The organism is Asticcacaulis sp. SL142 (assembly GCF_026625745.1).
Taxonomy (GTDB): domain Bacteria; phylum Pseudomonadota; class Alphaproteobacteria; order Caulobacterales; family Caulobacteraceae; genus Asticcacaulis.
The window spans coordinates 1,017,501-1,244,132 of the sequence record NZ_CP113061.1 but is presented as its reverse complement, the minus strand read 5'-3'; the positions used below and the strand labels follow the sequence as shown (position 1 = coordinate 1,244,132).

Annotated in this window: 210 protein-coding genes, 3 tRNA genes and 1 riboswitch (1 of these 214 cut by a window edge); of the genes, 104 read left to right on the top strand and 109 right to left on the bottom strand. The window is 56.9% G+C overall.

Annotated features, from left to right (window positions below; all coding sequences use genetic code 11):
- Positions 1 to 120: 120 nt before the first annotated feature.
- A complete protein-coding gene (locus OVA03_RS05720) occupies positions 121 to 2,136 on the top strand; it encodes a putative bifunctional diguanylate cyclase/phosphodiesterase (protein WP_267527191.1) in 2,016 nt (671 codons plus the stop codon).
- 477 nt (positions 2,137 to 2,613) lie between these two features.
- Here the strand turns inward: OVA03_RS05720 and OVA03_RS05715 are convergent, their stop codons facing one another.
- From OVA03_RS05715 to OVA03_RS05695, 5 genes are all read right to left on the bottom strand, one after another.
- The gene (locus tag OVA03_RS05715; protein ID WP_267527190.1) at positions 2,614 to 2,802 is read right to left on the bottom strand and encodes an excisionase family DNA-binding protein; all 189 of its coding nucleotides are present in this window, start codon (positions 2,800 to 2,802) and stop codon (positions 2,614 to 2,616) included.
- A gap of 187 nt (positions 2,803 to 2,989) precedes the next feature.
- Complete coding sequence (locus OVA03_RS05710) at positions 2,990 to 3,442, bottom strand: type II TA system antitoxin MqsA family protein (protein ID WP_267527189.1); 453 nt, start codon at positions 3,440 to 3,442, stop codon at positions 2,990 to 2,992.
- A complete protein-coding gene (locus OVA03_RS05705) occupies positions 3,439 to 3,741 on the bottom strand; it encodes a type II toxin-antitoxin system MqsR family toxin (RefSeq protein WP_267527188.1) in 303 nt (100 codons plus the stop codon). The genes OVA03_RS05710 and OVA03_RS05705 overlap by 4 nt, the downstream gene beginning before the upstream one ends.
- A 130-nt stretch (positions 3,742 to 3,871) precedes the next feature.
- Positions 3,872 to 5,170: a tyrosine-type recombinase/integrase gene (locus OVA03_RS05700; RefSeq protein ID WP_267527187.1), complete on the bottom strand. Its 1,299-nt coding sequence runs from the start codon at positions 5,168 to 5,170 to the stop codon at positions 3,872 to 3,874.
- A gap of 159 nt (positions 5,171 to 5,329) precedes the next feature.
- Positions 5,330 to 5,405 (bottom strand) — tRNA-Lys (locus OVA03_RS05695).
- Positions 5,406 to 5,537: 132 nt separating this feature from the next.
- Here OVA03_RS05695 and OVA03_RS05690 point away from each other — a divergent pair.
- From OVA03_RS05690 to OVA03_RS05675, 4 genes are all read left to right on the top strand, one after another.
- Positions 5,538 to 5,891 (top strand): Hpt domain-containing protein, encoded by a 354-nt coding sequence (locus OVA03_RS05690; protein ID WP_267527186.1) that lies wholly within the window; start codon positions 5,538 to 5,540, stop codon positions 5,889 to 5,891.
- A 110-nt stretch (positions 5,892 to 6,001) separates the two neighbouring features.
- Positions 6,002 to 6,325: a 2Fe-2S iron-sulfur cluster-binding protein gene (locus OVA03_RS05685; RefSeq protein ID WP_267527185.1), complete on the top strand. Its 324-nt coding sequence runs from the start codon at positions 6,002 to 6,004 to the stop codon at positions 6,323 to 6,325.
- Positions 6,326 to 6,478: 153 nt separating this feature from the next.
- The gene (locus tag OVA03_RS05680; protein WP_267527184.1) at positions 6,479 to 7,381 is read left to right on the top strand and encodes a hypothetical protein; all 903 of its coding nucleotides are present in this window, start codon (positions 6,479 to 6,481) and stop codon (positions 7,379 to 7,381) included.
- A gap of 5 nt (positions 7,382 to 7,386) precedes the next feature.
- Positions 7,387 to 7,845, top strand: coding sequence for an NUDIX domain-containing protein (locus OVA03_RS05675; protein ID WP_267527183.1), 459 nt, complete (start codon positions 7,387 to 7,389; stop codon positions 7,843 to 7,845).
- Here the strand turns inward: OVA03_RS05675 and OVA03_RS05670 are convergent.
- Together OVA03_RS05670 and OVA03_RS05665 are read right to left on the bottom strand one after the other, a co-directional pair.
- The gene (locus OVA03_RS05670) at positions 7,826 to 8,338 is read right to left on the bottom strand and encodes a GNAT family N-acetyltransferase (RefSeq protein ID WP_267527182.1); all 513 of its coding nucleotides are present in this window, start codon (positions 8,336 to 8,338) and stop codon (positions 7,826 to 7,828) included. The two genes, OVA03_RS05675 and OVA03_RS05670, sit on opposite strands and share 20 nt — an antisense overlap.
- A 23-nt stretch (positions 8,339 to 8,361) precedes the next feature.
- Positions 8,362 to 9,234, bottom strand: coding sequence for an SDR family oxidoreductase (locus OVA03_RS05665; protein WP_267527181.1), 873 nt, complete (start codon positions 9,232 to 9,234; stop codon positions 8,362 to 8,364).
- Between the two features lie 102 nt (positions 9,235 to 9,336).
- Here OVA03_RS05665 and OVA03_RS05660 point away from each other — a divergent pair, with 102 nt between their 5' ends.
- Positions 9,337 to 9,774 carry a winged helix-turn-helix transcriptional regulator gene (locus OVA03_RS05660; RefSeq protein ID WP_267527180.1) on the top strand — a complete coding sequence of 146 codons (438 nt, stop codon included), beginning with the start codon at positions 9,337 to 9,339 and terminating at the stop codon, positions 9,772 to 9,774.
- Here the strand turns inward: OVA03_RS05660 and OVA03_RS05655 are convergent.
- Genes OVA03_RS05655 through OVA03_RS05640 form a run of 4 tightly spaced genes read right to left on the bottom strand, consistent with a single transcriptional unit; the run spans position 9,771 to position 13,513 of the window.
- Entirely contained in the window at positions 9,771 to 11,048 is a 1,278-nt protein-coding gene (locus OVA03_RS05655) for an MFS transporter (RefSeq protein ID WP_267527179.1), read from the bottom strand. The two genes, OVA03_RS05660 and OVA03_RS05655, sit on opposite strands and share 4 nt — an antisense overlap.
- Before the next feature lie 26 nt (positions 11,049 to 11,074).
- Positions 11,075 to 11,713, bottom strand: coding sequence for a 2-dehydro-3-deoxy-6-phosphogalactonate aldolase (locus tag OVA03_RS05650; RefSeq protein ID WP_267527178.1), 639 nt, complete (start codon positions 11,711 to 11,713; stop codon positions 11,075 to 11,077).
- A gap of 10 nt (positions 11,714 to 11,723) precedes the next feature.
- A complete protein-coding gene (locus tag OVA03_RS05645) occupies positions 11,724 to 12,620 on the bottom strand; it encodes a 2-dehydro-3-deoxygalactonokinase (RefSeq protein WP_267527177.1) in 897 nt (298 codons plus the stop codon).
- 20 nt (positions 12,621 to 12,640) lie between these two features.
- Positions 12,641 to 13,513, bottom strand: coding sequence for an SMP-30/gluconolactonase/LRE family protein (locus OVA03_RS05640; protein WP_267527176.1), 873 nt, complete (start codon positions 13,511 to 13,513; stop codon positions 12,641 to 12,643).
- Between the two features lie 211 nt (positions 13,514 to 13,724).
- On the opposite strand from OVA03_RS05640, the gene OVA03_RS05635 reads away from it, so the two are divergent.
- From OVA03_RS05635 to OVA03_RS05625, 3 genes are all read left to right on the top strand, one after another.
- Positions 13,725 to 14,945, top strand: coding sequence for an acetyl-CoA C-acetyltransferase (locus OVA03_RS05635; protein WP_267527175.1), 1,221 nt, complete (start codon positions 13,725 to 13,727; stop codon positions 14,943 to 14,945).
- Positions 14,946 to 14,968: 23 nt separating this feature from the next.
- Positions 14,969 to 17,176 carry a 3-hydroxyacyl-CoA dehydrogenase NAD-binding domain-containing protein gene (locus OVA03_RS05630; protein ID WP_267527174.1) on the top strand — a complete coding sequence of 736 codons (2,208 nt, stop codon included), beginning with the start codon at positions 14,969 to 14,971 and terminating at the stop codon, positions 17,174 to 17,176.
- A 189-nt stretch (positions 17,177 to 17,365) separates the two neighbouring features.
- Positions 17,366 to 17,737 carry a hypothetical protein gene (locus OVA03_RS05625; protein WP_267527173.1) on the top strand — a complete coding sequence of 124 codons (372 nt, stop codon included), beginning with the start codon at positions 17,366 to 17,368 and terminating at the stop codon, positions 17,735 to 17,737.
- Between the two features lie 57 nt (positions 17,738 to 17,794).
- Here OVA03_RS05625 and OVA03_RS05620 read toward each other — a convergent pair whose 3' ends face one another.
- Positions 17,795 to 18,067 carry a BolA family protein gene (locus OVA03_RS05620; RefSeq protein WP_267527172.1) on the bottom strand — a complete coding sequence of 91 codons (273 nt, stop codon included), beginning with the start codon at positions 18,065 to 18,067 and terminating at the stop codon, positions 17,795 to 17,797.
- Positions 18,068 to 18,137: 70 nt separating this feature from the next.
- On the opposite strand from OVA03_RS05620, the gene OVA03_RS05615 reads away from it, so the two are divergent.
- From OVA03_RS05615 to OVA03_RS05605, 3 genes are all read left to right on the top strand, one after another.
- Positions 18,138 to 18,806 carry a J domain-containing protein gene (locus OVA03_RS05615; protein WP_267527171.1) on the top strand — a complete coding sequence of 223 codons (669 nt, stop codon included), beginning with the start codon at positions 18,138 to 18,140 and terminating at the stop codon, positions 18,804 to 18,806.
- Positions 18,807 to 18,981: 175 nt separating this feature from the next.
- Positions 18,982 to 19,431 carry a GFA family protein gene (locus OVA03_RS05610; protein WP_267527170.1) on the top strand — a complete coding sequence of 150 codons (450 nt, stop codon included), beginning with the start codon at positions 18,982 to 18,984 and terminating at the stop codon, positions 19,429 to 19,431.
- On the top strand, positions 19,424 to 20,125 hold the full coding sequence (locus tag OVA03_RS05605; RefSeq protein ID WP_267527169.1) for a VIT1/CCC1 transporter family protein: 702 nt from the start codon (positions 19,424 to 19,426) through the stop codon (positions 20,123 to 20,125). Before OVA03_RS05610 ends, OVA03_RS05605 begins: the two co-directional genes overlap by 8 nt.
- 10 nt (positions 20,126 to 20,135) lie before the next feature.
- Here OVA03_RS05605 and OVA03_RS05600 read toward each other — a convergent pair whose 3' ends face one another.
- From OVA03_RS05600 to OVA03_RS05590, 3 genes are all read right to left on the bottom strand, one after another.
- Entirely contained in the window at positions 20,136 to 21,944 is a 1,809-nt protein-coding gene (locus OVA03_RS05600; RefSeq protein ID WP_267527168.1) for a long-chain-acyl-CoA synthetase, read from the bottom strand.
- 125 nt (positions 21,945 to 22,069) lie between these two features.
- The gene (locus OVA03_RS05595; protein ID WP_267527167.1) at positions 22,070 to 22,534 is read right to left on the bottom strand and encodes a hypothetical protein; all 465 of its coding nucleotides are present in this window, start codon (positions 22,532 to 22,534) and stop codon (positions 22,070 to 22,072) included.
- 167 nt (positions 22,535 to 22,701) lie between these two features.
- The gene (locus OVA03_RS05590; protein ID WP_267527166.1) at positions 22,702 to 23,538 is read right to left on the bottom strand and encodes a neutral zinc metallopeptidase; all 837 of its coding nucleotides are present in this window, start codon (positions 23,536 to 23,538) and stop codon (positions 22,702 to 22,704) included.
- A 385-nt stretch (positions 23,539 to 23,923) separates the two neighbouring features.
- Here OVA03_RS05590 and OVA03_RS05585 point away from each other — a divergent pair, with 385 nt between their 5' ends.
- From OVA03_RS05585 to tuf, 5 genes are all read left to right on the top strand, one after another.
- Complete coding sequence (locus tag OVA03_RS05585; RefSeq protein WP_267527165.1) at positions 23,924 to 25,201, top strand: serine hydrolase; 1,278 nt, start codon at positions 23,924 to 23,926, stop codon at positions 25,199 to 25,201.
- 293 nt (positions 25,202 to 25,494) lie between these two features.
- Positions 25,495 to 25,866 (top strand): 30S ribosomal protein S12, encoded by a 372-nt coding sequence (gene rpsL / locus OVA03_RS05580; RefSeq protein ID WP_267527164.1) that lies wholly within the window; start codon positions 25,495 to 25,497, stop codon positions 25,864 to 25,866.
- Positions 25,867 to 25,878: 12 nt separating this feature from the next.
- Entirely contained in the window at positions 25,879 to 26,352 is a 474-nt protein-coding gene (gene rpsG / locus OVA03_RS05575) for a 30S ribosomal protein S7 (protein WP_189488768.1), read from the top strand.
- A gap of 179 nt (positions 26,353 to 26,531) precedes the next feature.
- Positions 26,532 to 28,610: an elongation factor G gene (fusA, locus tag OVA03_RS05570; RefSeq protein ID WP_267527163.1), complete on the top strand. Its 2,079-nt coding sequence runs from the start codon at positions 26,532 to 26,534 to the stop codon at positions 28,608 to 28,610.
- Positions 28,611 to 28,726: 116 nt separating this feature from the next.
- Positions 28,727 to 29,917: an elongation factor Tu gene (tuf, locus tag OVA03_RS05565; protein WP_267526755.1), complete on the top strand. Its 1,191-nt coding sequence runs from the start codon at positions 28,727 to 28,729 to the stop codon at positions 29,915 to 29,917.
- Positions 29,918 to 30,018: 101 nt separating this feature from the next.
- On the opposite strand, the gene OVA03_RS05560 is transcribed toward tuf, so the two are convergent.
- The 3 genes from OVA03_RS05560 to OVA03_RS05550 are packed head-to-tail and all read right to left on the bottom strand — an operon-like array spanning position 30,019 to position 31,154.
- The gene (locus OVA03_RS05560) at positions 30,019 to 30,666 is read right to left on the bottom strand and encodes a hypothetical protein (protein WP_267527162.1); all 648 of its coding nucleotides are present in this window, start codon (positions 30,664 to 30,666) and stop codon (positions 30,019 to 30,021) included.
- A 1-nt stretch (position 30,667) separates the two neighbouring features.
- The gene (locus OVA03_RS05555; RefSeq protein WP_267527161.1) at positions 30,668 to 30,943 is read right to left on the bottom strand and encodes a type II toxin-antitoxin system RelE family toxin; all 276 of its coding nucleotides are present in this window, start codon (positions 30,941 to 30,943) and stop codon (positions 30,668 to 30,670) included.
- Positions 30,927 to 31,154, bottom strand: a complete 228-nt coding sequence (locus tag OVA03_RS05550; protein ID WP_267527160.1) for a DUF6290 family protein — start codon at positions 31,152 to 31,154, stop codon at positions 30,927 to 30,929. Before OVA03_RS05550 ends, OVA03_RS05555 begins: the two co-directional genes overlap by 17 nt.
- A gap of 123 nt (positions 31,155 to 31,277) precedes the next feature.
- Here OVA03_RS05550 and OVA03_RS05545 point away from each other — a divergent pair, with 123 nt between their 5' ends.
- From OVA03_RS05545 to OVA03_RS05535, 3 genes are all read left to right on the top strand, one after another.
- Positions 31,278 to 31,505, top strand: coding sequence for a DUF2007 domain-containing protein (locus OVA03_RS05545; RefSeq protein ID WP_267527159.1), 228 nt, complete (start codon positions 31,278 to 31,280; stop codon positions 31,503 to 31,505).
- A 16-nt stretch (positions 31,506 to 31,521) separates the two neighbouring features.
- Entirely contained in the window at positions 31,522 to 32,148 is a 627-nt protein-coding gene (locus tag OVA03_RS05540) for a glutathione S-transferase family protein (RefSeq protein WP_267527158.1), read from the top strand.
- A 109-nt stretch (positions 32,149 to 32,257) separates the two neighbouring features.
- Entirely contained in the window at positions 32,258 to 33,406 is a 1,149-nt protein-coding gene (locus tag OVA03_RS05535; protein ID WP_267527157.1) for a GNAT family N-acetyltransferase, read from the top strand.
- 46 nt (positions 33,407 to 33,452) lie between these two features.
- Here the strand turns inward: OVA03_RS05535 and OVA03_RS05530 are convergent, their stop codons facing one another.
- Positions 33,453 to 34,874, bottom strand: coding sequence for a D-alanyl-D-alanine carboxypeptidase (locus OVA03_RS05530; protein ID WP_267527156.1), 1,422 nt, complete (start codon positions 34,872 to 34,874; stop codon positions 33,453 to 33,455).
- A gap of 735 nt (positions 34,875 to 35,609) precedes the next feature.
- On the opposite strand from OVA03_RS05530, the gene OVA03_RS05525 reads away from it, so the two are divergent.
- The 6 genes from OVA03_RS05525 (at position 35,610) to clpA (ending at position 41,959) form a co-directional block, all read left to right on the top strand.
- The gene (locus OVA03_RS05525; RefSeq protein WP_267527155.1) at positions 35,610 to 36,047 is read left to right on the top strand and encodes a phasin family protein; all 438 of its coding nucleotides are present in this window, start codon (positions 35,610 to 35,612) and stop codon (positions 36,045 to 36,047) included.
- Between the two features lie 218 nt (positions 36,048 to 36,265).
- Positions 36,266 to 36,532, top strand: coding sequence for a hypothetical protein (locus tag OVA03_RS05520; protein WP_267527154.1), 267 nt, complete (start codon positions 36,266 to 36,268; stop codon positions 36,530 to 36,532).
- Between the two features lie 17 nt (positions 36,533 to 36,549).
- Complete coding sequence (locus tag OVA03_RS05515) at positions 36,550 to 38,070, top strand: tape measure protein (RefSeq protein WP_267527153.1); 1,521 nt, start codon at positions 36,550 to 36,552, stop codon at positions 38,068 to 38,070.
- On the top strand, positions 38,039 to 38,587 hold the full coding sequence (locus tag OVA03_RS05510) for a hypothetical protein (RefSeq protein WP_267527152.1): 549 nt from the start codon (positions 38,039 to 38,041) through the stop codon (positions 38,585 to 38,587). The genes OVA03_RS05515 and OVA03_RS05510 overlap by 32 nt, the downstream gene beginning before the upstream one ends.
- 521 nt (positions 38,588 to 39,108) lie before the next feature.
- Positions 39,109 to 39,483 carry an ATP-dependent Clp protease adapter ClpS gene (gene clpS, locus OVA03_RS05505; protein ID WP_373295618.1) on the top strand — a complete coding sequence of 125 codons (375 nt, stop codon included), beginning with the start codon at positions 39,109 to 39,111 and terminating at the stop codon, positions 39,481 to 39,483.
- Between the two features lie 163 nt (positions 39,484 to 39,646).
- Positions 39,647 to 41,959: an ATP-dependent Clp protease ATP-binding subunit ClpA gene (gene clpA / locus OVA03_RS05500; RefSeq protein WP_267527151.1), complete on the top strand. Its 2,313-nt coding sequence runs from the start codon at positions 39,647 to 39,649 to the stop codon at positions 41,957 to 41,959.
- A 230-nt stretch (positions 41,960 to 42,189) separates the two neighbouring features.
- Here the strand turns inward: clpA and OVA03_RS05495 are convergent, their stop codons facing one another.
- The gene (locus OVA03_RS05495; protein ID WP_267527150.1) at positions 42,190 to 42,591 is read right to left on the bottom strand and encodes a hypothetical protein; all 402 of its coding nucleotides are present in this window, start codon (positions 42,589 to 42,591) and stop codon (positions 42,190 to 42,192) included.
- Positions 42,592 to 42,616: 25 nt separating this feature from the next.
- On the bottom strand, positions 42,617 to 43,177 hold the full coding sequence (locus tag OVA03_RS05490) for a DUF2971 domain-containing protein (protein WP_267527149.1): 561 nt from the start codon (positions 43,175 to 43,177) through the stop codon (positions 42,617 to 42,619).
- Positions 43,178 to 43,455: 278 nt separating this feature from the next.
- On the opposite strand from OVA03_RS05490, the gene OVA03_RS05485 reads away from it, so the two are divergent.
- A complete protein-coding gene (locus tag OVA03_RS05485) occupies positions 43,456 to 44,454 on the top strand; it encodes an LLM class flavin-dependent oxidoreductase (RefSeq protein ID WP_267527148.1) in 999 nt (332 codons plus the stop codon).
- 52 nt (positions 44,455 to 44,506) lie between these two features.
- On the opposite strand, the gene OVA03_RS05480 is transcribed toward OVA03_RS05485, so the two are convergent.
- From OVA03_RS05480 to OVA03_RS05470, 3 genes are all read right to left on the bottom strand, one after another.
- A complete protein-coding gene (locus OVA03_RS05480) occupies positions 44,507 to 44,695 on the bottom strand; it encodes a Thivi_2564 family membrane protein (protein WP_189488796.1) in 189 nt (62 codons plus the stop codon).
- Between the two features lie 101 nt (positions 44,696 to 44,796).
- Positions 44,797 to 46,536 carry a DUF4153 domain-containing protein gene (locus OVA03_RS05475; protein WP_267527147.1) on the bottom strand — a complete coding sequence of 580 codons (1,740 nt, stop codon included), beginning with the start codon at positions 46,534 to 46,536 and terminating at the stop codon, positions 44,797 to 44,799.
- A gap of 114 nt (positions 46,537 to 46,650) precedes the next feature.
- Complete coding sequence (locus OVA03_RS05470; protein ID WP_267527146.1) at positions 46,651 to 48,789, bottom strand: putative bifunctional diguanylate cyclase/phosphodiesterase; 2,139 nt, start codon at positions 48,787 to 48,789, stop codon at positions 46,651 to 46,653.
- 458 nt (positions 48,790 to 49,247) lie between these two features.
- Here OVA03_RS05470 and kduI point away from each other — a divergent pair, with 458 nt between their 5' ends.
- The 7 genes from kduI to OVA03_RS05435 all read left to right on the top strand — a co-directional run bounded on the left by kduI (position 49,248) and on the right by OVA03_RS05435 (position 61,515).
- The gene (kduI, locus tag OVA03_RS05465; RefSeq protein ID WP_267527145.1) at positions 49,248 to 50,096 is read left to right on the top strand and encodes a 5-dehydro-4-deoxy-D-glucuronate isomerase; all 849 of its coding nucleotides are present in this window, start codon (positions 49,248 to 49,250) and stop codon (positions 50,094 to 50,096) included.
- A gap of 80 nt (positions 50,097 to 50,176) precedes the next feature.
- Entirely contained in the window at positions 50,177 to 52,264 is a 2,088-nt protein-coding gene (locus OVA03_RS05460) for a glycoside hydrolase family 88 protein (protein WP_267527144.1), read from the top strand.
- Positions 52,265 to 52,293: 29 nt separating this feature from the next.
- Positions 52,294 to 53,538: a DUF2264 domain-containing protein gene (locus OVA03_RS05455; RefSeq protein WP_267527143.1), complete on the top strand. Its 1,245-nt coding sequence runs from the start codon at positions 52,294 to 52,296 to the stop codon at positions 53,536 to 53,538.
- Between the two features lie 137 nt (positions 53,539 to 53,675).
- Positions 53,676 to 54,503 (top strand): IclR family transcriptional regulator, encoded by an 828-nt coding sequence (locus OVA03_RS05450; protein ID WP_420710480.1) that lies wholly within the window; start codon positions 53,676 to 53,678, stop codon positions 54,501 to 54,503.
- A gap of 443 nt (positions 54,504 to 54,946) precedes the next feature.
- Entirely contained in the window at positions 54,947 to 57,781 is a 2,835-nt protein-coding gene (locus OVA03_RS05445) for a TonB-dependent receptor (protein ID WP_267527142.1), read from the top strand.
- A gap of 131 nt (positions 57,782 to 57,912) precedes the next feature.
- Entirely contained in the window at positions 57,913 to 58,350 is a 438-nt protein-coding gene (locus tag OVA03_RS05440) for a GlcG/HbpS family heme-binding protein (RefSeq protein WP_267527141.1), read from the top strand.
- Positions 58,351 to 58,425: 75 nt separating this feature from the next.
- Positions 58,426 to 61,515: a glycoside hydrolase family 2 TIM barrel-domain containing protein gene (locus tag OVA03_RS05435; RefSeq protein ID WP_267527140.1), complete on the top strand. Its 3,090-nt coding sequence runs from the start codon at positions 58,426 to 58,428 to the stop codon at positions 61,513 to 61,515.
- A 3-nt stretch (positions 61,516 to 61,518) separates the two neighbouring features.
- Here the strand turns inward: OVA03_RS05435 and OVA03_RS05430 are convergent, their stop codons facing one another.
- From OVA03_RS05430 to OVA03_RS05415, 4 genes are all read right to left on the bottom strand, one after another.
- The gene (locus tag OVA03_RS05430) at positions 61,519 to 61,722 is read right to left on the bottom strand and encodes a helix-turn-helix transcriptional regulator (protein ID WP_267527139.1); all 204 of its coding nucleotides are present in this window, start codon (positions 61,720 to 61,722) and stop codon (positions 61,519 to 61,521) included.
- Complete coding sequence (locus tag OVA03_RS05425; protein ID WP_267527138.1) at positions 61,719 to 62,132, bottom strand: hypothetical protein; 414 nt, start codon at positions 62,130 to 62,132, stop codon at positions 61,719 to 61,721. Before OVA03_RS05425 ends, OVA03_RS05430 begins: the two co-directional genes overlap by 4 nt.
- Before the next feature lie 115 nt (positions 62,133 to 62,247).
- Positions 62,248 to 62,613: an ArsR/SmtB family transcription factor gene (locus tag OVA03_RS05420; protein WP_267527137.1), complete on the bottom strand. Its 366-nt coding sequence runs from the start codon at positions 62,611 to 62,613 to the stop codon at positions 62,248 to 62,250.
- Positions 62,614 to 62,733: 120 nt separating this feature from the next.
- The gene (locus OVA03_RS05415) at positions 62,734 to 63,051 is read right to left on the bottom strand and encodes a rhodanese-like domain-containing protein (RefSeq protein WP_267527136.1); all 318 of its coding nucleotides are present in this window, start codon (positions 63,049 to 63,051) and stop codon (positions 62,734 to 62,736) included.
- Positions 63,052 to 63,226: 175 nt separating this feature from the next.
- Between OVA03_RS05415 and OVA03_RS05410 the strand changes: the two genes are divergently transcribed.
- Entirely contained in the window at positions 63,227 to 63,874 is a 648-nt protein-coding gene (locus OVA03_RS05410) for an OmpW/AlkL family protein (RefSeq protein WP_267527135.1), read from the top strand.
- Between the two features lie 111 nt (positions 63,875 to 63,985).
- Here the strand turns inward: OVA03_RS05410 and OVA03_RS05405 are convergent, their stop codons facing one another.
- Together OVA03_RS05405 and OVA03_RS05400 are read right to left on the bottom strand one after the other, a co-directional pair.
- Positions 63,986 to 65,668: a glycoside hydrolase family 43 protein gene (locus OVA03_RS05405; protein WP_420710499.1), complete on the bottom strand. Its 1,683-nt coding sequence runs from the start codon at positions 65,666 to 65,668 to the stop codon at positions 63,986 to 63,988.
- A gap of 51 nt (positions 65,669 to 65,719) precedes the next feature.
- Complete coding sequence (locus OVA03_RS05400) at positions 65,720 to 66,838, bottom strand: endo-1,4-beta-xylanase (protein WP_267527133.1); 1,119 nt, start codon at positions 66,836 to 66,838, stop codon at positions 65,720 to 65,722.
- 418 nt (positions 66,839 to 67,256) lie between these two features.
- Between OVA03_RS05400 and OVA03_RS05395 the strand changes: the two genes are divergently transcribed.
- From OVA03_RS05395 to OVA03_RS05370, 6 genes are all read left to right on the top strand, one after another.
- Positions 67,257 to 67,472, top strand: coding sequence for a hypothetical protein (locus OVA03_RS05395; RefSeq protein WP_267527132.1), 216 nt, complete (start codon positions 67,257 to 67,259; stop codon positions 67,470 to 67,472).
- Positions 67,473 to 67,512: 40 nt separating this feature from the next.
- Positions 67,513 to 69,906 carry a glycoside hydrolase family 3 N-terminal domain-containing protein gene (locus OVA03_RS05390; protein ID WP_267527131.1) on the top strand — a complete coding sequence of 798 codons (2,394 nt, stop codon included), beginning with the start codon at positions 67,513 to 67,515 and terminating at the stop codon, positions 69,904 to 69,906.
- 164 nt (positions 69,907 to 70,070) lie between these two features.
- Entirely contained in the window at positions 70,071 to 70,886 is an 816-nt protein-coding gene (locus OVA03_RS05385; RefSeq protein ID WP_267527130.1) for an SGNH/GDSL hydrolase family protein, read from the top strand.
- Positions 70,887 to 70,924: 38 nt separating this feature from the next.
- On the top strand, positions 70,925 to 73,519 hold the full coding sequence (locus tag OVA03_RS05380; protein ID WP_267527129.1) for a glycosyl hydrolase 115 family protein: 2,595 nt from the start codon (positions 70,925 to 70,927) through the stop codon (positions 73,517 to 73,519).
- A 65-nt stretch (positions 73,520 to 73,584) separates the two neighbouring features.
- Positions 73,585 to 74,874 carry a DUF3422 domain-containing protein gene (locus OVA03_RS05375; RefSeq protein WP_267527128.1) on the top strand — a complete coding sequence of 430 codons (1,290 nt, stop codon included), beginning with the start codon at positions 73,585 to 73,587 and terminating at the stop codon, positions 74,872 to 74,874.
- 55 nt (positions 74,875 to 74,929) lie between these two features.
- Positions 74,930 to 75,160 (top strand): hypothetical protein, encoded by a 231-nt coding sequence (locus OVA03_RS05370; RefSeq protein WP_267527127.1) that lies wholly within the window; start codon positions 74,930 to 74,932, stop codon positions 75,158 to 75,160.
- Between the two features lie 54 nt (positions 75,161 to 75,214).
- Here the strand turns inward: OVA03_RS05370 and OVA03_RS05365 are convergent, their stop codons facing one another.
- Positions 75,215 to 76,786: a phospholipid carrier-dependent glycosyltransferase gene (locus tag OVA03_RS05365; protein ID WP_267527126.1), complete on the bottom strand. Its 1,572-nt coding sequence runs from the start codon at positions 76,784 to 76,786 to the stop codon at positions 75,215 to 75,217.
- A 306-nt stretch (positions 76,787 to 77,092) separates the two neighbouring features.
- Here OVA03_RS05365 and cobS point away from each other — a divergent pair, with 306 nt between their 5' ends.
- The 3 genes from cobS (at position 77,093) to OVA03_RS05350 (ending at position 81,216) form a co-directional block, all read left to right on the top strand.
- Positions 77,093 to 78,085: a cobaltochelatase subunit CobS gene (gene cobS / locus OVA03_RS05360; protein ID WP_267527125.1), complete on the top strand. Its 993-nt coding sequence runs from the start codon at positions 77,093 to 77,095 to the stop codon at positions 78,083 to 78,085.
- 164 nt (positions 78,086 to 78,249) lie between these two features.
- Positions 78,250 to 80,130 carry a cobaltochelatase subunit CobT gene (gene cobT, locus OVA03_RS05355; RefSeq protein WP_267527124.1) on the top strand — a complete coding sequence of 627 codons (1,881 nt, stop codon included), beginning with the start codon at positions 78,250 to 78,252 and terminating at the stop codon, positions 80,128 to 80,130.
- A gap of 30 nt (positions 80,131 to 80,160) precedes the next feature.
- On the top strand, positions 80,161 to 81,216 hold the full coding sequence (locus tag OVA03_RS05350) for an esterase-like activity of phytase family protein (RefSeq protein ID WP_267527123.1): 1,056 nt from the start codon (positions 80,161 to 80,163) through the stop codon (positions 81,214 to 81,216).
- Positions 81,217 to 81,282: 66 nt separating this feature from the next.
- Here the strand turns inward: OVA03_RS05350 and rpmB are convergent, their stop codons facing one another.
- The 5 genes from rpmB to OVA03_RS05325 all read right to left on the bottom strand — a co-directional run bounded on the left by rpmB (position 81,283) and on the right by OVA03_RS05325 (position 86,357).
- A complete protein-coding gene (gene rpmB, locus OVA03_RS05345) occupies positions 81,283 to 81,579 on the bottom strand; it encodes a 50S ribosomal protein L28 (protein WP_267527122.1) in 297 nt (98 codons plus the stop codon).
- Between the two features lie 505 nt (positions 81,580 to 82,084).
- Positions 82,085 to 82,597 carry a CarD family transcriptional regulator gene (locus OVA03_RS05340; RefSeq protein WP_267527121.1) on the bottom strand — a complete coding sequence of 171 codons (513 nt, stop codon included), beginning with the start codon at positions 82,595 to 82,597 and terminating at the stop codon, positions 82,085 to 82,087.
- Positions 82,598 to 83,009: 412 nt separating this feature from the next.
- On the bottom strand, positions 83,010 to 83,351 hold the full coding sequence (fdxA, locus tag OVA03_RS05335; protein WP_189488870.1) for a ferredoxin FdxA: 342 nt from the start codon (positions 83,349 to 83,351) through the stop codon (positions 83,010 to 83,012).
- A 151-nt stretch (positions 83,352 to 83,502) separates the two neighbouring features.
- Positions 83,503 to 83,802, bottom strand: coding sequence for an RNA-binding S4 domain-containing protein (locus OVA03_RS05330; protein WP_267527120.1), 300 nt, complete (start codon positions 83,800 to 83,802; stop codon positions 83,503 to 83,505).
- A gap of 71 nt (positions 83,803 to 83,873) precedes the next feature.
- Positions 83,874 to 86,357, bottom strand: coding sequence for a helicase-related protein (locus OVA03_RS05325; protein ID WP_267527119.1), 2,484 nt, complete (start codon positions 86,355 to 86,357; stop codon positions 83,874 to 83,876).
- Positions 86,358 to 86,678: 321 nt separating this feature from the next.
- Between OVA03_RS05325 and OVA03_RS05320 the strand changes: the two genes are divergently transcribed.
- From OVA03_RS05320 to OVA03_RS05285, 8 genes are all read left to right on the top strand, one after another.
- Positions 86,679 to 86,755 (top strand) — tRNA-Arg (locus OVA03_RS05320).
- Between the two features lie 241 nt (positions 86,756 to 86,996).
- Entirely contained in the window at positions 86,997 to 88,250 is a 1,254-nt protein-coding gene (locus tag OVA03_RS05315) for a pectate lyase family protein (RefSeq protein WP_267527118.1), read from the top strand.
- Between the two features lie 32 nt (positions 88,251 to 88,282).
- Positions 88,283 to 89,926: a family 43 glycosylhydrolase gene (locus OVA03_RS05310; protein ID WP_267527117.1), complete on the top strand. Its 1,644-nt coding sequence runs from the start codon at positions 88,283 to 88,285 to the stop codon at positions 89,924 to 89,926.
- A 101-nt stretch (positions 89,927 to 90,027) separates the two neighbouring features.
- On the top strand, positions 90,028 to 90,906 hold the full coding sequence (locus tag OVA03_RS05305) for a pectinesterase family protein (RefSeq protein ID WP_267527116.1): 879 nt from the start codon (positions 90,028 to 90,030) through the stop codon (positions 90,904 to 90,906).
- A gap of 232 nt (positions 90,907 to 91,138) precedes the next feature.
- The gene (pelA, locus tag OVA03_RS05300) at positions 91,139 to 92,263 is read left to right on the top strand and encodes a pectate lyase (protein ID WP_267527115.1); all 1,125 of its coding nucleotides are present in this window, start codon (positions 91,139 to 91,141) and stop codon (positions 92,261 to 92,263) included.
- The gene (locus tag OVA03_RS05295) at positions 92,263 to 93,597 is read left to right on the top strand and encodes a pectate lyase family protein (RefSeq protein WP_267527114.1); all 1,335 of its coding nucleotides are present in this window, start codon (positions 92,263 to 92,265) and stop codon (positions 93,595 to 93,597) included. Before pelA ends, OVA03_RS05295 begins: the two co-directional genes overlap by 1 nt.
- Before the next feature lie 86 nt (positions 93,598 to 93,683).
- Positions 93,684 to 94,919, top strand: coding sequence for an SGNH/GDSL hydrolase family protein (locus OVA03_RS05290; RefSeq protein ID WP_267527113.1), 1,236 nt, complete (start codon positions 93,684 to 93,686; stop codon positions 94,917 to 94,919).
- Between the two features lie 139 nt (positions 94,920 to 95,058).
- Positions 95,059 to 95,907 (top strand): bile acid:sodium symporter family protein, encoded by an 849-nt coding sequence (locus OVA03_RS05285; protein WP_420710479.1) that lies wholly within the window; start codon positions 95,059 to 95,061, stop codon positions 95,905 to 95,907.
- Positions 95,908 to 95,947: 40 nt separating this feature from the next.
- Here OVA03_RS05285 and adhP read toward each other — a convergent pair whose 3' ends face one another.
- Together adhP and OVA03_RS05275 are read right to left on the bottom strand one after the other, a co-directional pair.
- The gene (gene adhP, locus OVA03_RS05280) at positions 95,948 to 96,982 is read right to left on the bottom strand and encodes an alcohol dehydrogenase AdhP (protein ID WP_267527112.1); all 1,035 of its coding nucleotides are present in this window, start codon (positions 96,980 to 96,982) and stop codon (positions 95,948 to 95,950) included.
- 84 nt (positions 96,983 to 97,066) lie between these two features.
- A complete protein-coding gene (locus tag OVA03_RS05275) occupies positions 97,067 to 98,584 on the bottom strand; it encodes an aldehyde dehydrogenase family protein (protein WP_267527111.1) in 1,518 nt (505 codons plus the stop codon).
- Positions 98,585 to 98,852: 268 nt separating this feature from the next.
- Between OVA03_RS05275 and OVA03_RS05270 the strand changes: the two genes are divergently transcribed.
- Positions 98,853 to 99,911 carry a sigma-54-dependent Fis family transcriptional regulator gene (locus OVA03_RS05270; RefSeq protein WP_267527110.1) on the top strand — a complete coding sequence of 353 codons (1,059 nt, stop codon included), beginning with the start codon at positions 98,853 to 98,855 and terminating at the stop codon, positions 99,909 to 99,911.
- On the opposite strand, the gene OVA03_RS05265 is transcribed toward OVA03_RS05270, so the two are convergent.
- From OVA03_RS05265 to ykgO, 5 genes are all read right to left on the bottom strand, one after another.
- A complete protein-coding gene (locus OVA03_RS05265; RefSeq protein WP_267527109.1) occupies positions 99,908 to 102,253 on the bottom strand; it encodes a GH36-type glycosyl hydrolase domain-containing protein in 2,346 nt (781 codons plus the stop codon). The two genes, OVA03_RS05270 and OVA03_RS05265, sit on opposite strands and share 4 nt — an antisense overlap.
- Positions 102,246 to 103,631 (bottom strand): MFS transporter, encoded by a 1,386-nt coding sequence (locus OVA03_RS05260; protein WP_267527108.1) that lies wholly within the window; start codon positions 103,629 to 103,631, stop codon positions 102,246 to 102,248. Before OVA03_RS05260 ends, OVA03_RS05265 begins: the two co-directional genes overlap by 8 nt.
- Positions 103,632 to 103,694: 63 nt before the next feature.
- The gene (locus tag OVA03_RS05255; protein WP_267527107.1) at positions 103,695 to 104,105 is read right to left on the bottom strand and encodes a hypothetical protein; all 411 of its coding nucleotides are present in this window, start codon (positions 104,103 to 104,105) and stop codon (positions 103,695 to 103,697) included.
- Positions 104,106 to 104,193: 88 nt separating this feature from the next.
- Positions 104,194 to 104,472, bottom strand: coding sequence for a DUF2312 domain-containing protein (locus OVA03_RS05250; protein ID WP_189488482.1), 279 nt, complete (start codon positions 104,470 to 104,472; stop codon positions 104,194 to 104,196).
- Positions 104,473 to 104,678: 206 nt separating this feature from the next.
- The gene (gene ykgO / locus OVA03_RS05245) at positions 104,679 to 104,804 is read right to left on the bottom strand and encodes a type B 50S ribosomal protein L36 (RefSeq protein ID WP_131254103.1); all 126 of its coding nucleotides are present in this window, start codon (positions 104,802 to 104,804) and stop codon (positions 104,679 to 104,681) included.
- A 287-nt stretch (positions 104,805 to 105,091) separates the two neighbouring features.
- On the opposite strand from ykgO, the gene OVA03_RS05240 reads away from it, so the two are divergent.
- Entirely contained in the window at positions 105,092 to 106,420 is a 1,329-nt protein-coding gene (locus OVA03_RS05240; RefSeq protein WP_267527106.1) for a lytic murein transglycosylase, read from the top strand.
- 2 nt (positions 106,421 to 106,422) lie between these two features.
- On the opposite strand, the gene OVA03_RS05235 is transcribed toward OVA03_RS05240, so the two are convergent.
- Positions 106,423 to 106,980 (bottom strand): hypothetical protein, encoded by a 558-nt coding sequence (locus OVA03_RS05235; protein ID WP_267527105.1) that lies wholly within the window; start codon positions 106,978 to 106,980, stop codon positions 106,423 to 106,425.
- A 49-nt stretch (positions 106,981 to 107,029) separates the two neighbouring features.
- On the bottom strand, positions 107,030 to 108,154 hold the full coding sequence (locus tag OVA03_RS05230; RefSeq protein ID WP_267527104.1) for a succinylglutamate desuccinylase/aspartoacylase family protein: 1,125 nt from the start codon (positions 108,152 to 108,154) through the stop codon (positions 107,030 to 107,032).
- Positions 108,155 to 108,332: 178 nt separating this feature from the next.
- Between OVA03_RS05230 and motA the strand changes: the two genes are divergently transcribed.
- The 6 genes from motA (at position 108,333) to OVA03_RS05200 (ending at position 112,993) form a co-directional block, all read left to right on the top strand.
- Positions 108,333 to 109,202: a flagellar motor stator protein MotA gene (gene motA / locus OVA03_RS05225; RefSeq protein ID WP_267527103.1), complete on the top strand. Its 870-nt coding sequence runs from the start codon at positions 108,333 to 108,335 to the stop codon at positions 109,200 to 109,202.
- Between the two features lie 342 nt (positions 109,203 to 109,544).
- Positions 109,545 to 109,748, top strand: coding sequence for a hypothetical protein (locus tag OVA03_RS05220; protein WP_267527102.1), 204 nt, complete (start codon positions 109,545 to 109,547; stop codon positions 109,746 to 109,748).
- A gap of 86 nt (positions 109,749 to 109,834) precedes the next feature.
- Positions 109,835 to 111,556 (top strand): tRNA (5-methylaminomethyl-2-thiouridine)(34)-methyltransferase MnmD, encoded by a 1,722-nt coding sequence (mnmD, locus tag OVA03_RS05215; RefSeq protein ID WP_267527101.1) that lies wholly within the window; start codon positions 109,835 to 109,837, stop codon positions 111,554 to 111,556.
- 55 nt (positions 111,557 to 111,611) lie between these two features.
- Entirely contained in the window at positions 111,612 to 112,097 is a 486-nt protein-coding gene (locus OVA03_RS05210) for a DUF6491 family protein (protein ID WP_267527100.1), read from the top strand.
- Between the two features lie 21 nt (positions 112,098 to 112,118).
- A complete protein-coding gene (locus OVA03_RS05205; RefSeq protein WP_267527099.1) occupies positions 112,119 to 112,538 on the top strand; it encodes a DUF6491 family protein in 420 nt (139 codons plus the stop codon).
- Positions 112,539 to 112,567: 29 nt separating this feature from the next.
- On the top strand, positions 112,568 to 112,993 hold the full coding sequence (locus tag OVA03_RS05200; RefSeq protein ID WP_267527098.1) for a hypothetical protein: 426 nt from the start codon (positions 112,568 to 112,570) through the stop codon (positions 112,991 to 112,993).
- 176 nt (positions 112,994 to 113,169) lie between these two features.
- Here the strand turns inward: OVA03_RS05200 and aceB are convergent, their stop codons facing one another.
- The 4 genes from aceB to OVA03_RS05180 form a co-directional block, all read right to left on the bottom strand.
- Positions 113,170 to 114,747 (bottom strand): malate synthase A, encoded by a 1,578-nt coding sequence (gene aceB, locus OVA03_RS05195; protein WP_420710498.1) that lies wholly within the window; start codon positions 114,745 to 114,747, stop codon positions 113,170 to 113,172.
- A 215-nt stretch (positions 114,748 to 114,962) separates the two neighbouring features.
- Positions 114,963 to 115,187, bottom strand: coding sequence for a hypothetical protein (locus OVA03_RS05190; protein WP_267527096.1), 225 nt, complete (start codon positions 115,185 to 115,187; stop codon positions 114,963 to 114,965).
- Positions 115,188 to 115,338: 151 nt separating this feature from the next.
- Entirely contained in the window at positions 115,339 to 116,622 is a 1,284-nt protein-coding gene (gene aceA, locus OVA03_RS05185; protein WP_267527095.1) for an isocitrate lyase, read from the bottom strand.
- A 61-nt stretch (positions 116,623 to 116,683) separates the two neighbouring features.
- Complete coding sequence (locus OVA03_RS05180) at positions 116,684 to 116,890, bottom strand: hypothetical protein (RefSeq protein ID WP_267527094.1); 207 nt, start codon at positions 116,888 to 116,890, stop codon at positions 116,684 to 116,686.
- Positions 116,891 to 117,214: 324 nt separating this feature from the next.
- Between OVA03_RS05180 and OVA03_RS05175 the strand changes: the two genes are divergently transcribed.
- Positions 117,215 to 118,633 (top strand): helix-turn-helix domain-containing protein, encoded by a 1,419-nt coding sequence (locus tag OVA03_RS05175; protein ID WP_267527093.1) that lies wholly within the window; start codon positions 117,215 to 117,217, stop codon positions 118,631 to 118,633.
- Here OVA03_RS05175 and OVA03_RS05170 read toward each other — a convergent pair.
- Complete coding sequence (locus OVA03_RS05170) at positions 118,630 to 119,376, bottom strand: TetR/AcrR family transcriptional regulator (protein WP_267527092.1); 747 nt, start codon at positions 119,374 to 119,376, stop codon at positions 118,630 to 118,632. The genes OVA03_RS05175 and OVA03_RS05170 overlap by 4 nt on opposite strands.
- An 82-nt stretch (positions 119,377 to 119,458) precedes the next feature.
- Here OVA03_RS05170 and OVA03_RS05165 point away from each other — a divergent pair, with 82 nt between their 5' ends.
- The 3 genes from OVA03_RS05165 to OVA03_RS05155 all read left to right on the top strand — a co-directional run bounded on the left by OVA03_RS05165 (position 119,459) and on the right by OVA03_RS05155 (position 125,515).
- Positions 119,459 to 120,637 carry an efflux RND transporter periplasmic adaptor subunit gene (locus tag OVA03_RS05165; protein WP_267527091.1) on the top strand — a complete coding sequence of 393 codons (1,179 nt, stop codon included), beginning with the start codon at positions 119,459 to 119,461 and terminating at the stop codon, positions 120,635 to 120,637.
- The gene (locus OVA03_RS05160) at positions 120,637 to 123,963 is read left to right on the top strand and encodes an efflux RND transporter permease subunit (RefSeq protein WP_267527090.1); all 3,327 of its coding nucleotides are present in this window, start codon (positions 120,637 to 120,639) and stop codon (positions 123,961 to 123,963) included. The genes OVA03_RS05165 and OVA03_RS05160 overlap by 1 nt, the downstream gene beginning before the upstream one ends.
- Positions 123,964 to 124,180: 217 nt before the next feature.
- Entirely contained in the window at positions 124,181 to 125,515 is a 1,335-nt protein-coding gene (locus OVA03_RS05155; protein WP_267527089.1) for a replication-associated recombination protein A, read from the top strand.
- A 1-nt stretch (position 125,516) separates the two neighbouring features.
- On the opposite strand, the gene OVA03_RS05150 is transcribed toward OVA03_RS05155, so the two are convergent.
- A complete protein-coding gene (locus tag OVA03_RS05150) occupies positions 125,517 to 125,747 on the bottom strand; it encodes a BrnA antitoxin family protein (protein ID WP_267527088.1) in 231 nt (76 codons plus the stop codon).
- A complete protein-coding gene (locus tag OVA03_RS05145; RefSeq protein WP_267527087.1) occupies positions 125,731 to 126,033 on the bottom strand; it encodes a BrnT family toxin in 303 nt (100 codons plus the stop codon). The genes OVA03_RS05150 and OVA03_RS05145 overlap by 17 nt, the downstream gene beginning before the upstream one ends.
- A 135-nt stretch (positions 126,034 to 126,168) precedes the next feature.
- Between OVA03_RS05145 and OVA03_RS05140 the strand changes: the two genes are divergently transcribed.
- The 4 genes from OVA03_RS05140 (at position 126,169) to OVA03_RS05125 (ending at position 131,420) form a co-directional block, all read left to right on the top strand.
- Complete coding sequence (locus OVA03_RS05140; protein WP_267527086.1) at positions 126,169 to 127,050, top strand: RluA family pseudouridine synthase; 882 nt, start codon at positions 126,169 to 126,171, stop codon at positions 127,048 to 127,050.
- A 176-nt stretch (positions 127,051 to 127,226) separates the two neighbouring features.
- Positions 127,227 to 128,927 (top strand): TadE/TadG family type IV pilus assembly protein, encoded by a 1,701-nt coding sequence (locus OVA03_RS05135; protein ID WP_267527085.1) that lies wholly within the window; start codon positions 127,227 to 127,229, stop codon positions 128,925 to 128,927.
- Between the two features lie 199 nt (positions 128,928 to 129,126).
- Entirely contained in the window at positions 129,127 to 130,908 is a 1,782-nt protein-coding gene (locus tag OVA03_RS05130) for a TadE/TadG family type IV pilus assembly protein (protein WP_267527084.1), read from the top strand.
- Positions 130,909 to 131,009: 101 nt separating this feature from the next.
- Positions 131,010 to 131,420: a DUF805 domain-containing protein gene (locus OVA03_RS05125; protein ID WP_267527083.1), complete on the top strand. Its 411-nt coding sequence runs from the start codon at positions 131,010 to 131,012 to the stop codon at positions 131,418 to 131,420.
- A gap of 200 nt (positions 131,421 to 131,620) precedes the next feature.
- Here the strand turns inward: OVA03_RS05125 and lipB are convergent, their stop codons facing one another.
- The gene (gene lipB / locus OVA03_RS05120; protein WP_267527082.1) at positions 131,621 to 132,322 is read right to left on the bottom strand and encodes a lipoyl(octanoyl) transferase LipB; all 702 of its coding nucleotides are present in this window, start codon (positions 132,320 to 132,322) and stop codon (positions 131,621 to 131,623) included.
- A gap of 74 nt (positions 132,323 to 132,396) precedes the next feature.
- Here lipB and OVA03_RS05115 point away from each other — a divergent pair, with 74 nt between their 5' ends.
- The 6 genes from OVA03_RS05115 to OVA03_RS05090 all read left to right on the top strand — a co-directional run bounded on the left by OVA03_RS05115 (position 132,397) and on the right by OVA03_RS05090 (position 139,172).
- Positions 132,397 to 132,660, top strand: coding sequence for a FliM/FliN family flagellar motor switch protein (locus tag OVA03_RS05115; RefSeq protein ID WP_267527081.1), 264 nt, complete (start codon positions 132,397 to 132,399; stop codon positions 132,658 to 132,660).
- An 87-nt stretch (positions 132,661 to 132,747) separates the two neighbouring features.
- Positions 132,748 to 132,832: transfer RNA gene (locus OVA03_RS05110), tRNA-Leu, on the top strand.
- Positions 132,833 to 132,995: 163 nt separating this feature from the next.
- Positions 132,996 to 134,099, top strand: coding sequence for an SEL1-like repeat protein (locus OVA03_RS05105; protein WP_267527080.1), 1,104 nt, complete (start codon positions 132,996 to 132,998; stop codon positions 134,097 to 134,099).
- Between the two features lie 205 nt (positions 134,100 to 134,304).
- Complete coding sequence (mgtE, locus tag OVA03_RS05100) at positions 134,305 to 135,750, top strand: magnesium transporter (protein WP_420710497.1); 1,446 nt, start codon at positions 134,305 to 134,307, stop codon at positions 135,748 to 135,750.
- A 146-nt stretch (positions 135,751 to 135,896) separates the two neighbouring features.
- A complete protein-coding gene (locus OVA03_RS16950; RefSeq protein WP_324291031.1) occupies positions 135,897 to 138,368 on the top strand; it encodes a lysozyme in 2,472 nt (823 codons plus the stop codon).
- A gap of 78 nt (positions 138,369 to 138,446) precedes the next feature.
- Positions 138,447 to 139,172, top strand: coding sequence for a class I SAM-dependent methyltransferase (locus OVA03_RS05090; protein ID WP_267527078.1), 726 nt, complete (start codon positions 138,447 to 138,449; stop codon positions 139,170 to 139,172).
- Here OVA03_RS05090 and OVA03_RS05085 read toward each other — a convergent pair whose 3' ends face one another.
- A complete protein-coding gene (locus tag OVA03_RS05085; RefSeq protein ID WP_267527077.1) occupies positions 139,173 to 141,068 on the bottom strand; it encodes a patatin-like phospholipase family protein in 1,896 nt (631 codons plus the stop codon).
- Between the two features lie 184 nt (positions 141,069 to 141,252).
- Between OVA03_RS05085 and OVA03_RS05080 the strand changes: the two genes are divergently transcribed.
- Positions 141,253 to 141,672: a DUF1489 family protein gene (locus OVA03_RS05080; protein WP_267527076.1), complete on the top strand. Its 420-nt coding sequence runs from the start codon at positions 141,253 to 141,255 to the stop codon at positions 141,670 to 141,672.
- Positions 141,673 to 141,735: 63 nt separating this feature from the next.
- Positions 141,736 to 142,908, top strand: coding sequence for an FkbM family methyltransferase (locus OVA03_RS05075; RefSeq protein ID WP_267527075.1), 1,173 nt, complete (start codon positions 141,736 to 141,738; stop codon positions 142,906 to 142,908).
- A 137-nt stretch (positions 142,909 to 143,045) separates the two neighbouring features.
- Here the strand turns inward: OVA03_RS05075 and panC are convergent, their stop codons facing one another.
- Positions 143,046 to 143,921: a pantoate--beta-alanine ligase gene (gene panC / locus OVA03_RS05070; RefSeq protein WP_267527074.1), complete on the bottom strand. Its 876-nt coding sequence runs from the start codon at positions 143,919 to 143,921 to the stop codon at positions 143,046 to 143,048.
- A 98-nt stretch (positions 143,922 to 144,019) separates the two neighbouring features.
- On the opposite strand from panC, the gene OVA03_RS05065 reads away from it, so the two are divergent.
- A complete protein-coding gene (locus tag OVA03_RS05065) occupies positions 144,020 to 144,766 on the top strand; it encodes an SPOR domain-containing protein (RefSeq protein ID WP_267527073.1) in 747 nt (248 codons plus the stop codon).
- 3 nt (positions 144,767 to 144,769) lie between these two features.
- Here OVA03_RS05065 and OVA03_RS05060 read toward each other — a convergent pair whose 3' ends face one another.
- The 5 genes from OVA03_RS05060 to OVA03_RS05040 are packed head-to-tail and all read right to left on the bottom strand — an operon-like array spanning position 144,770 to position 151,801.
- Positions 144,770 to 146,389, bottom strand: a complete 1,620-nt coding sequence (locus tag OVA03_RS05060) for a response regulator (protein WP_267527072.1) — start codon at positions 146,387 to 146,389, stop codon at positions 144,770 to 144,772.
- Positions 146,390 to 146,433: 44 nt separating this feature from the next.
- The gene (locus tag OVA03_RS05055) at positions 146,434 to 147,012 is read right to left on the bottom strand and encodes a chemotaxis protein CheB (protein ID WP_267527071.1); all 579 of its coding nucleotides are present in this window, start codon (positions 147,010 to 147,012) and stop codon (positions 146,434 to 146,436) included.
- Positions 147,012 to 147,848 (bottom strand): CheR family methyltransferase, encoded by an 837-nt coding sequence (locus OVA03_RS05050; protein ID WP_267527070.1) that lies wholly within the window; start codon positions 147,846 to 147,848, stop codon positions 147,012 to 147,014. Before OVA03_RS05050 ends, OVA03_RS05055 begins: the two co-directional genes overlap by 1 nt.
- An 18-nt stretch (positions 147,849 to 147,866) precedes the next feature.
- Positions 147,867 to 151,370 (bottom strand): response regulator, encoded by a 3,504-nt coding sequence (locus tag OVA03_RS05045; protein ID WP_267527069.1) that lies wholly within the window; start codon positions 151,368 to 151,370, stop codon positions 147,867 to 147,869.
- A 59-nt stretch (positions 151,371 to 151,429) separates the two neighbouring features.
- The gene (locus tag OVA03_RS05040) at positions 151,430 to 151,801 is read right to left on the bottom strand and encodes a response regulator (protein WP_267527068.1); all 372 of its coding nucleotides are present in this window, start codon (positions 151,799 to 151,801) and stop codon (positions 151,430 to 151,432) included.
- Positions 151,802 to 152,201: 400 nt separating this feature from the next.
- Here OVA03_RS05040 and OVA03_RS05035 point away from each other — a divergent pair, with 400 nt between their 5' ends.
- From OVA03_RS05035 to OVA03_RS05020, 4 genes are all read left to right on the top strand, one after another.
- Complete coding sequence (locus tag OVA03_RS05035; RefSeq protein WP_267527067.1) at positions 152,202 to 153,854, top strand: phosphatidylglycerol lysyltransferase domain-containing protein; 1,653 nt, start codon at positions 152,202 to 152,204, stop codon at positions 153,852 to 153,854.
- Between the two features lie 255 nt (positions 153,855 to 154,109).
- Positions 154,110 to 154,985, top strand: a complete 876-nt coding sequence (locus tag OVA03_RS05030) for a division plane positioning ATPase MipZ (RefSeq protein WP_267527066.1) — start codon at positions 154,110 to 154,112, stop codon at positions 154,983 to 154,985.
- Entirely contained in the window at positions 154,986 to 155,435 is a 450-nt protein-coding gene (locus OVA03_RS05025) for a J domain-containing protein (RefSeq protein WP_267527065.1), read from the top strand.
- A 6-nt stretch (positions 155,436 to 155,441) separates the two neighbouring features.
- Positions 155,442 to 156,221 (top strand): M12 family metallopeptidase, encoded by a 780-nt coding sequence (locus OVA03_RS05020; protein ID WP_267527064.1) that lies wholly within the window; start codon positions 155,442 to 155,444, stop codon positions 156,219 to 156,221.
- Between the two features lie 58 nt (positions 156,222 to 156,279).
- On the opposite strand, the gene OVA03_RS05015 is transcribed toward OVA03_RS05020, so the two are convergent.
- Positions 156,280 to 156,909 (bottom strand): hypothetical protein, encoded by a 630-nt coding sequence (locus tag OVA03_RS05015; RefSeq protein ID WP_267527063.1) that lies wholly within the window; start codon positions 156,907 to 156,909, stop codon positions 156,280 to 156,282.
- A 213-nt stretch (positions 156,910 to 157,122) separates the two neighbouring features.
- Between OVA03_RS05015 and OVA03_RS05010 the strand changes: the two genes are divergently transcribed.
- Complete coding sequence (locus OVA03_RS05010) at positions 157,123 to 157,512, top strand: endonuclease domain-containing protein (RefSeq protein ID WP_267527062.1); 390 nt, start codon at positions 157,123 to 157,125, stop codon at positions 157,510 to 157,512.
- 163 nt (positions 157,513 to 157,675) lie between these two features.
- On the opposite strand, the gene OVA03_RS05005 is transcribed toward OVA03_RS05010, so the two are convergent.
- The 5 genes from OVA03_RS05005 to OVA03_RS04985 all read right to left on the bottom strand — a co-directional run bounded on the left by OVA03_RS05005 (position 157,676) and on the right by OVA03_RS04985 (position 166,735).
- A complete protein-coding gene (locus tag OVA03_RS05005; RefSeq protein ID WP_267527061.1) occupies positions 157,676 to 158,242 on the bottom strand; it encodes a hypothetical protein in 567 nt (188 codons plus the stop codon).
- A gap of 547 nt (positions 158,243 to 158,789) precedes the next feature.
- Positions 158,790 to 160,640 carry a phosphomethylpyrimidine synthase ThiC gene (gene thiC / locus OVA03_RS05000; protein WP_267527060.1) on the bottom strand — a complete coding sequence of 617 codons (1,851 nt, stop codon included), beginning with the start codon at positions 160,638 to 160,640 and terminating at the stop codon, positions 158,790 to 158,792.
- A 66-nt stretch (positions 160,641 to 160,706) separates the two neighbouring features.
- Positions 160,707 to 160,827: riboswitch (TPP riboswitch) on the bottom strand.
- A 451-nt stretch (positions 160,828 to 161,278) separates the two neighbouring features.
- Positions 161,279 to 164,389 (bottom strand): bifunctional proline dehydrogenase/L-glutamate gamma-semialdehyde dehydrogenase PutA, encoded by a 3,111-nt coding sequence (gene putA / locus OVA03_RS04995; RefSeq protein WP_267527059.1) that lies wholly within the window; start codon positions 164,387 to 164,389, stop codon positions 161,279 to 161,281.
- Between the two features lie 199 nt (positions 164,390 to 164,588).
- The gene (locus OVA03_RS04990) at positions 164,589 to 165,794 is read right to left on the bottom strand and encodes an NAD(P)/FAD-dependent oxidoreductase (protein WP_267527058.1); all 1,206 of its coding nucleotides are present in this window, start codon (positions 165,792 to 165,794) and stop codon (positions 164,589 to 164,591) included.
- Positions 165,791 to 166,735 (bottom strand): endonuclease/exonuclease/phosphatase family protein, encoded by a 945-nt coding sequence (locus OVA03_RS04985; RefSeq protein WP_267527057.1) that lies wholly within the window; start codon positions 166,733 to 166,735, stop codon positions 165,791 to 165,793. The genes OVA03_RS04990 and OVA03_RS04985 overlap by 4 nt, the downstream gene beginning before the upstream one ends.
- Positions 166,736 to 166,911: 176 nt before the next feature.
- Between OVA03_RS04985 and OVA03_RS04980 the strand changes: the two genes are divergently transcribed.
- Complete coding sequence (locus tag OVA03_RS04980; protein ID WP_189488575.1) at positions 166,912 to 167,121, top strand: DUF2061 domain-containing protein; 210 nt, start codon at positions 166,912 to 166,914, stop codon at positions 167,119 to 167,121.
- 161 nt (positions 167,122 to 167,282) lie between these two features.
- Here OVA03_RS04980 and OVA03_RS04975 read toward each other — a convergent pair whose 3' ends face one another.
- Together OVA03_RS04975 and OVA03_RS04970 are read right to left on the bottom strand one after the other, a co-directional pair.
- Positions 167,283 to 167,495, bottom strand: a complete 213-nt coding sequence (locus tag OVA03_RS04975) for a CsbD family protein (RefSeq protein WP_267527056.1) — start codon at positions 167,493 to 167,495, stop codon at positions 167,283 to 167,285.
- 202 nt (positions 167,496 to 167,697) lie between these two features.
- Positions 167,698 to 168,417, bottom strand: a complete 720-nt coding sequence (locus tag OVA03_RS04970) for an SDR family NAD(P)-dependent oxidoreductase (protein ID WP_267527055.1) — start codon at positions 168,415 to 168,417, stop codon at positions 167,698 to 167,700.
- A gap of 156 nt (positions 168,418 to 168,573) precedes the next feature.
- On the opposite strand from OVA03_RS04970, the gene OVA03_RS04965 reads away from it, so the two are divergent.
- The 4 genes from OVA03_RS04965 (at position 168,574) to OVA03_RS04950 (ending at position 170,630) form a co-directional block, all read left to right on the top strand.
- A complete protein-coding gene (locus OVA03_RS04965; RefSeq protein WP_267527054.1) occupies positions 168,574 to 169,137 on the top strand; it encodes a TetR/AcrR family transcriptional regulator in 564 nt (187 codons plus the stop codon).
- Between the two features lie 54 nt (positions 169,138 to 169,191).
- Positions 169,192 to 169,506 carry an ArsR/SmtB family transcription factor gene (locus OVA03_RS04960; protein WP_267527053.1) on the top strand — a complete coding sequence of 105 codons (315 nt, stop codon included), beginning with the start codon at positions 169,192 to 169,194 and terminating at the stop codon, positions 169,504 to 169,506.
- Positions 169,499 to 170,194: a cation transporter gene (locus OVA03_RS04955; protein ID WP_267527052.1), complete on the top strand. Its 696-nt coding sequence runs from the start codon at positions 169,499 to 169,501 to the stop codon at positions 170,192 to 170,194. Before OVA03_RS04960 ends, OVA03_RS04955 begins: the two co-directional genes overlap by 8 nt.
- Positions 170,195 to 170,294: 100 nt before the next feature.
- Positions 170,295 to 170,630 (top strand): MliC family protein, encoded by a 336-nt coding sequence (locus tag OVA03_RS04950; RefSeq protein ID WP_267527051.1) that lies wholly within the window; start codon positions 170,295 to 170,297, stop codon positions 170,628 to 170,630.
- A 3-nt stretch (positions 170,631 to 170,633) separates the two neighbouring features.
- On the opposite strand, the gene OVA03_RS04945 is transcribed toward OVA03_RS04950, so the two are convergent.
- The 4 genes from OVA03_RS04945 to OVA03_RS04930 all read right to left on the bottom strand — a co-directional run bounded on the left by OVA03_RS04945 (position 170,634) and on the right by OVA03_RS04930 (position 173,764).
- Positions 170,634 to 171,317: a DUF1345 domain-containing protein gene (locus OVA03_RS04945; protein ID WP_267527050.1), complete on the bottom strand. Its 684-nt coding sequence runs from the start codon at positions 171,315 to 171,317 to the stop codon at positions 170,634 to 170,636.
- 20 nt (positions 171,318 to 171,337) lie between these two features.
- Positions 171,338 to 172,354 (bottom strand): adenosine deaminase, encoded by a 1,017-nt coding sequence (locus OVA03_RS04940; RefSeq protein ID WP_267527049.1) that lies wholly within the window; start codon positions 172,352 to 172,354, stop codon positions 171,338 to 171,340.
- 50 nt (positions 172,355 to 172,404) lie between these two features.
- Positions 172,405 to 173,124, bottom strand: a complete 720-nt coding sequence (locus tag OVA03_RS04935; RefSeq protein WP_267527048.1) for a hypothetical protein — start codon at positions 173,122 to 173,124, stop codon at positions 172,405 to 172,407.
- A 70-nt stretch (positions 173,125 to 173,194) separates the two neighbouring features.
- Positions 173,195 to 173,764, bottom strand: coding sequence for a hydrolase (locus OVA03_RS04930; RefSeq protein ID WP_267527047.1), 570 nt, complete (start codon positions 173,762 to 173,764; stop codon positions 173,195 to 173,197).
- 165 nt (positions 173,765 to 173,929) lie between these two features.
- On the opposite strand from OVA03_RS04930, the gene OVA03_RS04925 reads away from it, so the two are divergent.
- Positions 173,930 to 174,922: an alpha/beta hydrolase gene (locus tag OVA03_RS04925; protein ID WP_267527046.1), complete on the top strand. Its 993-nt coding sequence runs from the start codon at positions 173,930 to 173,932 to the stop codon at positions 174,920 to 174,922.
- A gap of 5 nt (positions 174,923 to 174,927) precedes the next feature.
- Here the strand turns inward: OVA03_RS04925 and OVA03_RS04920 are convergent, their stop codons facing one another.
- From OVA03_RS04920 to OVA03_RS04900, 5 genes are all read right to left on the bottom strand, one after another.
- Positions 174,928 to 175,440: a DUF6680 family protein gene (locus OVA03_RS04920; protein ID WP_267527045.1), complete on the bottom strand. Its 513-nt coding sequence runs from the start codon at positions 175,438 to 175,440 to the stop codon at positions 174,928 to 174,930.
- A 59-nt stretch (positions 175,441 to 175,499) separates the two neighbouring features.
- Positions 175,500 to 175,700: a DUF2905 domain-containing protein gene (locus OVA03_RS04915; RefSeq protein ID WP_267527044.1), complete on the bottom strand. Its 201-nt coding sequence runs from the start codon at positions 175,698 to 175,700 to the stop codon at positions 175,500 to 175,502.
- A gap of 139 nt (positions 175,701 to 175,839) precedes the next feature.
- Positions 175,840 to 176,403 carry a DNA-3-methyladenine glycosylase I gene (locus tag OVA03_RS04910; protein ID WP_267527043.1) on the bottom strand — a complete coding sequence of 188 codons (564 nt, stop codon included), beginning with the start codon at positions 176,401 to 176,403 and terminating at the stop codon, positions 175,840 to 175,842.
- 11 nt (positions 176,404 to 176,414) lie between these two features.
- A complete protein-coding gene (locus OVA03_RS04905) occupies positions 176,415 to 176,798 on the bottom strand; it encodes a DUF1398 family protein (protein WP_267527042.1) in 384 nt (127 codons plus the stop codon).
- Positions 176,799 to 177,266 (bottom strand): MarR family winged helix-turn-helix transcriptional regulator, encoded by a 468-nt coding sequence (locus OVA03_RS04900; RefSeq protein ID WP_267527041.1) that lies wholly within the window; start codon positions 177,264 to 177,266, stop codon positions 176,799 to 176,801.
- Positions 177,267 to 177,646: 380 nt separating this feature from the next.
- Here OVA03_RS04900 and OVA03_RS04895 point away from each other — a divergent pair, with 380 nt between their 5' ends.
- The 3 genes from OVA03_RS04895 to OVA03_RS04885 all read left to right on the top strand — a co-directional run bounded on the left by OVA03_RS04895 (position 177,647) and on the right by OVA03_RS04885 (position 179,530).
- Positions 177,647 to 178,039 (top strand): hypothetical protein, encoded by a 393-nt coding sequence (locus OVA03_RS04895; RefSeq protein WP_267527040.1) that lies wholly within the window; start codon positions 177,647 to 177,649, stop codon positions 178,037 to 178,039.
- Between the two features lie 163 nt (positions 178,040 to 178,202).
- Positions 178,203 to 179,102 (top strand): glycosyltransferase family 2 protein, encoded by a 900-nt coding sequence (locus OVA03_RS04890; RefSeq protein WP_267527039.1) that lies wholly within the window; start codon positions 178,203 to 178,205, stop codon positions 179,100 to 179,102.
- A gap of 95 nt (positions 179,103 to 179,197) precedes the next feature.
- The gene (locus tag OVA03_RS04885; RefSeq protein ID WP_267527038.1) at positions 179,198 to 179,530 is read left to right on the top strand and encodes a hypothetical protein; all 333 of its coding nucleotides are present in this window, start codon (positions 179,198 to 179,200) and stop codon (positions 179,528 to 179,530) included.
- A 67-nt stretch (positions 179,531 to 179,597) separates the two neighbouring features.
- On the opposite strand, the gene OVA03_RS04880 is transcribed toward OVA03_RS04885, so the two are convergent.
- Positions 179,598 to 179,858, bottom strand: coding sequence for a GlsB/YeaQ/YmgE family stress response membrane protein (locus tag OVA03_RS04880; RefSeq protein WP_267527037.1), 261 nt, complete (start codon positions 179,856 to 179,858; stop codon positions 179,598 to 179,600).
- 198 nt (positions 179,859 to 180,056) lie between these two features.
- On the opposite strand from OVA03_RS04880, the gene OVA03_RS04875 reads away from it, so the two are divergent.
- Positions 180,057 to 180,602 carry a DUF4142 domain-containing protein gene (locus OVA03_RS04875; RefSeq protein ID WP_267527036.1) on the top strand — a complete coding sequence of 182 codons (546 nt, stop codon included), beginning with the start codon at positions 180,057 to 180,059 and terminating at the stop codon, positions 180,600 to 180,602.
- Here OVA03_RS04875 and OVA03_RS04870 read toward each other — a convergent pair.
- The 5 genes from OVA03_RS04870 to OVA03_RS04850 all read right to left on the bottom strand — a co-directional run bounded on the left by OVA03_RS04870 (position 180,599) and on the right by OVA03_RS04850 (position 188,580).
- Entirely contained in the window at positions 180,599 to 182,092 is a 1,494-nt protein-coding gene (locus tag OVA03_RS04870; protein WP_267527035.1) for a tryptophan halogenase family protein, read from the bottom strand. The genes OVA03_RS04875 and OVA03_RS04870 overlap by 4 nt on opposite strands.
- Positions 182,093 to 182,104: 12 nt before the next feature.
- The gene (locus tag OVA03_RS04865) at positions 182,105 to 183,148 is read right to left on the bottom strand and encodes a cupin-like domain-containing protein (RefSeq protein ID WP_267527034.1); all 1,044 of its coding nucleotides are present in this window, start codon (positions 183,146 to 183,148) and stop codon (positions 182,105 to 182,107) included.
- A 7-nt stretch (positions 183,149 to 183,155) separates the two neighbouring features.
- Positions 183,156 to 183,884, bottom strand: coding sequence for a SapC family protein (locus tag OVA03_RS04860; protein WP_267527033.1), 729 nt, complete (start codon positions 183,882 to 183,884; stop codon positions 183,156 to 183,158).
- A 79-nt stretch (positions 183,885 to 183,963) separates the two neighbouring features.
- Positions 183,964 to 187,101, bottom strand: a complete 3,138-nt coding sequence (locus OVA03_RS04855; RefSeq protein ID WP_267527032.1) for a TonB-dependent receptor — start codon at positions 187,099 to 187,101, stop codon at positions 183,964 to 183,966.
- Between the two features lie 447 nt (positions 187,102 to 187,548).
- Positions 187,549 to 188,580, bottom strand: coding sequence for a DMT family transporter (locus OVA03_RS04850; RefSeq protein ID WP_267527031.1), 1,032 nt, complete (start codon positions 188,578 to 188,580; stop codon positions 187,549 to 187,551).
- A gap of 252 nt (positions 188,581 to 188,832) precedes the next feature.
- On the opposite strand from OVA03_RS04850, the gene OVA03_RS04845 reads away from it, so the two are divergent.
- Positions 188,833 to 189,333: a MarR family winged helix-turn-helix transcriptional regulator gene (locus OVA03_RS04845; protein ID WP_267527030.1), complete on the top strand. Its 501-nt coding sequence runs from the start codon at positions 188,833 to 188,835 to the stop codon at positions 189,331 to 189,333.
- Here the strand turns inward: OVA03_RS04845 and OVA03_RS04840 are convergent.
- Positions 189,289 to 189,543: a hypothetical protein gene (locus OVA03_RS04840; protein ID WP_267527029.1), complete on the bottom strand. Its 255-nt coding sequence runs from the start codon at positions 189,541 to 189,543 to the stop codon at positions 189,289 to 189,291. The two genes, OVA03_RS04845 and OVA03_RS04840, sit on opposite strands and share 45 nt — an antisense overlap.
- Between OVA03_RS04840 and OVA03_RS04835 the strand changes: the two genes are divergently transcribed.
- Positions 189,542 to 191,962 (top strand): beta-galactosidase, encoded by a 2,421-nt coding sequence (locus tag OVA03_RS04835; RefSeq protein ID WP_267527028.1) that lies wholly within the window; start codon positions 189,542 to 189,544, stop codon positions 191,960 to 191,962. The genes OVA03_RS04840 and OVA03_RS04835 overlap by 2 nt on opposite strands.
- On the opposite strand, the gene OVA03_RS04830 is transcribed toward OVA03_RS04835, so the two are convergent.
- A complete protein-coding gene (locus tag OVA03_RS04830) occupies positions 191,949 to 192,095 on the bottom strand; it encodes a hypothetical protein (protein ID WP_267527027.1) in 147 nt (48 codons plus the stop codon). The genes OVA03_RS04835 and OVA03_RS04830 overlap by 14 nt on opposite strands.
- Before the next feature lie 164 nt (positions 192,096 to 192,259).
- Between OVA03_RS04830 and OVA03_RS04825 the strand changes: the two genes are divergently transcribed.
- The 4 genes from OVA03_RS04825 to OVA03_RS04810 are packed head-to-tail and all read left to right on the top strand — an operon-like array spanning position 192,260 to position 194,993.
- Positions 192,260 to 193,477: an acyltransferase family protein gene (locus OVA03_RS04825; protein ID WP_267527026.1), complete on the top strand. Its 1,218-nt coding sequence runs from the start codon at positions 192,260 to 192,262 to the stop codon at positions 193,475 to 193,477.
- A complete protein-coding gene (locus OVA03_RS04820; RefSeq protein ID WP_267527025.1) occupies positions 193,464 to 194,084 on the top strand; it encodes a hypothetical protein in 621 nt (206 codons plus the stop codon). Before OVA03_RS04825 ends, OVA03_RS04820 begins: the two co-directional genes overlap by 14 nt.
- Entirely contained in the window at positions 194,077 to 194,697 is a 621-nt protein-coding gene (locus tag OVA03_RS04815) for a hypothetical protein (RefSeq protein WP_267527024.1), read from the top strand. Before OVA03_RS04820 ends, OVA03_RS04815 begins: the two co-directional genes overlap by 8 nt.
- The gene (locus tag OVA03_RS04810) at positions 194,694 to 194,993 is read left to right on the top strand and encodes a winged helix-turn-helix domain-containing protein (protein WP_267527023.1); all 300 of its coding nucleotides are present in this window, start codon (positions 194,694 to 194,696) and stop codon (positions 194,991 to 194,993) included. Before OVA03_RS04815 ends, OVA03_RS04810 begins: the two co-directional genes overlap by 4 nt.
- Here the strand turns inward: OVA03_RS04810 and OVA03_RS04805 are convergent.
- The 3 genes from OVA03_RS04805 to OVA03_RS04795 form a co-directional block, all read right to left on the bottom strand.
- On the bottom strand, positions 194,990 to 195,409 hold the full coding sequence (locus OVA03_RS04805; protein ID WP_267527022.1) for a host attachment protein: 420 nt from the start codon (positions 195,407 to 195,409) through the stop codon (positions 194,990 to 194,992). The two genes, OVA03_RS04810 and OVA03_RS04805, sit on opposite strands and share 4 nt — an antisense overlap.
- 199 nt (positions 195,410 to 195,608) lie before the next feature.
- Complete coding sequence (locus OVA03_RS04800) at positions 195,609 to 196,373, bottom strand: pseudouridine synthase (protein WP_267527021.1); 765 nt, start codon at positions 196,371 to 196,373, stop codon at positions 195,609 to 195,611.
- A gap of 42 nt (positions 196,374 to 196,415) precedes the next feature.
- Positions 196,416 to 197,762: a glycoside hydrolase family 27 protein gene (locus OVA03_RS04795; protein ID WP_267527020.1), complete on the bottom strand. Its 1,347-nt coding sequence runs from the start codon at positions 197,760 to 197,762 to the stop codon at positions 196,416 to 196,418.
- Positions 197,763 to 197,882: 120 nt separating this feature from the next.
- On the opposite strand from OVA03_RS04795, the gene purD reads away from it, so the two are divergent.
- Complete coding sequence (gene purD, locus OVA03_RS04790) at positions 197,883 to 199,151, top strand: phosphoribosylamine--glycine ligase (RefSeq protein ID WP_267527019.1); 1,269 nt, start codon at positions 197,883 to 197,885, stop codon at positions 199,149 to 199,151.
- Here purD and lpxK read toward each other — a convergent pair.
- The 4 genes from lpxK to OVA03_RS04770 form a co-directional block, all read right to left on the bottom strand.
- Positions 199,143 to 200,120 (bottom strand): tetraacyldisaccharide 4'-kinase, encoded by a 978-nt coding sequence (gene lpxK / locus OVA03_RS04785; protein WP_267527018.1) that lies wholly within the window; start codon positions 200,118 to 200,120, stop codon positions 199,143 to 199,145. The genes purD and lpxK overlap by 9 nt on opposite strands.
- A 151-nt stretch (positions 200,121 to 200,271) precedes the next feature.
- Positions 200,272 to 201,594: a 3-deoxy-D-manno-octulosonic acid transferase gene (locus OVA03_RS04780; protein ID WP_267527017.1), complete on the bottom strand. Its 1,323-nt coding sequence runs from the start codon at positions 201,592 to 201,594 to the stop codon at positions 200,272 to 200,274.
- Positions 201,595 to 202,311 carry a lysophospholipid acyltransferase family protein gene (locus OVA03_RS04775; RefSeq protein WP_267527016.1) on the bottom strand — a complete coding sequence of 239 codons (717 nt, stop codon included), beginning with the start codon at positions 202,309 to 202,311 and terminating at the stop codon, positions 201,595 to 201,597.
- A complete protein-coding gene (locus tag OVA03_RS04770) occupies positions 202,308 to 204,095 on the bottom strand; it encodes an ABC transporter ATP-binding protein (protein WP_267527015.1) in 1,788 nt (595 codons plus the stop codon). The genes OVA03_RS04775 and OVA03_RS04770 overlap by 4 nt, the downstream gene beginning before the upstream one ends.
- Positions 204,096 to 204,320: 225 nt before the next feature.
- On the opposite strand from OVA03_RS04770, the gene OVA03_RS04765 reads away from it, so the two are divergent.
- Positions 204,321 to 205,016, top strand: a complete 696-nt coding sequence (locus OVA03_RS04765) for a fused DSP-PTPase phosphatase/NAD kinase-like protein (RefSeq protein ID WP_267527014.1) — start codon at positions 204,321 to 204,323, stop codon at positions 205,014 to 205,016.
- Between the two features lie 81 nt (positions 205,017 to 205,097).
- Positions 205,098 to 206,021 carry a CPBP family intramembrane glutamic endopeptidase gene (locus tag OVA03_RS04760; RefSeq protein ID WP_267527013.1) on the top strand — a complete coding sequence of 308 codons (924 nt, stop codon included), beginning with the start codon at positions 205,098 to 205,100 and terminating at the stop codon, positions 206,019 to 206,021.
- A gap of 75 nt (positions 206,022 to 206,096) precedes the next feature.
- Here the strand turns inward: OVA03_RS04760 and OVA03_RS04755 are convergent, their stop codons facing one another.
- From OVA03_RS04755 to OVA03_RS04745, 3 genes are read right to left on the bottom strand one after another with little or no spacing between them, the layout of a single operon-like run.
- On the bottom strand, positions 206,097 to 206,315 hold the full coding sequence (locus tag OVA03_RS04755; protein WP_267527012.1) for a DUF4170 domain-containing protein: 219 nt from the start codon (positions 206,313 to 206,315) through the stop codon (positions 206,097 to 206,099).
- 12 nt (positions 206,316 to 206,327) lie between these two features.
- Positions 206,328 to 207,158 (bottom strand): inositol monophosphatase family protein, encoded by an 831-nt coding sequence (locus OVA03_RS04750; protein ID WP_267527011.1) that lies wholly within the window; start codon positions 207,156 to 207,158, stop codon positions 206,328 to 206,330.
- Complete coding sequence (locus tag OVA03_RS04745) at positions 207,155 to 208,576, bottom strand: TldD/PmbA family protein (protein WP_267527010.1); 1,422 nt, start codon at positions 208,574 to 208,576, stop codon at positions 207,155 to 207,157. Before OVA03_RS04745 ends, OVA03_RS04750 begins: the two co-directional genes overlap by 4 nt.
- 366 nt (positions 208,577 to 208,942) lie before the next feature.
- Between OVA03_RS04745 and OVA03_RS04740 the strand changes: the two genes are divergently transcribed.
- A complete protein-coding gene (locus OVA03_RS04740) occupies positions 208,943 to 210,871 on the top strand; it encodes a putative bifunctional diguanylate cyclase/phosphodiesterase (RefSeq protein ID WP_267527009.1) in 1,929 nt (642 codons plus the stop codon).
- Here the strand turns inward: OVA03_RS04740 and OVA03_RS04735 are convergent.
- A complete protein-coding gene (locus OVA03_RS04735) occupies positions 210,846 to 212,381 on the bottom strand; it encodes a UbiD family decarboxylase (protein WP_267527008.1) in 1,536 nt (511 codons plus the stop codon). The genes OVA03_RS04740 and OVA03_RS04735 overlap by 26 nt on opposite strands.
- Positions 212,382 to 212,451: 70 nt before the next feature.
- Here OVA03_RS04735 and OVA03_RS04730 point away from each other — a divergent pair, with 70 nt between their 5' ends.
- Entirely contained in the window at positions 212,452 to 213,324 is an 873-nt protein-coding gene (locus OVA03_RS04730; protein ID WP_267527007.1) for an SDR family oxidoreductase, read from the top strand.
- Here OVA03_RS04730 and OVA03_RS04725 read toward each other — a convergent pair.
- The 9 genes from OVA03_RS04725 to OVA03_RS04685 form a co-directional block, all read right to left on the bottom strand.
- Positions 213,299 to 213,871 carry an energy transducer TonB gene (locus tag OVA03_RS04725; RefSeq protein WP_267527006.1) on the bottom strand — a complete coding sequence of 191 codons (573 nt, stop codon included), beginning with the start codon at positions 213,869 to 213,871 and terminating at the stop codon, positions 213,299 to 213,301. The genes OVA03_RS04730 and OVA03_RS04725 overlap by 26 nt on opposite strands.
- A gap of 108 nt (positions 213,872 to 213,979) precedes the next feature.
- A complete protein-coding gene (locus OVA03_RS04720; RefSeq protein ID WP_267527005.1) occupies positions 213,980 to 214,450 on the bottom strand; it encodes a tetratricopeptide repeat protein in 471 nt (156 codons plus the stop codon).
- A gap of 10 nt (positions 214,451 to 214,460) precedes the next feature.
- Positions 214,461 to 214,808, bottom strand: coding sequence for a VOC family protein (locus tag OVA03_RS04715; RefSeq protein WP_267527004.1), 348 nt, complete (start codon positions 214,806 to 214,808; stop codon positions 214,461 to 214,463).
- A gap of 2 nt (positions 214,809 to 214,810) precedes the next feature.
- Positions 214,811 to 215,452 (bottom strand): class I SAM-dependent methyltransferase, encoded by a 642-nt coding sequence (locus OVA03_RS04710; RefSeq protein WP_267527003.1) that lies wholly within the window; start codon positions 215,450 to 215,452, stop codon positions 214,811 to 214,813.
- Positions 215,449 to 216,285, bottom strand: a complete 837-nt coding sequence (locus tag OVA03_RS04705; RefSeq protein WP_267527002.1) for a DUF3298 and DUF4163 domain-containing protein — start codon at positions 216,283 to 216,285, stop codon at positions 215,449 to 215,451. The genes OVA03_RS04710 and OVA03_RS04705 overlap by 4 nt, the downstream gene beginning before the upstream one ends.
- Positions 216,286 to 216,313: 28 nt before the next feature.
- Entirely contained in the window at positions 216,314 to 217,243 is a 930-nt protein-coding gene (gene ubiA, locus OVA03_RS04700) for a 4-hydroxybenzoate octaprenyltransferase (RefSeq protein ID WP_267527001.1), read from the bottom strand.
- 49 nt (positions 217,244 to 217,292) lie between these two features.
- Positions 217,293 to 217,868 carry a hypothetical protein gene (locus OVA03_RS04695; protein WP_267527000.1) on the bottom strand — a complete coding sequence of 192 codons (576 nt, stop codon included), beginning with the start codon at positions 217,866 to 217,868 and terminating at the stop codon, positions 217,293 to 217,295.
- Positions 217,869 to 217,993: 125 nt separating this feature from the next.
- Positions 217,994 to 218,764 (bottom strand): polyphosphate kinase 2, encoded by a 771-nt coding sequence (gene ppk2 / locus OVA03_RS04690; RefSeq protein WP_267526999.1) that lies wholly within the window; start codon positions 218,762 to 218,764, stop codon positions 217,994 to 217,996.
- 55 nt (positions 218,765 to 218,819) lie between these two features.
- On the bottom strand, positions 218,820 to 219,413 hold the full coding sequence (locus OVA03_RS04685) for a PAS domain-containing protein (protein ID WP_267526998.1): 594 nt from the start codon (positions 219,411 to 219,413) through the stop codon (positions 218,820 to 218,822).
- Positions 219,414 to 219,586: 173 nt separating this feature from the next.
- Between OVA03_RS04685 and OVA03_RS04680 the strand changes: the two genes are divergently transcribed.
- The gene (locus OVA03_RS04680) at positions 219,587 to 220,363 is read left to right on the top strand and encodes a hypothetical protein (RefSeq protein ID WP_267526997.1); all 777 of its coding nucleotides are present in this window, start codon (positions 219,587 to 219,589) and stop codon (positions 220,361 to 220,363) included.
- Between the two features lie 665 nt (positions 220,364 to 221,028).
- Here the strand turns inward: OVA03_RS04680 and OVA03_RS04675 are convergent.
- The 4 genes from OVA03_RS04675 to hfaA form a co-directional block, all read right to left on the bottom strand.
- The gene (locus OVA03_RS04675; protein WP_267526996.1) at positions 221,029 to 223,902 is read right to left on the bottom strand and encodes a M16 family metallopeptidase; all 2,874 of its coding nucleotides are present in this window, start codon (positions 223,900 to 223,902) and stop codon (positions 221,029 to 221,031) included.
- Between the two features lie 91 nt (positions 223,903 to 223,993).
- Positions 223,994 to 225,184 carry a holdfast anchor protein HfaD gene (gene hfaD / locus OVA03_RS04670; RefSeq protein ID WP_267527677.1) on the bottom strand — a complete coding sequence of 397 codons (1,191 nt, stop codon included), beginning with the start codon at positions 225,182 to 225,184 and terminating at the stop codon, positions 223,994 to 223,996.
- 61 nt (positions 225,185 to 225,245) lie between these two features.
- The gene (hfaB, locus tag OVA03_RS04665; protein ID WP_324291030.1) at positions 225,246 to 226,352 is read right to left on the bottom strand and encodes a holdfast anchoring protein HfaB; all 1,107 of its coding nucleotides are present in this window, start codon (positions 226,350 to 226,352) and stop codon (positions 225,246 to 225,248) included.
- A 1-nt stretch (position 226,353) separates the two neighbouring features.
- On the bottom strand, positions 226,354 to 226,632 hold the 3' portion of the coding sequence (gene hfaA, locus OVA03_RS04660; protein ID WP_324291029.1) for a holdfast anchoring protein HfaA. 168 nt of this gene lie beyond the right edge of the window; the window shows 279 of its 447 coding nt (coding positions 169-447); its start codon lies beyond the right edge, outside the window; its stop codon occupies positions 226,354 to 226,356.

The following is a 226,632-nucleotide window of genomic DNA, read 5'->3' as shown; positions in this document are numbered from 1 at the left end:
GATTTCAGTTGTGTGGGGCTTATCATTGCCGGTGATGTCGATCCTGTTTCATGGCCACAACGATAAATTAATTCAGATTTGTTACAATAAAAGCTCAGGCGGTATGGGTTTAATGTGATAATGGTACGTGAATACTATATAGGGGATGCGGTTTACTTTAAACTGGTAAAAAGCGCCTATGGTAATTTGTTGCCAATGCTGTTTGTGAATGTGGCGGCTGCGCTTGGGGCGACGTGGGTATTAATGAGCGCGGGCTTTGCGGCGGCCATATACTGGTTTGGCGGCATGATTTTCTTAAGCCTGCTTCGATTAGCAGGTTTGCAGAGATTTAACGCCCTGCTTCGACGGGCGTTGATAACCAAGAAAAGCGACCTTACCCAGTGGAAGAAATACTATGGCGTAGGGCTGTGTTCATCAGGGTTATTGTGGGTGATCCTGGCATGTGACGTTGTACTGGGTGTGAGCGGAACGGCCAGCGTGTCCGCAAAATATACACTTATCATCATCATATCCTCCCTGGCGGGTGGTGCCACAGGCGTAACGGCAGCCCTGAAGCGGGAAGGGCGTCTATATATTAGCATACTTTTGCTGCCAGCTTCGGTGGCTCTGGCGGTTGCAAATTCCGGCGATATTGTTATCGCGGGGCTTGGTATTGTGTTCTGGGTCGTTATGCTTGTGGGCCACAAGAATAACCATCATATCCTCCGCCAGAGCTATGAACTTCAGCACGAAAACTCGAACCTCATTCATAGCCTACGTACCTTAAACAGTTCGCTGGAAGCTAAGGTGGTCGAACGCACTGTGGCTTTGAAGGAAATTGCGCACAAGGATGCACTCACGAACCTGCTAAATCGCCGAGGCTTGATGGAGTGGGCACATCAAACCTTAGATGAAAACCCCGGTTTGCGCCTGGCTGTCTTGTTTCTTGATCTTGATCGGTTCAAACAGGTCAATGACGCTCTGGGTCATGATGTGGGTGACCATGTGCTCGCATGTGTGTCCAGGCGGATCCATGAGCAGTTGTTTTCAGATAGTGTGATGGCCCGTTGGGGCGGCGACGAGTTTGTGATTGCGGTGCCTCTGAAGTCGGGGGATACCGAGCATCTTCAGCACCTCCCGTCATTGATTATCGAGGCGGCAGGTATGCCTGTTATGCTGAATGGCGAAGAAATTAAATTAGGGGTTAGTATAGGTTACGCAATTTACCCGGATGATGACCCGTCTTTTACAAATATCATCCAGGCGGCTGATCTGGCGGTCGCGGAGGTCAAACGTACCGAACGCGGCGGCGTTCTGGCTTATAGTGAAACCTACGCCGAGGTGCAGCGCCGGCGCTATGATCTCAGTCGAGCCCTCGCCAAGGCGATTGGCACGAACGAGCTGAGTTTAGTGTATCAGCCAATTGTGAGTGCAAAAACCGGGCGTGTCGTAGCCCAGGAAGCACTGGCCCGCTGGAACCATCCCCTCCTGGGTCAGATCAGTCCCGACGAATTCATCAGACTTGCAGAAGATACGGATAGAATTAATGCCTTAGGGGAATGGACCCTTACTGAAGCCTGCCGTTATGCAAAAAGCTGGAGCTCTGACGCGTCGCATGTGAAAATTGCCGTCAATGTTTCCATTAAACAAATGGTGCGGGGGCATTTCGATTTAAAGGTTGTTCAAATTTTGAATGCCACGGGCCTCAGCCCAAGCCGGCTTCAACTTGAAGTCACTGAGTCAGTCTTTGATGATGAGCATATGGAAATGGTGCTGTCCTGCGTGAAAAATCTTCGGGACCTTGGTGTCGACGTTCATATCGACGATTTTGGAACCGGATATTCATCGCTGTCGCGGCTTCACCGCTTCCAGGTTGGGGCTGTAAAAATAGATCGGTGCTTCGTGAATGAGCTCTCCGGTAAGGGGCGCGTTGTCATTGAAAGTACCGTTATGATCGCGCGCCAATTCGGCTTTGAAATCATCGCTGAGGGCGTTGAAACGGTGGAACAAGCCAAGGCACTTTATGAAATCGGAGTGGATGAGTTTCAGGGGTACTACTTTGGTCGCCCGCAGGCCGAGGCATCGCACACGGCGTTTCGCCCTGTCTGGGCTGGTGGCGATCACCTGGAGACGCATCAAAGACACGGGCGCAATTAACTACCGAATTATGGGTTGAAGGGGTGACCAATTAGGAGCTGGGATGAAAAGCGAAGCACGAAAGGCTGCGGTCGTGGCCTATAAAGAGCGGAAGAGTAACGCGGGTATTTATGCCGTGCGCTGTACGGCTTCCGACGCAGTCTGGATCGGACAGTGGTCGGATGTGGAAGCTTCATTGGCACTTTCACGAGGCCATCACTCCAATAGGTACAATGAACTCGTCAGCGACACATGGGAGGCCGATCCGTCCCGTTTGAGTAGGTCCTTGCACCTCGATCACTGTGGATTCGGCACGGCACCAAGGTGGCTTGGCTCGGTGAGCAGCGGGACCACAGCGGCTAAATGGCTGTTTTAATTAAGTGTAAATCTCGGTGGTTGTGCGCTCCCGCAACCTCTGGCAGATCGAAGGATCGACGGTTAGTCCAGTGTTTGCCGACTCATAACGTCAGTTTGGACCAGTGTTCATTTCTGCAGGCACTAAGGTCGTGGCGGACTGGGCGAGAGAAATTCCATCAAATCGCTACGGAGCAAAAGCCGTGTCTTACCGACTTTGAGAGACTTCAACTCCCCGCGAGACATTCGCTCGTAGATAAAGGACCGGCTAAGTCCGGTTAGTTTCGAGGCCTCGTCGATACGATAAGTTATTTTCTCTGGAATTGGCGCCATCTGAAAAACTCCTTTGTGAAGCTTTATCATTGATCCATCGCCGTTTTTTTCGAATCGTTTTTACGGCGTCACAAATAGCTCTTTCGCCGCAAATGGGTTTGTCCATTTTGATCCGAGTTGAAATGCCCATGTCCCGTATCGCCACCGAACCCTCCATCGACCACCGAGTAGCGCTCGCCAGTATAGGTTAAGCCGTCCGACGACTATCCCGTCGTCTCGATGCGAGATGCGCGCTAGACGCCATCTGCTGAATTTCCGGAAGCAGATTTGGGTGATTATCCAAAAGGCGCAACAGCAACATCAAGCTTGGAGCTGGCTCCGTCTTGCCAAGTTCATAGCGCGAAAACGCGTTGACGCCACCACCGAAGACCTGGCCGGCGGCCTTGCGATCAAGTCCAAGTTTCTCACGAACGGCGGCGATGTAAGCACCGCGCCCGTCGCCTTCGTTCACATGCTGATTGAACTTCAACATCTCTGTAGATACGCGCTGCGCCTCGTCGGCGCCCAAGATGAACTCACCACATTCAGCGCACCCAAAGCCTTCGACGTTTTGGATGGTCGTTCGTTGCCCTTTGTAGACGTGGGGAAGGTCGCGAGTTGATTTTGTCACGCCCTCGGCATTGCAAACATCACACTTCATGATCTCTCCTTGAATGACAAAATGACGACGTTCTCGACGACCTTAAACTTGATGTAGAGGTCGAAGCCGTCGGCAACGGGTTTATATACATCCTGCCATTCCGAGTGATTGTTGAAGCTGGTTGTGCTTTTGTCAAAATCACGAGATGTCAGTTCAAGCATCACCTCAAACACGCCGTCAGCGTCGTAACCCAATTCAGTCGCTGTGGTCAGAGCCGTGAACGTGATCCGGACCTTGTGGGCCCTTATGAGGTCCTGAACGACAGATAGTGTGTAGGATGGTGTGCTTTTATCGGTCACGATATTAACCTACTTGGTTATCAACTTCAACGAATTTATGAGACGTTGGGATGCAAGGACGCCACAGGCTATTGTGGGGCAATTTACAAAGCCAGTCGTAGGCCTGGCATCCCATTGTACGTCTTGAGACCTAAACCCCTTCAAGCGAACGCGCATCGGTGTCGTCAGTCTCTCGCTCGTTTGTCGGGGCGTCACTTTCGTACTCAATGCGTATCCACCGTGGTACGGGCGGATATTTGTCTTTCCCGGCACGGAGATTGTCGATGTAGTCCGACCACCACTGGGCCATTGCTACGCGTTCTTTCCAGTGAACGCCGCGATGATAGATCACGCGAACCTTGTCCGCGCCCTTATGGGCAAGTGAACGTTCTATGGCGTCGGGGCTCCAGCAACCAGTCTCGTTGAGGAGCGTGCTGGCCGTGCTTCGAAACCCATGCGCCGTCATCTCATCACCTGATATGCCTAACCGTCTGAGCGCGGCGGTGACCGTATTTTCGCTCATGGGTCTGAGGCCGGATCGGATAGACGGAAACACGTACTTGCTGTGGCCTCCGTGGAGTTTAGCCTCGTCGAGAATTTCCAGAGCTTGCCGGGAAAGGGGTACGACGTGTTCAGTCCTCATCTTCATCTTCGCACCGGGTATACGCCAGACGTTGCGCTCGAAGTCGAGTTCGGACCACTCCATATGTCTCAGTTCACCCGGCCGAACAAAAAGGTGAGGGGTAAGCCGCAACGCTAAGGTTGTCAGGGCGTATTTGTCGGGCGTTTCGATCGTCCGTAAAAGTTGGCCAAATTCCAACGGGTCCGTAATTGCGGCCAGATGCTTTTTCTTATGGGTCACCAGCGCACCGGCGAGGTCAGCAGCAGGGTTTACCTTGGCGCGGCCGGTATAGATGGCATAGCGAAAGACGCGTGTGGCAAAGGAGCGAATGCGATGCGCAGTCTCGTGCAGGCCTCGACGCTCATATTTCTTGAGGGCGGCCAAGAGTTCGTAAGCTTCGATTTCCGCAACGGGCCTATGACCCAGATCGTCATCAAGCTGGATGATGCACCGGTCATTTCGGGCTTTGGTGGCCGGAGCGATGCCTTCCTTCAGCAGCTTCTCTGAGAACTCGCGTGCGATGATTCCAAAGGTATTTGTCGCGACCAGACGGGCGTTCAACGCTTCACGCTTTTTCTCAACGCCAGGATTTACGCCACTTTCAAGCAGTTCCTTAGCCTCATCGCGTCGTTTGCGGGCGTCCTTCAGTCCTGTCGCAGGGTACGTCCCTAGCGATAATTGGTATTCAATGCCGCGAAAGCGATATTTGAGGCGCCAGAGCTTCTGACCATAGGGTCTAACCAGAAGTACGAGGCCGCCTTCATCGTACATTTTGTACTGTTTATCCAAAGGTTTAGCGGCACGAATATGTGTGTCTTTAAGGGCCATTGGGGGGCACCATTTTGAGGGATTCTCGTGACCCCCACCGTGACCCCCAAATTTCGTGGATGTAGGTGGAAATAGGGGGACGCTCGTGGAAATCACGAGCATAATATACTTGATTTTGTTGGATTTTTCAACGTCACTGGACTTGGACGGAAGGCGAAATGGTGGGTGGGCACGGACTCGAACCGTGGACCCGCTGATTAAGAGTCAGCTGCTCTACCAACTGAGCTACACACCCACACTATTTTCAGGCCAGTGCTTGGTATTCACCGGCGGCAGAGCGGCGGAAAATACGCATTTTCCTCTGGGATTCAAGCACAAAATCAGTCTATGACCCTTTTTATTGCGCAATCATGGGGAAAAGACCGATATGGCCCGCCGCGATCTTTCTGGTGCCGTTGAGTTTTCACGGCTTGAGGACTTCACCCTCAATGATGCGGTGGTGATTGAAGAGGTGCTGAACCTGTTTCAGCAGCAGGCCCAGCTTTGGGCGCCGCTGCTGGAGGCGTCCCACGAAGGCTGGCGCGATGCGGCTCATACCATCAAGGGCGCGGCATCGGGGATAGGCGCCATGAAACTGTCCGAACTGGCCCATGCGGCCGAGCACGGCGACGTGGAAGGGGCGCCGACACGGCTTGAGCGGCTGAAAACCGGGCTGGATGAGGCGCTGATGGATGTGTCGGCCTATCTGCATGAGTTGCAGCTTAAGTCGCTGAAGGGGTAGGGGGATTGTTTTTGGTTGGATTCTGCCTCCGGAGTGTCTAAAGCGGGAGCGAAATTCCCCACAAAACCTAAAATCACGAAACCTAAAATATTGCGAACCCTGAAGATATCATGAGCGAAGACCTTCATATCCTGTGTACCGACCGCGACGGCGTGACCCATAACCTGCCGGCCATTGACGGCTGGCGGATCATGGAAATCATCCGCGACAACGGGTTGCCGATTAAGGCCGAGTGTGGCGGCGCGCTTGAGTGTGCGACCTGTCACGTCTATGTTGCACCGGCATGGTTGGATAAGCTGGCCGAAAAGCGCGACGAAGAGGATGAAAAACTCGACGAAGCCTTTATGGTCAAGCGCAACTCGCGCCTGTCGTGCCAGATTTTGATGAGCGATGAGCTTAACGGTCTTGAGGTTACGCTGGCCCCGGAGGGCTGAGCCGGGACTGACTTTATGTTTAGTTAAAGGGGAACCCCGATGTCGAAATGGTATAGATCGGTTGCGGTACTGGCGGTTGTTGTGGCGACCTGCGGAGCGTCTCAGGCGCTGGCCTGGGAAGCCCACGGACACCGCCTGATTGGGGAAGAGGCCATGCGCGCTCTGCCGTCGCATCTACCCGGATTTCTGAAATCCACTAAGGCTATCACCGATGTCGGTGAATATTCGCGTGAGCCCGATCGCTGGCGTCAGGCGGGTTTTGCACACAACTCAACTAATGCCGCGGCTCATTTCATCGATATTTATGACGATGGCATGACCTTCGCTGGCGTTTCTTTGGATGAATTACCGCGTAGCCTTTTTGACTATAATATTGCGCTGGAAAAAAAAGGTGAGAAGCCTTGGAAGGCGGGTTACCTGCCCTATGCCCAATTAGAGGGTTATCAATTGGTCACCAAGGATATGGCTTACTGGCGGGTGCTTTCCTATTTGGAAAGTCGTGAGAAAGATGCGGTCAAACGCGCCTGGTATAAGGCCGACCGCATACGTCGTGAAGAATTGTTACTGCGGGATATAGGCGTTTTATCGCACTATATCGGCGATGCCACCAATCCGATGCACCTTAGTATCCACTATAACGGCTGGGACAAGGATGCGCCTAATCCGCAAGGATTTACGACCGAACCCGTCCACAGCCCTTTGGAGGGGGATTTCATAGATAAGCACATCACCGCCGATTTGGTGCGCGCGCATATGCCAGCCGTTGAAGTCTGTGCGTCAAAAATTGAAGTGTGCCTTCGAGAGCGGATGAAGCGTAATTTCAAGCAATTAGTGCCGATGTATCAACTGGAAAAGGAAGGTGAGTTTGACAAGGGCACCCCTAAAGCGGTCGATTTCATGTCCTCGTTGATTGGTATCGGCGCGGCTGACCTACGCGACATAGTTATAAATGCCTGGCAAGATTCCAAAAGCTTACCGGTGGGATATCCGGGTGCCGCATATGATGAATTTATATCCGGCAAGGTTGCTGATCCGTACACATATTTAAAGGATTAAGGGCCGTGGCGGGGACCTTGACGTTCGGCGAACGCAACCCCGATCTTGAACTGGTCCGGCGCACCACCGCGCACGGCATTTTGCTCCGTGACGGGCGCTTAGCCTGCGTTGCCATTGGATTTGGTGATCTGATCTATGATGTGCCGGGCGGGGCCATCGATGGCGATGAGACCCATCATCAGGCGCTGGTGCGGGAATGCCTTGAGGAAACCGGGCTTGAGGTTACGCCGGGCCGGTTCATCACCGATGTGCGTCAGTATGTCGTCAACCGCAATAATCCGCGCCAGCAATATCTCAACCACGCCCATTTTTTTGAGGTATCGCTGATCGGTGAGCGGCTGGAGGCCAAGATCGAGGACGATCACGAACTGGTCTGGCTGGAGCCGCTGGAGATCATAAAGCGTATTCGCAATGACGGCTATGCCTGGGCGATCACCAAATGGCTCAGGATTTCTGCAGGATAAATTCATGGTCGATGGTGGTACCGACCGGAAAGCCGTATTCGCCCACCTTTTCAAAGCCGTAGGTGCGATATAGGTTTTGCGCGCGGTGGTTTTCGCTCCACACGCCGATCCATTGCGGGGCGTCGCCATAGCGTGACGACAGGTAGTCGAGACCGATCGTCAGAAGCTGTTTGCCCAGGCCACGGCCCTGCTGTGAGGTGTCGATATAGAGCCGTTTGATCTCGCCCTGATTGGCAGGATCGGCATCGGTGTGGGGCAAACCGACGGGGCCAGCGTGCAGGTAGCCGACAGCTTTGTCCGCGTCCCACGCCATGCGCCAGAACTGGGCTGGATCAGCGACCTGCGGGGCCAGAACCTCTGGTGCATAAGAGGTGCGCAGGAATGCCTGTAAATCCTCTGGCGGATAGAGATGGGCAAAGGTGTCGCAAAAGGTCTTTATGGCCAGCGCCGACAGGGCTGGAACATGCTCAGGGGCTATGGGAAGGATGTGCATATCCCTCCCATAGCCTGACTGGTTTAGGCCAGCAAGGCCCCCTTGGCGGCGATCAGGAAATCGCGGAATGTCGTCGGCGACTTGCCTGTTAAAGTGTGCAGGTCGGTGGTCACGGACGACAATTGACCGGCGCGGATGGCGGCTTCGGCTGAGGTCAGCATGTCGGCCACAAAATTGGGCAGGCCTGCCGCAATCAAGCCGCCTCTGAAATCAGCATCTGAGACATCAACGACGGTTAAGGGCTTGCCGGTGATTTCGGTGACCAGAGCGGTCACATCCGCATGGCTGAGGGCCTCTACGCCCGTGATCGTGAAAGTCGCCTTAGACGAGGGCGGAGTGGCGAGGGCTGAGGCGGCGGCAAGTGCTGCGTCTTCGCGGGTGACGTAGCCGATTTTACCGCCCTTGGTGGACGTAAACCACTGGCCGGTCTGGACGGCATGGGGCAGGGCCATCAGGGTGTTCTCGGCATACCAGGTGTTGCGCAGGATAGTGTAATCAAGGCCGCTGTCGATGATCGCCTGCTCGGTGCCGTAGTGGTCGGGCGCAAAGCTGATCAGATTGCCCGGTTCGGGATTAGGCAGCGACGTATAGACGATGTGCTTCACACCCGCGGCCTTGGCGGCAGCGATGGCAGCTTTGTGTTGCTTGAGGCGATGACCCGGCACGGCCAGGGCGTCGGTTGAAATGATCAGCAGGCGATCCACGTCTGCGAAAGCTGTGGCCAAGGTTTCGGGTCTGTCGAAATCGGCGGCACGGGTTTCAAACGCTGTGCCTAGTTTCGACGGATCGCGCGAGGCGGCGATGACTTTAGCATCGGTCTTACCGACGATATGTTTCAAAACCAGTTGGCCCAACTGGCCGCTGGCGCCGGTGATGAGCAGGGTATCTTGTGACATGGACGTGTATCCTATATAAGAGACTTGGTCTCTTTCCGAGACTATATGCAAAATAGGAACTTATTGCCACCTGTAAAGACGGCAGGTTTTCGGGAGATAGGCATGTTGAAGGAACTACCCTTAGCAGAGGGGCTTACAGGCGCGGATGTCGACACGATTGTCCATGCGGTATTGGACGGCGCAACTGTTGACATGAACCCGTCTGATTGCCCAGTGCGCGATGTGCTCGATCACGTCGGTGGCAAGTGGTCGAGCCTGATCCTGCTGAACCTCAAGGCCAAACCGCATCGCTTCGGGGAGCTTAAGCGCGCCATCCCCGATATTTCCCAACGCATGCTGACCCAGACCCTGCGCGATCAGCAGCGTGACGGCCTGATCAGCCGTCATGTCTTTCCGACCAATCCGCCGAGCGTCGAATACCGCCTGACCGATCTGGGCGACAGTCTGATTGTGACCTTAAGCCCGCTGATGGCCTGGGCGGTCGATAACCACGCCCGCATTCTTAAGGCGCGGGCGGATTTTGAGGCCGCGAAGGATTAGACCTCGTCCTTGCCTGACAGCAGGATGCAGACGAGGGTGATGATCGCCGCCACCAGCATGTAATAGCCGACATAGTTCAGACCGTAATTGGCCTGCAACCATGTCGCGGCATAGGGAGCCAGTGATGCCCCGACGATACCCGCAAAATTGAACGTCAATGACGCGCCGGTATATCTGACTCGCGTGGGGAAAGGCGCGGCCAGCGCCGTGCCGATCAGGGCATAGGTCATGCCCATCAGCGCCATCGCCAAGATCGAAAAGCCCGCGATTTCAACGCCTGTGCCGCCCATCAACGTCGGCAGGAAGAACGAAAACACGCCGATGGTGACCGTGGTGCCGATCAGCACTTCGCGTCGGCCATATTGTTCGGCCATTTTGGCGGAAATAGGAATGAAAATACCGAACGCGATCGAGCCCAGAATCTGGATGCCCAGCGCATCCAGAAACGGAATCTGACGGATCTTGACGTTATAGGACAGCAGATAGGCGCTGCCGATATAGAACAGCACAAAGGTGACCAGCGCCACAAAGGTGCCCAGAAACAGGCTGCGCTTATAGTGGGTAAAGATCTCGACCAGCGGTATTTTCACACGCTCGTGCTTATCGACGGCCTGCTGGAACTCAGGCGTCTCGGTGATCGACAGCCGCACCCACAGGCCAATGGCGATCAGGGCGATTGACGCAATGAAGGGTATCCGCCAGCCCCAGCTAAGCAGATCGTCCTGAGAGATGAAGTGCAGCAATATCCAGAACGCGCCCGATGATAGCAGAAGCCCCAGCGGCGCCCCCAGTTGCGGAAACATGCCGTACCATGACCGCTTGCCTTCGGGGGCGTTTTCGGTGGCCAGCAGGACTGCGCCGCCCCATTCGCCGCCGAGGCCAAAGCCCTGACCGAACCGGCACAGCGATAGCAACAGCGGCGCCCATACCCCGATCTGGGCATAGGACGGCAGCAGGCCAATAATGACGGTGGATATCCCCATCGTCAGAAGCGCCGCCACCAGCGTGACCTTACGGCCTATCCGGTCACCAAAGTGGCCAAAAACGATGGCTCCGATCGGGCGGGCGAAAAAGGCGATGGAGAAGGTCGCAAACGATTGTAGCAGGGCCGTGGTCGGGTCGCTGTCGGGGAAGAACAGGGCCGGAAACACCAGCACGGCGGCGGTGGCATAGACATAGAAATCGAAAAATTCGATGGTCGTGCCGATCAGGCTGGCGACCAGCACCTGCGCAGGTGAGTTCACCGGTTTGGCCGGTGTCAGTGTCGATGTCATAGTGCCCCTTGCCCCTTTATTCGCTATCAGCCCTTAAGGCCGTGCCAGGCGGTCACGAACGCCTTGGCCTTTTCATACACGATTTCGGCGGTGTCGCCTGGCTTATAGACGCTGGAGCCAATGCCAAAACCGCGCGCACCTACGCTTAAGTATTCGCCCATATTGGTAGGCTCGATCCCGCCGACCGGGAAGACCGGCGTAGTGCGGGGGATGACGGCGTTCATGGCCTTAAGCCCCTTGGGGCCAGCCAGTTCGGCGGGAAACAGTTTGATGGCATCAGCACCGGCCTCAATGGCGGCAAAGGCTTCGGTCGGGGTGAAGAAGGCCGGGAATGAGATCAGGCCCAGTGCCTTGGCCTTTTTGATGACCTCGATATTAGTGTTGGGCGATATACAGATCTGCCCGCCCACGGACGCTAATGTTTCGACATCAGAGACTTTCAGAACCGTACCGGCGCCAACGATGGCGCGCTCACCCAGACGGCTGGCCAGCATCTGGATCGAGGTGAACGGGTCGGGCGAATTGAGCGGGACTTCGACGATCTTGAAGCCGGCCTCAATCAGGGCATCGCCAACCGCTTCGGCCTCTTCGGGTTTAAGGCCGCGCAGGATAGCGACCAGCGGCAGGGTGTTCAGCGCATCGCGCCATTGTTCCATAAGGGACATCGGAGGTTTCCTATCGTAACGAATTGATGGCCCACAGGCCGCGGCTGGAGGCGGTATCGCCGTCATGTTGGGTCACGCGGTCGAAACCGGCAAATTTCAGGGCGGCCTTGTAAAGCTCGATCAAGGCCCCGTCACCGACGATGCCGACCGGCTTGTTGCCGTGCTTTTCCTTCTCGGCGGCGATTTCCGAGCCGATCAGTATGCCCGACATATAGGACGACAGACTCTCCGGTTTGATATTGTTGAACAGGGCTTCGGTGCGCACGCTGAAAATCAGCGACAGGAAAGCCTTATCGTTCAGGGCGCGCTCAACACCCTTAAGGAAGGCGGTGTCGTCATCCTTATCATCGTCCATCAGCAGGCCCAGAATCGAATTGGCCTTAAGCACCTGGAACATTTCACCGGTCATGTGGGTAGAGAAGGTTTTGACTTCGCCACCTTCGACCTGTGCCCACTTGGAATGGGTGCCGGGCAGGATGACCAGCCCTTCGGCCTCTTCACCCAAACCGAAAATCTGGGTTTCTTCACCGCGCATGACGTTAAGCAACCCAGTGTCCGGCGACTTGGCAAACAGACCCGGCACAATCGCGATATCGAGGCGCGGGTGGGGGGCGCGCACCAAATGTCCGGCAATGTCCTTAACCGTCGACGGGCAGGCGGCATAGGGCGCTTCGATCCAGCCTTGACGCGAGCCAACCATGCCCGACAGGATGAACGGCAGGTGATCTAACCCGGCGAAATCGTCCTTAAGCACGCTCATCAGGGCCTGTTCAAAGCTTAACACCCCAAGGTTTTTCAGGCCGATATTGGCGGCGTGCTTGGCGATGACCGCGCCCGTTTCATCATAAAGGAACATGCGGAAATTGGTCGTGCCCCAATCGGCGCCGATCAGCGTAGGTGTAGACATCACTTTGAGTCCTAAATAATTCAGCCGCCAAATTGCAGCGTCGGTAATCCGGTATGGCCGCGTAATAGCGGACTTGGCACCTCAAATAAAGTCCCGGCCTCTTTATCGTCAGGCTGATCGACCGCCGCCGAGGTCACAAACAGGCGGTCAAGGTCAGGCCCTGCAAACGTCATGGAGGTGATTTGCTTTGCAGGCATGGGGACGGCGAAATCAAGCGTGCCGTCAGGCCTAAAGCGGCTGATGCGTGCGCCACCCCAGTGAGCGATCCAGATGCCGCCTTGGGCGTCCGTGGTCATGCCGTCAGGTGAGCCATCAGCATCTTCGTTAAAGGCGACAAATAGCCGCTTGTTGGATTCGTTGCCGTCAGCGTCGAGATCAAAGACATAGACTTCGCCAACACCAGAATCGGTATGATAGATTTTTGTGTGATCAACGCTGAAGGTCGGGCCATTGGCGACCTGATAGGGGCCGTCGATATGTTTGAACGTCAGGTCCGCCTCAAGGCGATGAAGTCCACCGCTTTTTTCGGTCTGCGGCATGTGCAGGGACCCTGCCCAGATGCGGCCCCACTTATCGGCCTTGGCGTCATTGAGGCGGTTGTCGGGATGGTGGGGTTCCGGATCACCGATGTGTTTCAGTGTGAAGGGCTCCAGCGTCAGTTGGGTGAAGCCGGACTTCAAGCCCGCGATAAACCCGCCTTTTTCGCGCTCAATCACCCAGCCGATCGGCTCAGGGAATACCCAGTGTTTCAGGGATTTGTCGTCCAGCTTATAACGGTGCAGCTTATGGCCTAAGATATCGACCCAATAGACGGCATTATCGCGCGCCGACCACAGCGGTCCTTCGCCCAGAAACGACCCCGGCGGTGAAATGCGAATGATGTCATCTGTCATAGTCATGCCCTGTTTATTGATTTTGTCGGACTTTATTTAACGCATACGCTCCAAAAATCCAGTCTGGAAAGTGCGATGGGTGAAATATTTGTATGATAATTATGCGGTGAAATATCAGGCCGCTCGCGCGAAGTTTACCAACATCGTATCTTGACGTTCGCGTAAAGTTGGCGCACACCTTTCACCAATTAAAAGCTTCGGAGGACGCTACATGGCCAACAGTGCTAATGCCGCCTATATCTATGACACGCTGCGCACCCCGCGCGGTAAGGGTAAAAAAGACGGGTCACTTCACGAAATCACCGCCCTTAACTTATCGGCGCAGGTTCTGGCGGGGCTGGCGGGGCGTAATGGCCTCGATACGGCGCTGGTCGAAGATGTCGTCTGGGGCTGCGTGACGCCGGTGGGTGAGCAGGGCGGGGACATCGCCCGTGCCGCGGTTCTGGCGGCCGGATACGCACAAACCTGCGGCGGGGTGCAGATCAACCGCTTTTGCGCGTCGGGCCTTGAGGCGGTCAATATGGCGGCGGCCAAGGTGATGTCGGGTGAGGCCGATATGGCCATTGGCGGCGGCGTTGAGTCGATGAGCCGTATTCCTATGGGCTCCGACGGCGGGGCCTGGGCGATTGACGTGGCGGCGGCCTTTCCGACCTATTTTGTCCCGCAAGGCGTATCGGCCGATACGATTGCGACCAAGTGGGGTTTTTCGCGCGATGACGTAGATGCCTACGCCGTCGAATCGCACAAGCGCTCAGCCAAAAGCTGGGCCGAGGGCCGGTTCAAAAGGTCGGTGCATCCGGTCAAGGATCAGTTGGGTGTCACCCTTCTGGATCGCGACGAAACCATTCGCCCCAACACCGATATGCAAACGCTGGCCGGGCTTAATCCGTCCTTTGCTATGATGGGCGAAATGGGCGGTTTCGATGCAGTCATCAATCAGCGCTACCCTGAGCTTGAGCGCATCAATCACATCCATACGCCGGGCAATTCGTCGGCCATTGTTGATGGTTCAGCCGCCGTTCTGGTCGGCAATAAACGCGCCGGTGAGGCGGCGGGCTTGAAGCCGCGCGCCCGTATCAAGGGCATGGCCTCAATCGGCTCGGAGCCTTCGATCATGCTGACCGGGCCAAGCTACGTCACCGAAAAGCTGTTGAAGCGGCTGGGCATGAGTGTGGCCGATATCGACCTTTATGAACTGAACGAAGCGTTCGCGTCGGTGGTTTTGCGCTACATGCAGGTGCTCGATATTCCGCACGATAAGATCAATGTCTGCGGTGGGGCGATTGCGATGGGTCATCCGCTGGGGGCGACGGGTGCGATGATCCTCGGCACCGTGCTGGATGAGCTTGAGCGTACAGGTAAATCGACGGCTTTGGTCACCCTGTGCGTCGGCGGCGGCATGGCCACGGCCACGGTTATTGAGCGTATTTAACAAAGATCGAGGGAGAAAACAAAATGGACAATTTTAAAGTTGAACTCGATTCCGACGGCATTCTGGTCTGCGCGTTTGATACGGTCGGCAAGACCATGAACACCTTCACCAAGGCCGCGCTCGATGACCTGATGACGATTGCGAAGCGCGCCAAAACCGATGCGGCGGTTAAGGGCGTCGTGATCACCTCGGCCAAGTCCAACGGTTTTTGCGCGGGCGCCGACCTTGAGGAAATGCTGGGCGGCGCTTGGGAGGCCGAGGGCATCGACAAATCCGACCCCGAAGCCGAACTCAAGGGCGCGTTTGCCGCAGCGTTCGAGATGAACCGGGTCTACCGCGCACTAGAAACCTGCGGTAAGCCGGTGGCGGCGGCGATCAACGGACTGGCGCTGGGCGGTGGTACGGAACTGACGCTGGCCTGCCATTACCGGGTGCTGTCGGATGGCCCGAAGGTTCAAATGGGCCTGCCCGAAGTCAAGATCGGCCTGTTTCCCGGCGGTGGTGGTTCGCAGCGCCTGCCGCGTCTGATTGGTGCGCAGGCCGCACTGATGGCCATGTCGGAAGGCAAGAGCTTCAAACCGAAAGAAGCGCTGGCCGCCGGTATCGTCCACGAAGTCGTGGCCGATGATCAGGTGGTTGAAGCCGCAAAGACCTGGATCAAAACAAAAGGCGATCCGGTTGCTCTGTGGGACAAAAAAGAGTTTAAAATCCCCGGTGGTGGCCCGTACCATCCGGCGGGCGCGCAGGTGTTCATGATGGGCAATGCCCTGTTAAGGAAGCAGTCTTACGGCAATTATCCCGCGGTCATCAACCTGATGCATGCGGTTTATGAGGGGCTGCAATTGCCGATCGATTCGGCACTTAAGGTCGAGACGCGCTATTTCGCCAGGACCCTGATGACACCGCAGGCCAAGGCCATGATCAGGACCCTGTTTTTCTCGATGCAGGCGGTGGGCAAGGGGTCTGGCCGTCCGGCGGGTGTGCCAAAGACCGAGTTTACCCAAGTGGCCGTGCTGGGGGCCGGCATGATGGGGGCAGGGATCGCCTATGTAACAGCCATGTCTGGCATCAAGGTCATCCTTATCGATCGTGATCAGGCGGCGGCGGATAAGGGCAAATCCCACTGCGAGGGCCTGCTGAAAAAGGCCGTCTCACGCGGAAAGATGACTGAGGATAAGGCCAAAGGCGTGCTCGATCTTATCACCGCCACGCCGGACTACGGCCTTATCAAGGGTTCCGATCTGGTGGTCGAAGCGGTGTTTGAAAACACTGAACTCAAGGCCGGTGTGACCAAACTGGCTGAGGCGGAACTGGCCGAAACGGCGGTGTTCGGCTCCAACACCTCGACTATTCCGATTTCTCTGCTGGCCAAGGCGTCGGTGCGGCCGGAAAACTATATCGGCATCCATTTCTTTTCGCCGGTCGATAAGATGATGCTGGTCGAGATCATCATGGGCGAGCAGACCTCAGACACAACGCTGGCCAAGGCCATTGACTATGTACTGAAGATCAAGAAAACCCCGATCGTGGTCAATGATGAGCGCTTTTTCTTTGCTAATCGCTGCTTCATTCCGTTCACCGCCGAAGGCCTGCACATGTGGGCCGAAGGGATCGCACCGACCATTATCGACAATGTCGGTCGTGCGACGGGTATGCCGCGCGGGCCGCTGGAGATGATGGATGATGTCGCACTCGACCTGCTGGTCAAGATCACCTCTGAAACCGCAAAGGCCGAAGGGGCGAACTATATCCCCATCCCCGGTGAGGGGGAGGTCGCCAAAATGGTCGCCGATGGCCGTCTGGGGCGCAAGAACGGCAAGGGGTTCTACGACTATCCCGAAGCGGGCGGCAACAAGGCCCTGTGGTCAGGCACCAAGGACATGTTCCCGGTGACTATGTCTGAGGCCGATCCGAAACAGGCCGAGGAACTGAAAAAACGCCTGCTCTATATTCAGGCGGTGACGGCGGCGCGTTGTTTCGAGGAAGGCGTCATCACCGACCCGCGTGAGGCCGATGTCGGCTCGATCCTGGGGTGGGGCTTTGCGCCGTGGTCGGGCGGGATCATCTCACTGATCGACTCAATCGGTACCGCGTCGTTTGTGGCGGAACTCGACCGCATGACCGGGCTTTATGGCGACCGTTTTGCCCCGCCGCAGCTTTTACGCGACATGGCGGCCAAGGGCGAGACCTTCTATGGCCGGTTTGGTAAGGCGTACAAGACGGCGGCTTAAAAAAGTTCGGGTTAGCACCTTACGAACAGCCCGCGGCTAAAGCTTGCGGGCTGTTTTTGTTTTGCGTATGCGAATAAATCCTGTTCACATTGTGTTGCAGTGCAATATTTTGGATTGACGGACTCGTATCGTTTTGAATAATGACAGCGCTGTCATTGATGCCAGCGCTAACTTATGGATGTGTGTGTCATGAAAAATTTCGCCCTCGCGTTTGCCGTTGCCATCTCTTCGGTCCTTATCGGCGGCTCGGCCTTTGCTGAATGTAATCAGGCTCAGTTCCTGGAAACCGGTCGTCTGACGACCCTGGCCGTGTCTGAAAAGCTCGGCATGAGCGCCACCGATGTGTCGCGCAAGACCATTAAACTCAAGGAATGTGTGGCCGAAGACGGCGTGATCGCATCCGAGTTTACCTATATCTATTTTGACGGCAGCGACACCAAGACCGTCAACGGTTCAGTTAAGATCACCGACGACAAGGTTGCCACGGTCAATCTGGGTGGTCGCGATATCTTCGTTGCCTCCGATGACCGTCTGTTCTCCAAGGCGATCAAGCTGAACTAGGTTTGGCTTAATTTTGAAACGCGAAAGGCACCGGCTCCCCCCGGTGCCTTTTTGCTTTTATCCCTCGTCTGGCGTCTTCGCCTGAATCGACAGGGCGTGAATGGGGCCCGCCAGTTCCTCACGCAAAGCCTCATTGACCTTTCTCTGGCGCGCGACACGGTTCAAGCCTTCGAACGCGTCAGATACGATCAACACAGAAAAATGACTTTCGCCCCCTTCACGCGCGCCTGAGTGTCCACTATGTTTGTCGCTATCATCATGAATCTCCAGTCGTTGCGGGTTAAAGGCGGTTTCCAGCTTGGATTTCAGCCGCCCAGTGACTATTCCCATGATTTCGCTACACCTTTCTGCTAGGATGTTCGATCGGTTTTTTTAAAGCTTCAGGATCACAGTTCATACTATGAGCGACGGTTACAAATATACCCCCAAATTTGGTCTGGACATGCGCATCCGCCCGCCCAAAGAAGGCGAAGTGCAGGGCAAGCGCCCCGAAGACGACGTCCTGTCCCTAAAACCCGGCCAGATTCGCTGTGAATGGACGGAATGTCATCGGGCATCGACTGCCAAGGCGCCTAAGTCGCGCGAAATGATGAACGAATACTATAACTTCTGTCAGGCGCACGCGGGCGAGTACAACAAAAACTGGAACTTCTTTTCCGGTATGTCTGAGGGCGAAGCCAAGCAGCATCGTGAGGCCACCATTACTGGCGGCCGTCCAACCTGGCAGTTCCGCGCCTCCCGCGTCAGCCGCGAAGCCGCCAACTTCGCCACCAAGGGCGCGAAAATCGGCAACGGCATGTACGACCCCCACAGCGTCTTTGGCGCTGGCGCCAGCCCTGATCGTAACAAGGCCGCCCCTAGCCAGCGCCAGTACGGCAAGATCGAGCGTCAGGCCTTTGCGGATCTTGATCTAGATGTCGGCGCCACTGCCGAGCAGATCAGGGTGCGCTACACCGAAATGTTGAAGCGCTGCCACCCCGACAATAACGGTGGTGACCGCTCCGCCGAGGATAAGCTGCAACGCGTAATCAAGGCTTATAAAGTCCTCAAAAAGATGTCACTGGCCTAGTCGGGTCTTTTGCCCTGTAAGTTCGTCGGCTGCGGCTTGCAGGTACTATCTGTACCTGCGGCGCTTGCCTCCTGCTTACATGACAAAATCCCTAGCCTATGCGCGCGGAGGGCTGCATAAAAGAACCTCCCCTGATGCAGGGGAGGGTGGCGCGCAGCGCCGGGTGGGGTTAAAAATGCCAGCAGTCAAAACCGGCGGATGCCAATGTGGGGCGGTTAGGTTCAGGGTTGAGGGCGAACTTGGCCACGCCTCGATCTGTCATTGCCGGATGTGTCAGAAAGCCTATGGCAATTTCTTTGCGCCTCTGGTCAGCGTGCGCGAAGCGACCCTGATCTGGACCAAGGCTGAACCGGCGCGTTTTCAAAGCTCAAACCTTGTGCAGCGCGGGTTTTGTGCTAAGTGCGGCACGCCCCTGACCTACGAAGCGCCCGACGGGGTGGCGGTATCCATTGCCGCCTTTGATGAGCCTGCGACAATTGTGCCTGAAATTCAGTTCGGCGTTGAGGCCAAACTGGCCTATGTTGATGACCTGCACAGCCTGCCGACGCGCACAACACTCGAAGACATCGACGCCGCGCCGTTTTTAAATGACCTGATAAACTATCAGCACCCTGATCATGACTGACAAACATTCGCGGTTTGAACTGCATTTCATCTCCCGCATTGGCTGGCTGAGGGCCGCAGTGCTGGGTGCCAATGACGGCATCGTCTCGACCGCCAGCCTGATCGTCGGTGTGGCGGCAAGCCCTGCGGACAAGGCCACGATCCTGCTGACCGGGGTGGCCGCCCTTGTGGCGGGCGCTCTGTCGATGGCGGCAGGGGAATATGTCTCGGTCAGTTCTCAGGCTGATACTGAAAGCGCTGACCTGGCGCGCGAAACCCAGGAACTGCGCGATTTCCCGCAGGCCGAAGAGGATGAACTGACCCATATCTATGTTGAGCGCGGTCTTGAGCTTGATCTGGCCCGGAAGGTGGCGGTGCAACTGATGCAGAAGGATGCCCTCAAAGCCCATCTACGCGATGAACTGGGCATGAGCGACCATACCGAAGCCAAGCCCGTTCAGGCGGCGGTGACCTCAGCCGTGACGTTCGCGGTGGGTGCTTTTTTACCGTTGCTGGCCATGATTTTCAGTGCTCGCGATCTGATTGTGCCGGTGGTGTCGGTGTGCGCCCTGCTGTTTCTGGCGGTACTTGGAGCCTTAGGGGCGATCAGCGGTGGGGCCAATGTGACTAAGGCGGTATTGCGCGTCACCTTTTGGGGCGCGCTGGCTCTGGCGGTAACGGCGGGGATCGGGCGGCTGTTTGGGGCGGTCGTCTAACCCCCCCAACTTAGAGGCGGTAAGACCCCGATATCAGGCGGCCATAGCAGGCGGCGTCGAACGGTTCATACACTCCGCCGTCTTCCTTCATGACAAACAACGGGTCGCTGACCGCCGCCGGTTCAAAGCCCGCCTTGACCAGATCCATCTTCTTGTACTTGAAGGTGCCGGTCGTCTCAGCCTGTTGCAGCAGGCGTACAAACCGCGGCCGCGCATAGGTTGGCAAACCGGCCAGAACATGCTGGCAGAAGTCTTCGATTTTGAAACTGTCGCGCACGATCAGGGCGACCATGCCGGCCTTGCCGTCATAATGGGGCACTTCGACGCCGTAGACGATGGCTTCATCGACCCCGGCAGCACCCGCACAGACTTCACCCACCTCGGAGGTTGAGACGTTCTCGCCCTTAAAGCGGAAAGTGTCGCCGATACGGTCGACGAAATAGAGATAGCCGTCCTTATCCTGCTTCATCAGGTCGCCGGTACGGAACCACATGTCGCCTTTTTTAAAAACATCGCGCAGGATTTTCTTTTCCGACGCCGCCTTATCGGCATAGCCGGAATATGAATGGCGGGCGTCCTGACCGATGATGCCGATGGCCTCACCGATCTCATCGGGTTTACATTCGATGCACAGGCCCTTGGCGTTACGTTCGGGCAATTCCTGCTCGACGTCGAACTTAACCAGCCGGATATTGAAAGCGCTGCGCAGGTAGGGCGGGGCGCGACCAATGGCTCCGGCCTGACCATCGAAATTGAACAGCGACACATTGCCTTCGGTCGAGCCGTAAAATTCAATAATCACCGGAATACGAAAGCGGGCTTTGAAGGTCTTCCACACATCCGGGCGCATACCGTTGCCAAAGACCATTTTCAAGCTGTGGCGGGTTTCGTCTTCCGGGTTAGGCGACTGGTGGTTGACGAGGTAGCGGCACAGTTCGCCAATATAGACAAAATACTGGCAGTTATAGGTGCGGATATCGCTCCAGAACTGGGTGGCGGAAAACCGTGATTTCAGAACAATCGCCGCCCCGTTCATCAGGGCGGACCCAACCCCGCACAGCCCGCCGGTCGAATGGTACAGCGGCAGAGTGATATAGATGCGCTCGCCTTCCTTCATGCGGGAGATACCGGCAAAGGCCTGCATATAAAGCTGGGCGCGAGAGTTGGAAATCTTGGCCGCCTTGGGCAGCCCCGTCGTGCCGGAGGTATAGATATAAAGCGCGGTGTCGTGGGCGGTCATGTCCTGACGAATCTGGCGATCCGGTCGCACCGACGATACCCCGCGCAGGGCATGATCCAGACTGCGGACGGATTCGGTTTCATGGTCCTTATCCATGCCCAGCACCCACTCGGTTTGGTGGTGGCTAAGCTGGGAGGCTATGTCCTCAAAGGCATGGCGGGTGCTCTGGTCAACAATCGTATGGCTGGCGTTTGAGATATTGATGCAGTGGGCTAACCCGGCGCCGGTCAGGCCATTGTTGATCAGGGCCGTGACCACGCCGACCTTGTTCAGCCCCATCCACACGGCGATATATTCGGCACGGTTGGGCATGAGCAGGGCCACCGTATCGCCGATTCTCAAACCACGCGCCCGCGCCCAGTGGGCATAGCGGTTGGCCATCGCATCCAGATCGCGATAGGTCAGGCTTTTGCCATCAAAGATAATGGCGGACGCGCCGCCGTGGCTATCGACCACCCGTTCAAAATCATCGCAGACCAGATTGCGGGACTTCGGGTCAATCGGCTTGATGCGCCGCAAAAGGCGCGCCAGCCGTTTGAGGAAGATGAATTCGCGTTTGATCCCGTCAAATAGGTTCATATCCTGGATTCCGCTTGTACCTGTAGGGTTCGCCTTTTTTGGGCAAGGCTTATTATTAACCTACCATAGCGCGGATTTGGAAATGTCAAAGCAAAAAGTTTCCGCGAACGGCAACTTTTGTCAGGTCAAGGCTGGGGTGCGACCTGTACCGTTACGTCTGACGATTTGCTGGACGCGATTTGCAGCACATAGTCGCCCGGTTGAAGGTCAAAGAGCACAATCTTATGGATGCCGGTACAGTTGGGGACTTGGCCTTGCCCGGCTGATTTCAGAGCCGACTGATCCTTGATCAGATCAAGCCACACGCCACTTGAGGCGGCAATTCCATAGGTGCCGCTGGTGGTGATGTTGATCAGCAGAAGCCCGGCGAAACTGTCGGGGCTTTGGGGCTTTGCGGGACTTGAAGCAAAGGTGACCTGCGGGGCGGCGATCAGGGCCGCTTTATAGGCCTTGCTGGTCTCAATGAAAGGCGCGTTGGCAGCATTGGTGGCAGCATTGACTTCGGCGGGGGTGGCCCAGGTTTCAAAGCCTGCTGTAGTGACTGCTGCCCATTTGAACTCAGATGGAAACTCATCATGCTCTATGATCATGGGGCGAACACAAGCTGGTTCCCAGACAGGTTGTACCTGCGCTTGTGCCATTACAGACGGGGCCGCCAGGACGAGGGTGGCTATAATGAATGCACGCACGGTATTTGTCCTCTGAATGTCCCCCCATTAATCGCGTTGATTGGGGGCAAAGTATGGCGATGCCACATTTACCCAAACGTATCGCAGGCGTCCGGGTTGCCGGAGTTATAGCCGGTTTTGAACCACTGCATCCGCTCAGCTGAGGAGCCGTGGGTGAAGCTGTCGGGCACAACGCTGCCGGTCGAGCGCTTTTGCAGGGTGTCATCCCCGACCGCCGACGCCGCGCGCAGGGCTTCGTCAAGGTCGCCGCTTTCCAGCCAGTTCAACTGATCGTTCGATTGCCGCGCCCAGATGCCAGCGTAACAATCGGCCTGAAGCTCGAGCTTGACCGAAAGTTTGTTACCCTCAGCCTCGCTCAGGCGGCCCTGGGCGTTCTGAACTCTTTGGCTCAGGCCCAGCACGTTTTGGACATGGTGGCCGACTTCGTGGCCGATGACATAGGCCTTGGCGAAATCGCCGCCGGCACCCATCTGGGTGTCCAGCGTCTGAAAGAAATTGAGATCGAGGTAAACCCGCTCGTCCGCCGGGCAATAGAACGGCCCCATCGCCGCCTGACCATAGCCGCAGCCGGTCGAGGTGCCTTCGGTATAGAGCACGACCGTTGATGGGCGATACGACCGGCCGGTTTGCTGAAAAATCTGAGCCCAGACATCATTGGCCGACGTGTGAACGACATCGGCAAACGCGCCTTCCTCGTCAGTGGGCGTGCCCTCGACACCGGCCTGTTGCTGGGCGGGGCCTTGTGCCTGATTGACGATCTGGGCCAGTTGCTGCGGGTCAACCCCAAGGAAATAACCGATCAGGGCGATGACGATCACGCCTATGCCGCCGCCACCAGCTATCGCGCCGCCGCTTAAGCCTCTGCGGTCTTCGACACCGCCTCTGCGGCCCAGATCCCATTTCATGCGGTCATCCCCTATGGTTGCTCGCGTAAACTATAGGCTCAGATCGCCCTCAAGGCAAAGGGGGAAGGGGGCCAGAGTTTGCAAGGGGGCGGTAAAAATTTGGCAGGGGTCATTGGGATTTTAGGCGATGTTCAGAGAATCATTCATTGCCCGTTCAGAAATACTTCCCTAATCCTCGAATAACTATTTACCAGCACTTTGCAGGTTTAAGGGGCTCATCTTGAAATTTAAATACGCGCGTCGCGCCGCAGCGCTTTGCCTGTCCGTTAGTATTGTGTACGCGTTGGCGGCACCCGCCCGAGCTGAGGCGCCTAAAGTCAGCCCCTCTGCGCGTGCGCTTCCATCCATCGCCACTGATCCCGTAACTGTGGCCAGGATGGACGGCATGATACAATCCTATGTCGATGCCGATCAGTTTATGGGCGCTGTTCTGGTCGTCAAGGACGGGCAGATCGTGCTCGACAAAGGCTATGGCTTTGCCGATCGGGACGCGAAAACGCCGATTACGCCCGATACGCGTTTTTATATTGCCTCGGTCACCAAGCAGTTCACAGCGACGTCGATTCTGCTGTTGGAAGAGCGCGGCAAGCTCAGCACTGATGATCCGGTCGGAAAATATTTACCCGGACTGCCCGCGGCGTGGAACTCCGTCCCGCTTAAGAACCTGCTGACCCATACGTCCGGTATTCCGGATTGGGGTAACCAGCCGCAAGCGCGTGCGGCCTCACGTCAGCCGATAACGGCCGGTCAAATGCTGGCCTATGTCAGTGACAAGCCGCTCGATTTCCCCACCGACACCGCATACGCTTACAGCAATACTAACTATGTGTTGCTTGCGATGGTGGTTGAAAAGGTTAGTGGTAAACCCTTTGGTACATTCCTTCAGGCTAACATTTTCAAACCCCTGAAGATGGAGGCCACGCGCTACAACGTCCCGCTGACGGGCCTTAAGGGCTATGTGTCGCGACCCGGCGGTCTGGATGTGGAAATACCCCCGGTGCTGGATCACACCTCCAGTTTGGGTGACAGCGGCATTTCAACGACCACCCATGACCTGCTTAAATGGCAGCAGGGCCTAGACGGCGGTAAACTCCTGAAGCCCGCGTCGCTGACCCGGATGACGACGGCCTATAAGAACGATCGCGGCGTCAACGGCAACAATGGCTTTGGTGTGGTTATTCGTGCGCCCCGTGGTGAGTTCAGGCGCATTGAACATGGCGGCACTATTCCCGGCTTTAGTGCCAACCTTGCCTGGTATCCCGATCTCAGGCTATCGGTGATTATCCTTGAAAATGTCGAGCCCCGGCAACCCGCGCCGTCGCCGGGAGAGATGCGCAACAACCTTGTCGCGGTCATGAGTGGCAAGGATGCGCCGGCGCCTGTGGTCCACAAAGAGGTGCCGATTAACACGGCGGTTCTGCCCGATTATCCGGGAACCTATGAACTGTCGCCAAGCCGCACCATCGTCATTACGCTGGAAGGCACTCAACTGTTTGCTGAGTCTCCCGGCCAGTGGCGATTGCCCGTCTTCCCCGAAGCCGAGAACCGGTTCTTTGCCAAGGCGCTTGAGGTTCAGTTCGAGTTCGTCAGAGGTGCTGACGGCAAGGTCGCCTCCATGATCTTGCATCAATCCGGACGCCAAACGCCGGGGACGAGGCGGTAAACGCCGGTAGTAAGGCGCGGTAAACTCCATGGCCTTTAGCGATTCCGACCTTGACGCCCGTTAATCCCTAAGTTATAGCGGCCCATCATTTTTGAGGCTGAGGGATAAAACCCTCTTTCCCAATCCAAATCATGCAGGGCCTGAGTGCCCGCCGTAACCTCCATAGCGCAGGTTGCGGCTTTTGTGTTTGTCACGAATGCGGGACGGGGCGGGGCCTTTAAAGCGTAACCATCCAACCGAAGTCCTCCGGCCAAACGGCACAGACTTTACCAGAGCATAGAAGCGAAACCCTAATGCCCACAGTTAACCAGCTTATCCGTAAGCCTCGCCACCCCAAGCCAAAGCGCAACAAGGTTCCGGCCCTTAAGGGTTGTCCTCAGCGTCGCGGCGTGTGTACGCGCGTTTATACCACGACCCCGAAGAAGCCGAACTCGGCGCTGCGTAAGGTCGCCAAGGTCCGTCTGACCTCGCAAATCGAAGCCGTGTGCTATATCCCCGGTGAAGGCCACAACCTTCAGGAACACTCCGTGGTTCTGATCCGCGGCGGCCGTGTGAAGGATCTTCCCGGCGTCCGTTACCACATCCTGCGCGGCGTGCTCGATACGCAAGGCGTTAAGAACCGTAAGCAACGCCGTTCGCACTACGGTGCGAAGCGTCCTAAGTAAGGATTACACCACATGTCACGTCGTCACCGCGCAGAGAAGCGCGACGTTCTTCCCGATCCCGTATACGGCGATCTGGTTGTCACCAAGTTCATGAACTACGTCATGTATGAAGGCAAAAAGGCTGTGGCTGAAAACATCGTTTACGGTGCTTTCGACATCCTGGTTGCCAAGAAAAAAGACGCAACCGCCATCGAAACCTTCCATGCCGCCCTCGACAACGTAGCGCCTTCGATCGAAGTCCGCTCACGCCGCGTCGGTGGGGCGACCTATCAGGTTCCGGTCGAAGTCCGCTCGGAGCGCCGTCGCGCTCTGGCCATCCGCTGGCTGGTCAACGCTGCGCGCAAGCGTGGTGAAAACACCATGACGGAAAAGCTGGCCGGCGAACTGCTGGATGCTTCCAACAACCGTGGTACAGCGGTTAAGAAGCGCGAAGATACTCATAAGATGGCCGAAGCGAACCGCGCCTTCTCGCACTATCGCTGGTAGTCTGGCGCTGGCAACAGCGACTACAGCGGACAGAGTGTCATCACCCTGTCAAAAAAGAGCTTTAACGCGCGGGTGGTTTGGTTTAAACCGCCCGCGCGCCTTATGGTTCAGGTCGCCGGGTTTTTTTAGCCTGAAACGACCAATACCCCGAATTTGACCCTTAGTTTGAGGCTACCCCTATGCCCCGCAGTCACAACATTGAGGACTACCGTAACTTTGGTATTATGGCGCACATCGACGCCGGTAAGACCACGACCACGGAACGTATCCTCTATTACACCGGCAAATCCCACAAAATCGGCGAAGTCCACGATGGCGCGGCCACCATGGACTGGATGGAGCAGGAGCAGGAGCGTGGCATCACGATCACGTCCGCTGCGACGACCGCTTTCTGGGAAGGCAAGCGCCTGAACATCATCGACACCCCAGGCCACGTGGACTTCACCATTGAAGTTGAGCGTTCGCTGCGCGTGCTCGACGGCGCGGTTGCCGTGCTCGACGGTAACGCCGGTGTTGAACCCCAGACCGAAACCGTCTGGCGTCAGGCCGATAAGTACAACGTGCCGCGTATCGTCTTCGTCAACAAGATGGACAAGATCGGCGCTGACTTCGACAAATCGGTTCAGTCGATCCGCGACCGTCTGGGCGCCAAGGCTGTGCCGATCCAGTTCCCGATCGGTTCGGAAAACACGCTGTCCGGCCTCGTTGATGTCGTTAAGATGAAAGCGATCATCTGGGACAACGATGCGCTCGGTGCCAACTATGCCGAACACGAAATCCCGGCCGATCTGGTCGATAAGGCTAACGAAGCCCGTCAGTACCTGATCGACAACGCCGTTGAACTCGACGACGACGCCATGGAAGCCTATCTCGAAGGTAATGAGCCTTCGACGGAAGTCATCAAGAAGTGCATCCGTAAGGCTGTTCTGACCGGCGCCTTCTATCCGATCCTGTGCGGCTCGGCCTTTAAGAACAAGGGCGTTCAGACCCTGCTCGACGCCGTGGTTGATTATCTGCCGTCGCCGGTTGATATCCCGCCGACCAAGGGCATCGACTACAAAACCGAAGAAGAAGTTGTACGTCGCGCGTCTGACGAAGAGCCTCTGTCGGTTCTGGCGTTCAAGATCATGGATGACCCGTTCGTGGGTTCGCTTACCTTCTGCCGCCTCTATTCGGGCAAGATGGAAGCCGGCATGGGCCTGCTCAACTCGACCCGCGATAAGCGCGAGCGCGTTGGCCGCATGCTGCTCATGCACTCCAACAACCGTGAAGACATTAAGGAAGCCTATGCCGGCGATATCGTCGCTCTGGCTGGCCTCAAGGACACCCGCACCGGCGATACCCTGTGCGATCCGCTGAAGTCGCCGGTTATCCTTGAGCGCATGGAATTCCCGGCACCGGTTATCGAAATCGCCGTGGAACCCAAGTCCAAGGCCGATCAGGAAAAGCTGGGCGTGGCTCTGGCCAAACTGGCATCCGAAGATCCATCCTTCACCGTCTCGACCGACCACGAGTCGGGCCAGACGATCCTGAAGGGCATGGGCGAACTTCACCTCGACATCAAGATCGACATCCTGAAGCGTACCTATAAGGTTGAAGCCAATATCGGCGCGCCGCAGGTGGCTTACCGCGAATCGATCACCCGCAAGGCTGAAATCGACTACACCCACAAAAAGCAAACCGGTGGTACAGGCCAGTTCGCCCGTATCAAGGTTGTGGTTGAGCCGGGTGAACCCGGCACCGGCTTTGTGTTCGAATCCGGCGTCGTTGGTGGTGCGGTTCCAAAGGAATACATCCCAGGCGTCATCAAGGGCTTTGAATCGTCCAAGGAAAACGGCCTGCTGGCGGGCTTCCCGGTGATCGACTTTAAGGTCACCCTGATCGACGGTGCGTACCATGACGTCGACTCCTCGGTTCTGGCGTTTGAAATCGCGGCCCGTGCAGCGTTCAAGGAACTTCGTGAGAAGGGCGGGCCCAAGCTGCTCGAGCCGATCATGAAGGTCGAAGTCGTCACCCCCGAAGAATACCTCGGTTCGGTCATCGGCGATCTCAACGGTCGTCGCGGTATGATCCAGGGTCAGGACATGCGCGGTAACGCCATCGTCGTTGACGCCTTCGTGCCACTCGCCAACATGTTCGGCTACGTGAACACCCTGCGCGGCATGTCGCAAGGCCGCGCCCAGTTCTCGATGGTCTATGATCACTACGAGCCCGTGCCACAGCACGTCGCCGACGAAGTGATCAAGAAGTACGCTTAATATCAAACCGCTTGGCCCGTCGCATTTTGTATGCTACGGGCCAGCAACCCTAAACATAACTTACAAAGTTCAACCCCTAACCGAGTGAAGGCCCGCCTAATGCGCGGGGATTTGAAATGGCCAAGGAAAAATTCAACCGTACTAAGCCGCACTGCAACATTGGCACGATTGGTCACGTTGACCACGGCAAGACGACGCTGACGGCAGCGATCACGATGACGCTGGCCAAGTCCGGCGGCGCGGTCGCCAAGGCATATGCCGACATCGACGCTGCCCCTGAAGAAAAAGCACGCGGCATCACCATCAACACCGCCCACGTCGAATATGAGACGGCTAACCGTCACTATGCGCACGTCGACTGCCCAGGCCACGCCGACTATGTGAAGAACATGATCACCGGTGCCGCTCAGATGGACGGCGCTATTCTGGTGGTTTCGGCCGCTGACGGCCCGATGCCGCAAACGCGCGAGCACATCCTGCTGGCCCGTCAGGTCGGCGTGCCGGCTCTGGTCGTGTTCATGAACAAGGTTGACCTTGTTGACGACGAAGAACTGCTTGAGCTGGTTGAAATGGAAGTTCGTGAACTTCTGTCGTCCTACCAGTTCCCCGGCGACGATATCCCCATCACCAAGGGCTCGGCTAAGGCCGCCACTGACGGCGTGAACCCGGAAATCGGTGAAAACCAGATCCTGGCTCTGATGCAAACGGTTGACGACTACATCCCGCAGCCTGAGCGTCCGATCGACCTGCCGTTCCTGATGCCGGTTGAAGACGTGTTCTCGATCTCTGGCCGTGGTACGGTTGTGACCGGCCGCGTCGAGCGTGGTATCGTTAAGGTCGGTGAAGAAGTCGAAATCGTCGGCATCCGTCCGGTCCAAAAGACGACCTGCACGGGCGTTGAAATGTTCCGCAAGCTGCTTGACCAAGGTCAGGCCGGTGACAACGTCGGCGTTCTGCTGCGTGGTACCAAGCGTGAAGACGTTGAGCGCGGTCAGGTTCTGTGTAAGCCAGGCTCCATCACCCCGCACACCAAGTTCATCGCCGAAGCCTACATCCTGAACAAGGAAGAAGGCGGTCGTCACACGCCGTTCTTCACCAACTACCGTCCGCAGTTCTACTTCCGTACGACGGACGTGACCGGTATCGTAAAGCTGAAAGAAGGCGTGGAAATGATCATGCCGGGCGACAATGCTGAGCTGGACGTCGAGTTGATCACCCCGATCGCCATGGAAGAGAAGCTGCGCTTCGCTATCCGTGAAGGCGGCCGTACCGTCGGCGCCGGCGTCGTCTCCAAGATCATCGCCTAAGCAGGGACTTGTCCCTGCACCCCTAACTAGGCGCGGCGGACAAACTTGTAGCTAAATCAAACCCCTTCGGTGCAAACCGAAGGGGTTTTTTGTTTTTAAATTTAGAGCTTCTTTAATTCCTCGCGTAAGTCAGCAAGTGTTTTGCGTAAGCATTCATTATCATCATTGTTCATATGCCTAAAAGGCCACGGATCATTGAATATTTTTTCTAAAATATTCAAATTATTCGAAAATAACACCGCTAATCCTTCAGTTTCAATAGACCACCCTTTGGGGGAAAAGTGAGTGAATTCATTTCTAAAGGCATTTAAAACTGAAAAAGACTTCTTATCAGTTTGGCTCAAGGGTAAAATGCTTCCACATCCAGATTCGATTCTTTTCCGATCACTGTACAAACGCTTAAAGAGTTCTAAGGGCGTGGCTAAGTGTTCTTTAGGTGGAAGATCCTGTTGATTAACTATTTTTGTCTGGATTACGCCGAATTCGTCTACGCCTGTTTCGACCCTTTCAATTTCGCCACTTGCATCTTTTTCATACCATTTCAGCCATTCGTAGGCGCACTTCTCTGATAATGCTCCAAGCTGTGCCGTCCCTGAAAGATGGCAAACCATAGCCCCTTGAAGTGCATTATGCAGAGATAAGATTGCCCATTTCCATAACGCTAAGTCGCTACGAGTCCCTATCACGGCAATTAGGCACATTTTGAGTGAGGCAATTACATCTCTGCGTTCATCTGTGCGAAGCCACACGTCAAATATCCTTTCTATAAACCTCTTTCCGGTTCCCGACTTCGACGACGAGCACGCATAGTTCCCCGTCCTGAATATCGCAGATAACGCGATAGTCTCCGACACGATAGCGCCAGAATGAACCTAGTGGGCCGGTGAGCGCCTTTCCTGATTGGCGGGGATCGTCAGCCGTTGCAACTCTCGCATCCATATAATCAAGGATACGAATAGCGATTTGCCTATCCAGCTTTTTAAGCTGTTTTCTAGCGGTGTCGGTATAATTAATCGTCCAGGCCAAGGTCTCGCCTTACGTCCTTGGTTGAATGAACGGCTTCGTCACCTTTGCGAACGCGTTCTATGGTCGAAGATGCGAGATAGTAATCTTCAAGGTCTTCGAGCCCGCGCGCAACGAGTTCTCTCAGATAAAAAGCCTTGGTTCGTCCTGTATATGAGGCCAATTGGTTTAGGCGCTCTTCGGTTTCGCTATCAAGTCGAATGGACGTAGCCATAACTGCTCCTTTGAATACATGTAATCAATGTATCACAAATTCCTGACTTGATACAGTCCGGTTAGCATTAACTAACGGGTCAAGGGGGCTTGCCCCCTTGTGGAAAGATGACACACTCATTTTATGAAAGAACTGATCCGCACCAATAATATGGTCCTCATTTCCTATGTGGAAACCCTGCTGAAATCGGCAGGGCTGGCCTATTTCGTAGCGGATAGAAACATCAGTGCGACCGAAGGCTCGATCGGGTTGTTCCCCAAGCGCATACTGGTTGAGGCCGACGGGTTTGACGAAGCACGCACTTTGATGCAAGACGCAGGCTTAGGGGACGAACTGCGGCCTCTGAAATAGTTTTCGTGAGGTCGGCATGATCCTGATTGGCCAGTATGACAGCCCCTTTGTGCGCCGTGTCGGTATTGCCCTGACGCTATATGGGATCGGGTTCGAGCATAAACCATGGTCGACCTTTCGTGAGGGGGATAAGATTGCCCCGTATAATCCTTTGCGCCGGGTGCCGGTTCTGGTGCTGGATGATGGTGAAGTCCTGATCGACAGCCCGACCATGATCGACTATCTGGATGCGCAAGCCGTGGTGCCTTTGATGGCCAGACGCGGTGTCGACCGCCAAAAGGCGCTGTACATCATGGCTCTGGCGACCGGGCTGGCTGATAAGGCGGTCAGCCTGTTTTATGAGCAGGCGTTTCACCCGGCACCGTCCGATTTGTGGGTTGATCGTTGCCGTCAGCAAATTACCGAGGGACTGGCCGTGCTGGAATCCGAGTGTTTGAGACTGACCACACAGTTCTGGTTCGGGGAGCAGCCCGGCCATGCCGATATTGCGGTCGCCTGTGCGCTCAGGTTCATTGCCGAAGCCCATGGCGGTCTGCTGGATTTCAAAGCCTGTCCGGCCCTTGAGGCCCATCATCAGGCCTGCGAGGCCCTGCCGGTGTTTCAGGCCATAGCCCAGACCTTCAGCCCGCCGGGGCGGTCATAATGCGGTAACATGGCGCATGTGGTAATCGCTTGTTTACTATGGTGCTTAGGTAGGGTTTAATCATATTCGGGTAGGGTGGCGACGAACTTAAACGCGCGGAAACACACCCATGGTCAAACACTCCCGTGTTGACATCATTAAGCCCGATCAATTGAGCGCGGAGGATGTCAGGCTGTGGCAAGGCTTTATGACCGAGCGCGACGACTTGATCGGGCCCTATTTCGATGTGCGTTACGTCATGGCCATTGGTCAAAGTGTGCCCAAGGCGTTTGTGGCGCGGCTCTATGAAGGCGACCAGGTGGCCGGTTTCTTTCCGTTTCAGCGCCGCGGGCGGACTATTCAGCCGCTGGGGGCACCGCTAACCGATTATCACGGCATTATCGGTCGCCGCGATTTACAGATCGATTTCAAAGCGTTGTTAAAATCGCTGGGGGCTCAACATCTGGTGTTTCAGGGCTGGGTCGGGCCGATGAACCCGGCGGCCAGAACCACCAACCATATCCGCCGCATCGCCGATCTGTCGCACAGCTATGAGGCGTGGTTTGAGACTCAAAAAGCCGAACACCACAAGTTTTTCAAGAACATCGGCAGATGTACTCGTAATGTCGATAAAGACTTTGGCGGCTTTGAGTTTTCGTGGGAAATGGCGACATCGGCCATCATCGAATGGATCATCGACCAGAAACGCCTGCAATATAAGCGCTCAGGCCTGCATGATGTCTTTACCTGCGGCTGGACCCTGACCCTGCTTAAAACCTTGGCTGGCTATCAAGATCAGGGCTTTGGTCTGCGGGTAGGTGTTTTCCGCCATGAGGGCGCGTTGGTTGCGGCTGAGATCTGCCTGATCAAGGGCGATAATCTGCATTTCTGGTTCCCGGCCTATGCGGAAAGCTATGGCCGCTATAGCCCCGGCATTCTGCTCTCTATGCGCATCATGCAGCACGTTGAGGCGCTGGGGGTGAAGCGGGTCGATTTCGGCTGTGGCGGCGAGCAGTATAAGCACGTTCTGACGACGCCGGAGACGGCATGCCTTGAAGGGGTTGTGTCGTCAGTACCGAGCGTGGGCGAGCTTATTCTGGATAGTCTGGTCGAGGCCCTGCCGATGTTGAAAAGTCAGGCGAAAAGCGTGCGCCTGAGCCTGCGCCGCCGCTTTAATATTATTCAGGCCTGTGAGGTGTCGGCATCAGGCTGGCTGAAAGCTATGGGCGGCACCGCCAAACGGGCCTTAAGCCGCGCTGCTAACGATCAGGCGGCATAAAAAAAGCGCTTCAACCACAGTCTTGGGGCAAAGCGCTTTTTTATGATCAAGATTTGACCACCATGCAATCGAGCCGCTTGGCCTCAATCGCCTTACAGGCTTTCTGGGCCTGCGCCTTGGTCATCTCAACAAAGCGGGTGCGATACCAGCCGTTGGCGTTACGGCTGACGTCAGACACAGCCTCGGCCAGATTGGATTTGAAGCGCTTTTTCAAATCCTTAGTCCAGTCCTGAGCCAGTGACTTTTGCTTAAAGGCGCCGACCTGAATGGCCCAGATGGCGTCAGGGTCTTTTTTCTTGGCCTTGGTCGCGGTTTTCTTGGCCGCCGGTTTGGCCTTGGCCTCCGCCAGCGCTTTGGCCACAGCCGGAGCATTGGCGGTGGAGCTTAGGCGCTGCACGTCTTCGGACAAATTGGCCATTTCCGACCCTTGCAGGGCGTCGCGTAACTGGGCGTCGCTCATCAGTTGATCGTTGCGGGCCAGAACGGTGTAGGGCGATGCCGAGGCCGATCCAAAAGACTGCGTAAAGGCCGTTTGAGCCACAAGGATTTCTTCACCCTTATTGCGGCGGGCGATGACGTCAAAACCGGTGTTGAGCAGGGCGGTGACGTGCTCACGGCGCTGGGATTTGTTGTCGCCGCCCAACATGACGGCGATCAGGCGGCGGTTGCCCTTGACCTGAGAAGCGACCAGATTGTAGCCGGCGGCATTGGTCACGCCGGTCTTCATGCCATCGACACCGGACATGGCCAGCAGCGGATTGTGGTTATGATAGGTCTTACCGCGCCAGGTGTAGTTCTTGATGTGGAAATATTCATAATATTGCGGGTAGTCGCGCATCACCGCGCGCGCCAGAATGGCGAAGTCGCGGGCAGAAGACACCTGACGGTTATCGGGCAGACCCGACGCATTGACGAAATTGGTCTGGGTCATGCCCAGTTCCTTAGCGCGGAGGGTCATCAAGGCCCCAAACCGCGCTTCGGTGCCGCCGATCTTTTCACCAAGCGCCGCAGCCAGATCGTTGGCGGAATAGAGGGCGACCAGCTTCATGGCCGAATCGACGTCAATAGTCTCGCCAGCTTTCAGCCAGACCTTGACCGGCTGCATGGAGGCGGCGTGCGGCGACATGGTGATCAGGTCGGTGGGCTTTAACTCACCCATCGAGATGGCTTCAAATGCCATATAGAGTGTCATGATCTTGGTGAGGGAGGCGGGGTAGCGCTGACTATCGGCGCGGCTGGCGTAAAAGACTTCACCGGATTGGGCATCGACGACAATGGCGGCATAACGCGCGCTTTGTTCGGACAAGTCCTGAGCTCGTGCGGCGGTGGCAAAACCGATCACCATCATCAGGCAAATAAGGGTCGCGATCAGCGCGGACAGCGCGGTGCGCTGGGGACGTGCTACAGCAATCGCACGGGCTTTTGAGGCCGGTACGGCAGTTTTACGCGAAATGCGTTCAAGAGACATTCGCGTCTTGGCTGAGGGGAGGATACGCAACGGGCCAAGCTCCTTATTTACTAGATTTACGCCACAACCTTGTGCCTTTTTTATAAAAAAATCGGGCACTGATTAAAAAACTTAAGTCAGCATCGGGAAATCATACCTTGGGTAAGGCGTGTCACGATTCCCGATCCCATCCGCCACACGGTTAAGCTTAATTCAACAGGCTGGGGCGGATTAGTCAACTTACTACCTGTAACTATCAACTTACTACCTGTAACTATATGGTCACGATAACGCGCAATTGAGCCCAAAATGTAGCGGAGGTACGCGCCGCCGTTAAATAAGCTTACTATAAAACGCCGTTATGGCTTACAAACCCTTAACGCGCAGGATCAGGCTTATCCGGCGTGAGTCGCGCTAATATATAAGCTGTGACGTAGTTTAAGCCGCGTCGTGTCGTAAAACGCTTACAGATTAAATTTTTTACAAATCCTACCTTTGGCATTAAGCCGCGTCTTTTGGCTGGTTATAAAGGGGCCTCCCGCAATGGGGGAATCCTGAGTGAGGTAACCGGCGGTATTTGCGTACGTAGAATTTTGTGCACTGCACAATAATGTTTGACATCGGTGTGCGCTTGCGTTATAAATGCTTTCAATGGTTGTGTTTCTGAGTGGTTTTGCACTTATGGCGATATTTTTTCGCCAATAAGACTGAGACTCGACCAAGAGTCCTTTAGCATCAAATAGGGAGATATTTGACATGGATACGGGTACAGAAGCTTTCAAATCAACCGTCGAGCGCGCCTCGGTTGCCGGCAACCAAGCCTTCAAAGACGGCGTTGAAAAGTCGTTGGGTATGCTCAACGAAGTCAACAGCCTGTCCAAGGGCAACATTGAAGCGGTCATCGAGAGCATGACGGCCGCGACCAAGGGTGTTGAAACCGTTGGCGCCCAAACCGCCGCTTTCGCCAAAAAGAACTGGGAAGACGCAGTTGCAGCGGGCAAGAGCCTGTCGACCGCCAAGAGCGTACAGGAAGTGATTGAACTGCAATCGTCCTGGGCCAAGTCGTCGATCGAAGCCTATGTGTCGGAAATGAATACGATTTCTGAAACCCTGTCGGCCTCGTTCAAAGACACCTTCAAGCCGATCAACGCCCGCATGACGGCGGCGGTTGAGAAGTTCCAGTCTTACAAGTAGTTTTAGTAATCTTCGGTTATTCGCCGGTCATTGGCCGGTCGCGTATCAGACCGGCACTTAAAATTTATAGCTGCAATTCGCCAAATTGCTGTAGCCCCGGATGGTCTCAACAACCTTCCGGGGATTTTTTTTCGCGCTCAAGAAGCGCAGCGTTAGCGCACTAAAATGTAGCTCAAGAGGCGAACGGGGCCGCCCGAGCGGCGTTAGCGCAACGTAAAATGGTTCGTGATGATATTCACAGGATGCTGCACCTGCGATCAAGTTTAAGTGATCGGGCAGAATCCACATATTCAACGGCGGCGATGGGATTCACGCCTCAAGAGGTGAATGGGATGTCATTATATGAATTTGAACAAGCCAAAATCGGCTTTCTCAAAACCCTGCCTAAATCGGAAAAGGACAAGAAAGCTAAGACCCTAACTAAAGACCAGGTCATCGAAAAGCTAAAGGCTGCTGGTGAGTATTACGAAGGGATGTTTGATTAGCCAGCAATAAATAACTGATGGCTATTCAAACTCAGTTAGAGACCCAATTCACGGCGGACACGCTCAAAGTCCAAAAACAGATGGATGCGCTCGGTAAAAAGATCGACGCGACCATGAAAAAGATTGCGAACGATAATGTCAAAACGACAACCGCAATTGATAAAGCGTGGAAATCTTCAAATATCCAAAAGTCGATATCGGATCAGGTAAGTGGTCTGAACAGCATGAGCGCCGCTGCGACACGGTTGGTTCCGGCGCTTGCCGGTATTGTGACCGTCAGCAAAGCCATCGCTGCCAATGATGCGTCCATCCGTTTTTCTAACAGTTTGAAAGTCGCCGGTCTCGAAGGCGCTAATCTCGAAGGCGTTCAACAGACTTTATTTGAACAGGCTCAGAAAAACGCGGCACCTCTTGAAGCGTTGGGTAGCCTGTATGGCAAGGTGTCTCAAAGCGCTAAAAACCTTGGCGTCACTCAGGCTGAAATCACTGACCTGACAAATACCGTTGGTCTGGCTTTGAAGGTGTCAGGCACCAATGCCACGGCGGCATCAGGCGGATTATTACAGCTATCACAGGCTTTGGGTTCTGGTCGTGTTCAAGCCGAAGAATATAATTCTATCATTGAATCCATGCCTTCTCTGGTGCTGGCTGCTGCTAATGCGTCATCAAAATACGCGGGTAATGTGTCGGCTCTCAAGGCTGACATCATTTCAGGGGGTGTTTCCAGCCGTCAGTTCTTTGACCTGTTAATCGCTGGTTCAGCCGAATTAGAAGCCAATGCTGGAAAGTCAGTCCAGACCGTCGAGCAAGGCATGACCAAGCTGACCAATGCCATCACAATGTATGTTGGCATGGGCGATCAGTCACTTCATGTCAGCCAGCGTTTGGGTCAGGCGCTGGAACTGATCGCTGAAAATCTTGATCTGGTCACGGCGGCTATTACTATTGGTATGACCGTGGCTGGTGCGCGACTGATCGGCATGACCGTCAACCTGACCGCTGCCACATACGCATCCGCTGCTGCTGATGCTGCGAAAATGGAATCATTGAATGGGGTCAGCATCGCATCAGCCAGAACCACAATGGCGATGAACGCTCTGACAGGCGCGGCTAATAAGACGCTGATGGCATTTGGGGGAACCGTTGGGTTAGCGATCACTGGTTTGACGGTTGTCTTTGGCGCTTTAGCGCTGGCAATGAACGATGCCAACAACGATTTGAAAGAGCTTCAAGCAACATCTGAATCCGCTGAAAATGTCATCAAGAAATATGGCAATCTCTTAAAGCTAGCGGCTGACGATACTAAAACCCTTGGCGATAATGCCGATGATGCCGCTGGTAAAATGACATCATTCGCTGGTCAGACCGGCGCTGCGGCTCAATCATTATATGAATACGCTAAGGCTCAAAAAGCTGCTGCATTGGCTGAAATTGAGCGTGAGCAAATAGCACTCAGGTCATCCATTTCTAAAAATGAAGCCAGAACACCGGCTGGTCGTAGGGCTGATGACAAAGAAATCATCAAGGCTCTATTCTGACGCTTGGTTTTTTAACACATCTAAGTCGTTCTCGAACGAGACCTCGACCGTAACCGCACTGGTTCCAAATCTGGCACCGGACAAAAAAGGGACGCCGCGTCAGGTTATTACGCGCGTTGAATCGATCAATAAATCGGTGTCAGGTTCAACGCCATCGTTCATAATCGAAAGCACTGGTGGTCATTTCAAAGGTCGTGACCCTACTGTCAGCACTGATAAACTGACCGCTAAATGGTTGGATGATGAATCCGTGGTCTATGTCGGCAAGGCTGGTAGTCGTGGTAGCAAAGCGACTCTAAGAAAGCGTCTTAAATCCTACTTTGATTTTGGAACTGGCAAACCCGTAGGGCATTGGGGCGGTCGTTACATATGGCAATTAGCCTATGCCAATGACCTGATCGTAGCGTGGAAATCATTAGGCGAAAGTGATCCATCACCATCGGCATTTGAAACGAAGCTGCTCAGAGATTTTAAAGCGCGGTGCGGAAAATTACCGTTTGCGAATTTGAAGTGCTGACATACCAATGGCTCATACTTGTGGATTGAAACAATCGTCACCAAATCGTGAGTTGTTGCGCTGCGGCGATGGTTCCAAACTTTGAATCAGTATCTGATCGTTTTCAGATAGTTTTGATTTTAGCCAAATTCACTGGTGCTAATTTACACCAACGAGAAGGATAAAATTGAGGTGCTAACTAATTTCAGGGCTTAAAGTGCTATTTTGGCGCTTTTGCTCAAAAATTGGTTAATAAAAACAGAGTGTTGTGGGCGTGTAACGGAGAGGCGTAAACTGTGATCGTAACGGGGGATAGTATTGGCGATTGCCCCTTAACAGGTTCAAAGTTTGTACTATCTTCATTAGGCTACGTTCCCAACCGGCGTTAAAATCGCTTCGTTCATCCGACCTTCAGGTCGGTGGCGTTAAGTTGAAAGAACGCCGTTAGGGTATGGTTAAAACAAAGAGGTTTAGTCTTGTCGGGTAACGGGTTTGATTTCGCGCTTGAGGAGGTTGAGGGCGCTAACATCATGGCACAGTCGATGACGATCGCAGTAAAGTCAGCAGGCGCAGTGACGGCAGCGGGTAAGGGCGGGACGAAGACTCCCGACATTAAGCCTGACCAGGCCCCGTTTGCGGTTGTTGATGCCAAGCCGAAGCCTCAGAAGCCGTCGCTGTACCGCGTGCTGATCCTCAATGACGACTACACCCCGATGGAGTTTGTGGTCTATGTCCTTGAGCGGTTCTTTAACAAGTCGCGTGAGGACGCCACCCGCGTCATGCTGCATGTCCATCAGACGGGCGTGGGCGTATGCGGGGTGTTTACTTACGAAGTGGCGGAAACGAAGGTGGCTCAGGTCGTCGATATGGCCCGCCGACATCAGCATCCGCTGCAATGTACTATGGAAAAGGATTGATCCGCTTCCTATGTAATAGATGAAGATACAGTTTTTAGAATTCCGGCCGCGTTTTTGGCAAGCGAACAACTAGCTTACTTTAAGTTTCGCGAACTACCTATGGGGCAAGAATAAAGGACTAGAGAGTATAGAGTTTTGACTCACAGCTTTAAGGAGGCTGAACATGCCATCATTTTCCAGCGCGCTTGAAGACACGCTTCATCGGGCCGTCGGGCACGCCAATGCTCATCATCATGAGTATGCGACCTTAGAGCACCTCCTCCTCGCCCTCATTGACGATGTGGACTCCGCCGCCGTCATGACCGCGTGTAATGTGGATTTATCAAAACTACGCGTGGCGCTGAACGCCTATATCGAGACCGACCTCAAATCGCTGGTGGTGCCGCAGTCCGAAGAAGCCAAGCCCACGGCCGGTTTCCAGCGCGTCATTCAGCGCGCGGTCATTCACGTCCAGTCGTCGGGCCGCGATGAAGTTACCGGCGCTAATGTGCTGGTCGCCATTTTCTCGGAGCGCGAGTCTCACGCCGCCTTTTTCCTGCAGGAGCAGGAAATGACGCGCTATGATGCGGTCAATTTCATCGCTCACGGTATTGCCAAGAAGCCGGGTGCGTCGGAACCGCGCGCCGTGCGCAGCGCCTCCGAAGACGGTGCGCCGTCGGATGAAAAATCCAAGGGCGAAAAGTCAACCGGCGATGCTCTGGCCGCCTACTGCGTTGACCTGAATGAAAAGTCGCGCCACGGCAAGGTTGATCCGCTGATCGGCCGTCATGCCGAGGTTGAGCGCGCCATTCAGATCCTGTGCCGCCGGACCAAGAACAACCCGCTGCTGGTCGGTGATCCGGGCGTGGGCAAGACCGCCATTGCCGAAGGTCTGGCCAAAAAAATCGTTGACGGCGAAGTGCCGGAAGTTCTGGCTGGGGCCACCATCTACAGCCTCGACATGGGTACACTTTTGGCGGGCACGCGTTATCGCGGTGACTTTGAGGAGCGCGTCAAGCAGGTCGTCAAGGAGCTTGAGGCCCATCCGAACGCCGTCCTGTTCATCGACGAAATCCACACCGTCATCGGTGCAGGAGCCACGTCGGGCGGGGCGATGGATGCGTCCAACCTGCTGAAACCCGCTTTGGCGTCGGGCGCTCTGCGCTGCATGGGCTCCACGACCTATAAGGAATATCGTCAGCACTTTGAGAAGGACCGCGCCCTGGTGCGTCGCTTCCAGAAGATCGACGTTAATGAGCCGTCGCCGGATGATACCATCAAGATCCTGCGCGGCCTCAAGCCGTACTATGAGACCTTCCATAAGCTGAAATACACCGATGCGGCCATCAAGACCGCGGTCGAGCTGTCGGCGCGTTACATCACCGACCGTAAGCTGCCGGACAAGGCCATTGACGTGATCGACGAAGCCGGGGCCTTGCAGGTCATCCTGCCGGAATCCAAGCGTAAGAAGATCATTGGCCCGCGTGAGATCGAAACGGTTATCGCCAAGATCGCCCGCATCCCGTCAAAGTCGGTGTCGCGTTCGGACACAGAGGCCCTGCGTGATCTTGAAAAAGACCTGCAACGGGTGGTCTTTGGCCAGAACGATGCCATTGAGCAACTGTCGTCAGCCATGAAACTGGCCCGCGCCGGCTTGCGCGATCCGCAAAAGCCGATCGGGTGCTACCTGTTCTCCGGGCCAACCGGTGTGGGTAAGACCGAAGTGGCCAAGCAACTGGCGTCCACGCTGGGGATTGAGCTTCTGCGCTTTGACATGTCCGAATATATGGAGCGCCACACCGTGTCGCGCCTGATCGGGGCCCCTCCGGGCTATGTCGGCCATGACCAGGGCGGGCTTCTGACCGATGCCGTCGATCAGCAACCTCATGCGGTCGTGCTGTTTGATGAGATCGAAAAGGCCCACGCCGATATCTACAACATCCTGTTGCAGGTCATGGATCATGGCATGTTGACGGATGCGGTCGGCAAGAAGGTCGATTTCCGCAATGTGATCCTGATCATGACCACCAATGCGGGCGCATCGGACAACCAGAAGAACTCGATCGGCTTCGGTCGGGCCAAGGTCGAAGGCGAAGACGACGCGGCGATCAAGCGTCTGTTTACGCCGGAATTCCGCAACCGTCTGGATGCCATCGTCGGCTTCAAGCAACTGAAGGCCGAGGTCATCAGCCAGGTCGTGCACAAGTTCATCCTGCAGCTGGAAATGCAGTTGGCGGATCGCAACATCACGATCACCCTGACCGACGATGCCGCCAAGTGGCTGTCGGAAAACGGCTACGACGAACTCTATGGTGCGCGTCCACTGGCGCGGGTCATTCAGGAGTACATCAAAAAGCCGCTGGCCGACGAGATCCTGTTTGGCAAGTTGATCAAGGGCGGTCATATCCTCGTCAAACTCACCGACGAGGGCAAGATCGGCTTCGACATCACCCCGGCCAAGGACAAGAACGCTTCCAAAGCCGAAGTCGTGGATTAATCGCTCAAAAGTCCTTCGCTTTCGCTCAGTGTACTTTTGAGCGGGCGTAAATTGTCAAATCCCGGCTCGGGGCGGCCCGACGCCGGGATTTGTCTTTTTATACCTCCCCAGTTTACTGGGGAGGGGGACCGCACGAGCGGCCAAAGGCCGTGAGATGCGGTGGTGGGGGCATTTCTCCTCCCTACAAAGTGGGGAGGTGGCGCGGCGAAGTCCGCGACGGAGGGGTAACTCTATACGTGAACGCCCACAAACGGGATATCAGACACAGTGACCTCGATATCTGTGTGTCTCAGGATCGTTTTAAGCGATGCTGCCCGTAAGTGCTTGTCTTTATGTGGGCCGACAATAATGCGCTTAATTGGCAAAGTTATATTGTCTCGAGACAATTCTTCTAGTTTTAAAGTATCACCCGATTCAAAAAGGGGAATGTAAGGTATTTTCGTTACGCTCCCACGGTAACGAATATCAGGAGTAGTTTTTTGATCGTCATAATTTTTACTATCAATTAAAATGCGGACTTCGTTTTCGTCTTTAAATGCCCAGTGTTTGTATCTACCCGCGTAGAAAATGAAGCTAGAATAAGCTTCAGTATCAGGTTTAAATTCATAACGATTTAAAATCGCATCGAGCATTTCGATACTTCTTTGTACCAATATGTCAGCTTTTTTTTTGCATTTCTGAGGCGTATTTTTCGACATCACCACTGTAAATCATGTCTGCGAGTAGGGGTAAAAATCCGAACTTTGAATTTTGTTCGTGAAGTAAAATTTCTATTTCATTTGAGTTAAACTCAATCGCATATCCCCCATCCGCTCCATAAGCACGCCATTGGCTAAGGTGTCCGTTCGCAGCGACAGGCGCATCTGTATGTTTAGAAAATGACGTTATATAAATTTCATCGCCAGTTGCTATGTACATGCTTTGAACCAAAGTGCTTGGCTCATCCATAAATTTTGAAGTTCCTCCTTCTGATTCTATGAATTGGGCGAACCTTTGATCTGACAAGATCTTGTCTTTTAGATATTTTTTATAATGAGGCAGGATTTCTTCAACAAGCCTTTCTGCTGCAAGCTTAAATTCGGTACTATCATTAAGGAACTGATAGTTCGTCGCCCAGAGAGACTGGCTTTGGAGTATGCCGATCAGCCCGTTGTAGGTCGTGTAGTGGAACAGACTTGGGTATACCTCAGATACTTTTTTCTCTGTACTTTCAGTCATTCGAGTCTGGCCCCTTTTAGAATCTCCATGTGATTTATACCATATCACACTGATTTTTCAGTGATGTTTAAGTTCCGGGTGCAGGGTCTGTGACCCTGCGACTTTAATTCCCGCCTGAACCTTCAAATCGTAACCGAACCTCCTACATAAGGCTTTAGAGCACGTCCCGATCAAATTGGATCGGAACTGTGCTCTAAGCTTTTGTTTTAGCGCGCATCTGTATCCGAAAACCGTTTCACACTTTTCGGGGTGCGCTCTTGTGCTTTGTGAGGTGTTTGATGATCCCGTTTTCCATTCTTGATTTATCGCAGATCGGTGAGGGCGGGACGGTGCGGGAGGCGCTCGATAATTCCGCACTCATGGCCGGGCACGCCGAGACACTGGGTTATACCCGCTACTGGCTGGCGGAACATCACGGTATGCCGGGGATCGCGTCAGCCGCGACGTCGATTGTAATTGCCCATGTGGGGCAGGCGACCAAAACCATCCGCATTGGCTCCGGAGGGATCATGCTGCCCAACCATTCGCCGCTGGTGATTGCTGAGCAGTTCGGCACACTGGCGGCGCTGTTTCCTGACCGGGTTGATCTGGGGCTGGGGCGCGCGCCAGGGACGGATATGAAAACCGCCCGTGCCTTGCGGCGCAATATGGATGCCGGGGTCGATAATTTCCCGAATGATGTTCTGGAATTGCAGGCCTATCTGGGTGAGAGCGATGACGCCACACACCGCCCGGTCATCGCGGTGCCGGGCATGGATACGCATGTGCCGATCTGGCTGTTGGGGTCGAGCCTTTATAGTGCGCAACTGGCGGCCATGCTGGGCTTACCCTATGCGTTCGCGTCACACTTTGCGCCGGAGCATCTGTTCCAGGCGTTGAGCATCTACCGCGGACAGTTTAAACCGTCGGCGGTGTTGGATAAGCCCTATGCGATGGTCGGGATCATGGGGGTCGCGGCGGATACGGATGATGAGGCGAAGTATCTCTATACCTCGATGCAGCAGTCGTTCGCCAATCTGCGCCGCAATGACCGCAAACCGTTCCCGAAGCCTAACCGCGGTTTGCAGTTAAGCCCTGATGAGGCGGCGATGGTTGATCATATGCTGAAATATGCGGTAGTGGGGTCGCCCACAACCATCGAGTCCAAACTCAAGGCGTTTCTGGCGCAGACCGAGGCTGATGAACTGATTATCTCCATGCCGATCCACGACATAAAGGCCCGCCTGCGCTCAGTCGAACTGTTCACGCAAACGGGCCTAATGGCATCTGTAAATTAGAACTGGCCTATCAGTCGGCTCCAGGTTCAGGGTGCAGGGGCCGTGCCCCTGCCTAGCCGACGGTGACGCCGGACAGGCTGCTGAACAGGCCAAATACCTGAAGCAGCCACAGCACAACACCGATCACGACGACCGCGTTGAGGATGTTTTTGATCTTGCCGTCCATCGGGATGTAGGTGTTGACCAGCCACAGCAGGACGCCGACGACGATAAGCACAACAACAAGATTAATGAGAGGCATGGGTAAATTCCTTTGGGTTCATGGGTAAGTTGAACCTAGGCCTAGTTGTCTCAGGTTTAAATGCGGAGGACAGTTCGGAATATAAAGAAATGATCGGATTGTTAGTGTGGCGTGATGAGCTTATCGCCGATCATAATATAGTCCCATTCCGGGCGACTGACCTTAATTTCACCTTTCAGGAAGGCCGTTTTCTGAGCATCGTTAAGACTGAAATCAACCGTTTGTTGCTGCCATTTTCCGTCTGTAAAGACATAAATCCGCAGGGCGTTGTCATCCAGCATGACAATCTCCGGCGCGGTGTCACGGTTAAGGTCGATCAGAGATACCTGACACAGTTTCGAGCCGGTTTTCATGCACTGGGGCGTGTCGTGGCCGTCAATCTCGAAGCTCTGCGCTAAAAAGGTTGCGGGGATCACGCCATCGGCGGGAGCGATGACTTTGAACTGCCCCGCGGACGGTTTAACGGATTTGGAGGGCGGCGTGAGTTGATAGCGCTCCTTTATGGCCTTCGCCTCGGTCGCCTTCTTGCGAATGGCATCGGTGGTGCCGTTTTTCTCAAGCGTATCAAGGGCGCGGGTGCCATAAACGCCAGTCTCAAACCGCAGCAGGTTCCAGTCGAACTGGTCCGGCGCCACCTTGCCCGATTGCAGGCGGGCGACTTGATCGTTCACGCTGAGGCGGGCGGGGGTTGCAATCGGTGTCAGGACGGCAATGAAAATCACACACTTGGCGATGGCAAAGGCGATATTGAGCGGCTCAATAAGGCGCAGCCAACGACCGGGCATGACAGCGGCCACCGCGTAACCTATCCCGTACAATAGCGCGACGATCACACCGACCAGCGCCATGATACGCGCCGGCGTCAGGCCGTACTGGCCGATCCGCAGACTGAGCGCATAGGCCGCCAGCACGGAGAAAATCAGGATCAGGCCACAGCCAATGCGAGCGGCGATTTTGAGCGCGATATTGACCGGGCGTTCAACGTCGCCTTGCTGATAGGCGGCATTAATCAGCAGCACCAGCCCCAGACACGCGCCCAGCAGGGTCGCCGTCGCGGCCTTGGTCTTCCACAGGGGCTCAAGGCCGCTAAAGCACAGGCTGACCGTAAAGATCAGTCCTACCAGAACGATCACCGGCAGCAGCCATGACAGCACGCCCAAAATCAGAGCGCGAACATTAGCCAGCAGTTTGGTCTGAACGTCGGAAAGATGGACCGAAATGCCTAGCGCCAGACCGGTGACGGGGAAGCTGAAAAATTCCTGCTCCAACAACTTTTTGAACCAGTCAAAGCCGATGAAGCCGAGCAGCGAAGCCCCCAGCCACAAAATCCCCCACAGCAAAAGGGTGAACAGAATACACAGGCACAACTGTACCCCGCGCTTCCAGGCTTCGTCGAAATAGAGGCCGTAGGGGGCGATGGGTTTTCTGGCCTGATCACCGCTGGAGATCAGTTCGTGGCCGATGAACAATAGCGGATACAGCAGAAACGTCGCCGTGCCCCAGAAGGGTGAAAAATACGGCGTCGGGTTTTGCTGATACTGCGTCCAGGCGATGATGGCGATCAGCACCATGCTGATCAGGCCCCAGACCAGCAGCGTTCCGCGTCGCATGGCGGCCGCCCCTGCCCAGTAGATAAAGGCGCTCAAGGCAACTGTCAAAAAGGCAATCTGATGCCATATGTAGGTTTGGGTGATCTTTGACGGATCGATCGGATATTCGGGCCGGTGGGCATCGGTATAGGCTTGGATATAGGCCAAAACCAGTCCGAACAGCACCCCGATGACGCTTCGGAAAATCAGCGCGTGACGCTCTGAAAACGGTTGTTTGGCAGCATCCAGCATAGCGTCCCCCAATTATTCGCGGCGACTATAGCGTGTAAGTTGCGGGGGTGGAAGGTGGTTTAAAAGTGTACCCCTCCGTCTCGTCGCGTTAGCGACGAGACGGAGGGGTATTCTTTACGCCGCGACTGTCTTTGCCACCGGACAATAGGCCTCGATCCCCGGTGCGGGGCGGCCAATCAGGTATCCTTGCGCTTCGTGGCATCCCAGGTCCTTCAGGGCCTCCATCTGGGCCGGAGTTTCAACCCCTTCGGCCGTGATGCGCACCCCAAGGGACTGCGCCATGTCCGTGATGGCGCGGATGATCGACAAGGCGTCACGATCATGGGGCAGGTCGCGCACGAACGACTGGTCGATCTTGATCTTATCGAACGGGAACGCCCTCAGATAACTCAAGGACGAATAGCCGGTGCCGAAGTCATCCATAGCGATACGCACGCCCTGTTCGCGGATTTGCGTGAGGATGCTCAGGTTCTGCTTTTCGTTTTCCAGTAGCACGCTTTCGGTGATTTCAAGCTCTAGGCGGCTGGCGGGCAGACCGGAAGCTTTCAGGGCCTTTTTGACCAGCACGGGCAGGGATTTGTGACGGAACTGGAGCGGGGAGATATTGACGGCAATCCGCCACGGCTGCGGCCACAGGGCAGCGGCATTACAGGCGGTTTTCAGCACCCATTCCCCTAATGGCCCGATCAGGCCGGACTCTTCGGCGACCGGGATAAACTCGGCCGGTGAAACCATGCCGTGCACCGGATGGTGCCACCGCAGCAAGGCCTCGAACGAAGTGATTTCATGGGTCTCCAGATTGAGCAGAGGCTGGAAATAAAGCTGGAACTGGTTGTCGGCCAGGGCGCGTTTTAAGTCCTGTTCCATCTCAAGCCGGCGCTGAAGTTGCTCATCCATTTCCGGTCGGAAAAAGCACCAGCCGTTGCGACCTTCGGATTTGACGCGGTACATGGCAAGATCCGCGCGTGATAACAGGTTATGAGGATCAAGCCCGTCTTGCTGGGCAATGACAATACCGATCGATATGCCGATCTGGAAACGCATGTCGCCGACCTTGAACGGCGCCTTCATGGCCTCGACGATGCGGCCCGCCAGATGTTGCGCGTCATCAACGCGGGTAATGTCTTGAATGACCGCAAATTCGTCGCCGCCCATGCGCGCGATCATATCGCCTTTGCGTACGCACCTACGCAACCGCTCAGCGACCTGAATCAGTAACTGGTCGCCCATCATGTGCCCGTAAGAATCGTTGACCGCTTTAAAACGATCCAGATCAAGGCACATCAGCGCGAACGACCGGCCCGATCTTTGGGCGCGGCTTAAGGCTTTTTCCATGTCGGTCGCAAATAAAGCCCGGTTAGCCAGCCCCGTAAGCGGATCATAGTGGGCCAGTTGCGCGATGCGGGCTTCGGCGTCTTTCTGTTCGGTCAGATCCATGCCGAGCGTAATAATGGCGTCGGCTTCGCCGTTTTCACTGCGCAGAACGGTTTTCTTGAGTTGCAATATGCGTCGGCGTTTCTGGTCATCGATAAAGGTTTCATCTTCCATCACGACCGCACTAAGGGTCTCCAGGGCTTTGCGATCGCTGGCCAGAATACGGGCGGTGACCTCCGGCGGGAACAGATCCTGACTGGTCTTGCCGACGACATCGCTGGCCTTGACATTAAACAGCTTTTCGCCGGCGCGGTTGATCAGGCGGATGCGCTGGTCATCGGCGTTTTTCACCAGCACCATCGCCGGGATATTGTTAATGACGGTGTTGAGAAAGACTTCACTGCGCTGGGCTTCGGCGCTCAGGCGCAGCAGGTCTCCGGTCATAACCTGTTGTATGTTAAAGGCATTTTGCAGGTCGGCGCTGATGGCCTTCAGCACCGACAGGGAGGTGCCGACACCGGCATATTTGCCGTCGCGGGTAGCGATAAAGCCTCGCATTAACTCTGACGGGCGCTCGGCCAGAGTCGCGCGGGTAAAGTCGCGTAAAGGCGTGTCTACATCAACCCTGAGCGGATCGGCGTCCATCATGGCGGTGACCGGCTTGCGGCTAAACAAGGCGCGACCAAATTCCGCGGCCATCCGCAGATTGAAGGTATGACGCTCAATCAGGCCTAAAACCGTACCATCGGTATCGGCCACCGCCACCACCATCAAATCGGGGGTGTCGCGGAACATGTCGTATATTACCGAGTTGGGGCAATCGGGCGCAATAGGTGCGATCTGATCGGTGATATCGGAGATAAAGAGAGCTTTTTGCATCTCGTAACGCCCTGGCATGTGCAATGATACCTTACGCAACAACCTTACTATTGCGGAGCACACTAACCGATACGAGTGAATCGGGATTTAATTTTGTAAGATAATATCTATATTTTTCAGAGATATGGGGTGTTCTGATGAATTTTTGGGAGGGTAATTATCAGATTGCAGCAACGCTTTTATGGCGTGATCTGACAAAGGCGCGCGGCGTCTTCTCATTATGCCCGGACGCTACAGCCCGCGTTGTTGGGGCGGGCGGCTCGATTGATCGAATAGGCTTAAAAATCGTTTCTTTATGTGGATTCTGATTTCATCATGTGTTACGTAATCTGTACGGGGAGGCCGTTGTCGGGTTTATCGTTCCGCAAAAGCCTTTTGTGAAACTATAAAATCATAAAATGGTGCCGTTTGCCCATGGTTTGGGCAGAAAGGCGCGTTACAGGAAAATGCAGCCGGCCATGTTCAAGACCGTCTATTATGCCACGCATCCGGATATGATGGCGCAGGCCTCCAATCAGGATCTGCGCGACCGGTATCTGATTGGCGGCTTGTTTGTGCGTGATGAAATAGTTCTGAATTACCTGCATCAGGAGCGCTTGGTTATCGGCGGCGCGGCCCCCGTGGATGAGGTGCTAACCCTGCCGGTTCAGGCTGAACCCGCGTCCGTGGCCGGTGCGCCGTTTCTGATCAACCGGGAAATGGGTGTGGTCAATGTGGGCATGGGCGCGGGCGTGGTGACCGTTGACGGGCAGGCATTTACGCTAGATCCTCTGGATGCGCTTTACATCGCGCGCGGGGCCAGTGATGTCAGTTTTGAGAGCCTGTCCTCTGGTCTTCCGGCGAAGTTTTATCTGGCCTCGACACCGGCGCACTGTGCCTTTGAAACCAAAGCCATTTCGACGGCGCGGGCCATTCCGCTGGAGCGGGGCACGTTAGAGGGCTCCAATGCCCGCGTTATCTATCAGTTGATCATACCCGGTGTCTGCGCCTCGGCTCAGCTTTTGATGGGGCTGACCATATTGAAACCCGGCAGCGTCTGGAACACTATGCCGCCGCACCTGCATGACCGCCGCTCAGAGGCCTATTTCTATTTTCGGCTGGCGCCCCATGCGCGGGTCTTTCACTTTATGGGTGAGCCTGAACATACGCGGCATATGGTTGTGCGCGATGAAGAGGCGGTTATCTGCCCGCCATGGTCTGTCCATACCGGTGCCGGCACGTCAGACTATGCCTTTATCTGGGCGATGGGCGGGGAAAATCTGGACTATGACGATATGGATGTGCTCGATATCTGTCAGCTTAAGTAAATGCGTTGGGTACTGAGACGACTGCGGTTCGTACAGGCGGGGGCTCGCTCAGGCCGGGCTACATAAACAGGGAGAGTAACATGAAATCCATTCTGAAACTGACCGTGGCGGCGGTTTTTATGTCGGCACTGGCGCCGGTGACGCTAAGTGCTGCCACCCCGGCTAACCTTGCGCACACTGCGGCGGCAAAGCCTGCGGCGATCCCGTACCGTCCGGCTGAGGTCATGGCGCTGGCCGAAAAGGTCGCCGACTGGCAACTGGCCAATATGGCGGGTGGTTCCATTCCATCTAATGCCTCACCCGATACGCCCGATAAGACCGGCTGGGTACAGGGGGCTTTGTTTGTCGGCCTGATCGAACTGGCCAACCGCAGCGACAATCCAGCCTATGGTCGCGCCATTATTTCACGCGGCGAGGCCAATAAGTGGCAACTGGGTCACCGGTTTTATCATGCCGATGAACATGTGATCGGTCAGTCCTATCTATGGGCCTCAAAACATGGTGCGGGGCCGCAGGCGATTGCCCCGCTCAAAGAACGCTTCGACCGAATTCTGGCCTTTCCGCCGACCGTAGGCCTTGAGCACCGCGAATATTATGATCCGCGCGGGGTCGATTGCGATCAGCGCTGGTGCTGGGCCGATGCCATCTTTATGGCCCCGGCGGCCTGGCTTGAACTGTCGCAAATCACCGGCGACCCGAAATATGCCAACTATGCCAAGACGGAATTTACGGCGGTTACCAACTATCTCTATGATAAAGACGAACATCTTTATTACCGCGACTCGCGCTTTTTCAACCGGCGCGGCCCCAACGGTGAAAAGGTGTTCTGGAGCCGCGGCGATGGTTGGGTGCTGGCGGGGCTGGCGCGGATGATCCCGCTGTTGCCGCAAGGTGATCCGGGGCGCGCCGAGATGGAGCAGGTCTTTAAGGAAATGTCGGCCAAACTGGTCGCCATCCAAAAGCCCGATGGCTACTGGTCGCCGTCTTTGCTGTCCGATCCGACCAAATCCCTGCCGGAATCGAGCGGCACGGGCTTTTACACCTATGGTCTGGCCTGGGGCATCAAGGCCGGGTTGCTGGATCGCAAGACCTATGAACCGGCGGTACGTAAGGGCTGGACGGCCCTGACGCGGGCTGTGCATTCCGACGGTAAGTTTGGTTATGTGCAGCCGGTATCTGACCGGCCGGAAAATGTCAGCTTTGACGACACCCAGTTTTACGGCGTTGGCGCGTTTCTGCTGGCAGCGACGGCGGTGGCTGATCTGGATCTCAAGCCGGGCAAGGACCTGACCGTGCCGTCAGCCCCGGTGCCGGTTCAGGCCGTGCTCAATGTGCAGGACGGCGGCGTTCTGGAAGACGGGCGCCTGCAACGCGGCGTCTTCCACCTGCAAAAACAATATACTGTTCCGGCCGATCACTTTATCCATGATGGCCTGATGGCGTTTGAGGGGCTGGGCTGGGAGTCCGACCTGATGGCCTATCGGCTCTATCTGGATGAGCGCATGGCCATTGATATCTTTGGCAAAAAGACGCCGGGGCCGGTGCTGCACACCATCGGGCAGGGGGTCGACAATTATCACGACATGGCGCCGTGGGGCATGGACATCTTCAAGGTCGGCGAAACGGTCGGGATTGGTGGCGTAGGGGTTCTGCGCGGTGGTAAGGCAACCCAGATTGGTAAATCAACGATCTCAGCCAAAATTATCGACAATGGTCCGGCGCAGGCTGTGGCCGAAGTGGAGACCAAAGGTTTTGATAATGGCACATCGAACCTGACGACACGGTTCACAATTAAAAACGGTTCGGCCCTGACCCACGTCAGCGCCAAGGGGCAGGCGGCGTCCGGCCCGTTCGTCACCGGCCTGATCAAACATGAGGGCGTCACCGTGCTTAAATCGGCACCGGATGCCAGGGGCTGGGCCTATGTCGCCACCTGGGGCCAGCAGTCTCTGGCCAATGACGGGCTTGGAGTCGCTGTGTTCTATAAGCCTGATACCGTCGTCAATAGCGCTCAGGATGACGGAACCAGCCTGTTTGTGACCTTTAAAGATCCGGCGGCGATTACCTATGCGTTCGGTGCGGCCTGGGCACAGGATCAGCAGGGCGTGCGCGACCTTGATGGCTTCAAGGCGTGGCTGGATACCCAAAGCCTTAATTTAAATAAATAAAACAGGGACATAAAATGCAAAGACGAGACATGATCAAGGCTGCCATCTCCGGGTCTGCGGCCATCGGTGCCATGGCCGCAAGCGGAGCCGAGGCGGCTAAAAAACCGGCAATAGTCAATGACCGCACCTACATGGCCGGGCTCCTGCAAAAGATAGCCGAGCCGGTGTTGTCAAATATGGCGGCGGGGAACTTAAGGAAAAACTTCGCTCTGGAGGTTAGTCCGACCTGGGATGGACGCGATAAGAACGTGGCCTATATGGAAGCCTTTGCGCGCCTGATTGCGGGGGTGGCTCCGTGGCTGTCCCTGCCTGAAGACGATACCGCCGAAGGGCGCGTGCGTAAGCGGCTGGAGCAGCAGGCCCTGCAATCCTTTGTCCATTCGGTTGATCCCCAAAGCCCTGACTATCTGTTGTGGCGCGGCCACGGCCAGGCGCTGGTCGATTCGGCCTATTTCACCAACGCCCTGATGCGCGCGCCGAAACAGTTGTGGGAGCCGCTGGATGCCACCACCAAGGCGCGCATTGTCGAGGAGATCAAATCCTTACGTCGGGTCTCACCACCCTATACCAACTGGCTGTTGTTTGCGGCCATGAACGAGGCGTTTCTGCTGTCGATCGGTGAAGACTGGGACCCGATGCGCGTCGATCTGACCATCAAGAAAATGGAAGAATGGTATATCGGCGACGGCTGGGTCGCGGACGGGGTCAAGTTCCATTTCGACTATTACAATTCCTACGTCATCTACCCTATGCTGCTGGAAATCCTTGAGGTTCTGGTACGGTTCAAACCCAGCTTCAATAATCTCAGGCCGGAAATCGAACTGCCGAAGTGGCAAAAGCGCACCCAGAGATATTGTGAGCATCTGGAACGGTTTGTCTCACCTACCGGCACCTATCCGCCGATCGGGCGGTCCCTGACTTACCGAACCGCCACCTTTCAACCCCTGGCCCTGATGGCGTGGCGTAAGTCATTGCCTTCAAGCCTGCCGGAAGGTCAGGTGCGGGGCGCACTTACCGCGGTCCATCAGGCTGTGTTTGCCCAGGCCAGCAATTTCACCAAAGATGGCTATCTGACCATTGGTTTTGCCGGGCACCAGCCGGAACTGGGCGACTGGTATTCCAACAATGGCAGCATGTATATCACGTCCGAAGGCTTTCTGGCGCTGGGCCTGCCGGCTACGGATGCTTTCTGGACGGCACCGGCGCTGGACTGGACGCAAAAGAAAGCCTTTGCCGGGGCCAAGTTCGCCAAGGATTATGCGGTAGATTACTAACGGGTAAGTCATTGGGATAGCAGGTGGAATTTAAAAGAACTTGTTTTTTTAATTGCCGCCTGTATCACTATTGTGTACGGCTGTATCGTATTCGGGATGAATCGTCGTATGATTGTCCCGTCAGGCAGGAGTAGACTATGACCCAAGCGATGAAGACCGACCTGATGGCTGAGGTACTTGAACCCAAAATCGCAGAACCGGCAGAGGCGGGCGCCAAGGCCGGAGCTATGACCCTGATGAAGGGGTTGGACGTGCTGTCGCGCGTGGCTAAGGGCGACAATACGCTGGGCAAGATGTCGAAATCCCTGGGTCTTAATAAGACAACCGTTCATCGTCTGGCGACCACCCTGGTTGAGGCCAGTTTCTTGAGCTTCAGTCAGCGCGATGGCTATAGTCTGGGCACCAAACTGCTCGAACTGGGTTACGCTGCCCAACAGCAGATTACGCTGACCCGCGTCAGCCACGACTATCTGCGTCAGCTTTCGGCAGATACGGGCGACACGGTTAATCTGGGGGTGCTGGATCGCCATCAGGTTCATTATATTGATAAGATTCCCGGCACGCGCCGTATCGAGGTACGTTGCATTGTCGGTGAGCGCCAGCTTTTGCGCCATACCGGGCTGGGCAAAGCCTTGCTGATGGATGAAAGCGAAGACGTGTTGCGCGAAGTCTATCTGCGCGAAGCGGCTGAGACGCCGCGCTATCGTTATGATCTCAAAGGCTGGCTTGAGGTTATGAAGGACTACCGCCAGCGCGGTTACACCATGGATCTGGATGAAAACGAAGACCATGTCCGCTGTGTGGCCGCCCCGATTCGCGACATGAACAATGTTATCGTGGCCGCCATCAGCGTCTCATCGGCCGCCCAGTATATGGATGATGCCCGCATTGATACTTTAAGCCGTTATGTCCGCGATACGGCGACCGCGATCAGCCGTGAGTTTGGCTTCAAAGGGCAGATTTAAGCCGTTTGCGCCTTTAGCGGTGGTTTCAGCCGTTTTGCAGGCGCTTTTTCGTTCCGTATATCGGAATGGCGGTGGCGAATGTTGCCTTGGCGACACAAGCGGGCCCATAAAGATAAAATTTATTATACAATATCGTTCCTCTATATGTACTCACATATCGTTATGTGTTACGAAAATGCACGGTCGCACCTGACTATAATAATAGCGGCTGGCAGTACAGGTTAGGATCGGCCCTTAAAGGCCGTACACAGGGGACACGAGAAAGACCATGACACTCAGGGACTGTCCGTAGAGTAAGGCGTCACCGCATCGGCATGAGCCTTGGCTCTGTCGGCGCGCACAAGCAATAACCGTAATAATCATAAGGGAAGTCGAAGCGCCCGACCTGAACCTGCGCCCAAAGCGCTGAGTGAAGGCGTGCGCCGGTCAAGGAAGGTAAACACATGAAAAAACAACTGCTAATGACCACCATGCTGGCCATCGGGTTTAGCGGCACGGCGTGGGGGCAGGCGGCCACAACGCCACCGGAAGCCGCAACCGACGACGTGACCGAGGTCGTCGTCACCGGCTTTCGCTCATCGCTGCAAAAATCGATCAATCTGAAAAGAGAAGCCATTGTTGTGCGCGACTCGATTGTCGCCGAAGACATCGGAAAGTTTCCCGAGGCTAACGTCGCCGAAGCCTTGCAGCGCATACCGGGTGTCTATCTGAGCCGCGACGGCGCGTCCAACGAAGGTCAGCGCATTTCTATCCGGGGGCTGGGGTCGGAATATAACGTCACCATGCTCAATGGCGCGCCGGTGCGCACGACCTCATCATCGAATGTCGGCGGATCGTCGCGCGATTTCAACTATGATGTGTTTGCCTCCGAACTGTTTGGCCGGGTTGATTTCTATAAGACCCCGTTGGCCGAACTCGAAGAAGGCGGTATTGGCGGGGTCGTTGATCTGCAAACGCCGCGTCCGTTTGACGGGGCTGGCAAACGCAGTATCCGCTATGCGGTCATGGGGTCGTATAATACGGCGTCGGAGCACCTCGATCCCAATGCCTTTGTGCTCTATTCGAATACCTGGGGTAACTGGGGCTTGCTGATAGGTGCGGCCCATTCAACCAGCGTCAATATGAAGTCGGGCTTTGAAGCCACCGGCGGCTACAACAGCTCATATCTGGCCAATAACCCAAACAGCATCGGTAGTGGCCCGTTTGCGTTTGCGCTCGATTGGAACGATCCCCGCGCGGCGGCCATGTTGCCCAACCGCACCGCCATCGATAACGCCTATCTGCCGCGGTTCTATCGTTATTATGGGGCTGAAAATACCCGCGACCGTGATGGTCTGGTGACCTCGCTGCAATATAAGCGCGACCGTCTGGACCTGAGTGTCGATCTGTTGTTCTCCCATCTTCAGGACGAGCGCGACGAGTTCACCTTCGGTATGCCGATCCGCAATACCCGCACCACCAACACCGCCGCCCAGGCCGGCGCTTCGGGTCACAATGGTTTCGTGCCGATCGATGTGACGATTAACCCTGACGGTAACCTGCTGGAAGGCACATTTGGCAACACCTCGTATCTGGGCGAAAGCTATTTCTATAATGGCGAAACCAAGTTTGGTTATGCCTCTTTTAATGGCAAATATGAACTGACCGACAGTCTGACCCTGACGGGGCAGGTTTCGGCCTCGGAAAGTGCCGCCTACTACGACAATAAACGGATTGTCTCGAACCTGTACGGGGTGACGACGACCCTCGACTGGGGTGATGATCATGTCTATCCGGGGCTGGCGGCCACAGGGGTCGATTTCACCGACCCTAACCGTTATCAGGATTTTTCTACGGCCATTGACTGGAACCGCGAAGTCGACCGTGAGCGTACCGCCCGACTGGTCGCGGACTGGGATTATAATCTGATCGACGGCTGGACGGGACACTTGAAGGGCGGTCTGGTCTATGTCCGCACCACCAAGCAAAAGACCAAGCGTAACGGCACATCCTTTGCCACGGCGGCCCTGAATGCGGTCGGAACGGCGGGCCTGCGCGCGGCCATGCTGGATCATGTGCCGCTCGATAATCTGGTGATCGGAGGCAGTTTCCCGAACGCCTGGGCGACCTTCTCGCGCGATTTCGTCAACCAAACGGTTGATCCGATCGGCTCGGCCATGAAATCCCCCATCGATCTATCGACCAGCTTTACCGCCGAAGAGGAGGTCAAGAGCGTCTTCCTGCAATCGGATTTCATCGGTCTGGTGCTGGAGCGTCAGTTACGGGTCAATGCCGGCGTTCGCTATTCATCGACCGGCATGACTATCGAGAACTACAAAAAAACCGGCCAGAACAACAGCTACGAGCCCAATACCGAAGAAAACCGCTACAGCAATGCCAATCCGTCGGTCAGTTTTGCTTACGACCTGCGCGATGACCTGATCTGGCGCGGATCATGGGGCAAAACCATAACACGGGCGTCGTTGTCGCTGATCGCGGCGCAGACCGTTATCCCCAATATCTATAACACCTATGCGACATCAGGTAACCCCGACCTAAAACCGCAGATTTCGACCAACTGGGATACCGGACTTGAGTGGTATTTCGGCCGCGGCTCTCTGGTCAGCGCGGGTTACTTCAAAAAGAAACTGGTTGATACGACGGTGTCTCAGTCGACGATGGTGACATTCTCAAGCCTTGGCCTGCCGGATACGTCACTGGCCAATATCTTTTATGACACCAATGGCAAGGTCGATCCGAACCTGCAGATTCAACTGGCGACATACTACAATGCTGGGGAGATCGAGCTTGATGGCTATGAACTGGCCTATCAGCAGACCTTCAGCTTCCTGCCGTCGCCGTGGGATGGTCTGGGCGCTCTGGCCAGCTACACCCACGTCAATTCGTCGGGTTACGATTACAAGACGACCGATGGCCGCATACTTAACGTTAATACCATCCCGGAATATTCCTACAGCCTGACCGCCTATTACGAAAAAGGGCCGCTGGGGGTGCGCTTCTCCTATAACTACAAGGATAAGAACATCATCGAGACCTCGCCCAATGGCTCAGACCTGCAACGCTGGCACGCCGGCGCAGGCTATCTCGACGGCAATATCAGCTACAAGGTCACCGACAATATCGAGGTGCGGCTGGATGCGCTTAACCTGGGTGACACGCTGAGCTTCGACTATTTCGATGACGTCAGCGGCCGCTTTGGCGAAGGCCGCAAGTCGCGCATGGACTATGCCAAATATGATGGCCGCACCATCAAGTTCGGCATCCGCGGCAAGTTCTAACGCTTTGAGACCCCCACGGGAGGCTCCCCCTCTGAAGGGCCCGTGGTACCTGGTGTATGCTCTCTCCCTGACATGCACAGCTTTGCCGGTGGCGTTCGTCGTCACCGGCCTTTTTCCTGAAAAAAATCAACATGCTCTCATTCCTTTTGGCATTTGAGGTGGCGCCGGCGTTAACGCTCGATCAGTCGATCGATCTGGCGCGGTCAGCCATTGCGGCCTGCGCGGCAAAGGGGGCTCCGGTCAGCGCTGCCGTGGTCGATGCAACGGGCACACCCATAGTTATTCTGCGGGGCGATGGGGTGGTAAAACCGCCTGTAGCGGCCCCGCGCAAGGCGGCGACGGCGGTAAAATTTAACGCAGCCGGCTCGGAACTGGAGGCGCGCGAGGCCACCGATCCGGCGTTTGCCGCGATCATCAAAGCCAATCCAGAGCTTTACAATGCCCATGGCGGTTCGCTACCACTCTATATATCGGGACAACTGGCCGGAGGGTTGGCGGTCGCCGATACTGACCACGAAATTGCCGACGAATGTGCACGAACGGGACTTGCAAATTGGTCGGCCAATTAATTATAGTATAAATAAATTTAACCGGCTCAGGTGAGGATTAGAATGTTACTTCGTCAATTATGCACGGGCACCGCTATGGCGGCTGTTCTGGTCATGGGCACGGCCCCCACAGTCGTCGCCCAATCTGTACCCGCGGAGTGGGAACAACCTGATGTGGTGGCGGTGAACCGCGAGCCGATGAAGGCGACGTTCTTTAACTTTGAGAGCCGCGATCTGGCACTCAAAGGGGATAAGTCAGCGTCGCGTTATTTTCAGTCGCTGGACGGGACATGGGATTTCAAGTTCTCCAAAGGCGTAGAGGCGCGCCCGAAGGACCTGCCCACCGCCGATACGTCCGGCTGGGACAAGATTCAGGTGCCCGGCATGATCCAGGCGCAAGGTGAGGGCAAGTTTGGGACGCCGGAATTCTGGAACATCAAATATCCGTTCCCGGCCAATGAGCCCTATATCCCGCACGATCTGATCGAGGTCGGATCGTACAAGCGCAGCTTTGAAGTGGCCGCTGACTGGTCGGGTAAGGATGTCTTCCTGCATATCGGGGCGGCGGGGGCGGCCTATTACATCTGGGTCAACGGCGAAAAGGTCGGCTATTCCGAAGATTCGAAACTGCCATCGGAATTTAATCTGACGAAGTTTGTCAAACCTGGTGCGAACACCATAGCGATTGAAATCTATCGCTATGCCGATGGCTCCTACCTTGAGGATCAGGATTTCTGGCGGCTGTCGGGGATTGAGCGCTCGGTCTATCTCTATGCCGAGCCGAAGACCCGTTTGAGGGATTTCACAGTCACGGCGTCGCTCGATAAAAACTACACCGACGGCACATTTGCGCTGGAAGCCGAACTGGCGGGCACTAAGGGATCGGGCACCATCACCGCCACGGTCTATGACGGCGACACGCAGGTGCTGAAAACGTCGACTAAGGCTTCGACCACCAAGCCCGCCAAGCTGACGGGTACGATCAAGGGCGTTAAATCCTGGTCGGCGGAGACGCCCAACCTCTATCGCCTGGTGATTGAGTACACAGACGCCAAAGGTAATCTGATCTCGGCGACCTCGCGCAAGATCGGCTTCCGCACGGTCGAAATCCGCAATGGCGAAGTGCAGGTCAACGGCAAGCGCATCATGATCAAGGGCGTCAACCGCCATGAGCATGACCCGAAGACCTACCGTGTCATGAGCGAAGCCTCGATGCGCAAGGACATCGAGCTGATGAAAGCGGCCAATGTTAATGCCGTGCGCACCTCACACTATCCCAACGATCCGTTGTGGTACGATCTGGCGGACGAATACGGCCTCTATGTCTATGACGAAGCCAATATCGAATCTCACGAATATATGGATACGGCCGATAAACTCGGCAGCCCCAAGCGCGAAGACATACAGCTAGGTTTCAAGCCGCATTGGGAAGCGGCGCACCTTGATCGGGTGTCGCGCATGGTTGAGCGCGATAAGAACTCACCTTCGATCATCTTTTGGTCGCTGGGCAATGAGGCGGGTACCGGCCCGAACTTTGAAAACGCCGCCAAGTGGATACGCAAGAACGATCCAACCCGGCTGATTTCCTATCTGGGCCACGGTACGCTGGTAGAGCGTCATGCCCCCAATCCTTATGTCGATATCTATGCGCCGATGTATGATGATATCGAAAAAATGGTCGACTGGGCGCAAGACCCGACCCAAACCCAGCCGATGATCCAGTGCGAATATGCCCATGCCATGGGTAATTCGCTCGGTAACCTTGAGGACTACTGGCAAACCATCCGCGCCCACAAAAAGCTGCAGGGCGGGTTTGTGTGGGACTGGGTTGATCAGACCGTCCACGCCAAGGATGATAAGGGCCGCAAATATTGGGCATCAGGCTTTGATATCAATCCGGCGCGCGGCGATAATTCGGTGGTTGGTGACGGGGTGGTCAATGCTGACCGCGTGCCCGATCCGGAATATTATGAGTTACAAAAGGTCTATTCGCCGGTGGTGTTTGAGGGCGATCCGACGACGGGGCAGGTCAAGGTCGTCAATCGTTATGACTTTATGGATTTGAGCGGATTCGACTTTGAATGGGCGCTGACCAATAATGGCAATCTGGTCACGACCGGCACGTTTGAGGCCGCCGCGGTCAAGGCCGGAACCTCTCAGGCCGTGCCGATCAACCTGCCCATGCTGAAAGTCGCACCGGGTTCCGAGCAGATCGTGACCATCCGCGCCAAGGCTAAGCCCAATGCTATCAAGGGCGTTGCGGCGGGCACAGTGCTGGGTTTCACGCAATTCGTCACCCATAAATCAGACGCCGAACCCGTGGCGGTCGCTACCGTTAAACCGGTTAAGATCGGCGATGATATCAGCCTGAAATCGGCCGCGGCGACGCTTAAAGTCGATGGCAAGACCGGTTTGGTGACCTATAGCGCCGGCGGCAAGACTTTGCTTAAGGGCGGGGCGCCCAACTTCTGGCGCGGCCTGATCGACAATGATGAAGGGACGGGCGTTGAAAAATCACACCGCATCTGGAAAAATTTCACTGATAACCGTCAGGTGCGCGCGGTCGAGGTGACGGATGAGGCCGTGAAGGTGCTCTATAATTTCGGCACCGGTGCGGTCCATTGGGAAACCACCTATCAGATGCAGTCAGATGGCGCGGTCAAGGTCACCTCGACCTTTACGCCGCTGAGGGATGATCTGCCTGATCCGCTGCGGCTGGGCTTGAAATTTGACAGCGAACCATCCTTAAGTGATATCGAATGGTACGGGCGGGGGCCACAGGAATCCTATGTCGATCGGCAGACCGGCTATGCTATCGGACTCTATAAGGGTAAGGTCGCCGATCAGTACCACGACTATAGCCGTCCGCAGGAAAGCGGCAATAAGACCGATGTGCGCTGGCTGGCCCTAAGCGATGCAGCGGGTAAGGGCGTGCGCGTCACCGGCGATCAGCCGCTGTCGGTTAATGCCTTAGCGTTCCCGTACGAAGACCTGTACCTGCGCAACCCGCGCGGGACATGGAAATCGTCGGAAATCCACCCGCGCGGTAATGGCTCGCTCCTGATCGATCTGGCGCAAGCGGGGGTGGGTGGCGATACGGGCTGGTCATTGGATGGGCGGCCCTTAGCCAAGTACCGCATCAAGCTGGTGCCGCAGACCTATAGCTTTACCCTTAAGCCGCAATAAGGCTCAACCCGTCCGGTGGGGGTTCTCGAATATGGCCTCCACCGGCAGGTCAAACACGGCGGCGATCCGGTAGGCCAGATCGAGCGACGGGTCGTGCTTATCCGATTCGATGGCAATAACCGCCTGACGCGAGACCCCCAGTTTCCCGGCGAGGTCAGCCTGGGTCAGGCCAGCCTCGCTACGCAACGTTTTCAGATGGGTTTTCACGCTGTACGGACCTTGCTGTCGCGGACAAAGGGGGAAATGACGGCAAAGCTGATCCAGAAGATCATGTAGGTGTAATCCAGACCGCTACCCGGCATTTCAGTGTAGTTTTTAACAAACCCCCAGGCGGTGCTGATAAACAGGGTGATCCCGGTGGCGACGATAAATCGCCGGGTCATAATTGCCCGCATATACTCATCGCTGCGATCCATAAAGCGCAGAAAAACCAGTATGGTACCGCCGATCGGAATACTCGGCAAAAGGGCGATCGCATAGAGCAGGGGCGCTTGCGGCGCACCCAACGGGGTCATGCCGCGAAAATAGTAACCGGCGAAAAAGACGGCGGCGACATAGACCACCATCCATGCAGTAAAGCCTATGGTGTATTCGGTGATGGGTTTAAGCGTTTTCATGTGAGTGTGTCCTGTTGTGCGTCCGCGTTAGCAGAGTTAAAAAGACATCGGGCCGGATGTAAGGTAAGCTTAACATGCGATACATGTCAGGTCAACCTGACATGTAAGCTTTGCCTTACATTTTTTTTATGCGCTTATCCCTGGGGGCAGGTTTGCAATAGATGCCGTGCAGCAGGGTCAGGATCTCGGCCGCAATCTCATTATCGAGCCGGTAATAGATCGACTGAGCGTCCCGGCGCGTGGCGACCAGACCTTCGGTGCGCATCCGGGCCAGATGCTGGGAGGTCGCCGACTGAGCCAGACGGACATGTTCGGAGAGTTCACCCACCGAACATTCGCCTTCCAGCAAGCGACACAGGATCAAAAGCCTTTGGGTATTGGCCAGCATTTTCATCAACCGCGCCGCCGCATCGGCCCGGCTTTCGCGCTCTTGGGCGCTTAAGGGCAGTGTATCGGATGTGGGCGGGAGGGAGGAGGGCAAGAGGAGCATACTCACTGAGCAGGTGCCGACAAGCTTAAGTGGCAAAGCGCGGCAAAAACAATAGGATTCCCCCGTTTTTCTTCCCCGTTTCCTCCACCCCTGTTTGCCCACATGTGAAACCTATTCAAATTTCAGGGGGTAGCCTTTGCCAACCCAGTCCTGAATGCCGCCGCTCAGGTGTTTTTTGACCGCAAAGCCTTGATGCTGAAGGTATTCGAGTACGCGGGCCGAGCGGACACCCGCCGCGCAGTAAAAGACCATCTCGCGGCTATCTTCCGTCGGCAGGGCGGCCGGATCAAAGGCCGACAGCGGCAGGCTGACCGCACCGTCGATATAACCCATGGCCAGTTCATGTGGTTCACGAACATCAACCAGGATGATCTCATCTTTATCGAGGGCTGATTTCACATCGGCGGCGCTGAGGTCAATGATAGCCATGGTCTCTCCTGATTGGCCGTTCCGGGTCGCGTGGCCCAAGGTTTCGGCCCTGAATAGAGCATCAGGCGCGCGGGGTCTAGCGTGCGACATGCCGCCGCGTGGCAGAATGTGCAGGATACATTTCAATCCCACATAAATAATAAGGTCTTCTGTTTTCTCATACAGGAGATGTTTTATGAAAAATGCTTATGTATTCGGTCTGACCGGGGTTTTGCTGCTGTTGGCAGGAGCCTCGCAAGCTCAGGATTTTACCCCTAAATCCAAGGGGCAGTTCATTGTCACAACCCGCCTGACCACCGTGGCGCCCGACGAAAGTGGCGATATCAAAACCGCGGCAGGTGCTGACTCCGGCCTGGATGTTGAGGTCGGCAATTCAACCGTACCGACCCTGGGTTTCACCTATTTCTTTACCGATCACATTGCGGTTGAAGGGATTTTGGGCACTTCAAAGCACAAAATCAAGGCCGTGGGGGCGGGCACCGATGTGGCGGTTCATGAAACCTGGGTGCTGCCGCCGGTGGTGACAGTACAGTATCACTTTAACCCCAAGGGCCGCGTCAGCCCCTATGTTGGTGCCGGTGTGAATGCCATGATCTTTTACGAAGGCAAGGACAAAAACGGTTTTAAGGTCGATCTGGACAACGGGTTCGGCACGGCGGTACAGGCCGGTGTGGACGTCGCGTTAAAAGGCAAATGGGCATTGAATTTTGATGCCAAGAAGGTGTTTTTTGAAACCGACGCCGATATCAATTCTGGCGCGCTGAAATCCGGCGTGACCCTCGACCCTTGGGTCGTCTCCGTCGGGGCCGCTTACCGGTTTTGAACCTCTCTATCGAAGCCGCAGGCGGCAAGGGCTGGCTCCTTTCATGGGTTGTGGAGCCAGCCCTTTTATTTTTTCCGGTTAATGAGCGGCTTCATATTGCCCTCTTTTTTATTATTTCGCGGCTTCGTTATAGGGGCCGATCAGGGTGCCCACGAACCCGCCCGCCTTACGCGTGCTCAGGAATGTGGCGTCCAGACCCTTTCTGATCGTCACCCATTCCCCTTTTTTCAGGGCGTAGGCGAGGTCAAACGTGCCGCCATTGGCTGTGATTTTCAAATAAACCGGGCTTTTGGCCTTATGCGGTATCTGCGCCATAATCAGACGTTTACCCGCGACCGGATCATTGGCATTTTGGCGGATATTGAGCGCGATCACGGTCTGCCCGGCCATTTGGGTCAGGCCGAAGAACAGATAGGCGTCGTCGCTCTGGGTGGCCAAAAGGCCTGCCCGGTCGCCGTCCTTTTCCGGCATGTAGGTCACGGCGGTGGTGACAGTGGCGATGTGGTGCTGCTGGCGGCGGCCCAGGAATGACGGCGCGCCCTTTTTGTCGCCAATGGCCTCGGTCTGGGGCTTTAGGATTAGTTCGCCTTTGTCGAGGGTATAGAACTCGGTACGCGGGGTGCGGATACCGACCCAGGCCATCGACAGCGCGTCAAACTCATCCTTATAGCCAAAATCACCGTTCATTGGCACGGCGGGCTTTGGCCCCGCAGGCAGGTTCGGTTTGGCAGCGGTGAACGGGATGCGCTTGCCGCCCTCAAGGATCATCGGCCAGCCATTTTCCCATTTCACGGGCAGCAGGAACGTCTCACGACCTATATTATAGAGGTCGGGGCCGTAGGGGCGGGTGGCCAGAAAGGTCGCCCACCAGTCGCCGTTCTGGGTCTGCACCAGTTTGGCATGACCGGCGGAAGTAACCGGATTTGCGCGGGCCGGATCAAGCGTACGCTGGCTGAGGATCGGATTGCCCTCAAACGGTACGAACGGGCCGGTTATGGCCGGGGCGCGGAACACGACCTGAGAGTGCTGGTCGCCGGTGCCGCCTTCGGCCGCGGTCAGGTAGTAATAGCCATCTTTGTTGATCAGGTGCGGGCCTTCGATCCATGACGGCTTTTGAGTGATGTCGACCCCGCCATTGACGATCTGGGTGCGCGGGCCGACCATTTTCAGGGTCTTGGGATCAAATTCCTGCACCCAGATGGCGCGGTGGCCGTCATAGCGCGGCGGCTCATTCGGCGCGCCATTATTAACGATATAGGCCTTGCCGTCTTTGTCCCAGAATATCGACGGGTCGATGCCCTCGAATTCGAACCACACCGGCTCTGACCACGGCCCTTTGGGATCAGTGGCGGTTATGACGAAATTGCCACCGCAATCGACGCAGGTGTTGACGATGTAAAATGTGCCGTCATGGTGCGAAATATCCGGCGCAAACACCCCGCGCGAGGTCCCCAGATTATCGAAATTTAACTGGGATGGACGATTAATGGCATTGGCGATCTGCGTCCAGTTAACCAGATCTTTTGAGTGAAACACCGGCAGGCCCGGATAGTGCGCAAAGGATGAATTGACCAGATAATAGTCGTCACCCACCCGCGTGATGCTGGGGTCAGGATAATAACCGGACAGGATCGGGTTGATATATTCATTGACCGCCGGCTTGGCGATGGCGCTTTCCTGCCGGGTACCGGAATATTCAAAGAACGCAAAGCGGGCATCGCCCGCCAGTGCGGAGGTGGCACCACATAAAATAGCGACCGCCGACACGGTTAGGCTGCGCAGGTTTAACGTCATCATATTTCCTCACCTGTATTCGACTGTTATTTTAAGATTATAGCGCGGTTTTTACCTTTGTGGCGCGTTTTTGAACGATGTTGCCAAGGCTTCGCGCAGTAGTTTCGGCTTATAATCGACATCGTAAGGGGTTGAGCGTTGCAGGGTCTTATCGGCCCGCGGCGTCCAGCCTTGCAGCCAGGTGTATTTGTCGCACATGCCCCAGCATAGAAATTCCTTAAGCTGCTTGTAGTCGAGCATCATATCGAGATAGCGCGTGGCGGCCTTGGCAATAGCGGCGTCGCGCACCTTCGGATCGGTCGGCAGGTCTTTGTCGTTGACATCGAATTCGGTGATCAAAAGGTCATAATCCATGCCCACGATCTCATCAACAAAGGCTTTCCAGTCCTTGTCCTGCACCTGATCGATGTGGCCGTCATTGCCGATATGGCTCTGGATGCCCATGCCGTGCACGGTAATGTTCTGATCGCGGAGCCAGCGCAGCAGCTTCAACACCCCATTGCGGTGGGTTTCGTTGCCCTTTTCCCAGCTCATATAGTCATTATAGACCAGTTGGGCGTGGGGGGCGTGCTCCCTGGCCGCCTCAAAGGCGATGCGCAGAGCGTCCGGGCCCAGTATCTTCGTAAAGGGCGTTTCGCGGATTTCGCCGGTCTTGGGGTCGATGGTCTCATTGACCACATCCCAGGAATGGACGGAGGTGCCGTAGTGATCACAGACGGCTTTGATATAGTCGCGCAGGAAGCGTTCGGCCTCTTTCTTCGGGTTTGGCCCAAAATCATAGTCCTTAACCCACTGCGGCATAAACTCGACGCGGTTCCAGAACAGGGTATGGCCGCGCAACTTCATGCCGTTTTGTTTGGCAAAGGCCGCGATCCGGTCGCCGGGCTCGAAATTATATTTATCCGGCTGGGCGGCGATCACATAGATCTTGTGCTCGTTTTCCGGCACCAGAACCGCGCACTCGCGTTTGAGAATATCGAGGTATTTCTGATCGTAAAACGATCCCGTCAGGGCATTGGCGTTGCCAGCACCTACGGCGGAACCGAACAAAATGCCTTTGGCCTTGGCAAGCTCAGCCAGTGACGGGGTCGTTTGCGCCGACAGCGATGTCGGCAGGGCTGCGGCGGCGGTCATGAGACCAAGCGCGTGACGACGAGACATCGAGGACATCTGGCACTCCTTGAAACAGGTTACGATAAAAAGGGTGCACCAAACGCTGAGTTAGTGTTGACGCCCAGGCGATCAGCACGGATATGGCAAGCGCAGAGAGGCTTCCCAACAAGCATGGCTGATGTACCGTCATGACGGCCTTTAGAAATTCTCATGTTAGTATTCCCTGTCAAAAAATGGCTTGTTAGCGCTATCATTGAGGCTTTTTTTAAGTTAGGATATTTGCTATGTCAAGGTTGTGGCTCAGCTTTGAAATCTGAAAAAGTCGTGTAAATATAAAAGCTAATACTGTCAGGCAGAGGTATCTTCATATGAACTATACTGACATCATACAAATATACCAATTGTAATATAAAATCCCAAAAATGGGATGAATGGAAACTGTAGTCTGGGAAGTTGGAAAGTGTTTGAAAATGCTATGCCTCTGACCGTGGGGCGCATGAATGCGGCCCCCATTCCTCAACTTGTCATCTGTGGCGGTGCGTCGGGGTGGATGACGACACCTGTTTATGAGGGGTTCCAAATCGAGGGCGCGATCCGCAAATCGAGCGACGACATGCCGACCCATGAGGATTTCATCCGCGCCAACTGCGCGATGGAGGTGCCGGTTGAGGTGATGTCTCAACTGGCCTGAATTTAAGCTATCAACTTCAATAACTAAAAGGGAAGAAATAATGTCTAAGATTAGTATGTCACGCCGGCTTTTCGGGGCGTCCACCGTGGCGCTTATGGTGTCAGCGGCCACCCACGCTGCGGCGCAAAGTGGCGGCAAGGCCATCTACAGAGACCCCAAGGCCGCCGTTGATGCGCGCGTCAATGATCTGCTCGGGCGGATGACTCTGGAGGAAAAGGTCGGTCAGATGATGTGCATCTGGCAGGAAAAGGGCAAGATCCAGACCGACGCCGGTGAGTTTGATCCGAAAAAAGCGTCTGAGACCTTCCCCAATGGTATCGGCATGATCGCCCGCCCCAGCGACCGCGTTGGGGTGAAGCCCACCTCCGGCAATGCCGGGGCTGAGGCCGGGGTCGTCAACCGCAACCCGCTGGAAACGGCCAACTATTGTAATGCTGCCCAAAAATGGGCGATTGAAAAGACCCGTCTGGGTATCCCGCTGTTCCTGCACGAAGAAAGCCTGCACGGCTATGTGGCGCGGGAATCGACCTCATTTCCGCAGGCCATTGCGCTGGCGTCATCGTTCGATCCCGATCTGGCCCAAAAGATTTTCTCGGTCTGCGCCAAGGAAATGCGCGCACGCGGTACCAATCTGGCGCTGGCGCCGGTGGTCGATGTGGCGCGTGAGCCGCGCTGGGGCCGGATTGAGGAAACCTACGGCGAAGACCCTCATGTCTGCGGCGTGATGGGTAAGGCGGCTGTGCTGGGCTTTCAGGGCGACACCCTGCCGCTGGCTAAGGATAAGGTGTTTGCGACACTTAAGCACATGACGGGCCACGGTCAGCCGGAAAACGGCACCAATGTCGGGCCAGCCAATATTTCCGAACGTATCCTACGCGAAGACTTCTTCCCGCCGTTTGAAAAGATCGTCAAGGAAACCAATATCGCGGCGGTCATGCCGTCCTATAATGAAATCGACGGCGTACCGTCCCATGCCAATACCTGGTTGCTGGTCACCATCCTGCGCGGGGAGTGGGGCTTTAAGGGCGTGCTGGTGTCGGATTACTTCGCCATCCGCGAAATGGTCACCCGTCACAAGCTGGTCCCCAATGATGTCGAAGCCGCCTTTAAGGCCGTTAAAGCGGGCGTCGATATTGAAACGCCTGACACCCAGACCTATCCCAACGTCATTCAACTGGTGAAGGATGGCCGCATCTCGCAGGATGAGATTGATGTTATTGTCCGCCGCATCCTGACGCTCAAGTTCCAGGGCGGTCTGTTCGAAGCGCCTTATGTTGATGCCAAGCAAGCGGCCAAACTGACGGCGACGCCGGAAGCCATTGCGCTTGCCCGTGAAGCGGCGGTCAAGTCGGCGGTGCTGCTGAAAAACGATAAGGCCCTGCTGCCGCTCGATGCCAAAAAGGTGGGTAAGGTGCTGGTGCTCGGCACCCACGCCCGCGACACGCCGATCGGTGGCTATTCTGAAATCCCGCGTCATGTGGTGTCGGTACTGGAAGGCTTGCAGTCCGAAGGCAAGAAGCAGGGCTTTGAGGTCGCCTATTCTGAGGCCGTCCGCATTACGGAAAAGCGTGAGTGGTCTGCCGATGAGGTCAAGTTCATTGATCCCGCCGTCAATGCCAAGCTGATTGCCGAAGCGGTTGAGGCCGCCAAATCAGCCGACACCATCATCATGGTGCTGGGTGACAATGAGCAAACCTCACGCGAGGCCTGGGCCGACAACCATCTTGGGGACCGTTCCAGCCTCGATCTGATGGGGCAGCAAAACGATCTGGCCAAGGCGATCTTTGATCTGAATAAGCCCACCGTAGTTTTCCTGCTCAATGGCCGTCCGCTGTCGATCAATCTGCTGCAAGAGCGGGCTGACGCCATTATTGAGGGCTGGTATCTGGGTCAGGAAACCGGCCATGCCGCCGCTGATCTGTTGTTCGGACGCGCCAATCCGGGCGGCAAGCTGCCGGTCACCTTTGCGCGTCATGCCGGTCAGTTGCCGATCTACTACAACCATAAGCCGACCGCCCGCCGCGGTTTCCTGGATGACACCACAAAGCCGCTCTATCCGTTCGGTTTTGGCCTCAGCTATACGACGTTCGATATCTCCGAGCCGCGTCTGGCCAAATCAACGATTGCGGCGACCGATAGTGTGCGTGTCGAAATTGACGTCACCAATACCGGCAGCCGTAAGGGTGATGAGGTCGTACAACTCTATATCCGTGACGATTTCTCATCGATCACCCGTCCGGTGCTGGAGCTTAAGCACTTTAAACGCGTGACCTTGGAGCCCGGTGCCAAGACGACCGTCAGCTTTGAGATCACCACCCATGATCTTGAGTTCTACAACATGGAGATGAAGCGGGTGGTTGAGCCCGGCACCTTCACCATCATGGCCGGCCCCAACAGTGTCGACTTAAAGAAAACGACCCTGACGGTGGCTTAACCCTAGCGCTTGCGCAAGCGCCCGACCGGGCGTCGGCGATGGCTCAAAGCCCCCGCGGAGCCCATTCTTCGGGCGTGAGCGAAATAATTATGGGCGGGCGGGTTCTGTACAAACCCGTCCGCCTGCGCTTATCTGATGGGCGAAAGACTATTGGGGGAATTGCCATGATACAATTGAAACGACGCGGCTTGCTGGCGGGGCTTGTAACCGGCGGGGCGGCTATCGGCAGCACAGCGATGGCGCAATCGATAGCGACACCGCAAACCCACGTACCGCAACCGCCGGTAACGGATCTGACGGTGACCGAGCCTGCGCGCGCGCGGGTCGTCACGCCGGTATGTAAGCCCGTGACTGACTGGCCTAATCTCGGACGTTACCGTACCGCCAACATCGTAAGTAGCGCCATGCCTGCGGCTCAGCGGCGGGTTGTCTTTATGGGCGATTCCCTGACCGATAACTGGGCCGCGTTTGGTTATCAGCCTGAATTTTTCCTGCCCAACGGCTATGTCGGTCGCGGCATTGGCGGGCAAACAACGGCCCAGATGCTGGTGCGCTTCTGGCCAGATGTGGTCGCGCTTAAGCCCAAGGTCGTGCACATTCTGGCGGGCACTAACGATATCGCGGAAAATGACGGACTTTACGATCCGGCGGCCACAACCGGCAACATCAGCGCCATGTGTTCGATCGCCAAGGCCAATAACATCAAGGTCGTAATCGCCTCCGTCCTGCCCGCGACCGAGTTTCCGTGGCGAAAAGGGGGCGGCAATCCGACCGATAAAATCCTCAAACTCAATAGCTGGCTCAAAGATTATGCGGCCTCTCAGCGCGCTGTCTATGCCGATTACTGGCCGGTGCTGAATAATGGCCAAAATGGCTTTAAATCTGATCTGGCGCTGGACGGCGTGCATCCTAACCGGGCCGGATACCTGGCGATGGCGCCGGTGGCTATGGCGGCGATAAATAAGGCTTTGAAAAGCTGAGCCTGTGAGCGCAGCTAAAAAAATACAGGGAAGAGGTCATGAAAGCGGTCTTAATCGCGGTGGGATTACTGATGCTGCCGTGGGCGGCGCTGGCGTGTGAGACGCCGGTCAGTGTTTGTGAGCAGGGCGCAAAGGGCAGTTTCAATCTGATCCGCGGCGGACAACACATGACCGTCTATGTTGATTCCGGGGCTGATAGCGCGGTGCGTCGTGCAGCGGATGATTTCAGGGCTGACCTTGAGCGGGTTGGTGGCAAACCGGCGGCGTTGATTGGCGACATATCAACCGCTAACGCGCCAGTGGTGATCATCGGGGTGATCGGCCAAAGTCCTGTCATTGACAAGCTGGTTGCCGATAAGAAAATCAATGTTGATAAAGTGCGCGACCAGTGGGAAGCCTATACCCAAACCGTGGTTGATAATCCCATGCCGGGTGTCAAACAAGCGCTGGTGATCGCGGGATCTGACCGGCGCGGGGCGATCTTTGGCACCTATGATCTGTCGGCAAAAATCGGCGTGTCGCCGTGGTACTGGTGGGCCGATGTACCGGTTGTGCAAAAGACGGATGTCTATGTGACGGCGGGCGCGGTGCACGACCAACCCAAGGTCAAGTATCGCGGCTTTTTCATCAATGACGAAGAACCGGCCTTTGGCAACTGGGCGCGCGAAAAGTTCGGCGGCATTAATTCAAAGCTTTATGAGCATGTGTTTGAGCTGAACCTGCGGCTGAAAGGCAATTATCTGTGGCCGGCCATGTGGGGTAAGGCGTTTAACGACGACGACCCGCAAAACACGGTGCTGGCCGATGAGATGGGCGTGATCATTGGCACCTCTCACCATGAACCTATGGCCCGCGCCCACGACGAATGGCACCGCAATAAGGACAAGGGCGTCACCGGCGGCAAGTGGGATTACAACACTAATGCCGCCAACCTGCGCACGTTTTGGCGTGGGGGTATTGAACGTATTCAGAGGCCGGATGGGAGCCTGCGCGACAACATAATAACCTTGGGGATGCGCGGTGACGGCGACGAAGCCATGACCGAAGGCACGGCCACACAACTGCTGGAAACCATTGTCGCCGATCAGCGCAAAATCATTGCTGACGTTACCGGCAAACCGGCGTCTGAGACGCCGCAGGTCTGGGCGCTGTATAAGGAAGTGCAGGACTATTACGATCAGGGCATGACCGTGCCGGACGATGTCATCCTTCTGTTTGCCGATGATAACTGGGGGCAGATAAGGAGATTGCCGACCAAGGATAAAAACCGCACGGGTGGGTACGGCGTCTACTATCACTTCGATTATGTCGGCGGGCCGCGAAACTATAAATGGCTCAATACCAACCAGATCGAAAAGGTCTGGCAGCAGATGGATCTGGCCTATGCCTCAGGGGCCGATCAACTATGGATCGTCAATGTCGGTGATATCAAGCCGATGGAATATCCGCTGTCGTTCTTCATGGACATGGCCTGGAACCCCCAAGCCATGACACCTGAAGCGTTAAAGGCTTATCCCGAACGCTGGGCCGCCCAACAGTTTGGAAAGAAATATAGTGTACGTGTCGGTAAAATCCTGACCGAATACAGTCAGTACAATGCGCGTCGAAAACCGGAATTATTGAATGAAGCCACCTTCAATCTGGAAAACTACTACGAGTGGGGAAGCGTTACCGCGGAGTATTCTGGACTGATCAGCAATGTCTCAGATGTCGAAAAGGATATCAAAGCTATTTATGACGATGCCTTTTTTCAGTTAGTAAGGCACCCTGTATTAGCGGGCTTTAATATTTATCGGTTGTATGAAAGCGTAGCTCTAAACCGTTACTATGCAGGATTTAATGATCCTCTGGCCATAGAATTTGCGGAAGAAGCCAAGGCTGCTTTTGAAACCGACCAATGGATAAGTGATGCTTATCACAAGGTTGCCAACGGGAAATGGAACCACATGATGTCGCAAACGCGCATCGGTTACACGGGGTGGCAGCAACCAGAACAAAACGTAATGCCTAAAGTGGTTGATATTAATGCTAAAACGGCAACGGGAAGAGCCGCTGTTAGCCCTGCCGATGTCCTCCACGAGGGCTGGGGGCCTTTCCCTTATTCTGGTCAGCCATTTATAGAAGAAGATGGTTACGTCTCAATCGAGGCCGAGCATTTCGCCCGCAAAGTCGATGGAAAGGGCGTCAAATGGACGATCATTCCGCATCTTGGGCGCACTCTATCATCAGTGATCGCCATGCCTCAGAACGCGCCTTCGTCTGATCCGAAAACAGGGATGCGCCTCGAATACGATCTGACCCTGACTAAGGATGCCGATGCGCAATTTCATATCTATCTGGTGCCAACGCTGGATACAGGCGGGCAGGGCGGCCTGAAGTTCGGTATCTCCGTCGATGACGGGCCGGTTATGGTGCAAAGCTTTGACCTCATCCCCGATCAGCCGGACTGGAATAAGGCGGTGTCTGATAATGCCCATGTGGTCAAGGTGCCGCTTAGCGGGCTCAAGGTCGGGGCGCATACGCTGAAGTTCTGGCGGATAGATGGCAATGTCGTGCTGCAAAAGCTGGTGCTCGATACCGGTGGTTTGAAGCCGACTTATTTAGGACCGCCCGAAAGCCAAACGGCCAGATAACTTTCGGACATTTGCGGCGAACGGCGTTATATCCGCAATTAAGAACCTCTTGAGAAAGGTCAGCCATGCCAAGCCCGATCACATCCGATGACCACCCCTTGCGTCAGCCCCTAAGTGACCTGATGCACGAACGGGAAATCCCGGTCACGCGCGCGCCGGTCACGCTGCGGTCGTGGGTCTATCTGGTGCCGCCGTCGGCCCGCGCCGCTGAAACCGCATGGATTGACGCTCTTGATGCCGACGGTTCAGGGGCGGCGGAACGTTGGAGGTTGGTGGTTACAGATGATACCAGCGGGGCGATGTGGGAGCGCCACGGCGAGTTTTCGACCTGGCTGAAATTCAGCCATGACACACCCAAAGCCTATGGCCGTTCCAGTCTGGGCTTTGATGCCATTGCTGCGGCCGATTTCGCGTGGCTTGAGGGGGCGGCGGGGGAGGTGTTCCGCAGCGTCGAAATCGCGGTCCTGCCCCATGCCCCTAAGCCCGAACATCTTAACCAATTCATCGGCTTGCAGCAGGCCGTGTGCTGCGACGTGTTCGGTGGGGCGGCCCGCATCTGGAGCGATTTTCGGCTGCACCCCAAGGCAGGCGAACCAGGTGCCGGACGCATCTACGTGCAGGACAAGGGGCTGAAAAACGACGAACTGTCGCGCCTGCTGCAAACTCTTTTGGAGATAGGCAACTACCGTAAACTGGCGCTGCTGGGCTTTCCAGTGGCGCGGGCGCTGTTTGCCTGGCTGCCGGAAGCCGAGGCGCGGCTGGCGCGCATTACCGCCGATATGGCGGCTGACCAGCCCTCACGCGCCGATATTCTGGATCAGCTTCTGGCCCTGTCGGCGGAGGTTGAAACCCGCGTCAATGAGGTGCGCTTTCGGCAAGGGGCGACCGAAGCCTATTACCGCCTGACTATGGACCGGCTCGGTGCTTTGCGTGAACAGCGGGTAGAGGGCTTTTCGACCATGCAGGAATTTATCGAGCGCCGCCTGACGCCGGCCATGCGCACCTGTGAGGCGGCGTTCCGGCGGTTGGATGACTTATCCACGCGCATCGCCCGCGCCTCAGACCTTTTGCGCGCCAAGATCAGCATTGGCCTTGATTTGCAAAATCAGGATCTGCTCAAAAGCATGAACCTGCGCTCGGCTTTGCAGATCAAGATGCAGGGACTGGTCGAAGGCTTGTCAGTCTTTGCCGTCAGCTACTACATTTTCCATCTGGTCAAGTACCTGCTGGAGCCGGTAGTGGGGCATGGCCCGCAGGCGGCATGGCTGAATGCCGGGATCATTGTGGTCATTCTGGCGCTGGCCTGGGGCTTCATCTATCACAAAAAGAAGGCCATTTCGCACGATGACCTTTAAAAACCTGACGGCTTGAGGTAAGAGCGGCGCTTACTGTGAGATAACGGAGCCTTTTATGACCGACCTGAGCCTGAACGACGCGATCGAGAACATCTATGCCTCGCTGATCGCTGACAATGCGGGACTGGAAGAACATATCGTGGCGTTGAAGGCCGCTATGGCTCGCGAAGGCGTTAAGGAAGCGACCTTTGAACCCGTCCGTTTGGCGCAAAACAACCGTCAGGGCCGTAAGCTGATGCAGGCGTTCTTTAAAAAGCGCGGCGTTACGGTTGTGTTTGCGGCCTAAGCGCATCCCAAAAAGTGTAAGGCGGTTTTTGGAATTAGATGCGCGACAAAAAAGCTATTTTACAGGCTTTTTCGGGACATGGCAGTTGACGACCTTCAGGGGGACGTTGCGCGCCTCGCATTGTTTTAGCGTCAATGGTTTGTGGAAGGTCAGGGGGCTGTAGAAGGCAAAGCTGACCAGGAACACGCATAACATGGCGGCTATGCCTGCGGCCTGCCATTTGACAGCGACCTTAAAGCGCTGAAAGCCGATTTTGACCACCAGCGCCAGAATGAAGTAACTAAGCGCCAGCGCCGGGATATAGTGGTGGATATACATGACCCGCTTGGTGCCGAGGTACATGTGTACGCCCATAAACACCGCGTACATGGCCATTAGCGCCATCAGTAGGTTCATGTCGCGGGAGAATTCGCGACCTTTGAGATAACGGCTGGTGCCGCTCAGGCGGCGCATAATCATCACCAGCGCCACCCATAGGGCCGCGAACGCCGTCAGCCATTGGGCGACATTGCCGATCATCTGAACGTAGGAGGTGATGCCCTTGCTGGAATCCCAGCGATAGGTGATGGCTTTGGCCATCAGCGGCCACAGGATGGGCGTGGAGGCATTGGGTTCGGTCTTCACAATATGGGTGAAGTCATTGTTCATAAAGCTGTAATAGCCGCGCGTGGCATCCCAGACGATCTGCGACGACAAGGGGCGCTCACCGGCCAGATAGTCCTGATAAGACTGCGGCATGTGCTGGCGGTCGAAATTACCGGCGGCACTTTCCGGGTGGGGATTGTTGGGATTGACCAGAACATGCAGGGTACAGACCGCCGCGATCACAGCCACAAAGGTCGTTGCCATCAGAGCCGAGGCTTTGATTGCACGCGGTATATAGGCTTTGAGGGCCGTTCGGTTATCCCATGCATCGCGCACGATCAGGAACCCGCCAAGGGCCGCAAAGACTACCACATTGACCTTGACCATGACCGCAAGGCCGATCAGCGTCCCAAAGCTTGCGTACCACAGGGCTGGTTTTTTGATGCGTTTCAGGAATAATTGCAGAAAGACCCACACGGCAGCCATGACGAATACATACTGAAAGCTGTCGAGCATGGCGGCGCGAAAATGGACAATATAAGCGTTTTCAAGCGCATAGATCAGGCTGAACGCAAACGCCGTGAGCGCCCGGTTCCAGAAGGTCAGCATGATCATGTAAAACACAAACGCGCCCATAACCCCAAACAGGGCCGACATCAGCCGCGCCCCGTAGAAGTTGTAGCCGTCCGGCAGAGGGGTTTCTTTCTGGGTTTTTTTGGTCAGGGCCAGCGGATGGGTATCGATCTTGTCGTTCTTACCCGCAATCGCTTCACCGGCGGCGATTAGCATCAGCCCCAGCGGCGGGTGCGAAGCGTATGATGCGACGCCTTCCTGATAGCGTTCGGTCGCCGTGACATAATAGACCTCATCCCAGAAGGCTTTGTTGGGGTCATTGAGGTTATGCAGAAAGGTCAGGCACGCCACCAAAACGATTGCCAATCCACAGACATCCCGGCGCGCGCTTTCGCCTTTCAGCCACGACAGGGCCGGATGGTCGAGCAGCAAGCTAAGTTTGTGGCGCAGGTCGGTGAGGGCGGTCATAATCTTCAATGTTGGGCGGATAGTTCAAGGTTTCTTACGGCAATTACCGTCTCTGTCAAAAGGATTGATGACAGGGGGTGCTTGAGCGGAATGATTTTGCTTTTTTAGGTTCCGCTCAGCCGCCATTGCGGCGGTGGCCCAAGATGTCTGGCAAGGCGGCGGATGCCGCCGCCCGGCGAGGGCAACTAAAACGCGGCAAAAAATCCTCTGACGATTGAATTTTTAGGTTGTCTCAGGTCATGTAAAGTCTTAGCTGAAAACCCATATTCCGGGTGATCCCGCCGTTGTTTTACCGAAAGTTTTAATATGTCTGAACTCAACGATCCGCTCTTGTCCCTGACGCCGGATATCACCGTCAGCGCGCGTGAGCTGTTCGGCGTCGATTCGGACATGAAGGTGCCGGCGTTTTCCCACCGCGATGAGCATGTGCCGGAGATCGACCCGACCTATCAGTTCGACCCGCAGACGACGCTGGCCATCTGTGCGGGCTTTGCCTATGATCGCCGGGTGATGGTGCAGGGCTTTCACGGTACGGGTAAATCGACCCACATCGAACAGGTGGCCGCCCGTCTTAACTGGCCGATGGTGCGGATCAACCTCGATAGCCATGTGTCGCGAATCGACCTGATCGGTAAGGACGCCATTGTCCTTAAAGACGGCCAGCAGGTGACGGAGTTCAAAGAAGGCGTTCTGCCGTGGTCGCTGCAACGGCCGGTGGCCTTGTTGTTCGATGAATATGACGCCGGTCGTCCCGATGTGATGTTCGTCATTCAGCGTGTGCTTGAGGCGCAAGGGCGTTTGACCCTGCTGGATCAAAACAAAGTCATCCGCCCGAACCCCTATTTCCGCCTGTTTTCGACCACCAATACCATTGGTCTGGGGGACACATCGGGCCTCTATCACGGCACTCAGCAGATCAATCAGGGCCAGATGGACCGCTGGTCGATCGTGACCACGCTCAATTACCTTAGCCACGAGGCCGAGGTCGCGATTGTTCTGGCCAAGCTGCCGGAGTTTGACACGGCTGAGCGCCGTCCGCTGATCGAAGCGATGGTGCGGGTGGCCGACATGACCCGCTCGGCCTTTGCCAATGGTGATATCTCAACGGTCATGTCGCCGCGGACGGTCATTACCTGGGCGCAGAACACGATCATCTTTGGCAATGACCCGGAAGTGGCCTTCCGTCTGACCTTCCTGAACAAGACCGATGAGCTTGAGCGCCCGACGTTGGCTGAGTTCTATCAGCGTGCGTTTGGCACGGATGTGAAGGAAAGCGCGCTGAAAGTTAAGGTCATTTAATTTTCTCCTCCCCTGTTTACGGGGGAGGTGTCATCAAGGTTCTTTAGAACCGCAGATGACGGAGGGGGCATGTCAGCGGTGATTGCCCCCTCCGTCTTCGAGACCTGCGGTCTCAAATCCACCTCCCCCGTAAACAGGGGAGGAGAAGAGGCGATAATTCCCCGATGGCGCAAAAGCCTACCGTCCTGTCTGATCCGTTCCGCAAAGCGCTGGTGCATTCCACTCGCGCTCTGGCGGAGGATTCTGAGCTTGAGGTCGTGTTCGGCCCTGATGGCCCGCGCCGGGATGGCAACCGCCTGATTTTGCCTAATCCGCCGCGCGATCTGGCCCCAAGGGCGGCAGCACAAGTGCGCGGTGTCGCCGACCGCATGGCGCTGAAAATCGCCCATCACGATGAACCGGTTCATGCCCGCGCCCGTCCACTGGATGAGCGATCCGGGGAAGTGTTTGATGCGCTGGAGCAGGCGCGACTCGAAGCCTTGGGGGCGCGCGCTATGGGCGGGGTGCGCCTGAACCTGCGGGCGGCCTTAGAGGGCGATCTTGAGAAAAGTGGCCTGACGCGCAAGGAAGAGAAATCTGACCTTAATCTGGCCGATGTCATGGGCCTGATCGCGCGTGAGGCTGTGACGGGCGATCCGGTGCCGGCGTCAGCTCAGCGGGTCGTCAATCTGTTCCGCGACGAACTGGAGGCCAAGCTGGGGAACCGGCTGGGGGAACTGACTGAGGTTTTAGGCGACCAGAAAGCCTTTACCCAAAAGGCCCGCGATATCCTTAAGGCGCTCGATCTGGTTGATGACAGTCAGGATGCGCAGGACGAAAAGAACGACGACGGGCAGGAAGAAGAGGGGCCGGACAGTCAGGACGATTCCGCCGAAAACGAACCGCAAGCCGATACCGAGGACGACGATCAGGCCAAGCCCGATCAGGACGATCAGGATGCCGCCGGTCAGGAACAGGCCGCCGAGGGGCAGGACGATTACACCCAGATGGACGGCGATCCGCAATCCATGTCGGAGACCTCATCCGATCAGGAGGTTGATGGCGAGGCGGGCGAAGCTCACGAAGGGCAGGGGCCGAACACCGACGCCCCCATCGTCAAAGACTATGATGTCTATACCCGCGAATATGACGAGATTATTGCTGCAGAAGACCTGTGCGACGCCGAAGAGTTAGAGCGCCTGCGCGGGTTTTTGAACCAGCAACTGGCCAATCTGTCCAATGTGGTGTCGCGTCTGGCCAATCGCTTGCAGCGGCGATTGCTGGCCCAGCAGAGCCGGTCATGGAGTTTTGATCTCGAAGAAGGGGCGCTGGATGCCTCGCGCCTGACGCGGGTGATTATCGACCCATCGGCACCCTTGTCGTTCAAGCAGGAAAAAGACACTGAATTTCGCGATACGGTGGTGACGCTGCTGCTGGATAATTCCGGTTCGATGCGTGGCCGCCCGATCATGGTGGCGGCTGTCTGCGCCGATGTTCTGGCGCGCACCCTGGAGCGCTGCGGCGTCAAGGTCGAGATTTTGGGCTTTACCACCAAGACCTGGAAGGGCGGGCAGAGCCGCGAAAAGTGGGTCCGTGAGGGCAAGCCCGCCCAGCCGGGGCGGCTGAATGACCTGCGTCATATCATCTATAAGGCCGCGGATAATCCGTGGCGGCGATCCCATAAGAATCTCGGCCTGATGATGCGTGAGGGGTTATTAAAGGAAAACATCGACGGTGAGGCCCTGCAGTGGGCGTACGGGCGCCTGCTGGCCCGGCCGGAGCAGCGTAAGATTTTGATGGTTATATCCGACGGCGCGCCGGTCGATGACAGCACCTTAAGCGTCAATAACGGCCATTACCTTGAGAATCACTTACGCAAAATGATTGCCGATATTGAAACCTCCGGACGGGTTGAGTTGGCCGCCATCGGCATCGGCCATGATGTCACACGCTATTACAAACGCGCCCTGACCCTGATTGACGTTGAGCATCTGGGTGGCGCCCTGGTTGAAAAACTGGCAGAGTTGTTTGAGGAAAAAACAAAATCCGCAGGGAAGACGCGCTGATCTTATAGCCATCGATTTTGGGGACCTGTGATGCGGTTAAGCTTTGTGTGTGTGTCGGCCTTTGTGTGCCTGGCGGCCTATGCCTCTCTCGCCAAGCCGGTGAAGGGGCTGCTGAACCCAAAACCCCAGCCCTATGATACCCCGGAACGCTTTGTTGATATCGAGCGCCTGCCGATTGCAGGCGCTGAAGGTAATGCTGTAACCTACGCCATGGGCTATAAGCTGAGGCCGATCGGCACGGACCTGTTTATCGGCCTGTCTGACCTTAAGGCAACCCAAGGGCCAGACGGCCTGACCGTTGAAGCGGTGTCGGATGCCGGCAGTTTTGCGACCTTTACGATCCCTGCGAACCATGAGCGGCGCGGCCCGCTGACGTTTGAGTTGTTGCGCGGCACGGACGGGCAGGTGCTGGGCAATAAGGTGCTGGCGGATGCCGAAGCCCTGGCGGTCGATGAGCGCACCGGCGATTATTATATCGCCTTTGAGGGCGAGCCGCGGGTTCTGCGCTATAGGGCGGAGGGTTCCAAAGCGCATTCCGAAAAGTGTGAAGCGGTTTTCGGGAAAAAATGCGCGTTAGAATTTAAAGGGGCTGCTGAGCGCGTGCCATTGCAAAACCTGCCGTCCTTGCCGGACAATGAGGGGCTGGAGGCCATGACCCTGCTCAGAGATAAGCAAGGGGATGCGTCCTTACTGCTTGGGGCCGAATCGGGCGGTTTCTGGTTGTGTCCGTTGTCGACCTTTAACTGCGCCACGATTCGCGGGCCCAAGACACCGGGGTTTGGCTATGCCCTGGTGTCGCTTAGCGCGCTGCCCGATCGGCCGGATGATATTCTGGCGCTGTACCGGTTTTATACACCGTGGACCGGGCCGCGCACCAAACTCACCCATCTGCGCCTTGAAGGCGGGCGGCTGGTGTCGAAGGGAGAGCTTCTGACGATTGCTCCGCCCATGCCCTATGCCAATTATGAAGGGGTGTCGGCCATCCAAACGGATGGCGGCTACAGGCTCTACCTCATCAGTGATCCGATCGAAGAGGATGAGGAATATACCCTTTTGCTGGGTTTCGACTGGGCGTTTAAAGAGTAGCCGGTCATGCAAAAACCCCCGAAGCGCAAAGCTTCGGGGGTTTTTTTAACAGGTCGTACGCAGCTATTAAGCGGCGACGGTTTCCGCCAGCTTTGCCTTGATCTGCTTCTTCAGGCGACGCGCGCGCAAAGAAAGTTCGGCATCGTCAGCCTTGACGAGGAACGCATCCAGGCCACCACGGAAGTCCAGCGTACGCAGGGCAGCATTGGAAATCTTCAGGCGGAAGGATTGGTTCAGGGCTTCGGATTGAAGCGAAGTCTGACGCAGCGACGGCAGGAAGCGGCGCTTGGTTTTGATGTTAGAGTGGCTCACAGAGTGGCCAACCATAGGGCCTACACCCGTAAGTTCGCAGCGACGCGACATAGGATTCACCTTCGTCGAAAATAATGTTAGGCGCGACGGGAGATATCTCCCTCACGCAAGAGGTGCGGTGTATAGGCAAAGCCCGCCATCTGGTCAAGTAAAAATAGCGATTTTTGCATGCCGGTTTGCGGTTGGTTTTCTGTGCCCGTATCTGGGCCAGTATCTGGGCCCGTAAGGGCGCGCGGCAAAAAAAAGAGTTCGCTCAGGGTGAGCGAACCCGAAAAATCCGAAAACGTTGAAATCTCGCCTGGAAGGGCAGGCCGCCAGCAGGGGAAGCGGCGGCCTGACTCCAAGGGGATTAGATATCGAAGAGTGACGTTCGGTATCTGCGGGCATCTTTAGCACAAACTTGCCGCGATGCAATAATGTTTTTTATGAAACTATTGTAGTATCAATTGGTACTATTTAAAAATCTGTCACAATCGGCCGAGCGCATAAATCAGCGCAAAGAAAAACCCCCTGAAACTATCAGGGGGTTTTTCAAATAAGCGTTTAAAAGGTCAGACTAAGCGGCGACTTTTTGCAGCGACTTATTTAGAATGGCAACGGCAGCATCGCGATCAATTTTTTCAATCGCGGCCACTTCGCGCGCCATGCGGTCCAGAGCCGATTCGTAAAGCTGACGCTCAGAATAGGATTGTTCCGGCTGGTTTTCCGAACGGTGCAGGTCGCGGACGACTTCGGCGATGGAGACCAGATCGCCGGAATTGATCTTGGCTTCGTATTCCTGAGCGCGGCGTGACCACATGGTACGCTTGATGCGGGCGCGGCCCTTAAGGGTCGTCAGGGCCTGAGACATGATGGCGTCGGCCGCGAGGTGACGCAGGCCGGCTGTCTTGGCCTTTTTGGTTGGGACGCGCAGGGTCATCTTTTCATGATCGAAGGTCACAACGTACACTTCGAGCGAATGGCCAGCGACTTCCTGAACCTCTACGGCCGCGACCTGGCCTACGCCGTGTGCGGGATAAACGACCTTATCACCTACGTTGAAATCAAAAATGGCGGCTGCGTTCGACATTGCGGTCCTTTCACTGGTGCGAGGCGAATTGTCGGCCTGTCTTAAGGATGCAGGAAGTTAGCTCAGCGTGAGGGACGCTAAGACTACGGGCACATAACAAACCGCTGCCAGAAAGCCTTTAGGCTCAAAAGCATGCGGATATGTGCCAATTCCTGACTAAGACAAGCCTGCCATCCGACCTTTGTCGATGAAGCGTCCTTAAAAGGATTTAAGAGGCGCGGGGGAGGTGAATACATGATGCCGGACGTGAGCGCCAAAGGGCGCCTATCCGACGAACAGTCATGTGTCTATCACAAAAATGCGCAAAAATAAAGCGTTGAGGGCAAGAATTATTAACAGGCTCTAAGATTCTTATTGAATCCTAAGTCTTATTTTCGCCTCAATTAAGGCCCCGGCGCCAGGCCCGTAAGGGCTATTTGCCGTCGCCGGGCTTTTCGGAGAAGTATTTCTCGAACTTGCCCTCTTCGCGTTCAAAGTCTTCGCGATCGGCCGGCGGGGTGCCTTTCACCGAGATATTCGGCCAGGTGCGCGAATATTTGGAGTTGATCTCCAGCCACTTGCCGTCGGGCTCATCCTCGGTGTCGGCCTTGATAGCGTCAACCGGGCATTCAGGTTCGCAGACGCCGCAGTCAATGCATTCATCCGGATTGATGACGAGAAAATTTTCGCCTTCGTAGAAGCAGTCGACCGGACACACTTCCACACAGTCCATGAACTTGCACTTTACGCAGGGGTCAGTGACGATATAGGTCATCGAAAGATTTTAGCCTCATCAAGAATAAGCAGTCATCTGAATAGGTGTCGTCTTGACTTTTTTGGACTGTAACTGTCAAGGCAGAATTGGGTGACCTTGAGTTTAATTTTGCTAACGCGGCGGGCTTTTATGCGAATGCAAAACAAGTGCGTTAGCTAACGTCTGGTGAGATGTTGACCCGGTATAGCTGTTGCGCCTCAGCCGCCGGACCGCGGCGTTCGCCCATATCCATCACTGTTATGTCGATCAACCGCGCGCCCAAAGCAAACACCAGTCTGTCGTCAGGCTTAACGAAGGCCCCGGCCTTATCCACGCGTTGGGTGTGATTAAGGCGGGTCAGGCGCAGATGGCCGGTCTCACAAAATTTGGCGCTTAACGACCGTGTTTTGAAAAACCGCGCCCGCCACAGCCAGACATCAATGCGGCAGGTTTGCGGATGATCGGTTGGCATTAAAACCTTTCCAAAGGGCTAAACGATATCATCGTCCCGTCGCGCGAAATGTCAACTTAACGGGCTGCGGGTCAGCCCTTCTGCCGCAGCACCGCAAACGGTGAGTAGGGGTTGATATATTCCGGCTCAGGTGGCGTGCGGGTGCGGCGCGAAGGCTCAGCCTTAAGCCGCCAGCCGGTGCGGGTATCGCCGTCGGCCACCTCGCGGGTATCGGTTTTGGCATAGCCCAGTGCGGCCATAAGCTTATCGCGCTGACGGGCATTGCCGGGAATGGCGGCCATGTCCTGATCGCGCACATAGGCGGCGCCCTTGATCCGCAAAGCTTTGTCCATCGCCTTGTCGGCGGCGTCCAGAACCTTAAGCGGAATGATACCATAACCGGGCAGGTCGATCTGACCTTTCAGGCTTAAGGTGCGGGCCGGGTGGTCACCTTTGGTCGCGGCCTTGCCAAAGGCCTGCAACAGGCGGCGGGCATTCGGTTTGCTTAGGTCGGGCAGGCTATAGACAAAACGGTTGGCGGAGATATGCAGACCCCGTAGAGCCAACTTATCTTCCGGCGACAGCTTAGTGTCGGCGTTACGCAACAGCACGCCGCCGTTTTCATAAAGCTGATAGGCGATGGCGCGCACCGGGGCGGTCAGGGCTTCGTCTTTTGAGGCGTCCAGCACCCCTTTCAGGGCTTTCAAGTCTTTCATCGCCACCTGACGCACATAATCGCTCAGGCGGCGCACCGCAATCTCGGTCAGGTGGGCCTGATCAAAGCTTTGCAGCAGGCTGACGCGCGGGGAGAACCAGTCTGACGGCTCAAGCCGCGCCACCGGCTGGTGCTTCCAGGTAATCACACCACTGTCTTTCAGACGCAGTTCATTCGATTTGGCATGGGCCAGCGCTTTAAGTCGCTCATTAATCAGCGGGCGGATAGCGCGGTGGGCGGCTTGCCGTAAGGTCTTATCCTCAATCAGGCTCTCGCCCGACGTGACGGTAAATTCCAGCCCGCGCAGGGTGCCGACCAGTTGCCCTTCAAGGCGCACCTCACCGTCGGCTGAGACTTCGGGTTTCAGGTCATCGTCGGTATTGAGCACCTTAAGCAGGGCCGAGGTGCGCGCATCGACAAAGCGCTTCATCAGCCCTTCGTGCAGTTTGTCCGACAGCCGTTCCTCAAGATCGCGGGTGCGGTCGCGCCACAACTCAATATGTTTCAGCCAGTTGGGCCGGTTGGCGATGTAGGAGAGGGTACGCACCCCCGCCAGCCGTCCGGCCAGAGTGTCGATATCGCCGTCCAGCCGATCGAGATAACCTAGTTGTTCCTCAAACCAGTCTTCCGGCACAAAACCGTCCGGGCTCATCCGCGACCAGAACAGAAATTCGACGGTTTTTAAGTGCTCATCCAGACTGACTTTGCGAAAATCCGGCAACTGGCAGACATCCCACAGAGTGCGCAAGGACACGGGGTTGCGGACCTTGAACGCGATATCGTCAATCTGCACCAGATGGCGCAGGGCCTTTTCGTCCAGCGCTTCCTTGGCCAGCATCAGGGACGGTGAGGGCGTGGGCCGCGTTAGGCTGCGCAGCAGGGCCTCAATGCTCGAAAACTCAAGGTCGCGGTTGCGCCACTGCGCCGCCATCAGGCTGTCAAAGCGGTGGTTTTCAATGGCGGCCACCAGATCTTCGTCCATGTCATCGCAGTCGCCGGTGACGCCAAAGGTGCCGGCGTTCTTGAAGCGGCCGGCGCGACCGGCGATCTGGCCGGCTTCCTGGGCAAACAGGTGGCGGGTGCGCTTGCCGTCAAACTTGGTCAAACCGGAGAAAGCCACATGGTCGATGTCCATGTTCAGGCCCATCCCAATCGCGTCAGTCGCCACCAGAAAATCGACCTGACCGGACTGGAACAGGGCAACCTGCGCATTGCGGGTCTTGGGCGACAGCGATCCCATCACGACTGCCGCGCCGCCGCGCTGACGCCGGATCAGTTCGGCGATGGCGTAGACCTTCTCGGTCGAAAAGGCGACGATGGCCGTGCGTTTGGGCAGACGGGTCAGCTTGCGCGGGCCGGTATAGGAAAGCTGCGACAGCCGTTCACGGAACATGATTTCGCCGTCGGGGAACAGGTTGCGGAACAGTGGCGCAACCGTCTTGGCACCCATAAACAGGGTCTCATAGCGCCCGCGCGCGTTCAGCAGCCGGTCGGTGAACACATGGCCGCGCTCACTATCGCCGCAGAGCTGGATTTCATCGACCGCCAGAAAATCAACCTTGCGCTCTAGCGGCATGGCTTCAACCGTGCAGATGAACCACGACGGCAGTTTAGGGATGATCTTTTCTTCGCCGGTGATCAGGGCGACGGCGTGCGCGCCTTTTTCCTTGACGACGCGGTCATAAACCTCGCGCGCCAGCAGCCGCAGGGGAAGACCAATCATGCCGGTGGCGTGGCCCATCATCCGCTCTAAGGCGTAGTGGGTCTTGCCGGTATTGGTCGGGCCAAGTACGGCCACCAACCGCCCGTCATAGGGCTTATGGGCGGAAAAGGCAGGGGCGGGGGACAAAGTATCGGGCACGATAGGGATGTAGTGCCCTTATGCGGCTTTGCAAAGGCGAAAGTGCGTCTGCGTGGCACCTGTCATGAGATTAATGAGGCATTACCAGAGCGCGGAACAGCATGGAAACGAATCATGACCGAATCAGTGACATCCGTAGATGCCTGATTTGTTCTATACAATATATGGTGGCTCAAAATGCCATTAACCATAATTGTGCTTATTCTTTTTGGCGTGAGTCGCCTTTAAAGTCCAGATATAAGGGCGCCCACAGATTTTTGGCGGGTCAGGGCCGGGCGGGCTTCTCAAAACCTTCCGGCCTGTGCTAAGCCCCCATGGCGTGGCCCCGTAGCTCAGCCGGATAGAGCAAGGCTTTCCTAAAGCAGAGGTCGGGGGTTCGAGTCCCTCCGGGGTCGCCATTTTGGGTTCGGGTGATGACCCGTTTCTGCTGCCGAAGCAGCCATAGCTATGACAGCGCTGTAAACCGGCCAGTCAAAGACTACCTTAAGCCCGCTGCCATATTTTAGACCTTGCCAAGCCTAAAAAGATAACAGTACCCTCTTTGTCATGTTCAGCCATAAGCGTTTCGCATGTTAATGACACCGGTATCAAAAAGCAAATGGCTGGCCAAAAATCCTGAAACCCGATCCAGAGGGCCACATGATTGATCGGCGTTATCTGCTGACAGGACTGGCGGTTACGCCATTGATCGGGACATCCGCAGATGCATGGGCATCGCCTGGCCTCTATACCTCGACCCGTGGCGGCCATGGCGGACAGATTTTGCGGGTCACCAACCTCAATCCATCGGGCGAGGGCTCGCTTAAGGCCGCCCTTGAAGCGACCGGCCCGCGTATCATTGAATTTACGGTTGGCGGCGTGATCGACCTTGATAAGGCCTCGCTCGATATCCGTGAGCCATTTGTGACCGTGGCGGGCGAAACCGCCCCTGATCCCGGTATCACCCTGATCAAGGGCGGTGTGCGCGTGGCCACCCAAGATGTCATCATCCGCCACATCGCTGTGCGACCGGGCAGCGCCGGAATGGCCAAGGGCAGCGGTTTTGAGCCGGATGGATTATCCATCGTTGGCGGGCATGATGTCATCATCGACCATTGTAGCTTTACCTGGGCGGTCGATGAAGCCCTGTCGGCGTCCGGCCCGCGCTTTGAAGGGGCAGGGCCTGACGATTGGCGTCGCAACACCTCACACCGCATTACCTTCAGTCATAACCTGATTGCTGAATCCCTGCATGACGCCAGCCACGCCAAAGGCCCCCATTCGATGGGTTCCCTGGTGCACGACAATGTGACCGGTGTGCTGATTTACGCCAATCTCTATGCTCATAATAATGAGCGCCATCCGCTGGTTAAAGGTGGCGGCCAATGTGCGGTCATCAATAATGTCTTCGTCAATCCGGGCCATACGTGCGTGCAATATACGCTGGTCGAGGATCAATGGGCCGGGCGGGTGATTGAGTCCGGCGGCATGATCTTACGAGGTAATGTCATGCGCGGCGGTGCCGATACGCGCGCGGGCCTTGCCATGCTGACCTTTGGCGGGACGGGGGATTTACGGCTGCACGCCGCGGATAATATCGCAACCTACGCCGATGGCCAATCCGCCCCCATTATTGGCTATTATCAGGCCCGTTCCGACGGACATGACACCGGTGACACGTATAAGCCAAAAGCCTTTATCCGCTCGGTGCCAAAGGAGATGTTCTGGCCGTACGGACTGAGGGCGCAACCGGCGGAAAGGGTGGAGGCCTTCGTTTACACAACCTGCGGCGCACGCCCTGACCGGCGCGATGCCATCGATGCCCGTATCATAGCTCAGGCCAGGGCCGGTACGGGCCGGATTATCCACTCAGAACAAGAGGTCGGGGGCTACCCGATCCAAACGCGCGCATAAAGCATAAAAAAAATGAAACAAGGGAATGGGAAATGTCAGACACCAGCCGGCGTAATGCCCTGAAATCGTTCAGTCTGGGCGCGCTTTTATTTGGCGCGCCCAAGGCTGCTGAGGCCGCCACACCGCCCCAATCGGCCTGCGGGCCGGAACTGACCTGGGCCAAGGGCGTCGAGGGGCAGCGCAGGGCCGACCTTGGCAATGGCACCTTCCTTAACCCGATCATGGCCGGTGATCATCCCGATCCGTCGATCCTGAAGGACGGCCCAAAAGACGACCCTGACTATTACATGACCTTTTCGACCTTCGATGCCTATCCCGGTTTGGTGATCTGGCATTCAAAGGATATGGTCAACTGGCGGCCGGTGACGGCGACCCTGACCAAGAACATCGGTTCGGTGTGGGCACCGGAACTGATAAAGCATAAGGGCCGGTATTTTCTCTATATCCCGACCAAAAAGACCTCGGCACCGGATTCCAAAACCACCTCATGGGTGATCTGGGCCGACCGGATCGAAGGGCCGTGGTCCGACCCGATCGACCTTGACCTGCCCGGCCATATCGACCCCGGTCATGCGGTCGGCGAAGACGGCTCGCGCTGGCTGTTCCTGTCGGGCGGCGACCGTGTGCGTCTGTCGGATGATGGCCTAAGCCGTATCGGCGCGCCGGAAAATGTCTATAAACCCTGGCGTTATCCGTCCGACTGGATCGTCGAAGGCTTTGCTCCCGAAGGCCCGAAAATCACCCGTCACGGTGACTATTTCTACCTGATCACCGCCGTGGGCGGCACAGCCGGCCCGCCGACTGGTCATATGGTCATTGCCGCCCGTTCCAAATCGATCAATGGCCCGTGGGAAGACCACCCGCGTAACCCGCTGGTGCGCACCGTTAGCGCGTCGGAAAAATGGTGGTCGCGCGGCCATGCCACTTTGGTCGAAGGCCCTGCTGGCGACTGGTGGAGCGTCTATCACGGCTATGAAAACGGCTTCTGGACGTTGGGGCGCCAGACCCTTCTGGCGCCGATCACCTGGACCAGGGACGGCTGGTTTGACTATGGCGGCGGAGATTTGTCAAAACCGATCCCTAAGCCCAAGGGCGGCAAACCGCATGGCGCGACACCCGCCCACGGCATTGCCCGCTCGGATGATTTCTCAACCGACAAGTACGGCGTCCAGTGGAACTTCTTTAATCCGTCAGCCGGTGAGCGCGACCGCATCCGTTTGGAAAATGGCGTCCTGCACCTGAAAGCCGCCGGTGAGGCCCCGAGTTCAGGCGCGCCGCTGATTACCATTGTCGGCGATCCGGCCTATGAGATCGAATGCGAGATCGAAATCGATGACGGCGCGCGGGCGGGCCTGATCCTGTTTTACGACACCAAACTCTATTGCGGTCTTGGGTTTGATGGGAAAAACTTCGTCACCCATCAGTACGGCATTGAGCGCGGCCGTCCGGCCCATCAATTCGGCCAGCGCATGTTTATGCGGCTTAGGAACGACCGCCATATCGTGACCTATGACACATCGTCGGACGGCCAGACGTGGAAACGCTTTGATCGCGGCATGGAAGTGTCCGGCTATCATCACAATGTTCGCGGCGGCTTTCTTATGCTAAAACCGGGGTTCTATGCGGCGGGGCAGGGCGAAGCGCGCTTTAAAAACTTCAAGTACAAGGCATTGTGATGAGGATATCACGAAGAGGTATTTTATCAGGCGCGGCCGCGGTTTTGACACCGGTGTCTTGGGCGAGGCCCGCCCTCAGCCAAAATCTCACGCGTCCGGTCATGCGCGTGCCTGCCGATCACAAGACTCTGGCGGCAGCCTTTGAGGCCCTGCCTTCTACGGGCGGGGTGATTGAGTTGTCGGCGGGCACCTACCGCGAAAAACTGACGCTTAGCAAACCTGATGTTCATATCATCGGTAAGGGGGAACGGCCCGATGATACGGTCATTGTGTGGTGCGATAGCTCGAAAATGGCGGGCGGCACGGGCAAATCAGCGTCGTTTACCGTGACCGGCGACGGGTTTCGCGCGCAAAACCTGACCATCGCCAATGACTACGACCACAATGCCGACCCGTCGCAGGCGGTGGCGCTTTATCTGACCGCCGACCGGGCGGTGTTGCGAAACGTCATATTTTTGGGCGCGCAGGACACGCTCTATGCGGCCTCAAAGGACAAGACCAACCCCAGCCGTCAATACTATAGGGACTGCTATATCGAAGGCCATGTCGATTTCATCTTCGGCAATGCGTTGGCCTTTTTTGATCGCTGCCACCTGCATGTGTTGAAGCGCGATACGGCCTTTATTACGGCCCACAGCCGCACGGCGGAGGCGGAAACCTCAGCCTATGTGTTCGATCACTGCCGCATCACGACGGCAGGGACGGGCAACTATTATTTCGGGCGGGCATGGCGGCCCTATGGGCAGGTGATTTTCCTCGATACCCGCATTGACGGCACCATTCACCCTGAAGGCTGGCGCGAATGGACACCGGGCCAGACCGAAACCTACAAGACCGCTCATTTCGCCGAGTATCACTCGACGGGTGCGGGCGGGGATATGAACCGGCGCGTGTTTTGGGCCAAGTCCCTGACGTCGGATCAGGCGGCCAAATGGCGGCTAAACGCCGTGTTCAAAGATACAGGTTGGATCAATGCCTGATCCCATGCCATCTAACTCAAAAAAGCTTACGAAACAGGGAACCCGATAATGAAAAAATCCATTGTACCGTCGCTGGCCGTCCTGATGGTCGCCGCGTTTCTAACCACCGCCCAGGCCAAGGAAATCGGCATGAACGTGCCGTCGCCGCCCCCTGAATGAAGCCCGCATTACCGAGCTTGCGGGACCCCAGTCGCAAACCTGGCTCGACTATCTGGCGCGTTCCAAAGCGCAGATGAAGGCGGATCAGGACGCACTTCTTTCCGAACGCAAGGGCCTGACCGCCATTCCGGCAGAACCGGCGACCGGCAATGGCGAGGCGACTATGCCGCTCAAAGCCGAGGCCGCGTGGTATAAAACCGCAGAGGCTCGCGCCGTGGCGGATTCGATCGTCAGCTACCAGACCCCCGCCGGTGGTTGGGGTAAGAACCAACCCTATAATGTCCCGCCGCGCCAGAAAGGGCAGGCCTATGTTGGCGGCAATGAAGGCCGCTCAGACGATCCGGCCAATTTCGACCGGCCTTTGATTGACAAATGGAGCTATGTCGGCACGACCGACAATGGCGCGACCATCACCGAAATCCGCTATCTGGCAAGGGTGGCAGCCCAGAATCCGGCTGAGGCCACCCCTTATCAGAACAGCATAGTGCGCGGGATTGAATACCTGCTGGCCGCGCAGTTTCCGAACGGTGGCTGGCCGCAGGTCTGGCCGCTGCAAGGCGGTTATCATGACATGGTCACCCTCAACGACAATGCGATGGAGGGCGTGATCAGCCTGATGCGCGATGCCGGGGCAGGCAAAGGCGATTTCGCGTTTCTGCCCGACACCCTGAAAGCCCGCGCCCGTGCCGCCGAACAGGCGGGCCTGAAGGCGCTGCTGGCCGGACAGGTGGTGATCGACGGCAAACTGACCCTGTGGCCGCAGCAATATGATCCGCTGACCGGGCAACCGACTTCGGCCCGTAACTATGAGCCGCCGTCGCTGTCATCGACCGAAAGTGCGGGTATCCTGATGTACCTGATGCAGCGGCCCGATCCGTCGCCGGAGGTGGTGGCTGCCGTGCGCGCCGGTGTCGCCATGCTGAAACAGCTTCAAATTAACGGTTATGTCTTCAAGCGCGTCGAGGGCGATGATGGTCGCCGCTTGCACGCACAAGCTGATGCCCCGCCGCTATGGTCGCGTTACTATGACATGAAAACCTTCAAGCCGATCTTCAGCGACCGTTCCAAGCAGATTTTTGATACGGTTGATGATGTCAGCGCCGGACGCCGCAACGGCTATGCCTGGTTCTCGACCAGCCCGCAAAAGGCCATTGCCGCCTATGAAGCTTGGCGCACCAAGCATCCGGAGGCACAATAATGAAGTGGCTCATTGTGCTTGCGGCCCTGTACGCCGGGGGCGTGGCGGCCCAGACAGCCCCGCGCGGCTTTACCGAAGACCATGACCTCAGCCAGACCTCAGCCGACGTCAAGGGTTGGGCTGCCGATACCAAGGGCGGGCAAGGCGGGCGTATCATCCGCGTCACTACCCTTGAGGCTACCGGGCCCGGATCATTTGCCGAGGCCATTGCCGCCGACGGCCCGCGCATCATCGTGTTTGAAGTCGGCGGGGTGATTGACCTGAAAGGCGCGACGCTACGCATTGCAAAACCCTATGTGACCATCGCCGGTCAGACCGCCCCCAACCCCGGCATTACTTTTGTGCGCGGCGAGTTCGGGATTGCCACCCATGACGTCATCCTGCAACACGTCGCCATCCGCCCCGGTGCCAATGACAAGGCCCCGCGCAGTGGTGGCCTGGACGGGCTGTCAACCCGCAGCGCCTATAATGTCATCATCGACCATTGCTCATTCTCGTGGGCGACGGATGAGAACCTGTCAGCGTCGGGCCCGCGCTTTGAAGGCACCACCCCTGAAGGCTGGCGCAAAGGCACTTCCAACCGCGTTACCTTGAGCCATAACATCATCGCTGAGGGCCTGCGCAACTCGGTCCACGAAAAGGGCGAGCACTCCAAGGGCACGCTCATTCACGATAATGCCGAGAAAATATTGATCTACGGCAATCTTTATAATTCTAATGAGGAACGCAGCCCTCTGATCAAGGGCGGTGCCCATGTCGCCATCGCCAATAACCTGATCCACAATCCAGGCGGCAAGGCGGTGCATTACAACCTGATCGCCCATGAGTGGGGGGAGGTTGCGCCTCAGACCGGCATCATCACCCTGATCGGCAATGTCTATCGTGCAGGGCCTGACACCCGTCCGGGCGTGCCTCTGTTTGCTTTGGGCGGCTCAGGCGATGTCAGCCTGTACCTTAAGGACAATATTGCCGCCGATGAAAACGGCAATAAACTGCCTCAGACCGGGCGCTATACGGCCTCGGGTGCCAAGATTCTGACGGCTAAAACGCCGTACCTGCCCGCCGATATCCGCATTGTTCCGGCGGCCAAACTGGAAAACGCCATCTATGTCAGCGCCGGGATGCGGCCGTGGGCGCGCGATAAGATCGATTTCAAGATCATCTCCGATGTGGCGGAGGGCCGCGGCAAGATCATCGACAATGAGGCCGACTCCAGCGGCTATCCCAGCTACAAACCGACATCAGCACCGTTCAATGACGCCGACTGGAACCTTGACGACATGTCGCCAAAGGCTGGCTGGGCGTCGCTTTACCCCATGGCTGCGGCGCGATAAGGCTTTGATCAGTCGGGCATGAGACATTCCCAAATCAGGGCAAATCAGGCTAGATGGCGAAAACATATCCGCTGACAGGTCATTTCATGTTCACCCTTTCCCGCCGTGCCCTTGGTATTGTCTTAAGTCTGGCCCTGATGGCCCCCGCAACGTGGGCCAAATCACCAGCTACAGCGTGGCATCCAGCCTTTTATGCGGCACCAGAGCCTTCGGGGGCGGAGGTAACGGCCAAAGATATCACCCTGCGCCAGATTGTGAAGATCAGCGCCGGTGGTGAACGGGTGCGGGTGCGGGTGTCCAACGCCTATGGCGAAAAACCCTTGCGCCTTAAGGATGTCCGCATCGCCCGCCGCACCGCAGGATCTGGCATTGAGGTCGCCAGTGACCGGGGCCTGACCTTTAATGGGGCGGCAGGGGTTACTATTGCACCGGGTGCCTATGTCATCAGCGATCCGGCGGATATCGCGGTTGAGGCCGGACGCGATCTGGCGGTCAGTGTTTATGCGAAAGACCCCGTGCCGCTGAAAACCGTCCACGATATCCAGCGCGGTGTGCTGTACCGTGCGTCGGGGGCGCAGGCGGCGACCGCGCAGCTTCCGGCGGAGACTATCGATATCGGGATCGGCAATGCCTTTGCGTTTATCTCCGCCGTAGAGGTCGAAAGTACCAAGCCGCTATCTACCGTTATCGCTTTTGGAGATTCGATCACTGATGGCTACGGCATCACGCCCGATACGGGCCGGACATGGCCCGATGTGCTTAACGCGCGTTTGAGGGCCGCCAAACTGCCGGTCAATGTCATCAATGCGGGCATCAGTGGCAACCGGATGCTGCATCACGGCACCTGGGCGCGCTTTGGCACCGGCGCGCTGGCGCGGTTTGACCGCGATGTCCTAAGCCAGAATGCCTCGGCGGTGATTGTCCTGATCGGCATCAATGATCTGGGCCACGCCCTAAGCCCGGAATCTGAGGATTATGTCTCGGCGCAGGACTTAATCGGCGGCCTGAAACAGATGGCCTTGCGGGCGCGGGCCAAGAACATGAAAATCTATGTGGCGACCCTGACGCCGTTCAAAGGCACGGTGTTCAAGGATTATTACACCGACCATAAGGAAGCTGAGCGCCAGACGCTTAACGCCTGGCTGCGCCAGTCTCAGGACTTTGACGGGGTGTTTGACTTCGATAAGGCGCTGGAAGACCCGGCCCGTCCGGGCTGGCTCAGGGCCGGATTTGACCTAGGCGATCATCTGCACCCGAACGATGCCGGGGCGTCGGCCATGGCCCATGCGATCCCGCTGTCGGCCTTTGAGTGGGCGAAATAAAAAACGCCAGTTATGACCGCATAGACTGATGATCAATAAACTCAAAACGCCGCCAAGGTGATCGACCCGTTTATAGTGATCATGCTGGGGCTGGTGGTGCTGGCCAGCGTCCTGCCGGTGCGCGGGCAGGCGGCGGTGGGTGGCTGATATTGTCACCGATGCCGCCATTGTGCTGCTGTTTTTCCTGCACGGGGCCAAGCTGTCGCGGGAAGCTATTGTGGCCGGATTTTCCAACTGGCGCGTCCACGGCGTGGTACTGGCGACGACCTTTGTGGTCTTTCCGCTGATAGGGCTTTTGATGCAGGTAAGCCTTAGCGGCATTATCGCCCCCATGATCCTGAGCGGGTTTCTGTTCCTCACCCTGCTGCCCTCGACCGTGCAGTCGTCGATCGCCTTTACCGGCATAGCGCGCGGCAATGTCGCCGCCGCCGTATGCGCCGCCTCGCTGTCGAACGTGCTGGGGATATTCCTGACGCCATTGATGGTCGGGCTGTTTATGGGGGCCACCTCGGGCGTATCGATGGCCGCTATTGAAAAGATCGCCCTGCAACTGCTGTTGCCGTTTGTGCTGGGCCATCTGGCGCGACCGATCCTTGCCGGGTTTATCGCCAAACACAAGACACTGGTAGGCCGGGTCGATCGCACCTCGATCCTGCTGGTGGTCTACACAGCCTTTTCGGCGTCGGTCGTTGAAGGGTTGTGGTCGAAAGTCTCAGCCGTTGATCTGATCAGTGTCCTGATCCTGTGCGCCGTCGTTTTAGCAATCGTTCTGTGGGGGACGTGGTTTATCTCCGGCCGGTTAGGCTTTGCCCGCGAAGACCGGGTGGTCATCCTGTTTTGCGGCTCAAAGAAAAGTCTGGCGTCCGGCGTGCCTATGGCCTCACCCCTGTTTCCGGCGGCCATGCTGGGGCCGGTGATTTTGCCGCTGATGCTGTTTCACCAGATACAACTGATCGTCTGCGCCTTTATTGCCCAGAAGATGAAATGACCAGACCGGTCGCCCGACATAGCTGAAACCTGATCTGGGCTTACGCCGTCATGTCGATGACGATGCGGCCTTCGATCTGGCCCTTATGCATGCGGGCAAAGATGTCGTTGATGTCCTCCAGCTTTTCGGTGGCGATGGTGGCGGCGACCTTACCCTCAGCGGCGAACTCAAGCGATTCCTGAAGGTCAAGCCGCGTGCCGACAATCGATCCGCGCACGGTGATGCCATTGAGGACCATGCCAAAGATATCGAGCGGGAACTCACCCGGCGGCAGGCCATTTAACGCGACCGTGCCGCCGCGGGAGACCATGCCCAAGGCCTGCTCGAACGCCTTGGGAGAGACGGCGGTGACCAGAACGCCCTGAGCGCCGCCATCGGTTTCTTTTTTGATGTAGGCTGCGGGATCAGCGACGGTTTTGGCATTGACCGTAAGCGTCGCACCTAATCGGCGGGCCAGATCGAGCTTGCCATCATCGATGTCAACGGCGGCGACATTTAACCCCATGGCCTTGGCGTACTGCACCGCCATGTGGCCCAGACCGCCGATGCCGGAAATGACCACCCAGTCACCGGGTTTGGTGTCGGTGACCTTCAGGCCCTTATAGACCGTAACGCCCGCACACAGGATCGGTGCGATCTCATTAAAGCCGATGTTTTTGGGCAGGTGGCCAACAAAGTTCGGATCAGCCACCACATATTCCGCAAAGCCGCCATTGACGGAATAGCCGGTATTGAGCTGTTCAACACACAGGGTTTCCCAACCACCGAGGCAGTGCTTGCAGTGGCCGCAGGTGGTGTAGAGCCATGGTACCCCGACGCGGTCGCCTTCCTTGACGTGCTTGACGCCTGCGCCCACGGCCGAGACATAGCCCACGCCTTCGTGGCCGGGGATGAACGGCGGGTTCGGTTTGACGGGCCAGTCACCTTCGGCAGCGTGCAGATCGGTGTGGCAGACGCCGGACGCCTGAATGGCGACCTGTATCAGGCCCGGGCCGGGTTCTGGCACTGGCACTTCGTCAATGGTGAGGGGCGCGCCGAATGTGCGCACGACGGCGGCTTTCATGGTTTTAGCCATAATAATGTCCCTGAGTGCTGTGGAGGTAAAAACGGGGCGGCTGGACACCGCCCCCTAAAGTCAGGCCGTCACTTTGAGCCTGGATCAGAAGAACCCAAGCTTTCCGGGGGCATAGGAGACCAGCATATTTTTGGTCTGCTGATAGTGATCAAGCATCATCTTATGGTTTTCACGCCCGATGCCGGACTGCTTATAGCCACCAAATGCCGCATGGGCCGGATAGGCGTGGTAGCAGTTGGTCCACACACGGCCCGCTTCGATGCCTCTGCCCGCGCGGTAGGCGGTATTCATGTCGCGCGACCAGACGCCAGCCCCTAAGCCAAATACTGTGTCATTGGCGATTTCAAGAGCGTCATCAAGGGTCTTAAAGGTCGTGACCGAGACCACGGGGCCGAAGATTTCTTCCTGAAACACCCGCATCTTGTTGTGGCCTTCAAAGATGGTCGGCTTGATGTAATAGCCGTCCTTGAGGTCACCTTTCAGGATATTGCGGTCGCCGCCGGTCAGAACCTTGGCACCTTCGGATTTGCCAATTTCCATATAGCTCAGGATCTTATCGAGTTGTTCCTGTGAGGCCTGAGCGCCGATCATGGTGGTCGGGTTAAGCGGGTCACCCTGAGAAATGGCTTCGACGCGCTTGATCGCCTTTTCCATGAAGCGGTCGTAGATCGATTCCTGAATGAGGGCGCGCGACGGGCAGGTGCAGACCTCGCCCTGATTGAGCGCAAAGAAGGCAAACCCTTCAAGGGCCTTATCCAGAAACGCATCATCTTCGGCCATGACATCGGCAAAGAAGACGTTAGGCGATTTACCGCCCAGCTCCAGCGTGATGTTGGTCACATTATCGGCGGTGGCGCGCATGATGGCCTTACCCACCGGGGTAGAGCCGGTAAAGGCGATCTTGGCGATTCGCGGGCTGGCGGCCAGCGGGGCCCCCGCTTCAAGGCCCGTGCCGTTGACGATGTTGAGCACGCCCGCAGGCAGCAGGTCCGCGATAAATTCCATGACCACAAGGATCGAGGCCGGGGTCTGCTCGGCGGGCTTAAGGATCACGCAGTTACCGGCGGCAAGGGCAGGCGCCAGCTTCCACGCCGCCATCAGGATCGGGAAGTTCCACGGAATGATCTGCCCCACAACGCCGAGAGGCTCATGGAAATGGTAGGCGACCATGTCATTGTCGATTTCGCCGATTGAGCCTTCCTGAGCACGGATGCAGCCCGCGAAATAGCGGAAATGATCGACGGCCAGAGGAATGTCCGCCGCCATGGTCTCACGCAGGGGCTTGCCATTGTCCCAGGTCTCGGCAGTCGCGATGGTTTCCAGATTCTGCTCAATCCGGTCAGCGATTTTCAGCAGGATGTTCGAACGCTCGGTCACCGAGGTTCGGCCCCAGGCGGCCTTGGCCCTGTGGGCGGCATCAAGGGCGGCCTCGATATCGGCGGCATCTGAGCGCGGCACTTCGCACACCTTACGGCCCGTGACGGGCGACAGATTGTTCATAAAGCGGCCCGACCGGGGCTCAACCCAGTCGCCGCCGATGAAATTGCCATAACGGGCCTTAAACGGTGAGGCTGCATGTATGGCGGTATCATGTTTTGTCATGTGATTTATCCTTATGTTTCCGAAAGTTAATCCTGTCCCCACAGGCAAGACTTTTTATGATTATGGTCGTTAAGCTGCGCCCTGACCGCGGACGAGGTCAATCGGTGCGCGATCAACTTCGAGAGACTTCCGGGAAATGTGATGGACAAAAATGCGCGTTTGGGCGTAGCCTGTCGCAAACGGCAACAGGCGCGTTTCACCTGTTGCAGAATGCGACGGTCAGGGCGTTATGGGCGGCGCATGGGTTGAAACAGGGAGTTGCTTATCTATGTCTGCGCCCAATCCCGTGATGATCGAGCAGGCGCGCCGTGAGTTTTTTGACGGCAAGGGCCTGCCGGTCAATCAGGTCAGTCACGCCATTTTGCGCTCATGGATGCGCTGCACCGACATGGGGCTGAATGCCCGCCGTGCGCCGCCCCACGAAGCCCCGACATCACAGGAGGTTCGCGATCTGCATGACCGGCATGAGGCCCTGCGCCGTCTGTGCCGGGCTGAGCTTGACGCGCTTTATAACGAAGCGCGTGAGATGTCGGGGCTGGTTATCCTGACCAACGCTCAGGGCATCGTGCTCGATACGCTGGGCGACGCCGCCTTTGCTGACCGGGCGGCTCAGGTCACCCTGCGGCCGGGGGTTTTGTGGTCCGAAGACGGCACCGGCACCAACGCGATCGGCACGGCTCTGGCCGAGCGGCGCGGGGTGTCGGTGTTTGGGGGTGAGCACTATTTCACCGACCATAAGGTGTTAAGCTGTGCCGCCACCCCGATCATTGATCACCGCGGCGCGATCATCGGGGTGCTGGATATGTCGGCCCCTGCGACCGACGCCCATACCCACATGCTGGGCATGGTGCGGCTGGCGGTCGAGCAGATCGAACACCGCCTGTTCCGGGAAGGCTTTGACGGCTGCGAAACCGTGCGTTTCCAGACCGATCCGGGTCTTCTGGGGGTGGCGCGCGAAGGCATACTGGTGGTCAAGGACGGGGTGATAGTCGGCGCTAACCGGCGCGGCCTGTCGCTGATTGGACACGGCTGGGACATTCTGGATGAGATGCGCTTTGAGGATGTGTTTGCCCACGATGTCGCGCAGGCGGCGCGCGACGGGCACCTGACGGCGCAGGATGGCCGCGCCTTTGCCGCCCGTCTGGATACGGGGGCGCGTGCAGGGCCTGCGTCGTTTGAAACGGTGCCGGGGCAAAGTCTTGACGACATCGAACTGTCGACCATCCGCGCTGCGGTTGAGGCCCACAAAGGCAATATCAGCGCCGCGGCCCGCCATCTGGGCATCCACCGTTCAACCATCTACCGGCGGCTTCAGTATAACGTCTAAATCACGACGCTGACCGTGTAGGTGCGGCTTGAGTCAATATTGATTATGGCGGGCTCGGTCAGGGCCACGCCATCGCAGATCACGCCCTTAACCTCGCCGCGCCGGATGGTGACGTCAAAGGTCGCCCCGCGAAACTGGCGGGTCACTTCGATCTCATCCCAATGGGCGGGCAGTTGCGGATTGAGGCGCAAGCCCTCCTTGGTGCCGCTTAGCCCCAGCAGTCCGTCGATCAGGCTGTGATAGACCCAGGCCACAGTGCCGGTATTGAATAGCTGGCTCGACCGGCCCGCGGTGCGCGGATGCTGACGATAAGCCCCGCGGTAATAGTTCGGAATAAACACCGGCATCTGGCCGCGCTGGAGGTAGTCTGATTCATCCGGCCCGGTGATCATTTTGCGCAACAGTTCAAAGCCCTTGTCGGCCTGACCGATCTGAAACAGGCTGTAGATATAGAAGATGGCAGCGTGGTTATAGACGGCCCCATTTTCGGCCGAGCCCATCCATTTTTGGGTTACGCGCCCAACATCATCGCGCATTTTGGAATAGGGCGGGCCGAGCATTTCCACGCCGTAGGGGGTCTCCAGTTGCGTTTCAATCGCCCGCATCATCAATGATTGATTTTCAACCGAGGCGGCACCACTTAAGCACGCCCATGTCTGTGGATTGAGATAGATACGGCCTTCCGGGTCAGAGGCCACGCCAAACACCACATCATCATCGGTGATACCGCGCGCGTACCACTGCCCGTCCCACAGGTGGGTGTTGGCCGCCGTGTTCAGATCATCGACGCCTGCGCGCATTGCCTTGGCGGTGGCCTCATCGCCCGCATCAGCGCAGATCTGCGCCCACAGTTTTAGCGCATAACCGCTGGCCAGGGTCAGCCAGCCGGACACGCCCTTGCCCTTATAGCCGACCATATTCATCGGGTCGCACCAGTCGCCCTGAGCGATGTAACTCAAGCCCCGGTGATCGCGCGCGGTCAGCAGCCAGTTCATGGCCGCCGTCATGCGATCGCGGACCGTCAGGCTCAGACCCGTGGCAGCATTGGTCACCACCTGATCCAGCAAGCCGTAATCACCGGTTTCGCGCACATAGGCATCCAGCAGGATCGGCAGCCAGACGCAGTGATCGGTGTGCGGTACCTGATTGATATACTTGAGTTCCGCCCCTTCAACCAGCAGCACACCGTCAGGCATGGCACCGCTATCGTGCTGTTGCGACAGGGCGGTGGTAAGCGCAATCCGCGCCGCGTCAGGGCGGATATAGACCATGCCGAGCGCATCCTGCAGGTAGTTGCGGGTCTGTGGATCGGTGGTAAGGCGATTGACATCGCCGTGGTAATAGACCTGCCGCGCCAGCCAATGATTGACGAACTGATCAAAGTGGGCGTCGGGGGTTTTAATTTTGACGACCCCGGCCCCTGCGGCGACATAGGCCTGATAGTCGCGGCGGGCGTCGTCGAACCCTTGTACCGATAGATAGCGGGCCTTGATGGCGGTGATTTCGGCGTCATCAAAGGCGGGGCCAAACAGAAAACGGTGGGTAGTGGACGCACCGGCCGCCAGTTCCAGATCAAACTTCATAACGGCGGTGGGCGTTTCATAGATGGCGTCTTCGCTGGCCAGGCCATCGCGCAGACCATCCGGATTATGTAAGCCCCCTTCGCCCTCAAAGGCTTCGCGTCGACATTCCCAGCCCGCCGGTGTGTGCTCGCTCAGGAAAAAGGTCTTGTCCTTAAAGTCCTTGTTTTTGAAATAGTCAGCAACCTTTTGGTAGGGCGAAACACAGGTGGCAACAATGCCATTCAGGTGCGCATCAAAGGTCGCAGATTGATTCATCCAGCTCATGTAACCGATGGTGAAAAAAGGATAAAATCCGATTGTCCTCATCCGGTCTGTGAGGTTGGTGACCGTCACTTCCCACAGTTCGACCACATCCTCCACCGGCAGGTTAAGGGTGATATCGACCCGCACCCCCAGATGCTCGATGCGCCAGGTGATATCATGCGCCGACAGGGTAAATGCGAACTTATCCGGCACCACGCGCACCGGCTCATAAGGCGCGGAAAAGACCTCACCCGTATCTTCGTCTTTGAGGTAAAAGAACCGGCCCGGATGGTGGGCGTAATAGGGCTGCTCCGGCTGCATGAAGGTCTTGGCTTCAAGGTTCGGGGCATAGGCGTATTTGGCCGGTTCAGGCTGCATGAACTGCGACGTGGCAAAGCCGCGCGCGTTCATGTGCAGCATCATCTTGCGGTTCCACAAAAACCCCGATGCCCGCGGCAGAGCGGTCGGTGAGGTCAAGGTGCAGGTTAGTCCATCATTGATTATTAGGTCAGTCATGGGAACTTAATTTACGCTCGGCTAAGTCAATCTGAATGATTTCCAGGTCTTGTTTGGTCAGGCTGTAAAAGCCAGTGATAATGGCGGCAAACAGGGCCACGGCGCCCGGCGCCAGGGTCATCAACATGACGATGCCCGATTGTGACGCGCCAGTCTGGGCCTGATTGGCGACATAGCCCAGCGCCGAAAACACGATGCCGATAACGAATGACGCCAAGGCCCCGCCCAGTTTTTGCGAAAAGGTGGCGGCTGAAAAGGTCATGGCCGTGGCTCGCCGGCCGGTTTTCCATTCGTTGTAGTCGGCGGTATCGGCATACATCGAATAGGCCAGCGGCGACTTTGGCCCCAAGGTCAGGCCGATCAGGATTTGCAAGGCAAACAGCAAACCGATCTGGTCCTTGGGCACAAAATAGAAAGCCACACACAGCACACCGACTATGGCCATCAGCACCATCAGGATGTGCTTTTTATCGAAAAACCTGGTCAGGATCGGCGTGCAGGCCGACCCCACCGCCAGCGCAATCCCGTAGACGGTCAGAAACGCGCCGGTCAGATCGGGCCGCTCAATATAATATTTCATATAATAGGCGGACGTACTCATCCGCAGGGTGATGGTCACCATGATGATCAACGCCAGAAAAAACAGCACCACCCACGGCCCGTTCTGGGTCAGGTCACGAATATCACGCAGCGGCGAGGCGTTTGTTTCCTGTAAGGGCTCGACCCGCTCACGGGTATTGAGAAACAGGTTGAGGAACAACAGGCCCGCGATAATGCCGTATACCACCATGACCAGTTGCCAGCCGATGGTCTCATCGCCACCCCCGAAGGTGGCTGACAAATATTTGACCAGCGGTGGGGTGAAATAGGTGACGATCGTGCCGCCCAAAAACCCGCCAATAAACCGGAACGATATGATGGTCGAGCGCTGCTGGCCGTCCGGGGTCATCACCCCTGACAGGGCATTATAGGGGATATTGATGGCGGTGTAGATGACCATCAAAAGCGTAAAGGTGGCATAGGCGTAGATCAGTTTGCCGCCTTCATCCAGATCGGGCGTTGAAAAGGTCAGGACGCCGGCGCCAATCATCGGGATGATCATCCATAGGATATATGGCCGGAACTTGCCCCATTTGGTCTTGGTGCGGTCGGCAATGGCGCCCATGATCGGGTCGGTGATAGCGTCAACAATCTTGGTCGTCAGCAACATGGTGCCCGCGGCGGCGGCCGAAATACCGAACACATCGGTATAGAAAATCATCAGAAACGCGGAAATCGTCGTCCAGTAAAAATTAAACCCGGTATCGCCTGCGCCATAACTGATTTTTTCAAACAGTCCGACTTTGGCGGGTGGGCCCGCGCTCCCGATAGTGTTCATGTACCACTTCCCTGATGTTTTTTGTGTTTAGGGATTTGATAACAGGCAATGTTAGCGCTGTCATTACTCTTCGTCAGGCGGGTCGGGCTGATTTTTGGCGGCTTTGGTTTTGACCTTTTTACGGATTTCCCTCAGTTTCAGGCCCTGCATCAGCGACAGGGTGCCGTCCATCGCGCCCTTATCCGGGTCAGCAAAGGCGCGGCCATAGACCTCAATGCGCCCCTTTACGCTGTCGATAAACTCAGCTTCCCATTCGGAAAGATCGACGCCCTGTTCGGCGGCTTCGCGCTTGGCTTTTTCCAGCAGGCGGACGGTGGCCTTTTGCAGCGCTTTTTTCTGATCGGCGGGGGAGGGCGGTTTGGCCTGTAAGCCAGTTTGGGATTTCAGGCCTGTATTGGATTTCAAGGATGACTTCGCTTTAAGCGGTGTCTTTTGGCGCAGGCCCTTGGATGGCGTTTTCGACTTAAACGCCATGCTACCGCTCAATCGTCATGAAAAAAGCCCGCATCCGGTGAAGATGGCGGGCTTTTGATCTAAAAATCAAGCCAGATCAGATTTAGCCTCAGATTTCACCAATGGCCGACAGGTAAAGGTCGAGCAGGGCTTCTTCTTCCATGCGCTTGGCCTTATCCTTTTTACGCAGGGATACGACCTTGCGCAGGATCTTGACATCAAAGCCTTCGCCCTTGGCCTCGGCATAGACTTCCTTGAGGTCGCCGGCGATCACAGCCTTGTCTTCTTCGAGGCGCTCAATACGCTCGATGATCGTGCGCAGGCGGCCCTGGGCGGCGGCATTGATAACGTCGTCCGACGTGATGGAGTTGGCGGCGTCATCGGCCATGGTGAAGGTTCCTTTTGATCCTGAAATTCCCGTTAAACATACCGGAGCGATTCGCTGCCCTCAATGCGCAGGGGAATTTGTGATCGGCTTTTGCTGTGGATAAGGCGGTGTATAGATTTAGGGTGCCGCATATGGAAAAAGCGCTTAAGGCTGGCCCTAAGCGCTTTTAGAAATCTGCAAATCAGCCAGAGCCGATCTGACGCGAATTAGCCTTGCTTGGCTTTGAAGCGCGGATCGGTCTTGTTGATGACAAAGACGACGCCCTTGCGGCGCACAATCTTGCAGTCCCGGTGGCGGGTTTTCAGAGACTTGAGCGAGCTACGGACTTTCATTGGTCCCAACCTGATTTCTATAAAAGCGTGAACGGATGCTGCCATAAATCCGGCACCGCAGAGGGCGCGCAAGACCGCATAGCAGCGATGAATGAGGGCGGGTAATTAGGCGAACTGTCTGATCAAGTCAACGTGATTCACGATGATTTCGCGCTCCAGACATCAAAATAATCACCGCCAATGCCGATTTTGTTATGGCATGACCGTCTAACCGCCACATTGCAGGGTTGGAATGTCACGTTAATCTGAGATAGATTCAATATTATAAGACACGTAACGGAGGTTTCATGGTGGGTCGCTATCTGACATTGGCGTTGTTTTTGACGGCCTGTTCTTCGGCGACCTCGATCCCGACGCCGATTGATCCGCCGTCACCGACGCCCGCAAAGCCTGATCCGCTGGTGACGGCTCCGGTAACCTCAAGCCCGTCGCCGACGGTGGGTAAGATCGATTACCCGTCATTCTATCACTGGCGCGACGACTTTATAAATCGGGCGGTGGCTAAGGGTTATGACCGCGAATTTGTTACCGAGGCCTTAAGCACGACCGCACCGTCCGAGAGGGTGGTGGCGCTCGATACCAAGCAGCCGGAATTTTCCAAACCGATCAGTGCCTATGTTAAAGGGGCGGTGACCGCGCCGCGCTTTGAGGCCGCCCGCGCTAAACTGGCCGCCACGCCCCATGTGCCGGAGATCGAGGCGACCTACGGCGTACCGGCCGCCCTTTTGGGCGGTATCTGGACGATGGAAAGCGATCTGGGGCGTATTCAGGGCGATTTTGATGTTATCAACGCCTATGCGACCCTGGCCTTTGATGGCCGCAGGCGCGCCTGGGCCGAGACCCAGCTTATGATGGCGCTCGATATCCTGAAAGCCGGTAAGGTTGATCGCGCCACCCTTAAAGGCTCGTGGGCCGGGGCTATGGGCCAGACGCAGTTTCTGCCAGAAAACTATGTCAAGCTCGGCGTCGATGCCGACAAAGACGGTAAAGTCGATATCTGGAAATCTGATCCGGATGCGCTGGGGTCTGCGGCTAATCTGCTGGCCAAGGCGGGCTGGAAAGCCGGTCAGGCTTGGGCGGTCGAGGTGATCTTACCGGCGGGTTTTGATTATTACCTGTCGGAAACCGAAAGCCAGACGCCGGAGTGGTGGGCCGCAAAGGGCGTGGTGCGGGCCGATGGCGGTGCGTGGACGATGAGTGAAAAGCTGGAAAACGCCACGCTTATCCTGCCGTCAGGGGCGGGTGGTCCGGCGTTTCTGGCCCTGCCCAACCATTTCGTCATCCGTAAATACAATAACTCAACGGCCTATGCGCTGGCGGTAGGTCTTCTGGGTGATGGCATAGCGGGTAAACCGGCGCTCAAAACCCCGTGGCCGGAGGAACAGCCGCTGTCGACCTCGCAACGGGTCAATACCCAAAAAGCGCTGCTGAAAGAAGGTTTTGATCCCGGAATTGCTGACGGTGTGATCGGTGCCGGCACGCGCAAGGCCCTTCGCGAATGGCAACGCGCCAATGGCCGGCCAGCCGATGGCTACCTGTCGGCGATGCTTGCTGATGAGTTGTCGGCCAAGGTGACGGGCTACACCATCCTCGGGCCGACCTCGACGCCGCAGTAATTTTATTCGCCTTTAATTTGGCTCATTAACAAGCGGAGCTCTTCTTTGATGGATGTGGAAATAATAGGCTCAGGCTCATTTATCTCTAAGGCTATTAAAGACAATATTTCCAATGTGTTATCAATTACATGCTTTATATCGTTAGGGGTTATTTTTGCTTTTTTGTAAATGGCGTTGTAGCTCGCACTTGAGTTTCTGTGAGCAATTACATTGTGACGAAGATGTTCAATTTTTTGTAATTTACCTGACAAGTGATCTATTTTATTGCTGATGTCTAAATTGATGTTAGCTGGTAGATCTCTAATTATAGATTTTATGGAATTGGCATCTCTACGCTTATCGTACAGGCTGTAGAGGCTAACAATTAAAGATCTAAAATTATTTTCCTCATCAAATCTAAAGAAATCAGGAAATTTTTGGGCGAAATTAAAATCGCGCGTTTCTGCTGATTTGTAGAACCACCAGATATCAAATGCGGCGTTCGCAACGTTTAGAGTAATAACTGCAGACCTAAATCGTTCGTTTAAATTAGGTTTAGCGGGCTCATTGTTTGGAGGCATGAGGAGTCTTTACACCATTTTATGGAATTATGGCCTCTGAAAAATAAACTTACTCCGTGGTTGCGGGGTTTTTTTTGTTGGTGGGGCAGCCCGTTTTCGCGCACACGCCCTTATCATTCCAATAAATCAGCCGCGCTACCGTATCGCCGGGATCGCGGCGCGGGTCGGTCGCCACCGACAACACCTGACCGTCACGAGGTGCGGTAATCTGTCCGACCACATCACCGTAGGCATTGGTTATGGTCGCCAGAGCGTCGCCAGCTTTTACGGTGTCGCCCAGCTTAACGGTCACATGGGCAAAGCCGCCCCGCGGGGCTTTGACATTGAGGATTTCGTTGCCCAGAAACGGCTCAGGCCCGCTCAGGTCGGGCGCTCCCGCCACCATGCCCTGATCACGCATGACATTGATAATGCCCTTGACGCCGCGGGCGGTCATGACGGGATCGAAGCTTTCAGCCACGCCAAGCTCCAGGGTCACGCTGGTGAAGCCATAGGCATTGAGCGTGTTCTCCACCGTGCCATCGATACCGGGGTCCATATTGATGACATCCGGCCGGATAAGATCGGCCAAGTGCCGCGCTTTTGGGGTTTCGGCAAAGACATACATGGGATAGCTGATACCCGCCGATTGGGTATGCAGGTCGATGGAGATATCGACATTGCCCATAAACAGATTGGACCACAGTCGCGCGGCATAGATATTGGCAGCACCACCATGTAGGTCACCGGGCAGGATGCGGTTAAGGTTTTCTCCCCCCGATCCATGACCATTCGGCGTAAACTGCCGCGTCGAATGTAAAAGGCCAGGGGTGTTGAGGCCCGGCACAGCGACAATCGTGCCGCTTAAGGTTTGCGGGTCGGTGTCCCTGATAATCTGCTGAATGACCGGGATGCCGTTAAGCTCATCGCCGTGGATGGCGGCGGTCAGCAACAGCTTAGGGCCGGGTTTGGCGCCCTTAATGACCACGACCGGCACATACCAGCCCTGACCAATCGATTGATCGGAGACGCGGAAGTAAAGCTTTGTGACGCTGCCCGCTTTGAAATCAGCGCTGTCGAGTTTATCAATGACGGCAAGTCCATCCACCCGGTCGCCGGTATAGACGGTGGCGGCCATGGCCGGGGCTAAGGCACCGGACATGAGTAGGGTGATCAGGGGCAGGGCGCGCTTCATATCCGGTTTCCTTGAATTAGGCCGCCACCTTACCCGGATCGCGGCGGTTTGCCAGCGGTACAGGTCATGATTTCTGCGCCTCAAATAAGGTAAAAAAACACGGTTAATGAAACCGCCCCTTAAGGATTAGCCCTTAACCTGAGCCGAATCGTTATGTTTCGGGTTGGCTTAGGGTCTCATGTTTCAGATTATCGGTATTGTTGTTCTGTTTGCCACGGTGTTCGGCAGCTACCTGTGGTCGGGTGGCTCGATGGCGCCGATCCTGCACTCACTAGCCTACGAACTGACCGGGATTCTGGGGGCGGCGATCGGGGCGACCTTGATCGCCAACGACCTGCATACCTTAAAAAGCATGGGCGGCGGCATGGGTAAAGTGTTCAGCGGCCCCAAATGGAAGGCAGGCGATTACCGCGACCTGTTGTCGTTGTTATTCCTGCTGACCAAGACCATGAAGTCCAAGGGCGTGATTGCCCTCGAAAGCCACATTGAAAAACCGCATGATTCGACGATCTTTAACCGGTTCCCTAAGATCATGAAGGATCACTTTGCCACTGATTTTATCTGCGACACCCTGCGCATGATGACCATGAACCTCGAAGACCCGCATCAGGTCGAAGACGCCATGGAAAAGCAGCTTGAAAAACACCACCACGAAGCCCTTCACCCCGCCCACGCCCTGCAATCCATGTCCGACGCCCTGCCGGCGCTGGGGATCGTCGTCGCGGTTCTGGGGGTTATCAAGACCATGGGCGCGATCACCGAGCCGCCGGAAGTTCTGGGTGGCATGATCGGTGGCGCGCTGGTGGGGACGTTCCTTGGCGTTATGCTGTCCTATGGTCTGGTCGGCCCGTTTGCGACCCGCCTTAACGGTATTGTTGAGGAAGAGGGCGCTTTTTATAAGATCATTCAGTCGGTACTAGTCGCCCACCTGCATGGCAACGCCGCTCAGATTTCGGTTGAAATCGGCCGTGGCAGCATCCCATCGACCCTGCAGCCGAGTTTCCTTGAGATGGAAGAGGCGCTCAACTCAATCCCGGCTGAGGGCTAGTCTGCGCACCCTTGACGCGGGCAAGGCATTGGAGCCATACTCTAGCCGTATTATTTGACGCGTGGCCGCTTTATTTTAGGCGGTATCGGCGTTTACGGTGTATGCCGTCTGGCTTATATGCGCCATTAACCTTTCATCATATTCGCCTGATTTGAGAAAATAATGGCGGCTTTATGGAATGCGATCACAAATTTGTGAAATACCCTCTTGCGAGACTCGGCCATTTTCGGTATGTCTTGAATCAGGGCCTAGGTAGTAACTTTAAGTTACGTCTCTGGCGCCTCTTAACGTTAAGATAAGGATCTGGATCCATGACCTCCAAAATCGTTCGCTCGGCCCTGGTTGCCGCTGCTGCTGTTGCTGCTCTGTCGATCGCTGCTTGCTCGAAGCCTGCTGAAGCTCCTGTTGAAGAAGCTGCTGCTGAAGCTTCGGAAGCTGCTGAAGTTGCTACCGAAGCTGCTTCGGACGCTGCTGAAGCTGCCTCGGCTGCTGCCGACGCCGCTGCTGCTGCTCCGGCTGCTGAAGCTCCGGCTGCTCACTAATTAATCGGCCTTTTGGGCCATTGATTAGACAAGAATACGAAGGGTCGCCTACTATAGGGGCGGCCCTTTTTCTATTGGTAAACCGTAACCATGTCCGATGCCCGCGATCTTAGAGTCCACGACCCGCAGCTTTATTTTGCCGAAGATGGCAATCCGCGCTCGGAACGGTTCGGTGATATCTATTATTCATTGCAGGACGGCCTGAGCGAAACCCGTGCGGTGTTCCTGAACGGCTGTCACATGCCGGACATCTGGGCGGATCGCCCGGCGTTCACGGTGGCGGAACTGGGCTTTGGCACCGGGCTGAATATCGCCGCCCTGTTGCAGATGTGGGCTGAGCATCGCGCCCAAACAAACCACCTGCATATTTTCAGCATCGAAGCCTTTTTGATGACTCGCGATGAGGCGGCGCGGGCGCTGAACGCATGGCCGGAACTGGCACCGTTTTCTGAAGCGATCCTTAACCAGTGGCCCAAATCGCGCCGCGGCTTTCATATTATGGAGTTCCCAAAGTGGGGTGCGCGCTTGACGCTGGCCCTGACCGATGTGCGTGAGGCCCTGACCCAGTGGAACGGCAAGGCCGATGCGTGGTTTCTGGACGGATTTTCACCGGTGCTCAACCCCGATATGTGGGCTGAGGATGTGCTGTCCCTGATTGGACAGCGCTCACGGACGGGGGCGCGACTGGCGACCTTTACGGTGGCGGGGGCAGTGCGGCGCGGCCTGACCGAAGCCGGATTTTCTGTCTCCAAACAGCCGGGCTTTGGCAAGAAACGCGAGCGACTGGAGGCGGTATTTGGTGGTGAGACTGCGGCGTCACTAATCAAAACCCCGCGCATACTGGTGATGGGGGCGGGGATTGCCGGATGTTCGTTGTCTTACGCCTTGTCATCCCTTGGGCTCGATCATGACCTGTGCGACCCTAACGGTCTGGGGGCGCAGGCGTCAGGCAATCGGGCCGCGTTGGTGACGCCGCGGCTGGATGCGGGCGGCGGGGCGGTGGCCCAGCTTTATGCCGACGCCCATGCCTATGCCACCTGCCTGTACCGGCGGATGTGTCCGCAGGCGATTCTGCGTGACGGGGTGCTACAGCGCGCCCAGACGGAACGCGACCGGACGCGGTTTGAGAAGGTTGCGACCCAACCCTGCTTTGCCGGTGATGCTCTGCAACCCCATGACGACGGATTGTGGATGGCTGAGGCGCTGGCGGTTGAGCCTCTGGCGGTGCTTGAGGCGCTTACCTTCGGGCGCACGGTGCATGCCTCGCCGCCCCATGATATCGACAGCTATGACCATGTGTTCTGGGCGGTCGGTGCGGGCGTTTGGGATCAGACCTTTGCGTCTCACCTTGATCTGCGGCCAGTGCGCGGTCAGGTCGAGGTGGCAACGGCTGAGGCCCAAATCTTAGCACAGGCCTGGGGCGGTTATGCCATTCCGCTGCCGGAGGGCGTACTGTTTGGCGCGACCCACGACCGCGAAGATCGCGGGGCGGATATCCGCGATGCCGACCGGCTCAGAAACATCGACACCCTGTCCAAGGCCCTGCCGGAACTGGCGGCGGGGATTGATCCGTCGCGCTTGACCTCACGCGCCTCGGTGCGGGTCACGACGCGCGATCACTTGCCGGTCGCCGGTACGTTGTCACCCGGCGTCCATAGCTTAACCGGACTGGGCGGGCGGGCCTTTTGTCTGGCGCCGATACTGGCGCAGGATCTGGTGGCGCAGGTGTTTGATATCCCGTCGCCGCTTATGGCACCAGCGCGACACCTCGTTCAAATTGAACGTGTTTTGACCACCAACGACCTTATGTGACATGATTTCGCCGGAATCCGGGCGAATGGTTCGCGTCTGGATGAGGGAGATCACAATGCGTCACCGAAACGGTATAATCGCAGCGGCCATGGTATCGGGTTTAGGACTGGTTGTGGCCGGATGTGCCGCTAACCCTGAAACGGTCGCGCAGGCCCCCGATCCTTCGGGTAAAGACGCGCAGTGTTTCTATGTCGATGATGTCCGTAGCTACTTCACCCCGAATGATGATGTCATGGTGGTCGAAACCCATCGTAAGCAGAACTATGCGCTGACGGTGGCACCGGCCTGTATGGGGCTGGATAATGCCGGTCGGATCGGCCTGCGATCCCGCAGCGGCATGACGCGGGTGTGCGGGCCGTTCGATGCCGAAGTGCTCTATGCCGAGTTTGGTGATAACCGTCTGAAGCGCTGCAATATTACCGATGTGCGCGCGGTCACTCAGGCCGAGTCAGATGCGCTGACCGGGGCCGATAAGGCCAAAAAACGCAAGGCCGACAAAAAACTGGCCAAGGAAGCGGCGGCCACCGCCGAACCCAAATAACCGCCAAATAACTCGGAGGATATGATGATCAAAATCGCATCGAAAATGGCTCTGCTGGCGGTGGCGGGCGGTTTGCTGTCCGCCCCGGCCTATGCGGCGGCACCCGTCGCGCAAAGCGTGAAACCGGACGCCCCAAGGCAGTGTTTTGACCTCAACAACATGCGCACTCGCATGGTGATCGAACCCGACAGCCTGCTGATCGAAGATGCCTTTGGCAAGTATGTGCTGCTGAAACTGACCGCACCGTGCCGCAATATCGATGAACTGGACCGGATTGGCTTTGAGTTCAATGGCTCGACCCAAGTGTGCAGCCGTACCGATGTCAAGATTTTGCATTCCCGCAATACCGAAGCCCCTCTGCGCTGCCTGATCGATACCATGACGCCGCTGACCAAGGACGAAGCCAAGGTCTATATGACGCCTAAGCCTAAAGCCCAATAACGGAGCCAAAGACAATGATTGAAAAGACCATGTCCCGCTTTATCCCTGTTGTGGCCGGTCTGCTGGTCGGTTCGGCCCTGATTGCCGGACATGCGGCCCTTGCTCAGACCGAGGGCGCGCCGCAAACCGAAAAACCGGCCGAAAAACCGCTGCGCCAGTGCGTTAGCGGCGGCGACCTCGATACCACGGTGATCGATGAAAAGACCCTGCTGGTCGAAGATCGCGGTCGCAGCGCTTTGGTGATGACGGTCAGTGGCTGCCGGTTGAATAATTTTGATCCGCTGCTGTTTGAATATCGTGGCTCGACCCAGATTTGTAACCCTATCGATGTGCAGATGTCGGTGATCTATTCGCCGGGCTTCAAATCGGCCTGTTTTGTGGACACGCTAAAGCCGGTCAGCTTTGAAGAGGCCAAGGCATTGAAAGACAGCCTGTCAAAGAAAAAGAAGAAGTAAGGATTTGAGGGCCGGTTCACATGAACCGGCCCTCAACGCTGGATCATTATGATTTCTGGTAGAAACATAATGATCCAGATTTTGTTTACGTCCCTCGCCGGGCGGTGGCTCCGCCACCTTGGCCGCCGCCGCAATGGTGGCTTGAGCGGAATGTTTCCACCAGAAATCATTCCGCTCTAATCCAGCAAGCCATAGGCCGGAACGGTCAGAAAATCCCGGCAGGTATCGGCCAGGGCCAGTTCGGTAAACAGCCGCACCGCCTCATCAAAACGGCCCTTACCCCACGCATCTAACGACTGCATTTCATCTTCGATCAGGGCGATAACCTGTTCACGGGTGACGACGTTGCCGTCATCAAGGGCGGCCTGGTGTCGGATCCATTGCCAGACCTGGGTGCGTGAAATCTCAGCGGTCGCGGCATCTTCCATCAGATTATAGAGCGGCACAGCACCTTTGCCGCGCAGCCACGCCGCAATATACTGGATGCCAACGCGGATGTTTTCGCGCAGGCCAGCCTCGGTGCGTGTGCCTTCGTGCATCCGCAGCAGGTCAACCTGGGTGGTGGTCACATCCTCACGCAACACATGAAGCTGGTTCGGCGTCGGCATCAGGCGATTAAAGACCTCCATCGCCACCGGCACCAGATCGGGGTGGGCGACCCAGGTGCCATCGTGACCGTCACCGGCTTCGCGTTCTTTGTCGGCACGGACGCGGGCAAAGGCGGCGTCGTTGGCGGTGGGGTCGCCTTTCACGGGTATCTGCGCGGCCATACCGCCCATAGCAAAGGCCCCGCGCCGGTGGCAGGTCTTGATCAACTGGCGCGAATAGGCCCGCAAGAATGCATGGCCCATGACCATTTGGGAACGGTCGGGTGTCACAAAGCTTGGGTGCTCCGCCAACGTCTTGATAAAGCTGAAAATATAGTCCCAGCGTCCGCAGTTGAGTCCGGCCATATGGTCGCGCAACTCATAAAGGATTTCATCCATTTCAAAGGCGGCGGGCAGGGTCTCAATCAACACCGTTGCCTTGATGGTGCCGTGGGGGATGTCGAGGTGCTCCTGCGCGAACTCAAAAACCTCGTTCCACAGGCGGGCTTCTAAGTGGCTTTCCATCTTCGGTAGGTAAAAATATGGCCCCGAACCAGCGGCGATGGCGGCACGGGCGCTGTGGAACATGTAAAGCCCGAAATCGAACAGGGCACCTGAGACCGATGCGCCATCGACGCGGACGTGACGCTCCTCCAGCCTCCAGCCGCGCGGCCGCACGATCAATGTGGCGGGCGTATCGCTGAGCCGGTAAGCCTTGCCCGATTGCGGGTCATCATAGGACAGGGTGCCCGCCCAACGGTCTTTCAGATTGATCTGACCGTCGATGCAGTTGGAAAAGGTCGGGGAATTGGCGTCCTCAAAGTCGGCCATGAAGACCTTGGCACCCGAATTGAGCGCATTGATGATCATTTTGCGATCGACCGGGCCGGTGATTTCAACGCGTCGGTCGGTCAGGTCAGCGGGGATCGGCCCCACGCGCCAGTCGCCGTCGCGGATGATTTGGGTTTCAATCAGAAAATCGGGCAGGGCACCGGCATCAAAGGCCTTTTGCCGTTCGATGCGGGCCGCCAGCAGCATCCGCCGCTTTGGCTCAAACCGGCGATGAAGTTCGGCGATAAATGACAGGGCGTCCGGCGTGAGGATTTCGGCCATTCGCCCGGTGACGGGGGCGGTGACTTCGGCGGCGTGGGAGCGGGGATTGGGCATGTAGGAATCTGCGGGCATGGGAAGATCCTTGGGTTGTAGCCGGTTAGATGATCTTAAGAAACCCCCACCACCACTCGCGTTGCTCGCGGTTCCCCTCCCCAGTAAACTGGGGAGGTATGATTATCTGGGGGTAACAAGAGTTTGCCGCCTGCGCGGGGCTTTTGGGGTTAGGGCGCAGGCGGCATATGGGCGCTTATGGTTTATTGGGTGCGCCTTTATTCGTATCCGTGCGCGGCTTCGTTGATCACAAGCGTAGGCATCTGCGAGAAGTCAACGGCCACGGGTTGACCATTGGAAGATGAGCCGGCCTTAAGCTGGAACGTGCGAATGACATGCTCCATGCGGCGGCGGACTTCGTGGGTTGAGTCCGACATCGGATTAAGCTGCAACGGGGCCAGACAAAAATCGATGATGGCGTCGGGGCGGGTATAGGTGTTCATAGTTTTTTCCTTTTCTGTAGCTCAAGCGCCGCATGGCTACCTCGCCCATAGAAGCGTGCTAACGCTTCGCTCTTTGAGCACATAGCCTCGGGCGGCCATGTTTGAGGTAGTTTGGCGGCCTTGCCGGATTGAACATTCAATCCGGAGGTTTCTATTCAGCCGCTTCAAACTGCGCGGTTTCAGTCGATTCTTTCATGGCGGTCGTCGATGACTGGCCATTGGTGATGGTCATGGCGACGGCATCGAAATAGCCGGTGCCGACTTCGCGCTGGTGGCGGGTGGCGGTGTAGCCGATGGCTTCATTGGCGAACTCACGCTGCTGAAGCTCACTATAGGCCGCCATGCCGCGGTCGCGGTAACCGGACGCCAGCTCAAACATACCGTGGTTGAGTGAGTGGAAGCCCGCCAGGGTCACAAACTGGAACTTGTAGCCCATGGCGCCCAGCTCACGCTGGAACTTGGCGATGGTCGCCTCATCCAGCTTGGCCTGCCAGTTAAAGGACGGCGAGCAATTATAGGCCAGAAGCTTACCCGGATGGTGCTTATGCACCGCTTCGGCAAAGCGCTTTGCGTCCGCAAGGTCAGGGTGCGAGGTTTCCCACCACAACAGGTCGGCATATTTGGCGTAAGCCAGACCGCGCGCGATGCAGTGATCAAGACCGGTGCCTTCCTTCAGCCGGAAAAAGCCCTCCGGTGTGCGGTGGTCGCGGTCGATGAACGGATGGTCGCGTTCATCGACATCTGAGGTGATCAGTTGCGCGGATTCTGCATCGGTACGTGCCACCGTAAGCGTGGGCACCCCCATGACATCGGCAGCCAGACGGGCGGCGATCAGGTTGCGCTCATGGGCTTGGGTCGGGATCAGAACCTTGCCGCCGAGGTGGCCGCACTTCTTTTCTGACGCCAGTTGGTCCTCAAAATGCACACCGGCAGCACCCGCTTCGATAAAGGCCTTCATGATTTCAAACGAATTGAGCGGCCCGCCGAAACCGGCTTCGGCATCGGCGATGATCGGCGCGAACCAGTCACGTTTGGCGCCGCCTTCGGCGTGCTCGATCTGATCGGCCCGTTGCAGGGTGCGGTTGATGCGGCGGCACAGTTCGGGGGCAGCATTGGCGGGATAGAGCGACTGATCGGGGTACATGGCGGACGCCGTATTGGCATCGGCCGCGACCTGCCAGCCGCTCAGGTAGATGGCCTTCAATCCGGCGCGCACCATCTGCATGGCCTGATTGCCGGTGACGGCACCCAGCGCGTTGATATAGGGCTCATCGTGCAGCAGGTCCCACAGGCGGTTGGCACCGCGCTCAGCCAGGGTGTGCTCGACCGCGACCGAGCCGCGCAGGCGCAGGGCCTCTTCGGGGCTGTAGGGACGCGCGATGCCGTCAAACCGGCCTTTGGGGGCGCTGGGGACTAAATCCTGAAAAGTGGTCATGTTGTGATCCGTTTGGGGGGAGGTGAGGGTGATTAAGGGCTTTATGATTTGTTTTTTGAGGTTAGGCGAAGCTGTGCGGCGGGGTGTCGGCCTCGGTTTCGGTGGCGTCATCGACCGCCTGACGCCCTTGAGCGATCGTTTCGCGTAAGGACAATAACTGCGATTGACGCTGAAAGCCGGTCAGGCACAGGCCGAACGACGACAGGTAGAGATTGACGAAATCCGCAGGCGAAATCATCAAATGTGTAACATCGTGCGAATTTGTCATAATTTGTCTCCGATCTAGCCTAAGCGGTTTTGCCGTGGCGATAAGCTGATTAAGCCAGTTGAGGCACGGGAAGTCGATATTTGGAGCCATATCCAAACGGTCATTGGGCAAATTGTGACCTTGAGAATTTTGTAAAATTGTGACAAAGTGACAAATCTTTCTCCTCCCTATCGAAAGATGGGGAGGTGGCATTGAGCGTAGCGAAATGACGGAGGGGGCGTCGCAGACGCAGTGTTCCTGACGGCTACAAAGCTTGTCCTACGCTGAGTGTGTAGCCCCTCACCCCAACCCTCTCCCCGCAAGCGGGGAGAGGGGGAGACATGAATGTCCGAACTTGATCGCAAACTGTTCTTAGGGGGGCGCTTTAAGCGTCTGCGCGGTGATCTGGGCCTGACCCAGACCCAGATGGCGCAGGACCTGGGCGTATCGGCCTCCTACCTCAACCATATTGAGCGCAACCAGCGGCCTGTGACGGCGCAGGTGCTGCTGAAGCTGGCCGCGACCTATGATCTGGATATGCGCACCTTTACCTCGGAGGCCGATCCGGCGGGTGAGGCGCATCTCAGTGAGGTGCTGGCTGATCCGATGTTTGCTGACCTTAAGGTGCCGCGCCGCGAAATCGCTGATCTTGTCGCCAATGCGCCGTCGGTGGCCGAGGCCTTGCTCAAGCTTTACCGGGCTTACGGCGAGCGGCGCGGGCTGGAAGCCTTGGAGCCCGGATCGGTCGCCAGTTTGAATGATCAGTCGCCGTCCGATTGGGTGCGTGACCAGATTCAGTCGCGCTTTAACTTCTTTCCTGAACTGGATGAACTGGGGGAGGGGCTGTTCGAGAGCTTAAGCGGTGATAGCCACACGTTAGAGGCCCGCGCCGAGCAGGCCTTGCGCACCGAATACGGCATTGAGGTGCGCTTCATGCCGACCGACATCATGCTGGTCTATCAGCGCCGCTACGATCCGCACCGTAAGCGGTTGATGCTGTCGGAAAGCTTGGGGGCGTCGTCGCGGGCATTTGCGGTGCTCTATCAGCTTGTCCTGCAACGGCATGGGCTGATGATCAATGATCTGGTCGAGCGGGCGCGGGCACCTGATGCGGTGTCGGGCAGGCTCTATAAGGTGTCGCTGCTCAACTATCTGACCGCCGCGACCCTCATGCCTTACGTGCGGTTTCAGGCGCAGGCGGAGGCTTGCGGTTACGATTTAGAGCTTCTGCGCAGCCCGTTCGGTGTCAGTTTTGAGCAGGCCGCCCAGCGACTGACCACCCTGTCGCGGCCGGGTTCGCGCGGGGTGCCGTTCTTTCTGATGCGCATCGATCAGGCCGGCAATGTCTCTAAGCGGTTTGCGGCGGGCAAGTTTCCGTTTTCGCGCTTTGGTGGCGCCTGTCCGCGCTGGAACATCCATCAGGCCTTTCAGACGCCGGGCCGGATCATCACCCAGGTCATTGAGACGCCGGATAAGACCCGCTACTTCACCCTGTCGCGCACAATTGACCGGTCTTTGCGCGGCTGGGAAGGCGGGGTGTCGGGCGATCAGGCCATTGGCCTGGGGTGCGAGCTGAAATATGCCGAAAAGCTGATCTATGCCAAGGGGCTTGATCTGACCAACCCCGCCGCGATTGAGGTCGGGCCGATGTGCCGCCTGTGTGAGCGGCCCTATTGCCGCGAACGCGCCGCCCCGCCGGTGACCCGCCCGCTCCAGATCGATGAGTGGATCAAGGGCGTCACGGCCTTTCCGTTTCAGACCTAATCCGCCGGTTCCGATTTAAGCAGGGCCAGCACCATGGTCATATGGGTTTTGCGCCATTTGGCCAGCTCATAGATATCAGGATTGCCGGTCACCATGCGGGTAACAAACATCATGATGGCGGGGGCGCTTAAGATATCCTCGACCCCTTCAAGGTGGTGGTGAGCGTGTGGGTGAAACTCTCCGCGTGCGATACCATGACGGATGAGGTCGTAAACATAGGTCTTTTTCACGCCTACGAAATTTTTTGTATAAAAATCAGCGATTTCCGGCACGCGGCCACATTCGGCGACGATCAGGCGAAAGAACTCTATCGACTGCGGGTCATTGACCAGCCGCTCATAGAAAAAATTGTGCTGTTCGCGCAGCTGATCCTCGGCGGAGCGATCCGGGTCAACCGCAAACTCCAGCCGTTTTTGCAGCATGGGCGCGATGAAGGCGGTGGCCATAGCATAGAACAGGTCGATCTTGGCCGGATAATAGACATAGATCAGGGCCTTTGAGATACGGGCGCGTTTGGCGATGTCTTCCAACCGGGCGGCGGCATAGCCTTTTTGGGTGAACTCTTCAAAGGCGGCCGCCACGATCTGGGCCGGGCGTTTTTCTTTGTTGGCCTGACGGATGCCCGCAGGTTTCAGATTGAAGTGCTTGCCCAAAGACTGGCTGACAGCTTCAAATGAGCAGGCGTACTGATCCGGTAGCGCGCTATCGGCGGTATGATCTAAGGATGCGGGTTTTCTTGACAATTTGTAATGTGAGTTTCGTTGACTTATGGGTCAATGAATATATAGCTCGTTACCGATAACACAAGTTTTTTGGGGCTATTCGATGCGCTTAGGGCAATTGTGGCAGGTTCAACCTCTTGAGATGTCTCTCAAGGGGCATAACCAGTGGGTTAAGATTGCGGGCGTGGCGCTGGTGGCGGCGATATCCCTTTCGGCCTGCCATGAAAAGCCCAAAACCGCTGAGGCCAAGGACACCCATCTGGCGCTGGTTGAGGTCGCGACCGCAGGGGCTGCCACCGTGCCCGTCGTGATCACCGGCTCCGGCACCGTCTCAGCCTGGCAGGAAGCGCCGGTGGGGGCTGAAACCGGTGGCCTGACGGCGGTAGCACTGCTGGTCGACGAAGGCCAGTATGTCACGCAGGGCCAGCCTCTGCTGAGGATGAACGATGCGGTGCTTCAGGCACAACTCAAGCAGGCTCAGGCCCAGTTGATGAGCGCCAAAGCCCAGCAGGCGCAGGCCGAAAACGACTATAAGCGCTATAAGGAACTGGCCGATAAGGGTTTTATTTCCGCGTCCGGCCTTGATGCCAAGCTGGCCCAGCAACAAACCGCGGCGGCCTCTGTGGCGACCGCTCAGGCCAGCGTGCAGGAAGTCTCCACCCGCCTGTCGCAAGCGACCGTGCGCGCGCCGGTATCGGGGCTAATCACCTCACGCACCGCCGTGCAGGGCCAGATCGTCGGCGCAGGGGATGAGCTGTTCCGCATTGCCCGTGACAACCGCATTGAGCTGAATATGGAAGTGGTCGAAACCGAACTGGCCATGCTGAAAGCTGGTATGCCGGCGACCGTGCGTGGCGAAACCTCCGGCCCGATCGCCGGTTCCGTGCGCATCGTGACCCCGATGGTCTCAAACGAGACCCGTCTGGGCTATGCACGGGTGTCGATCCCCGCCGATGCGGGGCTGAAGCCCGGCATGTTCGCGCGTGGTGAGGTCAATGTCGGCAATCAGCCGGTAGTGACCGTGCCGCAAAAAGCCGTGATCTATCAGGCCAATGTGCCCGCAACCTTCGTGGTCGGGCCCAATAACAAGGTCGCTTTGCGCAAGCTGAAAACCGGTGAGCGTCTGGGCGATAATGTCGTCGTGACCGAAGGCGTGGCTGAGGGTGAACGGGTGGTGACCGCGGGTGCCGGGTTCCTGGTGGACGGTGACACGGTGCGTATCAAAGGGCCACAAGTGGCCACCGAGCAAAAAGCGGCTGCCGCTAAATCGGGGGCAAAATAATGTCTGAACCCCGCCAATATATAGATCGCGGGGGTATATCCTCCGCCTCGATCCGCAACCCCATTCCGACCATCGTCTTCTTTCTGGTGATGATTGTGGCGGGCTGGGGCGCGTTTAATGCCCTGCGCATCAACAACTTCCCCGATGTTGACCTGCCGGTGGTGTCGGTTACCGTGCTGCAATCGGGCGCCGCGCCCGCCGAACTGGAAACGCAGGTTACCCGCATCATTGAGGACTCGGTGGCGGGCCTGGGTTCAGTCAAGCACATCAATTCCTATGTCAATGACGGCGTCTCAACCACGGTCGTGCAGTTCCAGTTGGGCGTTGATCTTGAAAAATCGACCAATGACGTACGCAATGCCGTGGCCGGGGTGCGCGCCAATCTGCCGTCCGATGTGCTCGACCCCATCGTCCGGCGCGAAGAGGCGTCGGGTGAGCCGCTGATCACCTATATTATCCGCGGCGACGGCATGAATCCTGAGCAGTTGTCGTGGTTTGTCGATAACGATATCTCGAAGAAGGTTCTGGCCAAAAACGGCGTGTCCAAGGTCACGCGCGACGGCGGCGTTGACCGCGAAATCCGCATCGATCTCGATCCCGGTCTGCTGGCGGGGCAGGGGATTACGGCTTCCGAAGTCAGCCAGCAACTGCGCAATATCAATATCAACCTGCCCGGTGGGCGTCTTGAGGTCGGCGGGTCTGAGCAGTCGATCCGAACGCTCGGCAATGCCAATTCGGTCGAAATTCTGCGCGACACCCGCATCAACCTGAATAATGGCCAGTCGGTCCGTCTCGGCGATCTGGGGCAAGTCAGCGACACCTGGTCTGAGCCGCGCACCCGCGCCCGCTTTAATGGTCAGGAAGTGGTCGGCTTTGCCGTCTACCGCACTATTGGCTCGTCCGAAGTCGATGTCGCCATCGGCATCCGCGAAGCCATAGACGAAATCCGCAAAGCCAATCCCAACATCGTCCTCGAAGAAGTCACGGCTTCGGTCGACTGGGTCAATGAAAGCTATATCGCGTCGATGGAGACGCTCGCGATCGGTGCGCTTTTGGCCGTGCTGGTGGTGTGGCTGTTCCTGCGTGACTGGCGCGCGACGCTGATTTCGGCGACCGCCATGCCACTGTCGCTGCTGCCGACGTTTTTTGTCATGTGGGTGCTCAATGAGTCCTTTAACATCGTGTCGCTGTTGGCTCTGTCCCTGACCATCGGGATTCTGGTTGACGACGCGATTGTGGAAATCGAAAACATCGTCCGCCACATTCGCGATGGCAAGAAACCTTATCAGGCCGCGATTGAGGCCGCTGACGAAATCGGTCTGGCCGTGGTGGCGACGACCGCCACCATCATCGCCGTCTTTGCGCCCGTCGGCTTTATGCCGGGCATTGTGGGCCAGTTCTTTAAATCGTTTGCGGTCGCGGCCTGCGTGTCGGTGTTCTTCTCGCTGGTGGTGGCGCGGACGATTACGCCGCTGATGGGCGCCTATCTGATGCGCTCGGACCCCGGTAAAGAGCACCCCGATCCGTTCTGGATGAAAAACTATCTCAAGACCCTGAACTGGGGCCTGAGCGGGCATTTGCGCTTTATGAGCACGCGCATCGCCTTGACTATTTTCGGCGTCATCGTGCTGGCCCTGACCGGGCTGATGGTCTTTGGTGGCGTAAGCGGTGCCTTGAAAGCGCCCACGGGCTTTGATCCGATGGCTCTGATCGGCCCGGCGATTACGCTGATCATTGGTGGCCTGATTGCCTTTGCCTGCTTTAAAAAGGCCGGAAAGCTGCCGCGCGGGGAAAAACTGCGCACCCGCTGGGCCGTTCTGGCCATCGGTATCGGCTTCTTTATCGGCTCTATGGCCGTCGCAGGGCTGCTGCCGGGTGAGTTCATCCCGGTTGGCGATAATGGCCGTTCCTTCCTTAAGGTCGAGCTGCCGCCCGGATCGCGCCTTGATGAAACCGATAAGGTGGTCAATGACCTGATGGCCGAAATCAGCCAGCGAGAAGGCGTCAAATCCGTCTATGCGTCAGTCGATATCAACTCAGCCAACTTCACCATCAATCTGGTGCCGCGCCACGACCGCAAGTTCTCGCAGCAGGATTTCGAGACCGATTTCAATCAGTTCGTCCTGCAATATCCCGGCATCCGCTCGACTTTCGGCCAGGAAGGCGGCGGGGGCGGCATCACAAGCTTTACCCTGGTGTCCGACGATCCGGTGGCGCTGGCCGAAGCGTCGCGTGAGCTTGAGCGTCAAATGCGCGGTCTGCCTGAACTGACCAATGTGTCGTCGGCGGATAACCTGACGCGGCCGGAAATCATCGTGGTGCCAAAACCGGATCAGGCCGCCCTTATGGGGGTATCGGCAGCCGCGATCTCACAGGCCGCCCGTGTGGCGACCGTCGGTGACTTCGATCAGATTTTGGCCAAATATAATGTCGGCGACCGTCAGATCCCGATCCGTGTCCTGCTGAAAACCGATGCCCGTACCGATGTCGCCAACCTGAACGACCTTAAGGTGCCGACCAAGTTCGGAACGTCGGTGCCGCTGGCCGCCGTGGCCGATATCACCTTTGCCGCAGGGCCGGTGCAGATCAACCGAACTGAGCGGTCAAGGTCCGCCACCATCAAGGGCAATATCGCCAATGGCATCGCCGCCGGTATCGCTCAGGACGCCGTACGCGCCCTGCCGGCCATGAAAAACCTGCCGCCGCAGGTCAAGGAAATCGTCACCGGCGAACAGGAAGATCAGGCCGAAATGGCCACGGGCTTCATGATCGCCATCTCTACGGGCATCATGCTGATGTATGTGGTGCTGGTGCTTTTGTTCAAAAGCTTCACCCACCCGGTCACGATCTTGACGGCACTTCCGCTGTCGTTTGGCGGCGCGTTCTTCCTGCTGCTGGTGACCGGTAAATCCATGTCGATGCCCGCGCTAATCGGCCTGATCATGCTGACCGGGATTGCCGCCAAGAACTCGATCCTTCTGGTCGAATATGCCATTGAAGCCATCAAGCACGGCATGACCCGTCATGACGGCCTGATGGACGCCGCCCACAAACGCGCCCGTCCGATCCTGATGACGACGGTGGCGATGGGCGCAGGCATGTTGCCGATCGCGGTCGGCTGGGGCGCCGATGTCGCCTTCCGTTCCCCCATGGCTATCGCGGTCATCGGCGGTCTTATTACCTCGACCCTGCTCAGTCTGTTGTTTGTGCCGGTCGCCTATACCTTCATCGATGATGTCAGCCAGTTCTTTGGCCGCCACACGAAAAAATACTTTACCGCCGAAGGCAAAGACGACGACGTGAAATCGCAATCCTTGGCCGATTAGGGCGTCGCCGTTGCTAGGAGGTACTCAATGTACCTCCGTCGCTAGGCTCCTGCTACTCGACTCAAATCTTGCGATTTCACGGCCTGTTGGCTGTATAGTTTTTCTCCTCCCTATCGAGCTTTGGCGAAGATGGGGAGGTGGCATTTAGCGATAGCTAAATGACGGAGGGGTAAATCTTCACTTTTCATGAGAACGTTGCTGTTCTATATATGTTCGCATGTCCGATTTGTTTGAGGCCGCGGGCCTCACCCCAAAATCACCGAACCTGACGCAGACTGACGGCGGCTATAAACCGCTGGCTGACCGGTTGCGGCCGCAGTCGATTGCCGAGGTCGTGGGGCAGGGGCATCTGGTCGGCCCTGACGGCCCCATCCGGCGCAGCGTTGATCGCGGGTTTTTGCCATCCCTTTTGTTGTGGGGCCCGCCGGGGGTGGGCAAGACGACCCTGGCGCGGTTGCTGGCATCGTCCGCAGGCTATGAATTCCAGCAGATTTCCGCCGTCTTTTCCGGCGTCGCTGACCTGAAAAAAGCGTTCGAAGCCGCCCAGATGCAGCGCAATATGGGCAAGCGCGTCGTGCTGTTTGTCGATGAAATCCACCGCTTTAACCGCGCCCAGCAGGATAGTTTCCTGCCTTACGTCGAATCCGGCGTCGTCACCCTGATCGGGGCCACGACCGAAAATCCATCTTTTGAGCTGAACGGCGCTCTGCTGTCGCGCTGTCAGGTATTTGTGCTCAAACGGCTCGATGATGAGGCGATGGAAACGCTGATCGCCCGCGCCGAAGCCCATCTGGGCCGTGCCCTGCCGCTGGAACCAGAGGCACGCGAAACCCTCAAAGGGCTGTCTGACGGCGACGGACGCTATCTGTTGAGCCTGATCGAGACCATCGACCAGATGGGGTTTGAAACAGCGATCAATTCCGAGGGCCTGCTCCAGCACCTGCAAAAACGCCGCCCTAACTACGATAAGGACCGCGAAGGCCACTATAATCTGATCTCGGCCCTGCATAAGTCGGTGCGCGGCTCGGACCCCGATGCGGCGCTGTACTGGTTTGCGCGTATGCTACAGGGCGGCGAAGACCCGCTCTATATCGCCCGCCGGATGCAGCGCATGGCGTCCGAGGACATAGGGGCCGCCGACCCCATGTCGCTGATCATGACCAATGCGGCGCGCGAAACCTATGAGGTCTTGGGCTCACCCGAAGGGGAACTGGCCATCGCGCAAGCCCTTGTCCACATGGCCTCGGCCCCCAAATCGAACGCGGTCTATGTGGCGTTTAAGGCCGCCATGAAGGCTGCGCGCGACACCGGCGACCTCGACCCGCCCGAAGTTATCCGGAACGCGCCGACCAAGCTGATGAAGGATTTGGGCTACGGCGAAGGCTATATCTACGACCCCGAAGACCCCGATGGTTTCTCAGGTCAGAACTATTTTCCGAACGGTATGCCCCGCCCGAAATTCTACGACCCCAAAGGCGACGGCCACGAAGGCAAGGTCAAAGAGCGGCTGGACTACTGGGCGCAGTTGCGGGCATTTAAGCAGAAGCGGTAATTTAAGTCCGGTGGTGCGCGGCCACGTAAGCCTTTAAGACCTGTTGCATGCGTGTAAGGTGGCCCTTGCCGCCGGTTTCAGAGACGAAATAATCGAAAACCTCTGAATCAATTTTCAGGTGTACCGATTTCTTTGTAGGCGATTTCAGTTCGGCCTTTGCCCAGAATTCGGCACCTAAAGCTTCGCCTTCCGGGGCGTCAGGGGTGTGAAAAAGTTCACCCTTTTCCTGCATCTTCCTGAGATCGCTTAAGGATGCCTGTTTGATATTGCTCTTGTTCAAGACGACCTCCTTTCCATGCCGTGATTAAATGTATTTCGTCATCTCTCAGGGTGTAGACGACAACAAAAACTTCGTCACCCAACATGCCCATCGAAATGAGGCGTTCTTCGCCGTAGTCTTTGCGGTCATCAACGCGGGTTAAAACGTCCCCTTCGAAAATCAGGGCCGCATATAAGATATCGACTTGCCGTTCCTTGATTACGGCCTGTCGTTTAGTTTCGTTCCATTGGAAACGCATAAGGAAAACCTTCGTTTAATTTTTATACGCATCTGGTTCTCCTGTGTGTATATTTATGTACACTTTTTACGTACGCTTTACAAGCTATAATTCGCCCCCTTTGACCTTAACCTCCAACCCTGTTATTTCGCGGGCATGACCCCGAAAAAGCAGGACAAGATCAACCGCAAAAAGGCTTCGCGCCATTCGCCCCAGCATCAGGCCGCGATCGCGCGGCGTGATGCGAGTGGCGGGCGCAAGCCTCAAACGCCGAAACACCTTAAGGCTATCGACCGGCCGATTGCGCTCAGTGAAGAGTCGGTGGCGCTGATCAAATCGATGCTGGTCTATGAAGACGCCGAGATCATGGGCTTTAATAAGATCTATAACCTGTCGTCCCAAGGCGGGCGCGGACCGGATTTTCACAATCTGGATGACCTGTTGTGGGCCTTTGCCAAGTCGAACGGCAAGAAGCCGCGCCTGATCCACCGGCTGGATCGCGATACGTCGGGCATTATCCTGGTGGCCAAGACCAAGCCCGCCGCCTCGTTTCTGGGCAAGGCGATGATCGCGCGCCAGTTCCACAAAACCTATCTGCTGGTGGTGTCCAATCCACACAATCTGAAAGACCGGGGCGTGATCGATGTGCCGCTGCGGCGCGAAGATATCGGGCGCGAAGCCTATTCACGGGTGTGCGAAGCCGATCACCCCGACGCGCTGGAATCACGCACCCACTATGAGGTCGTCTCCCGCAACTCTGAGGCCGCTCTGGTGGTCGCCAAGCCATTCACCGGCCGGATGCACCAGATCCGCGTCCACATGGCCCATCTGGGGTGTCCGATTGCCGGTGATCCGCGCTATGGCGGCGCCTTAAGCCTGGGCGGGGGGGCAGTGAAGCGGCTGATGCTGCACGCAACAGAACTGGAGTTTCCGCATCCGGCAGGTGGTAAAAAAACACTCTCCGCGCCGGTTCACGAAGATATAGTCAGGCTTTGTGCTAATCTGGAACTCGATATGGGTAAGTTTGCTCAGAAATAACGCTGATATATTGCGCGTTAACAGTTTGTTATCGAAAATTACAGGGTTGATACGCTTTAATAGTTAAATGATATTAGCGTTAATTTTTGCATCGCATTGATTTACCTTATATTTTTTGATTTTGTTAAAACGTGACACCGTACTTTGCTTCTCGTGATTGGGAGCAGCGTGGTGTAATGGCTTTGGTAAATCTATGGCAGCGCTTTCGCGCGCACAATCAGGGCAATGTAGCGATTATTGCAGCCCTTTCAGCTTTGCCGATACTGGCGGCCGTTGGCGCCGGAACCGATGCGGTCGGCATCATCCGCGCCAAGTCAAAGCTTCAGGACGCCGCGGACTCGGCCGCTATTGCCGGGGCGCTGGTGGCGTCATCGTCGGAATCGGCGCAGGAAGATGCCGCCGACGCGGCCTTTCAAAGCAATGTCGTCGCTGCGGGCAATCTGACCAATGCTGACGGTGAGCTTTCGACTTCGACCCAGAACAACACGACCGTTAAGACCTATCTGGCCGCCGCCGATGTAAACACCCTGTTTGTGGGCATGCTGCAAGGCAGTAACGGGCAGGTGCGCATCACCGCCTCCGCCAATGCGGGGGTAACGATATCGGATTCCGAAATCGTGTTTGTGCTCGACAATACCGGTTCGATGTCGAGGGACAGTCGGATGGTCAACCTGAAATCGAGCGTCGATACGACCCTGGCCAGCCTGGTGGGCGGTGACGGCACGTCCGGCGGCACCAAGGTCGCCATCGTGCCGTTTGATACTCAGGTCAATATCAAGGGTGTGCCGGCCTCCAGCATCGAATATGGTGAAGCGGAGATGATCACCTCCTGCTCGAACCTGTCGGATGGCCGTTGCAGCGCCCTGGTGACCACCCAGACGGCCCTGTGCGCCAGCACGTCGGATGTCAGCGCCTGCACCACCAATATTAAAACCTACACCTATACTTACTCGAATAACGGTAAGTCCTATATCCGGGTGTTTGCGACGTCCTACTATTATAAATCAAATAATGGTGGATGCAGTGTCGGCTATAGTTACTACAATAGCTGTAACTATATGGTGGTATCGCGCGAAGCGACCTATCAGGTCAGCACTTCGGCGGCGGGTTCGGCGTACAATGTCGACACCAATTCGACCAAGTGGCCGCAGGCGGCCTATTATAACAAGCCCAATAATAACTACAGCCTCTATTCCGGCACGGTGACGTCAACCGCAGCCAATACCGGTGGCTATGGCTCAGGTTCGACGACCGATATCAAGAACAACGATACCGTCTCGGCCAATGCAGATCTGCTGGGGGTCGGCACGGTCAACTGGAATGGCTGCGTCATCGACCGGATCCAGCCCTATGACGCGTCGGCCGACTCGCCGGATGGCGCCATCGCAGACAAAAACTATCCGGCCTCGAAGTGCGCCACCAACAATCTGCTGCCAGTCATGGGGCTGACGACCGATATTCAGGCGGCGCGCGACCACGTACAGAAGATGTCGCCCGCCGGCAATACCAATGTCACCATCGGCGTGCAGTGGGGCATGGAAGTGCTGTCGCCGGGGTTACCATTTAACACTGCCGTGGCCTTTGGTACCGAAAACATCAATAAATACATGATCATCGTCACCGATGGTCAAAACACTCAGAACCGCTGGACCACCAATACGACGGATATCGATGCCCGCACGCTGGAGGCCTGTAAGGCTGCCAAAGCCCAGGGCATCACCATCTTCACCGTGCGGGTGATGGAGGGCAATTCCAGCCTGCTGGAACAATGCGCCACGCGGCCTGACTATTACTATAACCTGTCCAACGCCAGCGAACTGAGCGGGGCCCTGGGCTCGATCGTAACCTCGATCAAGAAGATAAGGCTGACGAAGTAGGCCTTCTGTTAGAGTGAATGAGGTTGATTTCCGGGTGCATATATCCGGGTGCATATAAATGCATCCGGCAAGGCCGCCCGGCCGCCCGAACCTTTGTGAGGAGCCATGCGGCGCTTGAGCTCTAATCTAAGTTAGATCAAATTTTAAGCTTTCCCCTGTAGGGTCACGGTTTGAACGAAAAATTCGTAGCGGGACACCTATGCAGAAGCGCATCTTATCTACGCTGTGGCAGCGCCTGAACCCTTTCCGTAGTCATCAGGGCGGCAATGTCGCGGTGATCTTCGGGCTGTCGGCCATGACGCTGGTGGTCGCAGCAGGCGGCGGCACGGATGTGGTGCGCCAGATGGAGGTGCGCTCACGGTTGCAGGATGCGGCTGATGCGGCGGTGCTGCGGGCGGTTATGTCGTCGAAAATGACCGACGAGCAGCGCGAAATCGCCGCCGATCAGGCCTTTGTCAATAATTTCGGCTTTGATAACGCGGAACGATATGATGCCGAAGGCACGGTCGGCACAGAAGTCGAAGGCAACACTACCCATGTGACGTATAACGTCGAAGCCACCGTTGAAAACCTGTTTCTGTCGATCATTGGCATGGAAACCACGACCGTCACCGTGGTCGCCAAGGCTCAGTCGCAGATGCGCAAGTCCGAGATCGCCTTTGTGCTGGATGTTACAGGTTCGATGAGCTCGGATTCGACGCGCATCGCCAACCTTAAGAGTTCAATGGACAGCGTTCTCAAAAGCCTTTTAACCGACGGTGTCAATGCTTCGGAAACCAAGGTTGCCATTGTGCCGTTCAACCCGCAGGTGCGTGTCGAGAAAGGCATTGATTACAGCTATATAGATTACGGGATTGGCAGTAATTCCGAAGGCTGCACGTCCAGTCCGGGCGACAGCGGTTTATGTAATTACTACCGCGATGTCTATGGTAAGGTCTGTTACCAAAGCGGTCAGACACCTTCCGATATTGTGGCCTGTATGGCTACGGCGAAGTTCTATTACAAGTCCTATAAGTCGGGCGGGAATAATTGGTTTGATGTCATGGTGACCGCCAGTGGCGGCGGCAAAAATTTCAGCTATACCGACCAGATTCAACTGGGCAGCAAAACGTCCACCAGCACTGGCGGCTGTTCGACCAATTCGGAAACCGGGGTTGAAACCTGCACCCAGGGAGGCAAGACCACAACGTCGACAACCTATACTCTGAAAAAGCAAAACGGCACCTACAGCGGCACACCGTCGACGTCGGGCTTTACCTATGCCGGTGACAAGACCCTGATCAAATATACTAATAGCTACAGCGGCGGCTATGGCGGCCGTGAGGCTCAGGTCAAGGAAGAAAGCGGGCTAAAAAGCTCAGATGACAACAAGCAACCTAAAAAGATCGTTCATTACCCGGCGGTGCCGGACACCAAAAGTAACTGGACCGGCTGCATTACCGACCGTGAACAAAGCTATGATGTGTCGGTAGATGCGTATACGGTAAACACCAAGGCGCTCTATAAGGCTGTGTCGTGCGCCTCCAATAATCTGGGCGTCGTCAAGGGCCTGACGACAGACATCACCACCACCAACACCTATGTGCAGGCGCTGAAAACCGGCGGCAGTACCAATGTCACCATCGGCGTGCAGTGGGGTATGGAAGTGTTGTCACCGGCCGAGCCCTTTGCCAGTACCGTGGCGTTCAAGGACGACACGACGCTGAAGTATATGATTATTATCACGGATGGCCAAAACACCCAGAACCGCTGGACCAGTAAAACATCCGATATTGACGCGCGCACAAAGCTTGCCTGTGAGGCCGCCAATGCTCAGGGCATCACGGTGTTTGTGGTGCGGGTGATGGAAGGCAATTCCGACCTGCTGAAAAAATGTGCCAGCAAGGACGAATATTACTATGACCTGACCTCGGCCTCGCAGTTGAATACGGCCTTGTCCAGCGTGTTTGAGGCGATCAAAAAGACGCGGCTTACACAGTAGGTTTTGGTGCAATAGCTTTCGGCACGGTCAAATGAGTGCAAGGTTCTTTTGACTTTGGCGAATTTCGTGTATTGCCAGACCTTAAGTAAGGAAGGCCCGGCATGAACGCGAAAATCGACTGGAGCGAGCTGTTTTTCTCATCCACCGGACGAGGCCGGCAAATGCCGTTCGTCATCGCGGGCGTGATCCTGCTGATTAGTCTGGCCTTTTATGAGTCGGTGGTCACTGGTGGGCTTAAGCTGCTGACCGGGTGGGTGGTCTATCCGGTGTTGTTTTTCTGCACCGCCTGCGTGCTGTCCAAGCGCCTGCATGACCGGGGCCGGTCGGGCTGGTGGTCAGCGGTGATTCTGGTGGCCTTTGTGATGGTCTGGCCGCAGCCGGAAGGCTTTTTCGACTTTATCGGCGTGGCGGTGCTGGTGTGGGCGTTTGTGGATTTGACCCTGATGCCCGGTGAGCGCGGCCTGAACCGCTATGGCCCGCCGATGCGGATTGCGGAAGAGGCTACGGTTTAGCCGCGCGAACAAAATAGGCAAAAAGTGAGCGCGGTATGAATCGCTATGGCCCGCCGATGCGGATTGCGGAAGAGGCTACGGTTTAGCCGCGCGAACAAAATAGGCAAAAAGTGAGCGCGGCCTGAACCGCTATGGCCCGCCGATGCGGGTGGTGGTTGAAGAACCAGCGACTTAGAACTCCCCCTCTTGGAGGGGGAGTTCTAAGTCGCAGGCCCAAAGGTCGCCTCGAAACTTTGGCGCAGGGCATAGTCAACCTCATCCATCGTCACCGGCAGCCCAAGGTCCACCAGACTGGTGACGCCATGCTCAGAAATCCCGCACGGCACGATGCCGGTAAAATGAGACAAATCCGGCTCAACATTGATGCTGATGCCGTGAAAGCTGACCCAGCGCCGCAGCTTGATTCCTATAGCGGCAATCTTATCTTCGGGCGGGGGCAGGATGCCCCGATCCCGCCGCTCGACCCAGACCCCGACGCGACCGTCGCGGATATGGCCCTCGATATTAAACGCCTTGAGGGCATCGATCACCCAGGTCTCCAGCGCTTTGACGAACGCCCGGATATCCTTGGTTCTTCGGTTGAGGTCGAGCATGACATAGATCACGCGCTGGCCGGGACCGTGATAGGTAAACTGCCCGCCGCGTTCGGATTTGAACACCTCAAACCGCTCCGGCTCAATCAGGTCATCAAGTTTGGCCGATACCCCGGCCGTATAGAGCGGCGGATGCTCCAGCAGCCAGATCATTTCCGGTGCCTCTCCGCGCTGAATGGCAGCTACGCGCGCATCCATAAAGGCGACCGCATCGGGGTAGGGGACGGGGGCCGGGGCGACCACCCATTCGGGTAGGCGACCGCCGTCATCAGTCAAATAAAAAGAAGGGGTTAACCTGTCATCAATCATAGTCTGAGAGTTTGGCATAGTCTGTAAATGTGATATCAGCGCCTTAAAAGCAAGGGCTTTGGCGTTAGAGCGTTTTGGGGAAATTTGTGTCTCAGGTTGAATCGGTACCCGTCGAAATCTCGGTCCTTTTGGGCCGCAGCGTCCTGCCGATGCAGCAACTCCTGCGCATGGGCCGCGGGGCGGTGATTCCGCTGGATGCCCGTGAGCATGACGAAGTGTGGATTCTGGCCAATAACCATCCGGTGGCGCGCGGTGAAATCCAGATTTTCGAGGAAAAAATCTCGATCGTCGTGACCCGTCCGGCGGATGTTTACGACTTTATGGCTATCGGCAATTAGGCCGGGGTGAAATTATTCACACTAATTGCAATTCAGCGCTTCACAAATGTGCCAAGGATTGCTATTCCCCGCGCCTCCAGTTTGTGCGCGGTCATGGCGGAATTGGTAGACGCGCAGCGTTGAGGTCGCTGTATCGCAAGATGTGGAAGTTCGAGTCTTCTTGACCGCACCAATGGGAACTGAAAAAAGCGCCTTAGCCGGCGCTTTTTTCATGCCCGCGCGCCGGATGTTGCCATCTCATATTTCGCCTTAAGGTGTCGTTAACCACGTTGACGCTTCCCGTGATCGCGCCTAAATTCGATCCGGGTTTATCGCTTTGGCGGTGAGGGGGGATTATGACGCGCTTTTTAGGTGTGGTCTTAACGCTGCTGGGCTGGGGGTTGACACTGGCCTTTATCGGTCTGGCCCTTGGCTTTTTGCTGATGCCGATGTGGAGCGGGGTCGCGCTGGCCCTGCTTGCCGCCGTGATTATCAACCCGATCGTGGTGAGCCGGTTGCCCTTCATCGGTCAGGCGCGGCACAAAGTGCTGACCTCACTGGCCCTGGTGAGCGTGGTGTCAGCCGTGGGTCTGGGCGGTTGCTCGACAGATTTCAAATATAAGCTGGCCCAGATGACCGAAAAGTCAGCGGTGACGGCGGCGGAATATGCCGAGGCGGTTAAGTGGTATCAGCAGGCCGCAGATAAGGGCCATGCCAAATCTCAGTTCGCGCTTGGGGAGCTTTACCATAAGGGCGAAGGCGTGGAAAAAAACGCCGAACAGGCCTGGACCTGGTTTAAAAAAGCCGCTGATCAGGGCTATGGTCCGGCCCAGAACCGGATCGGGATGATGTACGCTGCCGGGGACTGGGTGCGGGCCGATGCCGCAGAAGCCGTGGTGTGGTATCGCAAGGCGGCCGAGGGCGACGACCGGGACGCTCAGTTCAATCTGGCCCATATGTACGCCAAAGGTGAGGGTGTGGCCAAGGATGGCGTTCAGGCCCTGATCTGGTATCGTAAGGCGGCCGAGGGCGGCCATGCCGGGGCGCAATACGAACTGGCCGGGCTTTACGATGCGGGCAAGAGCGTGCCGAAGGACCCGCAGATGGCTCTGAACTGGTACCGCAAGGCCGCCGCCAGCCATGCCGACGCCCAGTTCAAACTCGGTAATGTTTATACCGTCGGAAAGCTGGTCAAAAAAGATCAGGCTGAGGCCGCCAAATGGTATGAAAAGGCCGCGAATAACGGCCACGCAAAGGCCCAGTACGTTATGGGGCTACGCTACCAAAGTGGCTTTGGCGTTACGAAAGACAAGGCTGTGGCGGCGAAATGGTATCAAAAGGCCGCGGCGAACGGCTATGCCGAGGCTCAGTACCGTTTCGGCCAGCTCTATCAGAAGGGTGACGGTGAGGTGGCGGCGCGGGCGGTGGAAGAGGCCAAACGGGCGGCTGCCGGTCATTAGACGTGACGGGCCCGGCCAATTTAACTCTGCCGTTTCAGGTCTTTCCTGTTGCATTTATTGAGATTTCAGGCACATTCGCCCCAAATTTACGAAACCGGTATTATCGTGAGGGGAGGGTGTCACCATGTCTCAAAAACCCGATGCCCCCAAGACCACCACAGCGGTTACGGACAACGCCGAAGACATTGATACCCTCCGCGCCCGGATGATGGCTGCTGAGGCAGAGTTGCTTGAGCGCGACCACGATGACGATGACCGCCCTCAACTTAATACCCCCGAAGAGATCGAAGATTTCGCGCTTCAGGATGACTATGCCCTGAACCCGGAATATATTGAGCTGGTGGTTGATGCCGCTGATCGCGGCGACGGTATGCGCCTGCGCGACTTGCTGGATGCGCTTCATCCGGCTGACGTGGCTGACCTTTTGGGCTTTCTGTCCGAAGATTACCGTGAGCAGGTCATCCCGTGGATTCCGGCGTCGGCTTTGGCCGAGGTTCTGCCGGAACTTGATGACGACATCCGCGAAGAGGTCATGGACACCCTGCGACCCGGCGATCTGGCTGAGGTGTTGCAGGAACTGGATTCCGACGACGCCGCCGCCGTGCTTGAGGACATGGGCGAGGCGCAGCAGCGCGAAGTTCTGGCCGCCATGACCGCCTCCGACCGTGAGGCCATGGTCACGACCTTAAGCTACGAAGAAGAAACCGCTGGTCGCCTGATGCAGCGCGAAGTGGTGGCGGCACCCATCTTCTGGAGCGTCGGTGACACCATTGAGCACATGCGCGCCCACGGCGATGATCTGCCGGAATTGTTCTTTGATATCTATGTCATAGGCCCGACCCATAAGCCCGTCGGAGCGGTGCCGGTGTCGCTGCTGATGCGGTCGCGCCGGGAGGTCAAGCTCGAAGACCTGATGGAGCCGATCACCGAAATTCAGGTCGATATGGATCAGGAAGAAATCGCCTATATCTTCGGCAAATATCACCTGATTTCGGCGCCCGTCGTCGATGATGGCGGGCGGCTGGTCGGTCAGATCACGGTTGATGACATCGTCAACATCATTCAGGAAGAAAGCCGCGAAGACATTCTGGCGCTGGCCGGTGTGTCGGACGAAGAGGGCCGGGGCTCGACCGTATTTGAGGTCGTCAAATCGCGGTTGCCGTGGCTGTGTGTCAATCTGTTCACCGCCTTTCTGGCGTCCAGCCTGATTTCGGTCTTTTCCGATGAGATTGAAAAGCTGGTGGCGCTGGCGGTGCTGATGCCGATTGTGGCGTCCATCGGCGGCAATTCCGGTACGCAGGCGCTGACGGTTTCGGTGCGCGCCCTATCGTCGCGGGAACTGACCACCACCAACGCCCTGCGCACGGTCTGGCGTGAGGTGCGGGTGGGGTGGATCAATGCGTCGGTGATTGCGCTTTTGCTCGGACTTGGGGCGGGGGTCTGGCAACAGAGCCTGTTGCTGGGGGTGACGATTGCGCTGGCCATCATGATCAACATTACCGCGGCGTCGCTGGCGGGTACGCTGGTGCCGCTGACCCTGTCGCGTCTGGACCGCGATCCGGCGGTGGCGTCGCCCATTTTTGTGACCATGGTGACCGATTGCATCGGATTTTTTAGTTTCCTGGGGCTGGCGGGCATAATTCTGTTGTAAAATTCAGCCGTTATGGCTGTTATTAACCAAGCTGCGCTAAGGTAGGGACCGTAGCTGTCATCGCAATCGAAGTCCTGATGTCGGCCTGGCTTTTGCTACAGGGGAGTAGCGATAGAATTATGTACCGTTTTGGGTCAGGATTTGAGATGAGTGGGCGCCTGAAAATTTCCCGCGCCGGGGTCGAACTGATCAAGAGTTTCGAGGGCTTGCGCCAGGTGGCGGCGAAGCTGCCCGATGGGCGCTGGACGCTGGGTTATGGCCATACGTTTTCAGCCCGCGAAGGCGCGCGCGTCGGGCCCGAAGATGCCGATGCCCTGCTGCGTTTTGATCTGCTGCCGATTGTTGATGGCATCAATGGTCTGGTGCACCATCCGCTTAATCAAAACCAGTTCGATGCGCTGGTGTCGTTCTGTTTCAATATTGGAATCGAGAATTTCGCCCAGTCAGTGGTGCTGAAACGCATCAATGAAGGTCGCCTGACCGAAGCGGCTCTGGCTATGGATAGCTGGAGTTCGGCTGAGTTCAACGGGCAGACCTATGTGCTGGCCCCGCTGATCCGCCGTCGTGCGGCTGAGAAAAGCCTGTTCCTGACCCCGACCGAAGATGAGGCGACCGCGCCGCAGCTTTCACCGGGCATGGTCGTGCGTCCGGCCGATGACCATCCGCCGGTTTTAGCCCCCGTTCAAACGCCCGTAGTACCTCAGCCACCAGTACAGCAGCCTCCAGTACCTCAGCCTGTAGCGTCTGCCGCGCCGGTACTGGACACGCCTTATGGCGCCCGCGCCGTTGATATTGTCCGCTATCCGCCCGCCTCGACGGTGGCAACGGGCGGCGAAGACGATGTGCCTATCATGAGCGAATCCGTTCAGGCCGCCCTGATGAAGGCGCAGGCCGAAGCGAAAATGCGTGACGATTTTGAGCGCCTTGACGCTGTGCGCGCCGCCGATGACGCCCGTCGCGTCGAAGAGGCACGGCGTCTGGAAGAGGATGCCCGCCGCGCTAACGAAGACCGCCTTCGCGAAGAAGCCATGCGTCAGGCGCAGGCTCTGGCCGCCGCCCGTGTGGCCGAGCAGGCCCGCCTTGAGCAGGAAAGACAGGCTCAAGAGGTGGCTAAGGAAGCTGCCCGCCAGGAGCTGATCCGTCAGGAAGCGGCCCGTCTTGACGCTGCCCGTCGGGAAGTTGCGCGTCTGGAGGCCGCAAAGGCTGACGCGGAACGCCTTGAGCGTGACCGCCTGATCGAACAGGAACGCCAGCGTCTGGAGAGCGAGCGCCTGGAAGCGCAGCGCTTTGAAGCGGCCCGCCGTCTTGAGGCTCAGCGTCTGGAAGCCGAGCGGCTGGAGGCCATTCGTCAGGAGGCTGCCCGCGAAACCGCGCGCGCCGAAGCCGCCCGTGCCGAGGCTTTGCGCACCGAAATTGCCCGTCAGGAAACTGAGCGCCGGGAGGCCGAAAGGGCCGAACAGGAACGTCTGGCGACGGAGGCCCGCGCCCAGGAAGTCGCCCGCCTTGAGGCCGCCCGTCTTGAAGCGTTCCGCCAGGAACAGGCCAGACTGGAGCAAGAGCGGCTGGCTGAGCAAGAGCGTTTGGAGCGTGAGGCGCAGGCCGCGATTGCCGAGCAGGCTCGCCGTGACGCCGAACAGCGCGAACGCGACGCCGAAGCCGCCCGTCTGAAAACCGAAGCCGATGCCCGTGCCCGCGAACAGGCCGCCGCAGAGGCCAGTGCGGCTGCCGCTCAGGCAGCCGCCCCTGCCGCAGCCCCAGCATCTGCGCCCTCCGCCGAAGAACAACAACGTAAGGCCGAAGCCGCGGCGGCCCTGATGCGGCTCTATTCACCCTATGCGTCCGGTCTGGGCCAACCGCTGGCGGGTAAGCCTCTGCCGCCGGTGAAGCCTGTGGCACCTGTGGCCGCGATCCCGCAGCCGACCAATCCGTTTGCCCCACGTCCTGAGCCTGCGCCGATCCCGGCCCCGGCACCGGTTCAGGATATTGTACCGGCTCCGGCCGCCACCCCTCAGCCGGAGGAGGCGGTCAGGTCAGCACCTGACCTGACCTTTCAAGATGAAGCTGAGCTGGTCGCCCGGCGCAATCCCTCCAGCGTCGCCCCGCCAGTCCTGATTGCGCAACCGCCGGTAGCGCCGGTTGTGGCCGCCGCATCGGCCTCACCGGGCCTGCACTGGCGTGAGCAACTCAACCGCCCGGTGACTGCCGCCGCTGAAGCCTCTTCTGCGGCCGTGGCGCCCGTAACGGTCGAAACCTTTGAAGAAGTCCCGGCCCCGGTCTATCGCACCCATGAGGTGGCTGAGGAGGCTGCGGCCGACGACGATGAATGGCTGAGCGACGGTGGCCGGATCGCCATGAGCGTCGATGCCGACGCAGAGGGTGAAAAATCGATCTGGAAGATGTTTGCTTCGACCCTGCAATGGATTGGCACGTCCGTCTTGGGGCTGGCCGCGATCGGCGGGGCAACGGCGGCCTATTACAAATCGACCAGCGATGTTGAACTGCGCGACGGTACGACCGATTTCAACAGCCTGTCGATCATTCTGGCCATAGCGGGCATGGTTTTGGTCTGTATCTCGGTCTATCTGATCCTGAAACGCCTGGGCGGGCTTAAGGATTAAATCCCCAAATTTAGCTTGATCGTTGCGGGCCAAATCAGCCTATAAACCGAGCTGATTTTTAGTGTTCCAGAGTATACCATGTCCCGCCTTTATCACGATCTATATGAGCGCACCCTGACCGATCTGTGGCCCCATCTGCCGCAGGACATCGAGGGCGGGCGCATCGCGGATCTGGGCTGCCATGACGGGGTGATGAGCGATATTCTGGTCGCGACCTTTCCTAAATCAAGGGTCTACGGCTTTGGCCAGAGCCGTCAGGGCATGGACCGCGCCCGCTCGCTCAGCAAGGCCGTATCGTGGGTGGAAATGCCGCCAAGCGGCTGGGCCGATGAGTTGCGCCAAATTGCCCCCGGCGGGTTTGATCTTCTGATCAGCCACGGAGGTGCTGCGATGGGAGATAACCTGACCGACATCGCTGACAGGTTCCGGCCCCATATCAAGCCAGGTGGACGGTTAATCGTTCAGGTGCCGGTGACGCTCAATGGCTGGATGCAGGTGTTTTCAGGTGGCGTTGTGGGTGCGCAAGATTATCTTAAAACCTATGCACAACTGACGGAAATATTTCCGAAAACTGACTTCGACCTGAAGTTTTGGTCGAGCCGTTATATGCAGGTGTTCGATGACCTGACCGATCTGGCCGAACTGGTGATGGCGCAGGCGGCACGGGTCAATGTGGCGCTGTTGGCCCCGACGGTTGAGGATACCTATGCCCGCCTGTCGGGGGATAACAACGTGTCCGCCACCGCCGATGGTCACGGCTGCGCGGGCCTTGAGCATGTATTTCTGGTGGCGTGCCGCAGGTAGTTACTTCTTCGGCACTGACTTGTCTTTGGGAGGCACAAACGGCGCGATCAGGTGGTCATCGTCAGGCGTAAAGGCCGGTATATCCGGATGGATGCTGAGCCCGCGTTTTCGCATACTGGTCACCGGCCCGTCGAGCTTAGACAGGGTATCGACCGTCGTCTGATAGCCGCTTTCGACCGCCAGATCATAGGCCTTCCAGTCGCGGATCTCGACGCCGCCCGGCTCCGGGATAATCAAAAGATCGGTCGCGGCCCGGCTCTGGGCCAGATCGGCGGCGGTGGTGATCGTGGCTGAACGCATCATGATCGAGACGATCGGCGGGCCCTTGCGCCAGTCGCCGCGCCCGAACCAGGTCGGCAGACTTTTGGGCACCTTAATGTTTCGTGGATCGATGCCCTTGGCGCGGGTCACATCGACGCCGATGACGGTGCCCAGATGGGTATTGGCCATCAGCCGCGCCGGAAAAGACCGCATCACCGCCCCGTCAACCAGCACCTGACCGTCCTCGATCACCGGCGGCATGATACCGGGCAGGGAGATCGAGGCGCGCAGGGCTTTGCGCAGCGATCCGGTCTTATGCAGCTTGATCGTCCCCGACGTCAGGTTGGACGACAGGCAGAAAAACGGGATCGGCATGTCCTCAATCAGAACCTCACCGAAATGTTCCTCAAGGCGGGCATCGACCTTCTTCCCGGCGGTCAGGGCGATGAATGGGAACGAAATATCATCGAGCGGCGATGAGTCGACAAAGGCGGCGCGGATACGCCGGTCCATTTCCTCCTGCGGCCACTCAAGGCCAGCGGTGGCGGCCAGTATCGCGCCCATGGATGAGCCGCCGACGAAATCGATCGGCACATGGGCGTCGCGCAAAGCCCACACGGCCCCCAGATGGGCAAAGGCGCGCGCGCCGCCTCCGGACAGCACAAGGCCGGTACTGTGGCCGGTCACGATGCGGGCGATGCGGGCGGTGTCGGCCTGAGAGCTGTCGCAGACGTGGAACCAGCGGGCGGGTTTGAGCGCATCCAACCACAGCTTGGTATGGCGTATGCCCTTGGTGCGGGTGGCCTGATCGTGCTGGATAATCAGGTCGGGCGGGTGCTGCAAACCGGCGCTTAGGCTCAAGCTCAGATCGGCACCGACGGCAGACAGATCGGGCGCATCAACATGGCTTAAACCCGGCACGATCAGAAAGCTGTGGTCAACCTGACGGGCGGCCAGTTGCCGCCAGTTGGCCTCTGACTTTTCGGCCACATAGAGTACGTAGTCGTGGGCGGCCTCAAGGGTCGAGAACTCTTCGGAGGTCGAGCCGTGAAAGGTCGCATCCAGCACGCACACCGTATAGCCCATCGCCCGCACAGCCTCGGCAATGGTTTCGACATAGGGGCGGGCGGGGCGGTCGCAGACGGCGAAAAAGGCAAAGACATTGGGGTTGTGAAGCTGCTGAGACCCGCGGGTTTGTACCTCACGCGCGCGCAGGATCATCTTTTGCGCCAGGGCCAGCATAACTTCGGGCGATTTTGACGCCGCCTCAAAGAAGGCATCGCGTGGCAGGGCCAACAGATCCGTGTCGCGCAGGGCGATGACGGTGGAGGTGTGCGGTGTCCCCGCAATCAGCGACATCTCACCGGCCGGCTCACCCGGTTTGATGACCCCGATCAGGTTCAGTTCACCATCGTCTTCGTTCTGGCGAAACACACCCAGACGGCCTGTGCGCACCAGATAGAGATGATCCGAATCATCGCCAGCACTAAACAGGCGCGACCCGCCGGTCAAGGTGATCCAGCTTGCGGCCTCCAACGCCGTGGTCGCAAACAGTTTGGCCAGAGCGTCTTCTAGGGACGGTAAAGGATTGGGCGCGCTGTCAGGGCCAGAGGCGGGCGTCTTTTTCTTACTCATGAGACTTCATATCCTGAACGCGGATCATATGACTATGGATTATGATCTGTTTTGGTTAACAGAGTAGAGCATTTTCCGACGAAGTGGACGCCGGTTCGTCGTTAGAAAATGCGACCAAACAAAAATCCAAGTGGCGGTTGCCTCTGGCGCGCGCAAGGCTCATATGAAGCGAAAAGGAGCATCTATGGGCCAGGTTCATCTGATCAAGCTGTGTGTCGGGGTCGAGAGTGTCGAAGAGCTTATGGACTATGAAGCTCGTCGCGGGCCGACCTATCCGGTGCATACCCGCCAAACCCCGAAGCGGGCGGCGGAACTGCTGGATGGCGGCTCGCTCTACTGGGTGATCAAGGGCGTGATCCTGTGTAGGCGTGAAATTATCGATATCGAAAGCTTTGAGGCCGCCGATAGTCCGACCGGCCTGCCGCTGTGCCATATCCATGTCTCGTCCAAGCCGATCTATACTGAGGCCATGCCGCGCCGTCCGTTTCAGGGCTGGCGCTATCTGAGCCTTAAGGACGCGCCGCGCGATATCCGCGACCCGCGTGACGCCGGTGACCTGCCACCGGACATGGTGGCCGCACTCAAGGAAGCGGGCGCGTGGTAGCAAAGCCTTAAGACGAATCCGGTGTAGTGGGGGCCAGTTACCCTTGAGTATGGAGGCGATGATATGTCGCTTAACGCCCTGAAAACCGCATCCTATCGCGACCTGATTGACGGCGGGTTTGATGTCACCAACGCCCATGATCTCAAACGGGTCGATGACCTGCGTCGGGCGCGTGTGGATATGGACTATGCCGGAAGGCCGCTGATCCTGCTGGGGGCAGGGTCGATGATGGCGCGGGCTTTTGTACAGTACTGTGTCGATAATTTCAATGTCCGGGCCATTGTTGATAATGGGTTGAGCGGGCAGGAATTATGTGGGCTGCCGGTGATCGGCGATGACGGGCTGGCGGATATTCTGGCGCGGTCGCCGGAAGCCATTGGCATATTGTGCTGCGGGTCCGAGGCGCCCATGCGTCATTTTCAGCGGGTGTGGGGCGACGGCGGTCAGCCGTTGCTGTTCTATTTTGAGGTCATGACCACCTTCCCGAAAGGCTTTGACGGCGGGGTAAGAGTCAATGATTTACTGGCCTATGGCGACCTCGAAATTCTGGCGCAGGTGCAGGCATTCGGGCGAACGATTCTGAGCGATCCCGAAAGCCGTAAGGTGCTGGATACGCTGATGATTTACCGACTGACCTGGGATGAGGCGGCCCTTGAGCCGGTACGCCGACCGATCGAAGGTGTCTATTTTGACAACGATTTGTGTGCCCTAAATGAGCGCGAAATCTTCGTCGACGGCGGGGCGTTTGACGGTGATACGGTGCGTCAGTTTATCGCCCGCACGCAAGGGCAGTACCGCCATATCCATGCCTTTGAACTCGATCCAATCAATGTTGATAGCTTGCGGGCCAAGACCGCCGATGTGCGTGATATCAGCGTTCATGCCGCCGGTCTGTGGAGCCATGCCGACAGCATCGGGTTTGAGACGACGGGCGCTATGGGCAGTGCGATCAATCAGGCCTCTGAGGTGCGTTTGCCGGTCGATGCGCTCGATAATATGAACCTCGGTGAGATCACCTTTGTTAAGTTCGATATCGAAGGCGCCGAAGGCCCGGCCCTTGACGGCATGACCCGCACGATCACGGATTATAAGCCGAAAATGGCGCTCAGTGCCTATCACAAAGCTGATGATATTCCGGTGCTGGCGCAAAAGCTGCTCGATCTGCGGCCCGATTATAAGTTTGAACTGCGCCACTATTCGTCGATGATCTGGGAGACGGTGTTGTACGCGGGGTAGACTGTAAAGAACTCCCCCTGTTGCAGGGGGAGCTTTTGTTTAAGCTGGCTTAAACAAAAGAGGGGGTAAACTACCGGCTGTATTACCCCACCTTCCGGCCTAGCGGCCTCCCTCCTCCCCTCCAAGAGGGGAGGTTCTCAAACCCCGATATTATCAATCAATCGCGTCGTCCCAAGCCACGCGGCGGCCAGTATGCGTATCGGTTCACCTTTCACCGGATCGCCCAGTGTTTCAGCATGGCGTACGGCGATGTAATCGACCTTGCCGAAACCGGCAGCGGTCAGGTTGTCGGTCGCCTCAGTTATAGCGACGGCCACATCGGTGCTGTCAACAACGGCAGCCCGGACATGGCGCAGGGCGTTATAAAGCGCGATGGCCTGAGCACGCTCCTCCGGCTTGAGATAAGCATTGCGTGACGACAGCGCCAACCCGTCCATTTCCCGCACGGTCGGCAGGCCGACCACCTCAACCGGCATGTCCAGATCACGCGCAAAGGCCTGCACCACCTTTAGCTGCTGATAATCCTTTTCGCCAAAGACGGCGACATCAGGCATGACCTGATTAAACAGCTTGCAGACGACCGTGGCCACGCCGTCAAAAAATTGTGGGCGGAAATCGGTCTCCAGACCCATTGCGGGACCCTCCACATGGACGCGGGTCACGAAATTTGCCGGGTACATGATCTCAGGCGTCGGCAAATAGACCAGATCGCAACCGACCTCGGCCAGTTTTTCGATATCCTCAGCCTCCCGGCGCGGATAGCGCTCAAGATCTTCGGTCGGGGCGAACTGCATCGGATTAACGAAAATCGACACCACCACCTTATCGCAAAGGGTTTGGGCGTGCCTGACCAGCGCCAGATGCCCGTCATGCAACGCGCCCATGGTCGGCACAAACCCGACCCGCAAACCGTCGCGCTTCCAGGTCGTCACAACGGTGCGCAGGTCGGCGATGGTGCGGGAAGTCTTCGGGGTTTGCGGAAACACAGGATCTTGAACGACAGGGGCGGACATAAGCTTACGTTACACCTTTAAAGCAGGCCGGGGATTAACCACGTCTGTTAAGTACATTTTCTAACCCCGTTTTAAAGGGCTTTGAGTAGAGTGGCGTTATGGCGTATTTGACCCCGGTTAGTAAAGCGTTTGCGCGTAAGGTTGCGGTTTGGCTGTTAAGCACCGCCGCCCTCGGCCTGAGCGCGTGTGAGGGCCCAAAGCGCGACGGTCAGGATTTCCAACGCCTGGCGGCCCAGATCCAGTCCATTCAGGTCGATGAGACCTCACCGGCACCGGCGGCGAAAACCGATCCCTCAGCCGCCCCTGTGCTGGCGCAGGCTGAGGGGGGGAGCCAAAACGATAAGCCGCTCAACATCATCGTCGACACTGCCCGCGACATGGCGGTCGGCCAAGGCGGCCTGTTTACGCAATATAATAACCTTAAGGTTCAGATTGTTGATCCGCTGGAGCTGGATCGCAACCAACCCCCGAAGGGTGTGATCTTATCGCAGGCCGAACCCTCTGAGACCAAGGTGGTGGCCCCGGCCATGGCCTTTGCTGAAAATCCGCTCTCGGCGGTGGCTGAGCCTGAAGTCAAACCGGCTTCCCAGACCGTCAATAAGGGCCGCACCATCCAGATCGGCTCATTTTCCACCCGTCAGGGTGCGCAAGTCGCGTGGGATAAACTGACCGCTGTCCACCCGGAAATCGCGCGCTTTAACCCGCAGATGCAGAATATACGCACCAATGGCGGCAAGGTTTTGGTGCGGCTAAAGGTCGGGCCGGTCTATACCGATGCGGAGGCGCAAGTTTTGTGCGCCAAGCTAGAGGTCAAGGACAGTTGGTGCACCCGTGCGGCGGGATAAGGTTCAGGCCCCAGCCGGTGACGGTTTCGCCCCCTGAATATCCCCCAGCAACTGCGTAAAGCGATCAAGGCTGACGGGCTTGGTGACATGGTGGTCAAATCCCGCCTCGAACGCTGTCTTGCGGTCGCGTTCCTGACCCCAGCCGGTCTGGGCAATGATGATGGTGTCTTTCAGCGCCGTGTGTTTGCGCAGCTCCCGGCAGACCTCATAGCCGTTCATACCCGGCATACCGATATCGAGCAGGATAACATCGGGCGGGGTCGCTTTGGCGGCGGCGATTGCGTCCATGCCGTCATGAACCATGCGCGCCTGATGGCCGATCAGTTCCAGCATCCAACTTGTCGTCTGGGCAGATTCGCGGTTGTCATCGACCACAAGCACATCCAGCACCTGTCCGCCCGCCACCTGCGGGGCTGCGTCTTCGGTGACGAGGCCTTCGATATCAGTGACCGGCAGATGGACGGTAAAGGTCGAGCCCTGATTTTCACCGGCGCTGTCGGCCGTGATCGTGCCGCCATGCATCTGCACCAGCCGGTGGGCGAGGGCGAGCCCAATGCCTAGGCCGCCCTGCGACAGGTTGAGATTACGCTCAACCTGGGTAAACAGTTCAAACACCTTGGGCAGCATGTCGGCTTCGATGCCAAGGCCTGTATCGGCCACATGGATGCGGGCCTCATGATCGTCACGCGTTAGGGTGAGGCGGATTTTACCGCCGTCAGGGGTATATTTGGCGGCGTTGTTCAACAGGTTTGACACCACCTGCGCCAGCCGGGTCAGGTCGCCATTTACCGGTATGGCCTCGTCCGGCATGTCCAGACTAAACGCGTGGCCGCCGGCATCAATGGCTGGGCGGCTGGTTTCCAGCGCGGCCCTGATCACATCCTGAAGGTCGATCCGTTCACGGCGCAGGTCGATCTTGCCCTGACTGACCCTTGAGACATCAAGCAGATCATCGATCAGCCGTACCAGATGGGTCATCTGGCGGTCCATCATGTCGCGCACATCCTCAGCAATCTTGGGGTTGGGCGACATCTTGAGGATGTGCAGGCCGTTGCGGATAGGGGCCAGAGGGTTACGCAGTTCGTGGGCGAGGGTGGCCAGAAATTCGTCCTTGCGGCGGTCGGCGTCTTTTAGGGCCTCAGCATATTTGCGGCTCTCATTGAGCAGGCGGACGTTTTCCTCGAACGCCGATTGCAGGGCGTCACGCTGGGCGGCGATGTGCTGCTTCTGGCGGTAAAGCTCGAAAAATACCTCGACCTTGGATTTGAGGATATCCGGTTCCAGCGGCTTTTGCAGGAAATCGACGGCACCGGCTTCGTAACCCCGGAACCGGCGGGTGTGATCTGCCGTGCCTGCGGTCAAAAACATGATCGGCACGCGCTTGGTGCGCTCAGACCCGCGCATCATTTCGGCCAGTTCAAACCCGTCCATCTCCGGCATCTGAACGTCCAGCAGGGCCAGGGCGACTTCCTGCTTAAGCAAAATCTCCAGCGCTTCGGGGCCGGAGCGGGCTTTCAGCAGCACCAGACCGTCACGTCGCAGCAGCGCCTCCAGAGATAACAGGTTCTCTTCGAGGTCATCGACCAGCAGAATATGAACAGGCGCTTTCAGTCTTTCAGGCATATAAGGTTCGGTCTCTGTTACGTAAATTCATAGTCAGGCTGGTGTCAGGCGGCGTTTTTCAGTTCCAGTAGAATGTCGTCCAAATCTAAAATCAATGCGGATGGGCAGGCTTCGATCGCCGCTTCGGGCATGGCGCGGGCAAAGGCGGTGGCGGGGGTCTGGATCAAGCCCTTACCGCCATAAGCCATCACCGCCTTAAGGCCCGCTGCCCCGTCATTATTCGCCCCGGTCAGTATAACACCAATCAGGCCGTCACCATAAGCATCCGCCGCCGTCTCAAACAGAACGTCAATAGACGGGCGTGAAAACAGCACCGGTTCTTCGGACGACAGCGACAGTTCAAAACTGCGTTCCACCAGCAAATGATAGTCGGGCGGCGCGAAAAAGACGCCGCCGCCGGTCAGCGGGGTTTTATCTTCGGCCTCTATCACGCGCACCTGCGATTTTTCCTCAAACAGGGGGGCGATCAGGCTGCGGCGGTGCGGCGGCACATGGATAACGACCATGATCGGCAACGGATAGTCGGCGGGCAGGTGAGGCAGGATCGCCGACAGGGCTTTCAATCCCCCGGCAGACGCACCGATGACCACGGCACGATAGGGTTTATGGGCGGCCTCTGGCATCAGATACCCCCGCGCTTCTGATACAGGCGTTCATCGCGCGAAAATTCAGTGAATTCATCGGCATGGGGCGAAAAGCGCAGGGTTTCCTTGGCCCCCAGCCCCAGAAAGCCGTTGCGGGTCAGGGAGTCCTTGAACAAACCGATGGCACGCGTTTGTAAATCCTTGGTGAAATAGATCAGCACATTGCGGCAGGACACAAACTGGGTTTCGGCAAACACCGCATCGGTCACCAGAGAATGGTCGGAAAATACCGTGCGTTTGCGCAGAGATTTATCAAAGGTCGCCGCTCCATAGCCTGCCGTATAATAGTCTGACAGGGACGACTTACCGCCCGACAGGCGGTGGTTTTCAGTGAACAGCTTCATTCGGTCGAGGGCATACACGCCCATTTCAGCCTTGCGCAGGGAGTCGCCATTAATGTCCGTGGCGTAGAACAGGGTGCGGTCTTCGAGGCCCTCTTCCCGAAACAATATCGCGAAGGAATAGAGTTCTTCACCCGTCGAACAGCCCGCGATCCAGACCTTGAGCGACGGATAGGTCAAAAGATGCGGCACCACCTTTTCACGGATGGCCCGGAAATAGGCCGGGTCGCGAAACAACTCGGATACCTGCACCGTCAGATACCCCAGCAACTCATCCATCATGCCGGCTTCATTCAGCACCATATCCTGAAGCTGAGAAAACGAGCGGCACCCGAACCGGTCACGCGCCTGGGTGAGGCGGCGCTTGATCGACGCCAGCGCATAGTGCCTGAAATCATAATGATATTTCAGGAAGATCGCCTCCAGCAGCAGGCGTAATTCTATGTCTTCGGTGCGGGCGATGGCGTTTGGCATGAGGTTATCTTATTGATCCTATCTGGGCATCCACACGCGCACCAGTGAGACCAGTTTTTCGACATCAAGCGGCTTGGCCATATAGTCGTTGGCGCCGGCGTCGATGCAGCGTTCCTGATCGTCCTTCATGGCCTTGGCGGTCAGCATGATCACCGGCAGCTTAGACCAGTCGGGGTTTTTCCTGATTTCGCGCGTGGCGGTCAGGCCGTCCATTTCCGGCATCATGACGTCCATCAGCACCAGGTCCACGGCGGTTTTGGGTGACCCTTGCGCCTCGGTCAGGGCCTCCAGCGCCTCACGGCCATTGCGGGCGATCTGGACGATGGCCCCTAATGGCTCAAAGATGTTGGTGACGGCATAGACATTGCGCACATCGTCTTCGACCACCAGAATCCGGCGTCCTTCCAGCATGGCGTCGCGGTTCTTGGCTTTTTTGATCATCTTTTGCTGTTCGGGCGACAGTTCAGACACAACCTTATGCAGGAACAGGGTGACCTCATCAAGCAGCCGTTCCGGCGACTTGGCGCCCTTAATGATGATCGACTTGGAGTAGCGGCGCAGTTTCTGCTCATCATCGCTCGACAGGTCGCGACCGGTATAGACGATCACCGGCGGGAAGGCATAGGCGTCTTCCTGGCTAAGCGTCTCCAGCAAGGAATAGCCGGACTGATCGGGCAGGGACAAGTCCAGCACCATGCAGTCGAAGGTTTCTTCTTTTAGTTTCTCCAGGCACTCGGCGGCGGTGCCGACCGCGACCGTTTCCACATCCGTGGTTTGCAGCAGGCGGGCCACGCTGTCGCGCTGCACGTCATCGTCCTCAACAATCAGGATACGGCGCATCCCAGAGGCCAGACGCGATTCCAGCATGATAAACGCCTCGACCAGTTCCTCGCGCTTGACCGGTTTCAGCATGTAGCCGATGGCCCCCAGCGACAGGGCGGCGTGGGTATAGTCCTCCGCCGAGACGACATGGACGGGAATATGGCGGGTACGCGGGTCGCGCTTGAGCCGGTCCAGAACCGATAAGCCCGAATGGTCGGGCAGGCCGACATCAAGCACCACGGCCTGCGGCAGGTACTGGCGGGCAACACTGAGGGCATCCTCAGCCGTGTGGGCGACCAGGCACTTAAAGCCCAGTTCGTGGGCCATATCAAACAGAATGCGCGCAAAGGCTTCATCGTCCTCCACCACCATGATGGTGCGACTGTCGGGCTCTAACTTATCGCGGTCATCCTGCGCCGCCGATGCGGTCAGCAGAGTGTCGTCCATGGCCGTGCGACCGGCCAGAGCCTTTTTCGCACGGGGCTTTGCGGTGCCAGAGTTTGCGGTGCCAGAGACTGAAACCTGTGGCGTCGCCATGTCCGGCGTGACCGACATCGGCAGGGCATCACGCACGGCAATACCGGCGGGATCATAGATGACCGGAATGGTGACGGCAAAGGTCGAGCCCTGACCATAGGCGCTTTTCAGCGTTATGACCCCTCCCAGCAGCCGCGCCAGTTCGCGTGAGATCGACAGCCCAAGGCCCGTGCCGCCATATTTACGGCTGATTGTGCCATCCGCTTGCCTGAACGCATCAAAGACGGTGGCCTGATGGTCTTCGGAAATGCCGATGCCGGTGTCGGTGACGCTGAACGCCACCTTGCCGTTCGCCGCCGTCTGCACCCGCAGACGCACTTCGCCGCTTTCGGTGAACTTGAACGCGTTGGACAGCAGGTTTTTCAGGATTTGCTCAAGACGCAGGCGGTCGGTCTCGATCATCTCGGCTACACCCGGTTCAACAAAGGTACTGAATTTCAGCCCCTTATCGCCCGCGACCGGATCAAAGGTGCGTGTCATGTCGCTGACAAGGCGTTTAATCGATACGGTCTCCGGCCGGATGTCCATCTGACCGGCTTCGATCTTGGACAGGTCGAGAATATCGTTGATCAGCAGCAACAGGTCGTTGCCCGATGATTGAATGGTGCGGGCAAACTTGATCTGTTCGTCGGTCAGGTTGCCTTCAGAATTGTCGCCCAAAAGCTTGGCCAGAATAAGCGACGAATTGAGCGGAGTGCGCAGTTCGTGGGACATATTGGCCAGGAAATCGGACTTATACCGGCTGGCCTGCTCCAGTTCCTGCGCCTTGAGGGCGATTTCAGATTGGGACCGCGACAGGTCATCGCGCTGAACCTCCAGCAACCGCGCCTGTTCGGACAACTGGACATTGGTCTGTTCCAGTTCGGCCTGCTGTTGCTCCAGACGCAGTTGCGATTCGCGAAGTGCGCGGCTCTGTTCTTCGAGTTCTTCGTTATTTACGCGCAGTTCTTCGGATTGAGTCTGAAGTTCTTCGGACTGGCGCTGGGTTTCCTCCAGCAGGTTTTGCAGGGAGGCGCGGTAATTGGCCGACTTGATCGCGACCGATACGGACTCTGCCGCCCGCTCCAGCAAGGCGTCAATCGCCGCCGGCATCGGATTGATGAAGCCCAGTTCGATGACGCCGTCGACCTGACCATCGGAGTCGACGCCCACAAGGGCCAGATGGCGCGGCCGCCACTGCCCAAGGCTTGTGCCGACCGTCAGGCTGTCGCTACCCGGCATGTTTTCAATGACGATGGCCCCGGCTTTGAGCACCGCCTGACCCGGCAGGCCGTCACCGGGCCCAAAGGTCAGGGGCAGGTCGTTTTCCGGCGGGACTCCAAAGGTTGCGACCTGCTTGAAGATGCCGCCGTCCTTGGCATAAAACGCGGCGGCGTGGGCGCCGGTGAACTCAGCCAGAAAGCCCAGAATATTCTTGCCCAACTGATCGAGCCGCAGTTCGCCCAGCATGGCCTCGCTTAAGCCGACCTGAGCGGATTGCAGCCATTCCTGACGGCGGCGCTCCATAGTCGAGCGGCGTACAATGACACCGACAATTATGGTCAGGATCAGTCCGAGAATGGCGGCTGTGACGACACTGACGACCGTCGCCCGGTAGGCTCTTTCCATTTCATTCAGACGCTCGGTGCGCCTTTGACGCTCAAATGACTGCATTTCCTGCACATGCAGACGGATGGCATCCATATGGTTTTTGCCAAGGTGTCTGTTGACCTCTTCCTGAGCCGCGGCCATGCCGCGCGTGCGCCGGATGTCGAGCGTGCGCGCCAACTCGTCAGTCTTGGCGGCGACCAGCCCTCTTAGAATCGATAGCCGCTGACGCTGGTTGGTCGTGTCGGTCATCAGGCGGTCAAGATTTGACAATTGCGCCTGAACACCATTCAGGCCGGTAGAATAGGGTGTCAGATAGGCGCTGTCGCCGGTGATGATATAGCCGCGTTGTCCGGTTTCGGCATCCTTCATAGACGACATGACTTCACTCAAGGCCAAAAGCACATCATGGGTCTGCGTCACCTGGCGGGTGTCGCGGTTCAGGGTATGGATGTTATTATAGGAAATGGCACCGGTGATAACAAAGAACAGGCCGACGACGATCAGGCTTAGTAATATGCCGAGATCAGCGCGCGCGGCACGGTCAGATAGCGAAAACTTAATCGTGTTCGGCATACGAACAGAATCCCCCAAAATACAGACTCTTACACAGGCATTATTAAGCGGCGGATAAACTAGGCCGCCACATTCTGGGCTATGTCATCCAGGGTTGCCTGTAATTTTTCAATATTGACCGGCTTGACCAGATGGTGGTGAAACCCGGCATCTTCGGCCATCTGCCGGTGTTCAGGTTCGGCGCGACCGGTCTGGGCAATGAATACTGTCTCCGACAGGTGCGGTTGCGCGCGCATCAGACGGCACAGGTCATAGCCGTTCATACCGGGCAGGCCGATATCCATGATGATGACGTGCGGTTTGTACTCAGCCGCCGCCGCAAGGGCGCTGTCGGCGGTGTGGCTGAAACGGTAGTCATGGCCGAACATTTCGACGATCCAGCCGGTCGTTTGGGCGAGGGCTTCATTGTCCTCAACAATCAGAATCTTCATTGCAAAGTCCCCACACGAGGCGCCATTTATAACCTGACAGGGCTATGGGCCGTTTTGATTTGAAGGGGAAAGTTAGAGCATTTCAAAACGGCTGGCAATATTATAAGGGCGGAATTATGGCTAAAGGCTGTTAACTTATCGATTATTTATAATTTTTACTGTGATTTTTTCGAAATAATAATGTGTATATATGTGGTCTTTGTTTTGATTGCGGTGGTGTGTTGCGCTTTCATTTTTGCATCTAAACTGTATTTGTAAATGTAATTTATATTTTATTCTATAAATAATTTCGGCTTTATTTACGTGTAAAATTATTCTGAAAAGATTTAGTGTTGTGGTGCGGTCGGGCTATGATGAGGTGGGCCGCTAAAAGGATTCGGTCGCTGTAAGGTTTTTATCTATGGCCACCCGGCTCAACGTCAATCAACTGCTGATCGATGCGGCGACTCGCCTTGTGCCCAAGCTGTTTGGTGTGATGACCTTTGTCATTGGGGTCGTGCTGCTGCTGCTGGTGCTGACGCCGATCGATCCTGAGGCTCTGCCGGTGGTGCAGCGTCTGCTGCCGCTGGAACTGGTTGAAATCTCCCATATGGCGGGCACGGCGATTGCGGTGCTGCTGATTCTGGTGGCGCGCGGGCTGTGGGAGCGGGTCGATACCGCCTGGTATATGGCCATAGCGCTCCTGTTGCTGGGGGCGGTGGTGTCGCTGACGCGGGAACTGGCGGTCGCCCCGGCGGTGGTGCTTGTGGTCTGTGCAGCCCTGCTGGTGCCGTGCAAGCAGGCCTTTCGGCGCAAGTCGCAACTGCTGACGCTTAAGGTGCGGCCCCTGTGGATGGGGGTTATCGGCGTGACTCTCCTGCTGATCGGGCTGGGCGGTTTCTATGCCTATGAGCAGGTGCCCTATGCCCATAGGCTATGGGGGCAGTTTGAGTATGAGGCGTCGGCGTCGCGCTTCCTGCGCGGGCTGGTGATCATGGTGGTGACGGTCGGGGTGTTTGCGCTCTACCGCCTGTTTGGCGTGGCGCGGGCCGCACCCCCCATGCCGGATGAAGATGACCTGTCCGACCTGCATGAGGTCGTGTCGGAATCGGTAAACCCCCAGGCGTGGCTGGCGTTGTTGCGTGATAAGCATATCCTGTGGAGTGACGACCGTAAGGCGTTTGTGATGTACGGCATCAGCGGTAAGCAATGGGTCGTCATGGGTGAGCCGGTCGGCGATGAAGCCCACCGCACGCAACTGTGCTGGCAACTCAAAGACATGGCGTCTCTGGCCAAGGCCAAGCTGTCCTTTTACCAGATTACCCCCGCCATGCTGCCGTTGATCATCGATCTGGGCCTTACGCCCTATAAGATCGGGGAGGAGGCGATGGTGGATGTCAATGCCTTCACGACCGCGGGCAAAAAGGGCATCAATCTGCGCCAGACCCTTAAAAAATATGACGGCACCGCGACCTTTGAAGTCATTCCGCCCGAACAGATCGAGCCGGAACTGCCGCGGCTGCGCGAAGTCTCCGACATCTGGCTGAAATCCAAGGGGGCGAAAGAAAAGAAATATTCGCTCGGCTTTTTCGATGAGACCTATATCCGCCTGATGCCGGTGGCGGTGGTGCGCATGGACGGTAAGATCATGGCCTTTGCCAATCTGTGGCCGACCGGCGACCGCAGCGAGCTTAGTCTTGATCTGATGCGCTATGATACGGACGCGCCGCACGGGATTATGGAATATCTGTTCCTGCAACTGATTTTCTATAGTCGTGACGCCGGATATCGCTATTTCAGTCTGGGGCTGGCGCCGCTGGCCGGGCTTGAGGCCGGGCCGCTCAGCCCGCTGTGGTCCAAGCTTGGGTCGCTGATCTATACCTTCGGCGGCGAGATCTATAATTTCGAGGGCTTGCGGGCCTATAAGGAAAAGTTCCGGCCGCAATGGCAGCCGCGCTATTTCGCCATTGCCGGTCGCGAGACGGCGCTGGTGCCCGCCCTGATCGCGCTGGCAGCCCTTGGGGTTAAGTCCGATAAACCACAATCGGCGAAGGCTCTGGTTAAGAAAGCGTAAATTTTGTGTGCAAAAGCCCGGCTCATCCCTATGTTTGATGCGTCGGGTGCATTGACCAAAGCTACCACGGCGCGACATTAGGGGGATAAATTTTACCTCCTCCCTACGCTTGCGTGGGGAGGTGCCGAGTTCACGAGGCGGAGGGGTATCTTTCGTATGAAGTACCCCTCCGTCTGTTCGCTACGCTCACAGCCACCTCCCCATCTTCGCCACGATGGCTCGATAGGGAGGAGAAAATTATCAGGAGTAATTGGTTTGGCGTTTAAACAGGCATCTGGGCCAGCACGCATTTTGGTGTTCGGCAACGAAAAAGGCGGGGCGGGCAAATCGACGGTCGCCATGCACATCGCCGTGGCCCTGCTGCATCAGGGAAAGTCGGTGGCCTTTATCGACCTTGATCTGCGTCAACGCTCACTGGCGCGTTTTTTCTCGAACCGTCAGGTGTGGGCCGCTGCCAATGGCAAGGATCTGCCGCAGGCGTTTGAGCCGTTCCTGCATGACACGCCCGCCAAACTGGTCGATGCCCCCGAAGACGTAGCGGTTGAGGCCTTTGACCGCGCGCTGGGGGAGGCGCTGGCGACCTGCAACATGGTGGTGATCGACACACCGGGCGGGGACTCGGCCATGTCGCGCCGCGCCCATATGTGCGCCGACCTGATCCTGACGCCGATGAACGACAGCTTTATCGACTTTGACCTGCTGGGGCAGGTTGATCCGGTCACGCTCGACCTCAAGCGGCCGTCCATCTATTCCGAAACCGTGTGGAATGCCCGTAAGCACCGCGCCATTGAAAATGGCCAGAGCATCGACTGGGTGGTCCTGCGCAACCGTCTGGCCACGACCGAAGCCCGCAACCGTAAGCGGGTCGATGAGCGGGTTGCCGCCCTGTCCAAGCGGGTGGGGTTTCGCGTTTCGGCCGGTTTACGCGACCGGGTCATCTATCGTGAGCTGTTCCCGTTTGGCCTGACGGTGGCGGACTTAAGCAGCGATGTCCGACCGGTGGCGGTGTCTCTGGCGCACGTTGCCGCGCGTCAGGAATTGCGCAGCGTGATGATTGAGCTTAATCTCGAACAGGGTGCCCAAATTGCGGGTACTATGGATGAGGATGAGCGCGAACGCGTTCAGGCATAGATGATCTATATTCTGGGTGCGCTGCTGGGCGGGTTTGCCCTTCTGGTCTGGTTGGGGCGTAAGGCTAAGGCCGGTAAGCTGAAGCCCGGCCCGTGGATTCGTCAGGGCGGCACCATCAATGCCCTATTGGCGCTGATGACGCTGATTTCAGGAGGTATGAGCGTGTTTCGAGGACAGTGGATCATCGGTGGCGCGCTTATCCTGCTGGCGCTGGCGTTTTTAGGCGGCACACGCTTTCGCTATGAAGGCGACAAGTCCCCGCAACCGGCGCGCACCGATATGACGCGGGCGGGGGCGTTCAAGGTGTTGGGCCTGAGCGAAGGGGCCGACCGCAAAACCATATTGAGCACCTATCGCCGGTTGATGAAGGACGCGCACCCGGACATGGGCGGCACCAAGGAAAAGGCTGCCGCCCTCAATGCCGCGCGCGATATTTTGCTGAAATCCTGACCCGCCATGTGGGGGCGGGTTCTCCTTCTGTGGCTGGTGTTGGCTGTGCCGGTAAAGGCGGCGGCGATCGAAGACCTGACCCGTCCGTGGCCGGGGGCGGTTGTGCCCTATAAGCTCGATCCGGTCATATTAAAACGCGCAGGCACCAAGGGGACAGATTGCCGCAACTGGCGCGACTGGAGTGCGGCCACGCAAGCCTATAAGATCTGCCGCGCTATGTCAGAGTGGCAGGTTGAGACCGGCGTGCGCTTTGTGCCGTACACTAAGGGCGCAAAGTGGCTGGATATCCGTAGTTCCGACAGCCGCACCAATGCGACTTTGGGCTACAGTGTCGTCAACTGGGTCAATGTGCAAAGCCGCTCAAGCTACGGGGCGGTGCTGCATGAATTTGGGCATGTCCTGGGCCTGACCCATGAGCATATGCGTCCCGACCGCGACGACTATATCGTGCTTGCGCCGTTCATTGCGGATAGCCTTAAGGGCTGCAATCCGGTGGAGGCCATGTGCCGGGATATACTGCTGAATTTTCCGCGTCATGGCCGGCTTCAAATGAAAACCGACTATGATCCGTGTTCATTGATGCATTACCTCAGCCATCAGGGGCCGCGCTACCCCGACGATCCGCGCTGGCGGCAGGCCTTTACCCTGACGCGGGCGGGGGCCGAGCGCATGGATATCTGTTCCGGGCAGTTTCAAGCTCGTGAAGCCCGCTGCCGCAAGGTCGGTCAGAAATGCGCAATCACCGAAGATGATGCTGGCCTTGTGCGCCGGTTTCATGGCCTGTAAGCGCATCCCGAAAAGTGTGCAGCGGTTTTCGGATGCAGATGCGCGTAAAACCAAGATATCAGGGCGGAGCCGAGTAGGTGCCGGAGTTGGGGCCGGAGCGGTGGTTCTTGCTGGCGGTTTTTTCGGCCAGTTTTTCAGCTAAGTTTCGCGGGGCGCGACCGAGGGCCCACTGGATACCGTTGGGCCAGCAGCCGGGACAGTGGTCGTCCATACCGCTGTTGGCATTGATCTGCGGATCGTGGAAGTGATGCAGGCCATAGTTGGGATCGGCGGAGTCATATACCGTGCCGTCGGGCCAGAACCCGTGAGCTTCGGCCTGGGCCTTATGGATGCGATCAAGGCGCGTGCCGATGATCTCAGCCATTTCGAGAAAGGCCTGCGCTTCGTGGTCGATGCGCTCAGCCTCGCTCAGGCCGGACAGATCGTCGTCATCGGCATCATCGCGTGAAGTGCGGCGCGCGGCAGTTGGGCGCGGGGCGGGCGCAAGCTTTTCCGCCGCCTCACCGTAAAGCTGAACCAGCATGGCGTCGCAGGCCTTAACCGCCTTATGGGCGCGCTCGGCCTCAAGGAAGCTGTCGGGCATGGGGATCATCTCGACCGCCTCCAGCAGCCGGTCGGCATAGACGCGCAACCGCATCCGGCGCATTTTTAGCGCCTCGGCGTCGGTGATGTCGTGATCAGAGTCCATCCGGTGATGATGGGGCTGGACGGGGTTGGGGGGATAGTCGCGTGTACCCCTCCGTCTGTTCGCTATGCTCACAGCCACGGCACGGGCCGCCCCGCTCCCCATTGCATGGGGCGGAGGGAATGCGCGTAATTCTCCTCCCCATTCCATGGGGAGGTGGCGGCGTAGCCGACGGAGGGGTATTTCCAAACTTTCAATCTTCGGTAATATTTCAGAATGAACCCACCCAAACCCCGTCTGAAATACGAATTGGCGCGTCAGTTCCGCAAAGACCTGACCCCGCCGGAGGTTCGGCTATGGGCAAGGATCAAAGGCAAACCGGACGGTATTCACTTTCGCAAACAGCACCCTATCGGGCCTTATATTGCCGACTTTTACTGTGCGGCGGCAAGGTTGGTTGTTGAGGTGGACGGGCAGGTGCATAACCTCAGCGATGTGGCTGAACGCGATGAGGGGCGGCTGGCATGGCTGGGTGCGCAGGGCCTTGAGGTGATGCGGATCAATGCGGCTGATATTATGCGGGATGCTGATGAAGCCGCTTTGGGCGTACTGATGCGGGCCCGTGCCGTGGCATTGAGCGTCAGCGAAATGACGGAGGGGGCATAGGCGGGGGGGCAGCAACCGTAACCGGCGCAGTTTTAGTGCCTTTGCGTCGGTGATGTCGGTATCCGTGTCCATCCGGTGATGATGGGGCGGGACGGGGTGATGGGAGATAAAAAAAGGCGTGGAACCTTCCACGCCTTTTCGGATCACTTGGCTCATTTATTGGTTAAGCTGCACAAGCAAAATCTAAATCTCTGTTATCTTTGGAATACTTCTCGTTTAGATCAAGTGCGACAGTTCTGGCCTTTTCAGGAGACGGTTGATTGCTCTGTGCATTTTGAGTGGTTTCAGAAGCTGTGCTTGACCAAAGATTGATGTGAACACTGTAAAATATAGGATCACAATAAGCGCTTGCCATCATACCTTTGGTTAGCATTTCACCAAAAAGCTCTACCTGTTGCGGGGAGAGTGACTGCAGATCATCTGAAAATTTTGCACTCCGTTGAGTTCTAGGAACTGAATTGCGTGCTGACTTACCGTTTAAGCAATGCAGCGTAAAGGTTCTAGCCAAACTAGGCTTATTTATGTTCGCATAAAAAACAGACACGAACTTTAATATGCTGTCTGGGGTCGAGTGATCTTTAATCAGTTGTTGCGCGGCTTCGTAAGCCTCTTCAATGTATTGAGACGCAGTTGCAAGTTTTTCAGTGCGCTTAACAATCAGTCGCATTGCGACTCTGATTGAAAAAAATGTGAGTATGGCGACCACAAGCGCTATTAAGATATTTGCCATGTGCAACCTCCGTTAGCTGTGGATTGTTTTACGCTAGTTAATACAAAAAAGTTGTTACTTTCGTGGCGCAGATGCAATTAATTTCTCTATTTTTTAGATTTTTCCTCGATTTTTTTCTTTTCATCCGACCTGTCGATAAGGCTATTCCTGATTTTGGCCATATTCCGTTCGTGTTGATGTGACAATTTTCGCTGTTCCAACACACATTTAGATATCATTGGGATTAGCCAGGGCAACATAATCAATAATACTAATCCGAATACCCACCATGGGGATATTCCAGCCTTTATAGCTTCAAAAGCTAACTGAAGGATTTCGGTATGTTGCAAGCTGGATCACCGACAAGTTTTATATTTATGAGCGTCGGAATGAGGTGAATCATCCAGTAGAAAGCCCCGATTAAAACCTAACAAAACATTTTTTAATTTGGGTGTCAATTTTAGGATGTAAGTGAATGCTATCAATAAAAAAGGCGTGGGGTCGAAACCCCACACCCCGTTAGTTTTGTACCAGCCTATCCACCCACGCCAAGTTACGGGTGCAGGGTCTAAGACCCTGCCGGGATATACACTTCCGAACCCAGCGCTTTGAACTTTTCCGACATTTCCGACATGCCCGAAGAGGCGGCTTCAAGGTCGGCTTTTTCGTTGTCGGTCAGGTTGGCGGCATAGTCGCGCACGTCCTGCGTGATCTTCATTGAGCAGAACTTTGGCCCGCACATCGAGCAGAAGTGCGCGGTTTTGTGGGCGTCCTTCGGCAGGGTCTCATCATGGAAAGCCCGCGCTGTATCGGGATCGAGACCCAGATTGAACTGATCCTCCCAGCGGAAGTCAAAACGCGCCCGTGACAGGGCATCATCCCATGCACGGGCGGCGGGGTGGCCCTTGGCGAGGTCAGCGGCGTGGGCGGCGATCTTATAGGTAATCACGCCAGTCTTCACGTCATTGCGGTCGGGCAAACCTAAGTGTTCCTTGGGCGTGACGTAGCACAGCATGGCCGTCCCGAACCAGCCGATCATGGCCGCTCCGATGCCGGAGGTGATGTGGTCATAACCCGGCGCGATGTCGGTCGTGAGTGGGCCCAATGTGTAAAACGGCGCTTCGCCGCAGGTGGCCAGTTGCTTATCCATATTGGCCTTGATCTTGTGCATCGGCACATGGCCGGGGCCTTCGATCATGACCTGACAGCCCTTGGCCCACGCGATCTGGGTCAGTTCGCCAAGCGTCTCCAGTTCGGCAAACTGGGCGCGGTCATTGGCGTCAGCAATGCTGCCCGGACGCAGGCCGTCGCCTAAGCTAAAGGTGACATCGTACTCACGCATGATGTCGCAGATCTCCTCAAAGTGTGTGTAGAGGAAGTTTTCCTTATGGTGGGCCAGACACCACTTGGCCATGATCGAGCCGCCGCGCGAGACGATGCCGGTGACGCGCTTGGCGGTCAGGTGGACGTAAGACAGGCGCACGCCGGCGTGGATGGTGAAGTAATCCACACCCTGCTGGGCCTGCTCGATCAGGGTGTCACGATAGACTTCCCAGGTCAGGTCTTCGGCCACGCCGTTCACCTTTTCCAGCGCCTGATAGATCGGCACGGTGCCGATCGGGTTGGGCGAATTGCGCAAAATCCATTCGCGGATATTGTGGATATTGCGGCCCGTGCTGAGATCCATGACGTTGTCGGCGCCCCAACGGATCGCCCACACCATCTTATCGACCTCTTCTTCCATCGACGAGGTGACGGCCGAATTGCCGATATTGGCGTTGATTTTGACCAGAAAATTGCGGCCAATGATCATTGGCTCGACTTCGGCATGGTTGATATTGGCGGGGATAACCGCCCGTCCTCTGGCCACTTCGTCGCGCACAAATTCCGGCGTGATAAAGTCGGGGATCGACGCGCCGAAATCTTCGCCGTCGCGGATGACCTCAGCGGCGGCCTTACGGCGGATATTTTCGCGGATGGCGATATATTCCATCTCTGCCGTGATGATACCGGCGCGGGCGTATTCCAGTTGCGTTACGGGCCGTCCGGCCTTACCGCGCATGACCTTAGGCAGGTTCGGGAACTGCGGTGCCAGCGCGGCCTCAGAGACGTTGCCGTTGTCTTCGGGTTTGACGGGGCGGGCTTCGATAAATTCGACATCGCCGCGGTCGAGGATCAGCTTTTCGCGCACCCGCGGCAGGCCCTTATCGATCTGCGGCACAAAGCCGTCTTCGGTATAGGGGCCGGTGGAATCATAGAGGCTGACCGGCGGCTCATTGGCCTCCGGTTGCAGGGCGACTTCGCGGAACGGCACGCGCACGTCGGGGAACAGGGTGCCGGTCTCATAAACCTTTTTTGAGCCCGGAAAGGGCGAGGCTTCGACGCGGATGGGCTTTAAATCTTTGATTGGTTTATTCATTGGAATCCCTCATAAAAACAAAGGGATCATGAGCGCAGATTGCAGGTGCTTTTTGCCTGTAAAGCCAAAAAAGCGTATCCAACTCCCTTCGCCGGCATGACCCGGATCAGGTTCGGCGGTTTTAAAGCACAGCGTTGAGTGCTTAGTCTCAGCCCGCATAAGCCTGCGGACACTCCGGTGAACTAACGGGCTTGAATGTAAGGGAAGCCGCGCGCCTGGGCAAGCGGATAAAAAAAGACCCGAAGCGGTCATGCCGCGCCGGGTCGAAGTTTCACCACAAGGACTTAAGCCTTAATCACCCTCATGGTGTTATCAGCAACGTTCAAAAAGGGGTGCAAAGTGAACGTTCATTCATTTGTACGCAAAGGCCCGCACTTTCCGTCGCGGGAATTGTAAAATTTTGATGGGGAGAGAAGAAAGTGTACCCCTCCGTCGCGGACTTCGCCGCGCCACCTCCCCATCTTCGCTTTAACTCGATAGGGAGGAGGGGAGGATGCGGTACTTCTCCTCCCTACGCTTGCGTGGGGAGGTGGCATTGAGCGCAGCGAAAATGACGGAGGGGTAATTTACCCCCTCTTTTTACTGATGCGCGCATCAATAAAAAGCTACCCTGCAACAGGGGGAGTTCTAAAGACAGGTCAGAGATTCAACAATGCCGGATCGCCGCCCTGCGCGGTGATATTGTTGGAGACGGCGCGTTCGGACGCAAAGCGGATCAGGCTGAACGGGCCGCCGGCCTTGGGGCCGGTGCCGGAAAGGCCTTCCCCGCCAAAGGGTTGCACGCCGACCACCGCGCCGATAATCGAGCGGTTGATATAGACGTTACCGGCAGGCACCACTTCGGCGATATCTTCGGCAAAGGCTTCGATCCGCGAATGGACGCCCAAGGTAAGCCCATAGCCGCGACCAGCCAAAGCGTCGGTCGTCGGCTGATAATTCTGCGAATCGTAACGCACCACATGCAGGACGGGGCCAAACACTTCGCGCTCCAGCTCATCCGCCGAGGACAATTCCACCAGGGTCGGCGCGAAATAGTCCCCACTAAGGCCCGACGGCATCGGCGTGCGGTGCAGAACCTGCCCCTTGGCCTCACAGGCGGCCAGATGGGCCTCAAGGATCTCGCGCGCATCTTGGTCAATCACCGGGCCGGTGTCATTGACCGGGTTGGCCGGATCGCCGATCAGCAGCATGTCCATCGCCCCTTTGAGGCCCTCGATATAGGCATCTGCCACCTCATGCGGCAGGAACAGCAACCGCAGGGCCGAACAGCGTTGACCGGTTGAGCCAAACGCCGACAGGATGACATCGTCAATGACCTGTTCTTTCAGGGCGGTGGTATCGACAAACAGGCCGTTCAGCCCGCCGGTTTCGGCAATAAACGGCACGATCGGGCCGCGTTTGGCCGCCAGAGTTTTGTTGATCATCCATGCGGTCTCAGTCCCGCCGGTAAAGGCCACCCCGGCGATATGCGGATGGGCCGTCAGTTCCGCGCCGACCGTCTCCCCGCGTCCGGGCAGCAGGGCCAACAGGGCGGCATTGAGGCACGCTTTGTGGAACAGTTTGACGGCCTCCGCGGCGATCAGCGGCGTCTGCTCGGCCGGTTTGGCTAGCACGGCGTTACCGGCGGCCAGGGCGGCGGCGATCTGACCGGTAAAAATGGCCAGCGGGAAGTTCCACGGGCTGATGCACACAAACACGCCGCGGCCATGCAGTTCGTGCGAATTGCGCTCACCGACCGGGCCGGTGAGCATCTTAGGATTCCCGAACTGTTCAATGGCCAATCGGGCATAATAGCGGCAAAAATCAACGGCTTCGCGCACTTCGGCAATCGCGTCAGCCCAGGTTTTACCGGCTTCACGCACGATCAGGGCGCACAGTCGGTTAAGGTCGGCTTCGAGCGCATCACCCATCTTGTTGAGCACCTCGGCGCGCTTGGCCCCGCCCAGCTTGTTCCAATGCGGTTGCGCCGATTTAGCCAGGTCAAAGGCGTTCGCGATATCGGCCTTGGTCGCCTCATGCACCACGCCGATTTTGATCAGGCGGTTGGCGGGGGCGGTGATGACCTCAAACGCAGCCGATGTGTTTTCCTGTCCTCCGACCAGGGGTGCGGCGACGAAGGTTTCCGCATCGACCTTATCCAGTGCGGTGGTGAAGCTATCGCGCACGGCCTTGATCGACAGATCCGGCCCGAAGCTGTTCAGCCGGTCACCGTAAATGGTGCGCGGCAGATTAAGGCGCGGGTGGCGATCCGGGTGGGCCATGACCTCATCAATCGGGTCGTGGATGACCGCTTCGGCGGGGATGTTTTCGTCCATCAGGGCATTGACGAAGGACGAATTGGCGCCGTTTTCCAGCAGACGGCGCACCAGATAGGGCAGCAGGTCTTCGTGGCCGCCGACGGGGGCATAGGCGCGCAACGGGAAGTCGCCAAATACGTCCTGCGCACAGTCATAAAGCACCTCACCCATACCGTGCAGGCGCTGGGATTCGACGGTGACCTTGGCGTCGCGGGCCATGCGGCGCACGGCAGCCAAAGTATGGGCGTTATGGCTGGCGAACTGGGCATAGATATGGGGGGCGGCGTCAATCAACGCCTTGGCGCAGATCAGGTAGGAAAGGTCGGTCGCGACCTTAGTCGTGTGCACCGGATAGTCTTCGCGGCCCATGACCTGCGCGCGCTTGATTTCCGAATCCCAATAGGCGCCCTTGACCAGACGCACCATCAGGCGGCGACCGGATTGTTCAGCCAGGGTTTTGAGCGCGGCGATCGCTTCGGGGCAGCGCTTCTGGTAGGCCTGAACGGCTAGACCCAAGCCCTGCCAGTCGCCAAGCTCCGGCTCATAGCACAGTTTGTCGAGCAACTTCAAAGAGATGACCAACCGGTCGGTTTCTTCGGCATCAATAGTGAAATTGATATTGGCCTTGGCGGCCTGAATGGCCAACGCCTTGAGGCGGGGATAAAGCACCTCAAACACGTCCGCGACCTTGGCCGCCTCATAGCGCGAATAGATGGCCGACAGCTTGACCGAAATGCCGTGGTCGGCTTCGGGGCCGCGCGTACAGACTTTGGACAGGGCCTCAATCGCGTCCGAATAGGCCTCAGCGTAGCGGACAGCATCGGCTTCGGTGCGCGCCCCTTCGCCCAGCATGTCGAACGAACAGAGATAGCCGTCTTTTTTGGAGCGTTTGAGGGCGGCTTCGATGGTGCGGCCCAGCACAAACTGTTCGCCCATGATGCGGATAGCAGCGGCGACGGCCTGACGGATGACGGGTTCGCCCACGCGCGCGGCGAGGCCGGAGACATAGCCCTTGACGTCCTTTTTGGCGTGGTCTTCGACGTCGATCAGCTTACCCGTCAGCATCAGGCCCCAGGTCGAGGCATTGACGAACAGGTTGTCGGACTTGCCGAAATGGCTGGCCCAGTCGGCGGAGGATATTTTCTCAGCGATGAGCTGGTCGCGGGTGTCTTCGTCGGGCGTGCGCAGCAGGGCCTCGGCCAGACACATTAGTGCCAGACCTTCGCGGGTGCCGAGCGAAAACTCTTTGAGGAAGCTTTCGACCACGCCCTGCCGGCGGGCGGCCTTGCGGGTGGCGCGGACCAGATTTTCAGCCTCGGCGCGGATGACGGCGCGGTCCTGTTGCGACAGGGTATTGGCCACCAGCAACCGCTCGCAGGCCTTGGCGTCGGTCATATATTTGGTGTCGTCGAGGGCGTCCCAATCGACGGTGAAGCTGGTGAAGGTCGCCATGTGTGCGCTCCGGCATAAGAATGTGGTGGCAAAATACATCATGCCATGCGGGAACGTAATGATGTCGGGTTATGATAAAACGGAATGATCTGTTTCCGGTTTGGGGGGCGGTAGAAAAGTTACCCCTCCGTCAGCGACTTCGCGCTGACACCTCCCCATGGAATGGGGAGGAGAAGGGGGGGCGGTCTTTTCCTCCTCCCTACGCAGTGGGGAGGTGGCGCGGCGAAGTCCGCGACGGAGGGGTATCTTTAAGGATCGACCGTGCCGCCATGACCGCCGTGGCGAAGGTTGCCTGCAGCAGGTAGCCGCCGGTTGGGGCTTCCCAGTCGAGCATTTCACCGACCGCATAGGTGTGGGGCAGGGCCTTCAATTCAAACGCGGGCGTCAGGCTGTTGAAACTGATCCCGCCCGCAGACGATATGGCGCGCTCCAACCCTTGCGCGCCCGTCAGGCGTAAGGGTACGGCTTTGATATCGATAGCCTTGGTTTCCTGCACCAGCGCGATGGCAGCGGGGCTGAGGTTCAGCGCTTTGCGCAGGCGGTTGCTCTGGCTGTCCTTGGGCGAAGCGCGGCCCAGTTTCGAGATCACCTGACCGGCATTGAGATCGGGGCGGAGGTCGATCATCAGATCGGCGTGGCCGTGGCGGATGATAGCGTCGCGCAAGGCCGCACTTAAGGCATAGATGGCTCCGCCTTCGATGCCGGTGCGGGTCAGCATCAATTCACCCCTGACCTCACGGCCCGCGAACTGAACCGCGATATTTTTCAAGGGTTCGCCCGCAAATTTATCGCGGAAATGGTCGCTCCAGACGGTGGTGAAGCCAGCATTCGACGGCTGAAACGGTACGATCTCCACCCCTTTTTCCATCAGGTAAGGTGTCCAGCCGCCGTCGCCACCCAGCTTGGGCCAACTGGCGCCGCCGAGCGCCAGAATCGTGTAATCGGCGGATACCTGCACCGTCGCGCCTTGATGATCGAAGACCAGATCATCGCCCGACCATCCGCGCCAGTCGTGACGGGTGTGGAGGTTAACGCCCTGACTTTCCAGTCGCTTTAGCCACGCTCGCAGCAGCGGCGAGGCCTTCATCGCCTTGGGGAACACCCGGCCCGATGAGCCGACAAAGGTATCCGCCCCCAAACCATCGGCCCAGTCGCGCAAATCCTTGGGCGTAAAGGCTTCCAGCGCGGGCCGAAGTTGCGGGGCGCGTTTGCCATAGCGCGCGACAAAGCGCTCAAAGGCTTCCGAATGGGTCAGGTTCAAGCCACCGCGACCCGCCATCAGGAACTTGCGCGCCACTGACGGCATCCGGTCATAGAGGCTGACGCGGTGGCCGGCGGCGCTCAGGATTTCGGCGGCCATAAGACCGGCGGGGCCTGCGCCGATGATGGCGACGGTCTTCGTCATGGCTGGGGACTCAGATCGATATCGGCGCGAATGGGGAAGTGGTCCGAGCCGACGGACGGCAGCACCTTGAATCGGGCGGCAGGGATATCGCGCGTCAGGACATGGTCAATCTGAATGGCCATCAGCGGATTGTCGGCGGGCCAGGTGTGGGCAAACCCGGAACCTGCGGGCCGCTGCATCTTCGCCTCAACCAGTGGCGTCAGGCTGTGCGACCACAGGGTCGAATTGAGGTCACCGGTAACGATGACCGGCTTTTGAGCGTCGCGCACCTGATTGGCCAGCGCGTCGATATAAAGTCTATTTTTTTCGCTCCATCTGGCATGAACGGGCGGTACCGGATGGGCGACGAACAGGACGAATTCCGCGAATTCGGCGCGTAACAATGGTACTTCCGGGTCGTCCAGCGTCAGAATTTTCGCCGTAAACGGAGCCTTGGCATAGAGGCTGATGCCAAAGGCGCTGCGGCCGGGAATATCGTAGCTGTAGGGATAGCGTGTGTCCAAAACGCTCAGGGCCGATTGCCAGTGATCGGCGGCTTCGACCACGGCAAATATATCCGGGTCTTCGCGGTCGACCATCGCCAGCACCGTGTCGTAATCTTTGCTGACATAGAGCACATTGCTCATGACTACACTGACAGGTCTCACGGCGGATTCGGGCCCGGGCAGGGCGGGGACGCTCACGCTCACGCTGCGGGTGATGATCGGGGCCAGAGTAAGCACGAGGACTGCCAGCGACGCGGTAATGATTAGCCGGTGGCGCGTCAGCAAACTGGCCGCACAGAGCGCGGCGGCGCCTATAGCAATCTGAAGCCTGTACGGGGTGATCAGGTCGGCAAACCATATCCATCTAGCCAGAAATCCGAACAGGCTGACGGTGGCCACGCCGACAAGTGCTATGGCAAGACCTGAGAGCAGTATTGAGCGAAGGCGAGGGGGCATTGTGATCCGTGGCGGGGAAGGGTTTCGCCACATAATCGTCTGCGGAGGTTTAAGACCAGCCTAAAAATGCAAGGCGGCGGAATAAATTTGTCTTATCTCATATTCAAAAACAATTGATTTTACCTATATTGTAATTGCGAGTAATTTGCATATATCGAATTTCAGGAGAGACCCTCATGCGTTTAGCCGCTAAAACATTGTCGTACAGCCTTATGCACGTCACCGTCGCCACCAGTGTCGCTTACGTGTTGACGGGGAACTGGGCGATCGCACTCGGCATCGGTTTGCTGGAGCCGATGGTGCAGACCATTGCCTATCCGCTGCACGAGTACCTGTGGGAACGTAAGCCGGTCAAGGTTGAGCTGTTCCATAACCACGGGCATTAGGTTTGAGTACGGGCAGGTTAGCTTCGCCCCCTCCGTCTCGGCGCTGATGCGCCGATCCACCTCCCCATCTAAGATGGGGAGGAGGTTAGAGCACGAAAAAGGCCGCTGGCGTCTCTCTTCCGCCAGCGGCCTTTTCCATTACGCGCCTCTGTTAAAGGGCGTTATCTCACATTGTCATAGTCGGCGTCGTTCCACTTTTTGATCTGGGACTCGACTTCGTCCTGAGCGATGCCGTAGCGTTCCTGAAGCTTACCCGCCAGTTGCTTGCGGTCACCTTCGATGACATCAAGGTCATTGTTGGTCAGCTTACCCCAGGTTTCCTGAAGCGAGCCCTTAACCTGTTCCCAGCTACCTTCGATACGATTGCGATTCATGGTCATTCTCCGTAATTTCAATATGTTGGGTCGATTTTGACTTTAGCGCGGATGGGGCTAAAGGTTCAAAGCGGATGGCGGGCTGACACGTAAGAATGACGTAAACGAAACCGCCCTCCCGGTTGGGGAGGGCGTGATCTCAAGCCGCCATTGCGGCGGCGGCCAAGGTGGCGCAGCCACCGCCCGGCGAGGGGCTAAAAATTCAGTGGGCGGCGTTGAACACCTTCTCCAGACCGGCGGCATTGGTGGCCCAGGTTGCACCTATCGCCTGAGCGGTCGGATCGGGATAGATGTAGAGATCCCCCGCTTCGATGCCCGCAACGATTAAGGCGGCGGCCGATTCCGGTGTGGCCTTAGCCATCGGGATGTCTTTGGCCAGTTCGGTGTCGATCGGACCGGGGAAGACGCCTAAGACGTCAACGCCGCTGTCTTTCAATTCCTCGCGCACCGACTGGGTGATCGACAGCAGGGCGGCTTTCGAGGCGGAATAGCCGGCCAGACTATGGGCGGCCACAAGGCCTACGACGCTGATGACATTGACGATCGCGCCGGATTTTTTAGCCACCAGTTGCGGTGTGAAGGCGCGCAGCACGTTCAGCGTTCCAAAGACGTTGGTGGTAAAGTCATAGCCAAAATCGTCATTGGACGTGGTCAGCACCGTGCCGAACTGAGCGGTGCCCGCATTATTGATGAGTATGTCGATGTCTGCGTGGGTGGCGGCCAAGGCCTGAACGGCGGCCTCATCGGTAATGTCAAGTTTTACCGGCACGACCCGATCATCGCCAAAGTCAGGCAGGGTGGCCGGGTTGCGGGCACCGGCGTAGACTTTGGCCACGCCTTTGTTCAGCAGTTCGCGCACAATGGCAGCACCTATGCCGCGGTTGGCGCCGGAAACGAGGACGGTTGCATTTGAGATTTTCATGATCTGGACTCCGAAAAAGAAGGGGATGAGAACGCTTTGGAAGATTAAAAGTAAACCGATCTGTTTACATTGAGGCTGTGTGTAAACCGATCGGTTTACATTGTCAACGATATCCACTATAAAAATATCACCCATCCCCCATCGGACTGTGCGCATATGACCAAGGCTCTGAAAAAACAGGAAATTATAGATCACGCCTATGAGCTGTTTTACGATCATGGCTTTCACGCCACCGGCGTCGATAAGGTCATGGCCGACACCGGCATCTCAAAGCGCACGCTCTATAAGTACTTTGCGTCCAAGGAAGACCTGATCGCCGAACTGATCGGTCACTATGGCGAGACGTTTCTGAAAATAGCTCCGGGTGAGATCGCGCGCTTAAGCCCCGATCCGGCAGGGCGGGTCATGGCGTTGTTCGATTTCCGTAAGGCGATGTTTGATGAGGGCAGTTTTCGTGGCTGCTTCGCCATCAGCGCCAATCTGGAATATTCCGGTCGCGACACGCCGGTGCAGGCGGCCAGCCTGACATTCTTTGAGGCGTTCCAGACCTATATAAAAAGCCTATGCGCGGACGGCGGCTATAAAGACCCCGATAAGCTGGCGGGGCAAGTCATCGTCCTGTTTAACGGGGCGGTGGTCGCGTCTCAGGCCAGCCGCAGTTCGGCGCCGTTTGACGCCGCCAAATCGGTGCTGGCCATGCTATTGGCGGCGGCGAAATAGGCTGCACTTTACAACATTCAAATAATTGTTTATATGTTTGTCATGGATAAGCCCGTGACCAACATCGCTGTGGCCGATGACGATGATGTCGTTATCGAACTGGCTGAGATTTTCCATCTGCTGGGTGATCCGATGCGGCTGCGCATTGTCCTGTGCTGTCTTAAGGGCGAAGCGGCGGTGGGGGATATCGCGGCCTCAGTCGGGGCCTCGACGGCCCTGACCAGTCACCATCTGCGCCTGTTGAAGGCCGCGCGGTTGGTGCGCTTTCGCAAGCAGGGCAAGCAGATTTTCTACACCTTAAGCGACCATCACGTCCGCCATATGATTGAGGATATGCGCGACCATATCCGGGAGCCCGACCATGACTGATCATGACCATTCTCATGAGCACAGGGCGACCTGTTCCCACGGCCATGATCACAGCCACGATAAAGGCCACGGTTTTCTGGGCTTAGGTCACCATGATCATGATACCGGCCCGGTGGTCGAAGCGCGTTATCGCAAAGTTCTGTGGGTCGTGCTGGCGGCCAATGCGGCGATGTTTTTGGTCGAAATCGGCGCAGGACTTAAGGGCCTGTCGATGGCGCTGCTGGCCGATGCGCTCGATTTCGCGGGCGATGCCGGCAATATCGCTATTAGTTTGTTGGTCTTAAGCGCCGTCCAATCGGTGCGGGCCAAGGCGTCCTTGTTCAAGGTCGCCTGCATGGTCGTGTTCAGCCTGTGGGTCGGGGTGGCGACGGTGCTGCAACTGATCAATGGCACGGTGCCGCGGCCGGAAATCATGGGGATCGTCAGCGTGCTGGCCATCGCCGTTAATCTGGGCAGCGCGGCGTTTCTGTATCGTTATCGGTCGGGCGATTCCAACGTCATGTCGGTGTGGCTGTGCGCGCGCAATGACGCCATCGGCAATGTCATGGTCATGGTCGCGGCCATCATCGTCTGGCTGACCGGGTCAAACATCGCCGATGCCGTGGTGGCGTTGTTGATGGTGGCTTTGGGGTTATCTGCCGCGTGGCGGATCACGCGGCAGGCCATAGGCGAATTGCGCGAGCACTGATCCCAATCAAAAACTTATTTTGAAGCGGCTACAAAACCTTTATAAGACTTATGGTAAACCGCACAGGTCGTCGAAAGACCGAAGGAAAAAGGGCAGGGACATGATCCGGATTTTAGCCGCGTCAACCGCAGTGATCACCTTATCGGCCTGCGCCACCATGCCGTCAGCACCACCACCACCTCCGCCGCCACCTTTGGGCGCACCGTCAGCCGACGGGATTCCTTACACCTGCGCGGATGGTACGAACTTCGTGATTAGCTTTACGCCGGATGCGGCCATTGTGACGTTGGCTGACGGTACGCAACTGCAACTCAAGCAGCAGCCGGTGGCGTCCGGCATGTGGTATACGTCGGGCAAGCATGAGTTCCGCGGCAAGGGCTCAGAGGCCACCTGGGCCGTCGGGCGCATGGTGCCCACGCAGTGCAAAACCGAATAGGGTTCAGGTCACAAAGCTGGCGGCGATATTGATCGTTAGCGCCAGTATGGCGGTGTTGAAAAAGAACGCGAACACCGCATGGAACAGGTTCGTCCGGCGCATGGCTTTTGACGTGATGGCGACATCGGCGGTCTGGGCGGCGGTGCCGATGATGAATGAGAAATACAGGAAATCGAGATAGTCAGGCGTCGGGTTCTTATCCGGGAAGCTCAGGCACGGCGATTGGTTGTGCTTCAGGCCGATATAATAGGCATGGGCGTAATGCAGGGCGAAAATCGTATGTACGAAGGCCCAACTGGTGATGATAGTGGCGACCACCAGCGCAATGGTCAGGCTGCGCTGCGCGCCGTATAGTGTTTTAGCTTCGATAAGTTCAGTGACCACCGCCGTGATGCAGACGATTATGGTCAGTACCGACAAGATGAGGATGGCGACCTGCGCCACGTCCTGCTGCTCGGCGCGTTTATGCATTGACGCTTCGTCGGCCTTAAGCATCATCCGCCAGCTAAGGCCCAGATAGATTGTGGCGGCGATATTCCACGCAATCACTATGTCCTTGGAGAGCCGCCAGTCGGTCAGCCACATAAGGCCCGCGACTATGGCCAAGGCCAGAGCCGCGCACCCGGACAGGATGGGGCGGGCATGGACAAAGCGGATGGCGATATGGGGCGGTTTTGACGTAGACATGGCGGTATAATAGGTTGAATTTAACCCGCGTATATCTCTATTTCTTTGAGCAGCGCGGCCTTGCGGGCGTCAGAGGCAAACGATCCGGTGATGGAATTGCGCGCCAGCGTCAGGCAGTCCGCGCGGTCGATCAGGCCAATCGCGGTCAGGGCGCGGAAATTGTCATTCACATAGCCGCCGAAATAGGCCGGATCATCGGAATTGATGGTCGCTTTCAGGCCATGTTTCAGCATGTGCGGGATCGGGTGTGTGGTCATATCCTCAACCACACACAGCTTATGGTTTGACAACGGGCAGACCGTCAGGGTCAGGCCGGATGCGGCTAACCTTTGGGTGAGGGCGTCATCCTCCAGTGAACGGTTACCGTGATCGACGCGGTCGATGTGTAGGATATCCAGCGCTTCATAGACGTATTCGGGCGGGCCTTCTTCGCCGGCATGGGCGACGAGCTTAAGCCCCAGTTCCCGAGCGCGGGCAAAGACGGCGGCAAATTTCGACGGCGGGTGGCCGACTTCGGACGAATCGAGGCCGACGCCAATGATTTTATCCAGATGGGGTAGGGCCGCCTCAAGCGTATCGAACGCTGCCTGTTCCGGCAGATGGCGCAGAAAACACAGGATCAGACCGCTGGTCAGGCCCCACTTAGCTTCGGCCTCGACCTGCGCGCGGTGCAGGCCGTTAATGACCGTTTCATAGGCTATGCCGCGATCGGTGTGGGTTTGCGGATCAAAGAAAATCTCGGCGTGGCGGACAGTATCGGCTGCCGCGCGCGCAAAATAGGCCATGGCCAGATCGTAAAAATCGGCCTCGGTGCGCAGGACATCGGCACCCTGATAATAGATGTCGAGAAAGTCCTGAAGGTTGGAAAAATCATAGGCGGCGCGCACAGCCTCGATGCTGTCGAAGGCCAAGGTGATGCCGTTGCGCTGCGCCAGTTCGAACATCAGTTCGGGCTCCAGAGTGCCTTCGATATGAACATGCAGTTCCGCCTTTGGGAGCGTAGCCACAAATTCATCCAGCGCCAGATCATAAGCCATATGCACCTCCGTAGGGCTATAGTCCGCCGCATGCCGCAAGTTGGCAAGAGTTAGTTAAGGGCAATTTCTGGATTTGATGACCAAAGAGTGTAATAGTGCGATATTAAAATATCAGAGGTATCTGTTATTTGTGTAATTACTGTTGAAGAGTTCTTTGCGCCATCCTTGATAGATGCGCCTGACTGAAAGCATTCGGATTTATCAGTTATTACCCATCTATCATGTAACGCATTGTATGTTCTTAATTCAACATTTATTAGTGTTTGCTGTTTGTAAAGCTTGACGGCTGGAAGAAGGTTGGCAATTTTCTTGTCACTGGTAAAAAGCTTAATAAAAACATTGTCTCGAACTTGAGGAATATATTTTTCCACAAAATCAGCATCAAGATAGGGATCTATAAACATAATTTCTTCTGTAGCGGAGGAAATTATTTTTCTGATATTCTCGAAATAAGTGTATGTATTTCCAGCTTCAATTAGAGACGATTTTGGGCCTAGTGTTTGTAATTGAAGCTCTTTTTTTCCTTTTCTCAGCGCGTGCTTGACTTGATCGTATTGACCATCAAGCCTCATTCCGTGAGGTTTTATGAGCAGATTTTGTATGGGAAGGCTGACTGAAATGGCTTCAATTTTATCCCATAATTTTATCAAGGAACTGGCATTCGCCAGCCATTCGCGTCCGGTATCTGAATCAAGACCGTCAAGTTGTGGTGCACTTAACAATAGTCTATCAAATTCAGAATAAAGAGTATTTTTATCGATATCGCTCATGAGTGGCCGCTCGTATTTAAGATTATAAAAGTATTCTATAACAAAATATTGAGCGATTTGATAACTTCATCTACCCAGTAAAATGCAGTTCTGCGCTTTGGATGACGCGGGCAAGACGCGGCAGGATGTGCTGGATGCTCAGGCGGTGGAGGTGATCGGACTGGCTGGTACACAGATCCTCACAGATGACCACATCATAGCCGTGTTCCCACGCCTGACGGGCCGTCGATTCGACACCGAAATTGGTGGCGATACCGCCGAGGACAATCGTTTTGATCCCGCGGCGGCGCAGTTGGGTATCCAGTTCGGTGCCGTACAGCGCGCCCCACTGATGCTTTGAAATCACCAGATCGCCGTCCTTGACCAGACCGGGATGGAAGGTTGCGAAATCGGCAGGCATCCCGCCTTCGGGGCGGGGCATGGGCTGATCGACGTTCATGGACGGCATATCAGCATAATCCTTGGCCCAGCACACATGCACGGGTACGACCAGTGCGTTCGCGGCGCGGAACTTTTCGGCCAAAGCCATGCCGCTTTGCGCCACCACCTGGCCGTCGCGCGGCTCCAACGGACGATTGATGATGCCGTTTTGCAGGTCGATCAGGACGAGGGCGGTGGTGCGGGGATTGAGCGCGATCATGGGAAGTCTCTTTTGGCATAGTCTCCCGTCCATCTTCGATAGGGAGGAGAGGTATTGTCAATTCGGAAGTCGGTTTAAGGGCTTGCTTTGGCTGTGCGTTGCGGTAAATTAATCGCAATCAATCAATATCGAGCATTCACCGCTCGAACAATTCAGGGGCCAGGCATGGATCGTCGTCGTTTACTCACGCTGGGGGCTGCGGCCGCGTTTTTCCCGCAGATGGCCTGCGCCCAAACGCCGGTGGCCACGCCTGCAACCGTTGCGCCAAAACCCGTTCCGGCGCTGAAACCGCCGCTCGAAAGCTTTAAACTCTGGCCCAACGGTGCGCCGGGGGCTGAGGCGGTTACCGCCAAAGAAGAGTGGATCCTACGTAACCCCGGTGGTGATCCGAACGATACGGCCGCTACCCATGTCACCGATCCGATCCTGATGGTGCGCAGGCCTAAAAACCCCAATGGGGCGGCGGTGCTGATGATCCCCGGCGGCGGCTATGTGCGGGTGGCGGTCTCACGCGCAGGCGGTGGCACCGATCAGTGGTTGGCCGATCAGGGCATCACCACATTTACTATGACCTATCGCTTACCGGCCGATGGTTGGGCGGCGGGGCCGGAGGCACCGCTGCAGGACGCCCAGCGCGCCATTCGCCTGATCCGCCACCGGGCCGCCGAATTTGGCATTGATCCGAACCGGATTGGCGTGATCGGCTTTTCGGCGGGTGGGCATCTGGCCGGCTGGCTGTCGGAAAGCTTCGGGCGTGAGACTTACGCGCCGGTTGATGCCGCCGATACCTTATCCACCAAACCGCTCGTGTCGGGCCTGTTCTATCCGGTCATGACCATGATGGCGCCTCATGCGCATGGCGGGTCGGTCAAGCAACTGTTCCCGGGCGGCCCGACCGATGCCCAGCGCAAAGCCCTGTCGCTGGAGCAAAACCTGCCGGTCGATATGCCGCCGACCTTTCTGGCGCACGCCGCCGATGACCGGGTGGTCGTGGCTGAAAATAGCCTGATGCTTTATAGCGCCTTACGCGCCAATAAGACCCCGTCGGAACTGCATATCTTTGAAAAAGGCGGCCACGGCCTGCGCACCGACGGCAAGGATGAGCCTTTTATGGAGCTATGGCTGCCGTTCGCCAAGCGGCATGGGCTTTTAGGCTAGTTAGGTTATTGGTTGGCCGCAGTTTCGGCTTTTAGATTATCTGCGATGTCGCGCATTGCTTTTAGAGAGTCTAAATACAGATTGTCTCTAGTTATAAAGCCGTCGGAAATATATGAACTGGATTGAATATCGGTTTCTGACAGGTTGTATTTCAAATGTTTCATGATTTCGTAGATTAATTTTGTTTGATGTATTTTCATGAGGTCAAAAGCGACACCTTCGTTTTCTAACGAAGGTTTCTGGCGCGTTTTTTCTATATAATTTCGCCACTCTGACATTATTTTAGTTTGCTTGTTAAATTCAACCGGAACTAAATTTATAGCGATACTGTAGACAGGATCTGCTGGTAAATGCCTTGTGTTTAATAGCATTTTTAAGACGTTGATCTGTGCATCGCTCTGTTTTCGAATGTGGTCGTACCAAAGAGTTATCGCAACGGCGATAATGGGGCCTAAGAATATTCCCACCAGAGTGAGTGCCTCATACAAACCTAAGGCATTTGAAGAGTTATTTGTCATTAGTTAGTGCTCGATTCTATAATGATAATAGATTGTACCACTAAATACGAATGCACTCATTAACGTCTAAACAGCCAGAACAGGACGCTTAAGATCACGCTAATCAAAAGGCTGGTGACGATCGGCATGTAAAAGGTGAAGTTATCGCGTTTGACGACGATATCGCCGGGCAGGCGGCCGATGCCGAGCTTCGACAACCACGGCCACAACAGGCCGATGGCTACGATAAGGCAGCCGATAATGATCAGGGTTTTGGCCATTTTTATTCCTCCTCCCCATTGTATGGGGAGGTGTCGAGCCGCGCAAGCGACGAGACGGAGGGGTATTGCCGCGGACTTAAGATACCCCTCCGTCTTTTGCTAACGCAAAATCCACCCCCCCACTACGTAGGGAGGAGATTTAAGTCGCTCTGAAACAATCCTGAACATGGTCATCGACCATGCCTACGGCCTGCATATAGGCATAGAGGATGGTCGAACCCACAAAACTCATACCGCGTTTTTTCAGGTCTTTGGAGAGCGCGTCGGATTCCGGCGTCTGTGCGGACACGTCTTTTAGTGTTGCGGGCCGGTTGATCTTCGGCGCGCCGCCGACAAAGCACCAGACATAGGCATCGAACGATCCGAACTCTTTTTGGATGGCGATGAAGGCGAGGGCATTTTTGCGCACTGAATATATTTTGAGACGATTCTTGATGATGCCCGGATGGGTCATCAGAGCCTCGCATTCGGCATCGGTCATGCGCGAACAGGTCACCACATCGAAATTGTGAAAGGCGGTGCGATACCCCTCGCGCCGGACCAGAATGCTTTCCCAGTTCAGGCCCGCCTGCGCGCCCTCCAGGATCAGCATCTCAAACAACAGCCGGTCATCATGAACCGGCACGCCCCATTCCGTGTCATGATAATGGACATAGTGTGGCTTGTTCAGGTTCACCCAGCCGCAGCGGATTTTATCGGTCATTGGCATCTCTTTTAGCTGGCGGATGGGAAGACTTCGATATGCTGTGACCCGTCTCGCCCGAAATAGATAGCCTGTTTGCCGGATATGAATACCCAATAATGGCAGCAACCCGCCGCGACGATCCGATCCATAAATGTCAGATATTTGATCCGGCCGTGCTGGATGTCGGTAATGGCGGCCTTGACGGCGGCGGCATCGAAGGTGAGGGGAATATCACCGGCGTCATAGTCATAGGCGCCGACCTGGCTGGAACCATCCGTACCCCACGCCAGATGACGCTGGCCCGTAATATCGACCAGATAGCGTTCCGTACCGCTTTGGGCCAGCCGCATGACCACTTCGGGAAAGGTGATCTGTGATAGTTTCAGGGTGCTTTCGACGATGTGGGTGTCCATTTAAACCATCCGGTCTTTGCCGCGGGTGTCAGGGTTCCAGCCATTGGCGATCAGCAGTGACTTGATCGTGGTGAGGAGGCGGGTTTTCTCGGCGGCGGTCAGGCTGCTGAAAAAAGCCTCGTCATTGGCGTCGGCCTCATCGGCAAGCTGCGGCAAAAGCTGCGCACCTTTGCGGGTCAGGGATAGTTTCACCGCGCGCCGGTCAATCGGGTCGGTGTTGCGGTTGATCAGCCCCTTGTGGACCATACGCTCGGCCATCCGCGACAGGGACGAGGCATCAATGCCCACGATTCGCGCCGCTTCGTTCAGGCTCAGGTCGCCCTTGCCGTATAGTGAGCGCATGACGACCCACTGGGCGACGGTGATATCGTGTTTTTCGAGGCGTTTGGCGAAGCTGTCGGACACAAAATTCGACAGGCAACGCAGCCAGTAGCCCAAATGATCGTCGAGGGATGAGATTTTTTTCATGATCTATCATTAATTGCGTATGCATTAATTGTCAACGCAATCTCAAGCTCGACTGGTTAATCGTTGAGGGTTAACGGTTTGCGACGGATTTGCAAAAAGTGAAATGGGGCGCAATCTGGCCCTTGTTAACCCCTGACGCGAACAGGTTTTTTCCTGATCGTTTCTTTATTCCGCTTGGGTTAGCGTGGTTTTCGAAGGGCCATGCGGGGCTTTACGGCTAACGGCTTTACCGCTCCCGCAGACCTTACGGTGGATGTATCCACCACCTTATTAATTTCGATAATCCGGCACAGCCTCCCCCTGAATATGTGCAGGTTATCGGGTAAGTCCATACTGGACATCACGTTCGTACTGAACCTAACTTGAAAAGAGAAACGTTCATGAAAACCACGACTTCAAAAATTGCTGTTGCTGCCCTGCTGGGTGCCTTTGTTGCCGCGCCGGTAATGGCTCAGGAAGCCACTATGCCAGCGACCCCGCCAACCACAGCCACACCGGCGGCGACACCTGAAGCGGCGACAACCGCTGAACCTGCGGCTGATGCAGTGCGTGTCACCGGCACGGTGGCCGAAGCGGCTGGCGACGGCAAATCCTACTCGGTGGAAGTGGCCACCCAGTCCGGCAAGAGCCGTCCGATCGCGGTTGATGCCTCGGCTGTGACCGGTGCGCCCTTCGCGGTCGGTGACACCGTATCCATCACGGGTACGCTGGATGCTGATCAGACCAAGTTGACGGCTTCGGCCATCACCAAGGCGGACGCTGCGGGCCAGTAAGCCCCCACCCCTGACCCGCAATGACATTTAGTCAGCCGCGCTTGCGTCAACGAAAAAGGCTCCCTGAAACGGGGGCCTTTTTTGTGTTTGCAGATAAGGCCCGCGCGGCATAAAACTTGCTGATCATTGCGCGACGAATTGCCTGTAACCGCCGAAAGCCATTATGAGCCACCTGAAAATCGATATCGGTATAGCCACCGCCGGTCGGCGTGACATCTTGAGCGACGTCATCAATTTCATGGGCCGGATGAAGCGTCCGGCCAACAAGCTGATTATCTGTCCGGCCAAGCCCGAAGATGTCGATGCGGCTGCCCTGAGCGGCTATGGCGCGCCGATTGAGATCGTCTCCGGCCCGACCGGCTTGCCCGCCCAACGCAATGTCATTATCGAGGCGTCGGATGCCGATGTGATCGTGTTCTTTGACGACGATTTCCTGCCTTCCGAAGATTTCCTGATTGAGCTTGAGGCCCTGATGACGGGCGACCCCTCTATTGTGGTCGCGACCGGCCATGTGGTTGCTGATGGCGCGCTGGGGCCGGGTCTTGAGTTCGCCGAGGGCGTCGATATCGTTAAAGGGCTGGGGCCCAATGACGATGCCACCCTTGAGCCGACCTATAATGGCTATGGCTGCAATATGGCGATCCGCATGGACGCGGTGCGCAAACACAATATCCGCTTTGATGAAGCCCTGCCGCTATATGCCTGGTTTGAGGATGTCGATTTTTCGCGCCAGTTAGCGCCCTACGGCACGATTGTGCGCTCATATCGTCTGCGCGGCGTGCATCTGGGCACGAAGAAGGCCGGTCGCAGTCCGGGCAAGCGTCTGGGCTATTCGCAGGTCGCCAACCGCATCTATCTGGCCCGCAAGAAAACCCTGTCGTGGCCGGCCGCGATTGAGGGCATCGCCAAGCATCTTGCCGCCAATCTGGTGCGCTCTATTGCGCCTGAGCCGTGGGCAGATCGGCGTGGACGGCTGATCGGCAACCTCAAGGCGCTCAGCGAGTGGCCGAGCGGGCGGATGTCGCCGGGGCGTATCCTTGATTCCGATCTTAAAAACTCCTGAGCCATTACAAACCGCCACCCGCTTCCTGATGGGATACTTACCCACGCGCGCCTAAACTTTTTGGGCAGGGCAGGGCGCATACAGGAGATATGGAAATGGCAGGTTTTATTACCAACGGGCCGTTGAGCGAAGAAGCTGAACGCGGCTGGAGCAACCACGACGCCCATTGGCGTCAGGCCTACAGCGGTCGGCCAGAGCACGCTGAACGCGACTATTCGGACGTTCAGCCCGCCTATCGCTATGGCTACGAGCTTTATAACAACAACCGCAACCGTCCGTTCGAGGATATAGACGAGGCCGATTTACGGGCGGAATGGGAAGCGCGCAACAGTGCCGTACCGTGGGAAAATGCTCGCGGTGCCGTGCGCGATGCTTTCACCCGCGGCGATATCGATCATCCGCAGGCGTTTGAGCGGGCGACTGATTAAGCTGCAAGGACGTAAAAAAAGCCCGCCGGATCAGTCCGGCGGGCTTTTTTGATGGCTATGAAACGGATCAGGCTTTTCGGCCACGGACCATCCGGCCAAGCGCAATCAGGATACAGGCCCCGATCACACCGGCGACCAGGTAGCCAATGACACCGCCGAACGAGATGCCCAGAATTGAGAACAGGCCGTTGGCGATCATGGCACCGACGATCCCTAAGATTATGTTCAGCAACAGGCCCTGATCGGACTTCATGATTTTCTCAGCGATCCAGCCCGCAATAGCGCCGACGATGATGGCGGCCAGCCAGCCGATTTGATTGTCTTCCATAACAGCCTCTCACAATTGGGTTGATAGTGAACTGACTTTGGCGGTTACCCCATAAGGTTGAAATGGGTGGGTTCAAGTTGAAAATAAGGATGGTGCAAGGATGAAGCCTTGGGGTGCCTTGATTTCGGAGGGGCCTTTCAGCAGCGAATTTTTAGCCGGTTCCGTTCAGATTAGGCGCACCTGAACGGAGAATAAATCATGACTTTCAAACATTTAATGTTGGCTGGCGGTGTGCTGGGCCTGATGGCGATTGCGCGCAATGTGACCCGCAAAGGGGCGGGTCTCACGCAGACGATTACGCCGGAAAATTTGGCCGGTGAGTTGCGCATCATCGGCAATTTTCAGAACCGCATCGGCGCGCTGGCGGCCGAAAAATCACAGCGCGAAGAGGTACGCAGCTTTGCCCGCCGGATGATGGATGATCATGCCCGTCTGTCGCAGCGGCTGGAAACCATAGCCACGAATGAGGGCTTATGGATGCCGGGCGTCGATCTGGATGGCCTGCGCACCTCACTGGCGGACAAACTACAACGGGCCCCGCTCAGTGCCTTTGATGCGCTTTATCTTCAGACGCAGGACAATGCCCATAATGACGCCGTTGCTCTGTTGGAAGGCTTTGTCGCCGCATCCGAGGCCGGAGCGCTTAAGGACTTTGCCGAAGACGCTCTCAACCAACTGATTGATCATCAGAATCATATCCGCGATCTGATGACCACTCAGCCCGAAACCGAAACGGCGTTTTAAGCCGGTTCGGTCAAGGCACAGTAGGATTTGAGGAAGGCTTCGTGGTCGGGCAGGGCGGCCACAGCCTGATCAATCGTGCGCTTTAAGCCGGTGAAGGCCGTCTCCGCCTGGGGGCGGCTCATCATCGCGCCCAAATGGTGCCAGCGGGCCGGTTCAAGCCTCTGGCCGCGCAAGACCTGAAGCCAGGAATCGACCCGGAACAGATCGTCCGGTGCTTGCCAGGCGTGGCCGGTGTCACGGAACAGCTCAATGCGGTGCGACAGGGTGTCGGGAATGTCCATGTCGCGGCGATTGCGCCAGAATTCGCTGTCGTCGCGTTCGGTCAGCTTATAGTGCAGTATGACAAAATCGCGCACGCGTTCAAGTTCGTTGCGCGACATCTGGTTATAATGATCCGCCAGGGTTTCGGTAATGCCACCGAATGGGAAAAACTGGATCAGGCGCGTGACCCCGATCTGGAACAGGTGAATACTGGTCGATTCGAGCGGTTCGATAAAGCCGCTCGACAGGCCCAAGGCGACGCAGTTTTTGTTCCAGACCTTACGCCGGCTGCCAGTCTGGTAGCGGATCAGGCGCGGCTCGGTCAGGGTTGGGGTGTCCAGAAGTCCCAACAACCGCGTGCGGGCATCCTCATCAGACAGGGTCTGGCTGCAATAGACCAGACCATTGCCGACCCGGTTTTGCAGCGGGATACGCCAGCGCCAGCCATCGCCGTGGGCAATGGCGCGGGTATAGGGCATGAGGGGGCCGTGGGACTGGGTTTGCACGGCTAAGGCCCGGTCAGTCGGCAGCCAGTGGCTCCAGTCATCATAACCGGTCTTGAGTGCCTCTTCGATCAGCAGGCCACGAAAGCCGGTGCAGTCGATAAACAGATCACCCTCAATTCGCCGGTCATCATTCAGGGACAGGGCGGTGATAAAGCCGGTGTCCGGGTCCTGTTCGACGCGTTCGATCCGGCCTTCGAGGCGCTTGACGCCGTGACGCTCGCTGAAGGTGCGCAGGAACTTACCATAGAGCACCGCATCGAAATGGTAGGCATAGTTCAGGCGGCTGTTCGGGCCGGTCTGGAACTTTCCGGCCTCAGCGGCCTGCAGTTCAAAGCAATAGTCCTCAAGGTCGCCGCCATAACCTTCGGAGCGGGCTTGAAGCCAGAAGTGGTGAAACGGCGCCATCCAGTTCGATTTGCCGATCTCGCCAAAGGCATGGATATAGCGGTCGCCGTCACGGGCCCAGTTTTCAAAGGCGATGCCGAGTTTGAACGTGGCATTGCTGGCGCGCATAAAGTCGCGCTCATCTATGCCGAGCAGGCGATGAAAGGTACGCACCGTCGGGATGGTAGCCTCACCGACACCGACAATGCCGATGTCTTCGGACTCGACCAGCGTAATGTCGAGCCGGGGGCCCAGATGCCGGCCAAGGGCGGCGGCGACACACCAGCCGGCGCTGCCGCCACCGGCAATAATCACACGCATTTTAGGCATTGGGGACATGGGACACCTGCGTTATCGGTTCAGTTTCTGGAGTATCTGCGCCCGCAGGCGCCGCGCCGTCAGGGTATCGAGTGGGGCCAGAGCGCCGCGCACCGCCTCTGGCAGATGGGCAGCAGGAACGTCGGCCGGGCCAAAGATGTAGTAGTCGAACAGTTCGCGCCAGGCCGCCTTTTCAGGCTCAGGCCGATCGCGCAGGCTGAGCATCCCGTGCAGCAGCGTCGTCCACGGCGTATCCATGAAGGCGGGTGACGTATTCCACCAGTAGTTTATCAGGATGTTGAAGGGCTCCAGCGCCTCGACATGGTGCCACCAAAGCGCCGGATAGAACAGCACATCGCCGGGTTCCATATCAGCGACCTGAGCCTGCGCCAGGGCCTCACGAAAGCGCGGGAAACGCTCATGATCCGGATTGCGGAAATCAACCATGCTGACGACCTGCCCGCCGGGGGTCGGCTCCAGCGGGCCGGGATAGAGGTTGTGAACCTGATCCGGCGGAAACAGGGTAAAGCGGCGCTTACCCGCCACGCACACCGCCAGATTATGCGACATATCAAAGTGACAGGTGGCGGTGGTGCGGTTGCCGATCCAGATGCTGGCCAGCGGCGGGTTGGCTTCGAACATGTCGTGGTTCAGGATCAGGTCATTGTCATCGCGTAAGCCCGGCAGATAAAGGCCCAGATCGGTTGAGCCGATATAGAACGACGGCGGGGTGGGGTCGTCGAGGTGGTCATGAATTTGCTTGAGAAACGCCTCCAGCGCGACCCTCTCGCCCTTAAAGTTCAGGGCGGACATATCGTCATTGTAAAAGAAGCGCCCGCCCATCGCGTGGGCGCCGGTATAGCCGGTCACCGGACGGCCCTGATAATAGCGCAGCAGGTCATCCATCACGGCTTTGGGGCTGGTGCGGCCCGCCTGCACCAGAGGCCAGTCCTTCGCCACGCCTTTCAGGATCACCGGCCGTTGCCCGGCCATCAGCTCATCATAGGGGATATCACCCGGCGCGATACCGTTGAGAATCAGAGGCTTGGCCGTGGGGGGCAGGGCGGTGTCGGGCATGGTGACACTAGGTCCGGTTGCGTTTGCGGTTTTTCATTTCAATAAGCTTCGACATATTGCCAAGCGACGACATCGCCTGAAAGGCCAGCGCCAGAAAGCCTTGTTTATTGAGCGCGTGCAGCGCCTCACCCGCAAGGCCGCTCATGGCCTCAGCGCTGATGCCGAACAGGTCAGGGATTTTATAGACGGTGGTCTCATCCAGCCGGATATCGACCTCAATCGGGGCCAGCAGACCGGCGCTTTCAAAGGCTGCGAACATGGCGGGCATGATCTCAGCACCGGTATGGATGGTGCGCAACGTCCGGGTAATGCGCTCCAGACGCGGGGCATTGCCGCCGTGGGGCAGGAACAGAGGCTCGCCTTCAGTGCGGCTGAAACGGGGATGGTCAAGATCGGCGTGGATCACCGGCTCACGGCGGGTCTCCCCGTCGATATCGTGCGCCCTGAAGCCAATCAGGAACGGGCCTCGGGCGATCATGGCCGGGACATAGTGCCCGTTCCAGTCAGTGTCGGACAGGAACAGGTTCTCGTCCTTATCCAGACCCAGCAAGGCCACGGCGTAGAAATTGTTTTTGTCGTCGCGGCGGAAAAAAATCGGATATTCGCGCTGAATGTCCGCAAATTCCGTGGGAAACACGGCGATCTGATTGACGCTGTCGCCAAAGGCCTGACTAAAGCCAGCGGCATATTTCAGGTCGTGGTGTTCGACATTGTCGATGGGAACGGGCTGGCTCATGGGGGTACTTTATATGTTCAGTAAAGAAAGAAAAGGCCGCGAAACGTCGCGGCCTTTTCCATTAGTTTAAGCTACACGATTAGAACTTGTAACGCACACCCAACTGATAGCGGGTATCCAGTTCCTGAGCATAGTACAGGTTGACCTTGTCACGTCCGTGTTGGCGGATGTGTTCCTTGGTCAGGTTAAGGCCCTCAAGCGTGAGTTGAATGCTTGGGGTGACCTGATAGTTTACCGACATATCGACCACGCCGAAAGCTTCGACATAGGTCGGGTTGTGAGCGGTGCCATCGCGGTTTGCGCCGCTGATGTATTCGTCACGCCAGTTATAGGACAGACGGCCCGACAGCGGCCCCTTATCGTAGATCAGGGTGACGTTGTAGGTATCCGACAGACCCAGAAGCGGGAACTGAACGGTGTCGGTATCCGCCTGAGAGTTGTCGAATTCGACATCGCCATCAACCGTGGTCAGGCTGCCCGCGACCCCAAAGCCGGTATCACCGAAGAAGTGCTGGAAGGCCATTTCGAAGCCGTACAGGTTCGCGGTCTTGTCGTTGACCGGGATGCTGGTCACAAAGGTATGCAGCGGGTCATTGGCATCAGCGGTGATGTCATATTGAGCCAGAATCTGGTCGACAAACGCCTGGTTCAGATTGCCACCGGTCGAATTAGCCTGATACTCGGTCGTTGCGGCAGCCGCGTCGCCATTATTCTTGACGATCAAGGCCGTCATGGTGAACAGGTTCACGTCCGTTGTGCCCTGACCAATCGCGGCCAGTGCGGTCGCTGCCGTGCCGGAACGCGAACCGGCGGCACCCGATGACGGGTCACGCAGATCGAACAGGCTTTGCTCAACCGAGCCCTGACCCACGAAGTTGGCTATGTCCTTGTTGTAGAAGCCAATCGAGGCATAGTTGGACGGGCCGTAGTACCATTCCACAGAGAAGTCGACGTTGCTCGATTCCAGTGGCAGCAGCGATGGGTTGCCACTGGTGGCGGTCGGGTTGACACCGTTAAGGGTCGGACGCGGCGGACCATTGACGGTGGTGGTGGCATACATGTTGCCGAATGACGGACGGGCGATCGTCTTGGAGAACGAGGCGCGCGCCACGACATCATCACGGACATTGACCGACACATCGAGGTTCGGCAGCCAGTTATGATAGCTGGATTCAGAACTGATGGTGGCCACACCGCTGCCAAAATCGACTGTGGTGTCGTTATCAGCCGTCCAGCGAATGGCGGTCGGGATGCTTTGCAGTGCCGAAGCCGTAACATCAGTCTTTTCATAGCGCAGACCGGCGACCACAGTGGCCGACATACCCAGAAGGTCGCCCTTCATCAGGAACTGACCATAGATGGCCTTGATGTCTTCTTCGATCGTATTGGCGGTGATCGAAGCCGTAGGGATGGACACGTTATAACCATCGGCAAGGGCGTTATAGATATCGAGCGCATTACCGCGGAAGGCTATGCTGGAATCACCCGGCGTAAAGTCTTGGAACATGGCCCCGATATCATAGGTCTGAACCAGACCCGGTGCGTACTGTGCGACATCACCCGGATTGGAAATACCCCAGTCACCCAGCGCCTGATAGGTGGAGCCGGTTGTCGTATCCATCTTGGACTTTATGAAATCGATACCGGCATCAAAGCGGCTTTCGCTGTCAAAGTCGTAACGGAAGTTAGCTTTGAACTCATCGATCTTATGCGTCTGACTGTTGGTGATCATGCGGCCAACCTGTGAACCCAGGTCTCCGAGATCCAGTGCCCCGTTGTTATTGCCACGCAGGGCGTCGTTGATAACATAACGCTGGATCGGAATCTCACCGCGATAATCAACCGAGTGAGAGGCGATCACTGGCGCGCCCAAGGCGATCAGCACGGCGGTGGTGCCGTTTGGATTGCCTGGCAGGGCTTCGGCCTTGGAGCTATGGGCGTCCAGAGACAGGGTCATGCTGTCGTTGATGTTCCATTCGGCGTTCAGGCCGTAGGAAGTCAATTTGTCATTAACACCGCGCAGAGCCTGTTCAAAGCCCATGTCCTTCACACCGGACAGATTTTCCTGCATGAAGACGGCGTTGTAGATGCCGGAGGCGCCTTGTTCAAACACAACCTGATCGAACGGACGGTTGAACCAGTTGCCGGCGTCGGAGCGGTTTTCGGTCGCTTTGTTTTCGGCATACAGGGCATCCGCCGTGAACAGCCAGTTTTCAGCCGGACGCCACTGAACGGTAGCCTGAAGGTTTGTGCGCTCGGTATGGGCGTCGTTCAACTGATAGCGGCTGTCGTTGCCGTAAGACACCTGTGCACCGTCGGGCGGACGGTTGGTGATGGTCGACAAAAGATTGCCGCCGGTGTCATAGCGCAGACGGCCGCTGCCGCTCGGCAGGAACAGGGAGCAACTCGGCTTGGCATCAGGGCAGGTCGCGAAATAGTCAATGTTCCAGGAGTTCTGGGTGGCGGTGCGGGTGGCGACATCACGTTCGGAATAGGAACCGAATACGGCGACGCCAAAGGTCTTGTCTTCGCTGCCCCAGCTATAGGCGCCGGAAACTTCGGGGGTCCAGTCGTTACCGTCGACCATGTTTTCGCCATGCAGCCCCTTGACCGTAATGCTGCCGGTTGAGCCAGAGCGGTTAATCGGGCGCAGGGTCTTGATGTTCAGCGTGGCGCCAATACCGCCCGAAGCCACATCGGCCTTACCGGTTTTGTAGACTTCAAAGCCGCTCACGCCATCAGAGGCGATGTTGGAGAAATCGAAGTTACGGCTGCCGCCGCCGCCAAAGTCGTTGTCCTGACCCACCACGGCGATGTTCGCCGAAGGCATAACGCGACCGTTCAGAGTGGTCAGGTTAAAGCCCGGACCGAAACCGCGCACGGTCACTTCGGAGCCTTCGCCGTTGATGCGGTTGATCGATACGCCGGAGATGCGCTGAATCGATTCAGCCAGGTTGGTGTCGGGATATTTGCCGATATCTTCGGCCGAGATCGCATCAACCACGCCGATGGCGTTGCGCTTGATGTTCATGGAGCGCTGCAAAGACCCGCGCACGCCGGTGACGATAACGGTTTCAACGTCTTCAGCGCTTGTCGTTGCAGGGGCCGCGTCCTGCGCATACGCGCCACTGGCCACGAGGGCGAGGGTCGAGGCACTGCAGAGCACCGCTGCCCGTACCGCCCGTTTCAATCCCCGGTTAGATTTTGTAGTGTTCATTTCGCTTCCTTCCAGCTTTGTTTTTTATACGCAACTACTAAAGGGCTGCCATGTACTTGGCAGCGCTATGCGCGGTCCGATCTAAGGCGGACGCGTATCTCTGTACTCAAAAATCCCATGTTGGAATTTTCGGTATCTAGTCTGTTTAAAACGCCTGGACTTTTGCCCTAAGCCGTTTCCTTCCCTTGGCAGCTTATTTTGGAACGCATCATCGTGACTCGTTCGGACTGCCTCTTCGTTACCGCTATCATGACAACGTTATCATTGTAAAACACTGTCGATACAATTTTGCGCAGGTGAAAGCGCTTTGGGGCGCAATGTTGTAAAATTGCGACAAAAAATTGACCAATGCGTCAAATGAGGCTGATTTATCTTACAATATAACGGTTTGGTAACCGCGTATTGGCCTGAGTTTGGCCATATTTGTATTATGAATTGACGGTGGCGTTAAAAATTATGAAGGGTGGCGGCCGATTTTTTAATGGCTTGAGCGGGGGGATTTGCGTGGGTTTTCGAAGCTTTTAGATTGAGTAGGATAACACCTGCCGAGACCAGGGCCGCCCCGGTTAACAGCAATGGCGTCAGCGGTTCTCCCAGGAAGAGGCCCGCGCAGACGGCCGTGACGGCCGGTGACAGCGACCCCAGCGCTGAGGCTTGCACCGCGCCCAGCTTGCGGATCGCGAAGGCGTAGCACAGGCCTGCCATCAGCCCGGTGCCAAGACCGTGCGCCAGTATGAATGGCCAGGCCGATACAATATTATGCAGGCCCAGACGAATGGGGGCGTAGCCCAAGCTCGACAGAACCGCCAGAGCGGCCAGAGACGGCAGGCACTGCACCAGGGACACGCCGATCGCATCGAGGCCGGTTTGGCGCACCGACAGGGTAAACAGAGCCCACAGCGCCCCAGCGGCAAACACAAGTGCCGTACCCAGCGGCGACAGGGCGGTGATGCCCGTATTCAGGCCGCTGACCATGGTGACTGCCAGCAGGCCGCAGGCGATCAGGGCGAACCCCGTGATGACCGGGACGGACATTTTTGAGCGCGCGCCTATGGTTTGAAACAGGCTGACAATCAGGACGCTGCCGCCGGGGATCAGTGCGGCCGACAGGGCGGCAGAGGTCAGGGTCGCCCCCTTAACGGCGATCAGGTAAAACGGCAGGCCACCCCCGGCGAACACCGACAGGACGGCGCTTAAAGGGGCGCGGCGGATGTGGGGCCAGCGTGATTTCAGCAAGGGCAGGAACAGCAGGGCCGGCAGGCCAAACCGGACCAGAGCCGCATCGGCAGGCGTCAGGTTCAGATGGCTAAGGCCGCGCGCGGATAAACTAAAGCCTGTCCAGACGGCGATGACGATGATCATGGCGGCTATGCCCGACATCGGGCCCCAGATAGCAGGTGACGTTCGCGCCTGCACCAGGCCGGCATGTGGCGGGGCGACAGAGGTAATATCGGGCGTTTGCGAGTCTGATGTCGGCATGGCAAAAAATGATAGGGGCGGTCCGGCGAAATTTCTTGCCTTAATTGACGTCTTAGCACGGGGTTCACGGAAAATTTAGTCGCGGATGATATTTTATTGTATACCATATTCTATATTTGATTTAGGGTGAAAAATTCCGTATCGGGTAGGTTTATGGAAAAAATCATGCGGCAATGCGTAATCATTCATCGTTTGGGGGTGATATTTTGCCGTTAGTCATGTTATGCTCATGATGAAAAGGGATTGAGTGTCATGCGCCAGGGATTGCCGGAATACAGCGCCTATTTACCGCATAATATTGAGCAATTGTCTGAGATGGTGTCGGCTATTGCCGCGGCGGCTCATGACGCTCACGGGCTGACCGCCACCGAATGGCGTATCCTGGCGATGCTGAGCGCTCACGGGCGCGTGCCGCAAAAAGCCATCGCGGCGGGCGTTGGTGTGGAAAAGGTGGTTGCTTGGCGCGCCATTACCAGCCTGCGCAAGAAGCGCTTTGTCAGCCGCCAATTCTGCGAAGGTGACTACCGCGCCTATGACCTGTTTCTAACGGAAGCGGGCCGTCACAAATTTGAAGACACTGTGCCGGTAGCGCGCGACCGCGAAGCGGTGCTGATTGCCGGATTGACGCGTGATGAGGTGCGCCGCCTGTGTGAGTTGCTAAAAAAGCTAGCCCCGGCTGAGGCCGCTGACGATGACGCTGAGGCGTTTTCAGCCCATTTGCCTACCGACTTCAAGCAGGCCAGCGCCGCCTAGAGCACGTCCCGATCTGATTGGATCGGAACTGTACTCTAACGCCTGCGCCATGCCGATGATATCCTTGGCAAAGCCGGTGCGTACCGACCCGACCATCGACGCCAACCTGGGCCACAGCACGCTTTTTTGTGTCTGGTCGTGATTATAAATGATTGCATCTGCTCCGTAATCCGGCCCATAAAGGTGAAAACTAAACAGGAGCAGGGACATGAAGGCATCCGCGGCGATCAGTGCAATGGTTTGGGCCTTGGCGGGGGGCGCAAGCGCCGAAACCCTGACGCTGGATGCCAGTGCACCACCCCTGGCACCGGTCGAGGGCACGCTGAAGATGGGGGCGAACCGTGCACCTGATGGCACCGTCATTTCCGTCAATAATCAGTACCTGATGATTGGCGGCAAGCCCGTCGTACCGGTCATGGGCGAATTTCACTACAGCCGTTTTCCGCGCGCCTATTGGGAGGAGCAACTCCTGAAAATGAAGGCGGCGGGCGTCAATGTCATCGCGACCTACGTCATCTGGCAGCACCACGAAGAACAGGCTGGTCAGTCCGATTGGGAGGGCGACCTTGATCTGCGCGCCTTTATCGAGTTGTGCCAGAAGCATGGGCTTTATGCGTATTTGAGGCCCGGCCCGTGGGTCCATGCCGAGGTACGCTTTGGCGGCATTCCTGACTGGGTGGTTGATTCGGTGCCGACGCGGTCTAACGATCCGACCTATTTGTCCTACGTCGAAGCGTTTTACGGTAAGGTCGCTGAACAATCGAAGGGCCTGCTGTGGAAGGACGGCGGGCCGGTCATCGGCGTGCAGTTGGAAAACGAGTATAACCGCAATGGTTATCTTCAAGGCCGCGACCATATCTCAAAACTCAAAGAAATCGCGCTCAAGGTCGGGCTGGATGTGCCGCTCTATTCGGTGACGGGTTGGGACAATGCCCTGTTCCCGCGTGGTGAGGTCATTCCGGTGTTCGGCTCATACGTCGATGAGCCTTGGTCGGCATCTGCCACCATCCTGCCGCCGAAATCGAGCTACATGTTCCAGTTTGGCGTGCGCAATGAAAAAGGACTAGGGGCGCAGGGCTCGACCTCCACCCAAGACGATGGCGGGCGCGACACCGACATCACGCCGTTTTTCGGGGCGGAGTATGGCGGCGGGGTGCCGACGATGTACCGGCGCAGACCGATTATAAAGCCTGATGATATCTCGAAAATGACCCTGACCAAGATCGGCTCAGGTGTGAATCTGATGGGCTATTATATGTTTCAGGGCGGTCAGAACCCACCGGGGTCACCGACCCGCGAAGAAACCGTGGCCACCGGCGGCTTCAACGATATGGCTAAGTTAGGCTATGATTTTCAGGCGCCGTTGGGCCAGTACGGTCAGGCCCATCCGGTGCTGAACCAGTTGAAACCGATCCACTATTTCCTTGAGGCGTTTGGCGATCGGGTGGCGCCGACCCATGCTTACGCGCCCGTCGCGCAACCGACCGGTTCGGATGATCTCAAAACCCTGCGCTGGTCGTTTCGGGGGAATGGTCAGTCGGGTTTTGTGTTCGTCAACAACTATGTCCGTCAGTACGATATGGCCGCACACAAAGACGTGCGGTTTGAGGTCAAGCTTAACGGTAAGACCGTGACCCTGCCATCAGCCGGTGTCGATATCAAAAGCGGCGATAATTTTATGTGGCCGGTCAATTTCGACCTGTCAGGCATCAATCTGCTGTGGGCGTCAGCCCAGCCGGTTACAAAAATCGCGGACGGTGAGGGCGACCTCTATATCTTTGCCCGCAGCGGCGATATCGCGCCGGAATTTGCCTTTGGACCGGAGGTGACGGTTAAGGGGGGAGCGCTGAAAGACGGTCTGCGCATTGTCTCGACTAAGGCCGGTACGGGGGCTGTGATCAAGGCCACCGCCAACGGTAAAACCGCGCGCCTCCTGCTGTTGACCGACGATCAAGCCAAGCACCTGACCAGAGTTGATCTGGGTGGCAAGGCTCATGTAGTGTTAAGCGACGCCCATGTCTTTGGTAATGATCACGGCGGGTTTGACCTGCGCCAGACGGGTAAGGCTGAGTTTAATTTCAGCATTTATCCGGCGCCCGATAAGGCCACGACCGGGGATACGACGCTGAAAGCCGGCAAAAAGGACGGCATTTTCACCGTCTATCAGGCCAAGGTGCCCGCAAAAACCCTGACGGTCGAACTGACACCGCTTAGGCCCGCGCAAAAAGCGCCGCCGCTTAAAACCTACGGCCCACGTAACACGCCGGTAGTGCCGGAACCGGAAAGCTTTGCCGCGTCTGCCGCATGGACGATCACAGTGCCATCCGATGCCTTGACCGGTGTGGCGGATGCGTACCTCGATATTGCCTACCAAGGCGATGTGGCCCGCTTGTTCTCTGGCGCGCGCCTGATCGACGATGAGTTCTACAACGGCAAGGTCTGGCGGATTGGGCTCAAGCGCTATGCGGGGATAATCGATAAGCCGCTAACCCTGACCATCATGCCGATGCGTGAGGATTCAAAGGTTTATCTGGATGCGAGCGTGCGCCCGCAGTTTACGGACGGGCAGGTGGCCAAGGTCACTTCGGTGACCCTGACACCGGAATATGGCCTGACTATAATGCCATAAGGATAAACAGCCCAAGCCCCATCACACCCGCCACGCCCAAGGCGCAGATACGCGCGATCTGTTCAATGTCATTGACCGAAAGGGTGGTGGCATGGCGGCTGCGGGTTGCGATGAGCGCGTTGGAATGTGACATGACTACCGCCTTTTGAGTTGTGATTTACGGCCTGATGATGTCGCCAGCGGCCATAAAAACTCAATTGGGTTTGTGGTGCTGTTCAATGTGGCGAAAAACAAGTTTGTAAAATAAACTAGTTTGTGTATATCGTGGTTATGTTGAACGCGCAGAGGAGGCGGGACATGACAAACATATCTCAAACGGGGACAGAGGAACGGTACGGCGCCCTTGATGCCGTCAGGGCCGGGGCATTGATGCTGGGCGTGGCTCTGCACGCCACCATGGCCTATACCGACCCGCCGTTCTGGATCGTTCAGGACGCGCAGAGGGATAACGGGTTCTGGATAGGGTTCTTTGTCATCCATATCTTCCGCATGAGCCTGTTTTTCATGCTGGCCGGGTTTTTTGCGCGGCTGGTGTTTCATAAATATGGCCTCAAAGGCTTTGTGGCTAACCGCGCCAAACGCATTGCCTTGCCGCTGATTATCTTCTGGCTGCCGGTGATCGCGGCGATCATCACCCTTGCGGTTATGGCGTCGATGAAGTTCGCGGCCGCAGGTGGTGTGGTGCCACCCGCCCCGCCACCGCCGACACTAGAGACCTTTCCGCTGACCCACCTGTGGTTCCTTTACATGCTGCTCCTGCTGTATGTCGGGATGCTGGCCTTACGCGGCATTGTGGTGCTGATTGACCGCAGTGGGGCTTTACGTGACGGCATGGGAAAACTGCTGGGCTGGGGTGTTAAAACCGGTGTGGCTATTCCCGTTCTGGCCCTGCCGCTGGTGCTGGTGACGGCGCAGACGACCGACTGGATGCGCTGGATCGGCATATCCACGCCGGATACGGGGTTTATGCCCAATCTTATGGCCCTGACCGGGTTTTGGGTGGCGTTTGTCTTTGGCTGGGGCCTGCATCGCCGCGCCGACCTGTTGGCGAGCCTGGCCCAGCAATGGATGTCGAACCTGCTGGCGGCGGTGATCTTCACCACCTATTGTCTGTGGGACATGGATGCGACGGCAAGCTTTGATAAGGTCGCCGGGCGTGATCATTTGTTATACGCCGCAAGCTATGGGCTCGCCATCTGGACCTGGAGTTTCGGCCTGATCGGACTGGCGATGAAAACCCTGTCTAAGCCCAGTCAGGTCTGGCGCTTTTTATCAGACTCGTCCTATTGGGTATATATCGTCCACCTGCCGCTGGTACTGTGGTTTCAATACCTGCTGGCCGATCAGGCTTGGCCGGCGGTGGCTAAATTCGCCGCCGTGGTGGCGGGGACCTTGGTCATCGGGTGGGTCAGCTACCGGTTCGGCGTCAGGTACACGATTATAGGTACGTTACTAAACGGCCGCAAACGCGCGCCCCATAAACTGAAACAGGCGGCCGCCCATGCCACAAACTAATATGCCAAACGCTAAATCCTTTGCGACAAGCTTTGCCGATGAAGGGCCGCGCGCTCAGGCGGCGACCGGGTTGGTGTTCCTGTGGGCAGGCTTGCTTTACGGCGCGCAGACCCTGGCTTACGGCGCCATAGAAGCCGGGATGCTGACCCTGACCGGGGTTGGTCATCTCATTCTGACGATAGCCCCGACCATACCCTTTCTGGCGGTCATCGCCTATGTGAGTTGGCATGGCCGCACATCGCAAAAAGGGGTGGCAACGCGGGCGCTTACCGCCTGCTACACCTCGGCGGGGCTGGTCAATCTGGTGATCGCCATTGCGTTTGGGGTGCTGGCGGCGCGCAAAGGCAATATGACGGTCTGGCTGTTGTACCCGATCGTCATCTGCGCCATGCAGGGGGCGGTCTGGTATGCCGCCTGTGCGATCCGTCGCAAAGTCTGGCTGGGGGTTGTCTCCGCCGGATGGTTTGCGGTGACGGTTATATTGACGCTGCTGGTGACGAATATTCAGGGCTATCTGCTGGTGCTGGGATTGGCCCTGTGGGCGCTGATGGCTGTCCCCGGCTATGTGTTGATGCGTCGGGCAGTTAAGGAGCCATCACATGGGTGAACTCAATCCGCAAACCGCCCGTGATGATCTGGCCTTCATCACCTCACTGGTGGGTGAGGGGGCGCGGGCTCAGGTCTCTGGCGGCGTACTGCTGCTGACGGGCGGTATGCTGTATGGGATACAGTGCCTGTGCCATTGGGCCGATATGGCCGGGTTGATCCGGCTGGGCACCGTCGGGCACCTGATCAATGGCATATTGCCGTCGGTGCTGTTTCTGGTTGCCGTTGGGATCGTCATGTGGCGCGACCGCCATAAGACCCACACGGGCGTGGCCAGTCGCGCACTTAATGCGGCGTTTGGCGGGGTGGGGCTGGCCAATCTGTTTATGAATTTTGTGTTCGGCTATACGGCGTTGATGCACAAACTATGGTTTATCTGGATGTTATACCCGATTGTGCTGTGTTCACTTATGGGCGCGGCCTGGTATGTGGCGGTCATTATCCGGCGCAAACTGTGGCTGGGCGTAGTCTCTGCCGGATGGTTCGCGGCGGCGTTCGCGCTAATGTGGCGGATCGAGACGCCGGACTACATGCTGATCCTGTCGGTGGCGTTGTTCCTGCTGATGGGGCTGCCGGGCTATGTGTTCATGCGGTTGGCAAAGGCACAGGCGTGAGTGGATTTGATGTCAATCGGCTGGATGACGCCATTCACGGACGCCTGCGTCTGGGGATCATGGCCTATCTGGCCGATGCCGAATCGGCGGATTTCAATGAGCTTAAGGCCATGCTTGAGGCCACTCAGGGCAATCTGTCGATCCATCTGCGTAAACTGGAAGATGTCGGCTATATTGAAATTATCAAAAGCTTTCAGGGCCGAAAGCCCCTGACCCGCGCGCAGATTACGCCCGCGGGTCGTAAGGCGTTTTCGAACTATCTCAAAGTCTTATCTGGACTTGTGGATAAGGCTTAAACCAATTCTGCCAGATGCCCTGATAATTTAGCGGGACTTTCCGCCGTCAGATCCTTGGGGATTTCAGCCTCGATGGCCGCTAGCACGCCCTTACTGAACAGCTTACGCAATTCACCCAGCAGCTTGGCAGGGGCAATCACCGTCAGGCGCTCGAACCTGCCGGAAAGGTAGGCGGCGTTGATGGCATCGGCCGCCGTTTTCATCAGGTCGAGCTTGACCTCCTGACGGGCATCTATGTGCGGTTCAGACATGCTGCGCTGTGACGAATTGCTTTGGAATACGCGCCCCAGCTTGTCCGGATCGACATCATAGACCTTATCGGCGTCCTGCGCCTGCCAGGACAGGCCGTCCACGGCTTTCAGGCTCTGACGCGGCTCAATAGTGCCGGGCCGGTTGGGCTGGGCGGTGGTGGGCACCTCAGCGCTGTCGGTTTCGCGGCAATAGATGGTGGCGGATTTTCCGCTGGCCGCCAGAACTCATGACACGGTGGCTTTGCGCGCCGCCGGTTGAAAATCAGGCATATTCAGATCCTTTCAAGGTGTGAAACGATCCCCCTTAAGCGGGTTCAGAGTATGCGCCGATATCGAAAAGATTCAATGCGGTAAGCTTATCCGGTCAGGACTGGCTGATTAGCGCGGCCCGTTCCTCCGGCGTCATATGCCGCCACTGGCCTTCGGGCAGGTCGCCCATATGCAGCGGGCCAATCCGGTTGCGGTAAAGGTCAATAACCCGCAGTTCGACCATGTCGCACATCCGCCGGATCTGACGATTGCGGCCTTCTTTCAGGATAAAACTTAAGGATTGTTCGCCGGTCTGGGTGACGATGGCAGGCTTAAGCTTGCGGCCATCGAGCGTCAGGCCGTGACGCAGCCATTGCAGCTTTTCCTCAAACAAAGACCCGCGCACCCGGACGTGGTATTCTTTCTCAAGGTCACTTTCGGGGCCGATAATGGCCTTGGCCAAAACCCCGTCTTCGGACATGATCAGAAGCCCGCGCGAATCCTTATCAAGCCGTCCGACCGGGGCCAGCTTGGAATGTTGGTCCGGGAAAATCTCAGCCGGACCATAGACATTGGCGCGGCGGATCATGCGCACCGCCGGGATCTCACCGGCTTCAGGCGTACCGGAGACGATGCCGATGGGTTTGTGATACAGGATCGTCATCCGGCTATCGAGGGCGTCCTTACCCTCATCATCGATCGAGACCGTCTGACCCTTTTCGATCTTGCGGCCCGCATCGGTGACACGCACACCATCGACCAGAATCTGACCGCGTTCGATCAGACTATCGGCTTCACGCCGCGAACACACGCCCGATTGCGCCAGCCATTTGTTGACGCGCACGGGCTCATCACCGTCATAAATCTTGCTCAAAGCCATGCCGACTCCCTTAGCGACAAAGCTTTCGTCGCGCCACCGTTTTTATGCGGAGGTCAGGCGGTAAAAGGCGCTGGCGTGGGGGCGCAGTTCAGTTGTCAGCGTCGTGTCCACAACCCCTATATCCTTGCGGGCCCAGATATCGCGCACCTTCACCTTGTTTTTCAGGCCCATAAGTTTGAACATTTCACTGACGGCTTGAGGCTGGTCGGAAATGTTGAACAGGGCCAGATATCGGCCTTTAGGGGCATCGGCGATCCAGCCGATCTGGCCATCGCGTTTGAACAGCACGCGGTTGTTTGAGCTTTTCTGATTGACGGCAATGACTTCTGGATTGGTCAACAGGTCAAGCGTGGCCTGATCCATCGCGCGCAGATCGCCGCCCATGATCAACGGAGAGCGCGCAATCGACCACAGAGTCATCAGGGTCTGCTGCTCATCGGGTGTGAACTTGGTCTTGCGCTGTCCCATCGCCAGCAGCCCCAGCGGCAACATGTCGGCATCGGGCCAGGCGCCGGGCGTGCGGTACGGGTTCCAGTTTTCCAGCCGCTGGAATTGATCGCGCAGCAGTTTCCAGTCATCCCAGAAGTCATCCGAAATCCGCCACATCTGGGCATATTTTGGCACATGATGGGCCCAGTTGAGATCGGTCTCACCGGGCGACAGGCTCAAAATCATCGGGCGGCCAGAGGCGGCAATGGCCTTATGGGCGGCCTCAATCTCGCGCCAGTTGTCACCATAGGGGCGGGACATGTCGTCCATCTTGACGAAATCGACGCCCCAGTCGGCAAACAGCTTAAAGACCGAATTGTAGTACGCCTGCGCACCCGGCTTGGTCATATCGACGCCGTACATGTCGCCGTTCCAGGTACAGACTGAGTTGGTATTGGCGATATCCTGGGCGCGGACTGTGGTGCCTAAAATGGGTACGTTCTGCGCCACCGCCTGACGCGGAATCCCTCTCATGATATGGACGCCGAATTTCAGACCCAATTTGTGAACCTGATCAGACAAAGGTTTGAAGCCCTTACCATTTTCAGATGACGGGAAACGATTGGGCGCGGGCAGGAGGCGGCCATTGCCGTCCATGGTCAGGGCTGCATCTTTGCGGTAATTATAACCGTCGGCATTGGGTTCGTACCACTGGATATCGACGGTAAAGACATCGTAACCGGACGGCAGCAGCTTATCAGCCATGATGTGGGCGTTTTCCACGGCCTGAGCTTCGGTAATGGTGGTGGCGAACGAGTTCCAGCTATTCCAGCCCATCGGCGGAGTCGGGGCCAGCACGGTCGGGCCTGCAAAGCTAAGGCCGGATGAGGCCGCGAATGTCGTCGCTGTGGCGCCGCCGATCAGGGCGCGCCGGTTGAGTTGCCATTTTCCTGTCATCATGACCTCCGTTATTTATTTGTCCGACTATTGCATTGGTCTGGCCAATTTGCCAACCCTTTTTTCAGGAAAAATGTCGAGGGCTCTTGACGGCGAGCCTTACCTCAACCAAGCCATGGCACCATGAATATTCTGCTGATCGGCTCGGGCGGCCGCGAACACGCCCTCGCATGGAAAATCGCTCAAAGCCCGCTGCTGACGCGCCTGGTGATCGCACCCGGCAATCCCGGCATGGCGGCCTTAGGCGAATGTGTGGCCGTCAAGGTCACCGAAGTCGATAAGTTGGTGGCACTGGCGCAATCGATGAGCGCTGATCTGGTGGTTGTGGGCCCTGAAAGCGCATTGGCCGAAGGCATTGCCGATGCGCTTATGAAGGTCGGCATCCCGTGCTTTGGGCCGACGCAAAAGGCAGCGCAGTTAGAATCGTCAAAAGCCTTCACCAAGGATTTCTGTAAGCGCCACAAAATACCTACCGCGGCCTATGAAACCTTTGAGGATATAGACGCCGCGAAAGCCTATCTTAAGACCTTGCCTGCCCCCTATATCATCAAGGCTGATGGTCTGGCGGCGGGTAAAGGTGTCGCGATCTCACCTGATCTGCCCGATGCCTATGCCGAGCTGGGGGCTATGATGTCGGGCCGGTTTGGCGCGTCGGGGGCGCGGGTGGTGATCGAAGAATTTATGACCGGCGAAGAAGCCTCGATCTTTGCACTATGTGACGGTGAAACCGCGCTGCTGTTCGGCTGGGCGCAGGATCATAAACGCGCCTTTGACGGCGATACCGGCCCTAATACCGGCGGCATGGGCACCTATAGCCCCGCGCCGATTGTAACCTCGGCATTGCTCGATATCACCCAGCGCGACATCCTTGATCCGACGATGGCGGGCATGAAGGCCGAGGGTAATCCTTATAAGGGCGTGCTCTATGCGGGTCTGATGGTGGAAAACGGCAATCCGCGTCTGGTCGAATATAATGCCCGCTTTGGCGACCCGGAATGTCAGGTGCTGATGCTGCGCCTCAAAAGCGATATCGTGCCGTATCTGCTGGCGGCAGCTAAGGGCGGGCTGAAAGATTTACCCGCGCCGGAATGGCATGGGGAAGCGGCCGTATGCGTAGTTTATGCCGCCAAGGGCTATCCAGACAGCCCGATTGGTGGCTCAGTTATCAAGGGTGCGGAGCAGGATTTTGGTGAGGGCGTCAGCGTCTTTCATGCCGGGACGTCGCGCGCCGAGGATGGGTCTCTGCTGGCCGCGGGCGGGCGGGTACTCAATGTCTGCGCGCGCGGGGCAACGATCAAAGAGGCGCGGGATGCCGCCTATGAAGCCGTGTCGAAAATCCAGTGGCCGGGCGGGTTTTATCGCTCAGATATTGGCTGGCGGGCTCTATCTTAATAGGGTGGCTTTGAAAGCCATTTCATCATCAAAGCGCGCCTGAATAGGCAGGTAATCAATTATTGATTTCCAGTATTCAGGCAGTTTAACCCAATCCTTTTCGGTGGTAATCAGACGGGCGGATTGTTCGTCGGCGATCACTTTCATGGCGACGAGATCTGTCTCTGAAATCGGCGCGTGGTCCGGATAGGCTTTGAAGCTGGCGATATCGCAACCTAACCGTTCCAGGGTTGACTGAAACTTCCACGGCTTGGCAATGGCGGCAAAGGCCACCACATTGACGGGCTTCATAACGGCGGCCAGGCGGGCGATAAAGACTGGCTTATCCTTGAATAAATTGAGTAATTCAGGGTCAACCGGCACATCCTCAGACGGCAGCCACAGGACGATAATATCGGCCCGCGCAAGCCCCTCATTCAGTGGCTCTCGCATTGGCCCATAAGGCACCACGCCGCCGTCACCAAAGGGCCAAGCGCCATTTGAGGTATCGCAGTCAACCACAACGATATTGATGTCCTTGGCGATGGTCAGGTTCTGATGAGCGTCATCGACCACACAAATTTGGGCGTCTGTGGTCTCTATCGCCCGCAGTCCGGCGGCGCGATCCTTGGCGATCACAAACGGAAACTCACGCGCCAGCATCCACGCTTCGTCACCGACGTCTGCGGTAGTATGGATAGTAGTGTCAATATTGATTGGCCCATCAAGCGTACCGCCATAGCCTTTGGACAAGCCCGTTGAATCGGGCAGTATTCTCAGGATTTCCCGCGCTATTGGCGTCTTGCCCGATCCGCCCACCGTCAGATTGCCGACGGAAATAACCTTGAGCGATGACCGATAGGGCGTGGCGTTTTTCGCCTTGGCGCGACCCGCGCCGATCCACATCTGCGATAGCGGCCACAACACCGGTCGCCACCACGGCGCACCGTCGGCGTTTTTTGTGTACCACCACTTCGGGGTTTTGATCATAAATCTCCTCCCCATTCTATGGGGAGGTGGCCCGAAGGGACGGAGGGGTAAGTGGGGCCATGTTTATACCCCTCCGTCTGCATCGCTTTGCTCGCATCCACCTCCCCATGAAATGGGGAGGAGAGGTAAATGCAGAATCGGCACATGATCGTCACGCCGCCTCATCCTGAGCGGGGGCGGGCGGCAGCAGCGGTTCAAGGCATCGCCAGACCATCGGCAGGGTGTCGCCATCCTTACGCGCCAGTCGCCGCGCCAGCGTGTTGGCGGTCTCAATGCTTTCGGGATTGGCCCGCAATTGCTCGACGATCAGGCTCAGTTCATCGCGGCTGTTCGCCTTCCAGCCGGCGCCAAGTTCCAGCACGTCGTCATAGACCGCCTGCCAGTTGTAAAGTTCTGCGCCAAATATGACGGCTTTCGACAACCGCATGGCCTCCAGCGGGTTATGGCCACCGATGCCGGTTGAGAAACTGCCGGCCATGATGACCACATCGGCCAGCCGGAAAAACACCCCAAGCTCGCCCAGAGTATCAGCCAGATAGATATGAGTATGTGGTGTAATGACCTCGGCCTTTGAGCGCTGGGCGACCGTAAACCCCAGCGCTTCCAGATCAAGCCGAATGTCTTCGGCGCGGGTCGGATGGCGCGGCACGATGATCAGCAGCGGCTTATCCGCAGACTTAACCATTGCCTCTAAGGCGCTGGAAATATAGGCATCCTCGTTCGGGTGAGTACTGGCGGCCACAATAACCTGGCGCGCACCGATCTGTGCGCTCAAAGCCTCACGCGCGTCGGCATCATCCTCCAGCGGTGCACCTAATGTCTTGAGATTGGCCTGCGGGGCGACGTGACGGGCAACCGGATCTCCCAAGCTTTTGAGGCGGGCCTCAGACGCCTTATCCTGCGCCATAATCAGGTCGAAACCGCTCAGGGTGTGGGTAATAGCATCTTTCAGCCGCATCCAGCCGGAGTAAGTTTTTTCGGTAATGCGCGCGCTCAGCAGGGCGTGTTTGATGCCGCGTTTCTGCAAGGCCCCGATCAGGTTGGGCCACAGGTCGCTTTCGATAAAGATGGCCAGATCCGGCTGCCAGTGATCCAGAAACGCACTCACCGCCTGCGGGGTATCTATGGGGGCATATTGATGGGTGATCTCGCCCACAGCCGCCAGCCGTTTGGCTAAAATCTCCGCTGAGGTGGTGGTCGATGTGGTCAGCAAGAAGCGCACATCGGGCCGCTCCATTTTTAGGCGCTCAATCACCGGCAGCACCGACAGGCTTTCCCCGACGCTGACGCCGTGCAGCCAGATCAGGGTGCCGGATGGGCGCGGGGTGTCCGTGCGGCCCAGACGCTCCCGGAACCTGATCGGGTCTTCCTTGCCGCGCTCAAGCCGTCGGCGCAGGACAAAGGGTGCCTGAGTATGAAACAGGCTCATCAACCATTGATAAGCGGTCAGGGAAAACGGTTTGGTACTGCGCATCTAAAGCGGCGCTCCCACCAACCGGTCGGCTTCATCATTGACGCGCGTCAAAACATCACCCATGTGGGCCATCAGGTCTTGCAAGCGGTCGGCGTCGATATCGGCCGGCACGGGGTCATGAACCTCCCACACAATCGCCGCATGTCCGAACGGCAACGGTACGCGCATCCTATCCCAGGTCTTAAATTCGATAAAGCGGGAGGTCGATAAACCTACCGTGATCATGGGGGCGCCCGTCATTTGCGACAGTTTCAGTGTGCCTTCGGTCATTTCACGGTGCGGCCCGCGCGGCCCGTCAGGGGTCATGGCGACGCAGCGACCCTCACCAGCCGGTGCGGCACGCATCCAGCGCAGCATCTCACGGAAAGCTTGCGCTCCGCCTTTTTGCTTGGCCGGGTCGGATTTTTTGGCCGAAGACCCGCGGATGGCGTGATAGCCAAAACGCTGGTTGATCAGGGCGCTCTGGTCACCGCTTTTGGACAGGGAGGCCAGCACGCAGACCGCTTGCGCCTTATCCAGCGGCCAGCAGGCATGGGTCAGATGCAGGCGGCCATGCCAGAACATCAGCACAACCGGGCCTTTGGCGGCCCAGATGGCTTCGACGGGGGCCTGATTGATGCGCGTCCAACGCGAGGTGCGGTAGCAGAATTTCAGATAACCGACGACGAGGATGGCGATCAGTTTCTGAGCCAGCTTTGAGTTTAAAAGGGACTTCATGACACCACACCTGATGCCATTTGCGGGCTATTGTGTGGCATATCAAACTGTTGCCGCGCCAGATCGGCATAGAGGCCGCCGGAAGTAATCAGGCCGTCATGGGTGCCGCGTTCCACGATCCGGCCTTTGTCGAGCACAAGAATCTCATCGGCATGGCGGATGGTCGACAGGCGGTGGGCGATCATGAAGGTGGTGCGCCCGGCCATGAGCCGTTCCAGCGCTTCCTGCACGCGGGCTTCGGATTGGGTATCGAGCGCTGAGGTGGCTTCATCGAGCAGCAACAGCGGCGCATCTTTCAGGAAGGCGCGGGCAATGGCGATGCGTTGTTTCTGCCCGCCCGACAGGCGCGAACCGGCCTCACCTACGCGGGTGTCGTAGCCATCGGGCAGGTCCATGATGAACTCATGGGCAGCGGCGTCACGGGCGGCTTTTTCGATGGCGGCGGGGTCAGCATTTGGATTGCCATAGGCGATATTGACCGCGATGGTATCATCGAACAGGAACGGGTCTTGGGTTACCAGCGCAATATTTTCACGCAAGGATTTGAGCGTAAACGATTTTTGGTCGCGGTCATCAAAGCGGATATGGCCGCGGGTGGCATCGAAAAAGCGCGGCAGCAGGTTGAGCAGGGTTGATTTACCTGACCCTGACGGACCGACCAGAGCGATCGAACGTCCGGCCTCAGCGGTGAAATTTATGCCGGTAAGGGTCGGCATATCCGGCGCATATTCAAAACCGACATCCTCAAAACGGATCGTTTTAAAATCGCGGGATAAGGCCACTGCACCCGGCGCGTCGGTGATTTCCGGCTGGATATCCAGAACGGCAAACAACCTTTGGGCCGCCGTCATGCCTTCGGACATAATGGTTTGCAGGCTGGCGAGTTGGCGCAGGGACTGCGCGGCGGAGCCCAAAAGGGCCAGAAACGCAGTAAAGCCGCCGACGGTCATTTCGCCAAGACCAGAGCGCCAGCCGGCATAGGCGATGACCAGCGCGATCAGCACCGTCGTCAGGGCCTCGGTGACGGGGGCGGCCGAGGCGCGGGCATTTGCGCCCTTGATGATGTGTTTCTGGCGGCGCGCGATCACGTCATTGACGCGGCCTTCTTCGAAGCGTTCCTGATGGGCGATTTTGACGATCTTGACCCCATCAAGGCTTTCCATGATGGCCGACGACAGGCTGGAGGTTTCTTCCATCGCCCCCTTGGCGGCCTTTTTGGTGCGCTTCATATAGCCGGATAAGACCTGACCAATGATCGGGCCGATGATCAGCACGCCGAGCGTCATTTTCCAGTCGATAAAAGCCATGGCAATCAGGGTATAGATAACCGTCAGGCCATGCTGGGTGTAGTTGACGACGCCGTTGGTGGTCGCTTCGCGCATTAAACCGGCATCGAAAAGAACCGAGCTAAGATACTGCCCGGAATGGGCTTTTTGTAGTCTGGACAGATCAGCGCGGATCAGGTTGGCAAATAGCTGCGATTGAATATGGCCGACAAGCTGGTGACCGATCCGGTTGACGAGGGTTACCTGCCCCAGTTGCGCCCCCAGCCGGATAAAGCCCATGATGACGATGATCAAAGGCACCATCAACAGTGGATTTTCGGCGATGATTGCAGGCACGTTTGTGGCCGCGGGGCCCGTTTCACCGAACAATAACTCCACGCCGGGCTTAAGCATCAATAGCACGCCGGCGGTCGCCAGCCCCACCAGAGCCGCGCACAGCATGGAGGTGAACAACGCCCCCTTTTGCGGGCTTAAATACTCACGCCACACTCGGGCCATGACGGCCTTGGGGCCGATGTCAGATGTCGTGGTGAGAGGTGAAGGCTCAGGCATTCAGAACAGATAGGGTTGTTGGAGCAATAGCCTATAGCCTTTAAGGTGATTTTTCTCAAAACCAATAGGGTTTTGGTCACGGTTGCGTACAAAAGACCTTATCACTGCGTCAAAAATGTCTATATGAGGGGCCGTGCGCGTCGCCGCGAGCCTTAAATATATATCGAGTTCATGGTCAAAATATTCAAAACCCCAAAGATTCATAAGGTTTATGACACCTCAACCCCGTGGGGGCGGTTCAAGACCTATATGGCCTTTCTGTGGGGGGATCATGCCTATCTGCGGCTTGGGTTTACTAATGCCCACTGGATCGATGATAAGATGCTGCGCGCCAACCAGCCGTGGCCGTTTCAGCTTAAGTGGTTTCAGAAACATGACGGTATCAAGACCGTCATCAACCTGCGTGGGCAGCGGGGATCATTTTATGCCCTCGAAAAGTACGCCTGTGCGCGCTTGGGGCTGAAGCTGGTCGATTTTAAGGTGACGTCGCGCGATGTGCCGACAAAAGAAGCGATCCTGGCGGCCAAAGAGATGTTTGAGCGGATCGAATATCCGGCCCTGATGCATTGTAAATCCGGTGCCGACCGGGCCGGGATTATGAGTGTGCTGTATCGCCATCTGCATCTGGGCCATCCGATCGAAGACGCGATGAGCGAACTGGGCTTGCGCACCCTGCACATGAAGGCAGGCAAGACCGGCGTGCTCGATTATATTTTTGAGCGCTATCTGACGGTCGGCAAGCCGCAGGGCTTGAGCTTTGTCGAATGGACTCAGAGCGAGGATTACGACCCGGTGCGCATTAAGTCCGATTTCAAAGGGTCGTGGTGGGGTACGCTGCTGACCGAAAAAATCCTGCGGCGGGAATAGTAACGCGCGTAGGCGGCAAGCAATAGACAGCTCCAAAAAACCCTGTAATCTGAAATTCAGGTTTTGAGGGGGGCTTAATCTATGCAGGGTATCGACCTCTACGCACCAAAGCAGTCAGGGCAGCGTCTGACCTGGACGCCGTTTGCTTTTGCTGTCACCTTTATTGCTATCGCCATGTGTGCACTGGTCGGTATCCGGCTGATTTACCTGTTCGACTGGGAACACGGCGAAGCCCACATCTGGCCGGCCTTGTCGGTGCAACTGGTCACCGGCTTTGGCATGTCGGCTGTGCTGATCCTGATCTGGGCCTGGTTTTATGAGCGGCGCGGGTTTGCAGCCAATGGCCTCAATCAAAAGGGGCTGACGCGGTTCGGGCGCGGATGGCTGATCGGTGTCGGTTTTGCGCTATTTATTGTGGCCATCGCCATGGTCAGCGGCGTCTATGAGGTCGAACATTCCGGCTTTCGCGCCGAACCAAGCTGGTTGGGGCTGATCCCGTTCATCGTGCTGTTGTTTGGCTTCGTGGTTCAGGGTTCGACCGAAGAAATCCTGATGCGCGGCTATCTGATGTCGGTTTTGGCGTCACGACATGGGCTGATGCTGGCCGTGACACTCAACAGCGCCTTTTACACCCTGCTGCACAGCAGCAAGTTCAGCCTGACTTTTGAACTCGTCATTATGGTGTTTAATATATTGTTGCTGGCTCTGTTCATCAGCCTTTATGCCATCCGCGAACATTCAATCTGGGGCATTTGCGGCTGGCATACGGCGTGGAACTGGCTGCTGGGGGTCGGCTTTGGCTTTGATATCGCCGGGCGTAACTTTGGGGTCGAGCCTTTGCTGGTCGACCTCAAAGCCGCCCCCGGTCAGCCGTGGTGGCTGACGGGGGGCGCCGTAGGGCCGGAAGGCAGTGTGATCACCAGTCTGGTGTTGGCGGCAGGTATAGGCTGGTTGCTATGGCAGGGCGGATGGAGGATATTCAGACCGTCCACCCAAGCTGTTTAAATTATTTTACGCGCATTTGAATCCAAAAACCGCTTCACACTTTTTGGAAACAAAGTTCGGCGAAGCCAATGCGCTCTAAGCATCCGGGTTCAGCAGCTTATGGGCGTGGATGACGAAATAGCGCATCAGGGCATTATCCACCGTTGACTGCGCCTTTGAGCGCCACGCCTTGACCGCTTCTTCGTAGGAGCCATAAGCGCCGACAAATTCAACGGCCTTAAGGTCCTTGAATTGGGTCTTGGTCAGGTCGGACAGTTCGCCGCCGATGACGATGTGCAAAAGTTGTTCACTCATAACAAAATAACCTCAGATATGGTCAAGGGTCGCTAAATGCCCGCAGCGCCGGATGATTTCCGCATAAAGCGGCTCACAGGCGCAGACGAGCGAGGGTTTAAGACTGGACTTACCATTGAAATGATAAGGATTACCTAAATGATCAGACGTTTTCGCGCCAGCTTCATGGGCGATGAGCGTAGAGGCGGCGACGTCCCAGTCGCGCTTTGGGGTCAGGGCCAGGGTGAAATCAGCACGGCCCGCCGCTACACACACCATGCGGTAAGCCACCGACGGGCGTGATGTCACCAAGAGCCTTGGCCATTCACCGCGCCAGATCGCCTTACCGAACACACGGGCATCGCCAATGACATGGGCGCCGTCCAGAGCGGCGGTTGCGGTGGCGTGGATCGGTTCGCCATTGAGCGTCGCCCCAAGCCCAAGCCCTGCGGCATATAGCTCCTGCGCGTCAGGAGCATAGACGACACCTGCGACGGGTTGCCCGTTTTCAACAATGGCCAGGGCAATGGTCCAATAGGGGCTGCCTTTGGTAAAGCCCATGGTGCCGTCGATGGGGTCGAGCACAAAGACCTTAGATTTACTCAGCCGGGCGTCGGTGTCCGGGGATTCTTCGCTTTGCCAGCCGTAATGAGGCCGCGCCTGCATCAGGGCTTCTTTGAGCCACAGATTGACTTCAAGATCGGCATTGGTGACGACCGAGCCATCGGATTTGTAATCGATGATAAGCCCCTGCGCCTTGACGTGCTGGGCCAGAGCGCCGACGCGACGTACCTTATCGACCAGAAGGGCGAGGTCTTCCTCAAGCTCCCGGCGCGCGACGGTCACGGCGGCGGCCTTGGTCATTTGCCCCCCACAGACAGGCCGTCTATCAGCAGGGAAGGGGCGTCGTTCGAGCCTTTTATCTCCAGATCACTGCCAGGGATCAGGCGGGCGAAGATGTCGATCAGATTACCCGCGACGGTAAGTTCATTGACCGGGTATTTTATCTCCCCCTGATCGAACCAGACACCCGAAGCCCCGACCGACCAGTCACCGGTATCAGCATTGACGTTTGGGCCGAACATGGAGGTAATCAGAACCCCTTGCCCTGCGTCACGCATCAGGTCGGGTTGCGACGACGATCCGGGCATCAGGGTAATATTGTGAGCGGAGGCCCCGGCCGGTCCCACCAGACCGCGCGAGGCATGGCCCGTCGAGGTCAGGCCCAGTTGCCGGGCCGAGGCCGTATTCAGCAACCACGTCGTCAGCACGCCATTATCGATCAGGTGGCGTTTTTGTACGCGCACCCCTTCGTCATCGAACAGGCTGGAGGCCAGACCGCGTACCCGGAAGGGATCATCAACAATATGGATGCCGGGCGCAAACAGTTGTGTATGCAGGCGGTTCTTAAGATAGCTGGAGCCGCGAGCAATCGCGGGCCCTGAGATAGCCCCTAAAAACAGACTAACGATCGATTTAGAGACGCGCGGATCGAAAATGACCGGATATTTGCCACTGTCGATTCGGCGGGCCCCCAAAGCGCTCACAGCGCGTTCGGCCGCCAGCGTACCGGTATAGGCCGGCGTCGGCAGGTCGGTATAGAATCGTTTTGAGCGGCCTTCGCCGTCGCGTTCCATTTGTCCCGCGGCATCGGTGGCGATCATGCGCACCGATTGAAAGAATATACTTGACGACTGCTGACCGCTGAAACCGTCAGAGGTCAGCAGGTGCCAGTGATTGTGGCTATAGCCCGTGCTGGCACTATCGGTCGTGATTGACTTAGCAACCGCAAGTCCTGCCGCTTCGCAGGCCAGGGCACGGTCTTTAAAGGCGTCGGCCGAGACGTCTTCCGGGTCGAACAGTTGCAGATCAACCGGGTTGGCATCGGGCACCGACAAAAGTGCGGGATCGGCCAGCCCCGTATAGGGATCGTCCGGTGATATCCGCGCCATGATCACCGCCCGCTCCACAGCCCGCTGCAAGGTCTGATCTGAGAACTCAGAAATGGAAACAACCGCTTGCTTTTGACCGATAAAGACGCGCAGCCCCAGATCCGCTGTCTCGTCGCGCTCAACCGTTTCAACCTCGCCATTGCGCACGCCGATGCTCAATGACCGGCTTTGGGCAAACGCCACTTCGGCGGCATCGGCACCGGCGGCGCGGGCTTTGCTGAGCACCTGCTCCAGCCGGTCGCGGACCGCTGAGCCCCCATAAGAGGTTTCATCCTCATGTGGCCGCTTGTGGGGCCGCTCAGGGGGCAAGCTGTTATGCGTGGGCAACATGATCTTTATCTAGGCTGGGTTCAGGGGCTAATCAAGTCTCAAATGTGACGATATGAGATGCGATTTGAGTCTATGTATGAATAGACCGCACTCATGACAATAAAACCACCCTTAATATGGCGATAATCACAGAATATCGGGGTTGTGCCTTGGCTTGGCAGTCTTCTGATGAGGAGGGTTTTGATTGAGTTTAGCCCTCACAGGGTTAGGATTTTCTTTAAGACTCTCCGGTAACTTTAGGCCGTGTCGCGGATAAGTTATGCGGATCAATAGCTTGGTGTGTGTCGCGAACGGGTGTGGTGGCTATTGAGTAACGGGCAGAGGGCAATATTGCGAACAGGTCGGTTTCAGCGGGAACTGAAAGCGGTGTCAGGCGGTAGATCTACACCGGCAAAGACCGATGCCATGCGTCGCGAAGAGGTCGTTGCCTTGCGCCCTGTGGTGCGCGGGTTTGCGCTGGGCGTTGGCCTCTATTACATTTTGATCACTTTTGCTCATTTGTTTTATGAGAACGGTCTGGCCTTGTGGGTGCTGGATGGGCTGGCGGCCACAACCATGGCGGCCAGTTTTTTCTTTTTTCATGTGACGCGTAACACGCAACGGATTGATCGGCTGGAATATGCCTGCCTGGTTGTGTTCAGCCTTATGTATCTGAATGTGGTGGCGTATCAGATATTTCACGTCGAACCGGCCAAGCTGGTCTATTTTGTCTTGCTGGTGCTTGTTTTTGCGACCGCCGGGATTACGCCGCGGGTCATCATCCCCTGCGCGCTGGTGTGCATGGTGACCATGTATGGTCTGGCTCACAAGTACGGTATTTTATCGCAATATATCTGGATCGGTCTGGCGGGTATTGCCACCGCCATGGGCATGAGCGTGCTGATGCGTCAGGCTATTCTGCGCGCGGTTCATGCCCGCGTTCAGGCCGATACTCTGCGCGATGAGGCCCAGGCTCTGGCCAATCGCGATGCCCTGACCGGCTTGCCCAACCGGCGCAGTTTTTTTGAAGCTATGGAGCAGGCCCTGAGCCGCAAACGCCAGGATGGTAAACGGTTTGATCTGGCCCTGATTGATCTGGACGGTTTCAAACCGGTCAATGATGTTTATGGCCATAGTGTCGGTGATGCCTTGCTGGTGGCGGTAGCGGGGCGCTTGCGAAACCTGTGTGCTGGTTTGGGGGTTCCGGCGCGTCTGGGCGGCGATGAATTTGCCATTATTCTTACCGGTATGGCCGATGAAGAGGAACTGAAAGCCTTTGGTGAGCGGTTGTGTGAGACCTTGCGTGAGCCCTATATGCTGTCGGGTGTGGCGGCGAATATATCCGCCTCAGTCGGCTTTGTGCGCAGTCGTCAGGGATCGGGTTTCACAATATCGCAATACCTCGAACGGGCTGACTATGCGCTCTACTATGCCAAGCAGAATTTACGCGGGGCTCCGGTTGTCTTCTCGCAAAAGCATGAGACCGAACTGCGTGATTTCGGCCTGATTGATCAGACCCTTCGGTCTTCCGATCTTGAGCAGGAGTTGTTTATCCTGTTTCAGCCGCAATATGATATTGTTGAAAATCGCACCACCAGTTTTGAAGCCCTGGCGCGCTGGAATAGCCCAAAACTGGGGCTGGTAAGGCCGGACGCCTTTATCAAGGCCGCAGAACGCTCAGGCCTGATCAGCCAGATCACCTTGATTTTGCTTAGAAAAGCCTTGGCGGTGGTGCAGGATTGGCCCGACCATATCCGGGTGTCGTTCAATCTGTCGACCCGCGACCTGCGCTCAAGTACCGCCATTGCCGATGTTTGCGATATCGTGCGCGACTCCGGGCTGGACCCCCGCCGTATCGAATTTGAGATTACGGAAACGGCCATGCTCAATGACTTTGATCAGGCCTGTGAGGCGCTTAATCGCCTGAAGTCGATGGGCTGCCGGATTGCCCTTGACGATTTCGGCTCAGGCTATTCGTCGTTCAGCTATATCCACCGCCTGCCGGTCAATAAAATCAAGATTGACAGAAGCTTTGTCGTTCAGCTTGTCAAACACCCGACCGCGCAGAAAATTATCAAGACGATCATAGATTTATGCAAAAATCTTCATCTGGATTGCGTGATCGAAGGGGTGGAGACCGAAACCGAACTGGCCAAGCTTAAGCAGGTCGGGGCGCGCTACATTCAGGGGTTTTTGTTCTCTAAACCGCTGACGGCAGATGGGGTTGATGAATACCTGGAACGCGAGACAGGCACGCGCCATAGTCATGCCACGGAGGCGATCGACCCGCTTATGACCAGATCGGTGGCTTCATAGCGGCGGGCAGACCCATTTCAGCCCATTTTTCCGTGACCTTATCGATCACATCCTGATCCATATAAAGCTCTTCGCCCCATTCGCGGTGGGTTTCCGGTGTCCACTTATTGGTGGCATCCAGCCCGATCTTTGAGCCCAGGCCGCTTTCGGGGGAGGCGAAATCGAGGTAGTCGATCGGGGTGTTTTCAATGACGGTAATGTCACGCGCCGGGTCCATGCGGGTGGAGACCGCCCACATGACATCCTTCCAGTCGCGGCAGTTGATATCGTCATCGACCACGATCAGCCATTTGGTGTACATGAACTGACGCAGGTACGACCACGCGCCCATCATCACCCGCTTGGCATGGCCCGGATAGGCCTTTTTCATCGAAATGACGGCGATGCGATACGAACACCCTTCGGGCGGTAACCAGAAATCGACGATTTCCGGAAACTGCTGCTGGATCAGCGGGATAAAGACTTCATTTAAGGCTTCACCTAAGACCGAAGGCTCATCAGGCGGACGGCCGGTGAAGGTCGACAGGTAAATCGGTTTTTTGCGCATAGTGATGGCGCTGATCTGAAAGACCGGGAATTTTTCGACCGAATTATAGTAGCCGGTGTGGTCGCCGTAGGGGCCTTCGTCGGCATATTCATCCAGCAGAACATGGCCTTCCAGCACGATTTCAGCCTCTGCCGGCACCATCAGCGGCACGGTTTTGGCAGGCACAAGTTCGGCGGCTTGGCCGCGCAGAAGGCCTGCAAACTGGTATTCCGACAGGGTATCCGGCACGGGTGTGACCGCCGCCAGTATCAGCCCCGGATCGGCGCCCAACACGACACAAGCGGGCAGGGGTTCTTTCTTTTTGGCCTTTTTCCAGCGGGCATGGTGTTGCGCGCCGCCGCGGTGGGCCAGCCAGCGCATGATGGCGCGGTCCTTACCCAGAACCTGCATCCGATAGATGCCGAGGTTGAAATTATCCTCACGCGATTCGGAAGGGCCCTTAGTGACCACGAGGCCCCAGGTGATTAGCGGGGCCGGTTCACCGGGCCAGCAGCCTTGGATCGGCAGTTTGGTCAGGTCAATATCATTGCCTGTAAGCACAACTTCCTGTACCGGTGCTTTTTTTACGGTCTTAGGGCGCATCCCCATGACCGTTCGGGCCAGCGGCATAAGCTCAAACGCATCTTTCAGACCACGCGGCGGCTCTGGCTGGCGCAAAAAGGCCAGCAATTCACCGACTTCGCGCAGTTCCTGCGGCGTGGTGCGCTCTTTGCCTTCGAGGGTTACCCCCATTGCCACCCGCTTAACCGTGCCGAACAGATTGACCAGCACCGGAATGTCGGACGTTGTGCCGTCGGCCATGATCGGGTTTTCAAACAGAACCGCCGGGCCTTTTTGCGCCAAAAGCCGGGTCTGGATCTCGGTCATCTCAAGATGGGTGGATACCGGCGTCGTTACGCGTACCAGTTCACCGGCCTTTTCAAGCTTGGCAATAAAGTCGCGAAGGGATTTATAGGCGGCCATAGCTTTGACTCGTATGGATTTTTCAATGGCAATGACATAGGCTCAATCGCAATTGATGGCCAGTGGGTATATGAATTTGATGCCGGAAAAATGCCTGATTATCGGGGTGACGTCGCTGGTCGGCGCGCGGCTGGCTGAGGTGTTGCGCGCTGATGCGCACGGCTTTGCGCCGATCTTTACCACGCGCCGACCGAACCGTGACGATGAGGTGCGCCTTGATCTGGCCTCCCCAGAATCGTTTGAGGGTGAGGGGTTCAGCCATGTGATTGCAACCACGCCGATCTGGCTGATGACCGATGCGGTGCTGACCCGCCTGTGGGCGCAAGGCATGACGCGGCTGGTGGTCTTTTCCTCGACCAGCCGGTTTTCCAAGACCTTTTCACCTGAGCCGGAGGAGCGCCGGATTGCCGATCTGCTGGCGGACTCAGAGGCGCGGATTGTGACGTTTGGCGCGGCTCATAATGTTGGGGTGACGATTCTGCGGCCGACCTTGATCTATGATGAAGGCCGCGATCAGAACATTAGCCGGATCGCCAAATTTATTGATAGATTTGGCGTTTTTGTGGTTTGTGGTAGGGCGAAAGGTCTGCGCCAGCCCGTCCACGCCTGCGATCTGGCCACGGCGGCGCTACAGGCACTCAAGTCAGACACCGCGCGCGATAAGGCCTATGATCTCAGTGGCGGTGAGACCCTGAGCTATCGCGACATGGTGGCCCGCATTTTTGAGGCCAAAGGCCGTCGCCCGCGCATAATTTCCCTACCTGCATGGCTGTGGCGGTTGGGGTTTTGGGCGCTGACGCTGATCCGCCCCGCTCAGAACCTGAAATCTAATGTCAATATGGCCCTGCGGATGAATGATGATCTGGTGTTCGATCATTCATCCGCCTCGACTGATTTCGGTTACGCACCGGCACGGTTCAATTTAAGACCCAGCGATACCTGAACTGAAATATTTTACCTGCGTACGGTTTCAAACCTTCAATATCGGATTCGATGCTATACAGGGATATAACTTTTAAAGTCGCCATTCCAAAACCAATATTGGAAGGTGTTTCTTCATCAACAACACAGTTATCAACCTTGCCATTTTGGCTAATATGGCAAACGAGGATAGCTTCACCTTCCATCTCAGCATCTAAAGCTCTTGCGGGATAGAGATTTACGGCCCCGTCCTGAGCACCTTTGCCAATTTTTATGCTGCCGCTTGGTAGGGCCTCAAGGGCGGTGAGATTTGCAATTATATTTTCGACCGAAGCTTGCGGATGCGCATTGAGCCAGGCTTTTGCGTCTGGGTTTCCCATTTCGGCACTATAAAAGTAAAGCCTGTGAGCTTCTGAAAAGTCCTTATTAGTGCCCCAACCGTTTTCGTAATGTCGGGCCAGAGCAACGAGATAAATTTCGGGTTTTAAATAAATAGCCTTCTGAAGCGCTGAAAATGACAGGCTGTAATCGTGACTATTGATTGAATTTTCAATTTCGATATTTGCCAACAACTCAATGGCTGGCGCGTAACCTTTCTCTGCCAGTTCCTGATAGATTAAACGTGCCTTTGCTGGATCTTGAGCAATGCCGTCATCTCCGATCTGGTAAGCTTTGCCCTAATAAAAATAACCGTTGTGCCGACCTTTCTGGGACGAAGCCCGGCAATAGGTTATGGCTTCGGAAAGGTTTTGTGCAGGGCCACGGCTACGCAGCGCACATATATTTTCTGTTGCACCAAGATGGTTTTGGTCTGCTGCGCGTTTGTACCATTCCAGTGACTTTTCAAGATCAATGGCTACGGTAAGTTGTCCGTACCCTATCAGGAGACCATCCTTATAATAGTCTCCCATCTTCAATTGGGCTTCGGCATAGCCATTTTCGGCTGATTTGTTCAGCCATTTCCATGCCTCTTTTGGTTTGTTTTCATTGAGAGAGTATATGGCGAGACCGTACTGGCTTTTTGGGTCGCCATCATTAGCTTTTGTTCTAAGGTTTTTAATATATTCTTTTGGATAGATTTGTGCGAGCGCTGGGCTGGCGAGGCCATGAATGGCTAGCAAGAAAAGTATCCCCCGAAGAAAGCTCATAAAATCCCCATTATCTATCCGACCAGATACCTAACTCATTACCGGACGGGTCGGTAAATTGAAAGCGGCGGCCGCCGGGGAAGTCGAAAATGTCGAGGGTGAGGATGCCGCCTGCGGCCAGCACATCTTCGCGGCTTTGTTCAAGGTTTTCGCTGTAGAGTATGACCAGAGGTTTGGCCGGAGCTTCGGATGATTCCGCCTGAAATCCACCATCAAGACCGGCACCATCCAGCGCCGCATAGGTTGGGCCATAGTCAATGAATGACCAGCCAAATGCCTTGGCGTAAAAGGCTTTGACGGGGACCAAATCGGTGGCGGCCCATTCGATGTAGTCAATGGCGTGGTGAATTTTGGTCATGGCTAAAGTCTCCAGACGGTCGTGGGTTTGACGGGCTTGTCCTCAAGGTCGGCTGAGGTCGTAATTTTATAATCGGCGCAGCGCCTAAGCCCCGATTTCGGAAAGTAGGTCCGGTGCGGGTCGCCGATATAGACGGTTTTACCTTTAGCGATCTCAGCGCGCAAAACTGTCAGCATGGCCTCCGCCATCGGGCGTTCATAGGCGATGTCACCGGCCAGAACGACCTCGACATCGGGCAGGCCTGCGGTCAACAGATCACCGCCGAGGAACGCAATCTGGCAATGGTTGAGACCTGCGTTGAGGCTAACGGCGGCCTCGCAATAGGGATCGATATCATTGGCGGTGACGTGGGCGGCACCTGCCAGAGCGGCGGCAATGCCGACCATGCCTGACCCGCACGCCAGATCAAGCACAGTTTTACCTGCGACGATCTCAGGATTTTCCAGCACATATCGGCTCAGCGCTTGACCGCCAGACCAGGCAAAGGCCCAGAACGGCGGCGGTAACAGGTGCTGATCCAGATCGGCCTCGGTCATCTGCCACAGGGCGGTCGCGTCATCGGCCTGATAGAGCATTATCAGCGGCACGGAGGGGACGGGCCGCGCGACTGTGTTGGCAGTTATAAACGCCTTACGGTCAATCATTCCTGATCAGGCGATAGGGCTTCTGGCGGCAGGTTTTCCACCGGCAAAGGCGCCGGATTGCCGCCGAATTGCGCCGCATAGGCCGGGGCGATCGCGTCACGGATCACTGTAAGCGGCAAGCGGATCTGATAGGTGCCTTCGGCATAGGGGCCAACCTCATAGGGTGCGAACAGCACGTCGATGGCGGCGGCCTTACCGGTTTCGGTCGAGGGGATCAGCACAAAATGAGCCGATTTTAGCTTGGGGCAACCAAAGCCGGAACTGGCCTGTGTGATCGGGGTTTCCGCGCGTTTGGAACGCTCGGCCTCGACCTGACGGCACAGGTAGTTTTCGGCCGGTTTCAGGTCAGCCTCGGCGGCAAACAGGGTTTGCGGATCGAGCGGTTTGTCGGCCGCCTTATCCCACAACACCGGATGGAAGGCGAGGTTGCCGTGGGCCCCACCGGCATATTCCTCGATCTGGGAATAGGCAGAGATAAGACCCGCAGTTTCGGCGGTCAGGTGCCAGACGATTTTGCGGAAATACTGCGGCTGTTCAAAACCATCCTTAGCCAATCCCGCGCGATCGGTGACAGCCTGATTGGCGAAGGCTTTGAGGGCTTCCTGATCCTGCGCCGACAGGGTTTCGTGCAGGGTCGCGTGAGCCTTAAACGAGTCCGGGAAGTACAATGACGCTTCGGCATCAACGGTGTTGTGAACATAGCTGAGCGGCGCGGTGGACTCACGTTTAGCCTCGACCTTCGGGGCCTCATCCGGCTTTTTCTGGCAGGCGGTAACCGTGGCGCTTACGATAAGGGCGGCAAGGGCTAGACGGGACAAGGTGGCGCGCGGCATGGAGGACTTTCAAAGATTTGGGCGGAATTTAGCGAACAAAGCCGCTGAAAATAAGGCCTGCGACCCATAGTAAACCGGCATCGCGATTCGCTTTAAACAGTTTTAGCGCCTGCGCGCCATCTTGCGGGCGTAAGGTGTAAACTTGCCACGCCAGATGGGCCGCCACCAGCGCTTGGGCCGCATAAAACGGCCAGGACATCGGGGCAAGGGCAGCAGAGATAATGGTGAGGATCAGGCATAGACCGTAGATGATGGTGATGCCGGGTCGGGCCTTTGCGCCCAATGCGCGGGCGGAGGATTTCACCCCGGCCATGACGTCGTCTTCGATGTCCTGCAAGGCATAGATGGTGTCATAACCAATGGTCCAGAACACCAGCCCGGCGTAGAACATGAGCGCCGGCAGGGTGATCTCACCGGCCACGGCGGCATAGGCCATCAGGCAACCCCAGTTAAAGGTCAGGCCCAGCCACGCCTGCGGCCACCAGGTGATGCGCTTCATGAATGGATAGGCCGCGACCAGCGCCAGCGACCCGACCCCCAGAATGATGGCAAGAGTGCCCAGTTGCAGCAGGATAATCAGGCTGATCAGGCAGCAGATGATAATGAACACCATCGCCTGTTTGGGCGTGATCTGGCCTGACGCGATCGGGCGGTTACGGGTGCGCTCAACAAGTGCGTCGATGTCGCGGTCAACCAGGTCGTTAAAGGCGCAGCCCGCGGCCCGCATCAGGCCGGAGCCTATGGCAAACAGTATCAGGAAATATAGGGGAAAGGCTGTGCCCGTGACCGCGCTGGCATAGGCAAGCCCCATAGCTCCGGGCAGGAACAACAGCCAGATACCGACCGGGCGGTCAAACCGGCCCAACCTCAGCCACGGGCGCACACTTTCCGGCGCATGGCGGTCAACCCAGTTTTGCGGGGCGGCATCGGGCAGGGTTACGGGATCGCGGGTCGTCATAACGCCCTAGATGCTCTGACGGCTCACAAATGTCGAGAGAGTTTTAAAGTTATGCCCGCCGCCGTGCCGGTGTTTTTTTCTGCGGGATGATACGCACGAACGGGCGCGGGCCGAACAGGCTGTCTTCCATACCGGTTTCCAGCGTATCGCCGCGCTTAGGATTGGGAATGTTGAGATCCTCAGTCGGGGTGATCACCCACAATCCATCCTTGGCGTGGATCAGCACCAATCCTTTGTTTGGAAAGTTTTCCGACCACAGCTTGATCTGGCTGTAATAGGGCTCTGCGCGCCAAGCGTGGGCTCTGGCGTGATCGACATCGATATTGAGCGTGGTGCCGTTGGGATCAAGTCTGAGTACAAAACCGGCAATATCCGGCCGCCACAGCGCATTCAGATCCTCATGCTTTATCCACAGGCACTTGAAATCCTGACAGGTTTTGGGATGCAGGCCCCATACGCCGCAGCCCTTGACATGGCCAGTATGGTGACACAAATCACCGGCTTTTTTGCCCAGATCATCGATATCATAGACTTTGCAGCACAGGTTACAGTCGCCGCATACCTTAAGCGCCGGACGCGCTTTGGTGGGAGGCGCTGCTGCCGCCTGATGTGTATGTTGGCTCATGACCCGATCCCGAACTTCTGTTCAGTCACGCCCCCAGCCTGATTTTTAAAGCTGGTGTAATGGACGCGCCCTTTAGACCAGAGTGATTCTGGCAAATCAGAGTCAATAAATGCTTAATGAGCCGTTTATGGATTTAGGCTGCGTTTGCCTTTGGTGACGGCATCAAACGAAAAAACGATATCGCCGTCGGGTTTAGGCACCGGATTTGTATATTGGCACTCATCAATCGTTGATAATATGTGGCGGATAATGTTTTCACGCGCCGCCGTCTTATCATCCGTCTTGATGCAGGTCCACGGCGCCTGTTTTGTGTGAGAGGCTTTCAGCATCTCATCGCGGGCCGCGGAATAATCGGCCCATTTTTCCTGCGCCACCGCATCAAGCGGAGAGACCTTAAGCCGTTTCAGCGGATCGGATCGGCGTTCATCCAGCCGTTTTTTCTGCTCGTCCTGAGATATGTCAAGCCACAGCTTGATCAGGATAATATCGTCATGAATCAACATGGATTCAAATTGCGGCACGTCCTTGATGAAGCGGGCCTGTTCCTCAACTGTGGAAAAGCCCATGACTTTCTCGACCCCGGCGCGATTGTACCAGGACCGGTTAAAGATCGTCCATTCGCCGGCGGCAGGAAGATGAGGGATATAGCGCTGAAACCACCACTGGGTCTTTTCACGGTCGGAGGGTTTAGGCAGGGCGACCACCTGAGTTTGACGGACCGCCAGATGCTCAGTGATGCGCTTTATGGCGCCGTCTTTGCCCGCGGCATCGCGGCCTTCGAAGACGATGCAGATGCGTTTTCCGGCACTTTGTGCCCAGATCTGGGCATCGACCAGATTGACCTGTAAGGCCTCCAGCCGGTCTTCGGCGGCTTTCTTTTTGTCAGATTTTGCCATGATGCGCTCCTGCTTTAAGAGGAGAGTGGCGCACCCGACCCGGTATCGCAAGTCTTTAAGCGATGAGTTGGCCCTTGACGCTGACCAGACGCAGATGGCTTTCGCGCGGTAACCGTTCAGGATCGTAGAGCCTGACGGTATGTAGTGTCATGGCCGTGACCGTAGCGCGGCGTAAGAACGGGATCGGCCCCTTGGGCTGGTAAAGTCCGACCAGACGATCGACCTCACCCGACGCGTTGCGAAGCGGGGCTATGGCGATATCAAGGCGCACTGTCTCATTTCCGGACGTGGTGGCGGACGCCGTCAGGATCAGGGGCTGTTGACGATGTGCGGCCAGGTTGAGCGCGACCTTAAGCTGCTCTTCATGGGCGGGCGCGAACAGTTTGGTGAACGGTGTGGTTTTCAGGCCAGCGCCATGCAGGGCGACCAGAAAGCCGCCCGTCAGGCGAAATCTGTAGTCATTTCCGGCGGTTGCGATCATCATCATCTGCGGCATCAGGTCTTTAAGCTGAACCGGATCAAAGTCGGCGCGCAGGGGCGCTGCGCGGGAGATTTCGGTCTCGTCACGACGTAACGGGCTATTCTGGGCCGCACCTTGTTGCAGGGCGCGCCAGTAGCTTAGGAAGCTGACTGTGCTGGAATGGGACACGATGATCTCCTTTCCGGCGCTGCGGCGCAAAAAGCGCGCCGTTACGAAGTGGTTAAACCGGTTTTCTTTGCGTTTTTTCGTATTTCTTCGGGATGCGTTAGGGAAAAGGCAAGGGGTGATGCGGTATGGTTTTTGCTTAGATGTCGCGGGAAACATGAGGAGCGTCTCAAAATATGCGCGCAAATAAATCTCTTATCGGTCACGGCTCACTTATCGCTTTAGGTATGTTGATCGGATCGCTCGTGGCCAGTGAAGCTTCGGCACAATCGTGTGGTGGGGGCTGTGCACCGCCACCGCCGCCCACGCCGCCGTCCCATCCGTCAAAGCCGTCCATGCCGCACGTCAGCGCCCATGCCTCGGCCTATGCCAGTGCCCACGCGTCGGCCAGTGCGTCGGCATCGGGTGGTGCCACCGGCTCGGTCTATTACGGCGGTGGCTATGGCAACTGGTCGCAGGCGCAAGGTATTCCGGTCGTGACCGGCGGTCTCAATGTCGAAACCGGCAGTGAAATGGCGGCTGAGTCCTATCAGGCGTCGCGCATGGTGACCAGGACCGTCACGCTGCAGGCGTCGTGCATCGACGACAAAGGCGTGCCGCATCCGGCCTCTCAGGTGTTTGGTTATAAGGATGTGAAGGGCGATTATCGCGGTGAGTTATATCGCTGCATCGCCGGCACGCGCCTGCAATATATTGCAGATGGCAAAAGCTATGACTGCGGTAAGAACGACGCCCTGTGGCATGAAGGCGGCAAGATTGAGTGCCGTCGCCAGTTGGCCGCGCGCGCCTGTAACGAGCGCTCGCTGCTGCGCCGGTTTGGGGCCGGGGTTAAGATCTTGACCCTGACCACGACCGAAACCTATATGGCCAGCCGTCAAGTCGAGAAAAAATCAGCCTATAGCTCGTCATCGAACATGGTGTTTGATGGCGGCGTCGGCGGGTTTGTTCAGTAAAATAAGTATAATAAAATAAAAACCCGGCTTTAAGCCGGGTTAATTATACTTATGGTAAGTCATAAACTTCTTTTAATTCAATGTCATAATATAGCGTCTCTTTTTCCCGAATTTGGGAAATAAGGCTGTTAATTAAAAAGATCGCGTTTTCAAATTTTTGAAACTGATCTATCCCTGCCATATTTGTGTGTAAATTTAAGTAATTAGATACTAATATTACCTCATCTTCGAATGTTTCGATGCTAAAGTCATAATTTTTTTTAGATGAGTATAAAGTTCTTAAGCGATGGTACATATTTTTATCTACATAAACTTAAGCATTGAGAGTAAATGTTGGTGGCGCGACTTATGCATTGGTATCGGTCATTGTTATTGGGAATGCCTCTGCAAACTGTAACTGCTGTGTAGTAGGCTGCATCACATGCACGCTTGCATATTTCAGGGTCTATGCTGCTTGTTTGATACTCAGAAAATATTTCATCTATCTGCTGTTCATAGTCATGAGGAACATTTTATTGCGTTTTAATCGATTGTGTATCTGTGGCGGCTGCAATTGTGCAGGGGGTTGAAAAAAGCATAATTGATAGAAATGCCGTTTTAAACATGTCGCTCTCCGATGTTGACGAGGTTTTATTATACCGGATATGCGCGGCCTATCAATATGATTATTTCGCTTCCGGCTTGGCCTGCAGCCTTAAGGCCTTATCTTTGACCAGATAGGTCTGCGCCAGCTTTTGCAAATCAGCAGCGGTGACCTTTTCCAGTTCGGCCTTGCGGGTGCGGACGGCCTCAAGCTTGCGCGGATCAGTCGATGAGCCCGGCAGGACGCCCGCCCAGAACCCGTTGGTTTTCAGGGTGACTTCGTATTTGTCGAGCACGGGCTTGCGGGCACGCAACAGTTCATCCTCAGTGACGCCCTTTGTTTTCAGATCGTCCACTATGGCCATGACCGAGGTGTAGAACACCTCATCCTGATCCGGTTTGACGGTGGCTGAGGCGCCGATATAGCCAAAACCCTTGAAAGAATTGGACGCGATGGATGAGGCGGACGAGCCATAGGACGCGCCTTGTTTTTCGCGGATTTCCTCGATCAGACGCAGGGTCATAACTTCGGACAGCAATTCAAGGCCGCGTGCGGTCTGGGTGCTGGCGAAGAAATCGGTGGTCGGGAAGGCAATATAGGACAGGTTCTGGTCCTCGCGGCCCTTATGGGTAAAGACCTGATGCAGGTTCGTGGTCGGGAATTTCACCACATTACCTTTGGGCGCGACCGGCAAAGGTTTACGCGGGGCAAGGGTCGCAAAGGTCGCGTCAACCTGTTTCAGCGCGTCTTCGACGGTGATCGAGCCCACAAAGGTGATTTCGACCGGTGATTTCATCAGCAGGGTCTGGGTAAAGGCCTTGACCTCATCATTGCTCGTTTTAAGGAACTCATCCTGGGTCGGTATACCGAAACGGTCATCGCCGGAGCGGATAACCCGTGGGGCTTTGACACTGAAAACGCTGTTGGGGCTTGACTGGAGCTGGGTGTAGTAGTTCGGCACAAAGGCTTTCAGGCGCTCAAACGCATTGGCGCGGAAGGCCGTATCGGTGGTAAAGGCCATCAAAACCTGCATCTGGGTGGTCAGGTCGTCCTTGGTGGTGCCGCCGCTTAAGGTCGCGGAATCCTCGCCGATATTGTAGCTGAGGCCGTAGATCTTGCCGGCCAGAGTTTCTTTGATATCTTCGGCCTCAAGCTTGCCAAGGCCGCCTTCGAACACACCCGCAGATGAGGCTTCGAACACCGGCGCGCTGGCACCGGGAGCAATGGTTTGCAGGCCGCCCGCGAAACGCACGGTGACCAGAATTTCGTTGTCCTTAAAGGTCGTCGGCTTGATATTGACCTTTAGGCCGTTGGCATAGGTCACCTGCGTTACGCCAAGGTCGGCAAGGGTTTCGGTCTTGACGACCTTTGACGGGGTGCCGAACTGCGCATAGGGCCAGGGCTTTTTGTCAATCGCCAGCGGCTCAACGACCGCTTGCGCCATCAGGGTCTGATAGGTCGCTTGAATGGCGGCTTGATCGAATTTGGCCGCATCCGAACCTTGACGTGCGATCAGCGGGCCATCGCCCAGATCGAGCGCCTTGATGTGGGCATTGATAGCCTCAAGCGTCAGACGGGATTTGATTTTATTGAAAAAGGCCAGATTTTGGGTTGGGGAGGTCAGCACCTCATTGTCGCCCAAGGTGCCGATAATCTGACCGGCAATGGCGCCGGTGTTGCGGGTTTTTTCGCCCTTGGCGGCGGCATCAAGGCCGGTGGCAAATTCGGTCAGAACGCGGTCAAGTTCGGCCTGAGAGACGCCGTAAGCCTGAAACTGACGCAGGGTCATTAGGGCCTGCTCCAATGCGGCCTTGTCCTGTCCCGGCTTGGGAGAGATGCTCAGACTGTAGGTTTCAGCGGTTTTATTGACGCTGCCGTTGCCAAAGCTGGCGGCCGCGAACTGGGTTTCCGGGGCTTTTGACTGGCGTTCCAGCCGCAGGTTCACAATGGCACTGATGATGTTGTCGAGGGTGTCATCAAAATCGCTCGCCTCAGTCTCGACGCTGCCGTCAAAGGGTTTAAACCACGACACCGACAGCGAATCGGGCAGGCCGGGCTCGGCGTAGGCGTGAACGCGTTGGCCTTTTTTGGCATAGGTGCCAAAGTTGGTCAGGGCGTTCTTCGTTTGGGGTTTGCCCTGCCAGTCACCGAACTTGGCCTTGATCTTGGCCTCAATCTCATCGGGGTTGATATCGCCAACGATCACGAGCGTGGCGTATTCGGGCCGGTAAAAATCGTTGTAGAAATCAACAAAAGCCTGAGCGGGCGCGGACTTGATCACCTCGACCTGACCAATGGGCAGGCGCTCAGGGTAGGGCTGGCCCGCAAACGCCTTTTTGGCATAGGCGATATAGGCGCGCATCCCCGGCGACGCGCGGGCGCGTTCTTCGCCTAAGATTACGCCGCGCTCAGCCTCAATGGCCTTAGGATCAAGCAGCAGGTTGCTGGCCGTTTCGCGCATCAGCATCAGGGCGGTGTCGACGATTTCAGGGTCGACTTTCGGCAGGTCCAGCATATAGACCGTCTCATCGAACGAGGTATAGGCGTTGGTGTCCGGGCCGAATTTCAGGCCGTGCCGCTCTAAGATTTTGATCATCTCGCCTTCGGGCACGTTCTTTGAGCCGTTAAACGCCATGTGCTCAAGAAAGTGGGCTAACCCTTGCTGGGCATCGGTTTCCATCAGCGAGCCGGCATCAAAGCGCAGGCGCACCGCCGTCGTACCCGGAGGGGTCGCGTTTTTATAGATGACATAGGTCATGCCATTGGAAAGCTTGCCAAATCGCGCGGCGGGATCGGCAGGTATGTCGCTTTTGGTTTGGGCAAATTCAACCGGCGGATTGGCTTTTACGGCCTGCGCCTGAACCGCCACCGGAGCCAGAGCCGTGGTCAGCGCCGTTGTGGACATAGCCACGGCCAGAGAAAAGACAAAAATTCCGCGGGTTTTGCGCAAAAGCATCAGGGTCGCCTTCATGATTCAGATGAAGGCGACCCTGTATTATGTTCGTGGTTTTGAAAAGGCGTTGGGCGGCTGATTACGAAAATGTAATCTAAGGATTACCCGATGTGTAATAGGTCGCCGTGTTGCCGGTGGCGCGGGCGACCGAGACAACGGAGCGGCCCGTGCCGGTAATAGTGGACGTATTGGTGGCCGTCACAGCGCCATTATTGACCTGATTATTATTGACGCTCATGTCCGGTTCACACGCCCCGCAGGCATAGCCCATAGCTGAGTTGCCGGTGGCATCGGTTTCCAGATAGGCATCATAGCCGTCGCGTCCGATAAATTCGGCGCTGGCTTGAACGCCGCCGGAATTGAGCTGGTTGTTGTCAATACTGACGTATTTATCGTTATTACCGGCGATCATAAGGTTGCCTGTACTGGTCGCCTTGGCAGTAGCCGTGCCGTACTGTTCGATGGCTTCGACTTTGGTATCCGCCAGAACCGTTTTATTATTATTGGTCTGGGTCGAATTGACGATCATATAGCCGCCGGTGTTGCCGACATTGACCGTATTACCTGCCGCATCTGATGTCCCGGCCATTTCCCACATGTTAGAACCTGACGCGTCGGTGCGCGCCTCAGTGATACTTTGAGCGCTGGTGGTTTGGGTCACCGTGTGATTCTGAGACCCGCGATCATTGCTGACGGCAAAAAAATAGTTATTGTAGGCGTTCGACGCATAAAGGTTGGGCGAGGGGGAGTATTGAACCGAACTGGTAGTTGTGGCCTGCACGTCTGTGTCCGAAGTTTGGGTCACATTCGATATGATCTGCGCTTGTGTAGCCCCAAATTCCTGATGGTTGGCCATCGCTGTGGTTTGAACTTCTCCACTTTTATAGATGGCTCCGTTAGGCGCTACGATTTCGCTATCGGCCTGAACATGATTGGCCGTGGAGGTTTGACTGATATTAGCCGTCAAATCACCTTGTTCAGCTACAAAACTGCCCGAATTGGCGATAGATTGAGTAACCATATAGGCACCAGTGCCGACAGATTTTCCCGTTTCGCCCGGCGTTGCCTGACTAACCAAAAGTGATTCCGCATCGATATTGCCACTATTGGTCTGAACTGAATCAAGAGCCGCGTTCACCTGTGAGTTGCCGCCGTCCATGCGATTACCAGTCGCGTAGGTACGCAGACTAGACAAGCCGTCATTTATATAATGCTCTGCGTACCTTGAAGCGTTTACCAAGCGGTTGTTTGCCTGATTATTTTCAATCCGCACACACACGCGCATACCGTTAGTCAGAGGACATTCGGCCTGAGCATTATTTGGGTCTGTAACGTCAAGCGCCTGACTAGTAGCGGGAGACCACGCGGCAGCACTTATCGCCATCACGCTGGTCATGATCGTGATCAGGCTTGGTCGCATGGGGCTTATCCTTTGGTTTGTCTTCGGTCTGGCGGGCGGCATCGTCGGCAACGCGACCGGTTTTGCGCCAGCGCTGAGGATCTTCGCGAGTGCCGGCATTGTTGGTCTCCAGATTATTATAGGCGGGAACAAAGCCGCCCGTCGCGCCCGTCGTGGCGTTATAGTTGAGGAAATCGTCTTTGGGGCTCAGGCACACTTCGGGACCAGCGGCACCATAAAGATTGGTCATGAACTCCAGCGTGGCGCGTTCAATCAGGGCACGTACGGCCAGTTGCATCGGCTCTAAGCCACCTTCGCCCGCGGAAATGTCAAAGATATTGCCGTTAAAGAAGTCAAACACCCCGGCCTTGATCTCACGGCCGATGATTTGCTTCTGGTAGGAAATGACATCGACGACTTCGAGCGTGCGGGTATCGACCAGACGCAGGTCAAGGGCAACATTCATCACATACAGACGGGCATTGACGATGCCCTTGGTGTCGCGGGCATCAGCGTCGCCGACATAAGCATCAAGACCGCTGGAGCGGATGTTGTAGTTCAGTTCAGTAATGCCGCCGACAATGTGAAAGTCGGAACCGGCGATCTGACCGGCCATGATCTTACGGTACTCACCGGCCACCGTAGGGTCCGACATCGGGGCGTCGGTGATCAGTTTATTGTTGGCATATTTCAGCTCAAGCTCGGAAACTGAGGTATCGAAACGCTCAACCTGACGAGCCCCGGCCTTGGCCAGCGCGGTCATGGCCATAAGCGAAGCGCCCTGGGTGATCTTGCGACCACCTTCGTATTCGACCTTGCCCGTATAGTCCGAGATCCGACCAACCGCCATGCGCGGTGACGCCAGGCGATGGGCGCGAGCATAGGATGACAGGCAGATCAGGGCGTCCGAATAGGCAGTCGGGTTGGCGATCACCGGCGCATTGCCGATGGGCTTGGCATAGATGCCGCTGGGGCCCGCCACAGGCGATACGCAGCCGGATAGGGTCGCCGCGGCAGCAATGAGCGCCGCGGTGCGCGTCAGGTTACGTTTCATATTAGAAGCCATTCGAAAGTGTTCCTGTGATATCAGCATCGGCCGTGGCCGTGTTGGTGCCGGCATTGGCGGTGACATTGCCGTTATTGATTTGGGTCGAATCGATCATGACGGTGTTGTAGTTGCCATTGACCACGACCGAGAGGTTATTGCCGATGGCGGTAGCGCCCCCGATGGCGCCTGCGCCGGAATAGGCATCGGCGGCTCCGGAGGCGCGGCCATAGGCATAGACTGAGTTATCGGCGCCGGTGACTATGACGCCGTCGACGATGACGCGGTT

What these genes read in the sequence shown, in the direction of transcription:
- OVA03_RS05045 (WP_267527069.1), bottom strand. Translation starts at nt 151,370, where the DNA reads ATGCCGAACACGATTAAGTTTTCGCTATCTGACCGTGCCGCGCGCGCT.
- OVA03_RS05020 (WP_267527064.1), top strand. Translation starts at nt 155,442, where the DNA reads ATGTGGGGGCGGGTTCTCCTTCTGTGGCTGGTGTTGGCTGTGCCGGTA.
- OVA03_RS05600 (WP_267527168.1), bottom strand. Translation starts at nt 21,944, where the DNA reads ATGAACCTATTTGACGGGATCAAACGCGAATTCATCTTCCTCAAACGG.
- OVA03_RS04905 (WP_267527042.1), bottom strand. Translation starts at nt 176,798, where the DNA reads ATGGACACCCACATCGTCGAAAGCACCCTGAAACTATCACAGATCACC.
- OVA03_RS05520 (WP_267527154.1), top strand. Translation starts at nt 36,266, where the DNA reads ATGGTTCGTGATGATATTCACAGGATGCTGCACCTGCGATCAAGTTTA.
- OVA03_RS05260 (WP_267527108.1), bottom strand. Translation starts at nt 103,631, where the DNA reads ATGAACACTATCGGGAGCGCGGGCCCACCCGCCAAAGTCGGACTGTTT.
- OVA03_RS05640 (WP_267527176.1), bottom strand. Translation starts at nt 13,513, where the DNA reads ATGACAGATGACATCATTCGCATTTCACCGCCGGGGTCGTTTCTGGGC.
- OVA03_RS05720 (WP_267527191.1), top strand. Translation starts at nt 121, where the DNA reads ATGGTACGTGAATACTATATAGGGGATGCGGTTTACTTTAAACTGGTA.
- OVA03_RS05390 (WP_267527131.1), top strand. Translation starts at nt 67,513, where the DNA reads ATGTCTAAGATTAGTATGTCACGCCGGCTTTTCGGGGCGTCCACCGTG.
- OVA03_RS04865 (WP_267527034.1), bottom strand. Translation starts at nt 183,148, where the DNA reads ATGCCCGACACCGCCCTGCCCCCCACGGCCAAGCCTCTGATTCTCAAC.
- OVA03_RS05135 (WP_267527085.1), top strand. Translation starts at nt 127,227, where the DNA reads ATGGCTTTGGTAAATCTATGGCAGCGCTTTCGCGCGCACAATCAGGGC.
- OVA03_RS05400 (WP_267527133.1), bottom strand. Translation starts at nt 66,838, where the DNA reads ATGTCCTCGATGTCTCGTCGTCACGCGCTTGGTCTCATGACCGCCGCC.
- OVA03_RS05125 (WP_267527083.1), top strand. Translation starts at nt 131,010, where the DNA reads ATGAACGCGAAAATCGACTGGAGCGAGCTGTTTTTCTCATCCACCGGA.
- OVA03_RS05510 (WP_267527152.1), top strand. Translation starts at nt 38,039, where the DNA reads ATGACAAAGAAATCATCAAGGCTCTATTCTGACGCTTGGTTTTTTAAC.
- OVA03_RS04800 (WP_267527021.1), bottom strand. Translation starts at nt 196,373, where the DNA reads ATGGCTTTGAGCAAGATTTATGACGGTGATGAGCCCGTGCGCGTCAAC.
- OVA03_RS04945 (WP_267527050.1), bottom strand. Translation starts at nt 171,317, where the DNA reads ATGTCTACGTCAAAACCGCCCCATATCGCCATCCGCTTTGTCCATGCC.
- OVA03_RS04820 (WP_267527025.1), top strand. Translation starts at nt 193,464, where the DNA reads ATGCCACAAACTAATATGCCAAACGCTAAATCCTTTGCGACAAGCTTT.
- OVA03_RS05470 (WP_267527146.1), bottom strand. Translation starts at nt 48,789, where the DNA reads ATGCAAAAAGCTCTCTTTATCTCCGATATCACCGATCAGATCGCACCT.
- OVA03_RS05545 (WP_267527159.1), top strand. Translation starts at nt 31,278, where the DNA reads ATGAAAGAACTGATCCGCACCAATAATATGGTCCTCATTTCCTATGTG.
- OVA03_RS04745 (WP_267527010.1), bottom strand. Translation starts at nt 208,576, where the DNA reads ATGTTGCCCACGCATAACAGCTTGCCCCCTGAGCGGCCCCACAAGCGG.
- OVA03_RS04935 (WP_267527048.1), bottom strand. Translation starts at nt 173,124, where the DNA reads ATGAGCGATATCGATAAAAATACTCTTTATTCTGAATTTGATAGACTA.
- rpsL (WP_267527164.1), top strand. Translation starts at nt 25,495, where the DNA reads ATGCCCACAGTTAACCAGCTTATCCGTAAGCCTCGCCACCCCAAGCCA.
- OVA03_RS04815 (WP_267527024.1), top strand. Translation starts at nt 194,077, where the DNA reads ATGGGTGAACTCAATCCGCAAACCGCCCGTGATGATCTGGCCTTCATC.
- OVA03_RS05130 (WP_267527084.1), top strand. Translation starts at nt 129,127, where the DNA reads ATGCAGAAGCGCATCTTATCTACGCTGTGGCAGCGCCTGAACCCTTTC.
- OVA03_RS05480 (WP_189488796.1), bottom strand. Translation starts at nt 44,695, where the DNA reads ATGCCTCTCATTAATCTTGTTGTTGTGCTTATCGTCGTCGGCGTCCTG.
- OVA03_RS05630 (WP_267527174.1), top strand. Translation starts at nt 14,969, where the DNA reads ATGGACAATTTTAAAGTTGAACTCGATTCCGACGGCATTCTGGTCTGC.
- OVA03_RS05295 (WP_267527114.1), top strand. Translation starts at nt 92,263, where the DNA reads ATGAAGTGGCTCATTGTGCTTGCGGCCCTGTACGCCGGGGGCGTGGCG.
- OVA03_RS05035 (WP_267527067.1), top strand. Translation starts at nt 152,202, where the DNA reads ATGGCCACCCGGCTCAACGTCAATCAACTGCTGATCGATGCGGCGACT.
- OVA03_RS05165 (WP_267527091.1), top strand. Translation starts at nt 119,459, where the DNA reads ATGCGCTTAGGGCAATTGTGGCAGGTTCAACCTCTTGAGATGTCTCTC.
- OVA03_RS04835 (WP_267527028.1), top strand. Translation starts at nt 189,542, where the DNA reads ATGAAGGCATCCGCGGCGATCAGTGCAATGGTTTGGGCCTTGGCGGGG.
- OVA03_RS05670 (WP_267527182.1), bottom strand. Translation starts at nt 8,338, where the DNA reads ATGCACATCCTTCCCATAGCCCCTGAGCATGTTCCAGCCCTGTCGGCG.
- OVA03_RS05005 (WP_267527061.1), bottom strand. Translation starts at nt 158,242, where the DNA reads ATGGCAAATATCTTAATAGCGCTTGTGGTCGCCATACTCACATTTTTT.
- OVA03_RS05145 (WP_267527087.1), bottom strand. Translation starts at nt 126,033, where the DNA reads ATGCGTTTCCAATGGAACGAAACTAAACGACAGGCCGTAATCAAGGAA.
- OVA03_RS05270 (WP_267527110.1), top strand. Translation starts at nt 98,853, where the DNA reads ATGTCTGCGCCCAATCCCGTGATGATCGAGCAGGCGCGCCGTGAGTTT.
- OVA03_RS04830 (WP_267527027.1), bottom strand. Translation starts at nt 192,095, where the DNA reads ATGTCACATTCCAACGCGCTCATCGCAACCCGCAGCCGCCATGCCACC.
- OVA03_RS05415 (WP_267527136.1), bottom strand. Translation starts at nt 63,051, where the DNA reads ATGGCTATCATTGACCTCAGCGCCGCCGATGTGAAATCAGCCCTCGAT.
- kduI (WP_267527145.1), top strand. Translation starts at nt 49,248, where the DNA reads ATGTTCAAGACCGTCTATTATGCCACGCATCCGGATATGATGGCGCAG.
- rpsG (WP_189488768.1), top strand. Translation starts at nt 25,879, where the DNA reads ATGTCACGTCGTCACCGCGCAGAGAAGCGCGACGTTCTTCCCGATCCC.
- thiC (WP_267527060.1), bottom strand. Translation starts at nt 160,640, where the DNA reads ATGAATAAACCAATCAAAGATTTAAAGCCCATCCGCGTCGAAGCCTCG.
- OVA03_RS05255 (WP_267527107.1), bottom strand. Translation starts at nt 104,105, where the DNA reads ATGGCGTTTAAGTCGAAAACGCCATCCAAGGGCCTGCGCCAAAAGACA.
- OVA03_RS05085 (WP_267527077.1), bottom strand. Translation starts at nt 141,068, where the DNA reads ATGAGTAAGAAAAAGACGCCCGCCTCTGGCCCTGACAGCGCGCCCAAT.
- OVA03_RS05525 (WP_267527155.1), top strand. Translation starts at nt 35,610, where the DNA reads ATGGATACGGGTACAGAAGCTTTCAAATCAACCGTCGAGCGCGCCTCG.
- OVA03_RS05490 (WP_267527149.1), bottom strand. Translation starts at nt 43,177, where the DNA reads ATGACTGAAAGTACAGAGAAAAAAGTATCTGAGGTATACCCAAGTCTG.
- OVA03_RS04855 (WP_267527032.1), bottom strand. Translation starts at nt 187,101, where the DNA reads ATGAACACTACAAAATCTAACCGGGGATTGAAACGGGCGGTACGGGCA.
- OVA03_RS05350 (WP_267527123.1), top strand. Translation starts at nt 80,161, where the DNA reads ATGCGGTTAAGCTTTGTGTGTGTGTCGGCCTTTGTGTGCCTGGCGGCC.
- OVA03_RS05435 (WP_267527140.1), top strand. Translation starts at nt 58,426, where the DNA reads ATGGCGGCTGTTCTGGTCATGGGCACGGCCCCCACAGTCGTCGCCCAA.
- OVA03_RS05475 (WP_267527147.1), bottom strand. Translation starts at nt 46,536, where the DNA reads ATGCTGGATGCTGCCAAACAACCGTTTTCAGAGCGTCACGCGCTGATT.
- fdxA (WP_189488870.1), bottom strand. Translation starts at nt 83,351, where the DNA reads ATGACCTATATCGTCACTGACCCCTGCGTAAAGTGCAAGTTCATGGAC.
- hfaD (WP_267527677.1), bottom strand. Translation starts at nt 225,184, where the DNA reads ATGCGCGTGTGTGTGCGGATTGAAAATAATCAGGCAAACAACCGCTTG.
- OVA03_RS05625 (WP_267527173.1), top strand. Translation starts at nt 17,366, where the DNA reads ATGAAAAATTTCGCCCTCGCGTTTGCCGTTGCCATCTCTTCGGTCCTT.
- OVA03_RS04965 (WP_267527054.1), top strand. Translation starts at nt 168,574, where the DNA reads ATGACCAAGGCTCTGAAAAAACAGGAAATTATAGATCACGCCTATGAG.
- OVA03_RS05235 (WP_267527105.1), bottom strand. Translation starts at nt 106,980, where the DNA reads ATGCCTCCAAACAATGAGCCCGCTAAACCTAATTTAAACGAACGATTT.
- OVA03_RS05550 (WP_267527160.1), bottom strand. Translation starts at nt 31,154, where the DNA reads ATGGCTACGTCCATTCGACTTGATAGCGAAACCGAAGAGCGCCTAAAC.
- OVA03_RS05230 (WP_267527104.1), bottom strand. Translation starts at nt 108,154, where the DNA reads ATGAAGCGCGCCCTGCCCCTGATCACCCTACTCATGTCCGGTGCCTTA.
- OVA03_RS05605 (WP_267527169.1), top strand. Translation starts at nt 19,424, where the DNA reads ATGACTGACAAACATTCGCGGTTTGAACTGCATTTCATCTCCCGCATT.
- OVA03_RS05305 (WP_267527116.1), top strand. Translation starts at nt 90,028, where the DNA reads ATGCGCGTGCCTGCCGATCACAAGACTCTGGCGGCAGCCTTTGAGGCC.
- mgtE (WP_420710497.1), top strand. Translation starts at nt 134,305, where the DNA reads ATGATGGCTGCTGAGGCAGAGTTGCTTGAGCGCGACCACGATGACGAT.
- OVA03_RS05485 (WP_267527148.1), top strand. Translation starts at nt 43,456, where the DNA reads ATGATCCCGTTTTCCATTCTTGATTTATCGCAGATCGGTGAGGGCGGG.
- OVA03_RS04680 (WP_267526997.1), top strand. Translation starts at nt 219,587, where the DNA reads ATGCGCGCAAATAAATCTCTTATCGGTCACGGCTCACTTATCGCTTTA.
- OVA03_RS05265 (WP_267527109.1), bottom strand. Translation starts at nt 102,253, where the DNA reads ATGACTGACCTAATAATCAATGATGGACTAACCTGCACCTTGACCTCA.
- OVA03_RS05700 (WP_267527187.1), bottom strand. Translation starts at nt 5,170, where the DNA reads ATGGCCCTTAAAGACACACATATTCGTGCCGCTAAACCTTTGGATAAA.
- OVA03_RS05340 (WP_267527121.1), bottom strand. Translation starts at nt 82,597, where the DNA reads ATGTCGAACGCAGCCGCCATTTTTGATTTCAACGTAGGTGATAAGGTC.
- OVA03_RS05060 (WP_267527072.1), bottom strand. Translation starts at nt 146,389, where the DNA reads ATGCCTGAAAGACTGAAAGCGCCTGTTCATATTCTGCTGGTCGATGAC.
- OVA03_RS04825 (WP_267527026.1), top strand. Translation starts at nt 192,260, where the DNA reads ATGACAAACATATCTCAAACGGGGACAGAGGAACGGTACGGCGCCCTT.
- OVA03_RS04875 (WP_267527036.1), top strand. Translation starts at nt 180,057, where the DNA reads ATGACTTTCAAACATTTAATGTTGGCTGGCGGTGTGCTGGGCCTGATG.
- OVA03_RS04755 (WP_267527012.1), bottom strand. Translation starts at nt 206,315, where the DNA reads ATGAGTGAACAACTTTTGCACATCGTCATCGGCGGCGAACTGTCCGAC.
- OVA03_RS05655 (WP_267527179.1), bottom strand. Translation starts at nt 11,048, where the DNA reads ATGACATCGACACTGACACCGGCCAAACCGGTGAACTCACCTGCGCAG.
- OVA03_RS05445 (WP_267527142.1), top strand. Translation starts at nt 54,947, where the DNA reads ATGAAAAAACAACTGCTAATGACCACCATGCTGGCCATCGGGTTTAGC.
- cobT (WP_267527124.1), top strand. Translation starts at nt 78,250, where the DNA reads ATGGCGCAAAAGCCTACCGTCCTGTCTGATCCGTTCCGCAAAGCGCTG.
- OVA03_RS04895 (WP_267527040.1), top strand. Translation starts at nt 177,647, where the DNA reads ATGAAAACCACGACTTCAAAAATTGCTGTTGCTGCCCTGCTGGGTGCC.
- OVA03_RS05620 (WP_267527172.1), bottom strand. Translation starts at nt 18,067, where the DNA reads ATGGGAATAGTCACTGGGCGGCTGAAATCCAAGCTGGAAACCGCCTTT.
- OVA03_RS05150 (WP_267527088.1), bottom strand. Translation starts at nt 125,747, where the DNA reads ATGCAGGAAAAGGGTGAACTTTTTCACACCCCTGACGCCCCGGAAGGC.
- OVA03_RS05455 (WP_267527143.1), top strand. Translation starts at nt 52,294, where the DNA reads ATGATCAAGGCTGCCATCTCCGGGTCTGCGGCCATCGGTGCCATGGCC.
- OVA03_RS05585 (WP_267527165.1), top strand. Translation starts at nt 23,924, where the DNA reads ATGATACAATCCTATGTCGATGCCGATCAGTTTATGGGCGCTGTTCTG.
- OVA03_RS04795 (WP_267527020.1), bottom strand. Translation starts at nt 197,762, where the DNA reads ATGATGACAGGAAAATGGCAACTCAACCGGCGCGCCCTGATCGGCGGC.
- OVA03_RS04990 (WP_267527058.1), bottom strand. Translation starts at nt 165,794, where the DNA reads ATGACGAAGACCGTCGCCATCATCGGCGCAGGCCCCGCCGGTCTTATG.
- OVA03_RS05440 (WP_267527141.1), top strand. Translation starts at nt 57,913, where the DNA reads ATGCTCTCATTCCTTTTGGCATTTGAGGTGGCGCCGGCGTTAACGCTC.
- clpS (WP_373295618.1), top strand. Translation starts at nt 39,109, where the DNA reads ATGACGATCGCAGTAAAGTCAGCAGGCGCAGTGACGGCAGCGGGTAAG.
- OVA03_RS05680 (WP_267527184.1), top strand. Translation starts at nt 6,479, where the DNA reads ATGCGCGCTCTGCCGTCGCATCTACCCGGATTTCTGAAATCCACTAAG.
- OVA03_RS05410 (WP_267527135.1), top strand. Translation starts at nt 63,227, where the DNA reads ATGAAAAATGCTTATGTATTCGGTCTGACCGGGGTTTTGCTGCTGTTG.
- OVA03_RS05365 (WP_267527126.1), bottom strand. Translation starts at nt 76,786, where the DNA reads ATGACCGCCCTCACCGACCTGCGCCACAAACTTAGCTTGCTGCTCGAC.
- ykgO (WP_131254103.1), bottom strand. Translation starts at nt 104,804, where the DNA reads ATGAAAGTCCGTAGCTCGCTCAAGTCTCTGAAAACCCGCCACCGGGAC.
- OVA03_RS04730 (WP_267527007.1), top strand. Translation starts at nt 212,452, where the DNA reads ATGAATTTGATGCCGGAAAAATGCCTGATTATCGGGGTGACGTCGCTG.
- OVA03_RS05180 (WP_267527094.1), bottom strand. Translation starts at nt 116,890, where the DNA reads ATGACAAATTCGCACGATGTTACACATTTGATGATTTCGCCTGCGGAT.
- OVA03_RS05065 (WP_267527073.1), top strand. Translation starts at nt 144,020, where the DNA reads ATGGCGTATTTGACCCCGGTTAGTAAAGCGTTTGCGCGTAAGGTTGCG.
- OVA03_RS16950 (WP_324291031.1), top strand. Translation starts at nt 135,897, where the DNA reads ATGAGTGGGCGCCTGAAAATTTCCCGCGCCGGGGTCGAACTGATCAAG.
- OVA03_RS04770 (WP_267527015.1), bottom strand. Translation starts at nt 204,095, where the DNA reads ATGGCCCGAGTGTGGCGTGAGTATTTAAGCCCGCAAAAGGGGGCGTTG.
- ppk2 (WP_267526999.1), bottom strand. Translation starts at nt 218,764, where the DNA reads ATGGCAAAATCTGACAAAAAGAAAGCCGCCGAAGACCGGCTGGAGGCC.
- OVA03_RS05685 (WP_267527185.1), top strand. Translation starts at nt 6,002, where the DNA reads ATGAGCGAAGACCTTCATATCCTGTGTACCGACCGCGACGGCGTGACC.
- OVA03_RS05090 (WP_267527078.1), top strand. Translation starts at nt 138,447, where the DNA reads ATGTCCCGCCTTTATCACGATCTATATGAGCGCACCCTGACCGATCTG.
- OVA03_RS04705 (WP_267527002.1), bottom strand. Translation starts at nt 216,285, where the DNA reads ATGCCGCGCGCCACCTTGTCCCGTCTAGCCCTTGCCGCCCTTATCGTA.
- OVA03_RS04870 (WP_267527035.1), bottom strand. Translation starts at nt 182,092, where the DNA reads ATGTCCCCAATGCCTAAAATGCGTGTGATTATTGCCGGTGGCGGCAGC.
- OVA03_RS04750 (WP_267527011.1), bottom strand. Translation starts at nt 207,158, where the DNA reads ATGACCAAGGCCGCCGCCGTGACCGTCGCGCGCCGGGAGCTTGAGGAA.
- lpxK (WP_267527018.1), bottom strand. Translation starts at nt 200,120, where the DNA reads ATGATCAAAACCCCGAAGTGGTGGTACACAAAAAACGCCGACGGTGCG.
- rpmB (WP_267527122.1), bottom strand. Translation starts at nt 81,579, where the DNA reads ATGTCGCGTCGCTGCGAACTTACGGGTGTAGGCCCTATGGTTGGCCAC.
- OVA03_RS04910 (WP_267527043.1), bottom strand. Translation starts at nt 176,403, where the DNA reads ATGACCGATAAAATCCGCTGCGGCTGGGTGAACCTGAACAAGCCACAC.
- OVA03_RS05290 (WP_267527113.1), top strand. Translation starts at nt 93,684, where the DNA reads ATGTTCACCCTTTCCCGCCGTGCCCTTGGTATTGTCTTAAGTCTGGCC.
- OVA03_RS05040 (WP_267527068.1), bottom strand. Translation starts at nt 151,801, where the DNA reads ATGAAGATTCTGATTGTTGAGGACAATGAAGCCCTCGCCCAAACGACC.
- OVA03_RS04850 (WP_267527031.1), bottom strand. Translation starts at nt 188,580, where the DNA reads ATGCCGACATCAGACTCGCAAACGCCCGATATTACCTCTGTCGCCCCG.
- OVA03_RS04720 (WP_267527005.1), bottom strand. Translation starts at nt 214,450, where the DNA reads ATGAGCTTTCTTCGGGGGATACTTTTCTTGCTAGCCATTCATGGCCTC.
- OVA03_RS05610 (WP_267527170.1), top strand. Translation starts at nt 18,982, where the DNA reads ATGCCAGCAGTCAAAACCGGCGGATGCCAATGTGGGGCGGTTAGGTTC.
- cobS (WP_267527125.1), top strand. Translation starts at nt 77,093, where the DNA reads ATGTCTGAACTCAACGATCCGCTCTTGTCCCTGACGCCGGATATCACC.
- OVA03_RS05310 (WP_267527117.1), top strand. Translation starts at nt 88,283, where the DNA reads ATGTCAGACACCAGCCGGCGTAATGCCCTGAAATCGTTCAGTCTGGGC.
- OVA03_RS04930 (WP_267527047.1), bottom strand. Translation starts at nt 173,764, where the DNA reads ATGATCGCGCTCAATCCCCGCACCACCGCCCTCGTCCTGATCGACCTG.
- adhP (WP_267527112.1), bottom strand. Translation starts at nt 96,982, where the DNA reads ATGGCTAAAACCATGAAAGCCGCCGTCGTGCGCACATTCGGCGCGCCC.
- OVA03_RS05015 (WP_267527063.1), bottom strand. Translation starts at nt 156,909, where the DNA reads ATGGACTCTGATCACGACATCACCGACGCCGAGGCGCTAAAAATGCGC.
- lipB (WP_267527082.1), bottom strand. Translation starts at nt 132,322, where the DNA reads ATGATTGATGACAGGTTAACCCCTTCTTTTTATTTGACTGATGACGGC.
- OVA03_RS04735 (WP_267527008.1), bottom strand. Translation starts at nt 212,381, where the DNA reads ATGGCCGCCTATAAATCCCTTCGCGACTTTATTGCCAAGCTTGAAAAG.
- OVA03_RS05660 (WP_267527180.1), top strand. Translation starts at nt 9,337, where the DNA reads ATGTTGAAGGAACTACCCTTAGCAGAGGGGCTTACAGGCGCGGATGTC.
- OVA03_RS04845 (WP_267527030.1), top strand. Translation starts at nt 188,833, where the DNA reads ATGCGCCAGGGATTGCCGGAATACAGCGCCTATTTACCGCATAATATT.
- OVA03_RS05200 (WP_267527098.1), top strand. Translation starts at nt 112,568, where the DNA reads ATGTCCCGCTTTATCCCTGTTGTGGCCGGTCTGCTGGTCGGTTCGGCC.
- OVA03_RS05240 (WP_267527106.1), top strand. Translation starts at nt 105,092, where the DNA reads ATGGTGGGTCGCTATCTGACATTGGCGTTGTTTTTGACGGCCTGTTCT.
- OVA03_RS05275 (WP_267527111.1), bottom strand. Translation starts at nt 98,584, where the DNA reads ATGACAAAACATGATACCGCCATACATGCAGCCTCACCGTTTAAGGCC.
- OVA03_RS04775 (WP_267527016.1), bottom strand. Translation starts at nt 202,311, where the DNA reads ATGAAGTCCCTTTTAAACTCAAAGCTGGCTCAGAAACTGATCGCCATC.
- OVA03_RS04840 (WP_267527029.1), bottom strand. Translation starts at nt 189,543, where the DNA reads ATGTCCCTGCTCCTGTTTAGTTTTCACCTTTATGGGCCGGATTACGGA.
- putA (WP_267527059.1), bottom strand. Translation starts at nt 164,389, where the DNA reads ATGGCGACCTTCACCAGCTTCACCGTCGATTGGGACGCCCTCGACGAC.
- mnmD (WP_267527101.1), top strand. Translation starts at nt 109,835, where the DNA reads ATGTCCGATGCCCGCGATCTTAGAGTCCACGACCCGCAGCTTTATTTT.
- OVA03_RS05175 (WP_267527093.1), top strand. Translation starts at nt 117,215, where the DNA reads ATGTCCGAACTTGATCGCAAACTGTTCTTAGGGGGGCGCTTTAAGCGT.
- OVA03_RS04715 (WP_267527004.1), bottom strand. Translation starts at nt 214,808, where the DNA reads ATGACCAAAATTCACCACGCCATTGACTACATCGAATGGGCCGCCACC.
- hfaB (WP_324291030.1), bottom strand. Translation starts at nt 226,352, where the DNA reads ATGAAACGTAACCTGACGCGCACCGCGGCGCTCATTGCTGCCGCGGCG.
- OVA03_RS04765 (WP_267527014.1), top strand. Translation starts at nt 204,321, where the DNA reads ATGGTCAAAATATTCAAAACCCCAAAGATTCATAAGGTTTATGACACC.
- OVA03_RS04955 (WP_267527052.1), top strand. Translation starts at nt 169,499, where the DNA reads ATGACTGATCATGACCATTCTCATGAGCACAGGGCGACCTGTTCCCAC.
- OVA03_RS05385 (WP_267527130.1), top strand. Translation starts at nt 70,071, where the DNA reads ATGATACAATTGAAACGACGCGGCTTGCTGGCGGGGCTTGTAACCGGC.
- OVA03_RS05025 (WP_267527065.1), top strand. Translation starts at nt 154,986, where the DNA reads ATGATCTATATTCTGGGTGCGCTGCTGGGCGGGTTTGCCCTTCTGGTC.
- OVA03_RS05395 (WP_267527132.1), top strand. Translation starts at nt 67,257, where the DNA reads ATGCCTCTGACCGTGGGGCGCATGAATGCGGCCCCCATTCCTCAACTT.
- OVA03_RS05315 (WP_267527118.1), top strand. Translation starts at nt 86,997, where the DNA reads ATGATTGATCGGCGTTATCTGCTGACAGGACTGGCGGTTACGCCATTG.
- OVA03_RS05405 (WP_420710499.1), bottom strand. Translation starts at nt 65,668, where the DNA reads ATGACGTTAAACCTGCGCAGCCTAACCGTGTCGGCGGTCGCTATTTTA.
- OVA03_RS05595 (WP_267527167.1), bottom strand. Translation starts at nt 22,534, where the DNA reads ATGATCATAGAGCATGATGAGTTTCCATCTGAGTTCAAATGGGCAGCA.
- OVA03_RS04890 (WP_267527039.1), top strand. Translation starts at nt 178,203, where the DNA reads ATGAGCCACCTGAAAATCGATATCGGTATAGCCACCGCCGGTCGGCGT.
- OVA03_RS04760 (WP_267527013.1), top strand. Translation starts at nt 205,098, where the DNA reads ATGCAGGGTATCGACCTCTACGCACCAAAGCAGTCAGGGCAGCGTCTG.
- OVA03_RS05635 (WP_267527175.1), top strand. Translation starts at nt 13,725, where the DNA reads ATGGCCAACAGTGCTAATGCCGCCTATATCTATGACACGCTGCGCACC.
- OVA03_RS04915 (WP_267527044.1), bottom strand. Translation starts at nt 175,700, where the DNA reads ATGGCCAAAACCCTGATCATTATCGGCTGCCTTATCGTAGCCATCGGC.
- OVA03_RS05515 (WP_267527153.1), top strand. Translation starts at nt 36,550, where the DNA reads ATGGCTATTCAAACTCAGTTAGAGACCCAATTCACGGCGGACACGCTC.
- OVA03_RS05205 (WP_267527099.1), top strand. Translation starts at nt 112,119, where the DNA reads ATGATGATCAAAATCGCATCGAAAATGGCTCTGCTGGCGGTGGCGGGC.
- tuf (WP_267526755.1), top strand. Translation starts at nt 28,727, where the DNA reads ATGGCCAAGGAAAAATTCAACCGTACTAAGCCGCACTGCAACATTGGC.
- OVA03_RS05105 (WP_267527080.1), top strand. Translation starts at nt 132,996, where the DNA reads ATGACGCGCTTTTTAGGTGTGGTCTTAACGCTGCTGGGCTGGGGGTTG.
- OVA03_RS04780 (WP_267527017.1), bottom strand. Translation starts at nt 201,594, where the DNA reads ATGCGCAGTACCAAACCGTTTTCCCTGACCGCTTATCAATGGTTGATG.
- OVA03_RS04925 (WP_267527046.1), top strand. Translation starts at nt 173,930, where the DNA reads ATGGATCGTCGTCGTTTACTCACGCTGGGGGCTGCGGCCGCGTTTTTC.
- OVA03_RS04980 (WP_189488575.1), top strand. Translation starts at nt 166,912, where the DNA reads ATGCGTTTAGCCGCTAAAACATTGTCGTACAGCCTTATGCACGTCACC.
- OVA03_RS05075 (WP_267527075.1), top strand. Translation starts at nt 141,736, where the DNA reads ATGTCGCTTAACGCCCTGAAAACCGCATCCTATCGCGACCTGATTGAC.
- purD (WP_267527019.1), top strand. Translation starts at nt 197,883, where the DNA reads ATGAATATTCTGCTGATCGGCTCGGGCGGCCGCGAACACGCCCTCGCA.
- OVA03_RS05140 (WP_267527086.1), top strand. Translation starts at nt 126,169, where the DNA reads ATGACCCCGAAAAAGCAGGACAAGATCAACCGCAAAAAGGCTTCGCGC.
- OVA03_RS05250 (WP_189488482.1), bottom strand. Translation starts at nt 104,472, where the DNA reads ATGGCCGATGACGCCGCCAACTCCATCACGTCGGACGACGTTATCAAT.
- OVA03_RS05645 (WP_267527177.1), bottom strand. Translation starts at nt 12,620, where the DNA reads ATGTCTACACCTACGCTGATCGGCGCCGATTGGGGCACGACCAATTTC.
- OVA03_RS05690 (WP_267527186.1), top strand. Translation starts at nt 5,538, where the DNA reads ATGGCCCGCCGCGATCTTTCTGGTGCCGTTGAGTTTTCACGGCTTGAG.
- OVA03_RS05460 (WP_267527144.1), top strand. Translation starts at nt 50,177, where the DNA reads ATGAAATCCATTCTGAAACTGACCGTGGCGGCGGTTTTTATGTCGGCA.
- OVA03_RS05155 (WP_267527089.1), top strand. Translation starts at nt 124,181, where the DNA reads ATGTCCGATTTGTTTGAGGCCGCGGGCCTCACCCCAAAATCACCGAAC.
- OVA03_RS04985 (WP_267527057.1), bottom strand. Translation starts at nt 166,735, where the DNA reads ATGCCCCCTCGCCTTCGCTCAATACTGCTCTCAGGTCTTGCCATAGCA.
- ubiA (WP_267527001.1), bottom strand. Translation starts at nt 217,243, where the DNA reads ATGACGACCCGCGATCCCGTAACCCTGCCCGATGCCGCCCCGCAAAAC.
- OVA03_RS05710 (WP_267527189.1), bottom strand. Translation starts at nt 3,442, where the DNA reads ATGAAGTGTGATGTTTGCAATGCCGAGGGCGTGACAAAATCAACTCGC.
- OVA03_RS05530 (WP_267527156.1), bottom strand. Translation starts at nt 34,874, where the DNA reads ATGTCTCTTGAACGCATTTCGCGTAAAACTGCCGTACCGGCCTCAAAA.
- OVA03_RS04710 (WP_267527003.1), bottom strand. Translation starts at nt 215,452, where the DNA reads ATGATTGACCGTAAGGCGTTTATAACTGCCAACACAGTCGCGCGGCCC.
- OVA03_RS04900 (WP_267527041.1), bottom strand. Translation starts at nt 177,266, where the DNA reads ATGAAAAAAATCTCATCCCTCGACGATCATTTGGGCTACTGGCTGCGT.
- motA (WP_267527103.1), top strand. Translation starts at nt 108,333, where the DNA reads ATGTTTCAGATTATCGGTATTGTTGTTCTGTTTGCCACGGTGTTCGGC.
- OVA03_RS04975 (WP_267527056.1), bottom strand. Translation starts at nt 167,495, where the DNA reads ATGAATCGCAATCGTATCGAAGGTAGCTGGGAACAGGTTAAGGGCTCG.
- OVA03_RS05495 (WP_267527150.1), bottom strand. Translation starts at nt 42,591, where the DNA reads ATGCTCGATGCGATTTTAAATCGTTATGAATTTAAACCTGATACTGAA.
- OVA03_RS04880 (WP_267527037.1), bottom strand. Translation starts at nt 179,858, where the DNA reads ATGGAAGACAATCAAATCGGCTGGCTGGCCGCCATCATCGTCGGCGCT.
- OVA03_RS04920 (WP_267527045.1), bottom strand. Translation starts at nt 175,440, where the DNA reads ATGACAAATAACTCTTCAAATGCCTTAGGTTTGTATGAGGCACTCACT.
- OVA03_RS04675 (WP_267526996.1), bottom strand. Translation starts at nt 223,902, where the DNA reads ATGCTTTTGCGCAAAACCCGCGGAATTTTTGTCTTTTCTCTGGCCGTG.
- OVA03_RS05450 (WP_420710480.1), top strand. Translation starts at nt 53,676, where the DNA reads ATGACCCAAGCGATGAAGACCGACCTGATGGCTGAGGTACTTGAACCC.
- OVA03_RS05380 (WP_267527129.1), top strand. Translation starts at nt 70,925, where the DNA reads ATGAAAGCGGTCTTAATCGCGGTGGGATTACTGATGCTGCCGTGGGCG.
- OVA03_RS05615 (WP_267527171.1), top strand. Translation starts at nt 18,138, where the DNA reads ATGAGCGACGGTTACAAATATACCCCCAAATTTGGTCTGGACATGCGC.
- OVA03_RS05050 (WP_267527070.1), bottom strand. Translation starts at nt 147,848, where the DNA reads ATGCCAAACGCCATCGCCCGCACCGAAGACATAGAATTACGCCTGCTG.
- OVA03_RS05715 (WP_267527190.1), bottom strand. Translation starts at nt 2,802, where the DNA reads ATGGCGCCAATTCCAGAGAAAATAACTTATCGTATCGACGAGGCCTCG.
- OVA03_RS04695 (WP_267527000.1), bottom strand. Translation starts at nt 217,868, where the DNA reads ATGAGCCAACATACACATCAGGCGGCAGCAGCGCCTCCCACCAAAGCG.
- OVA03_RS04885 (WP_267527038.1), top strand. Translation starts at nt 179,198, where the DNA reads ATGGCAGGTTTTATTACCAACGGGCCGTTGAGCGAAGAAGCTGAACGC.
- OVA03_RS05370 (WP_267527127.1), top strand. Translation starts at nt 74,930, where the DNA reads ATGACCGACCTGAGCCTGAACGACGCGATCGAGAACATCTATGCCTCG.
- OVA03_RS05160 (WP_267527090.1), top strand. Translation starts at nt 120,637, where the DNA reads ATGTCTGAACCCCGCCAATATATAGATCGCGGGGGTATATCCTCCGCC.
- aceB (WP_420710498.1), bottom strand. Translation starts at nt 114,747, where the DNA reads ATGCCCAATCCCCGCTCCCACGCCGCCGAAGTCACCGCCCCCGTCACC.
- OVA03_RS05010 (WP_267527062.1), top strand. Translation starts at nt 157,123, where the DNA reads ATGAACCCACCCAAACCCCGTCTGAAATACGAATTGGCGCGTCAGTTC.
- OVA03_RS05425 (WP_267527138.1), bottom strand. Translation starts at nt 62,132, where the DNA reads ATGAAAACGCTTAAACCCATCACCGAATACACCATAGGCTTTACTGCA.
- OVA03_RS05055 (WP_267527071.1), bottom strand. Translation starts at nt 147,012, where the DNA reads ATGCCAGAGGCCGCCCATAAACCCTATCGTGCCGTGGTCATCGGTGCG.
- OVA03_RS05330 (WP_267527120.1), bottom strand. Translation starts at nt 83,802, where the DNA reads ATGCCAACCGATCATCCGCAAACCTGCCGCATTGATGTCTGGCTGTGG.
- OVA03_RS05535 (WP_267527157.1), top strand. Translation starts at nt 32,258, where the DNA reads ATGGTCAAACACTCCCGTGTTGACATCATTAAGCCCGATCAATTGAGC.
- OVA03_RS05540 (WP_267527158.1), top strand. Translation starts at nt 31,522, where the DNA reads ATGATCCTGATTGGCCAGTATGACAGCCCCTTTGTGCGCCGTGTCGGT.
- OVA03_RS04940 (WP_267527049.1), bottom strand. Translation starts at nt 172,354, where the DNA reads ATGGCTTATGATCTGGCGCTGGATGAATTTGTGGCTACGCTCCCAAAG.
- OVA03_RS05190 (WP_267527096.1), bottom strand. Translation starts at nt 115,187, where the DNA reads ATGAACACCTATACCCGCCCCGACGCCATCATCGATTTTTGTCTGGCC.
- OVA03_RS05210 (WP_267527100.1), top strand. Translation starts at nt 111,612, where the DNA reads ATGCGTCACCGAAACGGTATAATCGCAGCGGCCATGGTATCGGGTTTA.
- fusA (WP_267527163.1), top strand. Translation starts at nt 26,532, where the DNA reads ATGCCCCGCAGTCACAACATTGAGGACTACCGTAACTTTGGTATTATG.
- OVA03_RS05650 (WP_267527178.1), bottom strand. Translation starts at nt 11,713, where the DNA reads ATGTCCCTTATGGAACAATGGCGCGATGCGCTGAACACCCTGCCGCTG.
- panC (WP_267527074.1), bottom strand. Translation starts at nt 143,921, where the DNA reads ATGTCCGCCCCTGTCGTTCAAGATCCTGTGTTTCCGCAAACCCCGAAG.
- OVA03_RS05590 (WP_267527166.1), bottom strand. Translation starts at nt 23,538, where the DNA reads ATGAAATGGGATCTGGGCCGCAGAGGCGGTGTCGAAGACCGCAGAGGC.
- OVA03_RS04950 (WP_267527051.1), top strand. Translation starts at nt 170,295, where the DNA reads ATGATCCGGATTTTAGCCGCGTCAACCGCAGTGATCACCTTATCGGCC.
- clpA (WP_267527151.1), top strand. Translation starts at nt 39,647, where the DNA reads ATGCCATCATTTTCCAGCGCGCTTGAAGACACGCTTCATCGGGCCGTC.
- pelA (WP_267527115.1), top strand. Translation starts at nt 91,139, where the DNA reads ATGAAGGCGGATCAGGACGCACTTCTTTCCGAACGCAAGGGCCTGACC.
- OVA03_RS05665 (WP_267527181.1), bottom strand. Translation starts at nt 9,234, where the DNA reads ATGTCACAAGATACCCTGCTCATCACCGGCGCCAGCGGCCAGTTGGGC.
- OVA03_RS04970 (WP_267527055.1), bottom strand. Translation starts at nt 168,417, where the DNA reads ATGAAAATCTCAAATGCAACCGTCCTCGTTTCCGGCGCCAACCGCGGC.
- OVA03_RS04860 (WP_267527033.1), bottom strand. Translation starts at nt 183,884, where the DNA reads ATGAGCCAGCCCGTTCCCATCGACAATGTCGAACACCACGACCTGAAA.
- OVA03_RS05375 (WP_267527128.1), top strand. Translation starts at nt 73,585, where the DNA reads ATGCCAAGCCCGATCACATCCGATGACCACCCCTTGCGTCAGCCCCTA.
- aceA (WP_267527095.1), bottom strand. Translation starts at nt 116,622, where the DNA reads ATGACCACTTTTCAGGATTTAGTCCCCAGCGCCCCCAAAGGCCGGTTT.
- OVA03_RS05080 (WP_267527076.1), top strand. Translation starts at nt 141,253, where the DNA reads ATGGGCCAGGTTCATCTGATCAAGCTGTGTGTCGGGGTCGAGAGTGTC.